The 230,686-nt window shown below is 45.3% G+C and carries 198 protein-coding genes, 2 tRNA genes and 1 pseudogene (1 of these 201 running past the window's edge); 89 read left to right on the forward strand and 112 right to left on the reverse strand.

Annotated elements, in window-relative coordinates:
• The first annotated feature begins 194 nt into the window (after positions 1–194).
• The gene (locus C7475_RS08265; RefSeq protein WP_089834283.1) at positions 195–575 is read left to right on the forward strand and encodes an START-like domain-containing protein; all 381 of its coding nucleotides are present in this window, start codon (positions 195–197) and stop codon (positions 573–575) included.
• A 4-nt stretch (positions 576–579) separates the two neighbouring features.
• On the opposite strand, the gene C7475_RS08270 is transcribed toward C7475_RS08265, so the two are convergent.
• Positions 580–1,191, reverse strand: a complete 612-nt coding sequence (locus C7475_RS08270; protein ID WP_110052904.1) for a hypothetical protein — start codon at positions 1,189–1,191, stop codon at positions 580–582.
• Positions 1,192–1,344: 153 nt separating this feature from the next.
• Here C7475_RS08270 and C7475_RS08275 point away from each other — a divergent pair, with 153 nt between their 5' ends.
• The 3 genes from C7475_RS08275 to C7475_RS08285 all read left to right on the forward strand — a co-directional run bounded on the left by C7475_RS08275 (position 1,345) and on the right by C7475_RS08285 (position 5,262).
• Positions 1,345–2,781 (forward strand): LptF/LptG family permease, encoded by a 1,437-nt coding sequence (locus C7475_RS08275; protein ID WP_110052905.1) that lies wholly within the window; start codon positions 1,345–1,347, stop codon positions 2,779–2,781.
• A gap of 162 nt (positions 2,782–2,943) precedes the next feature.
• On the forward strand, positions 2,944–3,606 hold the full coding sequence (locus C7475_RS08280; RefSeq protein WP_110052906.1) for a phosphatase PAP2 family protein: 663 nt from the start codon (positions 2,944–2,946) through the stop codon (positions 3,604–3,606).
• 30 nt (positions 3,607–3,636) lie between these two features.
• Entirely contained in the window at positions 3,637–5,262 is a 1,626-nt protein-coding gene (locus C7475_RS08285) for a glycosyltransferase family 39 protein (RefSeq protein ID WP_110052907.1), read from the forward strand.
• 68 nt (positions 5,263–5,330) lie between these two features.
• On the opposite strand, the gene C7475_RS08290 is transcribed toward C7475_RS08285, so the two are convergent.
• On the reverse strand, positions 5,331–6,071 hold the full coding sequence (locus C7475_RS08290; protein ID WP_110052908.1) for a superoxide dismutase: 741 nt from the start codon (positions 6,069–6,071) through the stop codon (positions 5,331–5,333).
• A 414-nt stretch (positions 6,072–6,485) separates the two neighbouring features.
• On the opposite strand from C7475_RS08290, the gene C7475_RS08295 reads away from it, so the two are divergent.
• The 5 genes from C7475_RS08295 (at position 6,486) to C7475_RS08315 (ending at position 12,113) form a co-directional block, all read left to right on the forward strand.
• Complete coding sequence (locus C7475_RS08295) at positions 6,486–7,589, forward strand: Rv1355c family protein (protein ID WP_233259794.1); 1,104 nt, start codon at positions 6,486–6,488, stop codon at positions 7,587–7,589.
• Positions 7,590–7,693: 104 nt separating this feature from the next.
• Entirely contained in the window at positions 7,694–8,404 is a 711-nt protein-coding gene (locus C7475_RS08300) for a hypothetical protein (RefSeq protein ID WP_110052910.1), read from the forward strand.
• A gap of 20 nt (positions 8,405–8,424) precedes the next feature.
• Positions 8,425–10,551, forward strand: a complete 2,127-nt coding sequence (locus tag C7475_RS08305; RefSeq protein WP_110052911.1) for a 7TM diverse intracellular signaling domain-containing protein — start codon at positions 8,425–8,427, stop codon at positions 10,549–10,551.
• 64 nt (positions 10,552–10,615) lie between these two features.
• The gene (locus tag C7475_RS08310; RefSeq protein WP_110052912.1) at positions 10,616–11,713 is read left to right on the forward strand and encodes an ATP-binding protein; all 1,098 of its coding nucleotides are present in this window, start codon (positions 10,616–10,618) and stop codon (positions 11,711–11,713) included.
• The gene (locus C7475_RS08315) at positions 11,697–12,113 is read left to right on the forward strand and encodes a two-component system response regulator (protein ID WP_110052913.1); all 417 of its coding nucleotides are present in this window, start codon (positions 11,697–11,699) and stop codon (positions 12,111–12,113) included. Before C7475_RS08310 ends, C7475_RS08315 begins: the two co-directional genes overlap by 17 nt.
• Positions 12,114–12,168: 55 nt before the next feature.
• Here C7475_RS08315 and C7475_RS08320 read toward each other — a convergent pair whose 3' ends face one another.
• Positions 12,169–12,903, reverse strand: a complete 735-nt coding sequence (locus C7475_RS08320) for an SDR family NAD(P)-dependent oxidoreductase (protein WP_110052914.1) — start codon at positions 12,901–12,903, stop codon at positions 12,169–12,171.
• Between the two features lie 176 nt (positions 12,904–13,079).
• On the opposite strand from C7475_RS08320, the gene C7475_RS08325 reads away from it, so the two are divergent.
• On the forward strand, positions 13,080–13,442 hold the full coding sequence (locus C7475_RS08325) for a helix-turn-helix domain-containing protein (RefSeq protein ID WP_110052915.1): 363 nt from the start codon (positions 13,080–13,082) through the stop codon (positions 13,440–13,442).
• Position 13,443: 1 nt separating this feature from the next.
• Here the strand turns inward: C7475_RS08325 and C7475_RS08330 are convergent, their stop codons facing one another.
• On the reverse strand, positions 13,444–14,049 hold the full coding sequence (locus tag C7475_RS08330) for a DUF4136 domain-containing protein (RefSeq protein WP_146217510.1): 606 nt from the start codon (positions 14,047–14,049) through the stop codon (positions 13,444–13,446).
• A gap of 191 nt (positions 14,050–14,240) precedes the next feature.
• A complete protein-coding gene (locus C7475_RS08335; RefSeq protein ID WP_110052917.1) occupies positions 14,241–15,281 on the reverse strand; it encodes a DUF3667 domain-containing protein in 1,041 nt (346 codons plus the stop codon).
• Between the two features lie 205 nt (positions 15,282–15,486).
• Between C7475_RS08335 and C7475_RS08340 the strand changes: the two genes are divergently transcribed.
• From C7475_RS08340 to C7475_RS08355, 4 genes are all read left to right on the forward strand, one after another.
• The gene (locus tag C7475_RS08340) at positions 15,487–15,972 is read left to right on the forward strand and encodes a DUF1097 domain-containing protein (RefSeq protein WP_110052918.1); all 486 of its coding nucleotides are present in this window, start codon (positions 15,487–15,489) and stop codon (positions 15,970–15,972) included.
• A 157-nt stretch (positions 15,973–16,129) separates the two neighbouring features.
• Complete coding sequence (locus tag C7475_RS08345) at positions 16,130–16,990, forward strand: helix-turn-helix domain-containing protein (RefSeq protein WP_110052919.1); 861 nt, start codon at positions 16,130–16,132, stop codon at positions 16,988–16,990.
• Between the two features lie 93 nt (positions 16,991–17,083).
• Entirely contained in the window at positions 17,084–17,377 is a 294-nt protein-coding gene (locus C7475_RS08350; RefSeq protein WP_110052920.1) for a DUF3861 family protein, read from the forward strand.
• A gap of 146 nt (positions 17,378–17,523) precedes the next feature.
• Entirely contained in the window at positions 17,524–18,750 is a 1,227-nt protein-coding gene (locus C7475_RS08355; protein ID WP_110052921.1) for an NAD(P)/FAD-dependent oxidoreductase, read from the forward strand.
• A 79-nt stretch (positions 18,751–18,829) separates the two neighbouring features.
• Here the strand turns inward: C7475_RS08355 and C7475_RS08360 are convergent, their stop codons facing one another.
• The 4 genes from C7475_RS08360 to C7475_RS08375 all read right to left on the reverse strand — a co-directional run bounded on the left by C7475_RS08360 (position 18,830) and on the right by C7475_RS08375 (position 26,677).
• Entirely contained in the window at positions 18,830–21,145 is a 2,316-nt protein-coding gene (locus tag C7475_RS08360; RefSeq protein WP_158286452.1) for a histidine kinase dimerization/phosphoacceptor domain -containing protein, read from the reverse strand.
• A 402-nt stretch (positions 21,146–21,547) separates the two neighbouring features.
• Complete coding sequence (locus C7475_RS08365; protein ID WP_158286453.1) at positions 21,548–23,863, reverse strand: histidine kinase dimerization/phosphoacceptor domain -containing protein; 2,316 nt, start codon at positions 23,861–23,863, stop codon at positions 21,548–21,550.
• Positions 23,864–24,114: 251 nt separating this feature from the next.
• Positions 24,115–24,188: transfer RNA gene (locus C7475_RS08370), tRNA-Ala, on the reverse strand.
• 185 nt (positions 24,189–24,373) lie between these two features.
• Positions 24,374–26,677 carry a TonB-dependent receptor gene (locus tag C7475_RS08375; protein ID WP_233259795.1) on the reverse strand — a complete coding sequence of 768 codons (2,304 nt, stop codon included), beginning with the start codon at positions 26,675–26,677 and terminating at the stop codon, positions 24,374–24,376.
• Between the two features lie 308 nt (positions 26,678–26,985).
• Here C7475_RS08375 and C7475_RS08380 point away from each other — a divergent pair, with 308 nt between their 5' ends.
• Complete coding sequence (locus tag C7475_RS08380) at positions 26,986–27,546, forward strand: GNAT family N-acetyltransferase (RefSeq protein WP_110052925.1); 561 nt, start codon at positions 26,986–26,988, stop codon at positions 27,544–27,546.
• A gap of 44 nt (positions 27,547–27,590) precedes the next feature.
• Positions 27,591–28,925: an amino acid permease gene (locus tag C7475_RS08385; RefSeq protein WP_110052926.1), complete on the forward strand. Its 1,335-nt coding sequence runs from the start codon at positions 27,591–27,593 to the stop codon at positions 28,923–28,925.
• A gap of 364 nt (positions 28,926–29,289) precedes the next feature.
• On the opposite strand, the gene C7475_RS08390 is transcribed toward C7475_RS08385, so the two are convergent.
• Complete coding sequence (locus C7475_RS08390) at positions 29,290–31,221, reverse strand: gamma-glutamyltransferase family protein (RefSeq protein ID WP_110052927.1); 1,932 nt, start codon at positions 31,219–31,221, stop codon at positions 29,290–29,292.
• Positions 31,222–31,404: 183 nt separating this feature from the next.
• Between C7475_RS08390 and C7475_RS08395 the strand changes: the two genes are divergently transcribed.
• Positions 31,405–31,887: a DUF4240 domain-containing protein gene (locus C7475_RS08395; protein ID WP_110052928.1), complete on the forward strand. Its 483-nt coding sequence runs from the start codon at positions 31,405–31,407 to the stop codon at positions 31,885–31,887.
• A gap of 68 nt (positions 31,888–31,955) precedes the next feature.
• On the opposite strand, the gene C7475_RS08400 is transcribed toward C7475_RS08395, so the two are convergent.
• Positions 31,956–32,315: a SnoaL-like domain-containing protein gene (locus C7475_RS08400; RefSeq protein ID WP_110052929.1), complete on the reverse strand. Its 360-nt coding sequence runs from the start codon at positions 32,313–32,315 to the stop codon at positions 31,956–31,958.
• A gap of 133 nt (positions 32,316–32,448) precedes the next feature.
• On the opposite strand from C7475_RS08400, the gene C7475_RS08405 reads away from it, so the two are divergent.
• The 4 genes from C7475_RS08405 to C7475_RS08420 all read left to right on the forward strand — a co-directional run bounded on the left by C7475_RS08405 (position 32,449) and on the right by C7475_RS08420 (position 37,219).
• Complete coding sequence (locus C7475_RS08405) at positions 32,449–33,615, forward strand: DUF1624 domain-containing protein (RefSeq protein WP_110052930.1); 1,167 nt, start codon at positions 32,449–32,451, stop codon at positions 33,613–33,615.
• 173 nt (positions 33,616–33,788) lie between these two features.
• Complete coding sequence (locus tag C7475_RS08410) at positions 33,789–34,793, forward strand: helix-turn-helix domain-containing protein (protein ID WP_110052931.1); 1,005 nt, start codon at positions 33,789–33,791, stop codon at positions 34,791–34,793.
• Between the two features lie 16 nt (positions 34,794–34,809).
• Entirely contained in the window at positions 34,810–35,979 is a 1,170-nt protein-coding gene (locus tag C7475_RS08415) for a M20 family metallopeptidase (RefSeq protein ID WP_110052932.1), read from the forward strand.
• Between the two features lie 40 nt (positions 35,980–36,019).
• A complete protein-coding gene (locus C7475_RS08420) occupies positions 36,020–37,219 on the forward strand; it encodes an MFS transporter (protein ID WP_199236194.1) in 1,200 nt (399 codons plus the stop codon).
• Positions 37,220–37,302: 83 nt separating this feature from the next.
• On the opposite strand, the gene C7475_RS32930 is transcribed toward C7475_RS08420, so the two are convergent.
• Entirely contained in the window at positions 37,303–37,473 is a 171-nt protein-coding gene (locus C7475_RS32930) for a hypothetical protein (RefSeq protein ID WP_158286454.1), read from the reverse strand.
• Positions 37,474–37,766: 293 nt separating this feature from the next.
• On the opposite strand from C7475_RS32930, the gene C7475_RS08425 reads away from it, so the two are divergent.
• The 6 genes from C7475_RS08425 to C7475_RS08450 all read left to right on the forward strand — a co-directional run bounded on the left by C7475_RS08425 (position 37,767) and on the right by C7475_RS08450 (position 42,851).
• Positions 37,767–38,684 (forward strand): arginase family protein, encoded by a 918-nt coding sequence (locus C7475_RS08425; RefSeq protein WP_110052933.1) that lies wholly within the window; start codon positions 37,767–37,769, stop codon positions 38,682–38,684.
• 111 nt (positions 38,685–38,795) lie between these two features.
• Positions 38,796–38,877 (forward strand) — tRNA-Leu (locus tag C7475_RS08430).
• A 234-nt stretch (positions 38,878–39,111) separates the two neighbouring features.
• Complete coding sequence (locus C7475_RS08435) at positions 39,112–40,485, forward strand: trigger factor (protein ID WP_110054010.1); 1,374 nt, start codon at positions 39,112–39,114, stop codon at positions 40,483–40,485.
• Complete coding sequence (gene clpP, locus C7475_RS08440; RefSeq protein ID WP_110052934.1) at positions 40,475–41,176, forward strand: ATP-dependent Clp endopeptidase proteolytic subunit ClpP; 702 nt, start codon at positions 40,475–40,477, stop codon at positions 41,174–41,176. The genes C7475_RS08435 and clpP overlap by 11 nt, the downstream gene beginning before the upstream one ends.
• A 107-nt stretch (positions 41,177–41,283) precedes the next feature.
• Complete coding sequence (gene clpX, locus C7475_RS08445) at positions 41,284–42,519, forward strand: ATP-dependent Clp protease ATP-binding subunit ClpX (RefSeq protein ID WP_110052935.1); 1,236 nt, start codon at positions 41,284–41,286, stop codon at positions 42,517–42,519.
• Positions 42,520–42,641: 122 nt separating this feature from the next.
• A complete protein-coding gene (locus tag C7475_RS08450; RefSeq protein WP_110052936.1) occupies positions 42,642–42,851 on the forward strand; it encodes a hypothetical protein in 210 nt (69 codons plus the stop codon).
• Positions 42,852–43,259: 408 nt separating this feature from the next.
• Here the strand turns inward: C7475_RS08450 and C7475_RS08455 are convergent, their stop codons facing one another.
• The 9 genes from C7475_RS08455 to C7475_RS08495 all read right to left on the reverse strand — a co-directional run bounded on the left by C7475_RS08455 (position 43,260) and on the right by C7475_RS08495 (position 51,107).
• Positions 43,260–44,885, reverse strand: coding sequence for an NADP-dependent glyceraldehyde-3-phosphate dehydrogenase (locus C7475_RS08455; RefSeq protein ID WP_110052937.1), 1,626 nt, complete (start codon positions 44,883–44,885; stop codon positions 43,260–43,262).
• A gap of 221 nt (positions 44,886–45,106) precedes the next feature.
• Positions 45,107–46,246 carry an acyl-CoA dehydrogenase family protein gene (locus tag C7475_RS08460; RefSeq protein ID WP_110052938.1) on the reverse strand — a complete coding sequence of 380 codons (1,140 nt, stop codon included), beginning with the start codon at positions 46,244–46,246 and terminating at the stop codon, positions 45,107–45,109.
• Positions 46,243–47,184, reverse strand: a complete 942-nt coding sequence (locus C7475_RS08465; protein WP_110052939.1) for a helix-hairpin-helix domain-containing protein — start codon at positions 47,182–47,184, stop codon at positions 46,243–46,245. Before C7475_RS08465 ends, C7475_RS08460 begins: the two co-directional genes overlap by 4 nt.
• Before the next feature lie 67 nt (positions 47,185–47,251).
• On the reverse strand, positions 47,252–47,599 hold the full coding sequence (locus C7475_RS08470; RefSeq protein ID WP_110052940.1) for a hypothetical protein: 348 nt from the start codon (positions 47,597–47,599) through the stop codon (positions 47,252–47,254).
• Between the two features lie 21 nt (positions 47,600–47,620).
• Positions 47,621–47,983, reverse strand: coding sequence for a hypothetical protein (locus C7475_RS08475; protein WP_110052941.1), 363 nt, complete (start codon positions 47,981–47,983; stop codon positions 47,621–47,623).
• 22 nt (positions 47,984–48,005) lie between these two features.
• Positions 48,006–48,371, reverse strand: a complete 366-nt coding sequence (locus tag C7475_RS08480) for a hypothetical protein (RefSeq protein WP_146217511.1) — start codon at positions 48,369–48,371, stop codon at positions 48,006–48,008.
• 42 nt (positions 48,372–48,413) lie between these two features.
• Positions 48,414–49,178 (reverse strand): MBL fold metallo-hydrolase, encoded by a 765-nt coding sequence (locus C7475_RS08485; protein ID WP_110052943.1) that lies wholly within the window; start codon positions 49,176–49,178, stop codon positions 48,414–48,416.
• Positions 49,175–49,522: a hypothetical protein gene (locus tag C7475_RS08490; RefSeq protein WP_110052944.1), complete on the reverse strand. Its 348-nt coding sequence runs from the start codon at positions 49,520–49,522 to the stop codon at positions 49,175–49,177. Before C7475_RS08490 ends, C7475_RS08485 begins: the two co-directional genes overlap by 4 nt.
• A 31-nt stretch (positions 49,523–49,553) precedes the next feature.
• Positions 49,554–51,107, reverse strand: coding sequence for a response regulator (locus tag C7475_RS08495; RefSeq protein ID WP_110052945.1), 1,554 nt, complete (start codon positions 51,105–51,107; stop codon positions 49,554–49,556).
• 294 nt (positions 51,108–51,401) lie between these two features.
• Here C7475_RS08495 and C7475_RS08500 point away from each other — a divergent pair, with 294 nt between their 5' ends.
• The 10 genes from C7475_RS08500 (at position 51,402) to C7475_RS08545 (ending at position 62,154) form a co-directional block, all read left to right on the forward strand.
• Positions 51,402–52,628: an HD domain-containing protein gene (locus C7475_RS08500; protein ID WP_110052946.1), complete on the forward strand. Its 1,227-nt coding sequence runs from the start codon at positions 51,402–51,404 to the stop codon at positions 52,626–52,628.
• Between the two features lie 99 nt (positions 52,629–52,727).
• Positions 52,728–53,777 carry a UDP-3-O-(3-hydroxymyristoyl)glucosamine N-acyltransferase gene (lpxD, locus tag C7475_RS08505; RefSeq protein WP_110052947.1) on the forward strand — a complete coding sequence of 350 codons (1,050 nt, stop codon included), beginning with the start codon at positions 52,728–52,730 and terminating at the stop codon, positions 53,775–53,777.
• A gap of 31 nt (positions 53,778–53,808) precedes the next feature.
• Complete coding sequence (locus C7475_RS08510) at positions 53,809–55,224, forward strand: bifunctional UDP-3-O-[3-hydroxymyristoyl] N-acetylglucosamine deacetylase/3-hydroxyacyl-ACP dehydratase (protein WP_110054011.1); 1,416 nt, start codon at positions 53,809–53,811, stop codon at positions 55,222–55,224.
• A 9-nt stretch (positions 55,225–55,233) separates the two neighbouring features.
• The gene (gene lpxA, locus C7475_RS08515) at positions 55,234–56,028 is read left to right on the forward strand and encodes an acyl-ACP--UDP-N-acetylglucosamine O-acyltransferase (protein WP_110052948.1); all 795 of its coding nucleotides are present in this window, start codon (positions 55,234–55,236) and stop codon (positions 56,026–56,028) included.
• Complete coding sequence (locus C7475_RS08520) at positions 56,025–56,642, forward strand: ATP-binding cassette domain-containing protein (protein ID WP_110052949.1); 618 nt, start codon at positions 56,025–56,027, stop codon at positions 56,640–56,642. Before lpxA ends, C7475_RS08520 begins: the two co-directional genes overlap by 4 nt.
• Before the next feature lie 76 nt (positions 56,643–56,718).
• Positions 56,719–58,020 (forward strand): MFS transporter, encoded by a 1,302-nt coding sequence (locus C7475_RS08525; protein ID WP_110052950.1) that lies wholly within the window; start codon positions 56,719–56,721, stop codon positions 58,018–58,020.
• Between the two features lie 35 nt (positions 58,021–58,055).
• Positions 58,056–58,895, forward strand: coding sequence for an MBL fold metallo-hydrolase (locus C7475_RS08530; RefSeq protein WP_110052951.1), 840 nt, complete (start codon positions 58,056–58,058; stop codon positions 58,893–58,895).
• 102 nt (positions 58,896–58,997) lie between these two features.
• Complete coding sequence (locus C7475_RS08535) at positions 58,998–59,348, forward strand: co-chaperone GroES family protein (protein ID WP_233259796.1); 351 nt, start codon at positions 58,998–59,000, stop codon at positions 59,346–59,348.
• Positions 59,349–59,490: 142 nt separating this feature from the next.
• Positions 59,491–61,053, forward strand: coding sequence for a helicase HerA-like domain-containing protein (locus tag C7475_RS08540; protein ID WP_110052952.1), 1,563 nt, complete (start codon positions 59,491–59,493; stop codon positions 61,051–61,053).
• Between the two features lie 54 nt (positions 61,054–61,107).
• Positions 61,108–62,154, forward strand: coding sequence for a Gfo/Idh/MocA family oxidoreductase (locus C7475_RS08545; protein WP_110052953.1), 1,047 nt, complete (start codon positions 61,108–61,110; stop codon positions 62,152–62,154).
• Between the two features lie 66 nt (positions 62,155–62,220).
• Here C7475_RS08545 and C7475_RS08550 read toward each other — a convergent pair whose 3' ends face one another.
• Together C7475_RS08550 and C7475_RS08555 are read right to left on the reverse strand one after the other, a co-directional pair.
• Positions 62,221–64,125 (reverse strand): ATP-dependent DNA helicase RecQ, encoded by a 1,905-nt coding sequence (locus C7475_RS08550; protein WP_110052954.1) that lies wholly within the window; start codon positions 64,123–64,125, stop codon positions 62,221–62,223.
• A gap of 53 nt (positions 64,126–64,178) precedes the next feature.
• The gene (locus tag C7475_RS08555) at positions 64,179–66,254 is read right to left on the reverse strand and encodes a cation-translocating P-type ATPase (protein ID WP_233259797.1); all 2,076 of its coding nucleotides are present in this window, start codon (positions 66,252–66,254) and stop codon (positions 64,179–64,181) included.
• Between the two features lie 224 nt (positions 66,255–66,478).
• On the opposite strand from C7475_RS08555, the gene tsaE reads away from it, so the two are divergent.
• Both tsaE and C7475_RS08565 read left to right on the forward strand, forming a co-directional pair.
• Positions 66,479–66,901, forward strand: a complete 423-nt coding sequence (tsaE, locus tag C7475_RS08560) for a tRNA (adenosine(37)-N6)-threonylcarbamoyltransferase complex ATPase subunit type 1 TsaE (protein ID WP_110052956.1) — start codon at positions 66,479–66,481, stop codon at positions 66,899–66,901.
• A gap of 67 nt (positions 66,902–66,968) precedes the next feature.
• Positions 66,969–68,186, forward strand: a complete 1,218-nt coding sequence (locus C7475_RS08565) for an alanine dehydrogenase (protein WP_110052957.1) — start codon at positions 66,969–66,971, stop codon at positions 68,184–68,186.
• On the opposite strand, the gene C7475_RS08570 is transcribed toward C7475_RS08565, so the two are convergent.
• The 4 genes from C7475_RS08570 to C7475_RS08585 all read right to left on the reverse strand — a co-directional run bounded on the left by C7475_RS08570 (position 68,183) and on the right by C7475_RS08585 (position 71,553).
• Positions 68,183–69,412, reverse strand: a complete 1,230-nt coding sequence (locus tag C7475_RS08570) for an outer membrane beta-barrel protein (RefSeq protein ID WP_110052958.1) — start codon at positions 69,410–69,412, stop codon at positions 68,183–68,185. The genes C7475_RS08565 and C7475_RS08570 overlap by 4 nt on opposite strands.
• Positions 69,413–69,487: 75 nt before the next feature.
• Positions 69,488–70,288 (reverse strand): undecaprenyl-diphosphate phosphatase, encoded by an 801-nt coding sequence (locus C7475_RS08575; protein ID WP_110052959.1) that lies wholly within the window; start codon positions 70,286–70,288, stop codon positions 69,488–69,490.
• A 97-nt stretch (positions 70,289–70,385) separates the two neighbouring features.
• A complete protein-coding gene (locus tag C7475_RS08580; protein ID WP_110052960.1) occupies positions 70,386–70,652 on the reverse strand; it encodes a DUF3098 domain-containing protein in 267 nt (88 codons plus the stop codon).
• 25 nt (positions 70,653–70,677) lie between these two features.
• Positions 70,678–71,553 carry an ABC transporter permease gene (locus C7475_RS08585; RefSeq protein ID WP_110052961.1) on the reverse strand — a complete coding sequence of 292 codons (876 nt, stop codon included), beginning with the start codon at positions 71,551–71,553 and terminating at the stop codon, positions 70,678–70,680.
• Between the two features lie 140 nt (positions 71,554–71,693).
• Here C7475_RS08585 and leuS point away from each other — a divergent pair, with 140 nt between their 5' ends.
• Both leuS and C7475_RS08595 read left to right on the forward strand, forming a co-directional pair.
• Positions 71,694–74,462 (forward strand): leucine--tRNA ligase, encoded by a 2,769-nt coding sequence (leuS, locus tag C7475_RS08590; protein WP_110054013.1) that lies wholly within the window; start codon positions 71,694–71,696, stop codon positions 74,460–74,462.
• A 364-nt stretch (positions 74,463–74,826) separates the two neighbouring features.
• Positions 74,827–75,501 (forward strand): peptidoglycan DD-metalloendopeptidase family protein, encoded by a 675-nt coding sequence (locus tag C7475_RS08595; RefSeq protein WP_110052962.1) that lies wholly within the window; start codon positions 74,827–74,829, stop codon positions 75,499–75,501.
• A 3-nt stretch (positions 75,502–75,504) separates the two neighbouring features.
• Here C7475_RS08595 and C7475_RS08600 read toward each other — a convergent pair whose 3' ends face one another.
• The gene (locus C7475_RS08600; RefSeq protein ID WP_146217512.1) at positions 75,505–76,803 is read right to left on the reverse strand and encodes a M28 family metallopeptidase; all 1,299 of its coding nucleotides are present in this window, start codon (positions 76,801–76,803) and stop codon (positions 75,505–75,507) included.
• Positions 76,804–76,914: 111 nt separating this feature from the next.
• Here C7475_RS08600 and ruvB point away from each other — a divergent pair, with 111 nt between their 5' ends.
• Entirely contained in the window at positions 76,915–77,940 is a 1,026-nt protein-coding gene (gene ruvB, locus C7475_RS08605) for a Holliday junction branch migration DNA helicase RuvB (protein ID WP_110052964.1), read from the forward strand.
• Positions 77,941–78,133: 193 nt separating this feature from the next.
• On the opposite strand, the gene C7475_RS08610 is transcribed toward ruvB, so the two are convergent.
• The 7 genes from C7475_RS08610 to C7475_RS08640 form a co-directional block, all read right to left on the reverse strand.
• On the reverse strand, positions 78,134–79,045 hold the full coding sequence (locus C7475_RS08610; protein WP_110052965.1) for a bestrophin family protein: 912 nt from the start codon (positions 79,043–79,045) through the stop codon (positions 78,134–78,136).
• 21 nt (positions 79,046–79,066) lie between these two features.
• Entirely contained in the window at positions 79,067–79,546 is a 480-nt protein-coding gene (locus C7475_RS08615; RefSeq protein WP_110052966.1) for a hypothetical protein, read from the reverse strand.
• 159 nt (positions 79,547–79,705) lie between these two features.
• The gene (locus tag C7475_RS08620; protein WP_110052967.1) at positions 79,706–81,079 is read right to left on the reverse strand and encodes a HAMP domain-containing sensor histidine kinase; all 1,374 of its coding nucleotides are present in this window, start codon (positions 81,077–81,079) and stop codon (positions 79,706–79,708) included.
• A complete protein-coding gene (locus C7475_RS08625) occupies positions 81,076–81,786 on the reverse strand; it encodes a response regulator transcription factor (protein WP_110052968.1) in 711 nt (236 codons plus the stop codon). Before C7475_RS08625 ends, C7475_RS08620 begins: the two co-directional genes overlap by 4 nt.
• 100 nt (positions 81,787–81,886) lie before the next feature.
• The gene (locus tag C7475_RS08630) at positions 81,887–82,588 is read right to left on the reverse strand and encodes a response regulator transcription factor (RefSeq protein WP_110052969.1); all 702 of its coding nucleotides are present in this window, start codon (positions 82,586–82,588) and stop codon (positions 81,887–81,889) included.
• A 120-nt stretch (positions 82,589–82,708) separates the two neighbouring features.
• On the reverse strand, positions 82,709–83,497 hold the full coding sequence (locus C7475_RS08635; RefSeq protein WP_110052970.1) for a DUF3108 domain-containing protein: 789 nt from the start codon (positions 83,495–83,497) through the stop codon (positions 82,709–82,711).
• Between the two features lie 9 nt (positions 83,498–83,506).
• Positions 83,507–84,499, reverse strand: coding sequence for a lysylphosphatidylglycerol synthase domain-containing protein (locus C7475_RS08640; protein ID WP_110052971.1), 993 nt, complete (start codon positions 84,497–84,499; stop codon positions 83,507–83,509).
• Positions 84,500–84,530: 31 nt separating this feature from the next.
• Here C7475_RS08640 and ruvC point away from each other — a divergent pair, with 31 nt between their 5' ends.
• Both ruvC and C7475_RS08650 read left to right on the forward strand, forming a co-directional pair.
• Entirely contained in the window at positions 84,531–85,091 is a 561-nt protein-coding gene (gene ruvC, locus C7475_RS08645; protein WP_233259798.1) for a crossover junction endodeoxyribonuclease RuvC, read from the forward strand.
• A gap of 160 nt (positions 85,092–85,251) precedes the next feature.
• Entirely contained in the window at positions 85,252–85,959 is a 708-nt protein-coding gene (locus C7475_RS08650) for a response regulator transcription factor (protein ID WP_110052973.1), read from the forward strand.
• On the opposite strand, the gene C7475_RS08655 is transcribed toward C7475_RS08650, so the two are convergent.
• The 4 genes from C7475_RS08655 to rsmA all read right to left on the reverse strand — a co-directional run bounded on the left by C7475_RS08655 (position 85,937) and on the right by rsmA (position 88,746).
• Positions 85,937–86,332 (reverse strand): HIT family protein, encoded by a 396-nt coding sequence (locus tag C7475_RS08655; RefSeq protein WP_110052974.1) that lies wholly within the window; start codon positions 86,330–86,332, stop codon positions 85,937–85,939. The two genes, C7475_RS08650 and C7475_RS08655, sit on opposite strands and share 23 nt — an antisense overlap.
• Positions 86,333–86,420: 88 nt before the next feature.
• On the reverse strand, positions 86,421–86,894 hold the full coding sequence (gene greA / locus C7475_RS08660; RefSeq protein WP_110052975.1) for a transcription elongation factor GreA: 474 nt from the start codon (positions 86,892–86,894) through the stop codon (positions 86,421–86,423).
• 176 nt (positions 86,895–87,070) lie between these two features.
• Positions 87,071–88,000 carry an NAD(P)-dependent oxidoreductase gene (locus C7475_RS08665; protein WP_110052976.1) on the reverse strand — a complete coding sequence of 310 codons (930 nt, stop codon included), beginning with the start codon at positions 87,998–88,000 and terminating at the stop codon, positions 87,071–87,073.
• The gene (gene rsmA, locus C7475_RS08670; RefSeq protein WP_110052977.1) at positions 87,997–88,746 is read right to left on the reverse strand and encodes a 16S rRNA (adenine(1518)-N(6)/adenine(1519)-N(6))-dimethyltransferase RsmA; all 750 of its coding nucleotides are present in this window, start codon (positions 88,744–88,746) and stop codon (positions 87,997–87,999) included. The genes C7475_RS08665 and rsmA overlap by 4 nt, the downstream gene beginning before the upstream one ends.
• Positions 88,747–88,861: 115 nt before the next feature.
• Between rsmA and pdxA the strand changes: the two genes are divergently transcribed.
• On the forward strand, positions 88,862–89,935 hold the full coding sequence (gene pdxA / locus C7475_RS08675) for a 4-hydroxythreonine-4-phosphate dehydrogenase PdxA (protein WP_110054014.1): 1,074 nt from the start codon (positions 88,862–88,864) through the stop codon (positions 89,933–89,935).
• A 59-nt stretch (positions 89,936–89,994) separates the two neighbouring features.
• On the opposite strand, the gene C7475_RS08680 is transcribed toward pdxA, so the two are convergent.
• The 10 genes from C7475_RS08680 to C7475_RS08725 all read right to left on the reverse strand — a co-directional run bounded on the left by C7475_RS08680 (position 89,995) and on the right by C7475_RS08725 (position 102,737).
• Positions 89,995–90,843 (reverse strand): class I SAM-dependent methyltransferase, encoded by an 849-nt coding sequence (locus C7475_RS08680; RefSeq protein ID WP_110052978.1) that lies wholly within the window; start codon positions 90,841–90,843, stop codon positions 89,995–89,997.
• A 194-nt stretch (positions 90,844–91,037) separates the two neighbouring features.
• Complete coding sequence (locus tag C7475_RS08685) at positions 91,038–91,685, reverse strand: hypothetical protein (RefSeq protein WP_110052979.1); 648 nt, start codon at positions 91,683–91,685, stop codon at positions 91,038–91,040.
• Between the two features lie 56 nt (positions 91,686–91,741).
• Entirely contained in the window at positions 91,742–93,892 is a 2,151-nt protein-coding gene (locus C7475_RS08690) for a carboxypeptidase-like regulatory domain-containing protein (protein ID WP_110052980.1), read from the reverse strand.
• A gap of 189 nt (positions 93,893–94,081) precedes the next feature.
• A complete protein-coding gene (atpA, locus tag C7475_RS08695) occupies positions 94,082–95,659 on the reverse strand; it encodes a F0F1 ATP synthase subunit alpha (RefSeq protein ID WP_110052981.1) in 1,578 nt (525 codons plus the stop codon).
• A gap of 86 nt (positions 95,660–95,745) precedes the next feature.
• The gene (gene atpH, locus C7475_RS08700) at positions 95,746–96,306 is read right to left on the reverse strand and encodes an ATP synthase F1 subunit delta (RefSeq protein ID WP_110052982.1); all 561 of its coding nucleotides are present in this window, start codon (positions 96,304–96,306) and stop codon (positions 95,746–95,748) included.
• 95 nt (positions 96,307–96,401) lie between these two features.
• Positions 96,402–96,896, reverse strand: coding sequence for a F0F1 ATP synthase subunit B (gene atpF / locus C7475_RS08705; protein ID WP_110052983.1), 495 nt, complete (start codon positions 96,894–96,896; stop codon positions 96,402–96,404).
• Positions 96,897–97,013: 117 nt separating this feature from the next.
• On the reverse strand, positions 97,014–97,295 hold the full coding sequence (atpE, locus tag C7475_RS08710) for an ATP synthase F0 subunit C (protein WP_012788904.1): 282 nt from the start codon (positions 97,293–97,295) through the stop codon (positions 97,014–97,016).
• 45 nt (positions 97,296–97,340) lie between these two features.
• The gene (gene atpB / locus C7475_RS08715) at positions 97,341–98,480 is read right to left on the reverse strand and encodes a F0F1 ATP synthase subunit A (RefSeq protein ID WP_110052984.1); all 1,140 of its coding nucleotides are present in this window, start codon (positions 98,478–98,480) and stop codon (positions 97,341–97,343) included.
• Between the two features lie 226 nt (positions 98,481–98,706).
• Positions 98,707–100,380, reverse strand: coding sequence for an ABC transporter ATP-binding protein (locus C7475_RS08720; RefSeq protein WP_233259799.1), 1,674 nt, complete (start codon positions 100,378–100,380; stop codon positions 98,707–98,709).
• Between the two features lie 161 nt (positions 100,381–100,541).
• Entirely contained in the window at positions 100,542–102,737 is a 2,196-nt protein-coding gene (locus tag C7475_RS08725; protein ID WP_110052986.1) for a hypothetical protein, read from the reverse strand.
• 124 nt (positions 102,738–102,861) lie between these two features.
• Between C7475_RS08725 and C7475_RS08730 the strand changes: the two genes are divergently transcribed.
• The 3 genes from C7475_RS08730 (at position 102,862) to C7475_RS08740 (ending at position 105,657) form a co-directional block, all read left to right on the forward strand.
• Positions 102,862–103,608 carry a DUF1003 domain-containing protein gene (locus C7475_RS08730; protein WP_110052987.1) on the forward strand — a complete coding sequence of 249 codons (747 nt, stop codon included), beginning with the start codon at positions 102,862–102,864 and terminating at the stop codon, positions 103,606–103,608.
• Between the two features lie 169 nt (positions 103,609–103,777).
• A complete protein-coding gene (locus C7475_RS08735) occupies positions 103,778–104,461 on the forward strand; it encodes a response regulator transcription factor (RefSeq protein WP_106600547.1) in 684 nt (227 codons plus the stop codon).
• A 149-nt stretch (positions 104,462–104,610) separates the two neighbouring features.
• Positions 104,611–105,657 (forward strand): cell wall metabolism sensor histidine kinase WalK, encoded by a 1,047-nt coding sequence (locus C7475_RS08740; protein WP_233259800.1) that lies wholly within the window; start codon positions 104,611–104,613, stop codon positions 105,655–105,657.
• Positions 105,658–105,660: 3 nt separating this feature from the next.
• Here C7475_RS08740 and C7475_RS08745 read toward each other — a convergent pair whose 3' ends face one another.
• The 17 genes and pseudogenes from C7475_RS08745 to C7475_RS33510 form a co-directional block, all read right to left on the reverse strand.
• Positions 105,661–106,968, reverse strand: coding sequence for a porin (locus C7475_RS08745; protein ID WP_199236196.1), 1,308 nt, complete (start codon positions 106,966–106,968; stop codon positions 105,661–105,663).
• Between the two features lie 73 nt (positions 106,969–107,041).
• The gene (locus tag C7475_RS08750; RefSeq protein WP_110052989.1) at positions 107,042–108,526 is read right to left on the reverse strand and encodes an MBOAT family protein; all 1,485 of its coding nucleotides are present in this window, start codon (positions 108,524–108,526) and stop codon (positions 107,042–107,044) included.
• Positions 108,523–109,797, reverse strand: coding sequence for a GDSL-type esterase/lipase family protein (locus C7475_RS08755; protein WP_110052990.1), 1,275 nt, complete (start codon positions 109,795–109,797; stop codon positions 108,523–108,525). The genes C7475_RS08750 and C7475_RS08755 overlap by 4 nt, the downstream gene beginning before the upstream one ends.
• Positions 109,769–111,193 (reverse strand): hypothetical protein, encoded by a 1,425-nt coding sequence (locus C7475_RS08760; protein ID WP_110052991.1) that lies wholly within the window; start codon positions 111,191–111,193, stop codon positions 109,769–109,771. Before C7475_RS08760 ends, C7475_RS08755 begins: the two co-directional genes overlap by 29 nt.
• A gap of 44 nt (positions 111,194–111,237) precedes the next feature.
• Positions 111,238–111,768: a glucosaminidase domain-containing protein gene (locus tag C7475_RS08765; protein ID WP_146217513.1), complete on the reverse strand. Its 531-nt coding sequence runs from the start codon at positions 111,766–111,768 to the stop codon at positions 111,238–111,240.
• 209 nt (positions 111,769–111,977) lie between these two features.
• The gene (gene aspS / locus C7475_RS08770; protein ID WP_110052993.1) at positions 111,978–113,726 is read right to left on the reverse strand and encodes an aspartate--tRNA ligase; all 1,749 of its coding nucleotides are present in this window, start codon (positions 113,724–113,726) and stop codon (positions 111,978–111,980) included.
• 87 nt (positions 113,727–113,813) lie between these two features.
• Entirely contained in the window at positions 113,814–114,869 is a 1,056-nt protein-coding gene (locus tag C7475_RS08775; protein ID WP_110052994.1) for an FAD-binding oxidoreductase, read from the reverse strand.
• A gap of 37 nt (positions 114,870–114,906) precedes the next feature.
• Entirely contained in the window at positions 114,907–117,282 is a 2,376-nt protein-coding gene (locus tag C7475_RS08780; protein ID WP_110052995.1) for an ABC transporter permease, read from the reverse strand.
• A 4-nt stretch (positions 117,283–117,286) separates the two neighbouring features.
• On the reverse strand, positions 117,287–118,681 hold the full coding sequence (locus C7475_RS08785; RefSeq protein WP_158286456.1) for an alpha/beta hydrolase-fold protein: 1,395 nt from the start codon (positions 118,679–118,681) through the stop codon (positions 117,287–117,289).
• Between the two features lie 208 nt (positions 118,682–118,889).
• Positions 118,890–119,213 (reverse strand): DUF2335 domain-containing protein, encoded by a 324-nt coding sequence (locus tag C7475_RS08790; protein WP_158286457.1) that lies wholly within the window; start codon positions 119,211–119,213, stop codon positions 118,890–118,892.
• A gap of 294 nt (positions 119,214–119,507) precedes the next feature.
• Positions 119,508–125,624 (reverse strand): alpha-2-macroglobulin, encoded by a 6,117-nt coding sequence (locus C7475_RS08800; RefSeq protein WP_158286458.1) that lies wholly within the window; start codon positions 125,622–125,624, stop codon positions 119,508–119,510.
• 220 nt (positions 125,625–125,844) lie between these two features.
• A complete protein-coding gene (gene sucD, locus C7475_RS08805) occupies positions 125,845–126,726 on the reverse strand; it encodes a succinate--CoA ligase subunit alpha (RefSeq protein ID WP_110053000.1) in 882 nt (293 codons plus the stop codon).
• A 64-nt stretch (positions 126,727–126,790) separates the two neighbouring features.
• Entirely contained in the window at positions 126,791–127,594 is an 804-nt protein-coding gene (locus C7475_RS08810; RefSeq protein ID WP_110053001.1) for an ABC transporter ATP-binding protein, read from the reverse strand.
• 64 nt (positions 127,595–127,658) lie between these two features.
• On the reverse strand, positions 127,659–128,327 hold the full coding sequence (locus C7475_RS08815) for an ABC transporter permease (protein ID WP_233259801.1): 669 nt from the start codon (positions 128,325–128,327) through the stop codon (positions 127,659–127,661).
• Positions 128,328–128,458: 131 nt separating this feature from the next.
• Entirely contained in the window at positions 128,459–129,490 is a 1,032-nt protein-coding gene (locus tag C7475_RS08820; RefSeq protein WP_110053003.1) for a hypothetical protein, read from the reverse strand.
• A 90-nt stretch (positions 129,491–129,580) separates the two neighbouring features.
• Complete coding sequence (locus tag C7475_RS33505) at positions 129,581–130,657, reverse strand: phosphate acyltransferase (RefSeq protein WP_370445422.1); 1,077 nt, start codon at positions 130,655–130,657, stop codon at positions 129,581–129,583.
• Positions 130,640–131,866: pseudogene (locus C7475_RS33510) on the reverse strand (malic enzyme-like NAD(P)-binding protein); the annotation flags it as partial. The pseudogene C7475_RS33510 and the gene C7475_RS33505, both read right to left, overlap by 18 nt.
• A 121-nt stretch (positions 131,867–131,987) precedes the next feature.
• Here C7475_RS33510 and C7475_RS08830 point away from each other — a divergent pair.
• Positions 131,988–132,428 (forward strand): DUF4293 domain-containing protein, encoded by a 441-nt coding sequence (locus C7475_RS08830; protein ID WP_110053005.1) that lies wholly within the window; start codon positions 131,988–131,990, stop codon positions 132,426–132,428.
• A gap of 62 nt (positions 132,429–132,490) precedes the next feature.
• On the opposite strand, the gene uvrA is transcribed toward C7475_RS08830, so the two are convergent.
• Positions 132,491–135,253 (reverse strand): excinuclease ABC subunit UvrA, encoded by a 2,763-nt coding sequence (gene uvrA, locus C7475_RS08835; RefSeq protein WP_233259802.1) that lies wholly within the window; start codon positions 135,251–135,253, stop codon positions 132,491–132,493.
• A gap of 367 nt (positions 135,254–135,620) precedes the next feature.
• Between uvrA and C7475_RS08840 the strand changes: the two genes are divergently transcribed.
• Complete coding sequence (locus C7475_RS08840; protein WP_170117377.1) at positions 135,621–136,202, forward strand: sigma-70 family RNA polymerase sigma factor; 582 nt, start codon at positions 135,621–135,623, stop codon at positions 136,200–136,202.
• Positions 136,203–136,381: 179 nt separating this feature from the next.
• On the opposite strand, the gene C7475_RS08845 is transcribed toward C7475_RS08840, so the two are convergent.
• A complete protein-coding gene (locus C7475_RS08845) occupies positions 136,382–137,584 on the reverse strand; it encodes an acetyl-CoA C-acyltransferase (RefSeq protein ID WP_110053007.1) in 1,203 nt (400 codons plus the stop codon).
• A gap of 305 nt (positions 137,585–137,889) precedes the next feature.
• On the opposite strand from C7475_RS08845, the gene rlmN reads away from it, so the two are divergent.
• The 3 genes from rlmN to C7475_RS08865 are packed head-to-tail and all read left to right on the forward strand — an operon-like array spanning position 137,890 to position 141,241.
• Positions 137,890–138,933: a 23S rRNA (adenine(2503)-C(2))-methyltransferase RlmN gene (gene rlmN, locus C7475_RS08855; protein ID WP_110053009.1), complete on the forward strand. Its 1,044-nt coding sequence runs from the start codon at positions 137,890–137,892 to the stop codon at positions 138,931–138,933.
• A 34-nt stretch (positions 138,934–138,967) separates the two neighbouring features.
• Positions 138,968–140,494 (forward strand): pseudouridine synthase, encoded by a 1,527-nt coding sequence (locus tag C7475_RS08860; protein WP_110053010.1) that lies wholly within the window; start codon positions 138,968–138,970, stop codon positions 140,492–140,494.
• Positions 140,495–140,497: 3 nt separating this feature from the next.
• Positions 140,498–141,241, forward strand: coding sequence for an RluA family pseudouridine synthase (locus tag C7475_RS08865; protein WP_110053011.1), 744 nt, complete (start codon positions 140,498–140,500; stop codon positions 141,239–141,241).
• Between the two features lie 574 nt (positions 141,242–141,815).
• Here C7475_RS08865 and C7475_RS08870 read toward each other — a convergent pair.
• Together C7475_RS08870 and C7475_RS08875 are read right to left on the reverse strand one after the other, a co-directional pair.
• Positions 141,816–142,451 (reverse strand): peroxiredoxin, encoded by a 636-nt coding sequence (locus C7475_RS08870; RefSeq protein WP_110053012.1) that lies wholly within the window; start codon positions 142,449–142,451, stop codon positions 141,816–141,818.
• A gap of 252 nt (positions 142,452–142,703) precedes the next feature.
• Entirely contained in the window at positions 142,704–143,288 is a 585-nt protein-coding gene (locus C7475_RS08875; RefSeq protein WP_110053013.1) for a hypothetical protein, read from the reverse strand.
• Positions 143,289–143,389: 101 nt separating this feature from the next.
• Between C7475_RS08875 and C7475_RS08880 the strand changes: the two genes are divergently transcribed.
• Positions 143,390–144,397 carry a YafY family protein gene (locus C7475_RS08880; protein ID WP_110053014.1) on the forward strand — a complete coding sequence of 336 codons (1,008 nt, stop codon included), beginning with the start codon at positions 143,390–143,392 and terminating at the stop codon, positions 144,395–144,397.
• Positions 144,398–144,409: 12 nt separating this feature from the next.
• Positions 144,410–146,047 carry an adenine deaminase gene (gene ade / locus C7475_RS08885; protein WP_110053015.1) on the forward strand — a complete coding sequence of 546 codons (1,638 nt, stop codon included), beginning with the start codon at positions 144,410–144,412 and terminating at the stop codon, positions 146,045–146,047.
• Between the two features lie 92 nt (positions 146,048–146,139).
• Here ade and C7475_RS08890 read toward each other — a convergent pair whose 3' ends face one another.
• Positions 146,140–147,228: an anhydro-N-acetylmuramic acid kinase gene (locus C7475_RS08890; protein ID WP_110053016.1), complete on the reverse strand. Its 1,089-nt coding sequence runs from the start codon at positions 147,226–147,228 to the stop codon at positions 146,140–146,142.
• A 112-nt stretch (positions 147,229–147,340) separates the two neighbouring features.
• On the opposite strand from C7475_RS08890, the gene C7475_RS08895 reads away from it, so the two are divergent.
• The 5 genes from C7475_RS08895 to C7475_RS08915 all read left to right on the forward strand — a co-directional run bounded on the left by C7475_RS08895 (position 147,341) and on the right by C7475_RS08915 (position 152,973).
• A complete protein-coding gene (locus C7475_RS08895) occupies positions 147,341–149,338 on the forward strand; it encodes a von Willebrand factor type A domain-containing protein (RefSeq protein ID WP_233259803.1) in 1,998 nt (665 codons plus the stop codon).
• Positions 149,339–149,468: 130 nt separating this feature from the next.
• A complete protein-coding gene (upp, locus tag C7475_RS08900; RefSeq protein ID WP_110053017.1) occupies positions 149,469–150,125 on the forward strand; it encodes a uracil phosphoribosyltransferase in 657 nt (218 codons plus the stop codon).
• 203 nt (positions 150,126–150,328) lie between these two features.
• The gene (locus C7475_RS08905) at positions 150,329–151,348 is read left to right on the forward strand and encodes a PorP/SprF family type IX secretion system membrane protein (RefSeq protein ID WP_110053018.1); all 1,020 of its coding nucleotides are present in this window, start codon (positions 150,329–150,331) and stop codon (positions 151,346–151,348) included.
• Positions 151,349–151,502: 154 nt separating this feature from the next.
• Positions 151,503–152,282: an EI24 domain-containing protein gene (locus C7475_RS08910; protein ID WP_110053019.1), complete on the forward strand. Its 780-nt coding sequence runs from the start codon at positions 151,503–151,505 to the stop codon at positions 152,280–152,282.
• Complete coding sequence (locus C7475_RS08915; RefSeq protein ID WP_110053020.1) at positions 152,266–152,973, forward strand: SAM-dependent methyltransferase; 708 nt, start codon at positions 152,266–152,268, stop codon at positions 152,971–152,973. Before C7475_RS08910 ends, C7475_RS08915 begins: the two co-directional genes overlap by 17 nt.
• A gap of 43 nt (positions 152,974–153,016) precedes the next feature.
• Here C7475_RS08915 and C7475_RS08920 read toward each other — a convergent pair whose 3' ends face one another.
• Positions 153,017–153,394, reverse strand: coding sequence for a hypothetical protein (locus C7475_RS08920; protein WP_110053021.1), 378 nt, complete (start codon positions 153,392–153,394; stop codon positions 153,017–153,019).
• A gap of 20 nt (positions 153,395–153,414) precedes the next feature.
• Entirely contained in the window at positions 153,415–154,791 is a 1,377-nt protein-coding gene (locus C7475_RS08925; protein WP_110053022.1) for a M20/M25/M40 family metallo-hydrolase, read from the reverse strand.
• Between the two features lie 248 nt (positions 154,792–155,039).
• Between C7475_RS08925 and bshA the strand changes: the two genes are divergently transcribed.
• Positions 155,040–156,191: an N-acetyl-alpha-D-glucosaminyl L-malate synthase BshA gene (gene bshA / locus C7475_RS08930; protein WP_110053023.1), complete on the forward strand. Its 1,152-nt coding sequence runs from the start codon at positions 155,040–155,042 to the stop codon at positions 156,189–156,191.
• 136 nt (positions 156,192–156,327) lie between these two features.
• Here the strand turns inward: bshA and C7475_RS08935 are convergent, their stop codons facing one another.
• The 7 genes from C7475_RS08935 to porU form a co-directional block, all read right to left on the reverse strand.
• Positions 156,328–157,782, reverse strand: coding sequence for a murein hydrolase activator EnvC (locus C7475_RS08935; RefSeq protein ID WP_158286459.1), 1,455 nt, complete (start codon positions 157,780–157,782; stop codon positions 156,328–156,330).
• Between the two features lie 63 nt (positions 157,783–157,845).
• A complete protein-coding gene (locus C7475_RS08940) occupies positions 157,846–158,679 on the reverse strand; it encodes a DUF4292 domain-containing protein (RefSeq protein ID WP_158286460.1) in 834 nt (277 codons plus the stop codon).
• 45 nt (positions 158,680–158,724) lie between these two features.
• A complete protein-coding gene (locus C7475_RS08945; RefSeq protein WP_110053026.1) occupies positions 158,725–160,563 on the reverse strand; it encodes a tetratricopeptide repeat protein in 1,839 nt (612 codons plus the stop codon).
• 3 nt (positions 160,564–160,566) lie between these two features.
• A complete protein-coding gene (gene dut / locus C7475_RS08950) occupies positions 160,567–161,010 on the reverse strand; it encodes a dUTP diphosphatase (RefSeq protein WP_110053027.1) in 444 nt (147 codons plus the stop codon).
• A 31-nt stretch (positions 161,011–161,041) separates the two neighbouring features.
• On the reverse strand, positions 161,042–161,524 hold the full coding sequence (gene ispF / locus C7475_RS08955; RefSeq protein ID WP_110053028.1) for a 2-C-methyl-D-erythritol 2,4-cyclodiphosphate synthase: 483 nt from the start codon (positions 161,522–161,524) through the stop codon (positions 161,042–161,044).
• A gap of 127 nt (positions 161,525–161,651) precedes the next feature.
• Complete coding sequence (gene porV / locus C7475_RS08960) at positions 161,652–162,839, reverse strand: type IX secretion system outer membrane channel protein PorV (protein WP_110053029.1); 1,188 nt, start codon at positions 162,837–162,839, stop codon at positions 161,652–161,654.
• Positions 162,840–162,948: 109 nt separating this feature from the next.
• Entirely contained in the window at positions 162,949–166,305 is a 3,357-nt protein-coding gene (gene porU, locus C7475_RS08965) for a type IX secretion system sortase PorU (protein ID WP_158286461.1), read from the reverse strand.
• Between the two features lie 559 nt (positions 166,306–166,864).
• Between porU and C7475_RS08970 the strand changes: the two genes are divergently transcribed.
• Positions 166,865–168,409 carry an SUMF1/EgtB/PvdO family nonheme iron enzyme gene (locus tag C7475_RS08970; RefSeq protein WP_110053031.1) on the forward strand — a complete coding sequence of 515 codons (1,545 nt, stop codon included), beginning with the start codon at positions 166,865–166,867 and terminating at the stop codon, positions 168,407–168,409.
• A 77-nt stretch (positions 168,410–168,486) separates the two neighbouring features.
• Here C7475_RS08970 and bcp read toward each other — a convergent pair whose 3' ends face one another.
• Together bcp and C7475_RS08980 are read right to left on the reverse strand one after the other, a co-directional pair.
• The gene (gene bcp, locus C7475_RS08975) at positions 168,487–168,948 is read right to left on the reverse strand and encodes a thioredoxin-dependent thiol peroxidase (RefSeq protein ID WP_110053032.1); all 462 of its coding nucleotides are present in this window, start codon (positions 168,946–168,948) and stop codon (positions 168,487–168,489) included.
• Between the two features lie 11 nt (positions 168,949–168,959).
• Positions 168,960–170,654 (reverse strand): peptidoglycan DD-metalloendopeptidase family protein, encoded by a 1,695-nt coding sequence (locus C7475_RS08980; protein WP_110053033.1) that lies wholly within the window; start codon positions 170,652–170,654, stop codon positions 168,960–168,962.
• A 64-nt stretch (positions 170,655–170,718) separates the two neighbouring features.
• Here C7475_RS08980 and C7475_RS08985 point away from each other — a divergent pair, with 64 nt between their 5' ends.
• Entirely contained in the window at positions 170,719–171,333 is a 615-nt protein-coding gene (locus C7475_RS08985; RefSeq protein WP_110053034.1) for a hypothetical protein, read from the forward strand.
• A 150-nt stretch (positions 171,334–171,483) separates the two neighbouring features.
• On the opposite strand, the gene C7475_RS08990 is transcribed toward C7475_RS08985, so the two are convergent.
• The 13 genes from C7475_RS08990 to C7475_RS09050 all read right to left on the reverse strand — a co-directional run bounded on the left by C7475_RS08990 (position 171,484) and on the right by C7475_RS09050 (position 182,120).
• The gene (locus C7475_RS08990) at positions 171,484–172,023 is read right to left on the reverse strand and encodes a hypothetical protein (RefSeq protein ID WP_110053035.1); all 540 of its coding nucleotides are present in this window, start codon (positions 172,021–172,023) and stop codon (positions 171,484–171,486) included.
• Positions 172,024–172,314: 291 nt separating this feature from the next.
• A complete protein-coding gene (locus C7475_RS08995) occupies positions 172,315–173,130 on the reverse strand; it encodes a TerC family protein (RefSeq protein ID WP_110053036.1) in 816 nt (271 codons plus the stop codon).
• 33 nt (positions 173,131–173,163) lie between these two features.
• A complete protein-coding gene (locus tag C7475_RS09000) occupies positions 173,164–174,681 on the reverse strand; it encodes a helix-hairpin-helix domain-containing protein (protein WP_110054016.1) in 1,518 nt (505 codons plus the stop codon).
• Positions 174,682–174,691: 10 nt separating this feature from the next.
• Positions 174,692–176,104: a PP2C family serine/threonine-protein phosphatase gene (locus C7475_RS09005; RefSeq protein ID WP_110053037.1), complete on the reverse strand. Its 1,413-nt coding sequence runs from the start codon at positions 176,102–176,104 to the stop codon at positions 174,692–174,694.
• Positions 176,104–177,162 (reverse strand): TerY-C metal binding domain-containing protein, encoded by a 1,059-nt coding sequence (locus C7475_RS09010; protein WP_110053038.1) that lies wholly within the window; start codon positions 177,160–177,162, stop codon positions 176,104–176,106. Before C7475_RS09010 ends, C7475_RS09005 begins: the two co-directional genes overlap by 1 nt.
• On the reverse strand, positions 177,162–177,413 hold the full coding sequence (locus C7475_RS09015) for a hypothetical protein (protein WP_110053039.1): 252 nt from the start codon (positions 177,411–177,413) through the stop codon (positions 177,162–177,164). The genes C7475_RS09010 and C7475_RS09015 overlap by 1 nt, the downstream gene beginning before the upstream one ends.
• 42 nt (positions 177,414–177,455) lie before the next feature.
• A complete protein-coding gene (locus C7475_RS09020) occupies positions 177,456–178,091 on the reverse strand; it encodes a VWA domain-containing protein (RefSeq protein ID WP_110053040.1) in 636 nt (211 codons plus the stop codon).
• A gap of 22 nt (positions 178,092–178,113) precedes the next feature.
• Complete coding sequence (locus C7475_RS09025) at positions 178,114–178,671, reverse strand: TerD family protein (protein ID WP_370445424.1); 558 nt, start codon at positions 178,669–178,671, stop codon at positions 178,114–178,116.
• Positions 178,602–179,492, reverse strand: coding sequence for a phosphoribosyltransferase family protein (locus C7475_RS09030; RefSeq protein ID WP_110053042.1), 891 nt, complete (start codon positions 179,490–179,492; stop codon positions 178,602–178,604). Before C7475_RS09030 ends, C7475_RS09025 begins: the two co-directional genes overlap by 70 nt.
• A complete protein-coding gene (locus C7475_RS09035; RefSeq protein WP_110053043.1) occupies positions 179,467–180,177 on the reverse strand; it encodes an HAD family hydrolase in 711 nt (236 codons plus the stop codon). The genes C7475_RS09030 and C7475_RS09035 overlap by 26 nt, the downstream gene beginning before the upstream one ends.
• 1 nt (position 180,178) lies before the next feature.
• On the reverse strand, positions 180,179–180,817 hold the full coding sequence (locus C7475_RS09040; protein ID WP_110053044.1) for a VWA domain-containing protein: 639 nt from the start codon (positions 180,815–180,817) through the stop codon (positions 180,179–180,181).
• Between the two features lie 25 nt (positions 180,818–180,842).
• Positions 180,843–181,511, reverse strand: a complete 669-nt coding sequence (locus tag C7475_RS09045; RefSeq protein WP_110053045.1) for a TerD family protein — start codon at positions 181,509–181,511, stop codon at positions 180,843–180,845.
• A gap of 33 nt (positions 181,512–181,544) precedes the next feature.
• Positions 181,545–182,120: a TerD family protein gene (locus C7475_RS09050; RefSeq protein ID WP_110053046.1), complete on the reverse strand. Its 576-nt coding sequence runs from the start codon at positions 182,118–182,120 to the stop codon at positions 181,545–181,547.
• A gap of 319 nt (positions 182,121–182,439) precedes the next feature.
• Here C7475_RS09050 and gldA point away from each other — a divergent pair, with 319 nt between their 5' ends.
• The 8 genes from gldA to C7475_RS09090 all read left to right on the forward strand — a co-directional run bounded on the left by gldA (position 182,440) and on the right by C7475_RS09090 (position 189,718).
• The gene (gldA, locus tag C7475_RS09055; protein WP_110053047.1) at positions 182,440–183,351 is read left to right on the forward strand and encodes a gliding motility-associated ABC transporter ATP-binding subunit GldA; all 912 of its coding nucleotides are present in this window, start codon (positions 182,440–182,442) and stop codon (positions 183,349–183,351) included.
• A gap of 75 nt (positions 183,352–183,426) precedes the next feature.
• Positions 183,427–184,719, forward strand: a complete 1,293-nt coding sequence (gene eno, locus C7475_RS09060) for a phosphopyruvate hydratase (protein ID WP_110053048.1) — start codon at positions 183,427–183,429, stop codon at positions 184,717–184,719.
• Between the two features lie 183 nt (positions 184,720–184,902).
• Complete coding sequence (locus C7475_RS09065; protein WP_233259804.1) at positions 184,903–185,172, forward strand: septum formation initiator family protein; 270 nt, start codon at positions 184,903–184,905, stop codon at positions 185,170–185,172.
• Between the two features lie 241 nt (positions 185,173–185,413).
• Positions 185,414–185,563 carry a hypothetical protein gene (locus tag C7475_RS32935; RefSeq protein ID WP_158286462.1) on the forward strand — a complete coding sequence of 50 codons (150 nt, stop codon included), beginning with the start codon at positions 185,414–185,416 and terminating at the stop codon, positions 185,561–185,563.
• A 119-nt stretch (positions 185,564–185,682) separates the two neighbouring features.
• Entirely contained in the window at positions 185,683–186,348 is a 666-nt protein-coding gene (gene nth / locus C7475_RS09075; protein ID WP_110053051.1) for an endonuclease III, read from the forward strand.
• Between the two features lie 21 nt (positions 186,349–186,369).
• Positions 186,370–187,086, forward strand: a complete 717-nt coding sequence (locus tag C7475_RS09080; protein WP_110053052.1) for a YqjF family protein — start codon at positions 186,370–186,372, stop codon at positions 187,084–187,086.
• A gap of 98 nt (positions 187,087–187,184) precedes the next feature.
• Positions 187,185–188,414: a nucleoside permease gene (locus C7475_RS09085; protein ID WP_110053053.1), complete on the forward strand. Its 1,230-nt coding sequence runs from the start codon at positions 187,185–187,187 to the stop codon at positions 188,412–188,414.
• A 113-nt stretch (positions 188,415–188,527) separates the two neighbouring features.
• Complete coding sequence (locus tag C7475_RS09090; RefSeq protein ID WP_110053054.1) at positions 188,528–189,718, forward strand: Gfo/Idh/MocA family protein; 1,191 nt, start codon at positions 188,528–188,530, stop codon at positions 189,716–189,718.
• A gap of 76 nt (positions 189,719–189,794) precedes the next feature.
• Here the strand turns inward: C7475_RS09090 and C7475_RS09095 are convergent, their stop codons facing one another.
• From C7475_RS09095 to C7475_RS09110, 4 genes are all read right to left on the reverse strand, one after another.
• Complete coding sequence (locus C7475_RS09095; RefSeq protein ID WP_110053055.1) at positions 189,795–190,004, reverse strand: hypothetical protein; 210 nt, start codon at positions 190,002–190,004, stop codon at positions 189,795–189,797.
• A 1-nt stretch (position 190,005) separates the two neighbouring features.
• On the reverse strand, positions 190,006–190,878 hold the full coding sequence (locus C7475_RS09100) for a serine dehydrogenasease (protein WP_110053056.1): 873 nt from the start codon (positions 190,876–190,878) through the stop codon (positions 190,006–190,008).
• Positions 190,879–191,063: 185 nt separating this feature from the next.
• The gene (locus C7475_RS09105) at positions 191,064–191,657 is read right to left on the reverse strand and encodes a DUF6134 family protein (protein WP_110053057.1); all 594 of its coding nucleotides are present in this window, start codon (positions 191,655–191,657) and stop codon (positions 191,064–191,066) included.
• Between the two features lie 191 nt (positions 191,658–191,848).
• Positions 191,849–193,705, reverse strand: coding sequence for a 2-oxoacid:acceptor oxidoreductase subunit alpha (locus C7475_RS09110; RefSeq protein ID WP_110053058.1), 1,857 nt, complete (start codon positions 193,703–193,705; stop codon positions 191,849–191,851).
• Between the two features lie 413 nt (positions 193,706–194,118).
• On the opposite strand from C7475_RS09110, the gene C7475_RS09115 reads away from it, so the two are divergent.
• The 5 genes from C7475_RS09115 to C7475_RS09135 all read left to right on the forward strand — a co-directional run bounded on the left by C7475_RS09115 (position 194,119) and on the right by C7475_RS09135 (position 198,081).
• Complete coding sequence (locus C7475_RS09115; protein WP_110053059.1) at positions 194,119–194,859, forward strand: Bax inhibitor-1/YccA family protein; 741 nt, start codon at positions 194,119–194,121, stop codon at positions 194,857–194,859.
• Positions 194,860–195,179: 320 nt separating this feature from the next.
• A complete protein-coding gene (locus tag C7475_RS09120; RefSeq protein WP_110053060.1) occupies positions 195,180–195,497 on the forward strand; it encodes a carboxypeptidase-like regulatory domain-containing protein in 318 nt (105 codons plus the stop codon).
• A gap of 148 nt (positions 195,498–195,645) precedes the next feature.
• Positions 195,646–196,404: a head GIN domain-containing protein gene (locus tag C7475_RS09125; protein WP_110053061.1), complete on the forward strand. Its 759-nt coding sequence runs from the start codon at positions 195,646–195,648 to the stop codon at positions 196,402–196,404.
• Between the two features lie 17 nt (positions 196,405–196,421).
• The gene (locus tag C7475_RS09130) at positions 196,422–197,096 is read left to right on the forward strand and encodes an RNA polymerase sigma factor (protein ID WP_110053062.1); all 675 of its coding nucleotides are present in this window, start codon (positions 196,422–196,424) and stop codon (positions 197,094–197,096) included.
• 4 nt (positions 197,097–197,100) lie between these two features.
• Entirely contained in the window at positions 197,101–198,081 is a 981-nt protein-coding gene (locus C7475_RS09135; protein ID WP_110053063.1) for a FecR family protein, read from the forward strand.
• A gap of 63 nt (positions 198,082–198,144) precedes the next feature.
• Here C7475_RS09135 and C7475_RS33255 read toward each other — a convergent pair whose 3' ends face one another.
• The 7 genes from C7475_RS33255 to C7475_RS09175 form a co-directional block, all read right to left on the reverse strand.
• Positions 198,145–199,437, reverse strand: a complete 1,293-nt coding sequence (locus C7475_RS33255; protein ID WP_233259805.1) for a 2'-5' RNA ligase family protein — start codon at positions 199,435–199,437, stop codon at positions 198,145–198,147.
• Between the two features lie 9 nt (positions 199,438–199,446).
• Complete coding sequence (gene kynU / locus C7475_RS09150) at positions 199,447–200,712, reverse strand: kynureninase (protein ID WP_110053064.1); 1,266 nt, start codon at positions 200,710–200,712, stop codon at positions 199,447–199,449.
• Positions 200,713–200,825: 113 nt separating this feature from the next.
• Positions 200,826–201,611: a TIGR00266 family protein gene (locus C7475_RS09155; RefSeq protein WP_110053065.1), complete on the reverse strand. Its 786-nt coding sequence runs from the start codon at positions 201,609–201,611 to the stop codon at positions 200,826–200,828.
• A gap of 173 nt (positions 201,612–201,784) precedes the next feature.
• Positions 201,785–205,345 carry an efflux RND transporter permease subunit gene (locus C7475_RS09160; protein WP_110053066.1) on the reverse strand — a complete coding sequence of 1,187 codons (3,561 nt, stop codon included), beginning with the start codon at positions 205,343–205,345 and terminating at the stop codon, positions 201,785–201,787.
• A 17-nt stretch (positions 205,346–205,362) separates the two neighbouring features.
• Positions 205,363–206,469 (reverse strand): efflux RND transporter periplasmic adaptor subunit, encoded by a 1,107-nt coding sequence (locus C7475_RS09165; protein WP_110053067.1) that lies wholly within the window; start codon positions 206,467–206,469, stop codon positions 205,363–205,365.
• A gap of 39 nt (positions 206,470–206,508) precedes the next feature.
• The gene (locus C7475_RS09170; RefSeq protein WP_158286463.1) at positions 206,509–207,876 is read right to left on the reverse strand and encodes a TolC family protein; all 1,368 of its coding nucleotides are present in this window, start codon (positions 207,874–207,876) and stop codon (positions 206,509–206,511) included.
• A 13-nt stretch (positions 207,877–207,889) separates the two neighbouring features.
• Positions 207,890–208,501 carry a TetR/AcrR family transcriptional regulator gene (locus C7475_RS09175; RefSeq protein ID WP_110053069.1) on the reverse strand — a complete coding sequence of 204 codons (612 nt, stop codon included), beginning with the start codon at positions 208,499–208,501 and terminating at the stop codon, positions 207,890–207,892.
• Between the two features lie 333 nt (positions 208,502–208,834).
• Between C7475_RS09175 and C7475_RS09180 the strand changes: the two genes are divergently transcribed.
• The 7 genes from C7475_RS09180 (at position 208,835) to C7475_RS09210 (ending at position 216,965) form a co-directional block, all read left to right on the forward strand.
• Positions 208,835–209,473 carry a DUF502 domain-containing protein gene (locus C7475_RS09180; protein WP_110053070.1) on the forward strand — a complete coding sequence of 213 codons (639 nt, stop codon included), beginning with the start codon at positions 208,835–208,837 and terminating at the stop codon, positions 209,471–209,473.
• A 76-nt stretch (positions 209,474–209,549) separates the two neighbouring features.
• A complete protein-coding gene (locus tag C7475_RS09185; protein WP_110053071.1) occupies positions 209,550–210,491 on the forward strand; it encodes a zinc dependent phospholipase C family protein in 942 nt (313 codons plus the stop codon).
• A gap of 183 nt (positions 210,492–210,674) precedes the next feature.
• Positions 210,675–211,745, forward strand: coding sequence for a 3-phosphoserine/phosphohydroxythreonine transaminase (serC, locus tag C7475_RS09190; protein WP_110053072.1), 1,071 nt, complete (start codon positions 210,675–210,677; stop codon positions 211,743–211,745).
• A gap of 141 nt (positions 211,746–211,886) precedes the next feature.
• Positions 211,887–213,128, forward strand: coding sequence for a DUF1015 domain-containing protein (locus C7475_RS09195; protein ID WP_110053073.1), 1,242 nt, complete (start codon positions 211,887–211,889; stop codon positions 213,126–213,128).
• Positions 213,129–213,509: 381 nt separating this feature from the next.
• Positions 213,510–214,589, forward strand: a complete 1,080-nt coding sequence (locus C7475_RS09200; RefSeq protein ID WP_158286464.1) for a lipopolysaccharide assembly protein LapB — start codon at positions 213,510–213,512, stop codon at positions 214,587–214,589.
• 39 nt (positions 214,590–214,628) lie between these two features.
• Positions 214,629–216,287, forward strand: a complete 1,659-nt coding sequence (gene paaN, locus C7475_RS09205; RefSeq protein ID WP_110053075.1) for a phenylacetic acid degradation protein PaaN — start codon at positions 214,629–214,631, stop codon at positions 216,285–216,287.
• Between the two features lie 15 nt (positions 216,288–216,302).
• On the forward strand, positions 216,303–216,965 hold the full coding sequence (locus tag C7475_RS09210) for a YceI family protein (RefSeq protein WP_110053076.1): 663 nt from the start codon (positions 216,303–216,305) through the stop codon (positions 216,963–216,965).
• Positions 216,966–217,041: 76 nt separating this feature from the next.
• On the opposite strand, the gene C7475_RS09215 is transcribed toward C7475_RS09210, so the two are convergent.
• On the reverse strand, positions 217,042–218,865 hold the full coding sequence (locus tag C7475_RS09215; RefSeq protein ID WP_110053077.1) for a serine hydrolase: 1,824 nt from the start codon (positions 218,863–218,865) through the stop codon (positions 217,042–217,044).
• A gap of 78 nt (positions 218,866–218,943) precedes the next feature.
• A complete protein-coding gene (locus C7475_RS09220; RefSeq protein ID WP_110053078.1) occupies positions 218,944–219,312 on the reverse strand; it encodes a helix-turn-helix domain-containing protein in 369 nt (122 codons plus the stop codon).
• Between the two features lie 201 nt (positions 219,313–219,513).
• Here C7475_RS09220 and C7475_RS09225 point away from each other — a divergent pair, with 201 nt between their 5' ends.
• The 3 genes from C7475_RS09225 to C7475_RS09235 all read left to right on the forward strand — a co-directional run bounded on the left by C7475_RS09225 (position 219,514) and on the right by C7475_RS09235 (position 221,915).
• Positions 219,514–220,641 carry an alpha/beta hydrolase gene (locus C7475_RS09225; RefSeq protein WP_110053079.1) on the forward strand — a complete coding sequence of 376 codons (1,128 nt, stop codon included), beginning with the start codon at positions 219,514–219,516 and terminating at the stop codon, positions 220,639–220,641.
• 46 nt (positions 220,642–220,687) lie between these two features.
• Entirely contained in the window at positions 220,688–221,179 is a 492-nt protein-coding gene (locus tag C7475_RS09230) for a carboxypeptidase-like regulatory domain-containing protein (RefSeq protein WP_110053080.1), read from the forward strand.
• Between the two features lie 145 nt (positions 221,180–221,324).
• Positions 221,325–221,915 (forward strand): carboxypeptidase-like regulatory domain-containing protein, encoded by a 591-nt coding sequence (locus C7475_RS09235; RefSeq protein WP_158286465.1) that lies wholly within the window; start codon positions 221,325–221,327, stop codon positions 221,913–221,915.
• A gap of 32 nt (positions 221,916–221,947) precedes the next feature.
• Here C7475_RS09235 and C7475_RS09240 read toward each other — a convergent pair whose 3' ends face one another.
• Entirely contained in the window at positions 221,948–222,310 is a 363-nt protein-coding gene (locus C7475_RS09240) for a hypothetical protein (protein WP_110053082.1), read from the reverse strand.
• A 389-nt stretch (positions 222,311–222,699) separates the two neighbouring features.
• On the opposite strand from C7475_RS09240, the gene C7475_RS09245 reads away from it, so the two are divergent.
• A complete protein-coding gene (locus C7475_RS09245; protein ID WP_110053083.1) occupies positions 222,700–223,860 on the forward strand; it encodes an iron-containing alcohol dehydrogenase in 1,161 nt (386 codons plus the stop codon).
• A 71-nt stretch (positions 223,861–223,931) separates the two neighbouring features.
• Here the strand turns inward: C7475_RS09245 and C7475_RS09250 are convergent, their stop codons facing one another.
• From C7475_RS09250 to C7475_RS09260, 3 genes are read right to left on the reverse strand one after another with little or no spacing between them, the layout of a single operon-like run.
• Positions 223,932–227,333, reverse strand: coding sequence for an ATP-binding protein (locus C7475_RS09250; RefSeq protein ID WP_110053084.1), 3,402 nt, complete (start codon positions 227,331–227,333; stop codon positions 223,932–223,934).
• A gap of 29 nt (positions 227,334–227,362) precedes the next feature.
• A complete protein-coding gene (locus C7475_RS09255; RefSeq protein WP_110053085.1) occupies positions 227,363–227,953 on the reverse strand; it encodes a DUF4194 domain-containing protein in 591 nt (196 codons plus the stop codon).
• Between the two features lie 11 nt (positions 227,954–227,964).
• The gene (locus tag C7475_RS09260) at positions 227,965–229,434 is read right to left on the reverse strand and encodes a DUF3375 domain-containing protein (protein ID WP_110053086.1); all 1,470 of its coding nucleotides are present in this window, start codon (positions 229,432–229,434) and stop codon (positions 227,965–227,967) included.
• 170 nt (positions 229,435–229,604) lie between these two features.
• Between C7475_RS09260 and C7475_RS09265 the strand changes: the two genes are divergently transcribed.
• Both C7475_RS09265 and C7475_RS09270 read left to right on the forward strand, forming a co-directional pair.
• Complete coding sequence (locus C7475_RS09265; protein WP_110053087.1) at positions 229,605–230,144, forward strand: SRPBCC family protein; 540 nt, start codon at positions 229,605–229,607, stop codon at positions 230,142–230,144.
• A 118-nt stretch (positions 230,145–230,262) separates the two neighbouring features.
• Positions 230,263–230,686, forward strand: the 5' portion of a protein-coding gene (locus C7475_RS09270; RefSeq protein WP_110053088.1) for a glycosyltransferase family 2 protein. It continues 491 nt past the right edge of the window; the window shows 424 of its 915 coding nt (coding positions 1–424); its start codon is at positions 230,263–230,265; its stop codon lies beyond the right edge, outside the window.

Here is a 230,686-nt window from a genome sequence, read left to right on the forward strand (position 1 = left end):
TTTTCCAACAAAAAGCCGTGAAAACAATTAGTGCAGATTGCTAATGTATTTATAATTTTTATAATAGAATTGTTATTTATAAAGTGTATAAGATTTTGAGCAATTATTAAAAAAAATTGCAAAATAATTTTGACAGAATAAATAATTTTCTATAATTGCAGCCAGATGCTATTGATTTACTAATTACTTGAGCGATGTCTAAGAAAGTGCAATATGAGTTGGAATATCCGGTACGGTGCTCACCCAGTATCTTATACGAATTCCTTTCCACTCCCGCGGGTCTCCAGGAGTGGTTCGCAGATAAAGTAGATTACAGAGACAGCGTTTTTTCCTTTTCATGGAACGGTTCCACAGAAGAGGCAGAAGTGCTGGAACAGGAAGAAGATGAATTTATCCGTTTACATTGGAAGCATGCTCCCAAAGAAGAATTCTTTGAATTCCGCATACAGATCTCCGAAGTGACTAATGAAACAATCCTGATCGTTAAAGATTTTGCAGAAAAAAAGGAAATAGCCGACCAGAGTCAGCTGTGGGATTACCAGGTGAAAGACCTCTTCCACAGGATAGGTAACTAAACGGTCAGTCTTTATTGATAAGAACCTGTAGCAAAAGAGCATAATCTCTTACTACCTCAGGAACTATCTTTCCCCATTCTTCAAAACTATAAGGTTTAGCAAGTTTAATAAAAGAACGCCGGGCGATCAGTTGCTTGAATTCCTGTACCGGTATGGCTGATATTAATTTGTAATTCCCATTCTCTAAATCGTGCTCCCAGGGATCTTCCTGAAGATAAACCTGGAATTGATGTTCTGCCAGTTGTTGCCAGGCATCAACTATCGCATTACTGTATCTCTCCTTCTCCTCCCCTGCCAGATGCAGGGTGGCAATGAAGTAATGTCCCCACCAGAACATGGTGCGGAACGCGAAAATATTGTCCTTACTGAAAAAACGAGGATAATCCAGTATGACATAAGGCAGTTCCTTATACCGCTCACCACGGGAGATTTTGCCTCCGGCCTGCAATGTTGGCCCGGGAAAAGGAAATTCATTTGTCACCGGGTGTGCCTGTAATTCCAGTTGTAACCGGCCCATCAGCGTCATTATTTTCTGTAACGCACTGTTTTTCAGATACAACCATTCCGCATTAACAACCAGCGCCTGCTCTTCCGCTGTCAGAGAAACTGTTTCCATCCCGTAAATTTACATCCGTGTCTCACATTCCGGGGAAATTTAACGGTAATTTTAACCCATTCTTGTCAGCACTTCCATAAATGATATTAAATTTGTACGCTTCATGTACGAACTAACGTCATTTAAGCATTGAACTAACATTATACGCAGGAAGTGAAAAAACTGGATAAGCTCATCATAAAAACATTCATGGGGCCCTTCGTGGCTACTTTCTTTGTTACACTGTTCGTACTGGTGATGCAATTCCTGTGGAAGTATATTGACGACCTCGTAGGTAAGGGACTCGATACTCCGGTGATCATCGAACTGATCACGTACACCAGCGCCAACCTGGTATCACTGGCCCTTCCGCTGGCAGTGCTGTTATCTTCCATCATGACCTTCGGTAACCTGGGTGAGAGCTTCGAACTCGTTGCATTGAAATCGTCAGGCATTTCCTTGATCCGTTTCATGCGTCCCCTGCTCCTCGTTTGTTCCACTATCGCCGTTCTGGCCTTTCTCTTCAACAACTATGCAATGCCAGTGGCCAACCTCCGGGCTAAGTCACTACTGTACGATATCACCAACTCGAAACCTGCCTTTAACATCAAAGCAGGTGTGTTCTATACAGATATTCCTGATTACACTATCAAAGTAGCACAAAAGGAAAAAGACAATAAGACCATTCACCAGGTAATGATCATCGACCACACTCCCGGGGGTGGCGATAAGGTTATACTGGCCGAAAAAGGTACCATGCTGCTTTCTCCTGACAAGCGTTTCCTCTATTTCGTACTGGAGAAAGGCTGGCGCTATGAAGAACGTAATAATCGTAGTACCAATACGCCCGGAGAATTGATACGCCTGGGTTTCCGTGAATATAAAAAAGCATTTGACCTCAGTTCCTTTGCTTTCAGCAGGCTGGATATGGGCTTGTTCGCCTCTAACCAGCAAATGCTGAATGTGAGACAGCTGGACAAAGCCATAGATTCGCTGTATAAACAGGAAAAGCTGTTTTCACGTACCGTCAACGCCTACGTCACAACCCGTTACCCATTCTATAAATGGGAAGATACTGGTTGGCTGGCCAAAGCGCCTGTTTTAGCCGCCGCATCTTTCAAAGATATTATTCCTGAGAAGTCCCGCCGTTATGTCCTCGAAAGAGTAGAACAAAATATCCGTGAAGGCCAGAACAATCTGGAAGGACCTGCCAGGGAATTTGGCGACAAACACAGTACTCTTCTTTTGCATAAAGTAGAATGGCAACGCAAATTCACACTGGCTTTCTCCTGCATCGTGATGTTCCTTATAGGCGCTCCTTTGGGTTCTATTATCCGTAAAGGCGGTCTGGGCACACCGCTGATATTTGCCGTTGTATTCTTTGTGATCTTTAATATATTTTTCATGGTCGGAGAGAAGATGGCCAGAAAAGATGTGATGGCCACCTGGAGTGGTATGTGGCTCTCCAACATTGTCCTTATGCCTATTGCTATGTTCCTGATATATAAAGCGTTGAACGATTCTCAATTATTCAACAAAGAGTTTTATTACAGGATCTTCAATACTATCAAAAAGCTCTTTAGAAGATTAAACACGAAACCTACAACTTGACAGCCATAAGCAACTAGCTACCAGCTTCAAGACTTTCAACAGCAATTTTTCCGGGCACATCCTTGTGCCTGGCAGGATTAACCTGTGCCTTCACATAACCGTGAAAATGCCTGAAAGCCTTATGTATTGCTTTCCTTATGAGCTTAGTCACAACCTACAACTATGAAAACTCTACTACCACTGTTAGGGAAGAATGCGCCTTTCTTTCTGCCATTCCTTTTATGGATTATTGGAGGCGCTATGTTTCAAACTTATTTTACACATGAAGAGTTGTTCCTGGCCATCAACCATGCACATGCACCATGGGCTGATGTAGCCATGACAGGTGTTACCTACATCGGGGACGGTATCACTTTTGCTGTCATGTTAGCGTTGATGCTGGCTTTCAGAAAATACAAACTTTTCCTGACTGCCGGCACCGTACTACTGCTTATTACTGTCATTGTACAAATTGCAAAACATTACTACAATGAGCCGAGACCATCGCTGTATTTTGCCGACACGCCCGGCCTGGTGCATACAATTGAATGGATACGCGTACACGGTACCTGCAGCTTTCCATCAGGGCATACAACCACTGCTTTTGCAATGTTCACTTTTTTAGCCCTGATATGCAGGAATAAAATAAGCGGATTTGCGTTCTTAACACTGGCATTGTTAGCCGCTTACTCAAGAATTTACCTGGCACAACACTTCTTTGTGGATGTGTACGTAGGAAGCATCATCGGAACCACAGGCAGCCTGGTTGTTTATTCGCTGTTCCATCAGAGCAGGATGAAATCCTCGCCTGAAATTGATCCAGAACCAATAATTGGTCTGACCTGATTTATTTATTTTTGTTGATTTGGAGTCATTATGAAATACCTGTTGATCGCCGTAGCTGCTGCCATACTCTTTATTCCCTTTCTGGGGGCTGTTCACCTGTTTGATTGGGATGAGATTAATTTCGCTGAAGCTGCGAGAGAAATGATTGTAAGCCATAACTATTCGCAGGTACAGATAGATTTCCAGCCTTTCTGGGAAAAACCTCCATTATTTATCTGGCTGCAGGCTATTAGTATGCACCTTTTTGGTGTAAACGAATTTGCAGCCCGTTTCCCTAACGCAGTATTGGGTATCGCCACCCTGGTAACACTGTATGGTATTGGTAAGAAACTGGCTGATGAAAAGCTGGGCTTATGGTGGGCCTTAGCTTATGCTGGTTCCTGGTTGCCTCATTTTTATTTCAAATCAGGCATCATAGATCCTACTTTCAATTTTTTCATATTCCTGGCCATCTATTACGCCTTCCGTATAACCTACGCCTCTAAACCATCCCGGATGGCCATCCTAAGTGGCATTTTTCTAGGTCTCGCAGTACTAACAAAAGGCCCGGTCGCAATACTCGTCAGTATACTGACACTGTTATTCTACTGGCTGTATAAGAAAGGAAAGATCGGCATTGGTCTGGCCAAGTTGGGACTAATTACCCTCTTCGCTTTTATAACTACAGCGTTGTGGTTCGGCTATGAATTGATTGCGCATGGCTGGTGGTTTATCAATGAGTTCGTTACTTACCAGATAAGACTCCTTACTACACCCGACGCAGGCCACGGTCATTCATTCTTCTATCACTGGATAGTACTGCTGATAGGTTGCTTCCCTGCCAGTCTGCTGCTGTTTACATACCTCAGGGGACGCAAAGGCAAATCCATATATTCCGGGTCTGCTTCTGCTGAAATAAAAGACTTCAAGATCTGGATGTGGGTTTTATTCTGGGTAGTATTGATCCTGTTCTCCATTGTAGAGACCAAGATCGTGCATTATTCTTCGCTCTGCTACTTTCCACTTAGCTTCCTGGCAGCCTGGCAGCTATACCGGATCTCCGAAAATAAACTACAGCTGCATGCCTGGAATATAGTCCTCATGCTGCTGATCGGCCTTGTTATCGGCTTTGCAATTACCCTGCTTCCTATCGTAGGTCTTTATAAAGATGTGTTGATCCCCCATATCCATGACAAATTCGCACAGGCGAACCTTCAGGCGCAAGTACCCTGGTCTGCCTGGGAAGCGGCGTATGGAGGCGGGTATATGCTGCTTATCATCGTCAGCTCAATTCTCCTGTTTCAGAAGAAAGTGAGGACAGGCTTGTTATGCATGTTTTTGAGCACAATACTGGCTATACAGATCACTATCGTTCACTTTACGCCTAAGATTGAGCGATACTCTCAGGGTGCAGCCATTGACTTCTTTAAGTCCTTTGTGGGGAAAGATAACTATGTGCAGGTGTTAACTTATCACAGCTATGCCCATTTGTTCTACACGAAGAAACTGCCGCCTGCCAATAAGAATTATTATAATAGCAACTGGCTACTAAGTGGTCCGGTGGATAAGCCGACATTTTTTGTATGCCGCATCACTGACAGTGAACCATGGAAAAAAGATCCCAACCTGGAAGTGATAGGGGAAAAGAACGGCTTCGTATTCTTTAAAAGAAAATAACTAATAGTATAAAAAGAGAAGGCGTTTGCTGTTGCAAACGCCTTCTCTTTTTATACTATTGATACCAACTATTTTATAGCTGCTGCATATAACTTATCTACTTCAGTCCAATTCACAAGATTCCAGAAAGCAGTAACATATTCAGCTCGCACATTGTGATATTTCAGATAATAGGCATGTTCCCATACATCCAGCCCCAGGATCGGCGTTCCACGCTCTTTAACGATGTTTTCCATCAACGGGTTATCCTGGTTAGGTGTGGATATCACAGATAGTTTTTTACCTGGAGTTACGATCAACCATGCCCAGCCCGAACCGAATACGCCTTTGGCAGCTGTATTAAAGATCTCCTGGAACTTCTCATAAGAGGTAAAAGTGCCGTTAATAGCAGTCTTTAACTTATCAGAAGGCGTTGTTTTCTGGGGCGACAACAGTTTCCAGAACAGGGAGTGGTTGAAATGACCGCCCGCATTATTACGTACGGCTTTATCGTCAGCTTTCACTTTCGCGAGGATCTCTTCAAGTGAAAGATTTTCGTAAGGTGATCCTTTCACAGCATCATTCAGGTTCTTAACATAGGCGCCATGGTGTTTATCGTGGTGAATTTCCATTGTTGCCTTGTCAATATGTGGCTCTAAAGCATCAAATCCATACGGTAACGTTGGAAGCTCGAAAGGAGCTTTGGCATTGGCGTCCAAAACAGATATTCCTTTGCGGGATGCAGGAGTAGCTGCTATTATACCTGTGGGATTTCCCAGGGCTGCCACACCAGCCAGACCTGCCAGCTTAATAAATTCTCTCTTATTCATATACTAAGGCATTAAAATTATGATGATAAAGAACTTTAATGGTAACTGCCAAAAGCAGCAAATTTTACACCAATATTATAGAAATTTATTTCATGAGTTGTACCAGTCATCAAACAAATGTCATTAAAACACAGATTCTCACTAAAATAACCGCCCTATTTCGCAATCTTTTGAAATTAATTGTTATTTTACCATACGCTTTCATGTGAAACTTTAACTTTTTCTTTACTTGTATACTTAAAAATGACATTTATCCCGGACTACATAGTGAGTATATAACATATGTAGTGAATTAACGAGCTTGCCTTTGTCATCAGGCCCTTTACCAATGCCATAATACACTTACATACTAATTGACCATACATATACCATTTGAATTGCCATCATTGTTCATAAAATTATATGCCAGGCAAAATGACAGAACTAGAGCATTATATCAATAAGCAACGGACCGAGCCGGATAATTATACACCAGTATTTTATCGATTGCAGCAAGAAGAACAATATGCCGATTTATTGGCTTTATTAGCGGACAATCCTCATATACGCGTTCACGATCAGATTCATTCACAACTCAGAGAACTGATGAAGATCCGCAATCCCACCAGAAGGCTCACGGAAGAAGAATCTGAACAAAAGATCAGCGAATATGTTGGTACTACACCGCTGCACGCTTTTGGCGTATGGGTTTATTACCCCTGGTCACACCGCGTGGTACATATAGTTGATGAAAAAGATTTCATCGAATTACGCACCAGCCGTAATAAACAAAAGATAACCGACGAGGAAATAACCATACTGAGCAACAAAAAAATAGGTATCATCGGGCTTTCTGTTGGCCAATCCATCGCACTTACACTTGCAATGGAAAGGGTATGCGGAGAATTAAGGCTAACGGACTTCGACAAGGTCGAACTGACGAATATGAACAGGATCCGCACCGGTATCCACAGTATACAGGTACATAAGGTGGTGATAGCAGCCCGCGAAATCGCAGAACTGGACCCTTTTATCAAAGTTGTTATCTATAAAGAAGGCGCCACTGAAGAAAACCTTGACGACTTCTTTACTCAAGACGGAAACCTTGATATCCTGGTAGAAGAATGCGACGGTATAGATATAAAAATACTGAGCAGAATGAAAGCTAAAGCCCTCGGCATACCAGTTGTGATGGATACCAACGACAGGGGTATGGTGGATGTAGAACGCTTTGACCTGGAACCCGACAGACCCTTGCTACACGGTTTTATACCCGATATAGACCTTAAAAGCCTACGTGAGCTTACGGATGCAGAGAAAATACCCATATTTCGCCCGATGGTTGCATTGGATGATATGTCCGAAAGAATGAAATACTCTTTAGGTCAGGTAGGGAAAACGATTACGACCTGGCCACAACTGGCATCTTCCGTTGTACTGGGCGGAGCCGTCGTAACAGACACCTGCAGGAGAATACTGCTGGGTCAGTTCAAAAGCTCTGGCAGGTATTATGTAGATTTTGAGCAAATTATTGTTTGATAATCGGGATGAACAGGGGTTACCGCATGCAATCGAAACCGCAGTAGCTGGTTCCGTTCATCTCCCGGCCTGATCTTTATTAAAGAGTACCCAGATGCAATATCATGATTACAGTAAGGGCTTTTAAAGCGCCAGATGATCCGGAGGCCTGTCTTCGTTTTTATAACGGCCATCTCCGGTTATTGGAAATATACTTTGGCATTGCTAAAATCACGTCAGGCAGCGCGGATTGGATGCACCATGAAAATAGCATCGTAATTATTGTAGAGGATGAAACACGTACCAAAACATACGGCGGTGCCCGCGTTCAACTGGCGGATGGCATATTGCCACTGCCGATAGAAACTGCTATCGGGAAATATGATCCTAAAATTTACGACACTATCCAAACCGGTAGCGCAGAGATCTGTGCAATGTGGAATTCAAAAGAAGTAGCCGGTATGGGTATTGGTAGCCAGGTACTCGCCAGGGCCGGGGTAGTGCTGGCTGCTCAGATGCCCATTGATAATTTTCATGTCTTATGCGCACCTATCACTACCCGTATAGGTAAGAGAGTAGGTTTCACCATTGACGAATCTCTGGGCGATAAAGGCACCTTCTTCTATCCCAAAGATGACTTCATCGCCACAGCCATGGTCATTAATGATGTTTACAAGCTGGAACACGCCGATCCCAAAGAACGGGAGCTGATATACGACCTTCGCGAAAATCTGATCCAAACCAAAACAGAGGTAGGGCCAAAAGGGTCTTATGAAGTGAGCTATAACCTTGAAATTGCTAACTTACAGTTTTCTAATGTGAAGAGTGAACGATGAATTTTCTATAAATTTAACGCATGTTCCGATTTATCGCTCTATTGCTCCTTACTATCTTTGGTTTCCAGCAATTGGAGGCAGCCCCTCCTTTCGTTTTCCGAAACAATATGCCCCTAACCCGGATCGGCAAAAATCTTGAGATCTATACTGATAAAACTAACAAGCTGGATATCCATGCTATCGCCAAAGCATCTTTCAGCTCGCCGGATGAAAATGTTCCCAATCTTCAGATCACCCCATATACCCATTGGGTGAGATTTACGATCACCAATGAATCCGATCTGCAAGAACTGCTTCTGGAGGTAGAATATCCCACCATAGATGATATTACGCTGTTTGAAATGCGGCCGGACGGTAGCTATAAAACAACACACCTGGGGGAATTTACCAGTTACGCCAACCGCCCCGTAGATCATCAGAACTATATATTCCCGCTCGATCTCCTACCCCATACCACCCGGCAATACTACCTGCGGGTCGTTGCCGGGGAACAACTACAGCTGCCTATCTTCGTAGGCTCACGGGACCAGGTAATGGAAAAGAACGATTACCGGGAGCTCATATTTGGTTTATACATCGGGGTTATACTGGCCATGTCCTGCTATAATCTTTTCCTGTATATCTCTACGAAAGATATCAGCTATCTGACCTATGTATCCTATAACGTATTTGTAGGTCTTACGCAGGCTACCCTTCAGGGCTATACTTTCCGGTTCATTTACCCTGGCAGTCCCTGGATGGCCCAGCACGCCACCGTACTGGTACCGATATTGAACGGGCTAACTGCCCTCTGGTTCATACAACAATTCCTGCTAACGAAACAATACTTCAAGCCGGGACACAGGCTGATCAACATACTCATATACCTGTATCTCGGCTGTTTCATACCAGCCTTACTGGATATGTATATCGTCGCCCAGATCTGGGTTCAACTGGTAGTAGGCGCCGCAGCCATTAGCGTATTCTATGTTTCATTACGTATGAGCCGCATGGGATACAGCTCTGCTAGGTTCTTCCTCATCGCATGGTCTATATTCCTGCTCAGCGTACTGGTGTTTGTGCTACGTAACATGAACGTGCTCCCATACAATGAATTCACCTACTATGCCCTCCAGATAGGTTCGGCTATGGAAGCACTACTACTGTCATTCGCACTGGCCTACAAGATCAACCTGTTTAAGGCAGAAGCGTTACAGGCTTCACAGGAAAATGAGCGCCTGGTAAGAGAACAGAATATCATCCTGGAAGATAAAGTACATAAACGCACTGAAGAGTTACAAACCAGTAATGAGGAACTAAACGTCGCGCTGAAGAACCTGAAAGATGCACAGACCCAGCTAGTAGAACGGGAAAAGATGGCATCCCTCGGTCAGCTCACGGCCGGTATCGCCCATGAAATAAATAATCCGATCAATTTTGTCACATCTAATATAAAACCACTCAAGCTGGATATCCAGGATATCAAAACGCTATTGGAAAAGTATGACGCTCTGCCACAAGCATCAGATATACATGGCGCCCTTGAGGACATTGCCATCTATAAACAGGAGATAGATATCGATTATATCCACGATGAGATTTCTTCTCTTATCAAAGGAATCGAAGACGGCGCCTCCCGGACGTCGGAAATTGTCCGGGGATTACGTACCTTCAGCAGGCTGGACGAAAGTGATCTTAAATCCGTAGATATGCACGAAGGAATTGACAGTACCCTGGTGTTGCTAAAAAATAGCATCCCACCGAATGTCAAAGTAGTAAGGGACTATGGATCTTTACCCAAAATAGAGTGTTATGCCGGCAAAATGAACCAGGTGTTCATGAACATATTAACCAATGCGTTTAACGCCATAAAAATGAACAATAAAGACCGTGAAGAGCTGGTAACCATTACTACCAGGGAGGAAAACGGTCTTGCTCTCATCAGCATAAAAGACACAGGCCCCGGTATGACAGAAAAGGTGAAGGAGAAAATCTTTGATCCTTTCTTTACTACTAAAGATGTGGGGGAAGGTACCGGCCTCGGTCTGTCAATCGTGTTCAGTATTATAGAAAAGCACAACGGACGTATAGAGGTAATCACCGCGCCTGATAAAGGTGCGGAATTTATTATATATTTACCCATGAGCGTAACCGTTCAGGCGTCTTAGTATACCCACGCAGGATGATCCATAATCAACCCAAAAGTTGAACCTGCGGACAAAACCAAAATGGATGAAAGAGAACCGTATCAGGATTTTGTACATTGACGATGAAATTCATAACCTCAATGCTTTTAAAGCCGGTTTCCGCAGAAGTTATGAAATTTATACCGCCAATTCTGCCCAGGAAGGCAAACAGCTGTTGAAAAGCATTGATGTCCACATCATCATTGCCGACCAAAAAATGCCCGTATCTACCGGGGTTGAATTCTTTAATGAAATAAAGGATACCCTGCCAGACCCCATGCGTATCCTCCTCACAGGTTATACGGATGTAGAAGATATTATCGACGCCATCAATAAGGGACATATCTTCTCTTACATCAAAAAACCCTGGGATGAACACGAGCTACACCGCACTATCAACAATGCATTTGAAATATATTCTACACGCCGGCAGCTGAAAGAAAAGATCCTGGAACTGGAAAAGATCAATGACGAATTGAACCGCTTTATCTATTCCACTTCACATGATCTTCGCTCTCCCCTGATGTCTGTGCTCGGTATCATCAACCTGAGCCGTCTCGACAACTCCGTGACCGATCCGAACGGCTACCTCAATATGATAGAAGTATGTATCCTCAAACTGGACGGGTTCATACAGAAGATCATAGAATACTATCGCAATTCCAGACTGGATGTCGAATATGAAAAGATAAACTTTGAGCACCTCATCCAGGAATGTATCGCATCTTTCCGCCATCAGAACACCGCTATACAGTTCCAGGTGAATGTAGACCAGCCTGTGGATTTTAAAGGAGATACTTTCCGCATCAGCGTTATTCTAAATAACCTGATCTCGAATGCAGTTAAATACCAGAAACCGGACGAAAGTAATCCGAAGGTAAATCTGTCAGTGAAAGTCGAGCCGCATAAAGCAACACTATCGATCGAAGATAATGGAATAGGCATTCTTAGCGAGCATCTCAACAATATCTTCAAAATGTTCTTCCGTTCAAAAAATAATAATAAGCCAGGAAGTGGTATTGGATTGTATATTGTGAAAGAAGCGCTGAACAAAATTGGCGGTACTATCAACGTTGAATCAAAATATGGAGAAGGTACACAATTTGAAATAAGCATTCCCAACAGAAATGATTTCGATTCCTGATTTACGTGTTATACTGATAGATGACAATGAAGTTGATCTGCTGTTACATGAGCGTCTCATCACACTGCAACAGATCAGCAGGACTGTGCTTGCCTTCAACAATGCAAACAAGGCGCTTGAATTCCTGTCGTCCAACATAGCTCTGCCCCGGATCCCCCCAACTGTGCTGCTGCTGGACATACAAATGCCGGAGATGGATGGATTTGAGTTCCTGGAAGCATTTTACGCCTATCCTGCAAAGATCAAATCACAATGTCATGTCATCATGGTATCATCGTCTCTTGACTATGGCGACCTTAGTCGTACCTATGCCAATCCGATGGTGCTGAAACTATTAAAAAAGCCATTGCTGGCATCCGAGCTGAAAAGTGCAATTGCTGAAATATTTAAGGATACCTGATACTTATTGAAATTAAAAAGCCTCTGCAGAGGCTTTTTAATTTCATCTGCATGACCTACCAGGGCAATGCTATCCCATCACGAAAAAAACCTCCCGTAGGCCCGTCTGCGGGCAAAGTCGCCGCCCACACAATACTCTTAGCACCATCTTGTACCGGCCTTGCACCTTGCTCCTTCAATCCGTCGTAAGTGGCAGTAAAACCCGGGCACACTGCATTAACCAATATGCGCTCGTCCTTTAACTCTTTAGCCGCTTTTACGGTAAGCGCATTGAAGGCGAGTTTCGTTAGCGCATAAGTTGATAACACACCAGGAAAATGATTGAATCCAAAAACGGGATCATCATAAGTGCCCATTCCACTTGTAACATTCACTATACGTGGCTGATGGCTCTTTTTCAGTAAGGGCAGGAATGATTGCGTCACACGCCATGGCCCTAACAGATTAGAATCAAAGTTGGACCACACTACATCTAAGTCAGCTGTAACAACCGAAGAAGTTAAATCCGTCATAACGCCTGCATTGTTGATCAGTACATCCAATCTACCAAACCGTCCAGCTACCTCCTGCGCACATTGCGCTACGCTCTCCGCATTGCTGATGTCCAGCCCCATTGATAAAACATCCAGGTTTTCCTGTTGTAAACCTGTTGCAAGAGCTTCCGCCTTTTTATAGTCCCTTGCAGTGATGATCACCTTGTAGCCGTCTCCTGCCAGCTGTCTGGCGGTTTCATAACCTAATCCTTCTTTCCTGCTCACACCTGTAATTAATACGATGTTTCTGCTTTCCATAATTGCTCTGATTGATTTATGTGAGACGCAAACATAGTATGCCAGGACCTGCCGGATAAGTACAAGGGAAATTGTTAATTACTTACTGAACAGTAAGAATTGCATACAGGGTATAGTTTATAATTACCTTTGAACATCAGGTTTAAAATTGTTAATTACTAACAAACAAGTAAGAAATGAGAAAAGAGAATTCGACCAATGCCCTTAATGCACAGGAATTGTATGAAACATGTGGAATGGCTATTGCATTGCGGATATTAGGTGGCCGGTGGAAGCCGGGTATCATCTGGAATCTTGCACAGGGAAGAATACGTTATGGTCAGTTAAAAGCCCTGATACCAAATATTTCTGAGCGCATGCTCATACAGCAATTAAAGGAACTGGAGAAATATGGCTTCGTAGAACGTTTTGTATTTCCGGAAGTTCCCCCACGCGTAGAGTATGCTTTAACAGAAGAAGGGAAAACACTGATACCCATCGTTCAGGCACTGGCAGCGTGGGGTGACAGCCAACGGGACAAAATAAAATTACCTGTATAGATCAAATACCTATGAGAAACCCCTCCCGTTGCATTTCCTTGTAAACGGTCATTGCAACAACATCCATCAGTTTATCAAGATTAGAAGGATCTACTGAAGTAGTAATACCGCTCCATATAAGCTTATTCCTTTTCAGCGAATACACATTTGTCTCGACAGTGTATTTCTTCGTTGTCTTATAATATCCCGGATCATTCCAGGCAGTCCACGCATTCATGTAGTAGCCCCAGAACCGGCCATAGTAAATAGGATAATGACCGGGCACATACTGAACATCTTTATCAACGTCTGCGAGCCGCATGATCACAACACCGTCGAACCCCTCTTCTTTCAATTTTTCTTTCAACCCTTCCTGCTCCTCTTTCGTTGTCTTACGCGTAAAATAATTGTAGGACTGTACTCCTTTCCCCCGCAACAGTTGCGCTAATTTATCCTCTGTGGTTCTGCGGTTAGCCTCGTTATTCAATAACGCCACAACCAGTACCTTATTCAATAGGGATACATCAACTGTTACTTCAGGGTCCCTCCATCTTTTTTCAATGCGGGCGGAAGTCCCACAGCTATACAAGGTCATAAGGATAGCCAATAGACAGATGCTCTTTTTCATAACGTAGGAATTTATATATACTAATCTCGTCAAAAATTGTGCAAGTTCCTGACATTCTGTTGCCCCAGGCATACTCTGGCATTACGTCCAAGCTGTTTCCCCTAATTTAAGGCTTAATTCTCCATAATTCAACGCAGGCCGACCGCTGATATTTTATGGCCTGAACACAAAATGTTCAGGCCGTAGTCCCATTATAGCAAAGCGCTCAAGCTTATGATGATAAACCCTGCCACTATAAAAGTTCCATACAATAGGCTTAATCCAAGCGCCTTACCGACGGAAACAGCTGTTTTTTGCTGGTAAGTGTTCTTTAATGCCACTACCAGGAATATAATGACAAGTACCAGCTCCAATATAGTATTGAATACCTCGAGGGAAGGCAGGACTTTATTTATCAAGTTAAATACAAGGAACAACAGGAACACCGCTGAATGAAAATGTAGGGAAAATATTGCATGATCAGCGTAATAATATTTCTTTCTGTCATAGAATAGCTTCAGAAATAAAGCAAACAATGGTAGCAAAAGGAACATCAGCTTCGGAACCGCGTGCTGTGTTTTCTCAACCAGCAAATTTATTACAGCTTCTCCATGGTGCTCAATAGTAGCGAGCCAGCGGCTGTATAGCCATGGTTTTAAGCCCTTATCCCTTTGGCTTTCCGGCAAAGCATGTTGTGTCGAGTCATAGGCCTTTAACATTTTATAATCGATGTTGCCAATAAGTTGGACGTCAATTTCTGCTGCCCTCAGACTATCAAGTTTCAGGCGACTCATCGCATTCCCAAGTACATCCCTTCTTATACTATCAGCCTTATTGCCACTGGTAGTTTGCGCCAGCATCTGGTTCAGGCTGTCCGCTACTTCTTTTTTTGCCACATATACTATTCTTTCCCTGATCGCTTCTTCGCCTTTTTCGCTATTATGGCTAAAGGCAAATGCCGCCAGGAAATAAAGGAAAGAAGTAAATACATACAAGCGTATGGGATGCAGATAACTGGCCCTCCTGCCTGAAAGGTATTCCTTCGTTAAAAAACCCGGTTTGAATATCAGATCTTTTATAGTGGTAAAGAACTTTGAATCGTAGTGGGTAACGTCCTCAAAAAAGTGCCTTACAAGATGGTTGAACGATTCCTTCACTTCTGTATTCTCCTGTCCACAGTGACTGCAATATCGTTCCTGTACAATAGTTCCGCAGTTTAGACAGTTGTTCTCATGTCTTAGGTGTTGTTTCATAGATGGTTGTAAAATGGCGTTATATATGCTTCAAAATTATACTACTTACAGGAAACTTCTCAGAAACTGGGACGGCACCTTGGATATTTGCATTTAATACTCTGCCCCTTGCAATTTTAAACGTTCCCCAAAATTGAATTTTGTGATGTCACTTAACAGGTAATTGAGCGCCTGTCATTATTATCAACAATAAAAAAATAGAACAATGAAAACATTCCTGATTGGCATCATCCTCGGATTATTCGGAGCATTTGCAGTTGCACTGGCATTCGGTCTACAATGGCCAGCATGGGTCATGTTCATCGCCTGGGTAAGTTATTACATTTTTGGTAAAACATTAAAAACATCTTTACTGGCTTTCGTACAACTCCTGTTGGGGATCATTATGGGTATTCTGATGCAGGCCACGGGTATTTTCCTGACAAGGTACATAGGTGAAGCAGGGCTGCCTGTAGCGGTATTCTTCTTTATTGGCTCCCTGGCCTATATTTCCAGGCTGAAAACATGTAATAATATTCCGGCTTACTTTCTGGGACTGATCATCTTCTTTGGCGTTCACCCACAGATTGCGGTAGCACCGCTGCTGGAATTACTGGTACCGATCCTTGCTGGCTTCGTGCTGGCATGGCTGAACGACTCATCTGTTGTAAGGCTATCCAGGTTATATGATGCAACAAAGCAATCCGCCTGATTTATCTGAACGGATATTTAACACCAGAGGGCGAACATCTGCAAATAAAAAGTCTTTATGAACCAGTCATAAAGGCTTTTGTTTGCTTGCGCCCTGTGTATTAGCAGGCTAATATTTTCCTTTCCAACTATAGCAAGGAAACACGAAATTTGTTCTTATGCCAAAGAAAAGGGGATTTTTGGACAGAATCACGCAGCACGAGAAGCTGGCTATCAGAATCAATACTGATAAAATTCCCGCTTTCCCTGCAGATATTCAGGCCATCCTTAGTGGACCACACAAGGAACCTCATTATTTCATCGAACTGATGGTCGAAGGCGAGGACAATCAAATGATTGACCTACGGAATTACAAGGTCGCCTCCAGTCAGTTACTTTTCGTACTTCCCAACCAGCTCCATTGGTCGGGTAGGCAAAAACAAGGCAGCAAGTTCTTTAACATTGTATTTGACGAAAACTGCCTCTCCCTCCTTCCCCAGACTTATAGATTTCTCCTTAACCCTCTCAATAATTCTCTTATTACGGTTGACCAGCAGCCCCTGAAACGATTATCTTCCCTATTGATCAGCATGTCCTCTCTCCTGGAAGACGAGCATGCGGGCACAGAAATTCTGTTGGCTTACCTGAACGCGTTCTTAACAGAATGTAATACACTTTACTTTTCCGGCCACCGTATTGAAGTTAAGTCAAATAAACTGGAGAAATATTACGAGTTCCAACAATACATTGAAAACAATCTCACCCATCCAGGCGAAATTCATTCAATAGCGGAAAAACTCGCCGTAAGTACCAATTTCCTGTACCAGATCGTTAAACAATACTCCGGGCATTCTCCTAAAGAATTTCTAATTAACCGGATCATGCTCGAAGCACAGCGCAAATTGTACCATGAACACCCTTCTATAAAAACATTGGCCTATGACCTCGGCTTTTCTGATCCGGACTATTTTTCACGGCTTTTCAAAAAGACAGTGGGAAAAAGCATTACCCAATTTATCTCAGAGCTTAAGGATTTGTAAGGGTATAAAGTGAATTTGTCCTGCTCTCTTATTACTATGATCATGACCTTTGCCAAGACAAATTTGTAGTAGTAAGAAAAATGATAGTAAACAATGAACGAATACCATCTCACCTTAACGCGGGTCCGCGAGGCAAATGGACAAGCCGGCGAAAGTGAGTCCATACATCTGGATATTAAACTTCATGACGAAATTTATGAAATCATTGATCGTGTAAATGGAAAAAATATCTTCAGTGAACAAGCTACAGCATCCGAATTCGCCATCGGCTTAAAGCTATTCGGAGAGATAATTATCAAATACCGGCACACACCCCTTTTTAATGATTTCCTGCCCCATTTCAAGTCATTCATGAAAAAGCTAAAACAATATAACGGAGAAAACTGATCTGTGTGATGATAAGATCTGATGTCAGCTGGTCGGCTATTGGCAGATCAATAAGAATGTTTTGCTGTCTTCTGCCGAAAGTACCGGCTAGTCTGACACTTTATTACGAACGGATCTAATGAGAAATAAACTTAAAAACAGAAAGAATGGAAAACAAAACAGAGGGAAGGAAACAACTGCTGATCATTGGAGGTGGATATGCCGGTTTCTGGAGTGCTATAAGTGCGATCCGTCAAAGCCGTGAAATAAAGAAAACAGACGAACTGGAAGTGACGCTGATCAATCCCGACAACTACTTCACAATGCGGCCGAGACTGTATGAAGTATCTCTTGAAGGTCTGCGGATTGAATTGGACAAATATTTGAAACCGCTGGGCATTAATCAGATCCATGGAAAGGCTGACACGATCAATCCTGAAAAAAGCGAGGTGACCGTTTCCACCGCAAAAGGAATAAGACACCTGCATTACGATTATCTTGTACTCGCGACAGGTAGTTCGCTGAGAGCGTTAAATCTGCCAGGCATTGAAAACACATTCAATAATGATACATTTAATAATGCCCTGGACCTGGAAAATCACATCATCAAACTTGCAAAAAACAACTTCGCTAATGAAGGCGACACTACTTTTGTTGTTGCAGGCGGCGGCTTTACGGGACTTGAGTCTGTAACCTCCATAGAGGATAAAGCGAAAGCAATGCAGGCTAAGTATAGTACAAAAGAGTCAAAATTCAGGATAGTACTGGTTGAAAAACATGATGTGGTAGCTTCATTTTATGCTGCTCAAGGCCAGCAATATATCATTGACGCACTAAAGATAAAAAACGTAGAAGTCATAACAGGATCGCAGGTTGCTTATGTGGAACCATCTGAGGTCCTTTTAAGCGATGGTACAAGGATCTCTACAAGTACGGTTATCTGGACTGTGGGACTGGTTGCAAGTCCGCTAACATATTTCTTTAAAGGTGTAAAAGACGCTCTTAACCGGGTATCTGTTGACAGCTATCTGAAATTGCCTGCATACGATAATGTCATTGTAGCAGGAGATGTGGCGAACGTGAAAGTTGGCGATGACCAATCTGCAGTAATGTCCTGCCAGTTCTCTCAGTTTCAGGGTAGATGGGCTGGTCACAACGCAGTTAATGATCTCTTTGGGCTTCCGCTTAAAGAATACAAACAACCCGGATACACTACATGCCTTGATCTGGGAACGAACTATGCCCTTATTACAGAAGGATGGGACAGGAAAACCAGACAAACCGGACAAGCAGCTAAAGCGACTAAGGAATGGATATCTACAGATCTTATCTACCCTTCCATCGATATTGAAGAAGCTGTAGCAGAATCGTTTCCAGCGATACCCAATTTCTGATCCTTGAGACTGATCATGTTTTAATCAGTTTATGGGTTAGGCCGGATGATGCGATCATTGTCCGGTCTTTTCTGCTTTGTCAAACGTAAACTCTGGTCCTCTCCTCACATACCAATGGGTCAGCTCTTCCCTCCTCTTCTTCATACTTAAAGCGAACTGTTATAGTTACACCTCTGTTGCTGCAGATGCTCAATGTTCCATCCAGTTGTTCCGCCAATGTATTCATCAACATCATACCCATTGAGCCCTGTTGCGCTGGCACCTCATCGTCGCGGAAACCATTTCCGTTATCGGCAATAACGAGGGTTAAATAACCCGCATCTGAAGATTGAAGGGAAATGATAATGGTGCCGCTACCTGTAAAGGCATACTTGATAGCATTGGTAATGGCTTCATTCAGTATCAAACCTATGGGTACGGACTGAGATACATCAAGTTTTACAGGCGCTATATCTAGCTCGAACTTTATTTTATTGACGTCCAGGAAACCATCTTTCAGGTATAATACCAGCTCCCGGATATAGGCCCGCATATCTATTAAAGCCATATTCTCTGACTGGTAAAGTTTTTGGTGAATAAGAGATATCGCCTGCATCCTGTAACGGCTTTCTCTGATAACATTCAGAGCATCTTTATCACCAAGAAATGCAGCCTGTGTATTCAGAAGGCTCATCACAATCTGCAAGTTGTTTTTAACACGGTGATGGATCTCTTTTAACAACCATTCCTTTTCATCCAGCAACTTATTCTGTGAAAGGATTAACTCTTCCAGCGATAGATTTTTACGGTTGATCTCATCCTGCTGTTGTTTCAACTGCCTGTTACTACGCAATTTCAATTGATAGCGGTTATACCCTAGCAACAGCAAGGCTACCAACATACAGGCTCCTGCTATGATCACGTTCCTGGTAAAACGGGTGCTTCGCAATTCTGCCTTTTGCAGTTGCGCTTCCCTCGTAAGCAATGCAATATTCTGTTCTTTGAGTTTTAACGCCTGATCTTTTTGTTCGGTTTCATATTGAACCTGTAATCTACTGATCTGTCGCATCTTTGCATCACTAAAAACAGAATCATTCATAACTTTGAACATTCGGAAATGCTCAAGTGCTTCCTGGTATTTCCCCTTGGAAGAATCAGCCTTATAAAGTAAAGCATATGCTGATGCCTGCAGCTGCTGCTGTCCGTTTTTCTTCGCTGCGTTCAATAAAAGTGAGCCAAAATGATGTGCCTCCCGACTCTGATGTATACCTAAATAATACAGGCCCAAAGGCCCGAACAGCTGTTCATCGAACGGATCATGAGGTGGCAACCCAAGCCTTGCTTTTTCCACGCTTTGTGCATAGGGACGAGCAAGATCATACTGCCCTAAAACACAATAGCTTGCTAACATACATTCGGCCATCCAGGCTTTTAGATGAAGCTCTTTAGCCGGATAATTGCGTTCCACCCATTTCATTAATTTCAGCGCCTCTTCTGGTCTCTTTAATTTCAAATAAGCGTGTGCCAGGTTACCTGTAAGAATTTGAATAGAAGAGGTATCCTTCAGCTTAATGGAGACCTTCAGGGCCTTGCTCTGGCATTTTACAGCCTTAGGCTTGTCGTCCAGATTATAATAGATCAATCCCAATCTGTTATAGCTGGTGCTAAGTTGGGCAGTACTATCTTTAAGTTCCTCAGCAGTTTTTACTGACAGTAGCGCATATTTAAGCGCATTGTCCAGATCTCCCAGCTGGTTACAAGCAGCGCCCAGCAGATCATACACACCCTGGAGCTCTTTGTATTTCACTTCCTTGAAGAGTGCTAACGATCGCAATAACATATTCTTTGCTTCGTTGTAATCCGGGAGTACAATGTAGTAGTCTCCCAGCCTCTTAAGCGTTTCGGCTTGCTTGAATTTCAGTTTTTGTGCTTCGTATATTCCCGCTGCGTCCCGGTAATACCTGATCCTGGCCTTAAGCGACGTATCATCCCATTTCGAGTAATATTCCGCAAGTTCTATATATGCGTCTGCCAGATACTCTTTTGCTTTATCTTTCTCAAAGATTGCTTCCGCCTTCAATACATATTCCTTGCCTTTAACACGATCATCCTTTTCACGCCAGAGCTTCGCATAAAGCAGATAGCTTTGTCCTTCCCACACACGCCGGCCTGTCTTTAATGCCGTTTCGAGCACTTTCTCTGCGCATAGTTTGGCACTGTCTATATCACCGTCAATGGTACCCCGCCTCATCACATACGCGTCACCTGCAGCTATGAGTATACGAACATCTGCCGTATCTGAAAACTCCTTATTCAACGCCTGCTGCAAGGCTGTTAGCGAAGGCATTCTCTCCTGTGCCAAACCTGGAACCACACAACTTATTATACAATAGAAAAGCAACAGAAGCCTGTTCATAACCATACTTATTTTTTACCTGCCTTTTCATCTTCAACATTACCTGATAACCTCACATTAGCCGTGCAGATAGATTATTGGCAACGCATTTTCCCGGGCTCCTTTAATTGTCCTCAGAACAGTTAAGACACATGACATCATGACTAACCTACAGCATTTGACCTTGCCGCATTATTATTCCTAAATTACCCAGGCCTGAACAGGCCTGCACGAACTTATAATGATATAAACTGGAATATGTGCACAAGTTAAGCCTAACTGCAATGTTTGGATATCCCCTATAGAACAATAGCTGACAGGCATTGGTCGGGGCAAATTTAACGATCAGGGCTCAACTAATGACCAGCCCACAAGATAAAATATTTATTAATTTACATTTGTTAACTAAACACTTATAACACTTCAGAAACGGTCCTTCCTATTCCCGTCTAATGATATGGCCTCTGTCAACGTATTATCCAGGTGATGCTTAAAGAGGACAGTGATGATTACACCGTTTTGGCTCTGTATATCTACAGTTCCATCCAATTGCTCGGCCAGTGTGTTCATCAGCATCATACCCATCGAACCATGTTGCGTAGGGATCTTACCCGCCGGAAAGCCCTTTCCGTTATCTGCTATGATCAGGCCTAAACGACCGCTCCCCACAGGATGCAGAGATATGGTAATAGTTCCCTTACCGGTAAATGCATATTTGATAGCATTGGTAATTGCTTCATTCAGGATCAATCCTATTGGTACAGACTGAGACACATCGAGCTTTAATGGGGCAATATCCAGATCAAATTTTATCATGTTAGTTGCGGAAACACCATCTTTCAGATATTCAACCAGATCACAGATATATACAGGCATATCGATCAAGGCCGTATTTTCCGACTGGTAGAGCTTCTGATGAATTAATGAGATAGCCTGCATCCGGTACCGGCTTTCCTTAATGGCATTCAGTGCATCTTTGTCGTCAAGGAAAGCTGCCTGCGTGTTAAGTAAGCTCATTACGATCTGAAGATTATTTTTTACCCGGTGATGGATCTCTTTCAACAGCCATTCTTTTTCATCCAGCAACTTATTCTGAGCGTGAAGTAACTGCTCCAGGGAACGGTTCTTATAATTAATAACCTCTTGTTGCTGTTCCAGGCGGCGATTACTTTCCATCTTTAGCTTATAACGGTTAAAGCCTAATAAAAGCAAGGCAACCAGCATACAGGCGCTGGCAATGATAACATTCTTGGTAAAGCGTGCCCTATGTAGATCGGCTTTCTGTAGCTGCGCCTCCCTCGTCAGCAATTGTATATTCTGTTCTTTCAGCTTTAAGGCCTGGTCCTTCTGCTCTGTCTCAAACTGTAACTGTAACCGGCTGATCTTTTGAAATTTGGCGATGTTAAACAGTGAATCATTTACCACCTTAAACAAACGGAAATGCTCAAGCGCCTCCTTGTAATTACCCATAGCTGAGTCAGCCCTATAAAGGAAAGAATATGCTTTACCCTGCATGGCCAACAGATTGGTCTTTTTTGCTGCATCCAACATGTCAGACGCATATTCGTAAACAGTTTTATTTTGATGAACAGCAAGGTAATAGGTGATCAGAGCTGTATTTACATATTCCAGGTACGAATCATCAGGCGCCATCTTACGCCTGTATTCTTCCAGTTGTTGCACATATGGAAGGGCAAGGCCAAACTCTTTCAGCATGCAGTAAGTGATGACTATACTTTCGAGCATCAACACCCGTAGCTCCTGTTTTTGAGGAGGATAGTCACGCTCTTCTTTTTTTATGATCTTCAGCGCTTCTGCAGGCCTGTTCATTTTCTGATATGCCCGGCATATATTACGTGACAGGATCTGCATAGAGGCTGTATCCTTCATCCTTATCGCAAGGCTCAACGCCTTCTGGTAACTATCCATCGCCTTATCTATAACGTCCATTCCGTTATAGATCATGCCCAGCCTGTTGTAAATGGTAATAAGCTGTGTAGTACTATCTTTCACCTCTTCAGCCGTTCTCACTGCCAGCAAGCCATATTTCAATGCATTATCAGTATCGCCCAGCTGATTATAAATAGCGCCCAGCAGGTTATACACACCCTGCAATTCCTTATGTCCCACTTCCTTGAAAAGTACCACCGACTGTAATAACAAATTTACAGCCTCGTTGTAATCAGGAAGGAAGGAATAATAGTCTCCAAGTATATAAAGCGTATTTGCCTGCTTCATCTTAGCGCCAACCTCACCATAAAGCTTTGCAGCATCAGTATAATACTTCAGTTTGATCTTAAGTGTGGGAACGTCAACCGGTGGATAGTAATCGCTCAGTTCCGAATAGGCGTCAGCCAGGTATTCCTTCTGTTTATATTTAGAAAAGATCCCTGCTGCTTTCAATCCATAGCCCTTCCCTTTTTCCAGGATATTCTGCTCTCGGTGAATCTTAGAATATAGTAAATAACTCAACCCTTCCCATAATGGAAGCTTATCCTTAATAGCAGACTTCAATACTTTATCTGCACATAACCCGGCAGTATCCATATCACCGGATTCAATTCCCGGCCGGTTCACATAGTCATTACCTACACCTATCAAGACCCTCATATCGGCAGTATCAAGTGCGTTCTTTTTCAACAGCTGCTGTAAAACTAAAGAAGTTGCCTTTTTATCTTGCGCAAGACAATGCACAACGCAACTGGTCATGCAATAGAAAAGCAACAGTAGCTTATTCATAACTTGAATGTTTAGGTTCGCTCCAATTTTGGTTTCTCTTGGCCTGACTTCGACCATGTTAATCATACAAAATATAGGGAAGACTTATTTACGTCTAATGCTCAGATCATGTTTATTTGTCCCTCGAAAGGCAGAAAAGTACGGTAATTTTCAAGAGTATGCAACTAGCTGGTTACATATATTCAACAAAATAAGGGGCCATCTCAAAAATATAAAAGCCTTGTAAATAAATTACAAGGCTTTCACTTTTGTGGAGAATACCGGAGTCGAACCGGTGACCTCTTGCATGCCATGCAAGCGCTCTAGCCAACTGAGCTAATTCCCCGCATAATGGAGTGCAAATGTATACTTTTTCCTGAAAATCCCAAATTCCAACCTGCAATTCATCCCATTTTTTTCCCAGCCCGCCTGAGACACTGGTTACATCACCCGGGAAAGCCGTCCCTTCCCTAAAACAAAAGGGGCCGACCATTATAGTCAGCCCCTGATATATTATTTATGAATGATCGTCTAGAACTTGAAAGTCAGGCTACCGGTAACACGCGTCGGATTCTGTGCTGCCAGACGGTAAGACCAGTATTTTTCATTTGTGAGGTTATCTACTTTTAACCCTAATCTGAACTTGGATTTATCATAGAAAACAGCCGCATCCAATACAGTATATGAAGGAATACTAAACTTGAAAGAGGTTGTGTTAGTCTGATAATACTCGCTGGCATAAATACCGCCAAAACCAAAACCAAGTCCTTTTGCCGCTCCTGAAGCAACACGGTAGCTGATCCATAGATTTCCTACTTTAGGAGGACCTGCTGTTGTCGGTCTTAATCCTTCAACAGAGGCATTCGCCTTAGTGAACTTGCTATCGTTATAAGTATAACCAGCTACGATATTCAGGCCTTTTATCGGATTGGCAATCACTTCCACTTCATATCCCTTGCTCAATTGTGTTCCATCCTGTATTGAGTAAGTAGCATGTTCCGGATCATCACGGGTTACGTTCGTAACTGAAATGTTGTAGTAGCTCAACGTTGCGCTAACCTTACTCAGGTCAAACTTCACACCACCTTCCCACTGATTAGCCTGTGTAGGCTTAAAGGTATTACCCTCAAAATCAGATCCGGAAACGTTATTGAAACCGTTCATATAGTTACCGAAGATGGAAACCTTGTCTTTAACAACCTGGTATACCGCTCCGAATTTAGGCGACAATGCAGTCTGATTGTAATTACCTGCTGTAGAGTCCTGAGCCGGATAGTAAGTACCCTTGTTCATATACCTGTCTACACGCAGGCTGGCCATTACCAGCAATTTTTCAGTGATGTTCAATACATCCGATACATAGGCGCTATATGTCTCTTCCCTTCCTGCAACAAAATTGCTATAAGTCGCATTATTGAAAAGCGGAGTTATTTTCTCGAGTGTGAAGTTGTTATAACCTGCACCTGGTCTTCTAACGTCGATCGGCGTCAGATTTACAGTAGCGTCGTTACGGGTAGAACGCAGGCTGTAATAATCCAGACCAGCTACCACCCTGTTTCTCAGACTTCCTATCTTAAAGTCGCCTATGAAGTTCTGCTGGATATCTGTTCCATAGTAAGGGAACTCCTGGTTAGTTACTGCCTGACGGAGTGTTGTATCTGACGTCATCGTTAACTGTACAACGTTTCCATCTGAGGAAGAACGTGTACGGGAAACAATTGTCTGCGATGTCCAGCTTTTTGACAGTATGTATTTTGCCTGTGCAAAGATGTTATACTGCTGACTGGTATAATTGATAGTATTGTTAGCGAAAGAAAGTCTGTAAGGGATATTTAACTCCGTGATGCTTTTAGCAGTTCCTTTGGTATAAGGGGCCAGACGTGTAGGGGAAGTCGCCTTATTGATACTGAACTCTACGTCCAGGGAAAGCGTCAGCCTGTCATTCACTGCATAAGAGAAACTAGGCGCTATCAGAAAACTTCTGGTAAAGCCTGCATCCTGAAAACTGTTTTCGCTATGCAATGCTGTATTTACCCTCAGTAAAGCTGTTTTATCAGCATTCAGCGGAGAGTTGATATCCATTGTCAGACGGTTCAGGTTCCAGCTTCCGCCTGAGTAAGAGATCTCACCTGCGAATTGATCAAAAGGTTTCTTGGTAACGCGGTTAAACAAACCGCCGAAAGAAGATACGGTGCTACCAAACAACGTAGCAGATGGTCCCTTAATTACCTCAATACGTTCCAGGTTTACCGGATCGATCGTAGTGTAGGTAAAACTGCTCACCCCATTGCGCACCAGCTGTGGTGTAGGGAATCCTCTTGAGATAAAAGTTGTTCTACCCTGGTTCCTGACCTCTGCAACACCTGCTCCGGGTACGTTCTTAAATGCACTGTTATAGTCTGTTATCAGCTGTTCTTTCATTAACTCCTTGCTGACAACAGTATATACCTGCGGATTCTCCATGTTGTTTAACTGCAATTTGGAAACATCCCCGCTCTCCTTTCTTCCAAAACGGTTACCTCCGCTGGTCACAACCACTTCTTCCAGCTTCTGCGTTGAAGCGCTCAAAGTAATTTTGGTATAGTTTTCCCGGCCTTCTTCTGCTCTAACCTCTACCACAACTGGTTCCAGGCCTATTAAAGATGCTTTCAGGTGATACGTTCCTACCGGAATATTTTTGAAACTGAAAAAACCGCTTTCATTTGTCACTGCCCCTTTAGATAGCTCCTGGATCATAATTGTCACCCCTGGAGCTGGCTCCCCGTTGTTGGTCACAACTATCCCCGAAATACCTGTTGCTTTGTCATCTACGTCCTTTGCATAAATGGCTGGCACACTAAATAAGAAAAATGATAATATTAGCGCTGCTCTCGAAATTAGCCTCCCCAGATGGCAATCCATAAAAAAGTTAAATTAGGCTGCAAAAGTGCACAGGCTGCCGGACATCATTATGTCCGAAACGGAAAATCATTTATCTAATCGGGAATTTTTTCTACACACAAGAAGGTGATTTAACTTTCTGGCTCATAATCAACCACTTGTAATCCCCCTTTTTCGGGGATATGTAATTCCTGCGCCTTTATGTTTCTTTGCAAAAGGAAATCAGCGCTATTTAACCCGCCTGACCAAATTAGAGTAAATCCATGTACACAACTAAATTTATCAGTTCAGAGGATGAACTGAGGCAAGTTGCCGAAATATCCAGACTGAATTCGGAAGACTATGTCACCGACGACATCAAAGCTGCGGAAGGTTATACGTCCTGGAAATATACATTTGAAGATCTCAAAGCCCTTCACGAAATAGCGCCCTCTGTTGTTGTAAAAGACGGAGAAAGGGTAGTTGGCTATCTGCTTGTGCTGGTAAAAGCATCAGCAGCTGTATATGAACCCTTAACAGATGCGCTGAAGATATTTGACGGAAAGCTTTACAATGGGAAGCCCTTCCTAAGCTACAACGTCTATTTCCTCGGACAGACCTGTATTGACATCAACTACCGCGGACAAGGGCTTTTACGGAAACTATACCAGTTCCATAAAGACAACTTTGAGTCGGTGTTCGACTTTGCACTCAGTGCCATTGCAAGGGATAATCCAAAGTCATTGGCAGTACATACAAAACTGGGATTCCGCACACTTTTCCCTTTTACTGAAGGAGACCTGGTCTGGGATGCAGTAATGTGGGATTTTAATATGGGTGAATAGCCGGGTTATGCGATATTTGCACCCAATCCGTCACATCATCCTATATGAAAGAAACGTCTGCAGAAAAGAATAAACTCAGCCTTTGGACAAGCACATCCCTCATTGTCGGCAACATGATCGGAGCCGGGATCTTCCTGGCGCCTGCAGCACTCGCCTCATTTGGTAGTGTCAGCCTGCTGGGTTGGGTAATTTCAGCAGTCGGATGTTTTTTCCTGGTAAAGGTCTTCGGCAATCTCAGCAAACTGGTTCCAAATGTAACAGGCGGCCCGTATGCTTATACCAGGCGTGGCTTCGGTGATTATATGGGCTTTTCTATTGCCTGGGGATATTTCCTGGCAGTGTCCTGCGCTAATGCCGCCATTACCATCGGGTTCGTGAGCGCTTTAAGCACCTTTATTCCCATACTTTCCACCAACACATTAGGTGCAGTAGGTACAGGTCTGGGCACCATCTGGCTGCTAACCTGGGTAAATAACAGGGGTATCAGAACTTCAGGGACAGTGCAGATGACTACGACAATATTAAAGCTGATACCGCTATTACTAGTGGCTTTCGGCGGCTTGTTCTTCATCAGGACCGAAAATTTCCCCGCGTTCAATAACACAGGTACATCCTTGTTTACTGCGCTTTCACATACTGTTACCTTTACGATGTTTGCCTATGTCGGCATCGAATCAGCAACGGTTCCTGCAGAGAAAGTAAAAGACCCGCAGGTAACCATTCCGCGCGCAACGCTCATTGGTCTGCTGATAGTGACAGTAGTTTATATTCTGGGAACAGTCAGTGTTATGGGTATTATTCCCGCAGCGCAACTGCAAAAAACAGTTACTCCTTTTGCAGATGCGGCAGTGATAATGTGGGGCGAAAATGCCCGCTACTGGGTAAGCGCCGGCGTTGCAATATCGGCATTCGGCGCACTAAATGGCTGGATGCTTGTACAGGGACAATTACCTTATGCTATCGCAAAAGACAACCTGTTCCCGAAAATATTCAGCAGGGAAAATAAAAAAGGCGTTCCCTATGTAGGCATGTTCTTCAGCAGTACATTGATTTCTATCCTGATGGCAATGAACTACACAAAAGGATTAGTAGAACAATTCAAGTTCCTCGTTTTGTTATCAACTTTATCTGTCCTGATTCCATACTTATTCTCAACAGCCTCCTATTTTATACTTAAGACTAAAAGTGGTGTGCTAAAAACGGGCGAATGGGCACAATGCATACTGCTCTTCGCCATTTCTTTCAGTTATATACTCTGGGCAATTGCAAGCGCCGGAGAACAAACAATATACTACGGCTTCCTGCTACAGATGATCGGGATACCTTTATACCTGTGGATGGCAGCAAAAAAAGAAAATTCCTTATTCCAGAAAGGATAAACCGCCACTCCTGAAATAAGATAAGTCCTATTATTCTCTTATCCAGCTCCGGGCAACCAGGTGCACTACTCCAACAGCTCTGCAAACAGCACTGCCATCATTTCCCGCGAAAAAAAACAGTCCCGCATAAATGATGCGAGACTTTTGATCTAATTCAGGATTGTTTAATTTGAGGTTGAACATACAATACTCTACAACTTGTTCTTACAATTTTTACCAGTTGATCATACAGTAGAGTTGAACACTGTGTTAATTGCTGATACAAAAATGATAAAAACCAACGCGCGCTCAAATGATCTAAGACAAGAAAGCCACTTGACATTTATCAAGTGGCTTTCTTGTATTTATAAGCATCAATATAAACTTACCATCCGATACCATAATCTTCGCCGTGGTTGCTGCTTCCGCCCCATAACGACCCATGTTTGCTATCCAGAAAAATAGCATTTACGGGACCGCTTGTACGCTCACCGAAACTGGTGATGTATCCCATCTTCTTTAGCGTTGCTCTCACCGGTTCCGGTGTATTGTTGTTCAGTAATATACTGCCGGGATGCGGCATACGCTCTTTGGTGCTCGTACCGCCAAGCGACAGCCATAACTGATTTGTATTGATGTTGGCTGCCTCTGTAGCCTGTTGTACGGTCATACCAAACTCCACTACATTCAGGAAGAACTGCAAAAGGTTCTGGTCTTGTGTATCTCCACCCTGTACAGCAAACGACAGATATGGTTTACCGTCTTTCAATGCCATTGACGGCGTCAGCGTTACCCTCGGACGTTTACCAGGCGCTATTACATTGAAAGGGCACAATGTGCTGTCCAGTACAAAACTCTGCAAACGCTGGCTCATGCCTACTCCTGTATGGCCTGCAATACATGCGGGCGTCCATCCGCCGCTGGGAGTGATAGATACCACCCAACCATCTTTATCAGCTGCTTCTACACTGGTCGTACCTCTCCACAAACGGTCCATGTATACGCTATCTATATCATTGGCAGCATACATTGCATCAGTAGCAGGTACGTTCAGCAAACGGGTAGCATCATGTTTCGGAACAAAACCATCTTTCTTTTTTTCAATGGTCGTATCTGTCAGTGAACTGCGTTGCTTCAATAAGTTCAGGAAAGGATTGCTCTTACTTTCAAAAGGATATGGATCTCCCGGAGCTGGTGCTGGATCATTATGATCAGGATTGATCTGTTTAGCCCTTTCTTTTGCATACGCCTTGCTCAGCAATCCTTCAATAGGTGTTTTAGGCGTGAAGTAAGGATCTCCGTAATAGAAGTCCCTGTCCGCAAAGGTCAGGTTCATCGTCTGGTATAAGGTATGAATATATTTTGCAGAGTTATATCCCATGCCTTTGAGATCAAAATTCTCCAGGATATTCAGGCTCTGGAGCAACATGGGCCCTTGTGTCCAGGATTGCAGTTTATACACTTCAATGCCTTTATAATTTACATGTAGCGGCTCTTCTTCTATCGGCTTCCACTTTGCCAGGTCCTGTTCAGTGATCAGACCTCCCTGTTCCTTGCAACCACGTACAAACTCTTTCGCAATATCTCCTTTGTAGAAGCGATCATAAGCAGCCATAATAGCCTCTTTACGGGACTTTTTATTTTTCAGGGCCTGTTGTTCCGCCTCTACCATTTTAGTAAGGGTAGCCAGCAGATCTTTCTGTACAAAGACCTCCCCTGCTTCCGGTGCTTCCCTTTTCTCGCCGGGGTGGGTCAGGAACACAGCTTTACTATAAGGCCATTGTTTCAACCTGTCTTTACTTCTTTCCATACTGTTGGCGGTCTGCGCTTCTATGGGATAACCTGCGGCCATTTCCATGGCAGGCGCAAGCACCTCTTTCAGGCTCAGAGTGCCGTATTCTGCCAGCATGTAACAGAGCCCGCCTGGCGTTCCCGGTGTTACTGCGGCCAGCGGACCATATTCAGGCGGGAAATTATATCCCTTACTTTTAAAGAATTCAACGGTAGCTCCTGTAGGTGCAACGCCGAGTGCGTTAATGGCGATCACCTTCTTCGTTTTGGGGTTGAAGATCAGCGCCTGTGTTTCCCCTCCCCAGCTCAATACGTCCCACATGGTACAGGTAGCCGCCAGCATAGCGCAGGCAGCATCTACCGCATTGCCACCTTTCTGGAAGGTCATGGCGCCAGCTGTAGCCGCCAGCGGTTTACCAGTCACTGCCATCCAATGTTTCCCATGTAACGGAGGTTTCTGCGTCTGCTGCGCACTCGTTGCCAGTCCCAGGGATAACAGAAAGGCAAGAAAAATAAGATGTTTCATAAAATAATATGCGATTTAGAGAAGTTATTATTTTGGTCGCCGACAAAATAGCAAAATAGCAGGTATCGTAACAAAATATGGGATGAACTTTGCGACCATTAGGTTGTTATAGTAAAAGTGCCCTCGTAAATACATTGATTATGCCTGGGGCACTTATTCCACGACATCATAAATCTGTTTTTTATGAACGCAACAAGATTCTGGGAAATCATTGAAACCGCGTGGACAACAGATAGAGATTTGTTTAATTTAAGAGAAACAGCGCTTACGACCAATGATCCCACACTAATCAGGCATCTTGGAAATGTGGTTTCCAAAGACATTGCCGGCCATATCAGACAACAGCTTCTTTATATGGATGAACGGGAGCTGACCAGGTTCAATCACGTTATGGAAGAAAAGCTCTTCCATATAGACCGTGAGGAAATTCACGAACGTATTAACGGTTCAGACGAAGGGTTCCTCCACCGACGATGCTTTATAGTCGGCATGGGAGAACGCTACTATAATATGATTGACGATAATCCCGCCGTCGCAACCATGAATGTGTCTGCAGGGAATATTGGCTTTATCGGCTACGATATATATGAGGAAAAGTTTGGGGAAGAGTTTGAACGATATTGCCTCCATTGTATTGAATCCGGCTCCAATTCAAGGGGCTGGTAAAATGAGAAGGGCCGCACTGATCTGCGGCCCTTTTTTATAATGCTTTGTCGAAGGATGATCTGGCCGAACTACATAAAGAACTGCTCCAATATAACCTTCCCATCTTTTACTGTGTATACACAAAGCTCCTGCATCTTCATTCTGTCCTGTCCTTTCATCGTAATATCCATCGTCAGAACAAATGCAAAAGAATTGCCTGCAACTATTGGCGTAGAAGTGTCTGCCCCGTGGAACGCTTCAACCATAGACATAAATTTGTCTCCTTTCTCAATGATCTTATCGAGTCCCTTTACTTCCTTTTCAAACTCGGGAGTTTCTTCAGGCTCGATACTGACAACATCCTGCGCATAAAATTCCTTCTGGGCAGTTTCAAATTCTCCGTTTTTGCAAAGCTCCGCAAGGCGGTTAGCGATTTCTTGTGTAGTCATAAATTGGTGGGTTTTGGGAGTTTACTCTAATTTAACTCATATTCGTGAGAGTTATTGCTGCACTGGATAAACATCGTTATATTCACAATACTGGTCATCTGAAAAGATGTAAGCTTTATCAAACTGAATTTATATGAACCCCTCTTTTCCACGTATCTCTTCCGTAGATATTCTACGGGGGCTTGTAATGATCATCATGGCGCTTGACCATACAAGGGACTTCTTTCATATTACAGCTATGACCGCAGATCCGCTGGATGAAGACACCACTACGCTATCGCTCTATTTCACACGATGGATCACCAATTATTGTGCTCCTGTTTTTGTATTCCTCTCAGGGCTATCAGCGTACCTTTCATCCCGTAAGAAAACAACAGAAGAAGCCAGTATATTTTTGTTCAAAAGAGGTTTGTGGCTGATCTTAGCAGAAGTGGTCATTGTTACATTCGGCCTTACATTTAATCCGCTCTATCATGTCATTGTGCTGCAAGTGATCTGGGCTATCGGATGTAGTATGATCATATTGGGCATATTGATCAGGATATCTTTCAAAGCAGTGCTGATAACCGGTCTGATACTTTTGCTCGGGCATAATATTCTTGATTACCTTAACGTGACCAGCAATGTATGGAAAGTATTATTTACCGCGCTTGGTACTATAGTACCTATTACCAATACCCGTTTTTTGCTTGTGCTTTACGCCATACTACCGTGGACCAGTGCAATGTTGCTGGGGTATTGTGTTGGACATTATTTTAAACAGGATATACCGGCTGCAACACGCAAACGCTTCCTCCTCATCGCAGGTAGTACTGCAACAGCTTTATTCATCCTGCTTAGAAGTATCAATAAATATGGCAATCCTGTGCCCTGGGAAATGCAAAAGGATACACAGGCTACAGTGCTTGATTTTCTAGATGTCAGCAAGTATCCGCCATCGCTGGATTATCTCTGTATGACACTTGGTCCCGCATTGCTGTTATTACTGGTATTTGAAAACGCAAAAGGCAAATGGCAGGAGATCGTTAAAGTATATGGAACGGTACCGTTCTTCTATTATGTCGTTCACTTCTACCTGCTCCATTTCCTGATGGTGATCATTTTCTTCGTTAGTGGTTACACAACAAAAGATATTGTTGATCCTGATGTACTCATGTTGTTCAGACCAGCAACGTTCGGTTATTCACTTCCGGTAGTATATCTGATCTGGATATTGGTTGTAGCTTTTCTGTACCGGCCCTGTCAATGGTTTGCACGTTATAAGAAGACGCATACTAACTGGTGGCTGAAATATTTTTAGTACATATTCATCTGAAGAAATAAGAGTTCTCATTGTCGCAACAGACATATGTACGCTTATGTTGTATAAGCGGTATCGATCTGAAGTTTCATCGCAGTACCGGGGCATATATTTGGGTAGTAACCTGAATTTATACAACCAGAATATTACAGTCACCGGTTAAATGCCTGAACATGACCTCCAGCTTATATCCCCCTGCGCTGCACTTCGGGATCCCTGAAAAAATGCAGCCGCATGTCCGCGTCTCTGCAAATCTGCCGGACAGATATCAGCAATACCGGATCGCACAATCAACAGATACCACGTATGTAGAAGCACCATTCGGCAGTTATCTTACCCAGGAGATCAGAGATCCTGACTGGGTTATCAGCTGGCAACAATGCTTTGTAAAGGAAAAGATAAGATTGCGCCCTTCCGTTACACAACCTATGCTGGCGATGTATTGCGTTCTGCAGGGGAATGTTTCCTGCCGGCTACAGGGGAAAGGAAAAATGATGCTGATCGAAAAAGAATTCGGCATCTATTACATCCCATCCCAGTCCCAGAACATCGCTGACCTGCGGGCAGGGTATTATGAAATGATCTGCATTTCCTTTGCTCCGGCCTTCCTCCGCAAATTCATCGCACATCATCCTTCCTTCGAAGAAATTTATCAGCAACAGCAACGGCAGGCGCGCAGGGCTGCCCTCCTGCCCGCAATCAGGATGGATGTGTCTGATCTGAAAGTACTGCATGAAATGCGTCAGTCGCCCGAAGCCAGTCAGGAATTGAAGCCATACCTGGAAGCAAGGCTCAACGAACTGCTCACACTTTATTTCAGCGCGCTCACTCCTAAATATCTCCAGAATGGCGACCAGGCCCAGAAACTGCGTCAGATATGCATATACATCCAGAATCATTATCACCAGCCGCTCAGCATAGCTGAACTAAGTAAGCAGGCTGGTATGCATATCAACACTTTTGAGCGGGCATTCAAGGAATTACTCAGCGTTTCCCCACGTGGTTATATTGAACACCTGCGACTGAAAAAAGCGGCCTCTCTCCTTTCCCAGACCACGCTTAGCATCAAAGAGATCAGCTATAGCACCGGCTACCGGGGAGCTAATTATTTTACGGCTGTTTTCCGTAAGCGTTACCGTTGTTCTCCCAGAGAATATCGGAAAAACCGCTTAACTTGACGGAAATTGAAGATTGATGGATGCACAGTTAAGAGACAGGCTTATAGATATCAGAAGACAAATTCATGCACAACCGGAATTAGGATATCAGGAAGAAAATACTTCTAACCTGGTAAAACAGGAGCTGGACCTGCTTGGAATAGACTATCTTTCTAATATTGCAGGCACTGGCGTAATTGCCTCCCTGACGCGTGGAAATGGTCCTTGTGTGGCTATCCGTGCGGATATGGACGCATTACCTATGCAGGAAGAAACGGGTTTACCCTTTGCATCGAAGGTGAGCGGAAAGATGCACGCCTGCGGCCATGACCTGCATACCACTATGCTGATAGGCGCTGCTGCGTTATTAAAACAAACTGATTTTCACGGAACTATAAAACTGCTCTTCCAACCTTCGGAGGAAGGTCCCAGCACTGACCCGGAAAGAAAAAGCGGCGCACGTCACTTTGTTGAAAAGGGTTATCTGGATGATGTACAAGCCGCTTTAGGGCTGCATGTCGATCCTTTACTACCTGTCGGACAGATCTCTTACGCTATAGGACCGGCCCTGGCTTGTACCGGCTTCTTCACCATCGAGGTGAAAGGTAAGGCAGCACATGCCGGCGCATCTCCGCAGCTGGGCATTGACGCCGTTGTCATTGCTTCCCAACTCATACAATCTGCACAGATCATCGTTTCAAGGCATACTCCGCCTATGGAAACGGCTGTGCTTTCCTTTACAAAGATCAACGGAGGCGTAGCACCTAATGTGATCGCTGACAGGGTCATGCTGGAAGGCACGATCCGGGCGCTGAACCTGGATGTTTATGAAGAGGTGATCGCCCGTCTTCAGAAAATTATAGATGGGCTCATGCTGATCCATGATACGGAGATCATCTTTGATCTGTACTTCACAATTCCCAGTGTACTGAATAACCGGGATGTTCATCAAAAGCTGCAGAGCAGCCTTAACGATGTTTTTGGTCAGCAAAATGCCCAGGAGAAGATCCCCCTGCTGGCAGGTGAGGATTTTTGCTATTATTCCAGGAAAGTTCCATCTATGTTTTACCTGCTGGGCGCCCAGGACCCGGATTCTCCCGGTTACTATCTCCATCATCCGAAAGTGATCTTCAACGAAGGGTGCATCCCCTACGGCTCGTCGTTCCTGGCAAAGGGAGCTGTCGAGCTGCTGGAACGCTTCCGCTAAATATCGTAACTTTGCGGCCTTTACCGAATCAAGGAACAGGATGGAGCAGAAATATTTAGGAAAGGGAGATACGGCGTTTATGGCTGCCTGTACGGGCCTTATTGTTGCCAACATTTACTATTGCCAACCACTTGTCGTTTTAATATCGAAAGAATGGGGATTGCATGAAAGCATGGCCGGCAGGGTGACTTACCTCACCCAGATAGGATATGCACTCGGGTTATTGCTGCTCGTACCTCTGGGAGACATCCTGGAGCGGCGCAAACAGATCCTGGTAAGCACCGGCATCACCGTACTGGCATTATTACTGGCGGCTACTGCACACAGTTTTATCGTCTTACAGATAGCCAGCGTACTAATTGGCGTTTTCAGCATTGTTCCGCAGCTCATTCTGCCACTAGCGGCCACTCTGTGCCACGATAGCAAGCGGGGTAGTACGATCGGCACTATCATGGCCGGGTTGCTGATCGGTATACTTGCCTCCCGCAGTCTCAGTGGAACGATAGGCTCACTTTATGGCTGGCGGGCCATGTACTATATAGCCGCCGGCGTATGTGCCGTATTGCTGGTGCTGATGCGGCTGCGTTTTCCAAGTAGCAAGCCGTCTTTCAACGGTCATTACGGGCACCTCATGAAGTCAGTAGCGCATTACGCGATGACGCAACCTTTATTACGCCAGGCGGCTGTTACCAACGCCCTTTCATTTGCTGTAGTAAGCGCGTTCTGGGTAACAATGGTACTTTTCCTGTCCGCGCCGCCTTTTGGCTTTAAATCGCTCGAAATCGGCATGTTCGGCCTGGCAGGAGCAGCCGGAGCGCTGGCAGCTCCGCTTATCGGAAAGATCAGCGACGGCCGCGACCCACGGAACAACATCATTATCGGCCTGGTATGTGAGCTGCTTAGTTTTATAGGATTCTATTTTACCGGCAGCGGCATATTCCTCCTGCTGGCCGGCATTATCATACTGGACGTGGGGCACCAATCTGTCCAGGTTACTAACCAGACCATCATCTACTCTATTCTTCCTGAAGCCAGGAACCGTTTTAATACGGTCTTTATGACATCCACCTTCATTGGTGGCGCTACTGGCTCCGCCCTGGGCCTGTTCCTCTGGAATGTCGGCCACTGGCCTGCAGTCTGCGCAGGCTGTTGCGGCGTTATCCTGGTAAACATTTTCCTTTTCTTCAGAAACAAGGCAAAAGCTATCCGAAATGTGGAAATAGCGGTCCAAAAGGCCTGAAAACCGTGATCTGATCGTCTTTATATCCTTACGGATAGGGCTTTTTATTTACTCGTCCATATCGCTATACCGGCATTTCCATATCATTTTACCGTCATCTCTATATCGAAGGGATATACAGATGACGGTAAAGTGATGGTGAAATGACGGTATAGCGATATGGAGATATAGAAACCCGAGCAAACCCAGAGAGGGATCGAGTTGTACCAGGGTAGTTTTTTCGGATCGCCGATATTCCCTCGTGTTCTTTTCAAAAAGCCAGCGGTTGACATGCCTTTGACATGCCTTTACTATGCCTTTACTATGCCTTTGCTATGCCTTTGCTATGCCTTTGACATGCCTTTGACATGCCTTTGCTATGCCTTTGACATGCCTTTGACATGCCTTTGCTATGCCTTTGCTATGCCTTTAAGTTAGACCTGTAAAAAATGGCTGGTCGCCCCTCTTTTGAAAAATTCTCAACGCTGCGCCCATCTTTTACCTGAAAGCCCTTATCTTCGGTATACAACCAATTATCTGACGGAAACAGACCCAAAATCGATCCCTGATGCGCCATTTTATGATCATTGAGGCCCCATCCAATCTCGGTTTGAAGGAATTACAGCCAGGTGTGGAACCAGGTGTAAGATTGTTACCGGAAGCCTTCCGCAAAACAGGACTGGCGAGAGATGCCGGCATTTCGCATGTTATTTCGGTACCGGCGCCCGCCTATACGATGGATATAGATCCTGAAAGCGGTGTGCGGAATGCGGACGCAATTGCGGCCTACAGTGAAAAACTGGCAGACAGGGTGCGGGAGGCAGTGGAAAAAGATATTATACCCATTGTAATAGGCGGAGACTGCAGCATATTGGTTGGCAATACTTTGGGATTGCGGAGCACGGGTAAACGTTACGGGCTGTTTGCCATGGACGGGCACCATGATTATATGTGGCCCGAGTATTCAGGTACGGCCGGAGCGGCCGGCATGGCCCTGGCAATAGCGGCAGGAGCCGGACATGAGAAACTGACAGATATCCGGCAGCTACGCCCCTATGTGCAGGAAGAACATATATATGCATATGGCAACCGGGAGCCGGACGACACGTATGAGCAGCTGATCATCAACAGCCGTATTCATTATTTCGGCCTGGCAGCAATCCGGAAACAGGGTATTAAGGCCATCACCTCCCGTTTTCTTACCATGGTTGACCGGGACGGCCTGGATGGGTTCTGGGTCCACCTGGATGTAGATGTACTGGATAATGATATCATGCCTTGTGTGGATAGTCCTGAACCAGGCGGTTTGTCTTACCGGGAATGGCAGGAAACGTTGGAACCCCTGGTAGCGTCCAGGTACTTTAAGGGCATGAACATTACCATTCTTGACCCGACGATGGACCCGGACAACAGGTACACACGTACCTTTTCAGAGCGGCTGGCGGCGCTTTTAAGGCCAGCCGTCAAGGGTTTGAGCAGCACTTAAAAAATCCGGCAAGTCTGATTTTTTTAATAAATAAAAAACAATACCTTTGCAGTCCTTTTCCCAGCATGTGCATGCTGGAGGAAATAAGTTCTTACAAATACGAAACGAATTGCGGGTGTGGTGAAATTGGTAGACACGCCAGACTTAGGATCTGGTGCTTCACGGCATGTAGGTTCGAGTCCTATCACCCGCACTTTTTTTGACGCTTAATGCCCGATGCTGATCGCTTAACGCAGACGATGCCTCAGCATTAAGCGTCTTTTTTTTATCCGGCAGTCCGCTCTCCGGCTTCAAATCTTGCCATTAAGGCGCTAAGTCACCAAGTAACTCCCACATAGCTGCCATTCCTTCGTGCCTTTGTGACTTCATGGCAGAAAATACAAACAAGGAATTATTATTGCTTCATACAAGAACATTAAAAACTATTATGGCAACCGTTACCAGAGAAAACATCGGTTTATTGAATGATAAGATCACTGTGAAAGTGAGCCAGGAAGATTACCTTCCCAATTTCGACAAAGCAGTAAAGCAACTCAGCAAAACCGCCAATATACCCGGATTCCGCAAGGGCATGGTACCTGCAGGCATGGTAAAGAAAATGCACGGTCAGGCCATTTTTGCAGATGAAATACTGAAAACAGTAGAAAAAGAGTTAATGGGATATCTCCAGAACGAAAAAGTGGAAATATTTGCCCAGCCGCTCTCCCTGGATAAAGAAGCTAAGACTTTCGATCACAATACACCATCTGAATACAACTTCGATTTTGAAATCGGTCTGAAACCAGCCTTCGACGTTACTCCGCTGGAAGCAGGTAAGACAACCCTGACCCGTTACAAGATCAAAGCTACTCCTGAAATGCTGAACGAAGAGATCGAGCGTTTGCAGTTAAGGGGTGGAAAATCAACCGAAGTTGACTCCATTACTACAGAAAATAATGTTCTCGGCCTGAATGTTGTTGAATCAGACGCTCAGGGTGCACCGGTAGAAGGCGGTCTTCAGAAAGAGATCTCTTTCCTGGTAAAGAACTTTACCGCTGCTACACAGTCCCAGCTGCAAGGCAAGAAAAAAGACGACAGCATTACCGTTCAGGCGTCTGCTGCTGTTGACGCCGACAAGCTGACCTGGTTCCAGCATGATGTACTGGGCCTGCATGAAGATATTGCAGCTAAGTATTATACACTGACTATTACCAAGGTAGAATTAATAGAAAAAAGAGAACTGAACGAAGAGTTCTTCAAAGAAGTGTTCCCTGCTGAAGAAATCACTACCGAAGCAGCCTTCCGCGAAAAACTGCAATCAGAAATAGAAAAATCCTGGGATGCCGAAAGCCGCAACCGCCTGCACAACGACCTGTTCGAAGTGCTGGTTCACGAAACGCCGATAGAGCTGCCTAAGGATTTTCTGAAACGTTGGCTGCAAACCGGCGGTGAAAAACCAAAAACCGCTGAAGAAGCTGACAAAGAATATCCAGGTTTTGATCATCAGTTACGCTGGACACTGATCAGCGATAAACTGATCCGCGAAAATCAGCTGGATGTTTCTTTCGACGAAGTGAAAGAAGCGGCCAAGCAGAAAGTAATGGGCTATTTCGGTGGCGCTGCTACCGACGGTGCAGACTGGCTGGACAGCTACATGGAGCGCCTGTTGCAGGATGAAAAATTCGTGGATCAGACCTACCGCGAGATGGTAACTCAGAAATTGTTTGATTGGGCAGAACAAAAGGTAAATGTGAAGGAAGAGGAAGTAACAGCCGAAGAATTTGCTAAATTACCTAATAAACATCACCATCATGAACATTAATAACGAATTCAGGAAATATGCCATCCAGCATAGAGGGATCAGCAGCCTGGTAGTAGATAGCTATACCCGTCATCAGATTAATGCCCTGACGCCGAATATCATCGAGGAACGCCCGATGAACATGGCGATAATGGACGTGTTCTCACGTTTGATGATGGACCGTATCATTTTCATGGGAGATCCTGTAAATGACTACGTAGCCAATATTATCACCGCACAGTTGCTGTTCCTGGAATCTACCGACCGCACCCGCGATATACAGATGTATATCAACAGTCCCGGTGGTAGCGTTTATGCAGGTCTTGGTATATATGACACAATGCAGATCATCGCTCCTGATGTAGCTACTATCTGTACTGGTATGGCCGCTTCTTTTGGCGCTGTACTGCTGGTAGCAGGTGCAAAAGGTAAGCGTACTGCTCTGAAACACGCCAGGGTTATGATTCACCAGCCTCATGGTGGTGCAGAAGGACAGACTTCCGATATCGAAATCACTGCACGTGAGTTCGTTAAGCTGAAAAAAGAGCTGAACGAGATCATCGCTACCCATTGTGGTCAGCCAGTGAAGAAAGTTGAAAAAGACTCTGACCGTGACTACTGGATGACTGCTGACGAAGCAAAAGAATACGGCATCATCGATGACGTACTCAGCAAGAATCCAAGAAAACAGCAAGAAAACAATCCGCAATAATAGATTACGGAAAAAGTAAATTGGAAAAGGGTGCGAAATGTCTTTTTTGCACCCTTTTCTATTGGACAAAGTTCCCCTTTCCCCCTTTTAATGTACCTTTGTAAGCTATGAAAGAGTCTAAAATCCGTTGCTCATTTTGCAACCGTTCAAAAGATGAGGTGCAGATACTGATTGCAGGTGCAGAAGGTCATATCTGTGAGAACTGCGTAGCAAACGCGCAGGAGATCATAGAACAGGAACTGTTTCAGCAGCAAGGCAAAAAAGCGCCTTCCCACTTTGTTCCTAAAGTGGCCAAACCGGTTGAGATCAAGAAGTTCCTCGACGAATATGTGATCGGTCAGGATGATGCTAAAAAAATACTGGCAGTAGCCGTTTATAACCATTATAAGCGCCTTAACCAACAAGTTGGGGACGATGATGTGGAGATCGAGAAATCAAACATCATTATGGTGGGAGAAACCGGTACAGGTAAAACCCTGCTGGCCAAATCCATCGCCCGTCTGCTTAATGTGCCTTTCACTATAGTAGATGCTACCGTATTTACAGAAGCCGGTTATGTGGGAGAAGATGTGGAAAGCATCCTTACCCGTCTGCTCCAGGTTTGTAACTATGACGTAGAAGCTGCCGAAAGAGGTATCGTATATATCGATGAAATAGATAAGATCGCCCGTAAGAGCGATAATCCTTCCATCACCCGCGACGTAAGCGGTGAAGGTGTGCAACAGGGTCTCCTGAAACTCCTGGAAGGTACAGAAGCACTGGTACCGCCACAAGGTGGCCGTAAACATCCGGAGCAGAAGCTTATCAAGGTTAATACACAGAATATCCTGTTCATTTGCGGTGGCGCATTTGATGGTGTTGATAAGATCATCAGCCGCAGGGTGCAGACACACTCTATCGGTTTCAACGTAAATACTGACAGGGAAGAAGAAAATAAGAAACACATCCTGCGTTACGTGAATTCACAGGACCTGAAATCCTTCGGATTGATCCCTGAATTACTGGGACGTCTGCCGGTAGTGACTTATCTGAACTCCCTCGACAACGACGCACTGAAAGCGATCCTGACAGAGCCTAAGAACGCACTTGTAAAACAATACAAGAAACTGTTCAAGGTAGAAGGGATCGACCTGATAATAGAAGATCATGCTGTAGACTACATCGTTGAAAAAGCGATGGAATATAAACTTGGCGCCCGTGGCCTCCGCTCCATCTGTGAAGTGGTACTGAGCGACGCTATGTTTAACCTGCCTTCTTCTACAGAAAGCACCTTTGTACTCACAAGGGCCTATGCAGAAGAAAGACTGGATAAATCCACACTGGTGCAGTTGAAAGTTGCCTAGTCAGATTAAGTATCGCACTTCAAAATAACAAAGGCGTCCGCTAAAACGGGCGCCTTTACTTTTACACCTTTTTTCCTGCGGTATAAATCTTTTCTCGTTACCTTTAAATCAAAGCAAATGATATGGACCTCTTAAAAGAACTACAAGAAAAAGCAGGGCTCTCGAATGAGCAGGCGTTAAAGACCTTTGAAATACTCAAAGAATATGTGAGGGGCAAAGTGCCCGGCTTTCTGTCTGGTACAGTTGAAAAATGGTTTGCGGATATTGAAAAAAGAGCAGGCGCTTCAGGCGCTGGTGAAGAAAATAAAGACAATGATTTCTTAGAACACTAGCCGATATTTAAAATTATAAAAGGCCGATCTGTCTAAGACAGGTCGGCCTTTTCCTTTTACGGTGTCCGGTCGTGAATAAACATACCAGGGACAAATTGAACAGTGGAGCTGATCGTTACAGATTCCGCTTCTTCAAAAAAAACATCCGCTTGTTAAGCGGATGCTCCTCTTGGGTTGCGTAAAAATGTTTCGATTGTCTTTCTTTGTTGAAGGTTGATAAATGGTAAAGAGTGATGAATTAACCCAAATTTAACGTTCTTAATCCACAATTCCATCACCCAAACCAACTAATACTCATTTTTCTGTAAAAAAGTATAAATGGCAATCTTACATTAATATTTTATCACATAGCTAAATTGCTCTTACCTAGTCCAGTAAAGCCCTTTTTTACCTGTAATATTTTTTTATCTAAAAGATATATTTTGTTGACAAAAAGTTCGAAGTCTGATCATTCACGATCTTATTCAGCAAATTTTTATTCTGCTCCGTTTGTTTTGTAGCCACCATTGAGCGGATAGAAAACGCACGCAGTGCGTCAGGTACGCTTAATGTCCCTTCAGCAGAATCCTTACGCCCGGTGAATGGATACACATCCGGACCACGCTGACACTGACAGTTGATGTTAACACGGCTTACCTGGTTTACCAGCGGATCTATCAACGACGCCAGTTCGTCCGCGTCATTGGAGAACAGGCTAACCTGCTGGCCATGGTCAGATTCGATCAGGTATTCGATCGGCGTCTCAATGTCATCAAAAGGTAATACCGGGATCAATGGTCCGAATTGTTCTTCCCTATACAATTTCATTTTATTGTTCACAGGGTACAACACGGCAGGATACACGAAAGATTCGAAAGCCTTTCCGCCATTTTCATTGATCACCTTTGCACCGTTAGCAATCGCATCATCAATACACTCTTTCAGATAAGCTGGTTTCTGAGGTTCTGGCAACGGTGTCAGGAATACGCCTTTCTCCCACGGCATACCTATTTTCAGCTGGCTGATAGCCGTACTCAGTTTCTGCAGGAACGCATCTGCTACCTTACTATGAACAAAAACGATCTTTAAGGCCGTACAGCGCTGTCCATTGAAAGATAATGAGCCAAGTACCGTTTCCTGTACTGCAAGGTCAAGATCGGCCTTATCTGTGATAATAGCGGCATTCTTAGCGTCCAGTCCCAGGATAGCTCTCAGGCGGTTCACCTTCGGATGCATTTTCTTCAGCTGATTAGCTACTTTGCTGCTACCTATCAAAGTAAGTACATTGATCTTACCTGATTCCATCAACGGCCCGATGATCACGTTACCACGGCCATAAATAGTATTTACCACTCCTTTGGGGAAACAGCTTGCAAATGCTTCCAGTAGTGGGTAGTGTAATAAAGTGCCATGTTTCGGAGGTTTAAACAATAAGGTATTACCCATGATCAATGCCGGGATCAGGGTGGTAAAGGTTTCATTCAGCGGATAGTTGAATGGCCCCATACACAGTACCACACCTAAAGGAGAACGTCTGATCTGACCTATGATACCCTGTTGGATCTCGAAACGGCTGGAGTTGCGGTCCAGATCCTTCAGTGCGTCGATCGTTGTATTAATGTATTCTACTGTACGGTCAAATTCTTTAACGGAATCTGCATATGACTTACCGATCTCCCACATGATCAGTTTTACGATCTCAGGTTTCTTTTCGATCATCTTGCCGGTAAACTTGTCCATACAGGCAATACGTTCGGACACCGTCATAGTCGGCCATTCACCACGGCCGTCATTGTAAGCCAGGACTGCTGCGTCCAGCGCGGCCATGGCTTCTGCCTGTCCGCATAAAGGGTATGAACCGATCACTTTTCTCTCCAATCCGTTAGGTGTCTGGATGCAGATGGGAGATAATACCGTATGCACGTCGCCATTCCAGGGTTTCATTTCACCACCTGATAAATATTCCCGCTGATGCACTTCTGCCGCCAATTGGTATTCGGCCGGGATAGCATCTGCTGTTGGGAACATCTGGTGTAATTGTTCTTCAAAGCTCATGTCATAGTTATTTAATCCGCTGAAGATAGTAAAAGGAGATCACAGACAATAGCCCCTGATTATCAGTCCGTGAAATTGGTAACAGAATCCTACTTTTTGGCAACGACGAAGATAAGAGAGCCAAATAAAAAACGTCCGCAGGAAATCCATGCGGACGTTAGACAGATACTAAATATAGTAATGACTATACTTCTAATAAATGCTTCTGCTATACAATTGATCTATTTCAAAGCTTCACGTGCTATGACGAGTTTCTGTATTTCTGATGTACCCTCTCCTATTGTACAGAGCTTTGCATCACGATAGAATTTCTCTACAGGGAAATCTTTCGTATATCCATATCCGCCAAAGATCTGGACAGCTTCATTGGCTGTTCTTACAGCAACTTCCGAAGCGTAGTACTTAGCCATTGCTGCCTGTTGTGTTACCTTGGCGCCCCTGGTTTTACCATCGGCAGCCTGCATGGTCAGCAACTCGGCTGCCATGATCTCAGTAGCCATATCGGCCAGTTTAAAAGAGATACCCTGGAAACTGGCTATCGGTTTATCAAACTGGTGACGTTCCTGTGCATATTTTAATGCCGCTTCATAGGCGCCTTTGGCTATGCCCAATGACAAAGCCGCGATTGAGATACGGCCCCCGTCCAATACCTTCATGGACTGAATAAAACCTTCACCTTCATGCCCCAGCATATTTGCAGCTGGTATCCGGCAATTGTCAAAAATCATTTCAGCTGTTTCTGATGCACGCATGCCCAGTTTATTCTCCTTTTTGCCTCCGCTGAAACCGGGTGTTCCCCTTTCCACTACAAAAGCTGTCATACCGTGACTATCGCGAACATTGCCGGTACGTACTATTACCACGGCCACATCGCCGCTTTTACCGTGTGTGATCCAGGATTTGGTACCGTTTATTACCCACTCGTCGCCATCTTTATGGGCTACGCATTTCATATTCATGGCGTCAGAACCGGTATTAGGTTCAGTCAGGCCCCAGGCGCCTATCCATTCTGCATTGGCCAGTTTGGGTAAATAACGTTGTTTCTGTTCTTCTGATCCGAATTGCAAGATATGACCGGTACATAGGGAATTGTGGGCTGCCACGCTCAATCCGATGGCCCCACAGATCTTTGCCACTTCGCTGATAACTGTCACGTATTCCAGGTACCCCAATCCGCTACCACCATACTGTTCAGGAACAAGTACTCCCATTAATCCGAGCTCACCAAGCTGTTTAAACAATTGCACCGGAAAGGTCTGTGTTTCATCCCATTCCAGTACGTGAGGTTGCATGTGTGTTTTTCCAAAGTCGCGTATCACTTGTGTAATCTGCTGCTGCATTTCTGTAGGCTCAAAGTTCATAATGGGGAATTTTCTGTTTTGATGTAATGTTCAATTTTACGATAAATACTATCATCTACCAATGGTATGCCAAGAAGCCCTTCCGGTCGGTCGAAAGGCCCGTGGTTACTGCGATAGAGCACGATTAACCGCGCCAGTTTATATCGTATGTATGGATGTTGTGCCAAAGATTTTTCATCCGTGAGGTTGAGGTCTAGTTTTTTTAGTGAAACCTTACGCAATCGTAGGTAAGGTTGAATTTTATTAAATGTACTGTCTGCTAATCCGTAGGTTTCCCCTATCTGCCTGATAGAGTAAAAGCCTCCGAGCCGCTCCCGGAACTTTACAATGCGGGCTGCCAGCACAGGACCAATTCCCGGAAGAGACTCCCATTGCACTGAATCGGCCGTATTCACTTCAAGTTCCGTTATTTTTCGCTCATACTGAGTTTCTTTACGCAGCCCATATGGCTTATACTGCGCTTTCCGCCAGGATGTATCCCGTACATGCTGCTGCATGCTGATCCGGATAAAAGGCTGTAACTCATTATATAGCTCCGCAGATAATCCATAGATCTTTTGCAGATCCTCCTTTCTGCGGAATCTTCCACCTTTTTCAAGGTACCGTTGAATATTACCGGTCACTCTTTTATCCAATCCCAGCGCAGCCCATTCCGTGGCGCCAATTGTATTTGGATCGAAGGGGAACCGGCGGCTGTGTAAACTGCTATCAGCATCTCCCGGGAAAACTTTCCTACGTGGCACAAGCGAATTACGGAATTCAACTACTTCCGCAAGCAGCAAACTATCAGCTGTATATACTTCAATTGAGGGAGGAAAGCAACGCTCCCATAAGTCTGGCGCAGTCACACAGATACCTGTCAGTAACAACAGTACCAGGATACCTTGTCTTTCTTTTCTTGAAAAGCTGTTGACTGCTTTCCATAACGTTTGCTTCATGGGTTAACATTTAAAGCAGGGCAAGTTATGGCATAAACAATGGAAACAAGTTAATACGAAGTTAATCTTAACGAAGTGTGATACTTACCGACATTGAAGGCACACAGTCCCACACTTTACACCTGGCAACACGTTCATCAGGCACCACATCAAAGTAAATGACGTCGCCTGCTTTCAACACACGGTCAGTACCTACCGGATGTGCATCGAATACATGTTCATAACTTTGTCCACTATGGCAATTTGTCCAGGCCACGCCCAATTGCTCATCGGGCATCCTGATAACCGTTGTTGCACAGGATGTATAAACAACTATCCCTTTCAGACTGCCGGGATACAGATCTTTCTTTTTCCGGCAGCCACAGAGAAAAAGACACAGGCATACAGTAAATAGTAAAACAGACCTTAATTTCATAGCATGGGGTTTTTTAAGGTATTAATCACCGGTAATAACGATCGTGGCTAATGTTGGCGGATTACAATCCACCATATCACATCTGAAGTTCTGCTCATCTTCCACGATATTGAAATTAAATTCTACCTGAGAAGCAATACCATTCCTGTTTACAATAATAGCGTCAATCACATGTTCATACACCTTCCTGTCCTGGCAGCTTGTCCAGTCTGTGCCAATATCTTTGTTAAGGACCTGTACAGCGGTAGTAGCACAGGACGAATAAAGGATCTTTCCTCTTAATCCTTTCTTCAGAATATGTCTTCCGCTTTCTTCATTTTTGCTGCAGCCTGCAAACAGCAGGAACAGACATGTTGCAGATAATAATACAGGGATAGGTTTCATGATGAGAATAACATTTGATTGATCAATCTTGTACAATCGAGATTTGATAAGATTCAGAAGGCGCATCTCCACAATAATCTTTCGCTGCACATTTGAGATACGGCTCACTATTCACGATGTCAAAAGTGAATTCACCTTCTATCGGCCAGTCCGTCAGATTGGTAAAACGAACATCAATTACATGCTTATATATTCGCTTATCACGGCAGTCGGTCCATCGGGAACCAAGATTTGTATTTAAAACTTCCACCGCAGTGGTGACACAGGATGACACAATGACCCTTCCTCTTAAACCTTTTACCAGTCCGGGCTTTTGATCGTCTTTCTTGCAGCCGCAGATGAGCATAAACAGGCTGATTATCGAGAATAGTACAGTTGTAGAACGCATATAGGGGGAGTTTCCAATAAAACGGCTATCTCCCGGAGAAAGTTACAGGATCACTTCCAGGCCATCGTATGCCAGGGCCATGCCGGCAGGTAATTCTGCAGAAACCTCTTCATGCAGCCCTAACTGATGGCTGATGTGGGTAAAATACACCTGTGGGATCTCCAGTTCACGTCCAATAGCAATAGCTTCATCCAGCGTAAAATGGGAGATATGTTTTTCTTTTCTCAGTGTATTGAGTACAAGCACTTTGGAGCCTCTGATCTTTTGTTTTTCCTCTTCGGCAATAAAATTGGCGTCTGTGATGTAGGTAAAATCATTAAAACGGAAACCCAGTACAGGCATCCGGTGATGCATAACATTGATGGGAACAATATCCAAACCATTCACATTAAATGGTGCCGTACCAATGGTACGGAGGTTCAGTTCGGGGATGCCCGGATATTTCTGCTCTGTGAAGGCATATGAAAATTCATTACGGATCACCGTTTGGGTAAATTCCGTAGCGTAGATATCAATCGCTCTTTGCTGGAAATAATTAAAGGCGCGGATATCGTCCATACCTGCGATATGGTCTTTATGCGAATGGGTCACCAATACTGCCTCCAGGTGTTTCAGCCCTACCCGGAGCATCTGGTAACGGAAGTCGGGCGTGGTATCGATCACGATATTCCCGGCAGGCGTATCAGATATCAGGATACTGCTGCGCAGGCGTTTATCTTTTGTATTGGCGGAGGTACATACCGGGCAGCTACAGGCAATAACGGGTACGCCCTGTGAAGTGCCTGTTCCTAAAAAGGTTACTTTCAATTCTCTGAAGGTTGTTCTGGTGAAGGTGGTAATGATGTCTCATCGGCGTTGTCAGCCGCTGCCGCAGCATCTGCCGCGTTCCTGTTTTCCACTATCTGTTTAAATAGTTTCAGCGATTCCGGCGAAAGCAGCGTTTCATCCAGCGCCATTGTGGAAAGTATATCAAGCAGGGTATTGATACGCCCTTCAAGATTCAGGAATTTATTGATAACAACCACCTTCTTGTGTTCAAGTACACAATAGCCGGAGTTGAACGTTCCCTTCTCGAAACGCAACTCGTACTTGGCCTCTGCAAAGATTTTTTCGAGGCGGGTCAGGTTATTGGGTGTGACTTTAAAGTTCATTCAACAAAAATAAGGAAAAAGCCCGGAGTCCCTATTTACTCACCAGCCTCGCCACGGGTACGATCACTTCTTCCAGGGAAATACCGCCATGCTGGAAAGTATTCCGGTAAAAATTAACGAAGTAATTATAATTGTTCGGATAGCAGAGATAGCCATCCTCTTTGGCGAAGATGTAAGAAGAATTCACATTCGGCCTCGGTAGCCCTGCTTCTTTTGGATCGCGGAAAGCCAGCACTTCCTTCGCATCGTAATTCAGGTTACGGCCATGTTTATACCGGAGGTTCGTAGTGGTCTGTTTGTCGCCGATCACCTTTACAGGCGTTTTCACCCTCACGTTACCGTGATCTGTTGCTACGATAAGATTGATCTTTTTATCGGCCAGCCTGCGAAGGGCCTGATGCAGCGGAGAGTGCTCAAACCAGCTGGCGGTGATAGAACGGTAAGACATTTCATCCGCTGCCAGTTCTTTCAGTACTTCCATTTCCGTACGGGCATGGCTGAGCATGTCCACGAAGTTGTATACGATCACATTGATCGGGTAAGACATCAGGTTATGAACATTGTTGACCAGATGCTGTCCGTCATTATGGGTGGTCACCTTAGTATAAGAGAAGCGGCTATCCATTTTCAGGCGGCGGAGCTGATCGGCAAAGAAAGTCTCTTCGTGCAGGTTCTTCCCTCCTTCCTCATCATCATTTTTCCATTCTTCCGGAAAGCGCTGCTCGATATCGATCGGCAGCAGACCTGAAAAGATGGCATTACGGCTGTATTGGGTAGAGGTAGGCAGGATACTGTAAAATGTATCTTCCTGGACCAGGCGAAACGATTCCAGGAAAATAGGCAGTATAGCCTTCCACTGGTCCCAGCGGAGGTTATCTATTATAATGATGAAATTAGGCACTTCACTATCCAGGGCGGGAAGGATCTTGTCCCGGAACAGGGTGTGAGACATGACCGGCGCTTCTTTCGCCTTCGGATTTACCCAGCTGGCATAGTTCCGGCTGATGAATTTGGCGAACTCAGTATTGGCCTCGGCTTTCTGGGAGTTCAGCACTTCCAGCATTTCCGGACTGTTGGTTTTACCCATTTCCATTTCCCAGTACACCAGCTTTTTATAGATATCCATCCACTCGTTATAGTCCGGATTGGAATTCAGGGCCATAAAGAGTGTACGGAACTGTTGCTGATAGGCAATGGTGGTCTTTTCGGCCACCAGGCGTTTATTATCAATGATCTTTTTCAGAGAAAGGAGCACCTGGTTAGGGTTTACCGGCTTAATAAGGTAATCGGTGATCTGGGAACCGATCGCATCGTCCATCACATTTTCCGCTTCATTCTTGGTGATCATGACCACAGGGATCTGCTGATCGATCTCCTTGATCTTTCCCAGGGTTTCCAAACCAGTTATACCCGGCATAGATTCATCCAGCAACACGACATCCACCACCTGGTCACGCAGGAACTCAAGGGCGTCGTACCCATTGGTAAGGGCTGATACTTTATAACCCTTTGTTTCCAGGAACATGATCTGTGATTTCAGCGACTCTATTTCATCATCTACCCAAAGTATATTTATTTGACTCATTCAAGTAAAGTGTTTATGATAAAGTAAATTATAGTTGGCAGTGGCAACTATCGTACTCAAGTTACCATTCTATTTTGTCAAAAACCGTTCCCGGCAGCCGCAGCGGACACAATAAATTGTTAAAAAACAACATGTTCCATTGCCAGTTTCCAGATATTAATAATTTCGATCATAAAAATAGGGAAAATAGCGTGGAACATAGGGGGATTCCTCTCGGTCTGCGTCTATACATTAGAAAAAGTTACAGATAATAATTCCTTAACGTAGCTTTGTCTAGCTAAAGGAGAACGGTAAATGGCAGAACGCAAGCGTAAAATTGTGAACGATCCGGTATATGGTTTTATTACGATTGACCATCCGTTGATCTTTACATTAATTTCCCATCCTTACTATCAGCGCCTGCGCAGGATCCATCAGATGGCGCTGGCGCATCTGGTTTATCCAGGCGCAATGCATACCCGTTTTCATCATAGCATGGGCGCTTATCACCTGATGTGTTTTGCGTTGCTGGAGTTAAAGGCGAAGGGCGTACACATTACGGCAGAGGAAGAGGTTGCTGCAAAGATGGCCATACTTTTGCATGATATAGGGCACGGACCTTATTCCCATGCGCTGGAAAACGGCATTATAGAAGGGGTGTCCCATGAAAAGATCAGCCAGTGGCTGATGGAAGAGCTGAACAGGGAGATGGACGGGGCGCTGACACTGACGATAGAGATCTTTAACGGACGTTATCATAAAACTTTTCTGCACCAACTGGTTTCCAGCCAGTTAGATGTAGACAGGATGGATTACCTGAACAGGGACAGCTTTTATACGGGCGTTTCCGAAGGGGTGATCGGGTACGATAGGATAATTAAGATGCTGACAGTACACCGTGACGAACTCATGGTGGAAGAGAAGGGGATCTATTCGATAGAAAAGTTCATCGTAGCACGCCGCCTGATGTACTGGCAGGTATACCTGCACAAAACAGTGCTGAGTGCTGAGAATATGTTGGTTAAGATACTGTGCAGGGCAAAGGAACTCGCATTACAGGGCGTTTCCCTGTTCGCTTCGCCGGCTTTACAGTACTTCCTCTATCATACTATCACGGCGGCCAACTTTGAACGGGAACCGGAATGCCTGCGGCAGTTCTGTTTGCTGGATGATTATGATATCATGGGCGCCATCAAGGTTTGGTCGCAACATCCTGATAAGATATTATCGCTGCTTTGTAACTGGCTCATTAACAGAAATTTATTTAAATGCATACTGAGTAATGAAGCTTTTGATGCCGATAGTATCCATCTCCTGAAGCAAAAGGTACAACAGGCATACGGCATTAGTGGGAAAGACCTGGACTATTTTGTGTTTACGGGAACGGCTTGTCTCAGTGCATATAATGTGAATAACGAGAAGATCAATATTCTTTTCAAGGATGGAACTGTAAAAGACATTTCCTCCATCGATAATGCACTGGTTAGTCATACGCTGGCTATACCCGTAAAAAAATTCTACATTTGTCATCCAAAAATCTGATGAATGGCTAATTATCAATTACAAATTCCGGAAATGCGAGTTGTGGGATAGGTAAAAATGATAGCTGGTCAGATCGGGTAACATTATTAATTAATAACTATGCAGTTTAGCGCATTACAATTGGCTACCATGCTGGATGGTAAGCTGGAAGGCAACCCGGACGTAAAAGTGAGCAACATCGCCAAGATAGAAGAGGCGGGTGAAGGGATGCTCAGTTTCATTGCCAATCCTAAATACGAAGAGTTCATTTATACTACCAATGCTTCGATACTGATAGTGAATGAGAGCCTTGTAACGGAAAAACCTGTTAAGTCAACACTGATCAGGGTGAAGGACGCTTATAGCAGCTTTGCCCTTCTCCTGGAAAAATATAAACAGATGGTGGGTAATAAGACCGGCATTCAGCAGCCGTCCTTTGTTCCTGCATCTGTAAAAGTTGGTCAGAATGTCTTCATTGGCGCTTTTGCCTACCTGGGAGAGAATGTGGTGCTTGGAAACAATGTGAAGATATACCCTGGCGTATACCTCGGCGATAATGTGACCGTGAAAGATGATACTGTCATCTTCCCTGGCGTGAAAGTATATGACAATTGTATACTGGGTAGCCGTGTTATACTGCATGCCGGTTGTGTGATAGGCGGAGATGGTTTCGGCTTCGCACCGCAACCCGATGGAACATACAAGAAAGTGCCTCAGATCGGTAATGTGATCATTCATGATGATGTGGAAATCGGGGCTAATACTACCATAGACCGTGCTACAATGGGTTCTACCATCATCCGTCAGGGTGTAAAACTGGATAACCTTATCCAGATAGCGCACAACGTGGATGTGGACACCAACAGTGTAATTGCGGCACAGACCGGTATTTCCGGCAGCACTAAGATCGGCAAGAACTGTGTGATAGGCGGACAGGTCGGCCTGGTTGGACATATCCAGCTGGCTGACGGTACCAAGATCAATGCACAGAGCGGCCTGTCAAAATCTATTACGGAACCCAATACAGCCCTGATGGGATCACCGGCTTTTGATTATAAAAGTTCGCTGAAAAGTCAGGCAATTTTTAGAAATTTGCCCGATCTCGAAAAACGTGTGAAGGAATTGGAAGACATGGTAAAACAACTGCTTTCCGTGCGGGAAGGTGTTTGATGAACAAAGGGATAAACAGTTTAAAAAAAATATGGATAATCAACAGTCGTCTAACCAACACACGATAAAAGACCCAGTAACTATATCGGGTGTTGGTTTACACACAGGTGCACATGTAAACATGACCCTGAAGCCGGCTACTCCCGGTTATGGTATTAAATTTCAGCGTGTCGATCTACCTGAACAACCTGTAGTTAAAGCCGATGTCGATTATGTCGTAGATACTGCACGCAGTACTACCCTCGAACACAACGGCGCCCGCGTAAGTACGATCGAACATATTATGGCAGCCCTGGTAGGTACCGGAGTTGATAACGTACACATCGAAATAGACGGTCCTGAGATCCCTATTATGGATGGTAGCTCCTACCCTTTTATCCAGAAAATAGAGGAAGCAGGTATTGCAGAGCAGGACGCCAAGAAGGTATGGTATTCTATCGATACCAACATCACTTACTACGACGACAAAAAGAATGTAGAAATGGTAGCGCTGCCTGCAGTAGACTACCGCATTACCTGTCTGATCGATTTTAATTCTCCCATATTAGGTACACAGCACGCTAACCTTAACAGTCTGCAGGACTTCAAAGAGGAAGTAGCGCCCTGCCGTACGTTCGTGTTCCTGCATGAACTGGAATACCTGATCTCCAACAACCTGATCAAAGGCGGCGATATCAATAACGCTATCGTGATCGTGGATAAAGCGGTAACTGAAGAACAACTGGGGCACCTGGCCAAAGTGTTTAACCGTGAACATATCAGCGTAGCACAGAGAGAAGGTATCCTGAATAATATACAGCTTCACTTCCCGAATGAACCAGCCCGTCATAAGCTGCTGGACATCGTTGGTGACCTGGCGCTGGTAGGCGTTCCGATTAAGGCGCATATCATCGCAAACCGTCCGGGACATGCTTCAAATGTGGAGTTTGCCCGTAAGATCAAGCAATATATCAAAAAGAACAAGCACATTAAAGATGTGCCTGTATATGATCCTAGTAAACCAGCTATCTTTGATCTGCCACGTATTGAAAGAACGCTGCCGCATCGTTATCCGATGCTGCTGGTAGATAAAATCATCGATCTTACCGATTCACAGGTAGTAGGTATCAAAAACGTCACCTTCAACGAGTACTTCTTCCAGGGCCACTTCCCCAGTAATCCGGTTATGCCGGGCGTATTGCAGGTAGAGGCGCTGGCACAATGTGGAGGTATTCTAGCACTCAACACTGTCCCTGATCCTCAGAATTACGATACCTATTTTATCAAAATCGACAACTGTAAGTTCAAGCAGAAAGTATTTCCAGGAGATACAATGATCCTGAAGATGGAATTGCTGAGCCCCATCAGAAGAGGCATAGTAGAAATGAGAGGAACCGTATTTGTAGGTAACAAAGTAGTAACTGAAGGTGACCTGACCGCTCAAATCATTAAAACAAGAGAAAGCTAAAAAATAGCAATGATCCATCCGCTTACTTACATTCACCCGGACGCCAAGGTTGCGCCAAACGTAAAGATCGATCCGTTCACTGTCATTCACAAAAATGTTGAAATTGGAGACGGCACATGGATCGGCTCTAATGTCACCATTATGGAAGGCGCGAGGATCGGTAAGAACTGCCGTATCTTTCCCGGGGCTGTAATTTCCGCCATTCCGCAAGACCTGAAATTTGCAGGCGAAGAAACCACAACTGAAATCGGAGACAACACCACCATCAGAGAGTACGTAACCATAAACAGAGGAACCAAGGACAAATGGAAAACCACGATCGGCAACAACTGTCTGATCATGGCCTACAGCCATATTGCACACGATTGTGAAGTGGGCAATTACTGTGTATTTTCCAACAATACCACCCTGGCAGGTCATATTACCGTGGGCGACCACGTAGTACTGGCGGGTATGGTAGCCGTTCAGCAGTTCTGTAAAATAGGCGCACACGCCTTTGTTACAGGAGGTTCCCTCGTGAGAAAGGATGTACCGCCTTATGTAAAAGCAGCACGCGAACCGCTATCTTACGTAGGTGTGAATTCCATCGGTCTGAAAAGAAGAGGTTTCTCTCTCGAAAAGATCAATCACGTATTGGATATTTACCGCATTATATTCGTGAAAGGATACAAGCTGTCAAAAGCGATCAGTATCATAGAAGCTGAATATCCTGCCACCGATGAAAGGGATGAAATACTCTCCTTCATCCGCGAATCTGGCAGGGGCATTATGAAAGGTTATACGTCACTAGCCGGCGACGAATGAAAATAACACTTCACCAGACAGGCAAACGTTTTAACTACGACTGGATATTCCGTCGTGTATCCGCTACTTTCGAAGCTGGCGGAAGATATGCCATACTGGGTCCCAATGGCTCGGGAAAATCAACTCTATTACAGGTTATCAGCGGCCACCTGCATCACAATGAAGGTACCGTTACTTATAGCACACCGGAAGAACTGCTCAATACTGATCAGTTTTTCCGGCATTGTGCCATTGCTGCTCCCTATCTCGAACTGATAGAAGAATTTACGCTTGCAGAAAGCCTGCAATTCCATCTTCAGTTCAAACAATTCATTCCTTCCATCACTCCCGCAGATGCTGTTGCCCTGGTGGGCCTGGAGAAATCCATGAACAAACAGATCCGCTATTTCTCATCCGGCATGAAACAGAGACTGAAACTGGCCCTGACCATTTTCTCTGATGTACCCGTGCTGTTGCTGGATGAGCCTTGCACCAACCTGGATGCAGCAGGTATTCAACTCTATCAGCAACTTATTACAGATTATAGCGGGGACCGCCTTATTATTGTCAGTTCCAATGATGAACAGGAATATTTCATGTGTCCCAATCACATCAGGATACAGGATTATAAATAGCGCCCGCTTAACGTGGTTGCAACAACCTGTCGTAGATCTTGTTTCTTATTTTTGATCATCAACTTATTTACTATATATGCAAACTGCCAGTAAAAAAGTAATCAATGGCTGGGCAATGTATGACTGGGCTAACTCAGTGTACAACCTGGTAATTACCACCACTTTTTTTCCTATTTATTTTACTACCATTACGAGATCTGATGCGAATGGCGACAATGTAACCTTCTTCGGAAAATCTTTCGTAAACTCTGCCCTGTATGACTACTCTATGGCCGCCGCCTTTATACTGGCAGCTTTATTGTCTCCCATACTTTCCTCCATAGCAGATACAAGAGGCAATAAGAAAAGGTATCTCATGCTTTTCACCTGGCTCGGCGGATTAAGCTGCTGCGCTTTGTTTAATTTCAAAGGACCTGATCCCAATGTTGAATATGGAGCGATCTTCTTCATACTTGCCACACTGGGATATTGCGGCGGACTGGTTTTCTATAATTCTTATCTGCCCGAAATAGCTGTTGTCGAAGACCGTGACCGTATCAGTGCCAAAGGCTTTGCAATGGGCTATATAGGCAGCGTGATACTCCAGCTGATCGGCTTTGCATTAGTTGTAGTAAAACCATTCGGTATGGCGGACGATATGCCTGTTCGCCTCACCTTCCTGCTGGTGGGACTCTGGTGGATCGGTTTTGCACAGATCACCTTTTTACGTCTGCCTAAATCCAGGGCTACCATTCAGGAACATAGCTCAAGTGTATTAACTGAAGGCTTCAGAGAGATCAGGAAAGTTTATGCGCAGGTGAAGAATATGCCGGTATTAAAAAGATTCCTGCGTGGCTTCTTCTTTTACAGTATGGGTGTTCAGACTGTAATGATGGCTGCTACCATCTTCGGTAGCCAGGAACTCGGATTACCTTCCGATAAGCTGATCATATCCGTAGTAGCTATCCAGATCGTCGCTGTACTGGGAGCCTGGGGAATGGCCAGATTGTCCGGCAAGTTTGGTAACCTTCCGGTGTTAATGATCGTAATTATTCTGTGGATCGCCATTTGCCTGGCGGGATACCGTATGCAGACTGCGACAGACTTTTATATGCTGGCAGTGGCAGTAGGACTGGTAATGGGTGGCGTACAGTCTCTCAGTCGTTCTACCTACGCCAAACTGATGCCCGAAACAGAAGATACTGCGTCTTTCTTCAGCTACTATGATGTAGTGGAGAAATTATCCATTGCTATCGGATTGATCACTTTCGGTTATATCCATGAAATGACAGGCAGCATGCGTAATTCTGTGCTGGCGCTGATAGTGTTCTTCCTTATAGGCTTGCTCTGGCTGTATGCCGCATTGCAAAAACAAAAAAGACTGGCAGCAGGAAACTGAAATTCCCGAACTTCAGTAAGCAAAATGATCCGATCATGAAGTTATACAGTATAGATACAGGCTACTTTAAACTGGACGGCGGTGCTATGTTTGGCGTAGTGCCCAAAAGCATCTGGAATAAACTGAATCCGGCAGACGCGAACAATATGTGCTCCTGGGCCATGCGCAGCCTGCTCATAGAAGACGGCGACCGCCTGATCCTGGTTGATACAGGCATCGGTAATAAACAGGATGAAAAATTCTTCAGCCACTATTACCTGCATGGCGACGCCAGTACTGACACTTCCCTTGCCAAATATGGGTTTCACCGCGACGACATCACCGATGTATTCCTGACCCATCTTCACTTCGACCATTGCGGCGGCGCTATAGAAAGGCAAGGGGATAAACTGCTTCCTGCCTTCAAAAACGCCAGTTACTGGAGCAACCAGGAACACTGGGATACAGCTACCAAACCCAATGACCGCGAGAAGGCGTCTTTTTTAAAGGAAAATATCCTGCCCATACAGGAAAGCGGACAACTGAAGTTCATTCCCCGGGAAGAAGGTATTCCTTTCAGCAATGACTTCAACATCCGCTTCGTATTCGGGCATACGGATTCCATGATGCTGCCGCAGATCCAGTATAAGGATAAAACGATCCTCTACATGGCTGACCTCTTGCCCAGCATCGGACATATCCCTATCCCATACGTCATGGCATACGATATGTTCCCGCTGACAACCCTGCAGGAGAAAAAGAGCTTTTTGCAGGAGGCCGTTGAGAATAATTATGTCCTGTTCCTGGAGCATGATCCTGTCAATGAATGCTGCACGGTACAGTTGACAGAAAAAGGCATCCGGGTAGCTGATACTTTCCTGCTTTCTGATATATAAACTGTGCCATATTGGCATCGTATACTGCTGCTGCACGTATTTTGTAATACCTTTCGAGGAGGTATATTTACCATGGCTATACATTTGACTCAAGACAATAAATTGAAGAAGCTAATAGTTGTAGGAGACAGGGTGCTCATTAAACTAACCACCCCCAACGAGCGCACAGACAGCGGCTTATATCTTCCTCCCGGCATGCAGGAAAAGGAGAAGGTACAACAGGGTTATGTGATCAAAACTGGTCCTGGCTACGCCCTGCCTTTGCCAAGCGAAGATGATGAGGCATGGAAACCGGAAGAAGAAAAAGTAAAATATATTCCGCTACAGGCGAAAGAGGGCGACCTTGCTATCTTCCTGGTAAGTGGCTCTACAGAAGTAGTTTATCAGGGTGAGAAATATTTCATCGTTCCCCAGGGAGCAATACTGATGCTCGAGAGAGAAGAAGAGCTATAATATAAGTTTCAGTTAGGATACAGGAATTAAGGACCGAAAATAACATGCAGATGCACCTGTTACCGGTCTTTAATTCCTGTTTTTTTATCCCCCCTTTTGTCCGAAACCGCTTTTCCATATCTTCAACAAAAATTTCTGCACCATGGCAACGAAAGAAGCATTTCTGGAGTACGTTCAAAACGGTTATTCCTTTAAAGGTGAACATATCAAACTAGGATGTGCCATGCTGGATGGCGAAGTCATAACTGGCGCCGATGTATCCCTTCCTTTGAAAACCTTAAACAGGCATGGCCTGATAGCCGGAGCAACCGGTACAGGTAAAACCAAAACATTGCAGGTCATAGCTGAAGCATTAAGTGATGCCAGCGTACCTGTCCTGCTGATGGACATTAAAGGCGACCTGAGTGGTATTGCCGCATCCGGAACAGGCAACGCCAAGATCGAAGAGCGCTACCAGAAAATAGGCGGCAGCTGGTCCCCATCTGCATATCCAACGGAACTGCTGTCCCTCAGTAAAGAGAAAGGCGCCCGTCTTCGTGCTACCGTAAGCGAATTCGGCCCCGTGCTGTTATCAAAAATACTGGAGCTGAACGATACCCAGGAAGGCCTGGTATCCATGATATTTAAATATTGCGATGATAATAAACTGCCACTGCTGGACCTGAAAGATTTCAAGAAAGTGTTGCAGTATGTAAGCGATGAAGGGAAAGCAGAGATGGAGAAAGACTATGGAAAGATCTCTACCACTTCAGCCGGTACCGTTCTCCGCAAAGTGATCGGTCTTGAGCAACAGGGCGCAGATATCTTTTTCGGAGAAGCGTCTTTCGAAGTGGATGACCTGATGCGGATCAGTGATGATGGCAGGGGTATTATCTCCATAGTGAGGGTAGCTGACATACAGAACCGTCCGAAGTTATTTTCCACTTTCATGTTAAGCCTGCTGGCAGAATTGTATGCCACGCTGCCGGAAGAAGGCGATCTCGAAAAGCCCAAACTGGTGATGTTCATAGATGAAGCACACCTCATCTTCCAGGAAGCCAGTACCGCACTGCTGCAACAGATCGAGACGATCATTAAACTGATCCGCTCCAAAGGTGTCGGCATTTTCTTCTGTACACAGAACCCTATGGATGTTCCGCCATCTGTACTGGGACAACTCGGTATGAAGGTGCAGCATGCATTACGTGCGTTCACAGCCAATGACAGGAAAGCCATCAAACAGACGGCTGAGAACTATCCCCTGTCAGAGTTCTACAAGACAGATGAGTTACTGACTCAGATCGGTATAGGTGAAGCGCTGATCACCTGTCTGAATGAGAAAGGGCAACCAACACCGCTGGCTGCAACAATGCTGGTATCTCCACGCTCCCGTATGGATATCCTGTCGGATGCAGAAGCAGACGCTATCGTAAACGCCTCTAAGCTTGTAAAGAAATATAACCGCGAAATAGACAGCGAAAGTGCTTATGAGATACTAAATGCCAAACTGGAGGAAGCAGCCGAAAAAACGGCCCAGGAGAAGGAAGAAAAGGCATCCTCCAAAGGTGGTGGCAGGCAGAAAGAAGAAAAAGGTATTCTGGAAACCGTGCTGACCAGTTCTGCTGCACGCCAGGCCGGCCGTACTGCTGCCAATATCATTACACGCAGCCTGCTCGGTGCGCTGGGACTGGGTGGTAAAAGCAGTAAGAAAAGCAGCTGGTTCTGAGAAATTCTGAATATTCACTATCTTATTGCCCTTAACAGACCAAACTAAGATTACATGGAAAAAATCATTAAGACCGGCATATGTGCGTATGGCATGTCAGGCCACATTTTTCACGCACCTTTTATTCATGTACATCCCGGGTTTGAACTAACGGCTGTAGTGGAGAGAAGTAAACACATGGCCCAGGAAAGGTATCCGGATGTGAAAATTTATAAGAGTGTTGAAGAGATGATCGAGGATAGTTCCCTGGAACTGATCGTTGTCAATACACCTAACTATACACACTACGAATATGCCAAAGCTGCATTGAAAGCCGGTAAACATGTGATCGTGGAAAAACCTTTCACCGTTGCATCTGCAGAAGGACAGGAACTGATCGAACTGGCTAAAAGCAAGGGACTGTTATTAAGCGTATACCATAACCGCCGTTATGATGGCGATTTCAAGATCGTCCGGCAGGTAATAGCCAGTGGCGACCTGGGAGATATCCTGGAAGCGGAGATCCATTACGACCGTTACAGGGAGGAATTAAGTTATAAGAAACACAAGGAAGCAGCTTTACCCGGTACCGGCGGCCTGTATGACCTCGGCTCTCACCTGGTTGACCAGGCGCTCCTGTTGTTCGGTATGCCTGATGCTATCTGGGCGGATATCCGTATTATCCGTAAAGAATCGCTCGTAGATGATTACTTTGAGTTAGTATTCTTCTACGATAAATTACGCGTTCGTCTGAAGTGCAGTTATATCACCAGGGAACCTATTCCTTCTTACCAGTTCCATGGACGTAAAGGCTCTTTCATCAAGACAAAGGCCGATACGCAGGAAACGATGCTGCAACAGGGCCTTATGCCGGGTGCTCCGGGTTGGGGCGTGGAAGGCATCCATGAGTGGGGCCTGCTGCACACCGAAAAAGAGGGCGAGGTGATCAGGCAATACCTGCCTTCTCCTAAAGGCAACTACCTTGATTACTTCGATGGTATGTATAATGCGATCGCTAAAGGCGCTCCCGTACCGGTAGAACCTACTGATGCTGTCAATGTGATCCGTGTCATTGAAACCGCATTTCAAAGCAGTAAAGAAGGCAAGATCATCAAGCTGTGATCAGCTGAAGAACTATAAGAGAAAGGGCGGTATCATTGATGCCGCCCTTTCTCTTTTATAGTTCTTTTATACCAGATGCACTCTTCCTAACGCATCCCTGCCCGCTCTTCCTTCTGCTATCAGGAATTGCATGACCTCAAGCAAAACTTCTTCTTTTACAGATGATAATCTGCCACGTACGTCTTCCCATTCCATCGGTTCTGACCGTAGTTGAGCAATCAGCTGTGTTGCTACGTCTTCCGCCTCCTTCCCTCCCAGCGGCTTTTTCTTTTTCTCTATACATATATCGCAAACGCCGCAGGCAGGTGTGTTCTTCTCTCCGAAGTATTGCACCAGCATTTGTGTCCGGCAGGTTTCTTTATTCCTCACATAATCCATCATGGCATCCAGCCGGTCTTTATACACCTGCATCCGCTCTTTTATCCTGATAGCGTCAACACGCAGGTGTTGCGCAGAAACACGTTCCTGTGTGAAGCATAATTGTGGCTCTTCTTTCCGTTGGCTGTATTTCAGGATCCCCCGCTGATGCAGTTGCTGCAACCATTCTATGATCTGCGCCTCAGGTTTGCGCATGATACGCGCCAACTGCCTTTCGTATACGGGCACCGGCGTATCAAAGATGCCTTCATATGTTCGCAGAAGTGTCTGCAATAAAACATCGTAGTTAGGTTGCCTGTCGGTAAAATCGTACAGCGTTTGTTTGCTGATAATAAACTCAACCCGGGAAGGCATAAATACGCTTTCACTCAATTGCAGAATATCTTCCTGTTCCAGGATCCTTAATGCGCTGTATGCGATGGTAACATTCAGTTCAAACTTTCGAACGAAGTCATTGATGTCAAAATTATAATAAACGCCCTCGGGGCTACCTACCGGTACCTGCAGATAGTTCACGAGACACTGGTACACTTCACGGATCTCCGATACTTCCGGGAACTGCAAGGCTATCATTTTCACCATCTCATTCAGTTCCTGCTGCTGGAATAACAATACGGCGTATGCCTTCTTCTCATCCCTCCCGGCGCGGCCAGCCTCCTGGTAATAAGCTTCCAGTCCATCGGTAGCGTCATAATGTATTACTACTCTCACATCGGGCTTGTCTATACCCATACCGAAAGCGTTTGTACATGCCATTACCCTGATCCTGCTATTCAGCCATAACTCCTGGCGGGCTGCCCGTTCTTCTCCGGTCAGTCCCGCATGATAATAAGTAGCTGCGATACCATCTTTTTCCAGCATCTCGGCCACTTCGCGGGTACGCTTACGGTTACGGCAGTATACAATGGCACTGCCCTGCACACGTTGCAGGATATGTTTTAGCTTCTCAGGTTTGTTATCTTCTTCAATGACACTATAGGAAAGATTATGACGGGCAAAACTTTTGGTAAATACAGCCGCCTTTTTCATCAGCAGCTTATCGCAGATATCCTCTTGCACTTTGGGAGTAGCTGATGCTGTGAGCGCCAGTATAGGCACACCGGGAAAATACGCTCTGATGGCAGCAATTTTCAGATATGCAGGCCTGAAATCATATCCCCATTGGGAAATACAGTGCGCTTCATCAATAGCCAGCAGATTCACAGGCATACCGTCACAATACTCCAGGAAGCGCTTACTCTCCAGCCGTTCAGGTGAGAGATAGAGGAACTTGTATTTCCCCCGGCGTACTTCCTCCAGCAACCGTTCCACATCCTGATAATACATCCCGGCATAGATAGCCACTGCAGGTATATTCCGCTTTTGCAGATTAGCCACCTGGTCTTTCATCAGGGCGATGAGCGGTGTTACTACCACACATACACCTTCTTTTAACAAAGCCGGTACCTGGAAGCAAATGGATTTCCCTCCGCCTGTAGGCAGGAGCGCAAGCGTATCTTTACCGCTGCAGACAGATTGAATAATGTCTTCCTGTAAAGGACGGAATTGTTCGTATCCCCAGTATTTTTTGAGTATGTCGGACGGATTAGCCATATCGGTGCAGCTGTAAAAATAAAGAATTGCTCACATCTGCACATGCAAGGTTATCAGATCACCTTCTTATAGCGTAACCTAACGGAGTTCACAGCCAGTACAATGTCAGACAGCGCCATGACGCCCGCCCCGGATATAGGGCTTAATACCCCGAATGCTGCAAAAGGAATTGCGATGATGTTATAGATGAAGGCCCAGAAGAGGTTCTGTTTGATAGTGAGATAAGTATGCCGTCCCAGTCCTAATGCCAGTGGCAGGGAAGACAGGCGGTTATTCAACAATATGACGTTCGCGCTTTGCATAGCTACGTGGGTGGCATCGCTCAGTGAAATACCGATGCTTGCCCTGGCCAATGCGGGAGCATCGTTGATACCATCTCCCACCATAGCTACTGCCGCATCTTTCATGAGGGCATCTATTTTTTGCAGTTTCTGTTCAGGTGTCTGCCCCGCAAATACTTCGGTAATACCTGTCTGCGCTGCCAGTTCCCGGCACTTACGTTCAGTATCTCCGCTCAATAATACGGTCCTGATCCCCCTCTGTTGCAGCTGTTTCACCATAAGGGCCGCGTCTGGCCTGATCTCATCGATAAAATCGATCCAGCCTACCAGCTGGCCATTCTTTAGCAAATAGATGTTATGACTGTCATCTGTAGTAACATTTTCGGCCATTACAAAAGAGCCGAGTTGCCACTCATTACCGGCAGCGTCCCTGGCCTGCATGCCCCTGCCTTTTATTTCCCGGACCTGCTGTAAAGGTGTTTCCCCCTCTCCTTTCCACAAGCCGGAAAGCGAGCGGGCAATGGGGTGAGAAGAATATTTCTCCAGGCTGTAAACTGTCTTCTTGAATTCCTGTTCAGTCATTCCTTCAAAATGATAATTCCCTACCTGTAGTTTGCCGGTTGTGAGCGTACCGGTTTTATCCAGCACGACATATTTGATGTCTTTAAATGCTTCCAGTGTATTGGCGCCTTTGATGAGGATCCCATTGTTTGCAGCACGTCCCAGTCCTACCATTACGGCCGCAGGCGTAGCCAGCCCCATAGCACATGGGCAGGCAATAACAAGTACTGCAATACTTTTCATAATGGCTTCGCCGGTAGTGACATGGCCGAAAATGGCCCATCCCAGGAAGGTAGCGATCGCAATGCCCAATACCAGTGGTACGAAGATGCCGCTGATCCTGTCGGCCAGCTTTTGCATGTTAGGTTTGCTGCTCTGTGCCTGTTTCACCAGTTCGATGATATAGGATAACACCGTGTCTTTACCAGTGGCAGTGATGAACATCTTGATACTGCCGTCTTCCATGATAGTACCACCGATAGCCTTATGCTTTTCGCTTTTAGCAACAGGCTCACTTTCACCGGTGATCATGGATTCGTTGATATGACCGCTGCCCCAATAAATAGTACCATCCATAGGGACCTTATCGCCTGTATTGACTAATACTCTGTCACCCGGCTTCAGGGTTTGGTTATCGACGATGTTAATATGCTCATGGTCATTGTGCTCTGTTATCAGTCTTGCGGTGGTCACCTGCATTCTTGCCAGATCGGCAATGGCGGTAGTAGTTTGTTTAACAGAACGCTCTTCCAGCAGGTTACCCAGGAAAACCAGCGTAATAATAGCTGCAGCTGTTTCGTAGAACATGTATTCGCTGCCCATATTTCCCAGCGTACCGGTAAGACTATAGCCGTAAGCGGCGGTAGCGCCAAGTGTGATCAATACGTCCATATTGGCCAGCTTGTTCACGAGCGATCTCCAGGCGCTGCGCCCGAAGTGCCATAAGCCCATAAGATATACGGGCGTAGACAGTACCAGCTGTACATATGGGTTATGCAGCCATGCCCAGTTCACCCACATATGCAGGAGCAATGGAGCGGTAAAGATGGCGCAGAAAATGAATTTAAACGTCAGTGTATTGAGGAAAGCTGTTTTAGGTTGAGGCTGGTCCGGTAATACGATCTGATATCCCATCTGGTTAATACCGTTCAGCACATCATTGGCGGAAGAGATCCCTTCCGGTAAGGTAAAGCTCAACTCTTCCGTAGCGAAGCTTACGTTCACATCCTGCATCCCTTTATTTTCCAGGTATCGTGACACCGATTGCGCGCAATTGGTGCAATGCATACCCCTAACTTTACAACTGATCGTTTCCATGATTCACCTAAAATTATTAATATCATAATACCTTAACAAAGGTACCAAGCACCGTTTTACGTGAATAAAATATTAATGCAACCGGGTATCGACACAACCACTTATTGTACAGATTATCAAGCCGTTCAGTGTAGCCTGACTTTTAATGCAACTCAGTAGCAACCAATGACATAGTAATTAGCTAAATTTACTGCATGGAATGGACATTTTCTCAGGAAGAACTGTCTGCAACGGCAGAAAGCTTCTGGCAACATTACAAGGGGCAACATATATTTACCCTGGAAGGGCCGATGGGAGCAGGTAAAACCACATTTGTAAAAGCGCTGTGTGCAGCCAGAGGAGTGGAAGATGCTACCGCCAGTCCTACTTTCTCCATCATTAACGAGTATGCTTTCAGGGAAAACGGTGAGGTCTATAGCATTTATCACCTGGACCTTTACAGGCTGAAAGACGAAGAAGAAGCCATAGCGGCGGGAGTCGAAGATACCATATACCGTGATCATGCGATCAGTTTCGTAGAATGGCCAGACATCATCAATGACCTATTGCCACCGGATACTATCCGGTTGCAACTATCAGTATTACCCGATAAAAAAAGGCTATTACGCGCCGGATAATGCTTTGAACAAATGACGTATCTTTGGATACGCGGAAAAAATCACCCGGACCAATCTTGATAATCATATGGAGCAAAGGCAAAAACCTGTTGTGAGTGCTGGCTTTACGTACTCACCGCTGGAGGAGACGTTAGATATTCCACAAAAGAACTCCCGTTTATTTATTGGCATACCTAAAGAGAATTCCTTCCAGGAGAACCGGATTGCATTGACGCCGGATGCGGTCAGTATATTAGCCAGCAATGGTCATCATATTGTGGTAGAACACAAAGCTGGCGACGGCTCACATTTTTATGACACCGATTTCTCTGAGGCAGGCGCCGAGATCCTCTATGACAAGAAGGAAGTATTTAAAGCGGAGATCATTGTAAAATCAGCCCCGCTGAACGATGAAGAAATTGAGCTGCTGCACCCGCATCAGATCGTTATCTCTCCTATCCATCTGGCTGCATTGAAAATAGAACAGGTGCAGAAAATGATGGAGAAAAGGATCACCCTTCTATCTTTCGAGAACCTCAAAGATGATGCTGGCACATATCCGATTGTAAGAGCTATGAGTGAAATAGCCGGTGGCGCCGTGATGCTGCTTGCAGGCCAGTACCTCAGTAACGGCAACAAAGGGAAAGGTATTCTCTTAGGTGGAGTGACCGGCATTCCTCCTACGAAAGTAGTGATCATCGGAGCAGGCATTGTAGGGGAATTTGCTGCCAGAACAGCTATGGCCCTGGGTGCATCCGTAAAAGTATTCGATAACAATATTTATAAGCTGAAACGCCTTCAGAACAATATTGGAGTGCGTATATTCACTTCTGTTATGCAGCCTAAAGTGCTGGCGGAACAGCTCCGCAATGCAGATGTAGCTGTAGGCGCATTGTCTTCTCAAAGCGGCCGTACGCCCATTGTGGTGACCGAAGCGATGGTCAGCAATATGAAAGCGGGATCAGTGATCGTTGACGTTAGTATTGACAGGGGAGGGTGTTTCGAAACATCAGAGATCACCAGCCATGAAAACCCTGTCTTCAAGAAATATGATGTCGTACACTATTGCGTGCCTAACATACCCTCCGGGTTTGCCCGCACCGCATCAGAAGCCATCAGTAATGTACTGATGCCACTGTTGCTGGAAGCCGCCGATGATGGCGGTTTTGAAAATCTTGTGTGGATCAAACGGGGTGTACGTAATGGTATCTATCTCTACAAAGGAGCACTGACCAATTACCATCTCAGTGAAAAGTTCAAACTGAAATATACAGATCTGGAATTGCTGCTTGCAGTGAAAGGTTAGAAGCTGTAACCGGCAAGGACCTGAAGGCTACGAACAGGGGTTTTGCTACCTGAATAAGGAGAAAATCCGTTACCCGTTGTGTACCGTGTCTCTACGTTTATCTTACGGACCTTTACGCCTATCCCGGCCATTGCTGTCTGCTCGTATTTTCGGGGGCCGTCAACAAGCTCCCGGGGATTGGTTTCGCTGCCCATTGAGTTCGCAATTGTCTTTATCAGAAGCCCATTTCCCATCCCCGCATTTATATAAGGTTTTACAAGACCTTTAGTTGGATAAGTGTATCGGACCATCATATTTAGCTGCAGGTAACCAAATGCCAGATGATACTTACTAGCCGGGGATGCGATCCCTTTTCCCTTCGCATCCACCTTTTTATATAGCAACTCTGCCACGAATGAAAAGTTACGGCCACTACGTCCTATAGGTATGTCTACCCATATACCGCCTATTGGCTCTTTAGAATTTTCATAATCTGCCTGTCCTAAAAAAGCAGGCCCACTGAAAGGATAGCTGTTAAATGCAAGTCCACCCATAATACCATATGCCACCGGCTGGCGGTTTTTCTTTTGTACCGTTACGGTATTCTGTGCTCCCTGTCCTTTGTAGTTGTTATAGTCCAGAAAAAGCTTCGTAAGGTTAGCTTCACGGTACGCCACTTTTGCGGCTTTTGCAGCCAGCGCTTTATTATCCGCAAACAGATCCGCTAACTGGTATTTGTACTTTTCATCCTTAAAAATACCTCCGCCGGAAGGGCGATCTATGTAACGCTCTGTGTATACCAGTTCAGTTGCAGGAACATCCTGGGCATCATATATGTAATGCTCTCTTGAATGTACATCTATGTATTCATACAGATTATAGCGCCCTGTTACCATTCTCATTAGAAATACCGGCGTGTCCTGCACGATAGTTGGGAATACCTCCGTCAACTTAGTAAGGCTCTGTTTGGTAATATCTATACTAACCTTCCGGCTCACATATTCTACTTCCGGCTCGGCCACTTTAAATCCTTTGATATCGGCGGGCTTAAAGTGTTGTTCTGTCTTATCCGACAGGCTCTCCTTAAAAACGATCTCCGTCGGCGCCTGATACCAGTTACGGAAATCTATAAACCCTTTCAGCGAATCATTCTGCAAAGTAATGATCACACCAGGTACATAATTACGTTGTGCTATGACCGTACAGGCCATCAGCATACAGCAGAGAAAAAGGGGAACAACTCTCATAAATAATATTGGGATTAATATAAAAAACCCAGGCAGATGACTGCCTGGGCCTTTTCCTTTATTTAAAGAACTAGCTTACACAGATAATTTGTAACCCATGCCTATGGCTACCAGGATGGCTATACCTACCACTATACGATAGTATCCCCATACCCTGAAACCATACTTTTTCAAGGCATTAATAAAGAACTTAATGGCGATCATAGCCACGATAAAAGCAACGATATTTCCGATCAGTAAGAGCTTCAGATTCTCAGTATTTGACATCAGCAGTTCACGGCCTTTCAGCAATTTGTAGCCCGTAGCAGCGGCCATTGTAGGCACTGCCAGGAAGAAGGAAAATTCCGCAGCTACATTGCGGGTCAGCTTTTGTTGCATACCACCGATAATGGTCGCGGCACTCCGGCTCACGCCAGGTATCATTGCCACACACTGCCAGAAACCAACACGCAGCGCCCTGAAAATGTTCATTTCTTCATCTTTTTCTATTGTCGGCTGTTTAAACCAGTTATCCACAAATAACAGCACAATACCACCCAATAGTAAGCTGATACCTACTACCAACGGGCTTTCCAGTAGCGCGTCAATTTTATCTGCGAATAAATATCCGACTATCAACGCAGGTAAAACTGCAACAATCAGTTTTTTGTAAAAATCGACCCTGTTCTTATCGAATACCAGGAACTTTTTCCAGTATAAAACAACAACTGCGAGGATCGCGCCCAACTGTATACAAACTTCGAACAGCTTCGTAAACTCGTCTTTATTGAGATTTAACAATGCACTGGTGATGACCATATGTCCTGTAGATGATACAGGTAAAAATTCGGTCAATCCTTCTACAATCGCAATAATAATCGCCTGCCAGATATCCATGACAATTAAAAGAATTTAAGTATTCAGGTACTGTTTATCAAAAAAAAGGCGATGAGCATTTCATCGCCGTGAACAATTCAATATTTTATATCCGCTCTTATTTAGGCCTGCGCATAATGGCGTAGATCTCTACGATCAGTCCCAATACAATAACGATTGGCGCAAGGGTAATACGACGGAAGCTATATACTTCTGAAGGCTTGAATGAATTGGGATCATCGCTGTTGCCTCCCATCATTAACAGGAAACCCACTACAACGATAGCCAGTCCGGCGATCATGAACTTGTAATTTTCCTTTGCAAAAACAGGGCGTGCGTCTATGCCCTCTTTTTCAGCGCTGATATGCTTGGATGTTTTACTCATATTATCGTATGGTGTAATTATCAGATTAATATAGATCGTCCAGTTTTAAACGTAGGTATTTCATTACTGAACGGTGCGTACTTACCAGTGAAATACAGATACCGATGATGATCATTCCTATGAACAGCACTGCCATCATAAAATAATCCCTCATACCGGCCAGTTCCGGCAGTAGCTGATCAGCGCCATAAACAATACCCATTACCCCGGCAATAGCCAGTATCGCACTCAATGCCCCGTTAATGATACTGCGCAGATCAAACGGTTTGGCAATGAACCAGCGGGTAGCTCCCACCATCTGCATGGTCTTGATCAGGAAACGGTTACTGAACATCGCCAGTCGGATCGTGTTGTCGATCAGTACGATCACTACCAGGCAAAGTAATATACAGATACCTAATATCACCAGTCCTATCTTCCGCACATTTTCATTCAGTTTGCTTACCAGCCCTCTCTGATAGGAGATCTCTCTTACAATGCTCTGTTGTGACAGATTAGCTTCTATCACTCTCAGGCTGTCCGGATTTACATAGCGGGCGTTACCTTTGATGTTGATACTGGCATATAAAGGATTATATTGCAGGAGGGTAATGAAATCCTCTCCAAATTCCTTTTTGAAGCGCTCTGCGGCCATATCTTTGGATACGTACTCAATGGACTTCACATAGGGCCGGGAAGCGATGGAATCGCGCAGGGCAATTGCCTGTTCTTCCTTCACGTTATCCCGAAGAATCACCTGTATTTCAATACTTTCCTTAAAGAATTCGCTCAGTTTATTGGCATGTATAACGATCAGGCCGAGAGTACCCAGTAGAAACAGGACCAGAGCCACCCCAATAATAGAGTAGAGATAGGAAGGTTTGGATTTCTTAGAAGATGATTTGCCGGGTTGCTGCGCCATTAATCTAACCGTTTAATGGCGAAAATAATAAAAATTAGCAGTTATGTTTACTTTTGTCATCCTTTAACGTTATTTTAAGCTCAATGCATGGGCATTCAACAGAAGTCCATGCTCAGATCAGACAGATTATTAATTATTATATGGAATACAATTTCAGGGCGATTGAGAAAAAGTGGCAGGCACGCTGGGTAGACACAAAGGCTTACCAGGTCAGCAACGATAGCCCCAAGCCCAAATGTTATGTACTGGATATGTTTCCCTACCCATCAGGGGCAGGGCTCCATGTGGGTCACCCACTGGGGTATATTTCATCTGATATATATGCCCGTTATAAAAGACTAAAGGGATTTAACGTACTCCACCCTATGGGTTGGGACGCCTTTGGTTTGCCGGCAGAACAATATGCACTGGAAACAGGTCAGCATCCCGCAGTTACTACCGCTAACAACCTGGCAGCCTTCCGCAGGCAGCTGGACAATATAGGCTTCAGTTTTGACTGGGAACGCGAGGTAAAAACCAGCGATCCTGGTTACTACAAATGGACACAATGGATCTTCCTGCAGCTGTTCAACAGCTGGTTCAACCGCTCCCTGCAAAAGGCTGAACGTATTGAAACACTGATCGCCGCTTTTGAAAAGTCAGGCAATAAGGAGTATGAATGCCCGGGCGACCGTAGCATTAGCTTTACTGCTGAAGAATGGAAGCAATTCAGCGAAGCACGTCAGCGTGAGATCCTCATGCACTACCGCCTGGCCTTCCTGGCATTTGCGGAAGTGAACTGGTGTGCTGCCCTGGGTACCGTACTGGCTAACGATGAAGTAGTGAACGGTGTGAGTGAACGTGGCGGTTTCCCTGTTGTCAAAAAGAAAATGAGACAGTGGTTCCTGCGTATCACTGAATATGCCAACCGACTGCTGGAAGGCCTGGATACAGTCGCCTACAGCGATGCCATGAAAGAAATGCAGCGTAACTGGATCGGTAAGAGCCAGGGTGCTGAAGTTACTTTTGCGGTAGACGGCGTAGCCGGCAGTGCAGTGACTGTATATACCACCCGTCCTGATACCATTTTCGGTGTGGACTTCATGGTACTGGCGCCTGAACATGACCTTGTAAGTCAGATCACAACTGAAGCCCAGAAAGCGGAAGTAGAAAAATACCTGGACTATGTACAGAGCCGTTCTGAACGTGAGCGTATGGCAGAGGTGAAACAGATCACCGGTTGCTTTACAGGCGCTTATGTGCTCAATCCGTTCAACGGTCGCCGCATCCCGGTATGGATCTCTGAATATGTACTGGCAGGATATGGTACCGGTGCTATCATGGCTGTGCCTTGTGGCGATCAGCGTGACTTCTCTTTTGCCAAACACTTCAACATTCCGATCACCAACATTATCGGAGAGGCATTCAACGGAGAAGAAGCTAATCCTACCAAAGATGCTACCCTGCAGCACAGCGATTTCCTGGACGGCATGACCATGCGCGCCGCAATGGACGTTGTAGCCGACAAGATAGAGGAAATGGGCATCGGCAAACGCCAGATCAATTATAAGATGAGGGACTCAGGCTTCAGCCGTCAGCGCTACTGGGGTGAGCCATTCCCGATCGTATATAAAAACGGTATCCCTTACGCACTGGACGAAAAAGAACTCCCGGTTACTTTACCGCATGTGGAGAACTATAAACCAGGTGAAGAAGGAGAAGGTCCGCTGGCCAATATTACCGACTGGGTGAATATTGATACGGATACCAAGCGTGAAACCAATACTATGCCTGGTTATGCAGGTAGCAGCTGGTATTTCCTGCGTTATGCCGATCCTAAGAACACTGAGGAGTTTGCCGGCCGTGCAGCGACTGACTACTGGAACCAGGTAGATGTATATGTAGGTGGTACAGAACATGCCGTAGGGCACCTGCTGTATTCCCGTATGTGGACGAAAGCATTGTACGACCTGGGATATATCGGTTTCCAGGAGCCTTATAAGAAACTGATCAACCAGGGTATGATCGGTGGAAACACCCGCCTTGTATACCGCATACGCGGAACAAATACATTTGTTTCCCATGGCCTGAAAGACCAGTATGAAACAGATGAACTGCGCACGGATGTGAACATTGTAGATGGTGTTGAACTGGATATTGCTGCTTTCAAAAAATGGAAGCCAGACTTCAATGATGCTGAATTCGTACTCGAAAATGGCAAGTACATCTGTGGCGTAGTGCTCGAAAAAATGAGTAAGAGTAAATTCAACACTGTCAACCCGGATGACGTTGTAGAAAAGTTCGGTGCTGATACTTTCCGTATGTATGAAATGTTCCTCGGACCAGTTGAACAATCAAAACCCTGGGATACCAAAGGTATTGAAGGGGTACACCGCTTCCTGAAAAAGCTGTGGCGCCTGTTTGCCGACGAGCAAAAAGGTATCATCGTGAAAGATGCTCCTGCTACACCTGAAGAACTGAAAATACTTCACAAGACTATCCAGAAGATAGACGCTGATACCGAGAATTTCTCTTACAATACGGCAGTAAGCCAGTTCATGATCTGCGTGAATGAACTGAGCAGCCTGAAGTGCAATAAGCGCAGCGTACTGGAACCTGTACTGATCCTGCTCGCGCCTTATGCGCCTCATATCGCAGAGGAACTGTGGCACCAGCTGGGTAATACTACCAGTATCCTGGACGCTCCTTATCCTGTATTTGAAGAAAAATATACCAAAGAGAGCGCCTTCAATTACCCGATCGCCGTTAATGGTAAAACACGTACAGAGTTAAGTTTCGCACTCGATGCCGACAATGAGTCCATCGAAAAAGAAGTACTGACCAACGATGCCATTCAGCGTTGGATGGAAGGAAAACCGGTTAAGAAAGTAGTGATCGTAAAAGGCAGGATGATCAACGTAGTTGTCTGATCCTGAATAAGATAAAATAAAAAAAGGCGTCTCATGGCTAATGAGGCGCCTTTTTTCATTTATCTTATTCAGGAGATAGTGTTACGTACCTGCATGATATAATGCGGGTACCTATTTGATCTGTATCAAAACAGGACTCTACAAGCTTTATACAAGCTTTATCTTACGTTCATCTTACGTTCAAAGACGTAAGATGAACGTAAGATAAAGCTTGTATAAAGCTTGTAGAGTCCTTGTTTAATCCTGAAATGGTATACATCTCAAAGATATTGTAACCTTTTTTAAGGAATTAGCTACACCGGTCCCAGGCTGAGTTCTCACATAAAGCGCACTTTTTGTATTTTGCCGCCCTCAACCCATCAGCATGTTAGAAAAGATCCTGGCGCGTTATCAGCCCTTTCAGCCTGTAGTATTATTTGATCCTGAAAATGACAGGCTATTGCCTATGGACTTCACTGACAGGAATACGACCCTTACAGCAGAAATCCTCGATGATACCCAGAAATTCACAGATTATGTAAACCAGCAACTGGCGCAGCATGAATGCATCTTCGGAATAGGAGGTTATGCAGAACACCGCACTATCTATTCCCGTAGCAATCACTTTTCTACAGCTGATGAACCTCGCCGTCTGCACCTGGGGATTGACATCTGGGGAGCACCCGGTACACCGGTATTTGCCCCGATGGACGGCACCGTACATAGTTTCCGGTTCAATGATATCCACGGCGACTATGGCGCGACTATCATCCTTCGGCACCAGCTGGAGGGACATGTTTTCCATACCCTCTATGGCCATCTTTCCCTGCGCGACCTGGAAGGCCTGCATGAAAATATGCGGATAGCAGCCGGTCAGATCATCGCACATTTCGGAGATATCCCGGAGAACGGCCACTGGCCTCCTCACCTGCATTTCCAGATCATTACTGATATGGAAGGCAATCATGGCGATTACCCCGGGGTATGCCGCTATAGCGAAAGAGAAAAATACCTGGCCAACTGCCCTGATCCGGACATCATCCTCCAGATGGTGCCTTAAAAACTACCTGCGGCTGCTAACGGCTGTTTTGTCTATCCGGGAAGGAGTATCCTTGCCATCTACAATAGAGGTAGCACTTGTCGCGATCGCCTGTATAATACTGGTGATATTATCCAGGTCCATGCTTTCCATTTCATCGTTCACGCTGTGATACAGGGTATCTTTATCGATCTGTGTTGTGGAGATGGTATGTGCGGGTACGCCCAATCTTGCCAGTGTCGCATTGTCGGAACGGTAAAAGAGTTGTTGTTCCGGATAAGGATCGGGATGGAAACGGAATTTGGAAGAGGCCAGATTACGGCCTAATATCTGCCCGAAATCAGAGCGTTCGTAACCGGTGATAAAAGCGCTGTTTTTGCCGAATTTAGACTCTTTACCGATCATTTCTATGTTGAACATCGCTACGATCTTTTCAGGGTCTAATTGGCGGGAAAAATAGCGGGAACCATAACCGCCTATCTCCTCCCCTGTGAAAGCAACAAAAAGAATGCTGCGTACCGGCGGATGTTCTTTGAAGTATTTAGCCAGCATTAATACAGCGGTCACACCACTGGCGTCGTCATCAGCGCCGTTCGCGATGCTGTCCTGCTCTACAGGCGCCAGTATACCAATGTGGTCATAGTGACCGGAGAAAATTACATATTCGTCCGGTTTTTCGCTACCGGTGATCATCCCCGCTATATTACAAAGCGGCAGGCGGGTAACCTCCTGGCCGGCCCGGACAGACCAGTTGTTAACGGCTTCTGCCCCCTGTTTTAAGATAAATACTACGGTAGATGTGCTATCCTGTTTCTCGCTGCCTCGTTGCAGTAATCCTTTGGCGTACTGTGTAAATTTTTCGCTCTGTTCACTGTCCACCCATACGAGTGTATTATGTGCGGCACGTTTCAATTCCCTTACCTTATTGTCAAAGTTGTCGGCGGCACTGATCTGTGCTACTTCCACTTTTGTGTCCTGTGTCCAGCTGATATTACTTTCAACGCCGGAAACAAACAACCTGTCTCCCGAAGCCGGCTGTCCATTCAGGACCAGGTCCAGGCGCAGAGGTTTGGTATCGTATTGAAAAAAGGATTGTCTGAAATCATGGTCCCCCGCCAATGGCTGCAAGCCAGCTGCTGCAAATTCCTTTTCCAGGAATACGGCGGCCTTTTCAGCACCTGGTTTAAAGGTGGCGCGGCCCTCCATATCATCGGCGGCCAGGGTGGATAAGATGCGCTTAACTTCTGATTTTTTGATCTTTTGTCCCTGGGCCATGAGGGAGACGAGGCATAGGGCAGGTAGCAATGTATAGTACTTTCTCATATTGGTATAACCTTTCAGGTTGTTGTTGTTTATTGGCAATGTATAAATATACCACACAATGTATTACCGGCACATTGGAACAGCCATATTTTTGGTAACTTTCACCCCGATATGTCTAATCCGCTAAGACCAGAAGAAAACCGCCAGAGCGCGGCAGAAAAGGAGTTTGAGAATAGCATCCGGCCCCGGGAGATCGTAGATTTCTCCGGGCAGGACCAGATCATTGAGAACCTGAAGATATTTATCAAGGCAGCCAAATTAAGAGGTGAAGCATTGGACCACATCCTGTTTCATGGTCCTCCGGGATTAGGAAAGACAACCCTTTCCCGTATCGTGGCAAATGAAATGGGCGTAAATATCAGGGAAACTTCAGGGCCGGTTATAGAAAAGCCGGGCGATCTCGCAGGCCTGCTTACTAACCTGGAAGACAAGGATGTACTCTTCATCGACGAGATCCACCGGCTTAGTACGGTGGTGGAAGAATACCTGTATTCAGCCATGGAGGATTACCGTATTGATATCATGATAGATACCGGTCCCAGTGCACGCTCCATACAGATCACACTGCATCCGTTTACACTGATAGGCGCAACCACCCGTTCAGGTTTACTGACGGCGCCATTGCTATCCCGCTTCGGTATTAAATCCAGGCTGGAATATTATAGTGCCGCTACCCTGCAGAAGATCATCTGGCGTGCATCGGGATTATTGCAAACAAAGATCACTTCAGATGCTGCTATGGAAATAGCCCGCCGCTCCAGAGGTACTCCTCGTATTGCCAATGGATTGCTGAGACGTGTGCGCGATTTTGCACAAGTGGTAGGTAATGGTACCATCGACCTGGAAATAGCTCAATTCAGCCTGAAAGCACTGAATGTGGATGAATACGGACTGGATGAGATGGACAACCGCATTCTGCAGGTGATCATTGAGAACTTTAAAGGCGGGCCGGTAGGTATCACCACCATTGCAACAGCTGTAGGAGAAGAAGCAGGGACCCTGGAAGAAGTGTATGAGCCGTTCCTGATACAGGAAGGATTTATAAAACGTACGCCACGAGGAAGAGAAGTTACAGAGAAGGCGTATATGCATCTGGGCAAAGCCCCGAGAGGAGGCGCTCCAGGCATGTTATTCTAATCTAACTAAAAAATAAAAGGGAGCGAAAGCTCCCTTACTTGTTTCCTCCATATAACACTCTATATCCATGTCGGAATGACGTCCGGCGCAATAGTATTCCTCCTGAATCCTTGATTGAGCTTTTAATTCGTGTGCACCGGTACGTTATCCCTCCTCCAACAGAGTAAAGTAAGTGTAGGCTTTAAACAGTTTATTACATTACAAAGAAAGAATGTTCAGCACTGATTGTTTCAGGTACCTGGTGATCGTTCAGCATCTGTTTCAGATCTCGTTCAATATTCCTGGATATCGTTGTCATTGGCGTATCCGTAGGTTTATTATCAAACGGGTCCTGCAGATGTATCGCCATCTTTTCTATCAGTAAAAAAGAAGCAGCAATAGCCACTACCATTGGAACTTCTATCAGGCCGAAATACTCTATCAGTGCAAACGGCAACAGCAGTATGAAGAAGTTCATGGCAAAATGGATGTAAAGACTATAAGTAGCCGGGAAGACCGTATTCTTGATACGCTCACATTTACCCATCGCGTCACACAAACGGCTTAAGGTCTGGTCCAGCTGTACCTGTTGGTATTCATTGATCCAGCCCTGCTTCAGTGCATAGTTTAAGTCGCGTGCATGCAATTCAAGCAATCCCATAGGGATGTTGTTATACCTGCATACGTGAGATACTTCTCTTTTCGGGATATGCCTGTCAAGACCATCCCTGCCATCCAGTCCACGAAGGGACTGACTCAGCGCATAACACCAGGCTATCTGCCTGCGTACCATACGTTCTCTGAAATGGCTGATATCTTCTGCATTGTAAGAGTTGTCTATGAATGAGAGCACCTGCCTTGAAAACGTACGGGAATCATTTACGATAGCGCCCCATATTGTTCTTGCCTCCCACCAACGGTCGTACGCCTGGTTAGAACGAAAGGCCAGCAGCAGTGATATGACGGTCCCCATGATCATTGGTACGGACAGGGGAATAGACATATCTTTCAGATTGAACTTGTCGTGCAGTAAAACTATCACCAGAGTATATACCGCTACTAACAGGATCTCGTATTTTATTTTCCCGAAAACATACTTTAACGGGATGTTTTTCTTCAGTAACATCTTGTAACGGTTTTATGATTTTTACACTTCAAATAACTCAGACATCGCAGATACCAGGTATTTCTCTTTTCTTGGCGCCAATGGTATCTGATGTACAGGGTACTTGCTTTTTCTTATCAGCTCTGCAGGATTATAACTGTTTGCTCCTGCTTTGCGGAATTCTTCTTTCGCTGCACATGCTATTATATCGATGTTATGATATAACAGGAAGTTGCGGAACAAGCCTTTACCATTACCTATCAGAAATTCGGTTTTCAATGAATGAATGACAGATGCATATTTATTTTTGATGATCTCGCAGGCATCTTTATAATCTTCTGTGATGAGATCATAGTGAGATGATCGCCTGGATAACATCATGAGGTCCATTATAGAACCAGGCATATCTATAGCGTGCATCAGGACAATATTAAGTGGTTCACCACCAAAGCGCTCAACCACACCGTGCACTACACGAAGAGACCGGATAGAAAAATCTGTAGGAATCAATACATGCTTCATGGGTAATTATTTTGACACAAAACTACCAGCATGAGATTAGCAACAGGTAAGCTTAAGATAAAAGCAACTTAAAAAAAGGGTAAAAATGCAGTAAGAAAACACTGTTAAGGTAAGAGAGGGGTCAAAAAGTGGTAAGAAAGCGGTAAGAAGTTAATATTATCATGAACGCGAATATGTAGGCAGGGTGATCCTTATTTCAGTGCCCTGGTTCTCCCGGCTATTCACGATGATATTGCCACCATGTAAGCGGATGATATTACGGGCAAGTGGCAGGCCGATACCATATCCTTTATATCCGCCTGTATTGGAAGCACGGTAAAAAGGGTCATAAATAAAAGGCATATCCTGGGCAGGGATACCAATACCATTATCTTTAATGATGATGAGATTGTTTTTGTCTGTAGCTGCCAGTGCGATAGACGCAGGACGGTTATCAGAATATTTACAGGCATTCTGTACAATATTGCTCAATGCCAGTTGTAATAGTTGTGCATTCCCCAATATGACCAACTTATCTTCTTCTTCCGGCAGCATAGTATAGTCAATCGCTACCTTGTTCTCCGGGTTGATGCGGTCTATGGTTTCTTTTACGGTGAAGATCAGTTCATCCGTACGTATTCTGTCAAGATGTTGTTTTTTACCATCAAAACCGGTCTGGGCGAGGCTCAGCAGGCTTTTCGTAATATGCTCCAGTCTTTCTGCCTCTTTTAATATTACAGACAGCGACTGCCGGTATTGTTCTTCGGGGCGTTGCTTATTCAGCGCCAGCTCAGCTTCTCCGATGATGGCTGTTAGCGGTGTACCCAATTCATGGGAGGCATTACTTACGAAGTTATTTTGTGTTTCAAAAGCTGTTTCAAGGCGGTCCAGCATGTTATTGAAGGTAAGGGCCAGCTCACTCATTTCATCTGTACTGTCGGCCGTATCGAGGCGCAGATGGAGGTTGTGCGCCCTGATATCCTTAACGCGGGAAGTGATCTTTCGAACCGGCCGCAGAATGTAACGGGAGAAGAAAAGCCCGGCTGTTACCACTACTACGGCAGCAATGGCCATACATATCATCAGCGTTCTTCTCAGCTCTGTCATAAACTGCTGACCATATACGTTACTTGCAGAGACGATCACGATGTATCTCCCTGCTTCATTTTCAAATAAGACGCCTTCGTAGAAGATGTCCCTATAGCGGTAAGTAGCCTTCCCTTCCGTCTTTACTCTGTTATAGAAATTCTTTTGTAATGGTTTAAGTCCGGGATCAAGGGGTGCAACGCCGGTGGTATCCAGTCGTATAAAATATTCTCTCTCGTGTGGTAAACGTTCCAGGTGCTCATTACGGATCTCAGCATATGCGGCGCTGTTATCCTTATCTGTTGTAAATCTGGCCCTGGCGGCTATATATGCCCTGATCTCAAGGCGTTTGTAGAAGTCATCGAAAGACTGACGGTTGATAAGAAAATAGGCAAAAGCCGCCATCATCAGGATGATGGAGACTGTGAGCGCAATAAATAAACCTAATATCTTATTACGTATGGTCATTCTTCTTCTTTAAGCATATATCCCATTCCTACGACCGTCTGGATCAGCGCCGGCTGTTCCTTACGGTTCACTTTCTTACGGAGGTAATTGACATACACGTCCACTACTTTAGTGTTCATATTAAAGTCGATGCCCCAAACATTTTCCAGGATCTCCATTCTGGACAGCACGCGGCGCGGGTTTCTCATCATGTATTCGAGTAGCCGGTATTCAGTGGCTGTCAGCACGATGTTTTCGCCGTAACGGCTGGCACTTTTAGTATTGAGGTTCAGCTCAAGATCGGCTACTTTCAGCACGTTGCCGGGAGTACTATTACCGTTGCCGGGGGGCGTATTGGCGGTAGTATCAGGAGTGCGGCGTAAGAGCGAGCGTATGCGCGCCAGTAGTTCGGCCTGTTTGAAGGGCTTAACGAGATAATCGTCAGCACCACTGTCCAATCCCGCCACCACGTTCTCTGTAGAACCAAGCGCGGTGAGCATCAGTATAGGCGTAGCGTCCTGTTGTTTGCGCAATTCCTTACAAACAGCTATACCGTTCATACCTGGCAACATTACATCCAGGATGATCAGCTGAAAATTGTTTTCCATTGCCATCTGCAAACCGGACTGCCCGTCCAGCGCCACGCTCACGTCATACCCCGCTTCCGTCAGGTAGCGGCGTATGAATGAGACTACTGAGGGTTCATCTTCTATGAGTAAAAGTTTCATCACATCTCTGAAATGGTTTGCAGAAACAGAAAGCTCCGGGCGGAGACTGAATGGTCAGACCTCTTCGCCGGGAGCTTCCCGATATATTGTCTTAATAAGATCAATCTTTAACTACCAGGCGGAATCCGTTACCATGTATATTGACGATCTCGATATCCGGATCTTCCTTTAGGTATTTGCGGAGTTTGGCGATATAAACGTCCATGCTACGTCCGTTGAAATAGGTATCACTACCCCATATTTTCTTCAGTGCAAGCTCTCTTGGCAGCAGGTCGTTCTTATGCTCGCAGAGCATGCGTAACAGTTCATTTTCTTTTGGAGACAGCGTGTGGGAATCACCATCCCTTGTAAGTGTACGCAGGCGGGCGTTAAATGCATAACGTCCGATCTTGAATTCATGCTGTTCTTCCTCTTTGCTGTTCAACTCCTGGTTACGTTTCAGGATAGCCTTTATTTTCAGCAGCAGCAATTCGCTGTCGAACGGCTTGGCGATGTAGTCGTCTGCGCCCAGTTTATAGCCATGGATCACATCTTCCTTCATTGTTTTAGCCGACAGGAAGAACAGGGGAATATCCGGATCTACGTCACGGATCTCTTCTGCCAGCTTAAACCCGTCCATATTGGGCATCATGATGTCCAGCAGGCAGATATCAAATTTTTCACGTCTGAACGCGGCCAGTGCGAGTATACCATCACGGCATAATTCAACATCATAGTCATTCAGTTCCAGATAATTCTTCAGTACCATTCCGAGATTGGTATCATCTTCCGCCAGCAATATTTTGGGTTTACGCTCTTCCATATTCAATAAAGTATTAATGTGCAAACAAATATAGGTATTATTATAGTCAGCAACAGCCAGGCCCTTGCATACAGAACGTTAAAATTAGGTAAAAAAGAGGCGAATACGCCGGTTTGAGGATTATTTACTGATGAGGGATGTGAAGTTATAACGCAGGTTCTTATAAGCCACCATATCCACTTTAATACTGCCTACAGAGATGGGGCTATCAACACGCAAGGGCACTTTGTTAGCATCATCGCTTACCCATACGGTCATTTTTTCCCCTCCTTCAAACATGGTCCCCTTGATCAGTAAGGGGGCGAACTTGATAGAGCGGAACTTTCCGAACTTGGTTTCTACTGTCTCCTTACCGATATAACGGATATAGATATTGTAGATCTTATCATCGAGGAACATGTCAAACGGTATCTTATCGCCTGGCTTATACTTATCGAAATTGATATTCCTGGCGTAATAGATGGCGCTGATCACATCCTGGATACAGGGCGGGGTCTTGGTGGTAGCCTTGTTACTGACAGCGGTATTGCCGATATGATCGAAGGTAACGTTCTGATTTATCTTGTAGCCGCCCTCATCGACGTTCCTGATAAAGCGTTGAGGTAACAGTGTAGCGGTATCGATGTAGCTTTCGTATCTGTCTCTTACTTTGAAGAACCAGTCATAGGTACGGAATGTTTTACCATCGCCGGTTACATGATAGACATCTTTTCCGTTCAGTTTCTCGAGCTGGCAGTTAAACACGGCTTCACCGGCGCCGACAAAGAGTTTACCGAGGTTATAATAAACTTTGAATGTGATACTTTCACCAGCCCTGAAGCTGGTATTGGTAATTCCGCAGAATTCGTTCTGTGCAATTGCGGGGCGGATAGCGGCCAGACTAATGATGATTAGTAGAAGACACCTCATTGATGAAAGCTATTTTTCCTTAAAAATCTTTATTCCCAGCAACAACACACTTCCCAGGATGGCTGGCAGAACCAGGTTAATAAACCAGATACATACAGTGGCAGCGATAATTCCCGGACTATTGGTGCTTAGTAATCCCATAAAGTACAGGCTGACCTTTCCCCGGAGTCCAAGTTCCGCAATAGCGATAGTAGGTACAAGGGCCATTACAAGATAAACAACAGCATTCATCAAAAAACCTTGCCACCAGAGCATCTCCACGCCTAATGTGTCTAGCAAAATCAAATACTGTGCCGAGAAGACGACGTATCTGATGGCGGAAAGCAGTAGCAAATGCTCGAGGTCACCGGCTGAGTAACGAACAATGATCTGCACAAAGATCCGGGCTTTTCTCAACAATGGGATCTTTTCAAATATCGCCAGGATGATCTGCAACCGAAAATATAACAATATGACCAAGGCGCAAATAACTATTAGCAATCCCAGGAGGATTTTCTCCCAGAAATGGGGGGCGAAATAGCCGTTTCCCTTCACCAGCGGGAATTTGTTGATGTAGTAACATAAACCAATTAACCCAAATATAATAGTGACGATAAGCTGGCTGAAGCTACCTACCATAGTAGCGGCAATGGCTTTCAGCTTACTTCTGTTATTCCTTAGGTATAATACCCGCCCTCCATACTCACCTATACGGTTAGGGGTATTGATGGAGAAAGATACTCCTGACAGTACGGCGCTGTATGCCCGGAGGAAAGATATATGTTGTAACGGTTTGACCAGCAGCTGCCATTTGCGGGCCTCAAGCCCCCAGTTGAGGAACATACCTATCATCACAAGCAGCATGGCTATTCCACCCTTGTTCTTCAGGGTTTGGGCCATTTGCCACAAAGATGCCTTCAGATTGGGCTGGTGCAGCAATTGTGTATAGATGGAATAGGCTAACCAGGTAAAAAGCACTGCTCCCAGCAGGTAATTGAGAATTATTTTGGTATTTTTGTTCAGACATCAAGATTTTGGCAAAAATAAACTGTGGTTGGCAAACAAGTCAAAAATAATTCTGGGCATTGACCCCGGTACACTTGTGATGGGTTATGGACTGATATTAGTGGAAGGCACTAAAGCCAGCCTGCTGGAAATGGATGTGCTGAAGCTATCCCGTCATAAAGACCACTACGAAAGGCTACAACTGATACACGCCCGTGTAAATGAACTGATACGTGTGCACAAACCGGTTTCCTGCGCTATTGAAGCTCCTTTCTTTGGTAAGAATGTGCAAAGTATGTTAAAGCTGGGCCGTGCTCAAGGCGTTGCTATAGCCACGGCAATGCAGGCAGGAGTGCCTGTTACAGAATATTCTCCCAAAAAAGTAAAGCAGTCTGTTACTGGCAATGGTAACGCAGATAAGGAACAGATTTGGCAGATGTTACAAAGAATATTACATTTCAAAGAGCGACCTGAATTTCTGGATGCTACCGATGCTCTCGCAGTTGCGGTATGCCATTTCTTCCAGGAGTCCAGCGTCTTACCGGATACACGCAAAGCCAAAGGATGGGAACAGTTCCTTCAACAGAACCCCGAAAGAATTGCAGAATAATCATTAGTATGACAGATAATTCCAGGTTTAAGGCTGACGTTTTTCCAGAAGTTGATAAATTGTATTTACTTTGGATTAAAATCCTCATAAACGCTCCCAGACGGTAATTGGGGCTTTACACCATGGAAGTATGGTATTTATATAATCAGCATCACAAGCTATGAAAGCAAGAATCCTATTGGTGGAAGATGATCAAAATGTTGGTGCGGTAACAAAGAAACGATTAGAAGAAGCGGGCTACGATGTGGTACATAGCACAGACGGACAAATGGCCTGGGAGCAGTTCCAGTCGCGGACCTTTGACATATGTTTACTGGATGTTGTTATGCCGAAAAAAGATGGCTTTACACTGGCAGAACAGATCCGTAGAAAAAACGACTTCATTCCCATACTCTTTCTAACCTCGAAAGCACTGGATGAGGATAAGATCAAAGGCTTCAAAACCGGCGCAGACGACTATATTACCAAACCTTTCAGTATGCAGGAACTCCTGCTGCGCATTGAAGTATTCCTGAAAAGGAGTAAAACTGCCAATAGCGTTGCGGCGGAAAAGCGTACCCAATACAATATAGGCAAACTGACATTTGACTATAATGACCTCATACTCCGTGAAAAGAACGGAGAAGTTTCCAGCACTCTTACCCAAAAAGAAGCCGACCTGCTGAAGTACCTCTGTGATAATGCCAATAAAACCCTTAAGAGGGAAGAAATATTATTTCATGTATGGGGTAAAGATGATTACTTCCTGGGCCGCAGCATGGACGTATTCATCACTAAACTCAGGAAACACTTCCGGTCAGACCCCTCTATCAAACTAGAAACCCTTCATGGCGTAGGGTTCCGGTTCAACGTTCCAGGTCAGCTGTGATCAGCTGCTGTATTGCCCTGAATTCTTCTTCTGATAACTTCAGCTTGGGCCGTGAAAAGTTCATATCATCTGCCGTATTGATAGGTATCAAATGCATATGTGCATGTGGTACCTCTAAGCCGACCACGCTTATACCTACACGATTGCAGGGAAAATGGCGCTCTAATGATTCCGCTATAGGCTTTGCAAACAATAACAACTCTCCTAACAGATCATCCCTCAGATCAAAAAATTTATCAATCTCTATTTTAGGTACTACGAGCGTATGACCTTTTACCAGTGGAAAGATATCCAGGAAGGCATAGAAACTATCATTCTCGGCTATTTTATAACTCGGGATCTCACCTTTGATGATCTTTGTAAAAACAGTCATGGGTCCTCTTTTTAATGGACATAAAGGTATAAAAAAAAGGCCGTCCTTGTCCAACAAGGGCGGCCTTTTCATTTAATGATATTATACCTTATATCGTAATATTATCGATCTTAAACTTCATGCTGCCATTCGGAGCCTGTACATCAGCAATCTCACCTACGGTCTTACCCAGCAAGCCTTTTCCGATAGGAGAAGTAACAGAGATCTTGTTCTGTTTCAGATCTGCTTCCTTTTCAGAAACCAGCTGATATGTAAATGTCTTCTTATTAGCCATATTTGTAATAGTTACCTTACACAATATGGATACTTTGGAGGTATCAATGGAATCTGCTTCCACCACTCTAGCCGTTGCTATAGCACTTTCCAGAGAGGCAAGTTTTGCTTCATGCATTCCTTGCGCTTCCTTGGCAGCATCATATTCAGCATTTTCTTTGAGGTCACCTTTTTCCCGCGCTTCTGCAATAGCTCTAGCAATCTCCGCACGACCCTTGGTCTTGAGATAGTTAAGCTCCTCCCGCATCTGGTCCAGGGTCTCTTTGGTAACGTAGTTTATACCAGACATAACGTTATGTTTTAGAAATAAGAAAAAAAATCAACGCCCCCGTTTGCACAGAAGCGTTGTAAAATTGGTATACAGCAAATATAATATTTTTTACATCACCTTATCGAAATACCCCAATAAATATTGTCATATTTACAGTATTTATAATAGAAGAGGCCGAATAGTAAAACTATGTGTTAAATCACATGCAACTTCTCCAGTACGATCCTTGCCATTTTTACACTGGCTTCATGTGAATAACCTGCTATATGTGGGGTAATGATCACATTAGGCATATGTAACAGCTTCTCGAACCGTTCTCTTTCAGCAGCGCTGTAAGTGGACAGTTTTTCATTTTCAAGTACATCCAGGCAGGCCCCTCTTATTGTTCCTGCGTCCAGCGCACTGACCATGTCATCTGTATTTACAAGCTTTCCTCTCGCCGCATTGATAAACCATACCGGTTTTTTGAAAGACTGGAAGAAAGCAGCGTTGGCCAGATGATGCGTCTCTGCAGTGAGCGGCAAATGTACGCTTACTACATCCGCCTTTTCAAAAAGCTGGTCCATAGTAGCCTCTTGCACATATTTGTCACTGAAACCGGTCTTGTATTTATCATACGCCAGGATTTCCACATCGAAGCCCCGTAATTTACGTGCGAAGGCGCCTCCGGTATTACCATATCCAATGATGCCCACCGTTCTGCCATTCAGCTCAAAACCACGATTGCCGTCCCTTTCCCAGATACCCTGGCGAAGCTCCAGGTTACTTTTTTGTATATTATTCACCAGGCTTAATAACATACCCAGCGCCTGCTCTCCTACTGCGTCACAGTTCCCTTCAGGGCTGCTGGCACAATGAATGCCTTTACTTTCTGCATAAGGCACATCTATCAGTTCCATACCACTTCCCAATCGGCCTATCCATTGCAACCTGCCAGCCCGGTCTATCAAAGCTTTGTCTACCTTGATCCTCGTCGTTACGATCATTCCGATAAATTCGGAGATCCCGGCTGCTACCTCGTCATATGTAATGGAAGGCTGGTAACTTACCTCATATCCTTTCTCTTCCAGTTTATCGATCAGATAACTGTGCACCTTTGCGGTGATCAATACTTTCCTGCTCATATCATCTTGTGGGTTAAAGCTGCGAAATCGGCGATGCTCAGCTCTTCTGCCCTTTTATTAAAAATGCTGTCCTGAAGAAATTCCTTATCAAATAACGGCTTTAACGGATTTCGCAACTGCTTGCGCCGCTGGCCAAAAGCCGTTTTTACAAGTACAAAGAACTTGCGCTCGCTCGCTATATCATATGACTGCTCCAGCCGGTGGAGCCTGATCACAGCAGATTTCACCTTCGGTGGAGGATTAAAGCAGTTTTCATGTACCTCAAACAGGTATTCCACTTTATAGTAAGCCTGGATCAACACACTCAGTATACCGTATTCCTTCCCTTTAGTGGCAGCAATACGTAGTGCCACTTCCTTCTGGAACATGCCCACGACCAATGGGACCTGCTGCTTCCATTCGAGGATGCGGAACATGATCTGGGAGGAAATATTGTAAGGGAAGTTACCGATCACCAGGAACTGGCCCTCGTAAGGAGGCGGTGTATCCAGGATGCTCTCATGTATGATCTTGCCCTGTATGGCAGGATATGTCTTTTCCAGGTACTGAACTTTTTCGGCGTCCAGCTCCACGGCTTTAAACTGTACATCTGGTATTTCCAGCAGGTATTTGGTAATGGCGCCGGCTCCAGGGCCTACTTCCACTATCTGTTGACCGGGTATTACAGGTAATGATTCCACGATCTTCCTGCAGATATTCTCATCTTTCAGGAAATGCTGTCCCAGCGATTTTTTGAGTGTATACATGATTAGCCTGCAAAATTAAGGAAAACTTAGCGCAATGCTGCAAGATAGAGGTGATCAGCCTGTACAGCTTCCCGGCTATTATTCTTATATTTGCCTTATTATTTCTCAAATACGCATGAGTAGCAACACCCACACAAATAAACCGGTAATCGGCATAACTGTCGGCGATATCAACAGCATCGGCGCAGAGATCATCATCAGAACCTTTGCAGACAACAGGATGCTGGAGTTTTGCACCCCGGTGATATTTGCTTCCAATAAAACCATCAACTTCTACCGGAAGCTGATGAATGAGAACAACTTCAATTACCAGAGCCTGAAAGACTTCACCCGCCTGAACCATAAGCAGGTGAACGTTTTCAACTGCTGGGAGGAAGAAGTACAGATCACCCCGGGCGTTCTCAATGAAGTGGGAGGCAAATATGCCGCCCGCTCACTGGCAGTAGCCATCGAGTGCCTGAAAGAAGGCACGATAGAGGGACTGATCACCGCTCCTATTCACAAGAAGAACATCCAGAGCGAACAATTCAATTACACCGGTCATACGCCTTATCTCCGGGACGCTTTTGATGCGAAAGACGTGCTCATGTTCATGACGGCCGACAATATGCGTGTAGGGCTGCTGACCGAGCATGTACCCGTATCAGAGATCTCCAAATATGTCACCAAAGAAAACATCCTGGCCAAACTTCAGATGATGAAGGACAGCCTGGTGAAAGATTTCGGCATTGACAAGCCACGCATCGCCGTGCTGGGACTGAACCCTCATGCCGGAGACGACGGACTGATAGGAGAAGAAGAGATCAAAGAGATCATTCCTGCGATTCAGCAGGCTAAGAATAATGGCCTTCTCTGCTTCGGACCATACAGCGCCGATGCTTTCTTCGCCCGTGAAATGCACAGCCAGTTCGATGGTGTTCTGGCCATGTATCACGACCAAGGCCTGATCCCGTTCAAATCACTGGCTACCGGCAGCGGCATTAACTATACAGCCGGATTGCCGATTGTACGGACCTCTCCTGACCACGGCACCGCATTTGACATTGCCGGTAAGAACCTGGCAGATGCCGATTCCTTCCGTCAGGCCATTTTTACCTGCCTTGATATCCTGGAGAAGAGGGAAACATATGCGGAGAATACCGCCAATCCGCTCAAGAAAATAGAGCTGGTTTCAGAGAAACTGGCTTAAACCATAAAGAAGAAGGGAGCGCTATTAAAACAGCGCTCCCTTCTTCTTTATGATCCGATTTAGATATGAAAGGAAATAATCTCCAGTAAGCCTTTCCGCTCTCCACGATAGATATTATTCTGTCCGCTAAGAACAAATTCCGCTGCCTGCATATCATATACCTCCTGCCGATCAGCGTCCAGCAGTGATAACAGGTTCTGTATCTTTTTACGGCTGAATTGCTGCAGGCGGCTGCCAATATAACTTTCCATCGTATCCAGCATTTCTTCCGCCTTTGTCGATGAGCTGACCGACATCCCTTCCGCATGAACCATATAATCCATGAGCACTGCATTATTCTTCGTTCTCGAACAGAAGTTCCTCATGATACTCAGGAACTGTTCTTCAGAGATATAGTGCATGATACCCTCAAATACGATCAGAGCCGGCTGTTGCGGGTCATATCCCGCTTCGATCAATGTTCCCATCAGCTGACTGGTATTATTGATATCAGCCTGTAATGTATGTAGTCTGTCGTCATGGAAAGAAATAGCGGCATATATCTCCTGCTTCTCCCGCATATTGGCACTGTCCACCTCATAAATATTAGCAAGTTGCTGCTCCGGAAAATATTCTGTCAGCTGCAGGGCAAGCGGGTCCAATCCGGCGGCCAGTATACAGACCTGTTGCCGGGGATGTTGTCTCATCAACTGCCTGATCAGATACCTGATCATTTTCTTTCGCAGTAATAATGCTTCGCGGAATAAAGGGGTAATGCGGCTTAATTCATCGGCCAGATTCTTTACCTGGCTGAAATCGATATGGGCAAGATATTTTTTTCCTAACCCTTCTTCATAAAGGCTTTTGACATAGGTCAGCACAAGTGCGGAAGTAGATGCCACGCTTAGCTTGTTCACACCAGTTTTCATGGAATTTACTTTTCAAGGTTAACAGATGGCAGGGTTAATTGTTAACGCGCTAATTAAAGGTAATCCGAACAACTGATACCGTATTGCAGGATAGGAGGAATTAACATTAACATTCAGGGACAAGAAATTAACGCAATGAACGCTGCATTAATTCCTGGTCCCTGATCAATGGTCCTTATAACTTATCTTTTATTTTATTTTATCTGTGCCATCAATCCTTTTGCATATGCTTCACCCCAATGAGGGGCAATGCTGCTTGCCGGTTTAAAAGTGCTGAACTTCTGCAGAGCTACTTCGAATTTTTTCTTTGCTTCAGTTTTACTTCCGCCAAATTGTTCAGGTGTGTAGAACAACGCCTGTCCCTGCAGGAGATAAACCCTCGGATTCTCCTGGTTCGTCTGATTAGCCTTCACTAATAATTCGGCAGACTCCATACCATATTTCATACCTCTTGAAGGCGGGTCTACACGAATACGGGAAGTAGCTACCAGAGATTTGATACAATCTATCTCATCATTCTTCGGGCTGATCGCTTCCGCCTGTTCGATATTTACAGCTGCTTTATCTGCAAGATCATCTACTTTGTCATTGTCCCTCTGCATGAGCGCACTCATAACATAGCAATAGCTTGCGTAATAAAAAGGCAGCCACTGTGTTTTTTCTGCCGCGGCAATACGTTCAAAGGTGTTGCCGATCTCCAGTAATTTGTCAGGGTTAAAACTGGTGGAGTCATCCAGCATGGCTACATTCCTGCCCATGACAGCTTCATACTGTGCACTCTGCGCCATAGACGCCGATGCAAGACCTACCAACAGACAAATGGAAAACAAGATACGCTTCATTGTAAAAGTGTTTTTAAAAGTGTTAACGTGATTTATAATAGTGGTTCTAGAATGGGCTATAGATTGTTAATAACATCCTGTCTTCTGTCTATTCCAAAGTTCATGAACATACCGAGGTAAATGAACCGGGGAATGTTAGGCACGATCTCCTCCCTACGCAGCTTGTCAGAAGAATAACGGTAGCCATATACCTGTCTGAAGTTCGGTGCATTGGACACTGACAATATGAATATGGTGAACGCTTTACGGATAGAAGTCAGATAGCTGGCGCTTAATCCGATTGAATTATATGTCATTGTTTTTTCAGACATAAACTTGCTTTCCGGTAAAGTAGGATTGTAATATGGCCTTCCGGTTGAAAAGCTATACGTCACTCCTAAATTGGTAGAAATAGCAGGTATGTTATATTTATACACCAGGCTGAAAGTGTGTTTCGCAGCGAAATCCGGCTGTACTTCGAATGGATAGTTCAGGTAATTACGCTTTGTATCCAGGTATGAATAAGAGATCCAGTAATCAGTATTTTTAATTGTTTTACGGTCGCGCCAGAATAGCTCAATACCTTTTGCATAGCCGGTTCCGGAGGTTGTTGTATCCGGACTGGTCTTAACCAGGTCGTGATATTTTTTGTAAAAGGCTTCCACTCTTAGTGTATAGTTTTTAGCTACCCACTGGTATGTACCGATGTAATGTGTGGCCTTCATATATCCGAGATCGGGTTTGAAACGGAGGTATTGTTGTTCAGGCTTCTGATAGAAGTCACCGTATGCAAAAGATACCTGACTTAAACCTGTGAGTTTATAAGCGAGTGATACACGAGGCGCCACATTAGCTTTAGCAATCCTGGAAGTGTATTCTACCCTTCCCCCAAAACGTCCCACCAATCTCGGTGTAAAATAGATATCGCTTTCAACAAAGCCGGAAGTGTAGTTGTCTACATAGTTTGCCGGCCAGTTATTAAAGGCTGCCTTCTCTACACCATATTGATATTCCCCTCCAAAACGCAACAGGGAATATTGCCCCAAACCTTTTGTCAGCATTGCTTTAACCTGTGCCAGTTCTGACTGGTTCTTCACTTTGGCCGACGCACTTTTATTCAATGTGTCCAGGTCTATCTTATCGACATTTACGCTATAAGATACTCCAGCATTGAATTTCCAGTCATTACCCAGGCTCTCTTTGTATGTCAGGTTAGTATAGACATTATGATTTCTCAGCTCAAACTGCTCCTCATAACCAGGATGTTCCAGGCTTGGACGGATAGTACCCATATGGGTCTTGTTCGCGTATCCGTAAAATTTCAGCATACCGGTGTTCGAAGTCTTCCTCCTGAAATTGGCAGAACCGCCCATTATTACCGGCTTTGCGCTGAACCTGAACTTAGGTTTCAGGACGTCCAGGTAAGGCCCCAGATTTGTGTAATCAGCTTCAATACCATAGGAACCTTTTTTGTCTTTCATCAGTTCTTCTAATCCGCCGCTTATGCCGATCACTGAAGCGCCGAGTGTATAAGATGAACGCTGTGGCAAGTCTGTTGACTCAAGGATCAGAGCGGAGGACAAGCCCTGGCCGTATTGGGCAGAATAGCCGCCGCTGCTGAAGGTAGTTCCCTTGAACAGGAAAGGAGAGAAACGGCCACGGCCGGGTTGATCAGGTAAGCCGGAAAAGAATGGGTTACGCACCAGCATTCCATCAATATAGGTCTGCGTTTCATAACCTGTACCACCTCGTACGAACAGGCCCTCCCTGTCATTCGTTTGTTGCGTACCTGGTAATGTTTTCAGTGCATTAACGATATCCGCGCCCGCACCTGCAGTAGTAACAATATCGAGTGGTTTCAGCACGGTGGTCTTACCCTCATCGCTGGCTTCAAAACTACCGGCAGTGATGGTCACCACTTTCAGGTCATTGATGTTATTACGCATGATAATATTCACTTCCAGCGTTCCACTGATAAATACTTTTTGTTCCTGGTTGGCATATCCCAGCAATGTAGCTGTAACATACTGAACGCCTTTAGCATCGGTAGTAAATGAGAAACTACCATCTTTTCCACTGGTAGCGCCATCATAAGAATCCTTTATTGCAACATTCACCCCTTGTAAAGGGCGCTTTTTGCTATCGGTGATCTTGCCGGTAATGCGCTGTTGAGCCATTATGCAAACCGGTAAGAAGAGTGTAAACAGAATCAGGTTAAGTTGTTTCATGGGGGATGTTGAAATTTTAACAAAACAAAACTACTCTCATAACGGTCCCTATTCAATCCATAAAAGGCAAAAACAGGGAAGAATCTCGGTAAAAACAGGGGATTTGTCGGTAGGAATTGTGCGTAAAGATAGGGAATAAAAAAGCCCGCCGGTAAAACCGGCAGGCTAGATAAAAAAGATGTATGCTGATTAAGCGAATCTTGGTTTCAGTTCGTTTACCAGAGTTACCATACGTTTGATACCGTCTTCAGGCAGGTTACCCTTCTTGAATTCGGTCAGTACTTCCGGCAGACGCACTTCCATTTCGTTCAGGAAAGCTTCCTCGAATGCTTTTACATTCTTCACAGGAACTTCACGCAGCAAACCGTTTGTACCCAGGTAGATCATAGCTACCTGTTTTTCTACGGCGTATGGTGCGAACTGAGCCTGCTTCAGGATTTCCACGTTACGGGCACCTTTATCCAGTACTACTTTGGTAGCAGCATCCAGGTCACCACCGAATTTAGAGAAGGCCTCCATTTCGCGGTATTGAGCCTGGTCCAGTTTCAGGGTACCAGATACTTTCTTCATGGATTTGATCTGAGCGTTACCACCTACGCGGCTTACAGAGATACCCACGTTGATCGCAGGACGGATACCGGCGTTGAACAGGTTGGATTCCAGGAAGATCTGACCATCGGTGATGGAGATCACGTTAGTTGGGATGTATGCAGATACGTCACCAGCCTGTGTTTCGATGATAGGCAATGCTGTCAGGGAACCACCACCTTTTACCAGGTGTTTGATTGATTCTGGCAGATCGTTCATCTGTTTAGCGATTTCGTCTTTGCTGATCACTTTCGCAGCACGTTCCAGCAAACGGGAGTGCAGGTAGAATACGTCACCTGGATAAGCCTCACGGCCTGGAGGACGACGCAGCAGCAGGGATACTTCACGGTAAGCAACGGCCTGTTTAGACAGATCATCATAAATGATCAGGGCAGGACGACCGGTATCACGGAAGAATTCACCGATTGCGGCACCAGCGAATGGAGCGTAGAACTGCAGCGGTGCAGGATCAGCTGCAGCAGCTGCAACGATAGTAGTGTAAGCCATAGCGCCAGCTTCCTGCAGGGTTTTCATTACACCTGCAATGGTAGATGCTTTCTGACCTACTGCTACGTAGATACAATAAACTGGTTTACCAGCGTCGAAGAATTCCTTCTGGTTGATGATAGTGTCGATACAGATCGCGGTCTTACCGGTCTGACGGTCACCGATCACCAGCTCACGCTGTCCACGGCCGATAGGGATCATAGCATCGATCGCCTTGATACCGGTCTGCAGTGGTTCTTTTACTGGTTCACGGAACAGAACGCCCGGAGCTTTACGTTCCAGTGGCATTTCATACAGTTCGCCAGTGATTGGGCCTTTACCATCTATGGCGTTACCCAAAGTATTTACAACACGTCCAACCATGCCTTCGCCCACTTTAATGGAAGCGATCTGGCCGGTACGGCGTACTTTAAAACCTTCTTTGATCTCTCCGGATTCACCCATCAATACCACACCCACGTTGTCTTCTTCCAGGTTCAATGCGATGGCCTTTACACCGTTTTCAAACTCCACCAGTTCTCCATAACCAACGTTGTTCAATCCATATATACGAGCGATACCGTCTCCCACCTGCAATACAGTACCTACCTCTTCCAGGTCGGCAGCAGCATTGAAGTTGCTTAGTTGCTGGCGTAATATCGCCGAAATTTCATCAGGTTTTATCTCCACCATAATGTATGCTTTTTATAAAAGGTCGTTAAAATGAATAAATATAACGACAACAGCTTTGCGTGTACGCAGCGGCTGCTGTTAATTGTTTACTTGATTGCAGGGACGTAGATGTTCTCAGCGAACTGTTTTTTGATATCGGCCAGATCGCGCTGTACGGAAGCATCAAACAGTTTGTTATTGGATTCCAGTACAAAACCACCGATCAGATCAGCATTTACAGCTGCTTCCAGTTTTACCTGTTTGTCGGTTCCTGCCTGTACTTTGGATTTGATCAGATCCAGCACAGCTGCGTCCAATGGAACTGCGGTGGTGATCTTCACTTTGCTGATGTTTTTCAGCACATCATACTGTTTGCTGAATTCCTGCGCAATTTCCGGCAGGTTGCTTTCCCTTCCTTTTACTACCAGCAGCTTCACGAAAGCGGCAGTGATAGTATTGATGCGTCCTTCAAAGATGGCAGCAAGGATCTGCTGCTTCTTGTCAGGCTTAACAATAGGGCTTTTCAGCAGTGCTACCACGTCTGGATTGCTCTTAGACAGCTGCTGCATAAACAGCATATCTGCATGTACAGCTTCCAGCTGTCCTTTTTCGGAGGCCAGATCTACCAGAGATTTTGCATACCGGGATGCTAAACGGGGATTCTGCATATTATATTATATCTTTTAGCTTTCAAGGGAAAGCTACAGGGAAAGATAATCGTATCATCTAACTCCTGTAGCTTCCGGCTTGCCAGCCTATCGCTTTAGTTTAATTTGATTTCTCCAGCCAGTTCTTTGATGTAACCTTCCTGAGCTGCCTTGTCGGACAGTTCTTTACGTAACACCTTTTCCGCTACTTCTATCACCAGTTTACCAACCTGATTTTTAACGTCTGTCAGAGCAGCCATTTTTTGGTTGTCGATAGCAGTGTAAGCTTCGCTGATGATCTTTTTAGCTTCCAGCTGAGCTTGCGCTTTAGCTTCACTGAGGATCTGATCTTTAGCATCTTTTGCTTCCTTCAGAATCTTACTTCTCTCAGCTTTTGCTTCCTGCAGTACGTGCTCATGTTCAGCTTTCATCTGCGCCATTTCTTCCTTCACTCTTTCTGCAGATGCAATAGCGTCAGAAATTGAGGTTTCTCTTTCTTTCAGCGTAGAGAGGATTGGTTTCCACGCGAATTTCTTGAGGATGAGGAATACAATAACGAATATGAGTAACGAAATGAAAAACAAGCCTAACGCGGGCTGTAACAGATCCATGATTATGAATATTTATTTGGTTCGCAAGTTGATTGATAAGCAATCCGGATACACATCCTTTGTAAAACATTACTGCATCCATTGCCCTGTGCGCCGGATGCAGTAAAAAGTTTAGCCTTACAGCACTACTGCCAACAGACCAGCGATAACGCCGAACAGGGCAACACCCTCTACCAGCGCCGCAGCCAGGATCATGTTTGCACGGATGTCGTTTGCAGCTTCTGGCTGACGAGCGATGGATTCCAGCGCGCTTTTACCGATGTTACCTACACCGATACCAGCTGCTATCGCAGCGATACCAGCACCAATAGCACCACCAGCCTTAGCCAGACCTGCTGAAGCAGCAGCAGCTGCAGCAGCTTCAGGAGCAGCCTGCAATAAAACAGTTAAAATTGCCATAATGAATGTGTATTTATATTTGATTACTAATTTGTCCTATAATAATTAATGGGCCTTGTGACCGTCGTCATGGTGATCATGATGAGGCATTTCCATACCCTGTCCGATGAACACTGCTGTCAGGTTAGCAAAGATGAACGCCTGGATAAAGGCCACCAGCAGTTCCAGCATCATCATTACGATGTTGAACAGTACAGTGATCGGTAAGAAACCGTATCCAGCACCTTTGTTCAGGGAACCGAAGATAAATACCAGGGAGATAATACTCAGGATAATGATGTGACCAGCCAGGATGTTGGCGAACAGTCGTATCATCAGGGAAACCGGTTTGGTGAAGATACCAATGATCTCAACCGGTACCAGTATCGGTTTTACCCATCCTGGTACAGGAGGGTTAAAGATATGGCTCCAGAAATGCCTGTTTGCGCTGATCATAGTAGCAATAAAGCTGATCAGGGCCAGGGCGAAAGTAACTGCGATATTACCGGTGACGTTAGCTGAACCCGGCAACAAACCTAACAGGTTGTTTATCAATATAAAGAAGAAGATAGTCAGAATGAATGGTGTGTAACGCTCAGCGCTCAAACCAGGGATGTTTGGTTTTACCACCTCGTCGCGAATAAAGATGATCACCGGCTCCATCAGGCTCTGCAGACCTTTAGGGGCTTTCTTGGAACCTCTGGTAGTGTAAGCTTTTGCTACACTCATCATCATCCAGATCAGCAGGATAGCTGCGATGATCATAGAAGTGATGTTCTTGGTAATGGAAAAATCGTAGATCTCCTCACCGGTAGGATTATTATTTGCATCTACCGCAATGATCTTCTCGTCAGGATATTTAGCCTCTTCCAGACCTTTTTCCTCGCGGTAATGCTTGTTTACCAGGCGATAACCCTCATGGGACTCATGCCCATGGTGGAAAGCAGAAGAAGAAAAGGAGGAAATTCCTTTATCCTTGTTGTAGATGATAACCGGCAAAGGAAGCGTAACATGTGTTTCTCCCAGACTGAACAGATGCCAGTCATGTGCGTCTTTCACGTGGCCAAGAAGCACTTCCTTGGCATCAAAACCCTTCTTCTCCTCTTCATGAGATTCGGAAGTATTCGCAAACGTACTAAAACCACTTATGCTAAGTGCAACAATAAGGGCTACCAGTCTATATTTGGACAGAGTGTAGGAAATCACCGTTTTCTGAAATTTTGCGCAAAGATAGCAGTTTTATTATCAAAAAGGTACGCGACTACGAAAAATATGTACAACTAAAGAGGGACCGCAAAATACGGTCCCTCTCGTTCATAACATATTGAATTATTTACTTAAATGAAAGATATTTCTGCTCAACTGCCACACCTCAGATTAAAGAAATCCCCATTCTGACAAGGACACCTAAATACATGTTACCACATTTAACTTATGCCACTCCCGCCTGCTTGAACTGCATGCTGTGTAACTTATAGTAAAATCCTCCCATTTTAAGGAGTTCCTCATGAGTCCCCATTTCCCTGACCTCGCCTTTATCCAGCACGATGATCTTACTGGCCTTGCTGATGGTAGAAAGTCTGTGAGCGATGACGATAGAGGTCCGGTCGGATATCAGCTTATCGATAGCCTGCTGGATCAGCATTTCTGATTCTGTATCGACAGAAGATGTCGCCTCATCCAGGATGAGGATTGACGGGTTGTACAGTAGCGCGCGGACAAACGAGATCAGCTGACGCTGTCCCAGGGACAAAGTGCTCCCCCTCTCCATCACCTGGTAGTCATAACCGCCCGGCAGCTGCATAATGAAGTCGTGCAGGCCTATCATCCGGGATGCTGACTCTACCTCCTCTTTCGTAACAGCGGGATTACGAAGCGTTATATTCTCATATACAGAGCCCGCAAACAGGAACACATCCTGCAATACCACCCCTATCTTACTGCGCAGCGCAGACAATGTATAGTCCTTAATATCAGTGCCATCTATCAGGATACGGCCTTTTTGTATGTCATACAGCCGGTTCAGGATACTGATGATCGTTGTTTTGCCGGAACCTGTATGTCCTACAATAGCGATCGTTTCGCCAGGACGGGCAGCGAAGTCAATGTCTTTCAACACATATTCCGCATCTTTATAGGCAAAGTAAACATGATCGAAAGTAATAGCGCCTTTCATATCCACGGCATCTTTTGATCCTGTATCGGCGATCTGGTCGTCGCTGTCCATGATCCGGAATACCCGCTCACTGGCTACCATTCCCATTTGCAGTGTATTGAACTTGTCGGCCAGCATACGCAGCGGACGGAATAACATGTTCAGGTACATGATGAAAGCGATCATCACACCCTGTGACACTTCGTAATTCAGTACTTTATTGGAGCCCCACCATACCATCAGGCCAAGAGAAATAGCCAGGATGATTTCCACTACAGGGAAGAATACAGAATAAGCAAAAATTGCATCTATGTTGGCGGTCCGGTGTTCTTTATTGATCTGTCGGAACCGTGCGTATTCACGCTTTTCACCAGTAAAGGCCTGCACGATCGCCACACCTGTCAGATGTTCCTGTACAAACGCATTCAGGGCTGATACCGCATTCCTTACGCGATAGAAAGACTTGTTCACACTTTCCTTAAAAATATAAGTCGCAATGATCAATACCGGGAAGGGGGAAAGACTGACAAGCGTAAGACGCCAGTCTTCCACAAACATTACGACCAGGATCGCTATGATCATCAGCATGTCGGCTATGATGGAGATCAGGCCTTCAGAGAAGACATCGTTAATGGCCTCAATATCATTGATAGTACGTGTAGTAAGCGTACCTATCGGGGTCTTGTCAAAGAAACCAAGATTAAGATGTACGATCTTCTTGTATACCGTTACCCGGAGATCCTTTATCACAGACTGTCCCAGCCAGTTGGTGAGATAAGAGAAATAAAAGCGCATCACCGTTTCCAGCAGCAATAGCAATACCTGGATAATAGTAATGGTGATCAGCATCTGCATAAGCTGACCGGATATGTATTTATCTACTGTTAGCTGTATCAGGTAAGGCCTCATAGGTGAGATGACGGCGAGTAATACCGTCAGGAACATCGACATATAGAACGAGCGCCTGTATGGAACTGCAAAAGTGAATATCCTCCTTAATAAGCTAATATCAAAAACCTTCTTGACCGCTGTATTTTCCACCGTACAAAAGTATAAAGAAAAAGCCCTCCGGCAATATTGCCGGAGGGCTTTTTCTTTATTTCACAATTCGTTTACTTATCCTCTTTCATGATCTGTTTATAGGCCTTGATAAAGATCGCTCCCAGGTTTTTGTGTGGCGGTACATAGTCGCTGAACAGCTCTTTATTGCGGGCGTCTCCTGCAAACCGTTTGCCGAGGCTAGCCCACATCTGTACCCAGTCTACATTCTTACCACTGCGAATGGTTTCGTCCAGCGTGCGGATGATCGGTTCATTCACGAATCGGGTACCTACCTGTTTAGAAGAGATAATATGTGCTTCCGGCGATTTCTGCAATACAATGGCCAGATTGTGATAGCCACCACAGGAACCCAGTACTACAATCTTGGCAGAACTTTGCAGATTGTCGAGGGTCGTATTCACATGATAACTATGACCACGATGGATGAACACTGTCGGATGAATATCGTTCTCATCGAGATATTCACTCAGCTTTTGAATCGCAGTTTTATCTTCCGGCTCCTCCAATGGAAGATTGGCAAAAATAGTGATCGGCTTACCCTTGATAGACTGAATGGTAGTCCAGAATTTATTCCTGCTTATTTTCCATTCACTTGCCGGGAAGTTACCCATAAAGCTTACATAAGAATCATGGCCATCTTTATCTCCGTAGAAGAACACCTGCTGATAAACCATACCGCTGTCGCTCAACAATGCATTATATGTCACGAAGTTGATAGGCGGTAACTGTAATTTTGCGGCCATCTGGCTCGCTTTAGTAGAATCACTGCCTTTATCTGTTTCCGTATCGAACAGGCTACCTAACAGTTCATAGATCACCGTACCTCTTCTTTCTTTCTTACGGGACACGAATATGTAATTCTTCTGCACTTCTTCACGCAGGAAAGCCAGCAGTTTAGGATCGCGGATACTACCGAAAGAGTTGGCTACGTCAACCGCATCTTCCAGGTCTTCCGTCTTTTCCAGGCTGCTTACATATTTCTTCATGAGGTAGTTCGCATTTTCAGGAGCCATGGATTTCAGGAAGTTGTCCAGCGTATTAAAGCCGGCAGCCATAGCGATGAACTTCTTGAACCTGTCAAATTCCACCAGCATCAGCAAACTATCTCCACGTGCCGGTTTCATACGTGCCATCATCTGGTCATAAAGACCGGCGTTGCTGTGATTGGTATAACTGGATGTGTATAACTCTTCCTGACCATTTACGATCAGGTAATAAAGCTCTTCAGGCGTAAAATCTTTCACTATACGGAAACGCACATTCGCCGGCTCTTCATGCAGGTCATTCATTTCGCGGATGTAGTGCAGAGAACGGGCCTGCAGGTTTTCCAGCATTGCCTTCAGACCGATGATGTTTTCACCGTTGTTCTTACGGCTTTGCAACGCGATGGCGCTCTTTACCAACTGTTTGAAGTACTGGTCTTCATTATCGACAATAGCAGACAGCTTTTCTACAGTAGTAGTACCAGCCATCAGTTCATCGATGAACGGCAGTATCAGGGTGGATTGCCCGGAGTTACCTATCTGAACGATCAATTGTACGATCGGGTCCTGGTTCTTTTTGATAGCAGTAGCTACGGGCGTATATGAAGTAGCATAGGTCAGTACCTGATTCGGATATTTCCGTGCAACCGCTGCTATCACGGAATCTGTAGCCGGATATTCCAGGTAGTTGCCTATTACCGACATTACGGTGGCCAGGTTATTAAATGCAAATTTTGCAAACAAAACGCCACGGGCGTCCTTGTATCCCGGATTGTCGCGGAAAGGTTCGATCATCTTCTCACCGGCATCATAAGACAGGTTCTGCACGTAAGGCAGAATGCTGCCCCCCTTAATATCGGCCTTCATCATATCACGATAAGCCTGCACCATGGAAGGCGCTTCTTCAGGCGCTATTTTGCGATAAGTACGCTTGTTGTTATAGTCATGGATCATTACATACAGACCCGAAAGATATTTTATCTTTAGACGATGGTCCAGCGTAGAATCCAACTCAATCTGGGTCTGCATATCGTCGATCTGTTTGATCAACGCATTTGTAACCTGCAAATTCAAGGTCTGATCGTCTGATATGCGTACCAAATCATCTGCCTTACCGTCAAATTTCAAGGCAGCAGCCTGTTCTTTATCAATGTTATCGTGGAAACCGATTCTTCCGATAGGTATTTCAACTTTTTGCGTTTGTGCATGCAGCAGGTTATGGAAACCGGCTAGCAATAAGATAACAGTTATAATTCTTTTCATTAATATAAATATGCTTTACTCTTACTTATAAAGCTAGTATAGCAAATTTACTACCAAAATACCACAGCACCGCATTTCCGGCCTTATTAGCGTACTTTTAGGCCTCCAAAACAGTGAGTGTCATATGCAAACGTTTATTAGCGATATGTCAGGGAAATCATTCCCTACATCAGAGAAAGTACATTGCCGCAGCGTCAGCAAAAACATATTGGAAATGGTCAGGAAAGACCATCCGCATATTTCACCCAAATCCCATCTGGCCATCTCCGAACTGAACGAATACCGGCAAAAGTACCTGGAGCACCTGTTTGCCAAAGAGATAGGCGAATTAACCGAAATGGAAAAGATGGTCCTTCAAAAGCTAAAAGAACATGAAACCCTCACTGATAAACTGGATGACGGGGATAACTCCACTAATTTCACATTCGGACAGCGGGTGGCCGACAAAATAGCCAGCTTTGGTGGCAGCTGGACCTTCATCATCATGTTCCTCACGTTTATCCTGATCTGGATGGCTCTCAACATCTACTGGCTGGCCAATAAAGGATTTGACCCCTACCCCTTTATTCTGTTGAACCTTATTTTATCCTGTCTGGCTGCATTACAAGCGCCGGTCATCATGATGAGCCAGAACAGGCAGGAAGAGAAAGACAGGCAAAGGGCTAAAAATGACTATATGATCAACCTGAAATCGGAGCTGGAAGTGAGGATATTGCACGAGAAAATAGACCACCTCATTCTTCATCAGCAGCAGGATATGATGGAAATACAGCAAACCCAGCTGGAAATGCTTAATGAAGTTAATCAGGCATTAAAAAAGATTGCTGGAAACGATAATAATCAGAAACATACAAATAGCGGACAGGCTTAATAATACTATTTTCGCCTTGCTGCTTCCATAAAAAATAGCGTACTTTTGTATAGCTGGTATCCCTCTGCTGTTGTACTTTACGATCGAATTAACAATTAGATAATGTTAACTTTTCATTAATAGCGGAGGCGGCGTTATAATTTTGTGCCGTCTTTAAAAGTCAATTTATATGATAGACCAAGCGGTTGCAGGTAAAATTTTGGTGGTGGACGATGAGATTGATATTCTGGAAATAATCAGCTACAATCTGAAATCAGCCGGATACGATACAATCACGGCGAAAGATGGCAGTGAGGCTGTTCAGAAAGCAAAAGTGTTCCGCCCCGACCTTATCATGCTGGATATCATGATGCCGAATAAAAACGGTATTGATACCTGTCGCGAGATCAGAAAGATCCCTGAATTTAAAGATACCATGGTGCTGTTCCTCACTGCACTGAACGATGAAAAATCAGAAATAGATGGTTTGAACATGGGTGCCGATGACTATATCGCTAAACCTATCAAACCAAAATTGCTGGTAAGCCGTATCAACGCCCTTTTCCGCCGTTTGCACAAACCTGAAGATATGCAGGTGCAACTGGGAGATCTGATCATCGACCGCGAAAAATTCACAGTGACATACAAAGGTCAGGAAATCATCCTGGCAAAGAAAGAATTTGAACTGCTGCAGTTACTGGCGTCAAAACCCGGCCGTGTGTTCCTCCGTAACGAGATACTGAACCAGGTATGGGGTACAGAAGTAATAGTAGGCGACCGTACCATCGACGTGCATATCCGTAAGATACGGCAGAAGATCGGTATTGACCTCATTACAACCGTTAAGGGCGTGGGCTATAAGTTCGAAATGTAACAGGCGCCCGCTCAGATACTTACAATTTAACCGTTATTCTTCTACTCAGAGATGCGCAACAGGGCATTGCGTGTCCAGCCTCGTGTGTTATGTCAAGTGAAAAAATTGGTTTAATTTCCCGCTATTATAAAGATTACTCATTATGGAGTATGTTTAAAGCCAAGAATCTTTCTCCACAAAAACTGGCAGGATTTACTGCCCTTATACTTTCGGTTATTATTACAATGGGCACCCTATTAATAAATGCTCACTGGAAAATAGTACTGATCGCGTTTATACTCACCTTCCTGGTGTCTTACTACTTGTACCTGTACACGTTGCAGAACTTCATCTACAGGAAAATAAAACTCATTTACAAATTCATTTATCAGACCAAAGCTTCCAAAAGGGAAGAGTTCTTCAACAAGAACATCCTGCCCCTGAAAACGATCGAAGAAGTAAGTGAAGATGTTGAAAAATGGGCCAGCCAGAAGAAGGAAGAGCTGGATATGCTGCGCCGAAATGAAGAATTCCGTAAAGAGTTCCTGCTGAACCTCAGTCACGAACTGAAAACGCCCATATTCGCCGTACAGGGTTATATCCATACGCTCCTTGACGGGGCATTGGAAGACCCGAACGTTAACAAACTTTTCCTGAAAAATGCTACCAAGAACATTGACAGACTTTGCCGCCTGATTGATGACCTGGATGAGATCTCCAAGCTGGAAAGTGGGGAAATGACCATCAACGGTGAGAATTTTGTGATCCAGGAGCTTATCAAGGATGTTTTTGACACACTGTCCCTTAAAGCTAACACTAAGGGTATAAAGTTCAATGTGAAGAAGGGTTGTGAGGCGCCTATCCATGTACTGGCAGACAAAGAGAAGGTAAGGCAGGTACTGATCAATCTGGTGGATAATTCCATCAAATACGGCCGTACCGACGGTCATACTGTAGCCAGCATCTATGTAATGGACGATAAACGTGTGTTGATCGAAATATCAGACGATGGTATCGGGATAGCGGAGGAACACCTCCCCCGCGTATTTGAACGTTTCTATCGGACAGATAGGGCTCGCAGCCGTGATATAGGTGGTACCGGCCTGGGGCTGGCTATCGTAAAACATATTATTGAAGCCCATGGTCAGACTATTAACATCCGGAGTAAACCTGAAATAGGCTCCACCTTCGGCTTCACCCTGGAATCGGGCGAATAAATATCAGAAACGATATTGCAACCTGCAGGTAAACACATTGTCAGGTACGTCGTCAGTATATCCCTCCAGGGAGGTTGACTCATTCTTCACGTAATCGTAGTACAGCATAACCTTCATATTGGCATTGAAATAATGCACAAAGCCGAGTCCCAGTGTATTATAACGAATATCTGCCGGGGTCATTCCACTATTTGCAGCGCCGACTTCCATCCCTTTTACTTTTTTGTTGGGATCGTACCAGTCGTACTTCATTACTATCAGGTTCATCGGACTACCCAGGTTCTGTAACAGGTAGAGGTAAGCTCCATCAAAATTCCGGATATAGAGAGGCGCATTCACACCTCCGCTAACAGGTATCGTACCAGGTGTTTCTGTGGTACTGGCCGTTGCTGTTTGGGAACCACGCATGTATTCTAACCTGATCTCCGTAGCACCCTTATTTTTCCCGTTAGGCACCTTGAATTGGACATCTGTGCCGTAATAATGCCGGGGAGCGATCCTTCCTTTATTTGTAACTGAGGAGTCAACATAAAAAGCCGGTTTATCAGCGTCATGCCCCATTTTATAAATATATTGGGTAAACTGTTCCATTCCCCCGTACAGCATGGAAACTGCTCCCGACAATCGCCAGTTCCTGCTGTTGAGTTTAATCGGTTTTACCGCCACACGGGTAATAAAGTCTTTATGGCTGTCGAAATCGCTGGTTGCAGTCAGTCCCTGCCCATTGAATAAGCCGGCGTCTATCTTCAGAAATTTTAAAGGGTGGTTGGGACGGCGGGGCTCAAAAGTAACCATAGCGCCGATATCGCGTTCAGTTCTCATCAGGATCTGCGACATACGTCCACGTTCCGGCGTTTCACGGTCACCGGAAGACAGATTCACTTCATAGCTGAACGGACGGGCAAACATACCTGCTGTCAGGGAAAAGACGTCCCACTTGTTTTCGAAAATGCGTCCAAAGAAATCACGGATAAACACGCCCCTTTCCGTACCATCAAACTGAAAAGCAAACTGTACTACGGGCATACGCGCCTCATCATACCGTGTGTAATCCAGGCGGAAACGGCCACGGCGCAGCGAGAACCTGTTATCTACTTCATTAGGAAAATTACCGGCGGCATAGCTATTTATACCCTTTGAGGAGGCATACTGGAATTGGGGTTGAATATACCCGCTAAAACGCACGGCGTCATACTTCTGATATAATGAGAACATACCTTTTCCTACGCTGGTAGTGGTATCTATCATATCCATCAGAAACTGTGCTTTGGCAATACCGGAAAAGAACAAAGGCAAGCAAATGATTGCCATATGTTTTAGTCGCATTCAGGAAAATTTGCGCAAAACAACGGAAAAAGAAATTGATAACAAAAAGATAACGACTCTAAAACTGGAGATAGATCGGCATCATAGGTTCAGAAGACTTCACCTGTACCAGTAACCAGATGAAAACTACCATGATCACCACGCTTCCCACCACCGGAACACGTGACAGGGCCTGTTCCGTGAACAGCTCTGTGCGTTTCGGCAGGAAATGCAATATAAAACCCAGCAGCATAACCCAGAATACAGCCGTATAGCCATTGTACAGTTCCAACCATACTTCAGGCTGGAAATCGTATACTACCTGGTGCAATAAGGCCCAGGCGTCCTGGAAAGTAGCTGCCTTAAAGAATACCCAGCAGAAGCAAACAAAGTGGAATGTGAGCAGGATACCGCCTATTTTCAGCAGTGTGCCCGGCCACCCGGTAACACCTCCCCCACGCTTTTTCAGCCAGTCCAGTCTCACTTTATCTACCGCCAGTGCACTGCCGTGCATTGCACCCCAGAAGATGAAGTTCCAGCTGGCCCCATGCCAGAAACCGCCGATCAGCATAGTCAGGCCCAGGTTAATATACTGGCGGACCTTCCCTTTACGGTTCCCCCCCAGCGGGATGTACAGGTAATCCCTTAACCAGGATGAAAGCGAAATGTGCCAGCGGCGCCAGAATTCAGTGATACTGGAACTCTGGTAAGGAGAATCGAAGTTTGGCGGGATCTTAAAACCAGTCCATCTGGCTATACCCAGTGCCATATCAGAATAACCGGAGAAATCGCAATAAATGATCATGGCATACCCATATACACCTAACAGGCACTCCAGTCCAGTATGTTTGGAAGGATCGTCAAAAATATACTGAACGAAATTCTGATTAATGAAGTCGGAGATCACTACCTTTTTGAATAACCCTCCTAAGATCAGGTACATCCCTTTCCCTATATCCTCTGAATCAAGTACATAAGGCTTTGAGATCTGTGGAATAAAATCTGCCGCCCTTACAATAGGTCCCATCATCAGTTTAGGGAAGAATGACAGAAAGAAGAGGTAGTCCATGAAATTGTCTACCGGCTTTATTTCACGCCTGTACACATCAATGGTATAACTGAGGTTCTCGAAAGTATAAAAAGAAATACCGATAGGCAACAGCAACTTCAGTGGCTCTATCTTACCCAGGTGCAGATCATTGGTGATACCGATAAAGAAATCGGTGTATTTGAAAAAGAACAATAGCCCGAGGTTAAGAAAGATACTCAGGATCAGTAATGCTTTCTGTTCCCGCTTGCTCTCCGAATCATATATGTATCTGGACAGGTTAAAATCAACAATGGCAGAGAGAACCACCAATCCGACATACATGCCGCAGGCTTTATAGAAAAAGTAAAGGGAAAAGATAGTAAACACCCATACCCGTCCTTCCTTACTACGGCCTACCGCCAGGTAGCAAAGCAGGAAGAAGGCAAAGAAATAAAAGAAAAAAGCGCTGTTGAACAGTATAGGATCGTCTTTCTGGTATTGTAGAATCTCCAGCAGCTTATTCAAATCAATCATTCAGCTAAAATTTTATGGGTCTTTTCTACTTTTAAAAATTTATCATAGCTATTACGTAATGCCTCATATAAGAGTTTGCCCTGCAACTGGTAACCTCTTGCATTGAAATGGATATGATCGCCAGACCATCCACCTGCAAAGCTTTTCATCATCGCCTTGTTCACACTATTGAAATTCCAGCAAGCCAGCCCATTCTCCCGGCAGTAACTCATGATCTGTTGAGTTACTATTGCTATATAAGGATTAGGATAATATGCCACGCGGTAATACGTCTTATATTTCTTCCCCACTTTTCTCCTGTACGCCTTTTTGCTCACCCGTTTACACTCCGGTGGCGTTGTCAACACGATACATGCATTCGGCTGATATCTTTTTACCATCTTCACAGCATCATCTATCTGTGCACGGAATGCCGCAGCATTCAGGCTGCCATAAGCCTCATTAGTTCCCAGGGAAATGATCACCAGCTGTGGCTGCATCACTTCCATTTCCGCTATCAGCGTATTATTGTTTTCATTGTAATGCTGGAACATGGCACCATTGATCCCTACCGCGCTATATAACACTCCATTGTGACCATTTTGCAGCAGTGCTCCGTAGAACCTGAAAGGCTGTGCATTCTGCCTGTCCCACCTTACCTGAAAGGACTGAACGGGCGCAGGGAATGTCAATGACGCCTTTCTTAATGTAGGCCGTCCTCCTTCGAATGGAGCAGGGGAAATATCCACACCGGCTCCTGGTACACTGATGGTAGAATCGTCTGTGCCCGGATCAAAGAATAACTCAGCCTGACGAATATTATTGTCCATCCTGTCGTCATCCTGCCTGCCATTGAATGCCAGCGTAGGCGCATCATTTCTGGACGTAAGGACTATTGCACCCGGTCCCAGTATATCAGTGGATTTATTCCTGTCAATGATCTTATCCGCTTCCCACCTGCCTGTACTATTCCAACGATAGTCGGAGGGCCCGTTAGTGTTAGCCAGATTATATGGGAAAACCCATCCTCTGCCTGCGCTCCCAAAATCCTGTTGCAGGAAGAAGGCTGTAGTGAACGGAAAAAAGCCCGCCTGTATATGAGAGTCCCCTAAGTGTAAAACAGATATAACGTTGCTATCAGCGTTACGTAAGGCACCAAAGAAACGGTACAGGGCTGTATCCTGTGATATGCCATTGCTTTGGCCTACAGCAATACTGCTGATGCCAGTTAATACTCCCGTTAATAAACAAATGATCCATTTTTTACTCGTGTTCCAACTGCTTATATTCATCCATCATCGCTTTATACAGCAGCGCCCCTATTCTGGCCGCTCCCTGTCTGTTAAAATGAGTGTAGTCCTTATTTGCCAGCACCGGATCGCCCTCCACCCAGCGTGTCATAGAGTTCTCTCCACCCATGGCTGCATAGAGGTTCCAGTAAGCTGCACCATGCGTTTTAGCCAGTTCATGCTGTACCTTCACCAAAGCAGTCACACCTGGTGCCGTTATATAAGTTCCACTTTTCTTGTATGATTTATCAGCCGTAGTTATTACGAGGAAAGATGTATTTGGCAGGTCGTTACGTAAGGAATCCATGACCTTTTTCATGGGACTTCCGTACCATTTATAGTCAGTCAGTTCCGGCTTCCACAACACATTTGCCCCGTAATGCAATACGATCAGATCATAGGGATGTTCAGATTGCATTTGCTGTAATAGCTGCCCGGATAATTTACCGAGTTCTATACCGCTGATACCACGGAAAGAGTAATTATCAACATATACACCGGTATCGCCTTCAAAGCAAACACCATACAATGGCGCAACACTACCACCTGCCCACTTAATCGTTACCTGTTTTGCAGAATCCAGCTGCAGTGACAGTTTATTAACCGCGCGTTGTCCGGAAAGTGCATATGCTTTATTGTTCACAGAAATGTTGCCAGAAGAAACGGGACCATACAACACACTAACCTGATCAAACTTATTCAGACCACGTTTTTTAACCGGCTGGTACCTGATCCAGCTGTCTTCACCGGGAACAAATGTATGTCCCGATATACCCAGATAAAGATTGGACGGTGGTAACTGCTTATAACTGTAGTCCTTCCAATCTTTAGAGAATGTATGTGTGATGGTGGTCCTGAATCCTGCTACTACAGAAGTAACCGGCACAAAACCAACGCCTTCCCCTCCAAACAGATGTTGCAAGCTATCCCGCAGATCTTCTGTGATCAGGTCACCTTCTATCATGGAGTCGCCAAAGTAGGCAATCCGTACTTTCTTTCTCTTTTTTGCTTTTAACTCATCCAGCGCCATGAGGAAATGCTGCATTCCTGCTTTTGCATTGCTGTCGGCTCCTGTGGGAGGCAGATAGTTGATGATGCCAGTATAAGTAGTGAAATTGTGTAAGTGATCAGGATCTGGAATTGCAGGTGTTGCAATGGAATCTGTACCTGTCGTTGCAGAATCAGCCGGCACGTCAGTAGCGGCTAAAGCGTTGTCTGTATCAATATCTTCTGTGGGAGAAACCAATGTATCTTTACGTACATCAGCCAGCAAGTCCAGGGGACGGGTTACAAAATTCCGAAAGGAGAAACTGTTATTGATGAGTGACAGCGCCACTAAACATAATAAAGTCCCCAAGATGATATAGAGTGGATAGGCAGCTTTGTTTTTGCCGGACATAATTGCTGAATCTGATTTGTTCGTATAAAACTACAGACTATAAATTAACTTCCGGTATATGCCATTTGCTCATCCAGTTTGTATAATTTATAGCGACTGATCATGCTTGTTACTCTCTTTACCCATTCATGCCCTGCGGAAGAATAACCTCCGTGATTCATGTGTTTGAGCCAAAGTTTGTATTCAACGTTTCCCTTCATTGAAGGGAACCATTTTTTGCGGGTTACCATGTTGGCAAAGTAGTCGAATGAGGCCTCTGCGTTGGCAAACTCTTTATATCGTGATCTATAGACCACACCTTTCTTCTTATGAAGACTATTACGTCCTACGATCCCAAAATGATTAGATAATAATCTGGCATTCTTACTTGTCCCCATCCCCGATTCCAGCATCGCAATGCCTAATATTACACTTGCAGGGATACCTGTCTCATTCATGATATGAATAGCAACAGGCTTATATTTATTCACATAGTTCGTAGCGTAACGCTGTGAAAAAGCCGTATTACTTATAAACAAAAGTATACCTAGCAATGCACAAAACCATCCCCTGCAAAACATTTTCTTAGATGTCATGGCAGAATTGTTTTTTGTACCGGCAATATAGTTGAAATATTTGTACAATATGACTATAACTTATTAAAATTCGATAATCTATTCTTAGTTAAAATCCTGTTAATTAGATACGTTCTATAGTTTGCACCAATCCCCCTTGACACTCTTTAAACAGCATCAAGGGGGATTCAGTTTAATTTTCCACCCACTTAGACAAATTCCGTGCCACTCTACTTCACCAGGCTGATCTTCAACTCCTTTAACTGAGCCTGATCGATGGCGCTAGGCGCATCCAGCATCACATCACGGCCGGAATTATTCTTAGGGAAGGCTATAAAGTCACGGATTGTTTCACTACCACCCAGCAGCGAGCAGAGGCGGTCGAAGCCGAAGGCGATGCCTCCGTGTGGCGGAGCACCATACTCAAATGCACCCAACAGGAAGCCGAATTTATGATTGGCTTCTTCAGGGCTCATACCCAGCGCAGCAAACATTTTCTCCTGCAGGTCACGCTGGAATATACGGATGGATCCACCACCTACTTCAGTACCATTCAGCACGATATCGTATGCATTTGCCTTGATGTCTGCGTATTTGGACAGATCAGCCATCCAGCTGATGTGCTCCGGTTTTGGCGATGTAAACGGATGGTGACGGGCAACCCAGCGATTTTCCTCTTCTGCATACTCAAACAGCGGGAAGTCGATCACCCACAGCGGTTTGAAGACATTTTTATCTCTCAGTCCCATACGCTCCCCCATTTCCAGGCGCAATTCACTCATCGCCTTACGGGTACGTTCTTCTTTACCAGCCAATAATAAGATCAGATCACCCGGTTGTGCCTGACATTTTTCAGCCCAACCTTTCAGTTTCTCTTCATCAAAGAACTTATCGACGGAGCTTTTTATTGTTCCATCTGCGTTGTAACGTGCATAAATCAGACCACTCATACCGATCTGCGGACGTTTTACCCAATCGGTCAACTCATCCAACTGTTTACGGGTGTATTCTGCACAGCCTTTTGCGCAGATAGCTACAACCAGTTCCGCCTCGTCAAATACTTTAAAGTTATTTCCCTTAACAGTGTCTGACATATTTACCAGCTTCATTTCAAAGCGGATATCGGGCTTGTCGTTACCGTAGAACTCCATTGCGTCATCCCAGGTCATACGAGGGAATTTGCCGTCGAAAGTGATGCCTTTGATCTCCTGGAAGATGTGCTTCAGCATGTCTTCGAAGTTGCTGAGAATATCTTCCTGGTCAACAAAGCTCATTTCACAGTCTATCTGGGTAAATTCCGGCTGACGGTCAGCACGGAGGTCCTCGTCACGGAAACATTTTACGATCTGATAATACCTGTCGTAACCGCTTACCATGAGCAATTGCTTGAAAGTTTGCGGAGACTGTGGCAATGCGTAGAACTCATTGTCGTTCATACGACTTGGTACCACAAAGTCGCGGGCGCCTTCCGGAGTGGATTTAATGAGGAATGGCGTTTCAATATCCATAAAACCTCTGCTATCCAGGTAGTTACGGGCAGCCCTGTTTACGCGATAGCGTAATTCCAGGTTCTGCTTAACGATGTTACGGCGCAGGTCAAGATAACGGTATTTCATACGCAGCTCATCCCCACCATCAGTATCATCCTGGATGGTAAACGGAGGTGTCTTAGCGCTGTTTAATATGCTGAACTCACTGATAGTGATCTCGATATCGCCTGTAGGGATATTCGGATTCTTGTTAGAACGCTCGGTTACAGTACCGGATGCCTGAATAACGAACTCGCGGCCCAGCGGCTGTGCATCCAGCTGCTCATTCCAGGACTCTCCAAACAACAGCTGCGTAATACCATAACGGTCACGCAGATCCACGAAAGTGATGCTTCCGAATTTCCTGATGGTCTGGACCCAGCCAGACAATGATACCTGTGTGCCCTTGTGCTCCAGTCGTAGTTCGCCGCAAGTGTGCGTTCTGTACATATACTTATATTATAAAGTTCAACTTTTTATTTTTCCGGGGGTCGAGGCCCAAACGGTCGGCAAAGATACATTTTGCGGGCTGCATTTCTATCCCTTGTACCTGTTAAAAAAGCGATTAATATCTGTATCTGCCTGTAGTGGCACATTTTGAAGGATATGCGCCGCAAATTGAGCCGCCATAGCCGGGGCCAGGGAAGTTCCCTTTGTTCCCAGGCCATTAAATATACCCAGAACAGGATATTCGGGGTGTAAGCCCATAATGGGCCTTCGATCCGTGCCTGACGGCCGCACAGCCGCCAGCTGGTCCAGCACTTTATAGGGAACCTTCAGCAATTGCTCCAGCCCTTTTTCCAGGATTTCCCTCTTCTCCGTTGTAGGCTGCTCATCCGGGTAATCCCAGGCAAATGTAGCCCCGACCCAATAGGTATCATCCCCCTGTGGTACCAGAGACACGCTTCTTTTGACAATATCGGGAGTAGAAAAACCGGGGATCTGCACCCGTAGTACCTCTCCCTTATTTAACAGGAACGGGATGTAATTAAACCAGGGGTTGTTAACCGTGGCAGCTCCCTCGCAGAAGACCAGGTAACGGGCTGTGATATCGGCGTATTTAACGCCTTTTGGGGTTATTTCCAGCCGGGACAATTCCAGCCGCTCTTCCCGTAAGCTATTATGCTTTTTCAGATAGTCCCGCCAGCCGGGCAAAAGATTCTGTAATAACACGGTAGCTCCTTTTACAATAGCAGCTCCGTGGGGCTGGTCCAGCCATTGTTGATAATGTGCCAGTTTGTCTGCAGACGGGCCTTCCATATAAGACAATCCACTCGTACGCTCCATAAAAGCGGCTTTCAACTGCTCAGAAGGCAACACGTTATAGATGTCCCGGGGCTTGAACACAGGCACACCCAATAGCTGTTCCATTGCTTTATACACTTGTACAGCTATTGGATAGATCTCGTCGTATTGCCAGGCGACTGTAAATCGCCGGCCGGAAACAGGGTTAATTACCCCTGCCGCTATACGCGAGGCGCTATTAGGCTTGTATTCATCCATTACCAGCACGGACTGCCCCGCCTGCATTAAGGTATAACTCAGCACTGTACCTGCAATACCCTGCCCTATGATCAGAAAATCTACTTTCATCAGGGCTGCAAAATACAATAAAGCATGCTGGTGTTACTTATTCCGCTTTCAGACTTTTTACAGGGTTCATTAATGCAGCCCTTACAGACTGGAAGCTGATCGTGATCAGCGATATGATCATGGCTGTGATACCTGCCAACAGGAACACCCACCAATGAATGGTTACACGATACGCATACTGCTGTAGCCATGAAGACATTGCCCACCATGCCAGAGGGAAAGCCACGATACAAGACACTATTACAAGCTGGAGAAAATCCTTAGACAGTAAACCTGTTATGCTTGTTACACTGGCACCCAACACCTTCCTGATACCGATTTCTTTGGTTCTGCGTTCGGCAGTATAAGCAGCCAGGCCAAACAACCCGAGGCAGGAGATAATGATCGCCAGTACGGCAAACACGCGGGATAACCGATTCACCAGCATTTCCGACTGGAACATTCCGTTAAACTGATCATCTACAAAAATGTAATCAAACGGATAGCCGGGATTAGCTTTTGTAATTACTTTTTCAATAGCCCCTATTGCCTTTACAGGATCGGCAGTTCCCTTTAAGCGCAGGTACATAACATTGCCAAACTGTGTCAGATTATAGAACATAACAGGGTCGGGTGAGCGATACATATCACCATATACGTAGTCTTTCACTACGCCTGTAACTGTGAGGAACATTGTTTCACCATTGCTTCTCGGCGCCTCGATCTTTTTACCCAGGGCACTTCCGCTTCCCATCATTTTAGCAAAAGACGAAGTGATAATAACATTCAACGTATCTGTATTCGTTACCTTAAAGTCACGACCTTCCAGCAGTTGCATCCCCATTGTGGATATAAACCCTGACCCCGCCAATCTTGTGGAAATCAGGATATCACTATTTTCAGGCTTTCCCGGCCATTTCAAAGCACCTGTATTGTTTCCTCCGTAGATAGTTGGATGATCAGATAAAGCAACGTTTTCCACCATACCTGTATTCAGCAGGTCCTGTCTGATAGCACTAAAGTTGTTCAGCATATTTGCCTTCAGATCTATGCTAAGCAGATGCTCCTTCTTGAACCCAAGATCCCTGCTCTTTACATGTTGTATTTGTTGATAGATGATCGCAGTACTGATGATCAGCATGATCGATATGGAAAACTGCAATACCACCAAGCCTTTTCTAACAAATGTGGCGCCTCCGGCTGTTGTGTTCAGCCCCTTCAATACAGCTATAGGATTAAACGAGGAAAGATACAGAGAAGGATAACTACCAGCTACCAATCCGCACACAAGTGTGATCACTATCAAGGCGATTATATGTATTGGCTCCTGTAAGCCAAGTGTGAGGTTTTTATCCATCAGCGTATTCGCCAATGGTAATAGCAACCATATGATCAACACCGCCAACACACATGCAAACGTTGCCATCAGCAATGCTTCGCCTATGAACTGAACAATCAGTCCCCGCTTACCGGCTCCCATTACTTTACGCACACCAACTTCGCGTGCACGCTTTTCGCTGCGGGCGGTCGCCAGGTTCATAAAGTTGATGCATGCAATGAAGAGAATGATCCATGCTATGAGAGAAAACATACGTACATAGGTAATACGTCCACCGGTTTGTTTGCCATTCTCGAAATTATCACGGAGTCGCCAGTCGTTCATACTAAATAGGAACAAGTGATTTATAGCATCCGCATTTTTCTGTTGAATGAAATTATGCAGCTTTTTATCAACCGTTGCCGGATCGGCATTTGGTGCTAGTTCAACATAAGTATAAGGTGAATTACTTAACCAGTCATCCGATGATTCCTTTCTCTGCTGATAGTAGATTTCGAAAGGTGATACCCAATCAAATTGCAAGGTTGAATTTTCAGGCAGGTCTTTCAATACACCAGTTACTACATACTCCTGTTGATTATCCACTTTCACGCTTCTCCCTACTATATTTCTGTCCTCTCCAAAAAACCGTTTTGCCGTTTTCTGTGTAATTACGATTGCATGCAGATCCTTAAAGGCAGTCGCCGGATTCCCCTCTAAGAAAGGGAGCGTAAACATCTCAAACAATGAAGCATCTACATACCTGCCACTGGCATAAACAGTTTTCTCCCCTATGCTAAATAACAACGAAGGCGCAAAATCTGTCATGCGACAGGTATTGGCAATACCCGGGATCTCTTCTCTTATGGCGGGACCTGTTAGTCCTGGGGTAGAGGCAAATGTGCGGATATTTCCTTCATAGTCCCAATTAGCCCGTAACGAGTATAACCTGTTCCTCTTTACATGTGTGCTGTCAAAATTAACCTCATCTTCCACCCATAGAAAGATCACGCCTGCACAGACAATCCCAATAGCTAGTCCAAATATGTTCAGGAAGCTGTAGGTCTTGTTCTTCCAGAGATTACGCAGTGTTGCTTTCAGATAACTCTTGAACATCTTTTTACTTTTTGACGTTATTTTTTTGCATATGATATTGTATATCGGCTGGAAGAGGCACTGCATCTTCTTTTCCAGGCGCAACATACCGAAGCTTCGGCATGCTCGCAGCAGCGCTGTACGTCACATCCAACTCATAAAAGCCTTTATCCAATGGAACGATATAAGACTGCGCATCATCACCCGTGTTCCCTTTACAGTCTATCAGCACCTGTTTATTCAATGATAATTTTGTGCCTGCAACAGCATTCTCCAAACCAAATATATAGTAACCTGGTTCCTTCAACTCAATGAAACCAGCAACACGACCATTCAGTGTATCCAAACCTCCCGGCAATGCCTTTTTGGGCTTATCACCACTGTGCCACATCTCACCTATAGTAAAAGTCCCCTTCTTCATTTTCGAATATTCATTTCGTGCAGCCAACACTTTAACTGTCAGTTGCACCGGAACAGTAATTTGCGATACACCGGCAGTAAGTTTAGGCGACGCCGCTGTAGGTTCAGTTCCATCTGTCGTATAATGTACTTCCAGATGTTCTTCAGGGAAACAATACAGGCTAAAAGGCTTGTCTTTCAGAATAATCCCCGACATCGGATGATAATTGATGTCGGCTGTCATGTATCCGTTGTAAGTATACTTTAAGCCGTCGTACACAGTTTTAAAGATCATAGAATTATGTGTCTCTCCACTATAGACCAACGTTTTCCAATGCAAGGCAGCAGGCGCTTTTGCGCGGAAAATAGAATCCATATCTTTTATACCCATATACTGGAACGCCTTCCCCTCTCTTCCTGTAAACAACAATGTTCTTTCCGGATTAGGCAGGGATGTCAAACTATCCGCTGCCATTTTCATCAGGTACCCATCGCCCCACCAGAAAGCGGGATCAGCGAGTAAGTATGACTGGAACAACTGAGGTTCCCTGAAAAAACTATAGAGTCCAAACACACCTCCCAGCGAGCCTCCGTAATATGTCCTATATCCTTTAGTCGGATATTTCTTCTCTATATAAGGGATCACTTCTGTTTTTAGAAATGCCAGGAAATTGTCAGCTCCTCCGGTTAACTTGTTATCCGGGATCTTGTAAGGCGTAAAATCCCTTACACGATAATTATCGTTGTTCGCATAAGTATTTGGCAGGCTTACAATAATATTCGGCGGCATGAACTGAATCTCCACGAAGCGTTGTAATTGGGCTACTATTCTCGTGTTCCACTCTCCATCTGTTACATAGGTTACCTCATATTTTTCCGCCGGATTATATTTATCCGGAAGGACTATTTCTATCTTCCTTTGTTCTTTCAGCACATTGGAATAAATGGAATCCCTGATGATCTCCTGTGCGGAGACGGTGACAAAAGAAAAGACCAGGAATACTGTAATAATTGCCTTCATGTGGATTAAATTGGGAGTTACAAATTGCAGATTAAAAATAGTGAATACAGCCTGTAATTTGTAATTCATATCCCTATGATCCTAAAAGGATGCCATGTCAAACAAGCACTGTCTATCAATCACTTAAAGAAGGGACTGATAAAGCAAGTGTCCGGTTTTGATACAGGAATGTCCGGTTTTAATGGAGGGCGGATCATACCGGATCAGATCATTCTTCATCCTTTTCTCTCCTCTTCCTTCCTATCACAAAGATCGAAACGAGTCCGGTAACTCCTAACCCGCTCATTGCAGTTCCTGATAAATCATGTCCGATCATAATGCATATGGAGCCCAGTGTGATCACAGTCAATCCTATAACCAATCCAAATATCTGCCCCAATCTCGTTGTCCAGATTGTAGCATTAAGCATTTTAGCCTCCGTTGTATTACTGTGTTGCTGTTCGTTTTCAGCAATACGCATTATCCGTTCAGCACCGTTGGGAATAATTTCATTATACTTGGCAAGTTGCTCTGGTGGCGGAAGAGGTCCCACATGCAGGCTTTTTCTAACAGTCCGGGTAATTCAGTATATATTTCTCTTTTCTTATCCTCAGGGATTTGATAGCAGTTGCATTATTATTATGGAATGTCATTGAGTTTGGGAATGGATTTCTCAGGACGCCCCCAATATCAAATACAGCCGCCATTCCTCCCAGAAAAAGTGCTGAATAACGTGAGTATTTGCTGTAATTATTTAAATAAGTTTTACGCCCCTTTTTAAAAAACGCCGACCAGAAAGGCAAAACCCTCTCCAGATCGGCGTTTTTACATACTGACCTTATAGTGATCACTCCACAACTTTCACCCTTATGCCTTCACTATGCGCACTAAACTCCGGTGCATACATACACTGTGCAGTGCTGATACCATTACTGAAATTACCCTGATGCGTTACGAACAAAGTATATTCAAACACATACGTTCCTTTCACCAATCGGCTAAAGAAGAAATTAGTGCTCGCATCTTTAGTGCTTTCATAATAATTTACTCCGTTCTGCCATTTGTTTTCACTGATCACATTCTGAGGCTCAAAACATGCAGCACGCATATCTTTCAGATGCACATATTCCATATCACGATCTGATCGCATCACAATACGCACCTTCACTTTATCGCCTACTTTCAGACTGTTACCATCTTCAATAGCAGTTAATACCGGGCCGCTGCTGGTATTCCTTTCGATGAATAATTGTTTCTCCAGTTTCAGCGGAGTGGCTGCCGGTGTGATCTTGTCCAGCTGTTCGAAATACTGCCAGTAAGCAGCACCCCAGGATGGCTGGCCTTTACTACCCTTTACTGTTACCGCGATGTTACCCATATCAGGTTTTACCTCGCTGGTATTGAAACGCTTTTTAAAGTAACCGGTACCAGCCTCAGTCTTCTCTGTCTGACTGCTGACTGTTACGTTACCGGCTTTGATATCTACAACAGGTGTTGCATCCAACCAGTTGCTGCCACCTAACAACATTGCATAACATGCATCTGATGTTGCTTTTGTTGTATTCCAGCTGTTAGTCTGTTTATTCTTCAACAACCATGTTTTCATATCGGCTACTGCTACAGAATCATTCGTCACTTCCTTAAAGGCCGCGATCAGCATTGCCTGTGATTCTACGGGAGCCTCATACCACCAGTAACCACCACGTAGTTCTTTCCAGGTCATTCCTGTTTCTTCGTTGTTAATAGCACGCTCTTTTAAAGACCTGATGATCTCAGTGGCAGTTTTAACATCTCCACTCCTGTTAAATACAATAGCCAGCATTGCCTGTGGATATATATCCATCTTTAACCAGTACTTCTTAGCTTGTGAGATATAATACAGATAAGCTTCGCGATATTCAGCCGGCAACTCTTTTCCTTTCAGCAGGCTACGTGTATAGAGATAATGCGTTTCAATATACCCGATCTGCTGAGCGTTCATATCAGCTTTATGTTGCTTCAGATTGTGATAAGAGACGTCGATCGCTTTATCAAGATAACCCAATCCTTTAACGATCGTATTTTCAAGATCGCCCATAGTCTCGTTTTTCAGTGCACCTACTTCATGCAAGCGACCGAAGCCGGCGAGTATGTACTGCGTGATGTAACGGTCTTCCCACATACCGTTGAACCATGGGAAAGCACCATTTCCTAACTGACGCTCCTGCAATTGATTTATCGCTCTTTGCTGCTCGCTGCTCATGCGTTGCAGATCGAACAATAAGGCAATACGTTTCTTTTGCTCTGATTCACTCTTCGCTTCCAGCACCCACGGCGTTTCCTGCAACAGTACACTTTTCAGTTCTTCATTTTTCTGAAGATTGCTTTGTAAAGCTGATGTATCCGTAGTACGCCATTTTTCAAAGATGGCTTTTACTCCCGGTAGTGAGTTCGTGATATGAGCTGCCAGTGTATTTGCATAGTATCTGTTAAAGATCTGTTCAGAGCATTCATACGGATACTCCATCAGGTAAGGCAATGCCTGCACCGCATACCAGGCTGGATTGCTTGTAAATTCAAGTGTAAATGAATGCTGTTGCAGTGTTTCTGATTCACCGCTTTTCTGCAGTTTAGACATATTGAATGTGCGTGTACCATCGCCACGCATAGACAACGGTAATGTTTCTGTTACCAGCATGCTGTTAGTCAATACAGGCAGTGCATTCTCTTCTCCATCGCTATAGATACCAGATTTTGCTACTACACGATACACCAATGAACTGTTGAAGTTAAAAGGAATTTGTACCGGGAAACTCACCGCTGTGCTTTGCCCCTTCTCCACTGTGAAATGTTGGACAGGGAACAGGTTCTGGAACCAGCCATCTACCGGCTGCATAGTTGTTGCATCCAGCAGTTCCAGTCTCGCCTCTCCTTTTAATGTACTATCCGCCAGGTTACTGATCTTTGCAGAGAATTCGATCTTATCACCTTCCCGCATAAATCGTGGAGCATTAGGCTGTACCATCAGTGGTTTCTGTGTTACAATACTTGTCTCTGCAGCTCCGAACGATGCATCTTTTGTATGTGTTAATGAAAGGAAGCGCCAGCGGGTCAATGCTTCAGGCACGGTGAAGTCAAAGCTGATGTTGCCATCTTTATCTGTGCGCAGTTCAGGTAAGAAGAACGCCGTTTCGTTAAAGTTCTTGCGTGGTTGAATATCGGAAGGCTTGGTAGCATCACCTCCATCCTGAGCTATATTTCCAGCCTCGCCTACTATTACTCCTGCCGCTTTACCCATTAATCCTGCAGCAAGTGGCATATCCTTCGCCATAGAAGCCTCATCCGCCATTGCAGCTACTGGTGCTGCAGGTGCAGGCATAGCTTCCGCCATTACAACGCCTTTCCTCTTCATCGCATACATTCTTCTTCTGTCGGAATACCCAACAATGCTTACTTCCTCGTTCTTACCCTTATCGTCTAGTAGCATGTAAGCTCCTCCAGGATACCAACCAAACCAACTCAGGTCATCATAGCTGAAAGGCGGAACCTCTGGCCTTCTCTGACGCGAAATATCGTCTCGAACAATAGACATAGTCCGCTTGAAATTGTCTTCCGCTACCCAGAAACGGAAAGCACCTAATTCCGGCAATATTGAAGGAGCGGACCAATCGTGCTTACGGAATTCATCCAGCGATGCGTCATACATGGAAGCTACCATTTCAGCAGCCAGCTGTTCACCTTTATCCCCCTTAATCTTAACCTGCCACTTCTCTTTTTCACCAGGCAACAATTTATCACGATGTGATGCGATGGTTACATCCAGTTGTTTATTCGACCAGGGTACATTAACTGTTTCTGTCAATGTATATACCCTGTTATCTTTTACAAATGCATATTGGAATATGGCATTTCCCCTGTCACTTTCCAACGCTGTGTAATCCCTGTTTTCAATTGATCCGTTGATCTTAAAGCTGCTGAATGTTTCCTTCTTTTCAGCTTGTGTTAACAGTTGCAGTACATGTACATCTGCAGCAGAAGAACCGATGCGGATCTGTTTCTTCTCTCCCGGCTCTATACTTTTTGTATCAGCGTATTTCCATACATATACAGGATAAGACGGTTTTTTCGCTGATGGATCTACTACTTCGAATATCTGTTTCTGTACTGCTTCCTCTCCATATTTATCTTTCGTAGTTGCTTTCAGCTCATACCACCCGGCAGACAGCTTTTCTTTATCCAGCTTGACATTACCTTTCTCTCCGGTAGTAACAGATTGTGTCAGTACTGCTTTTTCTCTTGTCCAGCTTTCCTGATTATCTTCATCGTTATAGATATCATGCGGGAATGTTTTTTCGTATTCCGCCTGTGGTATCATGAACTGATCCGGTTTAGCCCAATACCTGCTACGTAACAAGCGGGCCGGTGGTTTCACCGGACTTACGGTAACTGCAACGTTTGCAGGTTCGAAAGAGCCATTGAGGTTCTGTGTAATGATCTTAACGGAATCCAGGTCTTTATGCAATACTGTAGCTGGCAAATTCACTTTAATTTCCAGTGCCTGATAACCGGCGCTAACCATCTGGTCGCCACTGTGTGTTTCTCCATTGATGTCAGTAACAGTAGCAGAAACAGCATATGTAAATATAGGTTTCAATGCCGCCGGCACTTTCAGATCAGGCAAAGCCGGGAAGGCGATGCTGAAAGTACCATCTGCTGCGGTCTTTACATCTCCATGAACGATCTCGCGCGACTCACTCCGGTACATGCTCTTCCACATCAGCCATGGATAAGGGAAGCGTGCTTTCCTTGTAACACGGTATTGTACCTGTGCACCATCTATATTGTTACCTGCATATGCCAATGCTTTGCCCGTCACTCTCACAGAATCATTCACACGATAGGTGCCTTTTACCGGTTCAAACTCAACATAGAATTTCGGGCGTTTATATTCTTCTATCAAAAAGGAAGTATACCCTTCACCGGTTGATTCTTTCAGGTGAAAATCACCATTCAGACGTCCTGTCGGCAATGTGAACTTGCCTGAGTATGCGCCATACTCACTTGTTGTTACTTTCACGGTATCTACCAATTCTCCATTCACATCGTGCAACTCAATCGTTACAGGCAATCCCGGCACAACTTTACTTTTTGCACCACCAGGATTAGCCGTCAGTACAATACCCTTAAAATAAAGTGTCTGCCCTGGACGATAAATAGCCCTGTCTGTGAAAATAAAGCTGTTATGCCGCTCTTTTAACTCGTCCGACTGCTGTTGATACTTATAACTGTAGACGTACTTAAAATCGTCTATAAACAACTGATCCTCGCCATTCTTCCATTCCAGTCTTACATTCTGACGTTTGTTGTCCCATTGTACATCAAATTCACCATCCTTGCCGGCAGTATAAGTTTGTACCTGTATCAGTTTACTTCTTTGCCTGTTTTCATTCGGTGCCCATATCGTCAGCTTGGCACCTGGCAGCGGCTGACCTGTCTGCCTGTGCAAAGCATAATACCTGTTGGTTACATCATCTTCTTTATACTCACGAAGGATGTAACTGATATTAGACACATGAATGAACTGTACAGCAAGCAGATTCTCTTTCAGGCTGAAATCCTTGTTCACACTTGCCAGTACCATGTAAGTACCCAATGGCAAAGCATCCACTTTTATCTCTGCAGCATGCTCCCTGAAATCTGCCGATCCTGTCAGCGCCTGTTCCCATGTCTTCAAAGGTTGCTTACCCAGCATTAAGCGCCAGTATTTATTAGTAGTATCTCTGTAGTCCTCTTGTGCCTCACGTAAAGAACTACGGAAAGTTTCATCTATACGAACAACCCTTAAATAGATCTTATCTGTATTCCGGTAAGTGACCAGTGAACGGAAAGGCATACCAGGTATATTGACCAGTTCTGTTTCCAGGCGAAGTTCTTTATCCTTTATCCTCACCAGCAGATCAAAACAGTTTGCTCCTCCCACAGAACGGGGAGCCAGCTCTATCGCCTTCTCACAAAGTGTTTTAGCCAGCTGCATAGCCGCCGCCGGTGTTATTCCTTCTGCGACTGTTGCGTCCTTTTTATTACCCTCAGTCAGATAATACTGGGCCAGCTGAAAGATGAACTGTGTCACCTCTTTCTCTCCTGCATAAGCTTTCTCCTGGGTCTTCAGCAACTGTACATACAGCGCTTCTTTGTCGTGCATAACTGCCACCTGGTTTACATAGGCTGTTCTTTCCAGATCGAGGTCCAGCAACGCCGCCTTATCTTTTGCATGGAAACGCATCAGATCCTGGAGCAGCAATAAAGCCTTGTATTGAAGAGAAGCAGAATCAGCGGCGGCAAACTTGTGTTGCATGAAAACATCCGCAGGGGCAAAAGCCACGGGATCGGTCAGCTCAAACTGGTTTTCAGCCTGGGAGATCATACTTTCCCCGGATTTATAATAATCCAGGGCACGGTGGGCGATCATGTCAAATAAAGTAGGACGTAACTTCCTGCCATTCCCTTTTCCCGCTACCAGGATGTCTTCATACTTGCTGATGTCCACCTTCTTCAGAGATGGAATGTCCTGCAGGGATGCTTCATAAGCGGCAGTTATTTCCCGGTGGAGACGTGAGGCACTCCAGGTAGAGACATCTGTAGAGGTGTCGCCCTGGATATCTGTGCGGTCATATATCTGGAACCTGTTGTCCTCCAGATACCGCTGCAGGGTTTCTCCCTGCAGACTTTTCATCACAGCGCGGGCTGTCGGCGAAAAGGTCTGTGTTTTCCAGGCCACATTTTTGTCCTTTTCATTCTTTTCATCTTCCAGGTAAGCCACATATTTGATCCTGTAGATGTATGTTTTCAGCAACTGAACCTCGTTCTGTTGCTTTGCAGCATTCTCAGAGATCACATCCAGTTCCAGCAAAGCTGATCTGAACAGGCCCTTTCCATCTAATTCCTGTACTTTTTTCCAATGGGTGTCATAGTTAAACTGGGCCATAACAGTTTTACAGCTTAAGATTAAAAAAATAAAAACGGCTACGATAAGACGCATATGGGATAGCATTTAAAATTCATTTATCTCCGGAACAGGATGCCAAAAGATCTCCTATTCCACAGGGTTCCGGTATAAAAGTCAACAAAATATCCTTCGGGGTAAAAAAAATCCTCCCACCGGATTAACCCGTGGGAGGATAATATATTACATAATCTATTGATTATTATGCTTTCACAGCTTTCAGCACCTCTGCCATTGTCTTACCAATATTTGCAGGGCTTTCAACTACGTGTACACCACACTCAGCCATGATCTTCATCTTCGCCGCTGCAGTATCGTCAGCACCACCGATGATAGCACCTGCGTGACCCATACGACGGCCCGGAGGAGCTGTCTGGCCAGCGATGAAACCAACTACTGGTTTAGTACCGTGCGCTTTGATCCATTTTGCAGCATCAGCTTCCATGCTACCGCCGATCTCACCGATCATGATGATACCTACAGTTTCAGGGTCGTTCATCAGCAGCTCAACCGCATCTTTGGTAGGGGTACCAATGATAGGGTCGCCACCGATACCGATAGCTGTAGAAACACCCAGACCAGCTTTAACTACCTGATCTGCAGCCTCATATGTTAAAGTACCGGATTTGGATACGATACCGATATTACCTTTCTTGAAAATGAAACCCGGCATGATGCCTACTTTAGCTTCTTCAGCAGTGATTACACCAGGGCAGTTTGGTCCGATCAGACGGCTCTTGCGGCCAACCAGGAAGTTCTTAGCTCTGATCATATCCTGAACAGGGATACCCTCAGTGATACATACGATCAGCTCTATACCAGCTTCAGCAGCTTCCATGATAGCGTCTGCAGCGAATCCTGGTGGAACGAAAATGATAGAAACGTTTGCGCCTGTTGCCTTTACAGCATCATCTACTGTATTAAAAACCGGACGCTCCAGGTGCTTGGTGCCGCCTTTTCCCGGCGTAACGCCGCCTACTACCTGCGTGCCATATTCTATCATCTGTGTGGCATGGAATGTGCCTTCTGTACCGGTAAAGCCCTGTACAATCACTTTGCTATGCTTATTAACTAAAACACTCATCGCGCTTGGTTTATTGTTTTATAATGATATCGGCAAAATTAAAGTCCTAATCCCAATTTCCAAATCAATCTTTTTTAATCTGGTTACGCCAGTTCTGGTCCTGGAACATTTCCATCTGTCTCATTTCCTTGGCATCACGGAGGAATTCGGACGCGAAGATAAAGTCATTCAGCTTCTCATCTTTACTGAAAATGATGTCTTTATTACTTCCTTCCCACTGTTTACGCCCCTGGTACATATACACGATATGGTCCCCGCTTTCCATTACGGTGTTCATATCATGGGTATTGATCACCGTGGTAATATTGTACTCCAGTGTTAATTCTTTGATAAGTTTGTCTATGAGCAGGGAAGTTTGCGGGTCCAGACCGGAATTGGGCTCATCACAGAACAGGTATTTAGGATTTAATACGATAGCACGGGCTATCCCTACCCTCTTTTTCATCCCCCCGCTGATCTCAGCCGGGTATTTTTTTGCCGCTTCCTTTAAGTTTACCCTTTCCAGGCACTCCATCACACGGGTCTTCTTTTCTCTGAGGGTGCCTTTTCCGAACATATCCAGCGGGAACATTACATTCTGTTCCACCGTCATACTGTCAAACAGGGCCGATCCCTGGAAAAGCATCCCTATCTGCTGACGGATCTCCTTTTTTTCATGATCGTTCATTCCTGTAAAGTCCTTTCCGTCGTACAGCACTTTACCGGCATCGATCGGCATCAATCCTACCATACACTTCATCATCACGGTCTTTCCGCTACCACTGGTACCAATGATCAGGTTCACTTTCCCGGTCTCCATGACAGCAGATACATCCGGCAGAATGATCTTATCTCCAAAGCCCTTCTTAATATTAACCAACTCAATCATAAACAATTACGAATTATGCATCCGGGCTACAACCTACAGTATACTCCTGTAGCCGCAGGATCGCTTATAACAATAGTGCTGCCAGCAGATAATCCATGAACAATATCAGCACACAGGTTACCACTACGGCACTAGTGCTGGCTTTACCGATCTCTAACGCGCCACCCTGCACATTATATCCATAATAAGACGGTACGCTGGCAATAATGAAAGCAAATACGAACGACTTAAATAAGGCAAAGAAGATGTTGTATGCTCTAAAGTCCTGTCTGAGCCCTTGCCAATACTGATCTGCAGATAAAATACCTCCCAGTTCACCTGCCTTCTGCCCTCCCCAGATACCCAGGAAGCCCGAAATACAGATCAGGCAAGGTATCATGATGATCGCCGCCAGTATCTTTGGCCTGATCAGGTACCCTTTTGTATTGATACCCATGATCTCCTGCGCGTCAATCTGCTCAGATACGCGCATATTACCTAACTCTGATGCTATCTTGGACCCTACCACACCTGCCAGTACAATACAGGTCAGCGTAGGCGCAAATTCGAGAATGATAGTATCCCTTACCACCTGTGCGATAGTGGCTTTGGGAATGAGAGGACTTACCAGCTGGTAAGCGATCTGCAGGGTGGTTACCCCTCCCATGAACAGCGAAATAATAAATACAATACCTAATGATCCGATGCCTATATCCACACACTGCCGCATAAACTCCCGCCAAAACATTTTCATGTTTTCCGGGCGGGAAAACATGCCCTTAAGCATAAGCAGGTAGTTTCCGAAATGATGAAAGAATCTAAATTCCATAGCTGGTCAAAGATAGGGAAAAATAGTTGGGAGTACATAGTCGGTGCGCTATCCACTCATTTAAGACTTTTGACCAGCAACCGCTTCAGACTGCGTTCAATGATCTCACCCATTGTTTTACAACGGGAAAAGACCGGATCCTCATAATACTGCGCCAGTTCATGCCCCAGCTGGGTTATTTTCTCCGGGAATGAGACCCTGTCGGTCATGATCACGTCCCTGAGATCTTTTATGCGATGTCGTTGTGTTTTGATCCTTCTGGCTATTACAGAACGCTCCTCCTGCTGATATTGCTTCACAACTTCCGCGTTCAGATGTTTCATCGCCAGTTCCACAAAGACCCTGTTCTCTTTAAAGAACTGTGGCATATAAAGTGTCCGTTTCCCTTCATAGAACTGCTGATCAAAATCAATGGCCCGTATACGAAACTGTACATCGTCAAAGTCCTGGGTAATGTCAAAGACGAAGTTATAGGAACGCATATCGCCCAGCAAACGCACAAAACAACGCTCATTGAACTTGACAAACTCTTTGGCTATACGTTTAGGATTGAATTCAGGCCTGTTCAGATAATGAAGGATAAACTGATCGCCCGGTACGCCAGCGATATGTTCTTCTACCAGGGTATTGCCGTCCACCACAAAGTTGATCACGTACGGCGATAGTATATGCTCCAGTTCTAACCCGTAAATACGGGAAGCATCTGCGATCTTGATATAGAAATAATCATACACGTCGTTGTACGTGTTCCTGATCCTGATACGGAAAGGGTGAGAATTACCAAATGTACAGTAATCGATACGCTCCACTTCCAGATGCTCTTCCGCTGTCTGATCGCCACCCGCCTTCATAATGGAATAGATCCTTTTCAATCCGGCCTGCAACTGGTTATACATACTCTGTGGATAGAACACTGACTCCCATAATGTATCCTTACCGTCTTTATCATACACAGGAATGCTGTTATCGTAATAACGCAACTCCTCATACGAGACAGGTAGTTTAATCTCCCTCTCATATAGCTTGAGATACCCCCTGAATGCAGGGTTTAACGGGAAAAAAGCCTTTTTACGGGATATGTGCTGCATACCCAAATATCAAAAAAAAATCAGGAACCAGGAATTGAAATGCTTTAAACGACATATCAATTCCGATTCCTGATGATTAATTTGTTCCCTTTATTTCTTTCCGTCGCAGCATTTATGCTGTGCATCCACTACGGCAATGTTCACCATGTTCACAATAGAACGTACGGTACTGCCCAACTGTAGGATGTGTACAGGCTTCTTCATACCCAGCAGTACCGGCCCGATCGCATCGAAGCCCGCTACTTCCTGGAGAAGGTTATATGCGATGTTTCCTGCCGCAAGATTAGGGAAGATCAGTGTGTTCACTTCCTGTCCCAGCAGTTCACTGAAAGGATAACTATCTTTCAGGATCTCCTGGTTAAAGGCCATAGCTGCCTGGATCTCACCGTCTACGATCAGCGTTGGATCTTTCTGTTTTACAATGTCGCGCGCCCTGCTTACCAGCTGTGCTTCAGGGGTCGGACTGGAACCGAAGTTAGAGTAAGACACCATTGCAATACGTGGCGTGATGTTAAACTGTCTTACTTCGTTGGCCACCAGCATCGTGATCTCCGCCAGTTCTTCCGCTGTGGGATTAAAGTTTACAGTTGTATCTCCCAGGAACAGCGGTCCACGTTTCGTATTGATGATATACATACCGGCCACACGTTTGCAATTGTTCTCAGTACCGATCACCTGTAACGCGGGGCGGATAGTATCCGGATAGTTACGTGTCAGACCGGAGATCAGTGCATCTGCTTCTCCTGTCTCCACCATCATACAACCGAAGTAGTTACGTTCACGCATTACCTTCTTCGCTTCATACTGGTTGAAACCTTTACGCTGACGCTTTTTGAAGAACAGTTCTCCGAAGTGATGACGTTTATCGTGCATCTCATCACTCTTAGGATCGATGATCACGGTGTCATCCAGCTCGATACCGTTTTCTGCCGCCAGGTTACGGATACGCAGTTCGTTACCTAACAGTATCGGAAAGGCGATTCCTTCTTCTCTTACTACCTGTGATGCTTTCAGCACTTTCAGGTTATCTGCTTCTGCAAATACAACCTTACGCGGGTCCTGACGGGCTTTGGTACCGATGACGCGGAACAACTGATTGTCCAGTCCCAGACGTTTGTTCAGCACTTCCACATATGCATCCCAATCAGTAATTGGTTGTTGAGCCACTCCACTCTCCATCGCTGCACGCGCTACTGCAGGTGCTACATGACTGAGCAAACGTGGGTCCAGTGGTTTCGGAATGATATATTTTGGACCGAAAAAGAGGTTCCTTTCATTGTAAGCCAGGTTAACGATATCTGGCACGGATTCTTTCGCCAGTTCTGCCAGGGCATGTACTGCCGCCAGCTTCATTTCTTCGTTGATCTGAGTAGCACGTACATCAAGTGCGCCACGGAAAATGTATGGGAAACCCAATACATTGTTCACCTGGTTAGGATGATCTGAACGGCCGGTAGCCATGATCACATCCGGACGGGAACCTATCGCAACGTCATAAGCTATCTCCGGGTCCGGGTTTGCCATTGCAAATACGATCGGGTTCTTGGCCATGCTCTTGATCATCGTAGGCGTCACCACATTTCCTACAGACAGTCCAACGAATACATCTGCACCTTTCAGTGCTTCAGCCAGCTCCGTCACTTTGGAAGTGGTTGCAAACTGTTTGTGCATCTCTGACAGGTTCGGGCGGGAAACATTGATCACACCGTCCTTGTCAAACATGATGATATTTTCCCGTTTAGCACCCAGGGCCACATACAGCTTCACGCAGGCCATAGCGGCTGCCCCTGCTCCATTTACAACGATCTTAACTTTCTCAATTTTCTTTTTGACCAGCTCTGTAGCATTCAGCAATGCTGCACTGGATATAATAGCCGTACCATGCTGGTCATCGTGCATGATAGGGATCTTCAGTTCTTTTTTCAGGCGATCTTCGATCTCAAAACACTCCGGGCTTTTGATATCTTCCAGGTTGATACCTCCGAATGTTGGTTCCATTGCTTTCACAACCTGCACAAACTCGTCTACATTCTTCGTATTTAGCTCAATATCAAACACATCGATATCTGCAAAGATCTTGAACAATACCGCTTTACCCTCCATTACAGGTTTACCGGCTTCGGGACCAATATCTCCCAGGCCGAGAACTGCTGTACCGTTACTGATCACCGCTACCAAGTTACCTTTGGCGGTATATTTGTACACATTCTCTACATCTTTGTGAATTTCTTTACAAGGTTCTGCTACTCCGGGAGAGTAGGCCAGTGAAAGGTCCCATTGTGTTTTGGTGTTCTTCGTAGGTATCACTTCGATTTTTCCAGGCCGCCCCAATGCATGATAATCCAATGCATCCTGCTTGTTCTGTTTTCTTGCCATTTCAATAAAAGATTGTTCTTGGGCGTGCAATATACGAAGTATTAAAAGAACGGGAGCCAGCACAAAAGAGTTGGTTCACAATATTTACTTATTTTTACGACGATTAATCTCCCTGACAAACATGATACAACGCATTCAAAGTCTTTACCTTCTATTAGCGGCAGCGGCCGGTATAGGAACCTGGTTCCTGAATATCTGGAAAGCTACATTAAGCGATGGAACGGTGAGTTATTTCAAAGCCCAGTCCAGCTTTGTGGTATTTGTGGTTTATATGCTGATCGTAGCGCTGGCGCTGTTTTGCATTTTCCTGTTTAAGAATCGTAAACTGCAATTCAGATTAACCGTTTTAAATATTTTCCTGGCCATAGCATCCATTGCTCTTCAGTATTTTGAGGTGCTGAATACAGCCAACAAACTACAGGAAGGTGGCAGACATATCTCTGATGCTTCTTACTTACCCGGCGCTTTTCTGCCTATCCTGATACTGATCTTCTTATTTATGGCTGCCAGAGGCATCTATAAAGATGAGAAACTGATCAAATCACTGGACAGGCTCAGATAATAAACTGACTAAATAAAAAAGCTGCGGAGACGTCTCCGCAGCTTTTTTATTTAGTCAGTTTATTAAAGGTATTTACCCGTATAGCTTTCCTTTACTTTCTTCAGTCCTTCCGGCAGTCCTGTGTACAGTAACTGTCCGCCTCCGGCGCCCCCTTCAGGTCCCAGATCTATCACCCAGTCAGCACTACGGATCACGTCAATATTGTGCTCAATGACCAACACGGTATGTCCCTGATCTATCAGTGCATTGAAAGACGCCAGCAATTTTTTGATATCATGGAAATGCAAGCCTGTGGTCGGTTCGTCAAAGATGAACAGGATATGTCCCTGCGCCTTTCCTTTACCCAGGAATGACGCTAGTTTCACACGTTGTGCTTCACCACCGCTCAAGGTATCACTACTCTGTCCCAGCTTCACATAACCCAGTCCCACATCGCTCAGCGGACGGATCTTATTACACACATCCTTTTCATCCTTGAAGAAATCCAGGGATTCTTCCACACTCATTTCGAGTATATCGTAAATGTTCTTGTTCTTGTAAGTAACTTCCAGCACCTCGTCCTTAAAGCGTTTGCCACCACAGCTTTCACACAATAGGTGTACGTCTGCAAGGAACTGCATTTCTACGATCACTTCTCCTTCTCCTTTACAAGCGTCGCAACGGCCGCCGTCTACGTTGAAAGAGAAATGTTTGGGCTGGAAACCGCGCATCTTGCTCAACGGCTGTTTTGCAAACAGGTCTCGGATCTCGTCGTACGCTTTGATGTAAGTAACCGGATTGGAACGGGATGATTTACCAATTGGGTTCTGATCTACCATTTCGATCTGAGTGATATCGTCCACGGCCCCTTTCAATGCGCGGTGTTGGCCTACACGTTCTGCAAATTCTCCCTTCAGTTTCATGAGGGCAGGATACAGTATCTGTTTAACCAGTGTCGTCTTTCCTGATCCGCTCACCCCGCTTACTACTGTTAGTACCTGTAAAGGGAAGTCTACGTCTATGTTCTTCAGATTATGTTGGCGGCAACCTTCAAGGGTAATTGCCTTCTTCCATTTACGGGTCTGGGCAGGCGGCTCAATACGGTATTGTCCGCTAAGATATTTCCCCGTCAGGCTTTTAGGGTCTTTTAGTATCTGCTGATAGTTTCCTGCAAAAATCACCTCTCCCCCCAGATGACTGGCCAGCGGCCCCATATCGATGATATAGTCTGCTTCCTCCATCATCATTTCATCGTGTTCCACTACCACTACTGTGTTACCAAGATCGCGTAATTCTTTCAGAACGCCGATCAAGCGATGGGTATCACGAGCATGCAAACCGATACTCGGTTCATCGAGGATATACAACGAGTTGGTCAGATTGCTGCCCAGCGAGCGGGTCAGCTGTATACGCTGGCTTTCACCGCCACTCAGCGTGTTGGCTACACGATTGAGGGTAAGATATCCCAGCCCCACGTCCAGCAATGTTTTCAGGCGGTGATCGATCTCTATCAGTATCCTCTTCGCTACCTGCTGATCGTATTCGCTAAGCTCAAGACCTTTGAACCATTCATAAAGATTGCTTACCGGCATATCCACCAGGTCGGCAATGTTAGCACCGTTTATTCTTATGTACAGTGCTTCTTTACGAAGGCGGCCTCCGCCGCATTCAGGACATATAGTACGGCCACGGTAGCGGGATTGCAGCACACGGTATTGCACCTTATACAGGTTTTGCTCTACCATCTTGAAAAACTCATTCAGCCCGTAGAAATGCTCGTTCCCTGTCCACAGCAACTGGTATTGCTCTTCTGTGAGATCAGTTACCGGCTTATGGATCGGGAAGTTGAACTTCCTGGCGGCTTTGATCAGTGCTTCCTTGTATTCGCCCATCTTCTCTCCTCTCCACGGTGCGATGGCGTTTTCATATACGCTCAGGCGTTTATCGGGGATCACCAGATCGGCATCGATACCCAGTGTTTGTCCGAAACCCTCGCAAACAGGACAAGCGCCATAAGGGTTATTGAACGAGAACAGGTTTGGCACCGGTTCTTCGAATTGCAGACCATCCAGCTCAAACCTGTTGGAGAAGTGTTTCATTTCTCCGCCATCCACTTCTACCAGGCAATCTCCCTCACTCTCGTAGAAGGCCGTCTGCACACTGTCTGCAATACGATGCAGATCATCTTCTTCAAACGCTTTCGCTACCAGACGGTCTACCAACAGGTATACATCTTTAGGTAAAGCTGGTTTCTTTTCCTCCAGCAGTTCTTCAATACGTAACAGTGTACCTGCCCCTTTTTCCTTGCTATACAGGCGGGAAAACCCTTTCTGCATCAGGATCTGGAGCTCTTCCTTCGCGTCGCGTTTTGCATGGCGGCGAAAGGTGACCAGCAGTTGTATCTTAGAACCGGAGGGTAAGTTTTTGATGAAGTCCACCACATCACTGACCTCGTGTTTTTTTACCAGCTGGCCGGAGATGGGAGAATATGTTTTGCCGATACGGGCAAACAGTAGGCGCAGATAATCGTATACTTCCGTCATGGAGCCCACGGTAGAACGGGGCGTACGGGTGATCACCTTCTGTTCGATAGCAATCGCAGGGCAGATGCCTTTGATATAGTCAACATCAGGTTTGTTCATTCTCATGAGGAACTGGCGGGCGTAGGAACTGAGACTTTCCGCATAACGGCGCTGACCCTCAGCATACAATGTGTCCATGGTCAATGAAGACTTACCGGAACCGGATACTCCTGTCACTACTACCAGCTTGCTCCGAGGGATGCCAACGCTCACATTTTTGAGGTTATGAACGCGAGCGCCTTTAATGAAAATCTGATCTTGCATACTAACTGACTGATCGTCAATTATTGTTTCCGTTTTCTTCACTTTAGTAGCCATAATGGATGCAAAAATACCGAAAGTAAACCATTCCGGGGTATTTCCGTTCTACCTGAACGTGTTATGCGGCAAACCTGCAACCACGCATCACTTCAGGGGGTTCCCCAGGGAAATAAATCCTCCGAAAATTGCACGAATGAGGGATTGTTTTATTGAACTATTACTTTATATTTGCATTAGATGAGAATTGGAGGCCACTCTGATTTCTATTTTATCAAACTAAAAACTACCTATTATAGCATAAACTCTACACATTTTTCCTACGACTGTCACAAGTCCTATTTTTATTTTAAACCCGCTATTGTAGAAGTTTATGCAAATAATGTACAAACTAAGTGATGAGCAGCTGATTACTCTTTTCAAAAAGGGTCATGCTTCCGCATTGGAAGAATTAGTGCACAGGCACAAAGATAAGCTCTATACCTCTATCGTATTACTTGTGAAAGACGCATTCCTGGCTGAAGATATATTCCAGGATACCTTTATTAAGATCATCGATACCATTAGAGCTGAACGCTATACTGAGAAAGGAAAGTTCCTCCCCTGGGCCATGCGTATTGCGCATAACCTCTGTGTGGACCACTTCCGTAAGATCAAGCGTACGCCTATCATCAAGACCAGTGACGATAAAGATATTTTCAACGTACTGAATTTCAGTGAAAGCAGTGCCGAAGACAAAATGATCACAGCACAAAGCCACGACCGCGTAAGAAGGATGCTGGATATGCTGCCGGAAGAACAAAGGGAAGTGATCATTCTCCGCCACTATGCAGATCTGAGCTTTAAAGAGATAGCAGACCTCACGCAAGTGAGTATCAATACCGCATTAGGCCGTATGAGATATGGTCTAATAAATCTCCGGAAGATGATGACGGAGAAACAGATTTGTTTGTAATCCTTTTTTTGCTTGCCATCAACGGGCGGCCGGGAGACTCCGACCGCCCGTTCTTATTTTCTGTACATCCTCCAGAAATAACTTGGATGATAAACAACTGGTTGCTTTAAATAGCAGCCCTGTAGATATTTGCACCAGGTGCAGTCAGCAAAAAGCCTGGCAGTAGCCAGGCTTTTGATTTATATCAGATTCTCATAGATCATCGCAGATCCCTGCCCTACTCCCACACACATAGTGGTCAGGCCATACTTCGCTCCCGGCCTGCGTTGCAGCTCATGCATCATAGTAGCCGTGATCCTCGCCCCAGTACAACCAAGCGGATGTCCGATAGCAATAGAACCACCGTTTACATTGACTTTCTCCAGGTCCAGCCCCAGGTCACGAATGCAGGCTAGTGACTGTACAGCGAACGCTTCATTCAGTTCCACCAGGTCCAGCTGATTAACTGTCAACCCTGCACGGCGAAGCGCCTTCTGTGTTGCCGGTACCGGGCCAATACCCATGATGGATGGATCAACTCCGGCAACAGCCATGGACTTGATCTGCATCAGGGGTTTAAGGTTGTATTGTTTCAGAGCCTGCTCAGACACCACCAGTACAACAGATGCACCGTCGTTGATACCGGCAGAGTTACCTGCGGTTACACTGCCATCCTTTGCGAATGCGGGTCTAAGACCCGCCAGTTTCTCAAGTGAGGTTTCACGCGGCGGCTCATCATCAGTGATGATCACCTGCCCCTGTTTGTTGGGGGTGACAGGCACCGGAATGATCTCCGCAGACCACTTACCTGCAGCATATGCCTGCTTGTATTTTAACTGGCTCTGATAAGCGAACAGGTCCTGTTCCTCCCGGCTGATATTCCACTGACGGGCTACATTCTCTGCTGTTTCGCCCATAGAGTAAGGATGATACATTTCTGCCAGCTTGCTGTTGGTAAAACGCCAGCCTATAGTAGAATCGTAAATCTCTGTTTTCCGGCTAAAAGCACCGTCAGCCTTCGGCATTACCAATGGCGCACGTGTCATGCTCTCCACTCCTCCTGCCAGGAATACGTCCCCGTCACCACACATAACGGCGCGGGCTGCATCCATGATTGCCTGCATACCTGAAGCACAAAGACGGTTGACAGTATTTCCAGGTACCGTTACCGGTAAACCGGCCAGCAATGCCGCCATCCTGGCCACATCACGGTTATCTTCTCCCGCCTGGTTAGTGGCGCCCGCTATAACATCCTCAATACCAGCCGGATCGAGGCTTGGATTACGTTCAAGAATTGATTTTATAAGATGAGCCAGCATATCGTCAGGCCTTACGGAACTGAGCACCCCGCCATAACGGCCGATAGGGGTACGCACAGCGTCTACTATATAAGCAGCTTGCATTGCTTTGTGGATTGCTTTGGTTAATAAAGGGTGTAAATGTAGGGGAAAGCGGGATAATACCAATGCAGGAGCATCTGCCTCCAGTAAAAGCCTCCGTAGACTGCCTGTATATCGACGGGATCAATGCCAGGGATGTGGGAATTAGAACTATTTCCTCTCATAGGACAGACAGTGAAGAAGCAGAGAAAATAAGCCGGAAAATGTGTCCGCAGTACCATATTATGGTCAATGCGCTAAAATACCATACCTTTGCAGCTTACTACCGACTGCCGTAAGGCAGACATTATCTCATTTAAAGGTCAGGAATGAAATCGGGCAAAACAAATATCCGGCACTTAAGTTTACCGGAATTACAGGAATATTTTGGGTCAATAGAGGAAAAACCCTTCCGCGCCAAACAGGTGTATGAATGGTTGTGGCTGAAACACGCCGGCAGCTTTGATGCTATGACCAACATTTCCAAAGACTTACGCAACAAATTAGAACAGCACTTCACACTTCCGGCACTTACAGTAGATACTACCCAGCACAGCAATGACGGCACCATTAAGAGCCGATTCCGCCTGCATGACGGCCATCTTGTGGAAGGCGTACTGATACCTACGGATACCCGGCAAACCGCCTGCGTTTCCTCCCAGGTAGGTTGCAGCCTGAGCTGCAAATTCTGTGCTACCGGCTATATGGACCGCAAGCGTAACCTGGATTATGACGAAATTTACGATGAAGTGGCCCTCCTGAACCAGCAGGCGATGGACGCATATGGCAAGAAACTCAGCAATATTGTATACATGGGCATGGGTGAGCCCCTCCTGAACTACAAGAATGTACTGCAATCTATCGAGCGCATCACCTCTCCTGACGGACTAGGCATGTCTCCAAGACGTATCACTGTATCTACCGCAGGAGTAGCCAAAATGATCCGCCAATTGGGGGATGATAAGGTGAAATTCAACCTGGCGCTTTCCCTACATGCTGCAAATGATGAGAAACGCAGCCAGATCATGCCGATCAACGATACCAATAACCTGAAGGTATTGATCGAAGCCCTGAACTACTTCTATAAAGCTACACAGAACCAGATCTCATTCGAATATATCCTCTTTAAAGACTTTAACGACTCTTTCAAGGATGCCGATGAACTGATCCGTATATACCGCCAGGTACCTGCAGATCTGGTCAACATTATTGAATACAATCCAATCTCCAACGCCCGCTTCATGAAGCCGGACGAGGACGTTGCCGAAGCATTCATGGAATACCTGTCTAAGCACAGAGTAAATGCACGCTTACGGCGCAGCCGCGGTAAAGACATTGATGCCGCCTGCGGACAATTGGCTAATAAAGGTTGATCAGCCTCCTGCAAACAATTTCAAAATTTAACAGATGAGAAAAAATACACCTGCTAAGAAAGGATTTTCCCCTTTCAAGGAAAATAAGAACAGCAGCTCCAATAAATCTACGCCGCGTTTTAACGCTTCAGACCGTAAGCGTGGTGATGACGATAATGCACGCCCGGGCCGTGGCGATGCTAAAAGAACTGAACGTCCTTTCCAGAGCGACCGCAAACGTGGCGACGATACTAATGATCGTCCGGCAAAGAGGACTGAACGTCCCTTCCAGAGCGATCGCAAGCGTGGTGACGACGATAATGGCCGTCCGGCAAAAAGGACTGAAGGCAGGCCTGAACGCTCTTTCTCTTCAGACCGCAAGCCAAAAGACGGCGATACTTTCCGGAGCAAAACCGGCGGCAAGCCGGAACGCTCTTTCCCGGATAGCCGCAAGGGTAAAGAAGAAGATGCTCCACGCACTCGCCCGGTACGTAATACAGACGAATCATCAGAGATACCAGGTACCAAACGTCCTGAAAGAGATAAAACAGCCCGGAGAGCGCGTATCGAGCCTGTTCGCAAGACGGCCAATGGCAGAACGCCTTTCAAACGTCCTCAGGGCGGTGACGACAGCGCCTTCCACGGTGCTTCCGATCGTAAAACAGGAGCAGGCAAACGTGGCAGCCGTGATGAACGCTCTACTCCAAGCGGATTTAACCGCAAGAAATATTTTGATTCTGCAAATGAGCGGTTCGCCGATAAACAGGATAGAAAATCAGCAGTAAGGAAAGCACGTCATAGCGACGATAGCGTTCCATTCAATAAAAAGCAATCCAGGAAAGAAGAAAGCAGCAACGCTCCGGGTGAAATGCCCCTGAACAAATACATCGCCCATTCCGGACTCTGCTCCCGCAGAAAGGCAGTTGATTTTGTGAAGGAAGGCAAGGTGACTGTTAATGGTCAACTGGTAACAGAACCAGCCTTTAAAGTGACTGCAAAAGATGATGTTGCTATCAATAGCAAACGTATCACCATTCAGAAAAACCTGGTATATATTCTGCTGAACAAACCAAAAGGATATATCACAACTACTGACGATCCTGAAGGCCGTAAGACTGTAATGGAACTGATAGAAGACGCTGTAACAGAAGACCAGCGTGTATATCCGGTAGGACGCCTTGACCGCAATACTTCAGGTTTGCTGCTGCTGACCAACGATGGCGAACTGGCACAGAAACTGGCGCATCCGAAGCATAATATCAAGAAAATATACCACGTAGGTCTGAACAAACCATTGACCAAAGCGGACTTCGAAAAGATCCTGTTTGGTGTGGAACTGGAAGATGGTGTAGCCAAAGTGGATGCCCTGGGTTGGGTGGAAGCTGGCGACAAAACACAAGTGGGTATTGAGATCCATAGTGGTAAGAACCGTATCGTTCGCCGCATTTTCGAACATCTTGAGTATGATGTGGAAAAGCTGGACCGCGTTACCTACGCCGGCCTTACCAAGAAGAACATCAATCGTGGTAAATGGCGTTTCCTGAGTGAAAAAGAAATCATTTTGCTGAAGCACTTTAAGTAATCTATGCGTATTAACGAGATCATCATAAAAGAGACACCGGATTTTGTTATTCTGAACAAACCGGCGGGTATGCTAACCATTCCTGACAGGCATGATAACCAGCTGCAATCCCTCCAGGGACTGCTGAAGAAGCAATACGGCGAGATATTTACCGTACATCGCCTGGATAAGGATACCAGTGGTATTATCCTGTTTGCCAAGAACGAGGCAGCCCATAAGTATTATTCCCAGCTGTTCGAGACCCGTAATGTGAAGAAATTCTATAAGGGACTGGTAAACGGTCAGCTGATCCCTCCTACCGGCAGTGTGGATGAGGCTATTATGGAGCATCCGGTTATCAAGGGGAAAATGGTAACGAACAAAAAGGGGAAAAGCGCCCTGACGGACTATGAGGTATTGGAAAGCTTCGGACTGTACAGTCTTGTGAAAATGCAGATCCATACGGGCCGTACTCACCAGATCCGCGTGCATATGAAGCATCTGGGTCACCCTATTGCCGTGGATGAGCTATATGGAACAGATAGCCCTGTATTCCTGTCTGCAATTAAGAAGAATTATAAACTGGGTAAAAGGACGGAAGAAGAACGTCCGTTACTGAGCAGGCTGGCATTACACGCCTGGCAGCTCCAGTTTAAGGACCAGCAGGGAGAAGAGCATATCATCGAGGCGCCTTTGCCCAAGGATATTCAGGCTGTGGTAACGCAGCTGCGTAAGAATAGCGGTCAGAGCTCTGAGCTTGTATTATAAAATATTATAGATCAATATATTGAGAAGCGATTTCCGGAAGGGGATCGCTTTTTCTTTTGTATCAGGTATGGATAATGACGTGATATCCATTGGGGTCTCCACCAGAATCGCCTGTCCCTGGATTGTCACCCTAATGGGAGCCGGTGGTAGCGCAGTGATGCTTTATACATGCCTTATACACGACGCATACATGCCTTATACGTGGACTTAAAGAGAAACGAGTACGCTTTATACATGCCTTATACATGACGAATACATGCCTTATACGTGGACTTAAAGAGAAGCGAGTACGCTTTATACATGCCTTATACATGACGCATACATGCCTTATACGTGGACTTAAAGAGAAGCGAGTACGCTTTATACATGCCTTATACACGACGCATATATGCCACATGGCTGGACTTAAACAGACGGCTAACAGTGTTAAAAAAGAAAAACGGGGAGAAATCCCCGTTTCGTAAAAATCAAAAACCAACCATTAAAAACTCTTATGAATAAAAACCTGACACACAGACGGTGCAGGTTTTGATCGAATATCTTGTTACTGACTCACTTATAACAGCGCCTCTGCCTATTTGTTCGGCTGAGGTGTTGTTCTTAAGTAAGGCTTGATGACTTTGTGGCCTTTCGGGAAACGTCCGGGAATATCCTCGGTTTTTACCGCCATTGTCACGATTACATCTTCTCCATCTTTCCAGTCAGCCGGTGTAGCAACACTATAGTTGGCTGTCAGCTGCAAAGAATCGATAACACGCAGGATCTCAACGAAGTTCCTACCTGTAGAAGCCGGGTAAGTGATCATCAGTTTCACCTTCTTATCTGGTCCGATGATGAACAGGGACCTTACAGTACCTGTTTCTGACTGGCCCGGGTGAATCATGTCGTAAAGATCGGAAACTTTCCTATCCTCGTCAGCAATGATCGGAAAATTTACGTCGGTATTCTGTGTTTCGTTAATATCGCCGATCCAGCCCAGGTGTTTATCCAATGGATCTACACTCAGTGCCAGTACTTTTACATTACGTTTTGCAAACTCCTCCTTTAACTGTGCTGTTCTGCCTAATTCTGTAGTACATACCGGAGTATAATCTGCCGGATGTGAAAAAAGAACTCCCCAGCTATCTCCCAGGTACTCATAAAAATCAATATCTCCCTGAGACGTCTTTGCCTGAAAGTTTGGTGCTATATCTCCTAATCTTAAGCTCATACGGTAGTTTTTAGAGTATTCAAAAATAGGATTTTCCTACAAATATTATAGACTTTGCAACTATTTTTTGGAAAAAATTAATTCCCCGCCTGTAAATCAGGCGGGGCGGAGCTAAAACAAACAACCGGATGTAAAAGGTATAAGGGATAACGCTTACATGAAGCGCAACACAACACCGTAGGGGTTACCGGGGTCGCTTTCGGGGTTACCAGGGGTCTTTCAAGGGTTCATGAGGATAGTAGAGGGTATAACTTACAATGTGCGTTCTTTCCACGCATAATATGCCAGGGTATACTTAAGGTCGTCGGCCAGATCAGCTTTTTTACGTGCCGCATCTTCCTCAAAATCCAGTTCCATGTAACCCAGGTACAGTTCATAGCTTTTATGAAGCATGTCCATACAGTGGTCAATTTTCCTGACATAATGCGGCACTTTTGCTGATGGTAATGGGGTTACCTGTTCTATATAGTAACATTCTCCATCTGTATATTCTACCCAGTGACCATCTTCGCGATGGCCAGGGCGGGTTAACCTGAAATTCATGTTATCAAATACGATCGCTTTGCCCAGTTCCAGCTCCAGATCTATCATATCCGGGATCTGTTCCATGTTTTCCAGCTTCTGCACGATGGTCATCTGCACGGCATCACTCCTGTCCTGTACATAGCGCAACATAGTGTTCAGCACTTCGTAGGTAGTGATAAAGTCACAACGTTGCCAGGTATCTTCCTTCTGAATGTGCCCCCAGAAGGTTAAATAATTGGTATCATCCAGGATGATCTGGCCAACTGAGATGGCCTGCGAGGTGGTTACTGTAGCGGTATTTGTCTGTTTCATAACCGATTCGTTGTTGATAACGATACAAAGATATCGGCGCAAAACGCAGAGAATTTGCGTAGCGAATTTTAACTACTTTTATCCTCTAAATATTTCTATGCATGCCTAAAAATAAGGATGCTGTTTCGCGTTATCGCTGGATAGATGAGCGTTTACGCAACAAGCGTTTGAGAAAACCCTCCCTGGAAGATCTTATCGAATTTGTATCCGCGAAAATGGATGCCACCATTTCCGTACGTACTATTCAGAAAGATATCCAGGATATGCGTCATGACCCCGAACTGAATTATCATGCCCCCATCCTGTACGATCGTAGTACAGGCACCTACCGTTATGAAGATGATACATATTCCATCAATAGCCTGCCGATAGATGAAGCAGACCTGCAGGGACTTGAAATAGCTATCGGCATACTGGAACAATTCCGCAGTTTACCCGTTATTGTACAGTTTGAGGACGCCATTCTGAAAATAGCCACCAGCCTGAAAAAGAACAGGGAAGTATTGGAACACAAAGGGTTGATCAAATTCGCCCGTGCCACACAATATAAGGGCGCCGCTCACATTCCGTTTATCGTAGATGCGATCAAGGGAAGAGAAGTAATACGTATTGCGTATCAGAGCTTTGACAGGAACGAACCAAAGGAACATTGGGTAGAACCTTATCACTTGCGTGAATATCAGTACCGCTTCTATCTGATCGGCAAAAGCCAGAAGGCAAAAGGTGGCACTTTACTTACGTTCGCACTTGACAGGATAGTGGATATCTGGCCTACCAGCAAGACATTCGATGAAAAGAACTTTGATGATGCCAGTTATTATCAGCATGCCATTGGTGTTACAGTGCCACAGGGAGCGCCCGAAAAAGTAGTACTTGCGTTTACGCCGTTACAGGGTAAATACATCAAGTCACAACCTATCCATCCTTCACAGCAGGTTGAAAAGGACAACGACAAAGAATGCCGTATCTCCCTCAATGTGGTGATCAATCATGAATTACAGATGTTACTGCTTAGCTATGGGGCCAATGTGAAAATTTTACAGCCTGCGCACCTGGCGGAAAAAATGGCAGCAGAAGCGAAAGCAATGCTGCAGAATTATTCATCCTAAATTCTTCCTTACATGACAAAGTCATTCCGCATCTCGGGGAATCTGATAGATATCTTACAGCAGAAAATATATCCTGCTACTATCGCTGTTGATAACGGTGTTATAAGCAGCATTACAGAGGATGCGACTACTTATGAACAGTACCTGCTGCCAGGCTTTATAGATGCACATGTGCATGTGGAAAGTTCTATGCTGACACCTTCACAATTCGCCAGGCTGGCAGTGGTACATGGCACCGTTGCTACTGTTTCTGATCCGCATGAAATTGCGAACGTCCTGGGCGTAAAGGGTGTGGAATATATGCTGGAAAATGGCAGGACCGTTCCTTTCAAATTCTGTTTCGGTGCTCCCTCCTGCGTTCCTGCTACCATCTTCGAAACTGCTGGTGCAGAAGTGACTGTCGCCGATGTGGAAGCCCTGTTACAAAAGCCTGAAGTGTTATACCTCACTGAGATGATGAACTTCCCTGGCGTATTGCACGAGCAGCCGGATGTAATGGCGAAGATCGCCGCCGCAAAACGTATCGGAAAGCCTGTGGATGGCCATGCTCCGGGCCTTCGTGGCGAGGATGCAAAGAAATATATTGCTGCCGGTATCAGCACCGACCATGAATGTTTTACTGCTGAAGAAGCGTTGGATAAATTAGGTTACGGCATGCATATCCTCATACGTGAAGGTAGTGCTGCACGTAACTTCAATGCACTGATCCACCTGCTGAATGATTATCCGGAAAAGATCATGTTCTGCAGTGATGATAAACATCCTGATAATCTTGTGGAGGGACATATCAATGTGCTGGTTAAAAGAGCGCTTGCATTGAAGATCGATCTGTTCAAAGTGTTACGTGCTGCATGTGTGAATCCTGTCCTTCATTATAAAATTCCTGCCGGATTATTACGCGTAGGCGATCCTGCGGATTTCATTATTGCAGACAACCTGGACAACTTCAACATTGTTGCTACTTACATTGATGGCGCTGCTGTGGCACAACATGGCGAAACACGGATCCCTTCTATTATTGCGCCGGTCATCAACAATTTTGATTGTGCACTAAAATCGGGCAGTGATTTTCGTATAACCGCCAGTGGTGTTACTGCAAACGTAAAAGTCATTGAAGCGCTGGACGGCCAGCTGATAACGAATAGCATTACAGAGATCCTGCCTGTTGTTGATGAGCAGTTATTTTCTTCTACCGAGAAAGACATTCTGAAACTCGCTGTGGTGAACCGGTACAGCCCTGCACCCGTTGCACTTGGATTCATCAGGAACTTTGGTTTTAAACAAGGTGCAATTGCTTCTTCCGTAGCGCATGATAGTCACAACATCATTGTTGTCGGTGTAGATGACGAAAGTATTGCACAAGCGGTGAATGCTGTCATTGCACATCAGGGTGGCGTGAGTGTTGTTGATAACGGAAATGTAGCTGTATTGCCGCTACCTGTTGCAGGGTTAATGAGTAATCTTGATGGTTATGAAGTAGCTGCACGTTACAGTGAACTGGATAAAGCGGCGAAGGCGCTGGGAAGTAAATTAAACGCCCCTTTTATGACTTTGTCGTTCATGGCGTTATTAGTGATACCACATCTGAAGCTCAGCGATAAAGGGCTGTTTGATGGAGATACATTCAGTTTTACTGCAGCTGTAATTTAGTTGGCAGCTTTGATTGCAGGAGTACAACATGCGTTCGCGCATTTTTATACTCCTGCAATTCCGCTACTATATCGTTGTAAAATTCAGTCTGCTTACACCGCCCATAGCGCACCACCTACACTATCTTTTTCAGCGCCTGTTACTGACGCGAAAGCATTTGATTCCTGCCTCCAGCGCAAAGTACCAAGCAACGCGATCAATAATGCGTTACGGAATGCGTCCTGTTGTACCGTCACTGTAATGTTCAATGGTTGCAGCGTTTCTTCTATCACCTTTATCAGATATGTATTTGCTGTGCTTCCGCCAGTGAGTAGTAAATTGTTTGTTGTTCCTTCTTCACCTTCTTTCTGTGACGGAAACACTTTTACTGCTTTTTCAATCTGTGCTGCTATATGATGCGTGTATGTATTCAGTTTTCCCTGTGTTGACAACTGCTGCTGCTGGATCAATGGCATTACAGTACCGGTACCAAATTTTGATGCAAGCGTTCTTGGATAGCTCTCATTGTAGAATGCCAGTCCGTTCAGTGCGTTCAGCAATGGCTGATCTGTTATACCACCTGCTGCCAGTTTTCCTTCATCGTCATAAGCTCTTCCCAGCGTTTCGGCCAGTGCATCAAGCACATAATTGCAGGGACAGATATCAGCAGCTATTAATTGGCCTTCTTTCTCTGCTGCTATTGTTGCATTCTCTCCCAGGTTGATCCTGTATTTGTAATCAGGGAATAACAACTGTTCTGCTATCGGCAGGATAGGCGCTCCTTTCCCTCCAAGTGCTATATCCATAGCACGCAGCTCATTAATAACAGGCAAACCGGTTACGGCCACGATGGCTGCCCCATCTCCTAACTGAGCGGTCATTTTCTGTGCCGGTACATGGAAAACGGTGTGCCCATGAGATGTAATAAAGTGCACCTGATGGTCAAGCTGATGCTGTGATATGAATTGATTTATTGCGTGTCCTATGTAATGTCCGTATTCGCTGTTCAGCAACAGATAATCCCGGGCCGGAAGGTTAGCTGCTCCTCCCAGTTTTTCTTCCCATTCCGGGGTATATGCCAGGCGTTCCGCCGCCTTTATTTCATAGCTCCACTTACCCCTTACTTCCGTCAGCGCTACAAAAACAACGTCCAATCCAGCCAGCGAAGTGCCTGACGTTACGCCTATTACATTATAAACCATGCACTAAAATTTGTGCAAAAGTAAATAATGTGGGGCTTCAATGCTTTTTTTTCGGGTTTTATGGAATCTGGTGGACGGACTGCATCATGTGGACAGACTAAAAACTTGTGCTATGCGAAAACACATTCTCTCCCTGTTATATGTACTCAATATCATCATTATATCAGTCATGTCCATTCCGGGGCATGCGCAATCTACCCGTGTAGTGCACCCCAAAAACGACATTATAGGGACTGTTGTTGACGATAAAACCGGCGCCCTGTTGAAGGGAGCGACTGTTGTAGTGGTCAATAAAACATCAACCGGTAAAGGATTAAAGCTTTCTACAGATAAAAAGGGCCGGTTTAATATTTCCAGTAACGCAATAAATTCGGGGCAGACCCTTTATACCATATTGGCCGGTTATAAAACTGATACCCTTGCAATTCAGTCAGGTACGATGTCTTACTGGAATCGCAACGCAAAAAATGAGATTACCATCCGGTTAAAACCATTGTCCGCAGTTGCAGCCGATAAGGGTATCAAAGACATCAAACAGCAACCGGCTCTGGAACATAGAGCTCCCGCAATGGTTATGGTTCAAAATGAGGTAGCGACTAAATCATCAGGCAATATAAGGCTTCGCGGCGTCAGCACTCTTAATGGATCAATGGCAAACGGATATTACCATGCGCAGGACCATCAAACCGAAGATTACAGCCCTATCAATGAGAATATTTTTCACAATGTAACAGCTCAGCCGCTGAGCACTTTTTCAATTGATGTGGACCGTGCCTCCTATTCTAATATCAGACGCTTCCTGAACAATGGCGATATGCCACCTGCCGACGCAGTAAGGGTAGAAGAAATGATCAACTACTTCGATTACAAATACGGTAATCCTTCAGGCGATGCTCCTGTAGCGATACATACCGATATGGCTGTTTGCCCGTGGAATACCAGCCGTCAGCTTGTGCGTATTGCGTTGAAAGGTAAAGACATTGCAAAAGGGGAACTCCCTCCCTCCAATTTGGTGTTCCTGATAGATGTGTCCGGGTCTATGGCAGGCGAAGGCCGGTTGCCGCTGGTAAAACAGGCGTTCCGAACACTGGTTGGTCAGTTAAGGTCTGTCGATAAAGTAGCGATTGTGGTATATGCGGGCGCAGCCGGACTGGTGTTACCATCTACATCCGGAGAAAATAAAACCGCTATTCTTGATGCGCTGGATAAACTGGAAGCAGGCGGTTCTACTGCCGGTGGTCAGGGTATACTCCTCGCATACAAGACAGCTACAGAGAACCTGTTGAGAAATGGGAATAATCGTGTGATCATCGCTACTGATGGTGATTTCAATGTAGGTCCATCCAGCGATGGTGAATTACAACGTATTATCGAAAGGGAACGCGAAAAGGGTATCTTCCTCTCTGTGCTTGGTTTTGGAATGGGTAATTACAAAGACAATAAACTGGAGATACTGGCAGATAAAGGTAATGGCAACTATGCTTATATCGACAATTTCGAAGAAGCCCGCCGTACATTCGTGACCGAGTTTGGCGGTACACTTTTCACTATTGCGAAAGATGTAAAATTGCAGATCGAGTTCAATCCAAAATATGTGCAATCGTACAGGCTGGTAGGTTATGAAAACAGGCTGTTGCAGAATGAAGATTTCAACAACGATAAGAAAGATGCCGGGGACATGGGCGCAGGTCATACTGTAACGGCTTTGTATGAAATTGTTCCGACAGGTAAAGAGGTTGATCAGCCACTGGCTGTTGACCCGCTGAAGTACCAGCTACCCAAAGTAGCTACGGGAAATACTTCAGAAGTACTCACTGTCAAACTGCGTTATAAAGAGCCCTCTTCCAGTACCAGTCAGCTCATAACAAAAGTGTTACATTGGAAACAGCAGGATATTACACACGCGCCGGAAGATTTCCGTATGGCCACTGCGGTTGCTGATTTTGGATTGCTGCTGCGGAACTCTGAACACAAGGGGAACGCATCCTGGGACCAGGTACTCAAACTGGCTGGAAACGCCCGTGGGACGGATGATGAAGGATACAGGGCCGAATTCATCCAATTAGTTAAAAAAGCGCAGCTAATCAGTAACAATCATGGCACAAAATAGTTCTGTTTAACCGGTCTTAAATTCATTGTTTGTGAAAGACCAGTCAGGGATTCAGTCCTTCGACTGGTCTTTTCGTTACATTATTGTTATTAACATTTCCAGGGTCTGAAAATTTTGGTATTTTGCATACATGATAGTGAATCTAAGTAGCACCAATTCGTTAGTAGGAGACTGGCTAAGTGAGATCAGAAGTGTAGAAGTACAGACAGACCGTATGCGTTTCAGGCGTAATATGGAAAGGCTGGGGGAAATAGCCGCCTACGAAATCAGTAAGACATTGGAATACGAGGAAAAGGAGATCCAGACACCATTGGGTATCGCTAACTGCCGGGTGTTGAAACAACAGCCCGTTCTGGCTACTATTCTCAGAGCTGGCCTGGCTCTTCATCAGGGATTGCTCCACTACTTTGATAAAGCTGATCATGCCTTTATTTCTGCTTACCGTAAGCATAAACACGACGGCAGCTTCGATATAAACCTGGAATATGTGTCCAGTCCTTCTATTGATGGCCAGGTAGTCATACTATCTGACCCCATGCTGGCAACCGGCGCTTCACTGGTAAAAACCATCGAACACCTGCAAAGCCTGGGTAAACCCAAACATATTCACCTCGTTGTAGCCATCGCCTGTACCGTTGGAATTGAATATGTTCAGAGACATGTAGACAATAGTAACCTGAGCATCTGGGCAGGTGATATTGATGACGAACTCACAGCCAAAGGATACATTGTACCTGGGCTTGGAGATGCCGGCGACCTGGCATTTGGAAACAAATTACAACAGTAAAAAACCGATATCAACAGACAGGATCTTCTTTAGAGAATATTGAGTAATCAACCAAAGAAAATGTATTTCGTTTAGTCATTCATTCATAACACTTTAGGGAGTTCTCATAATCAATGTTATATATTTTTAATTTGAAATATGAGTAGCATTGTGTACCTTCACGTGGAACCATGAGAAAACCCTATACTTATAAGTATTGTTTTATGAAAAAAGTGTTGCTGTTTTTCACGATTGCCCTTTATCTGATGAACCCGGCCAGGGCGCAAGACCCGCATTTTTCGCAGTTCTTCGCCTCCCCTCTCACTCTTAATCCGGCATTTACCGGCCTGTTTTCAGGCGATTTTCGTGTTTCCGGGAACTATCGTTCACAGTGGAGAAGTATCTCAACGCCTTTTACCACCGGTACTGCAGCAGTAGACTTCGGCATTCTAAAGAATGTGCTGTCCTATACTGACATCTGGGGCGTGGGTGTAATGGCCATGTACGACAGGACCGGCGGCGGTGCACTGACGTCTACTTATCTGAGCTTTAGCACAGCTTACCATAAAGGCCTTGACCCGGAGGGAAACCATACTCTCGCTGTAGGTTTACAGGCTACTTATGTACAGAAACGGCTTGATCAGACCAAATTGGTATTTGAGAATCAGATAGATAATAACGGTTACAATCCTGCCATTCCAAGTGGTGAGACCTTTGTAAACCCTACTATCTCCTATATCGATCCTAATATCGGTATCCTCTATAACGGTCTGGTTGGCGAATCATCGAACATTTACCTGGGTGCTTCCTACTATCACATTACCCAGCCTACAGAAACGTTCATGGCGCAGAACAACAACCGTCTGACTTCCCGCTGGACAGCCCACGGTGGTGGTTCCGTACCGGCAGGTGGTGGTGGTAACCGTATCCACTTCAGCGCCCTCTATATGAAACAAAGCACTGCTTCTGAATTTGCTTTCGGCGGCGCTTACGGTTTCAACCTGAATGGTGATGATGAAAACCCAACTACCTTTTACCTGGGTAGCTGGTACCGTCTGAAAGATGCGATCAACCCATATGTAGGTCTGGATCTTAACGGCTTTACCTTTGGCTTATCTTATGATATGAACGTATCTACGCTGAAACCGGCGTCTAACTATCGCGGTGGTGTAGAGTTGTCTCTCATCTACGTGCACAGACGCAATGAAGGTAGCAAGTACAGAACCTTGTGTCCAAGATTCTGATCTGATAAATTATTTCAAAAAAACCTGCCAGTTGCATAAGCTGGCAGGTTTTTTATTGTATCCCGACATTTTTTACCATTGTTCCACTGATTTTTAGTTACTTACAACCGGATCAATGCTTATAGCGAATAACTAACACTAAAATTCCAGCATTTTGTTTTCATTCAGAGAAGTACTGGCGGCCATTCAGGCCTACGGGAAAGCACATCAGTTTATTATGCAGCACAAGTTATGGAAATGGATACTCGTGCCCGGTATCCTGTACTGCATACTGTTCATGACAGGAAGTTATTTCGTTTGGGGATATTCAGGAGAGGTTGTTGAATACCTCTTTAACCTTCTACCAATAAAGATCTGGATCACAGATCTTGAAAGCAGCTGGGTCAGCTTTTTCTTTATCTTACTGGCGTTCTCCATCAGGATCATGATCCTGCTACTCTATTTTGCTTACTACAAATATCTTTTCCTGATTCTGGGCTCTCCTTTGTTTGCCTACCTTTCAGAGAAAACAGAGGCCATCCTGGAAAACAGGGAATTCCCATTCAGCATGCAGCAGTTCCTGAAAGACATGGCCAGAGGCGTGTCCATATCACTGCGTAATATGCTGTATCAGACAATCGCTGTCGTATTGCTGATCATATTGTCATTCATACCAATAGTAGGCTGGATCACGCCGCTCTTTGCGTTCTTTATTGAATGTTATTTCTATGGTTTTTCTATGGTCGATTATAGCTGCGAACGGCACCAGATGAGCACCCGGCAGAGTATCCGGTTCATTAAAGATCATCGTGGTATTGCATTGGGCAATGGCATAGTATTCTATCTTCTGATGTTCATTCCTGTACTGGGATGGGTACTGGCGCCTTCCTACGCCGTGATAGCGGCTACTATTCACTTATCAGACAAAAAATTACTTAATGGCGCAACCTGGTAAGGTTTACCTGATCCCCACGGTATTAAGCCCGGATACATTACATACTATTCCGGCTTATGTTACACCTGTGGTGTTACAGATCAGCGTATTCTTTGTGGAGAACGAACGTACCGCAAGACGGTATCTGAAAGCGCTTGACAGAAGCATTAACATAGACGCTCTTCAGCTGCTGCTGATGCACGAAAATCATCCACCTGATACGGCATTGGCTAAACAAATATTATTGTCGGGGAAGGACATTGGTGTGATCAGCGAAGCTGGTTGTCCCGCTATTGCCGATCCCGGACATCTTGTAGTACAGGTAGCGCATTCCATCGATGCGCAGGTCATTCCAATGGTAGGGCCGAACTCTATGCTGCTGGCCTTAATGGCTTCAGGCATGAACGGACAGAATTTCCAGTTTGTAGGTTACCTGCCGGTTAAACCGCCTGAAAGAATAAAGGCAATACGCGATCTGGAAATGCAATCGCAGAAGAAACAACAGACGCAGCTTTTCATAGAAACGCCTTACCGGAATAATCAGTTATTAAAAGATATACTGGATAACTGTAAAGACACTACGCAAATATGTATTGCGGCAGATATAACCGGACCTGAAGAATTTATCCGTACAAGATCTGTGAAGGCATGGAAACAACAGTTGCCGGAATTACATAAGAAACCGGCTATATTTTTACTGCTTGCTCAGTAAACGAACAGGGACCAGGAATGATCATTCCTGGTCCCTGATTTTTTTAATATACTACATCTTTTACCGTAATCACACTATCTACAATAAAGTTGCTGAAACCTCTCCAGGGAATGGCGCCCAGGTATTCTTTATAGTGCACCTCCACAAACTTTCCACTGCTGGACATCAACCGTTGCGCTATCCGTTCATCTACCACCGAGAACTGGAATTCATTTGATTGCAATGCTCCCGGTTGTTTAGAACGGTAACCACTCTGAATAAGACGTCCTTCGTATGTCTTGAAAACATATCCTTTCTCTACGAAGTAATTCAGTTCTCCGGCTTTTACGCCGCGACCGAATACGAAGTAATATCTATACATGAAGAAAAGGGCCAACACCACCAATACACCACCCACTACCATAAAAAGAAATCTGCGCATATTGTTTATTTGAAACAGGATTAAAGTCCGTATTTATCGATCAGGTAGATCAACCCTGCCATACTGAAGGCGCCCAGCTCCAGCTCTCTCTTGTTCACTGCTTCAAAGGTATCATTGGCAGCATGATGCAGATCAAAATAACGCTGGGAGTCAGGCATTAGTTCACCCATTGGCGTACCTATTGCTTCGTACAGTTCTCCTACGTCCACACCTCCACCGGTAGCTGCGAAATCATATACATCATATGGGCGGAATAAAGGCGCCCAGGAGATGATCTTAGCCTGTTTTTCCGCCGGCATCATGAATGCAAAGCCCCTTGGTGTAAAACCGCCCGCATCACTTTCCAACGCGAATATATGATGCTCTCCTTTGGCTTTTGCTTCTTCAGCATATTTTTTACCTCCTCGGGTGCCATTCTCTTCGTTGGCGAACAGAACGATCCGGATGGTGCGTTTAGGTTTAATTCCTGATGCTTTGAAGGCACGCAATAGTTCAACTGACTGTACACAGCCGGTTCCATCATCATGCGCACCCTGGTTTACGTCCCAGGAGTCCAGGTGGCCGCCTACGGTGATGATCTGATCAGGGAATTCAGTTCCACGAATCTCTCCTATTACGTTGTGGCCCGTTGTATCGGGCAGCATTTTACAGTTGGTTTTCAGGTATAACTTCAGGTCCTTCTCCCCTTTCAGACGGTTGCTCAACAGATCGGCGTCTTCCAGTCCAACAGCTACCGCCGGTATTTTAGGGAAGGAGTCATTATAGTGCATTGCACCTGTATGGGGATGGTTGTTGGCGCCATGGCTCATAGACCTTACCACCACCGCAAGAGCGCCATATTTGGCAGCCCGGCTCGCCCCTTGTCCGCGATATTTTACAGCATCGCCATAAGATTCAAAAGTGCGGATCAGTTCAGGCCTGAAATGATAGTTGTAAAACACGATCTTCCCCTTCACCTGGTCTTTTTTTGCTTCCAGATCGTCAAAAGAGGACACTTCCAGCACTTGCGCAGTGATGCCGGCAGGGTTGCTGCCTACAGAATTTCCTAATGCGAGTACATTCAGCGGTGGAATATAATCGCGGCGGCGGGAAATGATACGCACTTCTTCTTTCGCGCCCCTTACCCAATGGGGCACCTGGCAGGCCTGCATATAGACAGTGTCCGCACCGGCCTCTTTCAGCACTTTTTCACCCCATTTTTCAGCCTTCACCATTTGCGGGGAACCAGCAAGACGGCCTCCTACCTGCTGGGTAAGATCTCTCAAATTAGAATATGCCTTACTATGTGTCAGGACTTCAGTAGCCAGTTGTCGTAATACCAGGGAATCATTCTCCTGCTGTTGAGCACACACCGGAACGGTGAAAGCCAACAGCGCCGGCAGCAGGTAATTTCTCATAAACACGTTGATTTAGGGACTAAAACTAATTAAATAACATTGTTATTCAAATGGGGCGATCATACAGAAATATTACATGGTAAGCTTAACATGCCGCTAATCCCATTTAAAAGTGATGGCAATTTAAAATGTTATAATTTTGTACTCTGCATTAACGTAAAAAACTGTGTTCTGCGTGAGGCGTATTGCATTCTGTGCTAAACGTCCGGCACTAAGCGTATGCCGTATTAAGACTTAAACAACAACACATGCGAATTGGAATAGTATGTTATCCTACTTATGGTGGAAGTGGCGTACTGGCGACAGAACTGGGCAAGGCGCTGGCAGATAAAGGCCACATGGTACACTTTATCACCTATCAGCAACCTGTAAGACTGAATGCCTTTCATGCCAACATATATTATCACGAGGTGCAGGTCCCTACTTACCCTCTTTTTGATTTTCCGCCCTACGAATCTGCACTGAGCAGTACTATGGTGGATGTTATTTTAAATCAGCAGCTGGATCTGCTGCATGTGCACTATGCTATTCCGCACGCATCTACTGCCTACCTGGCAAAACAGATCGTTAGCAAACAAGGCCGTATAGTGCCATTTATCACTACGCTGCACGGAACAGATATCACCCTGGTGGGTAAAGACAAGACCTATGCGCCGGTGGTGACCTTCTCAATCAATGAGTCTGATGCTATCACAGCAGTATCTAACAACCTGCGCGAAGAAACATACAAATCCTTCCAGATCGAAAAAGAGATAGAAGTTATCTACAACTTTGTTGATATAGAGCGCTTTAAACGCCGGGAAAAGGAACTGCTGCACTTCAGGAACGCTATTGCTCCTAATGGAGAAAAGATCCTGCTGCACGTGTCTAACTTCCGGAAGGTGAAACGTGTTCCGGATGTGGTGAAGATCTTTCAGAAGGTGAGAGAAAAAGTGCCTGCCAAACTACTGCTCGTAGGTGACGGTCCGGACAGACCTGCTATTGAGTCTATGTGCCGGGACTTGCATCTGTGTGGCGATATCCGTTTTGTAGGTAAACAGGAACAACTGGAAGACGTCATGTCTATCGCCGACCTTTTTGTACTGCCTTCTGAATATGAAAGTTTCGGTCTGGCGGCCCTGGAAGCTATGGCAGCTGAAGTACCAGTGATCTCTTCTAATGCAGGCGGCTTACCTGAAGTGAATATTCACGGAAAAACAGGTTACCTGAGTCCTGTAGGAGATGTAGACAGCATGGCTGAATACGCGGCCAAACTGTTACTGGATGATAATCTGCTGGCTGCTATGCGTAAAGGCGCGCTCGAACAGGCACAACGTTTTCATATTGACAATATTATACCGCAGTATGAGGCCTTGTATGAAGAAGTGATGAACAGAGCGCTGGAGTCTGTAGATAAATGATTTTCAAATTATTATGATAAACGAGAACCCGCTGGCTTTTTGTCGGCGGGTTTTCTGTTTTGAAGCTCCTTGCGGCCAAATAAAAAAGGTTGTATGCCTGTGACATACAACCTTTTTTGTTTTATGATTCAATGAGTTATTTCTTTCTGATCCAGAACTCAGGGTTCTGTTTCTGTACCCCTCTGTAGATCTGCAACTCTACTTCTCCCAGGTTTTCCAGTTCATTTGTACCTGCTGTACCAATTAACTGACCGGTGCTTACCCTATCGCCGGTTCTTACACTTACTGATTGCAGACGGGCATAGTTTGTAAAATACTGACCATGCCTGATGATCACCAGGGAACCACCTCCCGGAATAACTGCAACGGTCCTTACTTCTCCCTGGAAGATGGCCCTTACAGCTGCCCCGCGGCTTGTGCCAATGATCACACCATCATTTTCAACTGTGATACGTTCTATCACCGCATGTTGCTGACGGCCAAAGTGCCCGATGATATGACCTGAGGTTACCGGCCATGGCAGCTTACCACGGTTGCTTTCAAAGCTTTCCGACAATGCCAGGGCTTCAGGTGTTGCTTCCAGGACGTTCTCTGTACGTACTGGTTTTTCAGGTTCCGGAGCCGGTGGTTTGGGAGCAGGAGGAGGATCAACCGGTTTAGGTTCCGGTTTGTCCGGCTTATTGTCAGCGACTGTGTTGTTAGTGTTGTTCTTAGCAGCGTTTGCGGCAGCAGCGGCGTTAGCAGCAGCAAGTGCAGCGGCCTTCCTTGCAGCTTCGTCACGTTTCCGTTTCTCTTCTGCAGCAGCCTTACGTTTGGCAGCAGCTTCTTCCTCTGCCTGCCGGCGGGCTATCTCTATCTCACGGCGGATTACTGCCTGAATAGCTGACTGTACTTTCTGTGCGTCTTTTTTATTCTTATTGATGTCTGCCAACAACTCTTTTTCGCGTCCTTTCAGGTTTGTCAGCACCTTATCTTTCTCTTTCTTATCTACCTCAAGTATGCTGCGTTGTTCCTGTTCCACCTTCAATGTACCTGAACGCTTTTCTTTCTGTTCCTGCAAACTTTCTATTTTCTTACTCAGCAGTACCCGTGTTTCAAGGATGTTATCAGCCTGCCTGCGACGGTAATCTCTATACTGCTTGAGGTACTGATATCTTTTGATCGCATCATTGAAAGTTTCTGCAGAGAAGATGAAGTTCAACATGTCGTAAGTGCTGCGGTTTTTATACGCATACACGACCAGCTGTGCATATTGTGACTTCAGGGTATCGAGATCTTTCTCCAGGGTTTTGATATCCCTGTAGGCAGAATTGATGTCTCCGTTAATGAAGTTGATCTCTTCGTTGATATTGTTGATAAGACGGGTACGTAACGTGATCTTTTCCCGTAGCGCCCGTAGTTGGCTCAAACTCTCCTTTGTGGATTTCTTGGTAGTTTTAAGGGCCTCATTGGCTTCGTCGATCTCACGCTGCAGCTCCTTTTTTCTATGCTCTAATTCCTCCCGCGACAATTGGGGAGCCTGTGCTTTCAGCAAGGCCGGTAGTAAACCTAAGATCAATACAAACGGGAAAAACTTCTTCAGATTCAGCATGATGGTTTTAAAGATAGCTGCAAAATAGCAATTTACAAATTTCAGATACATTCAGGAGCCTGCCTACTCCCTTGAATAACCCGAAGGAATAGTGAAGGGAAAGCTCACCGGCTGATCAAAATCTATTTTGTTAAAATCCATGTTGATCTTCGTGTAGCTTTTTTCTTCCACAAAAACCCTGCGGCGGGTAGCAAATTTAATCTTATCCAGCGATTTGTATTCACCATATGTGAGTTCGACCGAGCGTTTGCGTGTACTGTCTTTATCCATCACCTTGCTTTGCTGGAGAATGTAGTCATCTGCAAAAACGTTGAACAGGCTAGTGAATATTGTGCTGTCGCATGTAAAAGAAATAACTGCCGGCGTCTTAACCACCTGATATACAGAATCTGTCAGATAAATGGGGTTGCCAATGATCAGGTCCTGCAGGGTCCTGAAATCGAACGGGATATTCAGAATATCTTTTGCATTCTTCATATCCCGGAGGTATGCTATTTTATGAAACTTGTCGATTGCTTTCAGGCTATCGGGTGTGATGATGGCCCTGGCTACTTCCCCGATAATAGGCGCCGATACAGATATCCAGATGAAACTGTCTTTCTGCATACGCATGTTTGCGTTGATGCCTGACATTTGTTTGGACTCCGATTCAAAGTCGATCTTTAATTTAGCGGAGAAAGTATTGAAGGAAATATAGTTGCCGCGCAGTTTTGAGAGCAGTTCTTTGTTATAAGCGTTGGTAGCTGCTGTTGAAGCGCTGTCTGTTTTTGAGATAATGTTATGTTGAGTAGTATCTGTCACAGGAAAAGAAGTACCTGCTATCTGTCGGCTATGCCTGCATGAAAAGAGTCCCGTGCTTACAATACCTAATACTATCAGTGCTAATATTTGCTTCATCATGATCTTTAATTCAATACATTCCCGTTTCCCAGGGGAAGTTCGCTATTCCCTTTCGGTTGCAAGTATATACCGTTTTTCTGCAATTTTACGGGCTAATCCTACTGAATTAGCTCCTTTTTGTTTGGCCAATTGCCAATATTCCAGGGCTTTGTCCACTTCATGGAGGTTAAACAGTATATCTCCGTAGTGCTCCAGCATATTAGGGTTCTGACGTGCTTCTTCTGACTGCAGGGCTTTTTCCATCCATTGTCTGGCCTGTTCATAACGGGCCATGCGGAACAGGATCCAGGCGTATGTGTCCATAAAATTGGTGCTTTCCGGCTCCAGTTCCAGTGAACGTTTAGACATGCTCTCCGCCTTTGTCAGCTGCTCTCCGCGCAGGGAAAGATAATAGCTGAAGTTATTCAGTACCAGTGCATCATCCGGCTTCAGCGTCAGCGCGCGGTCATAACTACTGTCTGACTGCTGATGCTGACCGGTTGCGTGATACGCATCTCCCAGCAGCGAGTAAACATCCGCTCTCGTGTTCTTGTCTCCGTTACCGCCGGGAGTCTGTAATGCGACATTTAACGCATCGATGGATGCAGGATAATTCTGTAGCAAAAAGTTCGCCACCCCTTTGAAATAATGCCCCATAAACTCTTTCGGGAAGCGTTCTGATACAACCGTGCTCACTTTCAGCAGGTTGTTCGAATCGTCTTTCCTGGAGTAGATCCACATCAGCTGGTACCATACTGTAAATCGTGTAGAATCAAGGTTAACAGCTTTATTGTAATCCACCAGTGCGCTGTCAAGCATACCTGCCTGCGAGAACATGTCTGCCTGCAGGGCATACGCTTTAGCCTCTTCGGGGTGCGCTTCAATGACCAGTTGTGCCAACTGCAATCCTTCTCTCAATTTGCTGCTGTCTACTCCCTGCATTTGGAGGTATGGATAGACATAAGCTACTTTTTCATCAATGTTATAATCAGGATTGGCAAAAGCGCGTGTCAGATAGGCCCAGTACTGTGTATAGTTCCCCTCCTTTTTAGCATAACCCGACAATGCGATCAGTGCTCTGGGATTCGCGGAGTCCCGCTCCAGCACCTCATTATAGATGGCTGCAGCTTCTTCCACACGGTCATTTGAGTTATAGATATCTCCCAGAATGAGATAGTAACGAACATCGTCCGGATTCTGATTGATCAGCTTATGTACCTCCGCTGCCGCATCCTCCATCCTGTTCAGCTTCAGATAAAGCCGTTGTTTCTGAAAGGCCAGTTCTTCTACCAGTCCCACTTTTCTTTCAAGTGAGTCAAATACTTCCAGCGCCTCTGCAGATTTATCGGCTTTAGCCAGGAACATTCCCTTGTTATAGAGATATTCGTCGTTCTCAGGATACCTGGTGGCCAGGCGGTTGTACACCGCGGCGGCACTGTCAAACTGGGCATTCACGCCGAAAGCGTCTGCCAGTGTGATCTGAAACCACTTATTGGAGCTGTCCAGGCTCACTGCCTTGCGGGCAAAACCCAATGCGTAACCAGGGTTGCGCACCTCGATAAATAACCGGGACAATTCGTAATAAGCTGTCGGGTTGTTCCTTTTCAGCCGGAGATAGTCAGAGAACTGTGTTATAGCTGTGCGGTAATCGCCCAGCATTTTGGACCTTTCGGCAGAATAAAAAAGGCTGTCAGCCCGCTGTTCCAGCAAGGTGGAATCCTTCATGGAATATACCTGGCGGGAAGAAGTACGGGAGGCGGCCGGTTTAGACGAATTACAGGCCGTTACTACCACACAACAAAAACCCGCCACAAAAAGGGATAACCGGCTCACCAACCGATTTAAAGCTGGCAGGCCATTCCTTCCGGGCAAGGTCCTGTTATTATTGTGGGTTTTGAACATTTATTAAGATTTACCGGTGTGGCCAAAACCGCCGGCACCACGTTCTGTTTCTGTCAGCAGTTCAACCGCTTCGAGGCGGGCCTGAACAAATGGTGCGATCACCATCTGGGCGATCCTTTCACCGGGGGCAATTGCCTGCGGTTCGTTTGACAGGTTGATCATAATGATCTTGATCTCTCCCCTGTAATCAGCATCAATTGTGCCGGGTGTATTTAACAAGGTCAGGCCCTGTTTGATAGCGAGACCACTGCGTGGCCTGATCTGGGCTTCATACCCGGTAGGCAGCTCTATGAACAGCCCGGTGGGTATCAGCATCCTTTCGAGGGGCTGCAGGGTAATAGCTGTTTCCAGGCTGGCCCTGAGGTCCATCCCGGCCGCTTCTGCTGTGGCATAAGCCGGTAGCGGATTAGCGGATTTATTGATGATCTTAACTGTTATAGATGCCATTATTACAAAGGTATTTTAAATAGTCGATAGTCTAATTTTTCTCCAGCAGGACGGTCGCATAAGCCACCACGCCCTCTTCACGGCCTACAAAGCCAAGTTTCTCTGTAGTTGTGGCTTTTATCGATACTTCCTCTGTGGAGATATTGAGTATACCGGCAATTGTTTCCTGCATCTGTCCCACGTATGGTTTGATCTTAGGCGCCTGCAGGCAAAGCGTGCTGTCTATGTTCACAACCTGGTAGCCTTTCTGGCCGATCAGCTCCAGTGTACGTTTCAGCAATATCTTGCTGTCAATGTTCTTATAAGTATTATCAGTATCAGGGAAATGAACCCCGATATCTCCCAGGCTGGCAGCACCCAGCATAGCGTCACAAATGGCGTGCAACAGCACGTCGGCATCGCTATGCCCGATGGCTCCCTTATGGTGAGGTACCAAAACTCCCCCTAACCAGAAATCCCTTCCTTCTGTTAACTGATGAAAATCTACTCCCAGCCCAATGCGCAATTTAGTCATGACAGATGTATAAACTTTGAAATATAAGCTTTTAACCGCTTAAAATTATCGCAAATTAAAAATCCTCCGGGGATTTCCGGAGGATTCTTATATTTTAAAAAAACATTAACTATTTCAATACCAGTTATTACCAGGTGGTACCACCATCATCATCATTCTTATGTGCAAGATCGAAGATCAGGGAGAAACGCAGGGTATTTGACAGCGGGTTACGCTGGATACCGTTGCCTGAAGGCACCAGGTAAGAGAAGTTCAGGCCGAACATATTATATTTAACACCCAGACCGGCAGTTACGAACTTACGGTTACCCTTGTTCTTATTTTCATAGAAATAACCGGCACGTACAAAGAACTGATCATTGTAGCTATACTCACCACCCAATGACACTGTCACTTCCTGCAGCTCTTCACTAAAACCACCGGGAGCATCTCCGAAAGACGAAAACATACCGGAGATAGTAGATTTCTCACGGTAAGCGCCTAAACTATCCGGAGTAGGGACCATCAGTTTATTCAGGTCGAGTGTGAACATTAATTTGTTGGTCTCGTCCATTCCTATGGTGTAGGCTGTACCCAGGGCGAAGTTGGTAGGCAGGAAGTCTTTATTGGTAGCCGACTCTGTGTAAGAGATCTTTGTACCAATGTTAGTCAGGGCCAAACCTACGTTCCAGGTATTTACCGCATTGTTTGATTTTTCGTAGTCTTTCGTGTAGAACAGTGACAGGTCGGTAGCAAATGCTTTACCAGGTCTGATCACACGACCATTGATATCACCGCTGGCCAGGTTAGAGTAAATAAAGCGGCCTGCCAGGGCTACTGAGAAGTTATCTGACAATTTACGGGCGTAACCTGCGTCAAATGCAAATTCACGCGGACGGTAGTCATAAGTTGGCATACCGGTAACATCCGTAAAGTTGATGGTACCTAAAGAGAAGTAACGCAATGAAGCGGAAACTGTCTGGAACTCATCCCACCTGTAGTAGCCGGAAAGGTTAGCCAGAAACACATCGTTCACCAGTTCTTTCAACCAGGGGGTATAAGTAACCGATACTGCGGATGGGGAGGGTGCAAACGCTACCTTCGAGAGGTTCCAGTACATGGAATTCGCATCAGGCGAGGTGGCTACGCCGGCATCTCCCATGGCTCCCGCCCTTGCATCAGGAGAAATACGAAGAAAGGGTACCGCTGTGTTAATGGTGTTCGTACGTCCGTCCAGATTATCAGTTGGTATCTGAGCGCTGACAGACAGAGGGAATAGGATGCAACAAATGAAGACAAGGTTTACAGTTGCCTTTTTGATCATGCAATTATACATGCAATAGTTGTTTAGAACGAGGTGTAAAAATAGTTCGAAAATCTGTATAATCAATAACAGGGGTCTGGTAAGGGACACGCGAGTTTAGTATGTGCTTTTGATGCATAGGTTATAATACAGTTACTTTTCCGCCTAAAATCGTCGTTTTACCATTCGCTGTTACCAAGACATTATATATATAAATTCCAGGCGACACCCGGGCGCCGGAGTCGGTCGTTCCGTTCCAGGATGCCCCTACATAACGGCTGCCACCATCATTTATTGCATGATGTATAGTTTTTATTTGTTGGCCCGTTACCGTAAATATTCTGACAGTTACTTCCAGTGCCTGTTCCTGCTGGTTATGCTCGAAAGTGAACTGTGTCTGGTCGTGGAAAGGATTCGGAAAGCAGCTGGCTTTCCCTACAGTCAGTTCCGATGCCCTGACCACACGGAACTGCAATTTAGCTGTTCCTGAATTGTTATGCGTATCCCAGGCTTTTATTGCTATTGTATGCATGCCCTCAGACAAGCCGAATAAGGGGAAACGCACAGATCCTTCCTGGTAGCTGTCCGTCGTCGCCTCAAAAAAGTTATTCAGTATATAGTATTGACCTTCGTCGTTATCCAGCGTAGCTATCAGGTCATGCCCTATACCGTAACCGGATGTATTGATCCCCTGATCGTCTTTCAGCTGCAACAGTAAAACCGGATCTTCTCCTGTCACGCCCCCGCTACGGAAGTACTCATTGTTCAGATATGCTTTTATAACAGGTCCCAGCTCATCTTGTTCAATGCTATCAGCGGTTCCTCCCACCTGTATGCCTGAAAAAACACCACCTGCCGCGGTCACGCCATTTGCTGCATAATAACTGAGTGCTCCCGCCCCGGCCTGATAGTCAATATCCGCGGGCACCACAAATGAACAGGAGAACCGGCCGTTCTCAACGGTCTGCTGACCACGGTAAAGGACGTTCTGTTGCTGGTAGAAGCCTGCTTTTGTGCTGCCTGCATCATTTCCACGGGTATATTGCAAAGCAGGTTTATCATATACCGTTGTATACAATGTACCCTTATAAGTATCCTGCCTGACGCCCTGCTCATCTTCCAGGTGGCCCTTTACTGTATATTTTCCCATTGCTTTTAATGTGTCAGGTATGTCATTTACCGCGTTTCCGTTGATAGAGTCCGTCACGACATGATACCGTGGAAAGGCCAGTGTCAGCGCCGGATCGCCCAATAACTGGAACTTACGGTTATTGGGAATATCGACGTAGGTAGCGTAAGTCAGATTCTTGGCCTCCATTGCCGCCTGTCCCAGGGTAGGCATACGCCCATCTGCCGCCGGTGTCAATAGTTTCTGCAGATAATTGGCGTTCATCACCTTGTTAGACGCTGAGAAAACGGTCCTGGTAGTGGTCATCAGCGCAATCCCTCCTCCTTTTTCCTGCAACAAAAGCCGTTCTCCCAGGGAAACGTAGCCAGGATTATCGAAAGGCGCAAAATCGCAGGTGGCCGTGATGAAAAGCGGCAGCTTACCTGCGTTCTTCCAGTCGGACAGGGAACTTTCTTCCATGATCACCTCTTCTGCGAGCCGCGAGTAACTTCCGTGGCCAGTATAATTCCAGATCAGCGTACCATCAAAGATATCTTCCGCTATCGCGGTGTTTACTGCCGGATAGCGGCTACCGCCGGCGTCTGAAATCTTCGGATAGGCATCCAGGTATATTTTGTCAATGCGTCCCGCCGGCCAATGTGCAGCGACGATCTCACTCATACTTTCAGCGTCTTCGAGGTGCAGGTTGTCATCACCATCATCGGCCACGATGGTAATATGTTGCTGCCAGCGGCCCAGGTTGGCGGGAACATTATATCCCAGGATCTTATCCACTACTGCCTCTGCCTGGTCCGGCCGTTGTACGGGCAAACGGCCTATTGCTACATCCAGCAAATTCTGCCGGCCATTGTCATTGATATCATCAGCATCGTCCAGGAAACCGAAAAAGTCGTCGGACGGATAGGCATATACCGGATCGGTGGAGACTGCACTTTGCCAGGTAGGCACCATATTGGTATTCCCCTTCAGCCGGTTTTTGTAGTCGTAAGATGCATCTCCGAACAACAACAGGTATTGCAGCCCGCCTTTGTCATGGCACATCTTCACAAAATCCCTGATGGCTGTAGGGTCTGAAGAACCGGCGCCAAACTCGTTATAGATCTGATCCACCGTCACTACCTTCACTGCCAGTCCATCGTGCGTGCCATGCCAGGAAGCAAGCCTGGTGGCTGCCGTCTGTAAGGCCGGTGTAGTCACGATCAACATATCCACCGTTCCAATGCCGTGCAGGTCCTGATTAGCTACCGCTCCTGCCGGTACCGGTTGCAAATAACCTTTTCCGGAGAAGGCGGCGTATTCATGCAGCGTACTGCAATCCCTCGTAAAAGAGAGGCTGGCACCCGCCAGTTGGGTCTTAACCTTTATAGGTTGCAGCGGATCTGTAACATCCAGAACGATCGTCTGGCCAGCTGCCTGTTCCAGTCTGAATTGTGCGGTCTGGCCAGTATTCACTGAAGCCATATCCCTGAAAAACAACGGTTCCTGGGCAGGGAGCTGCAATGGGCATCTGGCCTGTAAGGTCAGATAGTCAAGCCATCCCTGAGCGCCACTACCACCGGGTGTGAAACTAAGCGTGACAGGTACCGTGGTCCCGGCAGGAGAGGCGGAATAATAACTGGTCGCTACGGAAGCGAAGGCTTCAAATGCATTTCCACTTACGGGCGACAGGGACATGGAGCCCAGCATGTCATTGCCGGTTTGCACTGAAAAGCGGCTGGTGCCGGTACTCCTGGCGGCTGTTCTCGCTCCTATCTTGAGAGAGAAAGGAGTAAGCGGCAAGGAAAAATCAATATTACGTAATGGCTGTACACTGCTAAACACAGCACCCCACCATTGTTTACCGCTACTCAGGAAATTGATGCTATCATTCTCGTAAAAAGCGTGATAGTCAAAACTATTGACAATGATGCCTGCTGCCGGAGCAGCGGCATCCTGGACGATCCTTTTTCCCGGCGTAGTACCGGCGGTCAGGAAATACCAGGCTGAATCCGAGTACAGATTAGCGGTGTGGGTATAATTACCACCCTGGTATTGCCAGCTGTGCGGGCCTGGTGCGTAGAACAGGAGATAATCCCCTTCTTCCATCATCGCTACTTCCGGCAGATCGTCATGCCTGGGCACGGCGTTGCTCTCAGGCAGCATCCGGCCTCCCGTACCATATAACCTGACGTTTTTCAGGTCAGCGCTTATTCCCATGCCTGTCAGCAGGGATTTATCTATTTTGTAGATCCCTTCCCGGAGTACCGCCAGTTTATACCAGCTACCCGAAGAGAGAACGGAATGTGCGGCGTAAGGACCTCCTCTCCCGCTACTACCTGTAGCCCACTGGCTGCAGAGGAGTAGTAAAAAAGAGAAGGTTATCAATTTCATAGTGGGTATTTGCGCAAACATAGCAATTATAAAGTATATTTATAGGGCGAAATCGACCATTAGGGCAGTTGTCACGAAATGTCTGCACCGGCCCCTCAGATTGTATTTCAGGTTTTTATAGCGTGTGAATATACGGCGGCGGGACATTTTATGACATACTATTTCAAACACTATAATAAGTAGCTATTGTCAGGCGTTTTATTAAACGGGAGGAAGTATTTTTGTCTCCTGTTGTCAGTAAAGCGTGCTTTAGTATGAATAAGGGAGGAACAAGCAGGGAAAGTAATAGTATATTTACACTGAACCATACCATGTATCTATGAGTCGTCAACCAGAAGCCAGCTAACTGCCAATGGGCCACCAGAAAGCCCTTCCGGCTCTTACAGTTAAGAATAACTTAATACGTAGTCCGGGTAGCCTTCAGAATCATAATACATTGATTTTAAATAAGATAAACTCTATTAACAGGTGAATGCTTACAGATTAATTATTTTTACTATAAAATAAATTATACTACATTTGCGTTTACCATAAACATCAAATAAAAAAGCTGAATCGCATGCATAGATTAACCTCTGTCTCAATGCTCTTAGGCGCCAGTATAATTATGTCGATGTCGGCCTGTAAAAACGGCGGGCCTTTCGGCAAAAAGAAGGAGAAATCCACTGCTACTGGCTGGAATTACAACGATCCTAAGATGGGTGGTTTCAGTGTGGCCAAAAGTAAAGACCAGCAGACTGGTCCGGGTCTTGTTTTCGTGCAGGGCGGTACCTTCGCCATGGGAGCGACAGAACAGGACGTTATGGCCGACTGGAATAACATTCCAAGACGTATCACTGTTTCTTCATTCTACATCGATGAAACAGAAGTTGCCAACGTACACTATCGTGAATACCTGTACTGGCTGCGTCGGATGTACGACGAGTCCTTCCCGGACGTATACCGCAAAGCTTTACCTGATACCCTGGTATGGCGTAGCGAACTGGCTTATAACGAGCCGCTTGTAGAATACTACTTCCGTCACCCTGCCTATAACGATTATCCGGTAGTAGGTGTGAACTGGAAACAAGCTGTTGACTATTGTAAATGGCGCTCCAACCGTGTGAATGAAAAGATGCTGATCGATAAAGGGTTGCTGTCCAAAAACGATATGAAGAACCAGGCTGATGACAATACCTTCGATACCAAATCATATACTGCGGGCCTTTATGAAGGTATTCCGGGTAATATGTCCAAGAGTACCAAGGCTCAGTTCAGAAACGCTGACGGTTCTCCACGTACTGCTCAATTCGAAGATGGTGTAATGTTACCTAACTACCGCCTCCCGACAGAAGCTGAATGGGAATATGCGGCACTGGGTTACATCGGTCAGAACCCTGGCCCTTCCAAGAAAGAAGGTAAACGTGGTGAGGAGTTGATCATGAACAAACAGGTTTATTCCTGGGGTACCAACAACAGCGGTCTGAGAGATATCCGCCGTGGTGCATGGCAAGGTCAGTTCCTGGCGAACTTCAAACGTGGTTCCGGTGACAACATGGGTATGGCTGGTGGTCTGAACGACCGTGCGTCTATCCCTGGTCCTGTAGTAGCTTTCTTCCCGAACACTTTCGGTGTATATAACATGTCAGGTAACGTGAGCGAGTGGGTACTGGACGTTTATCGTCCTCTGAACCCGATCGACGGTGATGACTTCAACTACTTCCGTGGTAACAAATTCCAGACTACTTATATGAACGGCGAAGGCGAACCTGAAAAGGACAGCCTGGGTCACCTGAAAATGCGTGACGTAACCGACGAAGAAAGTGCTAACCGCCTGAACTACCAGAAAGGTGATGTTATCAACTACCTCGATGGTGACTCCCTCTCTATGGTAGAATATGGTTACGGTATCACTTCCCTGATCAACGACAAATCTCACGTTGTAAAAGGTGGTAGCTGGAACGACCGCGCTTACTGGCTCTCTCCAGGTGCACGCCGTTACATGCAGGAAGATATGGCCACTAACACTGTAGGTTTCCGTTGTGCAATGGACCGCGTGGGTAGCCCGGAAGGTAACAAATTCAAAACTGGTCAGCTGTTCAAGAAACAACGCCAAAAGAGATAATGCCAATTTATAGAGCATAAATAAAAAGCCCTCCTGTCAACCAGGAGGGCTTTTTATTTATGCTTTGCTCTTTGCTATTACTTCCAGATCTCCAGGATCTCTTCTGTATGATTTTTAGTATCAGGCTTCACAATGATCTTATCTATCACACCCGTTTCATTGATCAGGAACGTGGTACGGTGAGTACCATCATAGATACGGCCCATAAACTTCTTTTCGCCCCATACGCCATACAAAGTATGGATCGTACGGTCTTCATCAGCCAGCAAAGGGAAAGGCAGGTCATACTTTTCAGTGAACTTCTTATGACGCTTTTCACTGTCTGTACTCACTCCCACTACCACATATCCTTTGTTCAGCAGAATATGGTAATTATCCCGCAGGTTACATGCCTGGTTCGTACAGCCAGGCGTCATATCCTTTGGATAGAAATACAGTATTACTTTTTTGCCCTTAAAATCTGCCAGTGAGATCTGTTTACCTTCCTGATCTGTTCCGTTAAATACGGGGGCCTTATCCCCCTCCTTCAAATGTGTCATTCCTGTTCCGTCTATCGTGTAAATGTAATCGTCTGTTCTTTTGTATTACCGGCTATATCTGTTACTAATAATCGCAGACTGTGTTTTCCGGGCTTACAATGTTCATCAAAAGTATAAGAGATCACATTTCCCCTACGGGCAAACATCAGCCATTTGCCATCCAGTTCCGCCCGATATGCCTTTATGCCACTGTTATCGCTGATCGCGAAGGATAATTTTGCTGCTTTTGAAAGGTTAGCCCCACTCTTCACTCCAAGCAGTGCAACCTTCGGCTGGATAGTATCTACCTCAAGGTGAAAGTTGCCGAACTCTCTGAACTGCCCTACATACCAACCCTTCTCCATTGTAGCGCCTACGATCGTCTCTCCGAGCCCTTCACGCACCATTACGACCTTGTGTTGCTGCGCTGCCGGTATTGGCCTGTCCGGCTTAATATGCAGCGTAAAATTGCTGTGTAAGGGTACTAATGCGGTATGGAGACGGAATATGGAGGAATATGCCTTAGACTTCTCTCCAGCCGGGATCTCTCCGTAGTTAAAGCAGATCCTGTCATACAGGGAGTTTTCCTCCAGGAAGAATTCCACCTGGTTATTTTCAAAGATGTTACGGGATTCCGCATACATCGTGTTAGCACATTTGGTAGGCTCCGTCGCCTCTCCGCTTTGCTGCAGAGAGAATTTTACGGTAGAAGAATTGCCATAGGCATCCTTCACCAGCAACTTCACAGGATGCGGCGTACCGTCTGACAGATCAATGGTGCCATCACCCTGAACGTCCTTGTAGATCTCCAGCTTGTTGCCAGGTATGGAGAACAGCAGCTGTAACCAGGGGCCACCGCCCTTTCTCACTTTATAGTCCGTATGTGCATTAATATAACGGGATTCATCAAAGCCGATATTATCTATCTGGAAACCACTGTTAGGTACATCCCGGTCAAACATCACCACTTCATAGATACCGTAACTGTTGGGCACATTGCTCATACGGTCCACTGCATTCAGCCCTATTCCCGCCAGTGCGGTCTTCACCTTAACCAGTGGTGTGGCGGGTACATATTCCCCGTTCACCTTCTTTACCGGCAGAATAGTTGGCGTCTGATCATATATACTCCTGTCCATATCGTAGATAGCGATCCTGAACACTTCAGGCGCTTTGGTATCGGGTATATCAAAACCGAACAATAATGGGTTCAGTGGCTTTTCGCTATGTGTATCCCTGATCTCAAAGTGCACATGCGGCCCACCGGAAGCACCCGTATTACCGCTCCATGCTACAAAATCCCCTTTCTTTACAGGAAACTTGTCTGCCGGGATCTTTATATCTGTCGCCCAGCTTTCTGCTGCATATTGCTGTTGCTTTATATATTGCTCCAGGGCAGGGAAAAAGCGGTTCAGGTGCCCATAGGTGGTAGTATACCCATTAGGGTGGGTTATGTGCAGCACATTTCCGTAACCGGTATGGGATACGCCGATCCTGCTTACATATCCATCTGCCGCTGCATATACCGGCAAATTCTCCTTCTGTTGGGTCTTAATGTCTATACCCGCGTGAAAATGGTTGGGACGAAGCTCTCCGTAATTACCCGCCAGTTGGATAGGTACGGCCAGCGGATTGCGGAAATATCCCTGCGGATAGTTCTTTTCCGGCAACTGGGCGTGTAACAGCTGAGGTAATAAGATGCATAACCCGAATATCCTTTTTATCATGACGCAAAAATAAGGGGAAATCAATATCCTCTAAATCCTAATTTTGTAACCTAACAGCCCCATTATGAAAGGAAGACTTGGTCAGGTGCTCATACATATTGCCGGTTGCGTTACTTTTCTGGCGTTGCCGATCGTATTCTCTCCGGATGCCGGTAACCTGTCTGACCTGTGGAAATATCCACCCGCTCTAAAGGATTTCCTGGTCTATCTCGCCTTGCTGCTGTTCTTCTACTTTAATTATTTCTGGCTCATCCCCAATTATTATTTTAAGCGCAGATATACCGGCTTCTTCCTGATTATACTTCTGTGCTTCGCTGTAATAGTGGTGGTTCCAAATATGCTGATTGAGGGACATCCTCCGCGTGAAGGATATGAATTTCCGGCCAATAATCCGCTGTTGCTGCCATCAGATCGTCCACCACGGGATTTACAACATCCACCGCCGTTACAACACCCGGCTGACACTGATACCCTGTCTTCTTACGGACGGGGATCTTCACCCGCTGCAGGGCATCCGCTTCCACCACCCGACGGCAATCATGGTCAGGGGCATCAACAGCCCAGCCCCCGTTCGCTCTTGCCGGATGTAAGCCATCAGGTATTCCTCTTCCTGGCAGTGTTCTTCCTCTCCTTCATCCTGAAAATGATCCCCCGATGGCGGCAAACGGGAAAGGAATAGTTACATGCAAAAGGAAAAGCCACGGAAATGCCTACCCACTTTTAACGCAGGAACAACACATGTCAAAATAATCCGTCCTAGCTGGCAAATTGAAGACTTTTCAAAGCCGCCCAATCAGAAGGAAGTCATTCGTAAACAGTGAGAACGTCTTTATGTAAGCAGCAATTCTTTTACCGTTTGAATGCCTGGTAAACTTTTCGCCACCACAATGACTTTACCACCTGCAGGCAATGCAGCGGCTTTATAAGTCCAATCTACTCCGTTGCGGCCCAAAAATGCACGCCCGCTCTCGGTAATAACCCCGTCGGCGTCTATTAACTTTACCTCCACTTCCGCTACACGGAACTCGTTCCGGGCAGTTACTACCACCTCTTCCTTTTCTAACCTGATATTCTGGACCTCCGGACTGCGGTAGGCATCCTTCACCGCTATATTATAGGCGTTTTGTCCCGGTCCTGCCAGCGACTGATAATAAGCCTTTATCTGCGGATCTTCCATCATCAGCTGCGCGCGTGCCGAAGCGATAGTCATCTTAAGCCTGGCTTCCAACTGCTTTTGTGTAGGCTTCTTCCTTGAAGGGCCGCGTTTTTTCGCCATAATGATCTGCCCATTTCTTTCGTAGATCGTGATTTGCTTGCCGAGAGAGCCCCGGACAAGTTGCATGAGGATATTGTCTTTAACAATGGCCATAAAAAGGTCGTTTTGAGGTTAGTAATACAAGTTTCCTGTATCGTTTCTCTAAGGTACGTATAAGTACATCAAATTATCACTAAAAGATCATTTAAAGGGCACTTCAATATCGATTTGATATATAGATGACCTCTTAATACCCTTTTGGCTACCTTTTAGTAGCCTGATATAGACCCGATAGCCCGGTAGTTCAGATATCTCTGCGTGGGTAACAGTGGGCACTTGTTATTAATGCAAAAGGACCAGCGTATTGCCGGTCCTTTCTGGTAAGTTGATATTATGGTGATGCTACTAGTCTGCTTTAGCCTCCACTTTATGCTTCTTAGGGAAGTTGAACAGTAAGCTGGTTATGATAGGCACTACGAAAATAGCTACTGTAATAAGAGAAGTAGCCCAGTCCGCCTGATGGCTTTCCAGGAATTTGGTAGCTGCGGTTTCCGGGTAGAAATGTTCATAGACAGCCAGCATTAATTTGATACCCAGTACACCAATTACCAGGAAGGCTGCAATTTCGAGGAAAGGATATCTCTCCATCAGTCTCACGAAGCCTTGCGCCACGAAACGCATAGCCAGGATACCGATGAATACCCCGGTCCAGATCAATACGATATTATCACTGAATGCAACAGCCGCAAATACGTTATCGATAGAGAATGCAAGGTCCATCAGTTCAACCAATGCTACAGTAGCCCAGAATTGGCCCATCCAGCCGATAGTTGCTTTATATAACCAATTTTTACTCTTATCGATCTCCTCTGTTTCATGTTCAAGAATACCTTCTTTCTCCCCTTTTGCTTTTGCAGCTCGTTTTCTAAAATAGTCAAAGGTCAGGTACAGCAGATAAAGTCCGCCGACAGGTTTCAGCCACCACACTTTAATAAGAAGGGACGCGAACAGTAAACAGATACCACGGAAAACGTATGCACCGATGATACCGTATTTCAGTGCTCTGTTACGTTGTTCCTTTGGCAGGTCCATTACCATTGTAGCCAGTACAGCCGCATTATCCACCGACAAGAGGCTTTCAATAATAATCAGGTTTCCGACGATCAGCAACGCGGGTATCGGGTTGTCCATGATCTGCTGGAACATTTCAGCGATTTGCATAATTGTTTGTTATTTTCTTGTTTTTCTAAGACGTTAATTGTTTACCAACTGCACGACGATAAGCCGGCCTCCTTCTTCCGATGACAACAGTAATTGCTTATTGTCAGTCAGTTCAACCATGGAGTTCACCGGAATATCTTTCCCCTCCGTAACGTCTTTTAAGGACGTAAGCGTTTGATTGACAAGTTGCCACTTATTATTATGAAATACAAAATATCCTACCGGTTTTTTCTGCTGATCTGTTAGTCTTTCGTTCGGATAAATGTTTCTATTCACATGCCAGGGATACAAATATTGGTTGTGATAAACCATTAACCGGTGATTCTCGGGCGTAAAGCTACCGGCTTTTCTCGACCAATACAAGTTGAGTACCGGCAATTGCCCACGGTAAGGCGTATCACAGAAAGGACAGCAGGGATTGGTAGTGTTGTCGAACACAAACCATTTCTGATCACAGCTTTTATTCTGACAGGGCTGCAGCAGATCGACTGTCTTAATCAGTGCCTGCTCCCATTCATCTGCCGTAGGACGTAGTGACGGATTGTGCAGTCCGTCAATAAACGCTTTATCAAACAGTTCCTTCAGGTAAGGACCACAAACTGTATATGGTATCTTATTCACATCGGCCCAGGGCAGGTGAGTAGGTTTTACCTGGTCCAGCCGGGGCCTGTTGGAAGTATCTGTTGGATGTTCTATGAATAATGCTTTAGCTCCCATGGACAGTTCCTCATCTTTCTGAGCGTCCGTATCATGGATCTTGCCTCCTCTTAATGGATGGCGATAGAGCAGGTACATGTAGATCATAACTGCCAGGGCATGCCTGTCTGTAGCAATACTGGGCAGTTTACGCGCGGGATCTTCTTTCGACAGATGTTTTGTCGCCATTACTTCCGGCGCGATGAAATCGGGCGTCCCGATCACATCAGGCGGGAACTTACCTGGCACTACCAATCCATCAATATCAATGATCGTAGCACTCCCGGTACGTGGATCAATAAGTACGTTCTTATAGGAAAGGTCTGAGTGAGCCAGCCCGGCGGCATGCATACGTCTTACAGCGCGTGCTATCTTGATACAGATGAGACAGAATTTGAACCAGTCGCCCAGCTCACTTTCATCCAGGTGCAGCTTAAACTGGCGGCTCCTGAATTGCGGTGAGGCAAACCACCTGCCTTCTTTTTCTTTTCCTGCTATGGATACGATCTGTGCTGCGCCAGGATTATATCCTTTGGTAAAGAAAAATTTCTGCTGATATACCGGCACAATAATCCCTGTCTTCCCATCACGTTCTACGATATTGCTGGGCCAGCAGAAGAGATCTTTCCAATATTCTCCTCCGGGCTGATTGAAGATCCTTTCCCGGAAAGTATTCACGATGTTGTTGAGCCGCTCTTTGGAGTTGTAGTCTTGTTTATCCCTGTAGAAAGCCACCACATATGACTTATCAGGAGCAAAATAAACGTCCTTCATACCTCCCTGCATCGGGTCGCCATTATCAACATATTGATAAGATTTCCCATCCTGCGCTGTAACTGTAATAATGTTGCTCATGTATTCCTTATCAGTATAAAATTGCAATGGTACGATCGTCATGATTGCCCGGCGACCAGAAGTCCAGCCAGTTCAGCAGACCATCCTTCGCTTCTCCGGGCGTCCCGCTGAAGTTTACCTTTATGCCGTCTTCGTTAGCACCACCGAGGTCCTGCCAAAGCTGACGCCAGTATTCGTTCTTCTGAAGATTGCCATCTGTCTGGAACTTAGGATCAGTAAGGCCGTCAGTCATTAGTAGCAACGCTGTGAAATCGGGTACCACTTTAAAGCGGATACGGTTCACATAAGCACCGTTCGCAAAGGTGTCAGACATTGTCAGGAAACGTGTTTGCCCAGCAAACTCACCACTATCAGGTGTGCCCATGACAAAAGCTTCACCCGAATTATCCTGGTAGATACCAATGCCTCCGTCACCGATCCAGAAAGAACTGATCACGTAACCGGCAGTATATTTTTTTACCAACGCAAAAATGAGCGTGGTAGAATAATCTTTGATGTCCGCCCCATTCTCCTGCGCCTCCTGTTTGATCTTGTTCTGTGCAGTGAATGCCAGTTTACCAAGTTGTTCAATGAACTGAACACTGACCTTTTTCTGGCTCTCCTCACTGGAGTCATTCAGATAGGCTGTGATCGCTTCTTCAAGCGCGGCCATCTTATCTCCTGCCATCATCTCCCGGAAGCTGCTTACAGTTGCCTTACAGGCAATATCAGCTCCTTTACGGCTATATTTTGCAGACCCGGCACCATCAGCTACAGCGATGACACCCCAGCCTTTTGCAGCGTTAAAATCACAACCGAAACTATCATCCCTGAACTTACCTTCATGCGCGTGGCTACGGCCTCTTTTGGAAGCGATCACCAGCTTTCGGTCGCCGAAAGGCAAAGCTACTGCTGCCTGGTCCGGCTGCCAGTACTTATCCGTTTCATCGGATGGCAGATGCTGCCACAAAGATTTCGGATCAGGGTTGATAACGAGATGTATTTTCTTTTCAGTAAATGGCTTATCCGCCGGATGATTTTTCAACCGGAACTTCAGGGTAAGTATGTACTCACCCTGCTGCAACGGTATGCCGGAAATAGTATTTGCTGTTTCATCAAATGAAATGCCTAACCCCTCCGGAATACTCCATTCAAAATCTCCCATCTCCTGCAATCCTGTGCCTTCAGGATCAAAGGCAAAATTATATGCCTTATTCACCTTTGCATTGGGCAGGACAATGTGTTTCTGCAAAATATCGTCAATCAGTGATCTTTCTTTCCAGGATTCCACTATATCTTTTTGAGTGTTTATAATCATTTGCACTGCCTGCTCAATACGCTCTTCCAATACAAATTTTTCAAACAGTGCCTGCTGATTTTCAGATATCGGCATACCCTTATGCCGCAATAGCGCTTCTACAAAAGCCTGGTCGTGCTTCGTCATTATCCCTGCGTTCTGTTTATATCCATATTGCCGCTACCGAAGCCATATTTGCCTTGCTGGCCGCACCAGGAACATGTGCTCACTTCCTCCTGTCCAACACAATGCACTTTACCGCAGGTACATACGCTGAACCCATACTGATTACCGCAGCACGGACAAGTAGGAAAGCCTTCCAGCTCTTCTGTATTCACCTTGCTGTTAATAATGCCGCCATCGGCAGACAATTCAAAATAAGCATTATCCACCGGAAAAGCACCGTTGAGCTTATATCCCATCGACTGCATATTCATGCCGCTGATATTCACAGGACGTAAACCTTTTTTATACTTGATGAGGTAAGGTTTCTTTGTATTCTGACATTTGGCGGCAAAGATGGCGTAGTTGGTATCTACGAAATTTGGTTTTGCAGGAGGCAGTTTATCGAGATCGACCTTCTCTATCACGCCATCATTGAGCTTTGCCAGCTCTATACCTGATCCGTTATTGCTTACACTTACACTACTTGATTTGATAGATGCAGTGATCCATCTGAAGAACTCTTTGTACGATTGTGGTGTTGTGTTTTTAAACATCAATACCGTCTCTGTCAGTTCCTTCAGCACACTCAGGTTATTTTCATCTCCGAATGATACAGCGACCAGATTGGTTTTGCTCTGCCAGTTCTGTTTCCATTCACGGATAGCAGCACTGGTATCATCAGTTGGTGAACCGTCTGTGAAGAGGAACACAATAGGCTTCCAGTCACCTTTCTGTGTGGTAGTGGTCTGCACAATGCTCTTGCGCATCTCATGCATCAGATGGCCCAGTCCATTGCTTAGCGAAGTACCTGCACCTATCGGAAACTTCGGAGGATAGAAACTGATCACCTCCTGCAATGGCACTATTGTTTTTGCCTGACCGGCAAATACGATAATAGACACCCATGCCGTTTCCAGCGCATAGGGGTCGGATTTCAGCTCTTTAATGATCGTCGCCAATCCTTCCTCTACAAACTGGATCTGTTCTCCCACCATAGACTCTGATACATCTATGAGGAAATAAATAGGTAATCTTCTCATCAGTAGAAATAATTAAGTACCAGCAAAATGATCAGTAACAGGATCTGTGTCATATCAACAGAAAGACCGGTTCCGACCTGGAATGGTTTAATACCGCTGAATATGCCCAGCACGGGTTTGAAAATACTTTTAAAGAAGCCGAACGTCTGCTTATACTGACCGGTTAAACGGTCTTCATAAGGCAGCAGTTTCGAATATAAAAAGAGTCCTACGATGAGGATATTTATAATAAGATGAATAATAAAAAACATGGGTATAGTTTCTTTTGTATGGATATCAGCAGCTGCTTTTATTTAAATAATTACATGTACTTCTGCCGGTGGTGGCGGCAGTTGTATCTCTTCTGTAGTACCTACACTCTTGTTGCCGGTACCGATGGAAGCAGACACCCATTTAAAGAAAGACATCAGTGTAGAGCTATCGGCTGTATCCAGGTGCACTACCGTATCTGTCAGTTCTTTCAGGAAGCTGTCCTGTGCTTCTGCGCCAGCGGCGCAAGCTACCAGCGCGGCGAGGTTTTTACTTTTGATCTTTGGCACCACCTCACGGAAAGCCGCCAGATCAGAAGGTTTACCGTCTGTCATCAGGAACAGTAGCGGGCGCCAGTCACCTTTCTGTGTATCATTCCCCTTTACTACTTCATTATCCAGTTTGGAACACAGCAGTTCCAATGCCGCGCCCATATTGGTCGGACCGGATTCCGGCGTAGTGATCTCAGGTAGCTGCAATGATTCCAGCGCTGTTAATGGCAGGACCTGTTTCACTTCCCTATCGAAAGTGATAATACTTATCCATACTGATTCCAGGGCAAAAGGGTCCTGTCTTAATTTCGATACCAATACCTGCAGCCCGTTCTTTACTGCCTCGATACGTTCGCCCCTCATGGAGCCGGAGGTGTCGAGCAGCAGGTATACCGGAAGTCGTCTCATGATCGTGTTGTGTTAAATTCAATTACGCATATTTGGCCAGGTAGTCTTCCAGGCCTCCTTTCTGACCAATACCAACTGCTTCAAAACGCCATTGGTTCTCACGTTTGTAGATACGGCCAAATTCAACAGCTGTTTCTATAGAGAAATCTTCTCCGAGTTCATATTTCACCAACTCAACATTGTTGGTTTCATCATAAATACGGATAAATGAATTGCGGACCTGCCCGAAGTTCTGCTTACGCTGCGCTGCTTCGTGGATGGTTACCACTACACAGATCTCTTTTACGGCGGCATTGATCTTAGACAGATCTACATGGATCGTTTCATCATCTCCATCACCTGCGCCAGTACGGTTATCACCAGAATGTTTTACAGCACCATCAGGAGATTCAAGGTTATTATAAAACACGAAATACGGATCCGACAGGATCTTTCTGTTTTCACCCAGGAGGAACACTGAAGCATCCAGGTCACATTCTCCGCCTGTATGTGATTCATTGATATCCCAGCCTAAGCCAATAGTGAATTTTGGTAGTTCGATATTTGCTCTTTCTCCTTTTTGCAGATTGATTGCCATGATGGTATGTTTTTTTGAAGATGATCAAATAAAAATGTTGCGTTCTTTCTGTACTCTTCCATCTGATAGTAATTGTTGCCAATGCAGCAGTCAGCCAGTTCCTCCAGGAATGCCGGCGTTTGCTTCATTAACAGCTTTTCATATTCATCAGCAGGAGCATGTAGTAAGTACTTCACTACTCTTGTATTAAACATGAATGAAGGTGAACTGATCACAGCTTCAAGACTATGCAGGGAATGTACACTATAATAATTTAACTTATTTTCTATGTTGGGATGAATACTGTTATTCTGCAATTGTGCGTAATAGAGGAAGTAAGCATCGTTGCTAAGTTCATATCGTTGCAGCAGATTGCGGATGATCAGTTCATGACTTCCTGTGATACGGATATCATCTGTAAAGATCAATATCTTGCCCGACAGGAAATCCTTATCCAGATGATACTTATCGTTAATGATAAGTGCTTTTCTGCTTTCCATGTCCAGCGCTCCGTAATCAATGCTGTATGTTTTAAAGCGATGGATCTTGCTACTTTCCGCAGGGTTAAATCCATTCATGCAGAGGTACCTGTTCAGCACTTTTGTAAAAGCCACGGTCATATGATAGGAGGCTGTAGGAATGCTTGTGTAAGGGCTTGGTAACACGACCAGCTGGTCATTCTCCGTAAACCTGTTCCCGTAAGTTGCAATGAAACCTGCAGCAAGTGCAGCACCGAATGCCTCTGCAGCAGCTCCGTCGCCGAATTTGAAACGGCTGTAGGCAGCAGGGTCAAACGGGAAGTGAGCATCATCTACAATCTTATGTAAGGCATAAACATCTTTCATTTAACAACTTATTTAAGGGGTTATTAACAATGTCTGTCAGCGTTGCGTGTATCCCCATACGTTTGGCCCCTTCAACATCGGCCACCTGGTTATCGCCCAGGTGCCAGATCTGTGCGGGAAGGAGATCTGTATGTAGCGAAGCGGCATTTTCCAACAACCGGCTGAACATCTGTGCATCCGGCTTTGAATATCCGGTTTCATCTGAATACAACTGAAATGCAAAGAGGGCGTCCCATCCCCATCCTGCCATTAGTTTACGTAAAGTACGGCCCTGAATAAATCCTGTATTGCTCAGCAGATTTGTGGTAATACCCTGTGCCTGCAAAGCGGCTAACAACTGTGTTGTATCCTCGTACAAGCGCAGGGGCGGATATTGAAAAAAGAGCGCCTCGGACAAACTGTAAAATTCCTCCAGTTTGTCCGGGTGCACACTTTTAATATCGATACCCAGCAGGTGCAGGCATAAGAGATACATTTCAAATGTATGCACGTTACGTCCTGTTATTTCGTTCATGTTATTGATGAGTACATCCGTTTCCCTGAACACTGCTTCTACTTTTTCCGGAGCAAAGGAGTCCAGTGAAAAGAAGGAGCGGAACAAGGCAGCACGCTTCGTTTTAAAGGAAGGATGGGAACGGATCAATGTCATCCACAGGTCGAAAGATACATGCCTGGTCTTTTCCATGTTACACAACGATATTCACTTCCGGAGGAGGTGGTGGCAGTTCGTTCAGTCCGGCCACTTCTTTATCACCGCTTTCAACTTTCTGGCTGCCGGTGCTTACGGAAGCGGACACCCATTTGAAAAAGGCTTTGATAGTGGCGGCATCTGCCGTATCGAGCGATACAACGGTATTGGTGATCTGTTTCAGGAGGTTCACATCGGCGCCGTTACCTGCGGCACAGGCCACTGTGATACCTATTTTACTATTCTGAAAAGCATTCAATCCACTCTGCCACTGATCGGTTGGGATACCATCTGTCATCAGGAATACCAGCGGTTTCCAGTCTCCTTTCACATCGATGGTAGATTTAGCAACTTCCCTGTTGATGCTGTCTGCAACTGTCTGCAAAGCAGCTCCCAGAGATGTACCACCTGCTGCTTTCAATTCAGGCATCTGGAAAGATGACAGATCTGTCAGCGGCACCAGCTGGCGCGCGTCTGTATCAAAAGTGATCAGGCTAAGGTATGCTGTTTCCAATGCATATGGGTCCTGTCTCAAAGTTGATATCAGCACCTGCACGCCGTTCTTTACTGCTTCTATGGGCTCACCGCTCATAGAGCCTGAGGTATCCAACACTAAGTAAACCGGTAATCTTCTCATGAATGACTCTTATAGAAAAGGTTAATTAATAAACATAGTTCCTGAGGATCTCAACAAAGCTGTCTGCCGGTTGAGGATCTCCCAGTGCTCTGAATTTCCAGGTACCGTTATTACGGTATACTTCTGCAAATACGAGCGAGCACATATTAGTGTATGATGCGTCTCCGGAGAGGTTGAATTTAGCGATCTCTTTTCCTTTGTTATCTACTGCGCGGATGAATGCGTTCTCGATACCACCGAAGTGCTGATTGCGCTGACGGCCCTGATAGATAGACACTATGAAAAGGATCTTTTCATATTTTGCATCGAGGCTATCCAGTTTCACGATGATCTGCTCATCATCGCCATCACCTGCACCGGTGCGGTTATCGCCTGTCAGCCAGATATTACCTGACGGGTGGCGCTGGCTGTTAAAGAAGATCACATCTCCCTGGTAGAGGCTCAAATTGCGGCCATCGTTGGTTTGAACTGTCTTACCCAGGTCGGCTACCTTACCGTTTTTATCCAGCAGGAAAGCAATTGCATCAAGGTCAAATTCTTCTTCCTTGCCGCCCAGCAGCTTACCAAAAAAGCCACCGCTTTTCTTACGGACATCCCAGCCCAGACCGATTGTTACAGTTGACAGATCGAAGCTTTCTCCTTTATCATTTTTGCGGAGGTCAATGGTTTGTCCCTTTACTAAATTGATTGCCATAAAATGTATTTCAATAGTGTGTGATAGAATAGACTATTTAATGATTTGTCCTTTGTAGTATTTACCCAGGAAGTAGGCCAGGTCTTCTTTATAACCGATACCGGAAGCTTCGAAACGCCACTTGCCATCTTTCAGGTACAAGCGTCCGAACTCTACACCAGTTTCCACTGAAAAGTCTTCTCCCAGTTCATATTTGGCAATCTCCTCACCGTTGGCATCATCAACGATACGGATATATGAATTTCTTACCTGTCCGAAATTCTGTTTGCGTCCTGTTGCATCGTGGATGGTTACAACAAACAATATTTCCTTAATGTCGGGTTGTACTTTAGACAGATCTACCTTAATGGTTTCATCATCTCCATCTGCACTGTTGCCACCGGTAGGATCATCACCGGTATGATGTAAAGCTTCGTCAGGAGAAGTTGTATTGCCATAGAAAACGAAATATCCTTCAGTTGGTATTAATCTGTTGCCGTCAATCATGAATGCAGATGCGTCCAGATCAAAATCATTTCCTGTCCCTTCGTTTGGATTCCAGCCCAGACCTACGCTGATCCTGGAAAGCCCGATGTCTATTTTTTGTCCCTTCTGTAAATTAATTGCCATGAAATCTAAAGTGTTTGCAGGGTTTAAAATGTATTGTGATTATTGATTAACAACTGTTGCGACCATGCATCCAAAACAATGTAGGCTTATAAATATAACCAGATTATCCGGAACCGGCTGCCCCACATCAGGTTATAATTTGTGAATATATTTAAAATTATATATTCCCAGGTACTTTTCACTATAAAAGTTTAGTTAAATCATAGTGGCTCAACATCTGAGTGTCATGGAACCCAGCTATTTATATGGTAGACGATTATAAGCGATTTTTATTCTAACCCGATTTTCATACATTAGCCGCGCCAAAGTGGAAAACCTAATGTCAATCACAGTAACACAGTTAAGCAAGGTATACGGGGAACAACGGGCGGTCAACGATATTTCCTTTTCGCTCAGCAAAGGAGAAGTGGTGGGTTTCCTGGGGCCGAACGGCGCAGGGAAAAGCACTACCATGAAGATGATCACCGGTTACCTGCCACCTACCGGCGGCAACGCCAGTGTATGCGGCTATGACGTGGCTACCCAGCCCATGGAAGTGAGGCAGCGCGTAGGCTACCTGCCTGAAGCCAATCCCCTGTATTTCGATATGTACATCCGGGAATTCCTGGGATTTGTGGCACAGGTGCATAAACTGGGCAAAAACACAGACAAGCGTATTTCAGAAATAATTGCCATGACCGGTTTACAGCCGGAAAGCAAGAAAAAGATCGGCGCTCTTTCCAAAGGCTACAAACAACGTGTGGGACTGGCCCAGGCATTGATCCATGACCCTGAAGTACTGATCCTGGATGAACCGACCTCCGGCCTGGACCCTAACCAGCTGGCCGATATCCGTCAGCTCATCACTGAACTGGGAAAGAACAAAACAGTTGTACTGAGCACCCATATCATGCAGGAGGTGGAAGCGATGTGCAGCCGGGTCATCATTATCAATAAAGGGAATATCATTGCGGACGATTCCCTGCAAAATCTGCAACAAGGGGGTAAGGAAGATGGTTATATCCAGGTATCTTTTGGAGAACCCGTTCCATCGGAAAATGACCTTCAGCAGATAGCGGGCGTGACGAGGATCAAACAGCAGGATGCCAATACGTGGCAATTATTTGCAGGTAATCTGGAAGATGTACGCAAAAACCTCCTACAATTTGCTTTGATAAATAACAGGAACATCCTTTCTTTGCAAAGCAATTCGCAAAGCCTGGAATCTATCTTCAGGGAATTGACAAGGTAGGGGATGTTCCGGTGGCTATAATAAGCCGGTAACCAATTAACTTACAAATTATTATATTAAAACAATTAAACAACAATGAGTACCATTTCAGCAATCCATGCAAGGCAGATTCTTGACAGCCGCGGAAATCCTACTGTAGAGGTAGATGTAACCACAGAAGACGGTCATTTCGGCCGTGCAGCCGTTCCATCCGGTGCTTCTACTGGTAAGCATGAGGCAGTTGAGCTGCGTGATAACGACAAAGCCGTGTACATGGGTAAAGGTGTTATCCAGGCTGTAAACAACGTGAATGACATTATCGCTGAAGAACTGATAGGCTGGGATGTGAAAGACCAGGCCGGTATCGATAAATTCCTGATTGAACTGGATGGTACTGAAAACAAAGGTAAACTGGGTGCTAACGCGACCCTGGCTGTGAGCATGGCTGTTGCAAAAGCTGCTGCTGATGAAGCTAACCTGCCACTGTACCGTTACCTGGGTGGCGTAAATGCTACTACCCTGCCAATTCCGCTGATGAACATCATCAATGGTGGTGTACACGCTGATAACAAAATTGACTTCCAGGAATTCATGATCGTTCCTGTAGGCGCATCTTCCTTCTCTGAAGGTCTGCGCTGGGGTGTTGAGGTGTTCCATCACCTGAAATCCGTTCTGAAAAAGAAAGGTTACAGCACTAACGTAGGTGATGAAGGTGGTTTCGCTCCTGAAATCCAGAGCAACGAAGAAGCTATCGAAACTGTAATTGCGGCTATCGAAGCAGCAGGTTACAAACCAGGTGAGCAGATCGGTATCGCACTGGATGCTGCAAGCAGCGAAATGTTCAACGACGCTGACAAGACTTACAAATTCTACAAAAGCTCCGGTAAAGTGATCAGCAGCACAGAAATGGTAGCTTACTGGGCTGAATGGTGTAAAAAATATCCAATCGTTTCTATCGAAGACGGTATGGCAGAAGACGACTGGGATGGCTGGAAGAAACTGACTGAAGCTGTTGGTTCTACCGTACAGCTGGTAGGTGATGACCTGTTCGTTACCAACGTTAAACGTCTGAAAACCGGTATCGACCAGAGCATTGCTAACAGCATCCTGATCAAGGTAAACCAGATCGGTACTGTTTCCGAAACTATCGATGCAGTGAACATGGCACATAAAGCAGGTTATACCTCTATCATGAGCCACCGTTCCGGCGAAACTGAAGATACTACCATCGCTGACCTGGCAGTTGCACTGAACTGCGGCCAGATCAAAACCGGTTCCGCTTCCCGTACTGACCGTATGGCCAAATACAACCAATTGCTCCGTATCGAGGAAGAATTGGATAACGTGGCTTTTTATCCGGGAAAATCCGTTAAATTTGGTAAGAAGTAAATAACACTGGATTGAATCTCGTACGTCGAATTTCGGGATCTGATCTTTGATGACGATAATTTAATTAGTGGTCCATATTGCCGGGTTTTGAGTTACTTCAAAACCCGGCCTTTTAAAAAGCCGTTCCCAGTCATACATTCATCTTATATGCAAGGTTTAAAATCCATTACAGTGCCAGCTTACATGCGAAACAAATATTTCGTATCAGCCGCTGCATTCCTGGTATGGCTGGCCTTCATCGATAGCAAGAATTTTATTTCCCAGTACGAATTACAATCAGAGGTCAACAAACTGGAAGGACAAAAAGCCTTCTTCCAGGATGAGATCAGTAAAACCAGGAAAGAACAACAGGAACTGTTGTCTAGTCCGGAAAAGCTGGAAAAGTTCGCCCGTGAAAAATACCTGATGAAAAAAGATGATGAAGATCTGTTCATTATCACTGAGAAAGAATAAAAAGTGCGCTTTTTCGCCTCTCCACGTTGTTAAGTATTCCCTTTCCTGGCCGGATTTCCACGTACACCGGTTATCTTTACTTTCGAAATATTTCAACTACGGCTGACAATACATTTTGCATAATCTCCGTTATATAGTTAGGAACTAATCATTTGTATTAAATAAATATTGCATGGGGAATTCTACACACTCATTTTTTGCCTTAAATTCTGTAACCAGTAGCGCTAATAAACCTAATAAGATGACAAACCAGGACCCGGAATTATCTCGTGAAGAAGAAATTTGTCTGAATCAAGCAAGGAAAGCACTGGATACTATCCGTTTCTCTCCAAGACCAGAAACCCTGCAGGCTATTGCTGATTATGCCCGGAAGGTAACACCTTCAAAATAGCATATCAGCCTGAAGGCTATAGCTGTCACGCCCGCACCATCCCTGCGCGACGAAGTAATAGCTATCGATAGTACATCCGGCATATTTGAAGCATATTATCTTTGCCTATCTTTACAGGTATGACAAAGAAAGAACGCTTTGCCTTTGTTCTCAGCTATTTCGAAGAACATGCTCCCAATGCAGAGACTGAACTGATTTACGACAATCCTTATCAATTACTGGTAGCGGTCATCCTGTCTGCCCAATGTACGGACAAACGCGTCAATATGACCACGCCTGCTATCTTCCGGCAATACCCGGATGTGGAAGCTTTGAGCCACGCCACATTCGACGACTTATTCCCCCTGATACGCAGCATCAGCTATCCGAACAATAAGACCAAACATCTCATCGGCATGGCGCAGATGGTGATTGAAGACTTCAATGGTGAGATCCCTTCCACTGTAGAAGAGCTGGTCAAACTGCCCGGGGTGGGACGTAAAACCGCCAATGTCATTACATCTGTAGTTCATCAGCAGCCTAATATGGCGGTAGACACGCATGTTTTCCGTGTCTCTGCCCGTATCGGACTTACCACCAATGCCACTACTCCCCTTCAGACCGAAAAACAGTTATTAAAATATATTCCGACTGAAAAAGTGCACATTGCCCACCACTGGCTGATATTGCATGGCCGCTACATCTGTGTGGCCCGCACACCTAAATGTGAGCAATGTGGATTAAGGCCTGTTTGTAAGTATTATCAGAGCCTGATCCGTGGTACTGCCATTAATTTCCTGTCGTAAATTGATAAGCTGCCGATTTCTATGGGTAAACCTTTTTTAACTGCTGCCTGGCGTAATCTCCTCATGATCAATTTTGAGGCTGATCCAACCGTACTGCAACCACTCGTACCTCACAATACAGAACTGGATCTCTGGAACAATACCCTCTATGTCAGCCTGGTAGGTTTTATGTTTGAAAATACCCGTGTAAGAGGTATTTCCCTGCCCTTTCATCGTCACTTCGAAGAAGTGAACCTCCGTTTCTATGTACGCTATAAAGAGGCTGGCATATGGAAAAGAGGTGTTGTATTTGTGAAAGAGATCGTACCTAAAAGGATGATCACTTTTGTGGCCAATACCGTCTACAAAGAGAAATACGCTACACATCCAATGCGGCATCAATGGCTGCATACGCCGGACAATATGCTGGAAGTCAGTTATGAATGGAAGGTTGGTCAGCACTGGAACATGTTGAAAGCTACCGCCGAAAAAGAAGCATTGCCTATTGCTCCCGGCAGCGAAGCTGAATTCATCACTGATCACTATTGGGGCTATACCCAAATGGCGGCTACACGTACGGGTGAATACCAGGTAAGTCATCCGCAATGGAGAACACATCGCGTTGTTGAATACAGTTACCGTTGTGATACAGCCGTGCTTTACGGCGATGCTTTTGTGCCTATGTTACAGCAAAATCCTGTCTCTGCTTTACTCGCAGAAGGCTCTGATATCAGTGTTATGCCAAAAAAATTGCTGTAAATCATTGCCATCCGTACTACTAATTTGGAATTTCGCTTATATTTTACTTATCTTTTGCCGCTAAAGTTTTTTACAGAGTCTAAAGTCTAAAATTCGTTATGAAATCAGGTACTCGCTTACAGTTGTCTATTATGATGTTCCTTGAGTTCTTTATATGGGGATCATGGTTCGTTACATTGGGTACATTCCTTGCCAAAAACCTTCAGGCATCCGGTCTGGAGACCGCCAGTGTATTCTCCACTCAGTCATACGGCGCTATCATCGCCCCTTTTATTATAGGGATGATAGCTGACAAATTCTTCAATGCTGAAAAGATCCTGGGTATTCTGCACCTCGTAGGCGCAGCGCTCATGTTCCAGATGTACCGTGCCGAAAGTGTGAGCGTGTTCTATCCGTATGTATTTGCTTACATGGTGCTTTACATGCCTACGCTTGCCCTTGTGAACTCTGTATCTTTCCGTCAGATGAACAATCCTGAAAAGGAATTTTCTACCATCCGCGTATGGGGTACTGTGGGTTGGATCGTTGCGGGACTTACTATCAGCTATGCTTTCCATTGGGATTCTCCTGCAGGTACCGAAGCTGGCCAGTTAAAAAATACCTTTGCAATGGGTGCAGCAGCGTCCCTGTTACTGGGCCTGTTCAGTTTTACACTTCCTAAAACACCTCCAATTAAAGATAAAAGCCAGAAGAACAGCATTGCAGAAATTTTGGGCCTTGACGCCATTAAACTGCTTAGCAATAAAAACTTCCTGATATTCTTTATATCATCCATCCTGATCTGTATACCACTGGCATTCTACTATCAGAATGCACACCACTTCCTGGAGCAGACAGGCCTGGAAAATCCTACAGGTAAAATGGCCATTGGTCAGATCTCTGAAGCACTGTTCATTTTGCTGATCCCTGTGTTCTTTAGCCGCTTTGGTTTCAAAAAGACAATCATGGTCGGTATGATCGCCTGGGCGGTACGTTACCTGCTTTTCGCTTATGGCAATGCGGGTCCGCTGGCATTCATGCTCATTACAGGTATCGCACTGCATGGTATATGTTATGATTTCTTCTTCGTATCCGGACAGATATATACTGACCAACAGGCAGGTGAGAAATACAAAAGTGCTGCTCAAGGTCTGGTAACACTGGCTACCTATGGTATCGGAATGCTGATAGGTTTCTGGGTTGCAGGTATCATCTCCGACTATTACACCACACATGCTACCGATAACTTCTGGCAGAAAGTATGGATGATCCCATCCATTATCGCCGCCGTAGTTTGGGTGTTGTTCATGCTAACATTCCGTGACAGCAAAAAAGCAGTAGTGGCATAATCCCTATTGCGTTATATACACACTCCGCAGTGAACTACCTATATCAACCTGGTGTTTTACTGCGGAGTTTTCATTTAACCCAAATCCTTATCACTCATTCAATCAGATAATTTATGCAACGTATTTCCATGTTAGGCTCAGGCTTCATTGGCCGTTTCTATGCAGATTCCCTACAGGGTCAGAGAAGCCGGGACAAGATTGTCAGCATTTATTCCCGCAGGGAAGAAAGTGCAAAGAAATTTGCCGCAGACTACAACGTGGACCACTGGACCACAGATATGGAAGCCTCTATCGCACATCCCGATGTGAACGTAGTTTGTATCTCCCTACCCAACAACCTGCACGAAGCGGCGGTAGCGCTCTGTTGTAAACACAAGAAAGGCGTGATCTGTACCAAGCCGCTGGGCCGCAATGCAGAAGAGGCGAAACGCATGCTGGAAATGGTGGAAGCCGCAGGCATCTTTAACGGTTATCTGGAAGACCTTGTATACACGCCTAAATTCCTGAAGGCCCTCGAAAGTGTAAAAAGTGGTGCTCTTGGCCGTATACTGTGGGCCAAATCAAGGGAAACACACCCTGGCCCGCATAGTGAATGGTTCTGGGATAAAGAACAGGCAGGAGGCGGTTGCATTCTTGACCTGGGCTGTCATTGCGTGGAAATAGCACGCAGCTTTATTGGCAAAGACATCAAACCTGTTGAGGTAATGTGCTGGGCTGATACACAGGTTAAACCTATTGACGCAGAAGATCATGCCATTGGCCTTGTTAAATATGAGAATGGCGCTATCGGACAGTTTGAAGTAAGCTGGACCTTCCGTGGTGGCCTGGACCTGAGAGATGAAGTGATGGGCACAGAAGGTACGATCTGGTTGAATAGCTTCCTCCGTACCGGTTTCGATATGTTCACCACCGGCAAGGGCGCAGACTATGTTGCAGAAAAAGCTGAAAGCAATAGTGGATGGTTATTCCCTGTAGGTGATGAACTGAATGAACTGGGATACAATCATATGTTTGCTGATATGTTCAATGCTATTGAAAATAATCAGCCGGCAAGGGAAACTTTCTATGACGGTTACGTGGTAAATGCCGTACTCGATGCTGCCTATCGCAGTGCTGCCAGTAAACAGTGGGAACCCGTAAAACTCGACATCTGGCGTGGTCAGACGGGGTTAACCAAACCTCAGACCCTGGTAGAATATGATGCGGAACATTATCTTGTAAAAGAAGAAATGACCCATTTCGGGGCGAAGAAACTGATCCTGAAAGAAAAGAAGAGCGGTCAGATCATTGAACGCGTGATATAAACTAAATGGTGTAGATCAACATAACAGTAAAAGGGTCTTCAATTCATTCATTGAAGACCCTTTTTATTTAAAGGTGTTATTGGCGACTCAATCTTACATTGAACAAATGTGCGTCTTCAATTCCTCTCAAGGTAAACCCTCTTCTTTTTATCACGCCATTTTTGATCAATTTATTGTAGTAATTATTAGCCTTGGAAAGGTCAACATTCTCTCCCTTTTGAAATTTGCCTTCTTGTTGACTAATAACCTTTTGGAACTCCTTTATCAATTTTGATTCCTCTCCCATTTCAAATAAATTTTCTTGTATGAACAAAGATAGGTTGCTTATTTGCACTTACATAATCGGATAATAGATCATAGTATTCCCTGACTAAGCCACTTAACGTCTCATTTATAGAATAATCATCAATTTTCAGTCCTAATTCCTTTAATCGCTCTACATTAATGGGTCTGCCATGAGAATTCCACTCAGCGTTCTTGTTTAACATATTAGCTATTTCCTCGGCTCTGGCAGTTTTCTGCTCGACCGTTACTTCTTGTCCTTTCAGCTCTGGCGTTGTTTGATGCGTTAGCCAATTCTTAAACTTATATTTTACAAGCCACTTTTTAAGTAGTTGGATAGTCAAATCCTTTGCCTGCTCGTAACTTCGCAATTCAGCCAGATCCAGGTCTTTGACCATAAAAAATTCTACCTGAGAAAGCTCGTCTGTTTTAGATTTTTCAATTGCCTCATTAATCTTATCCAAATATCCTAAAGCCCCAACCCACTTTCCATCTTTATTTTGAACCTGCGGATCAATTGGCCCAAGAACAGAAAAATAATCCATATAAATGTTATCTCCACTCATGCAAAAAATAGTACCTGAACTGTAGGCGTAGTCAGGAACTACAAAGTCTACAGTGCTGTAATGATGTCGGATAATATTTACATACCTTTCAACTGCAATTGCACTTCCTCCCATAGTTGTCAATATCACTACGAGCTTGTCCTTCTTACCAGGATCTTGAGCCAATTCTTCAATGATGTTCCTAATATCATTTTCTAGTCCATCAATTATGTTTCCATAATAACAAAATACATCTGCCTTAAAATATTGTTCAATTTTAAGCAGCTTTTCTTCAAGCAATCCTCTGATTGTCGAGTTAACATTTGTCTTCATCGTAAATAGTTAGGTTTCTGATTCAATAAAACTTTTATATACAACAATTGTTGCAGTTAAATGGAAAACGTAATCTAACTATTTTGATTTTTTGGGATCATCGGTATGAAATGCATTCACCAGGCAAATTGCCTGTATAAATTGTAGATTATATGAAATCTTTTGGAGGTGGTTTATGGTGTAACTTAACTCACTTTGATAATGTAAGCTTTCCCTAAGGTCTGAGATACCTCTACCTGCACCAATGTCCCTTTTTCATATTTATAGACGTTCTTTTTCCCCTCAGGCAGTACCAGTTCATAAAGTCCGTTTCCCAGTGGATTAAGCGTCAGAAAGATGCCTAAAGTCTCAGAAAATATCTTTGTGATCTGCCTTGGTTCTGTAAAGTACATTTCTCCGACGGAGTGAATGATCTCTGTTGTATTCAGTACTGACTTCTCACCATTTTGTACAATGGAATAGTGCTTTGCTTCCCGTTGTGTGACAATCGTTTTATTATCGGCATCTTTACCTGAACTCTTTATCACCTTAGACCTGACCAGAATGTTGTTATCAAAATCGCAGGAGATGTCGAGATTGAATTTCGCCAGCAGTTTCATGTCCACTTTACTTTGGATAGAGATATTGCGGCTGGCCCCATTTACTTTACAATGGGCGGTAACGTTGCCGATAACGTGGTTACTGAAACGTATTTCGTAGTTGTGCGTTTGGGCATATAACAATGCACTGTTCAATGTAAACAGGCAGATAAACAGTGTAGACCAGATGGCGCCTTTCATGATAAAGCTTTTGGCTATGTTGTAGTAATCCGTTCTTATATAGCAAACGTGCGATGGCCTCTTTTGTTATATAGTATTAAATATAATAAAAATCCTGCCCCGAAAGGCAGGATCCTATATAAAATTATCATGAATCGTTAGATGGATAAGCACATCAGTCTGATCTCACAGGAGTTACCTGATCATAGTGCTTACAGCTCATGCAGTATTTCTTTTATCTTGATCACCAGCTCTCCTTTAGTGATAGGTACACCCATAATCTTGTGATAACCTATTGCATCTATCAGGAACTGTTCACGGATGATCTTGATCAGCTGACCGTTGTTGATCTCAGGGATCAATACTTTATCATAACTGTGCAGGATCTCCGCAAGGTTCTTAGGGAACGGACGCAGGTATCTGATGTGTGCATGTGCTACCTGGTGACCTTCCGCCAGCAATTCCAGTACGGCGCTCTTGATAGCTCCGTAAGTAGAGCCCCAGCCTAATACCAGCACCTTTCCTTTTTCAGGTCCCAGCTCAATTTCCTGTGGTGGAATATGATCTGCGATCTTATCTACTTTTTCCTGACGGATGCGCACCATTAACTGGTGGTTTTCCGGATCATAGCTCACATTACCGGTGATGTTCTGTTTTTCCAGACCGCCGATACGGTGTTCCAGACCAGGTGTACCAGGTACGGCCCACGGACGTACAAGGTTCTCGTCGCGGTGATAAGGCAGGAACTGCTCCTCTCCTTCTTCCAGTCCTTTCTTGAACTTAACAGGAATAGCAGGCAGATCTTTGCTCTGTGGGAAACGCCATGGTTCTGCTCCATTCGCGATGTAACCATCACTCAGGAAGATCACCGGCGTCATATGTGCTACGGAAATGCGGAAAGCTTCAAATACTGCATTGAAACAATCTGATGGTGTTGATGCAGATACGATCGGCATCGGACATTCCCCGTTACGGCCATAATAAGCCTGCAACAGGTCGGATTGCTCAGTTTTGGTAGGTAGACCTGTAGACGGACCTCCGCGTTGAATATTAATGATCAATAGAGGAATTTCCAGCATTACTGCCAGGCCCATTGCTTCACCTTTCAATGCCATACCCGGACCGGAAGTGGTTGTAATCCCCATATGTCCGCCGTAGGAAGCACCAATAGCAGAAGTAATGCCTGCTATCTCATCTTCCGCCTGGAAGGTGCGGATACCAAAATTTTTATACCGGCTCAGTTCATGCAGGATGTCGGAAGCTGGAGTGATAGGATAAGTACCCAGGAAGATAGGCAATTCCGCTTTCTGGCTGGCTGCTATCAGCCCATAGGACAGCGCAGTGTTACCGGTAATGCTACGGTAGGTACCTGGCTCCATACGGGCCTTTTCCACGTGGAAACGGGTGCTGAAAGCCTCAACAGTATCTGCGAAATTATATCCGGCTTGCAGGGCCTTCAGGTTGCTGGCCAGGATATCAGGTTTTTTACCAAATTTCTCATTCAGGAAGTTCGTTGTACTTTCCAGGTCACGGTCGTACAACCAGTACAGGAAGCCCAGTACGAACATGTTTTTTGCACGGTCTTTCTCCTTCATACCCAGGTTGATGTCCTTCAGCGCTTCACGCGTCATCTTGGTCACATCCATAGTATGCAACTGGTAAGGTTGCAGTGAACCATCTTCTAATGGGTTCACGCCATCCGGGTAGTTGGCCAGACGAAGGTTCTTGGCATCGAAGCCATCGGTATTAGCGATGATGATACCGCCTTTTTTCAGACCTTTCAGGTTTGCCTTTAACGCAGCAGCATTCATAGCCACCAATACATCACAGGCATCGCCGGGAGTAAATATGCGGTTAGAGGAAAAATGCAGCTGGAAGCCGCTCACGCCTGGCAGGGTTCCCTGTGGGGCGCGTATTTCTGCCGGGAAGTCCGGGAAGGTGCTTAAATCATTGCCAACCAACGCAGTGTTATTGGAAAACTGGGTACCGGTAAGCTGCATCCCGTCTCCACTGTCGCCGGCAAATTTTATCACTACATCTTCTATCTGTTGAACCGAAATATTTGACATTGAATATCTTATTTAACTGTCCTTTGTTTTCAGGCTGTAAATTTAATAATTCGCTAGGTAGTAACCATTGATATATTAAATGTATCATACTAAGGCCAGTAATGACAAAAGTACACAAAGTTGATAGACTTTTAAGGAGTGATAGGTATAGCTATATGTTATGCCTCATAACTTTAAGTAATTGCCTGAGATCTCCCGCCGGGTCCAGCTTACACACGCGAATATATCATTGACAGTCTGCCTTGCTTGATACAAAGCTATTTCACTTTCTTCGTCTTCTGTTTATGTATTTGGGAATTTTGAGCAAATGAGATCATTATCAGCAGCTTGCCCTTATATTACGGGTGATGCTAATAAATAGCGATTTATTATGACTGAAGTTGTAATTTAGTGTACTAAAATTTTTTTATACCATGGCATTATTTCAATCCAATAACCCTGTATTCAATGAAAAAGTACTTCAGAAAGTGGGTTCCACTCATGCTGAAGGTGCTATGACAATCAAAGGGACAATTTACAAAATGACCTTCCTGCTGGCGCTGGTGATGATGGCGGCCATATATGCATGGGGCGCTCCGGCAAGGGAACAAAATGTTATGCCACTCCTTTGGGGAGGTGCGATCGGTGGTTTCGTACTGGCTATCATTATTACATTTAAGAAAGAATGGGCACAATACCTGGCGCCGGCTTATGCCTTGGCAGAGGGCTTGTTCCTGGGTGTAATATCGGTATACTACAGCAGCCTGTATGAGGGTATCGTATTGCAGGCAGTAGGTATCACATTTGCCACATTCCTGGCAATGCTGATCCTGTATGGCACCCGTATCATTCGTGCTACTGAAAAGTTTAAGGCGATCGTTTTCACTGCTACAGCGGGTATCGCACTGTTCTATATGCTGGCGCTGGTACTTAGCTTCTTCAATATCAATATTCCTTTCCTGCATGAAGGCAGTACTATAGGTATTATTTTCTCGCTGGTAGTAGTTGTTGTTGCAGCACTGAACCTCATCATCAATTTCGATCTGATCGAAACCGGTGCTGCCCAAGGCGCTCCTAAGTACTTCGAATGGTATGCATCTTTTGGCATGCTGGTAACACTTGTTTGGTTATATCTGGAGATACTGCGCCTCCTGTCCAAACTCAACAGAAGATAGAATCTAGTTAAATTATAGATAGTATAAAAAGCCCGTACAAATGTGCGGGCTTTTTGTTGGCAGTATGCGCCATTTTGTTGCCCTGTTTCTCCATTCTGACATGACCATTTTGCACGTCTTGTCAGTCAACTGTTAAGGCTAAGCCCTTTACTGTTAAAGCCTTCGTAAAGGAATGTTAAAAACTGTCACATAGATTTATTATACCTCCGGTGGCATGGTAATTGATTTTCTTTACTCAGTTCTTTAGATCTCAGATCATAAGCAATATGCTTACACCACAAGGCCATACTTAATTGTATTAAACCTTTAAAATCTGAAAAATGAAATCAGTCAAGGTAAGCATATTCGCCCTGGTAGCTGCCGCTATATCAGTGCTCGCCTTCCGGAATATGGAAGGAGGAAGTATTTCCGGCAAGGTAGCTCCATTGGATGGCGCCGATCAGGTTTGGGCCATCCAGGGTGCAGATTCAATGAAAACGGACATAGCGGACGGAACATTCAATCTGCAGGGCGCGAAGGCAGGCACTTATACAGTGATCATTAATGCGAAACAGCCTTTTAAGGATGTGACCATTTCTGATGTGAAAGTGGATGAAGGAAAAGTGACCGACCTGGGCGAGATCAGACTAGAACAATAAATATGTAAGCAATAGTTGGTTTTCATAGGGGTTAATCAAAAAGCCGGTTAGATACGTCCGTATCACCGGCTCTTTTTTTTGTGTCATGTCCCCCCCTTCTAGGGGTAATTGTTCCCACCTCCGTTATAGTGTAAAGCCCCTTTGACATATGAAAAAGACTAATAATAGCACAAGTGTTCCCTATAACAAATGGAATACAATCGGATGGGAGTTGCTCTTACTGGCCGTTTTTAACCTGGTATTGGCATCATGCGCGAAAGAACGTATATCAGGCTCCGGCCATGTCATTACCGAAACGCGGGAGACCGAAGTGTTTACCGATGTAGAGGTTGACGGCCCTATACATGTACACCTCGAACAGGGACCAAACGCTCCGGTAAAGATCACCGCCGAAGATAACATCATGCGTGTTATCGATACCTATGTGAGCGGCAGTACACTGCATGTACGCATAAAAAGCGGGGTCAGGTTACATGATGTCAGGGATATTGATGTTTATCTGACATCTGCCACCTATAATGCTGTGCTCTTTTCGGGTTCAGGTAGCGTTGAAAGCCTGGACACCATCAGGACTGACAGGTTTGAATACAGGATGGATGGCAGTGGCAATGCCCGGTTCGAAATTATTGCCGACAGACTGGAAACGGAGATCAATGGAAGTGGAAGTATCAGGTTATATGGTACAGCCAGCGATTTCCACAGTAGAATAAACGGAAGCGGAGACATAGGTGGCATGGACCTCTACGTTGAGGATGCCGATATATCAGTAAAAGGTTCCGGAGGACATTCTCTGAATGTATCCCATTCATTGGACGTCAGCATACGTGGAAGTGGAGACGTGAGATATAAGGGAGCAGCAAGCGTAACTTCAGATATACAGGGATCAGGAAAAGTTATTAAATTATAATTTCGAAAGCGTCACACATGCAGGCTAGCTACATAGCAGCATTTTCAGGTACTGCCAGCAGTTTTGTGAGCAGGAATAAGGACAAAACCTATTTTTGCACTATGCCGGAAAATGCACAACTACAAAAACTATTACAGGAGAATGAGGAAGCCTTCATGGAAACGCTCTTCAGGACCTACTTTTCTTTTGTTTGTAAGACGATTTACCGCATTGTTCAGGATAATGCGACCGCTGAAGACCTTGCACAGGATGTCTTTGTCAGGATCTGGAACCGCCGCTCGGAGCTTCAGCAGGTATATTTTAAGGCTTATTTGCATAGAGCAGGTATTAACATGGCACTCGATTATATTGATAAGAACAAACGCAGAGGCGTCCATATGCCCATTGAGGATTATATGGAGCCTGTTCAGGCAGCCCCTGTCGGTCATAATAATCTGCGGCAGACTACGCAGCACATACAGCAGGCAATTGATAAATTGCCTCAGAAATGCCGGGAAATATTCATCTTAAGCCGTTATGAAGAGCTTACTTATAAAGAAATTGCGAGCACACTCAATATATCAGTTAAAACAGTCGAAAATCAAATGATCACAGCCTTAAAAAAACTCAGGGTTTCGTTGCAGGATTACCTGCAGGTGATCATATTATTCCTGGCTGGCGCCGCTATTTACCCTTTACTATTACAATTTTAACAGCATGTCATACACCTTTGACCATATAGAAACATTAATTGCCCGCTCGCTGGAGGGTCACCTTGATCCGGCTGAGCAGGAAGAGCTGAAAAGCTGGCTGGAGGAGAATGACGCAAACCGCCGGTATTACCAGGAACTGCTTAAAACGTGGGAATTGACCGGAAGTGCAGATGCGGATATACAACCGGATATCGAAGCCAACTGGGCAAGCTTTAGCAAGAAGATACAAACCAATACCCAACCCGTCGGCATTGTTCGTAACTACCGTTATATTGTACGTGCCGCAGCCGCTGTACTATTGCTGGGAGGAGCTGCTACCACCTGGTTTATGTTGAAAGGGCCAAACGAGATCACTGTGCAGACAGCTGCCAATGAGACCAATATCATTGTGCTGCCCGATGGAACCAAAGCGTTCATCAATAAAAACAGCAGCCTTCGTTATGCCGGCAACTTCGGAAAGGAAGATAGAACGATCCATCTGGAAGGAGAAGCATTTTTTGATGTAGTGAAAGATGAGGCCCATCCTTTTGTAGTGTATACCTCCCGGACAAAAACACAGGTACTGGGTACTACTTTCGATGTAAGGGCTTATGCTGTTCAACCTGTTGAAGTCTTTGTGCTTAGCGGAAAAGTGGCTGTATCTGACCAGGAAAAACAATCAAAAGAGGTCGTGCTGACAGAAGGCAGGAAAGTAACTTTAGGAAAGGACGAGAAGCTTGCTGAAGATGCCATTTCCAATCATGATTTCATTGCGTGGAAGGACAACATCATGGTCTTTAACGACGAGCCTATTGGTGATGTGATCAGGAAAGTGGAGGCGTTATATGGTGTAAAGATCGTTGCTGAAGAAAGCGTGGCAGATTATACCATCAAGACGAGGGTAACGCCGGATCAGCCATTGGAGCAGGTATTGGATGTTATTGCAGCAAGTGCTACAGCCAGCTGGGAGAAGGAAGGGAATGTGTATAAACTGAGCAGGAAATAAGAGGGAATGATAATCTACAACATAAAAAAAGGTGGTCTGTTTGACAGACCACCTTTTTTATTGTCAGGCTCCTCCCAGTTTGCATTTCTGCAAAACTTCCCAGGATTTGCCATTATGACGGAGGAAGTACAGGTTATTCACCTTGAATGTTGCTTTATATTCCTGATTTTCATATTCAGGCCATGCTTTTTCAAACTGCGCATCTTCCAGGTCTTTGAAAGCCACTGTTACGTGCGGAGTGAAGCCGGTACGGGCCAGCATAGTACTGAAACCAAATTCCTTACGCAGGAAGTTGATCAGCTGTCTGTGCAGGGCACTCATTGTTTCGCTCTTCTCTACGTTAATGAACAGAACGCGGTTCTGTTTATTCGGGAAGGTACCGAAACCATTGAGGGAAACCTCGAATGGAGCCTGTGTTTTGGCGAATTCCGCCAGTTCATCACAGAAAGCTTTTTCCAGTGCCGGATCTGCTGTGAAAGGCACCTGTAATGTAATGTGCGGAAGTACTTTCAGCGCATACATCGGTCCGAATTTCTCAGCAAAGTCCTGCTTTATTTTAATGATCTCCTTACCTACTTCAGCAGTAGGAAGTAAGGCGATAAAGTAGATTTTGTTATCAGGTTTTGGTGTAAACGGTTTCCTGTTACCACCAAAGCTTGGGCGACCTCCGCCACGGTTGTAGCCACCGCCACCACCGCCGCCGCGATTGTAGCCACCGCCACCACCGCCACCGCGATTGTAGCCGCCACCACCGCCACCGCGATCGTAACCACCACCACCGCCGCCACGATTGTAGCCGCCACCACCGCCACCGCGATCGTAACCACCACCGCCGCCGCCACGATTGTAGCCGCCACCACCGCCACCGCGGTCGTAACCACCACCACCGCCGCCACGATTGTAGCCGCCACCACCGCCACCGCGGTCGTAACCACCACCACCGCCGCGATCGTAACCGCCGCCGCCACCACGATTGTAGCCACCGCCACCGCCATCACGGTCTCCGTAACCACCACCACGATTGTAGCCGCCGCCACCGCCTTCGCGATTGAAGCCGCCATCATTATCACCACGATTGTAGCCACCGCCACCACCGTAGCCTCCATTGTCGCGCGGGCGATATCCACCGCCACCGCCGCCATCACGATCCCCACGATTGTAACCGCCGCCGCCTTCACGGTCAGAATTAAAAGGTCGGTCATTATCCCGGTTGTAACCGCCGGGTCTACCCTCTCTTTCACTATTAAAATCGGGTTTGAAGTAACCGCTTGGTCTCTCCTTATTGGGATCTTGGTCTTTGTCTGTACCAGGAGGAGAGTAGGGCCTGCGGGGGCGTTCGTTTCTCTCAAAAGTCATCTTACTTAATTAAGCGTTTGAATCAATATTAGCTATGATTTCATAAAAATGAAATACGTCTCCATAAGAGTTATATAAGGGCGCCGGTGAAATGCGAATTACTCCGGGTTCCCGCCAGTCGACGATTATACCGGCGTCAGTCATCTTTTGTTGGATTTCTCTCCCTTTGTCATGGAAAAGCAAAGATAATTGAGCACCGCGTTCCTTACAATTTTTTGGCGTAATTATTTCAAATTTTATGTTTTCTATATGTTTTAACAGGAATTCAAGATAATTGGTGAGTTTTATGCTCTTATCTCTTAAAGCTGCCATCCCAGCGGACTCAAAAAGTTCCAGTGAGGCTTTTAATGCTACCATGTTAAATACCTGTGCCGTGCTAATTTGCCAGCCTTCTGCACGGCTTTTGGGTTTAAAACCCTTTTCCATTTTAAAACGGGTACTTTCTTCATTGCCCCACCAGCCACCTAGTCGTTGCCGGTCTATATCTCGGGCATGTCTTTCATGTATAAATGCTCCACCTACAGCGCCGGGGCCTCCATTTAAATACTTATATGAGCACCAAACGGCAAAATCTACTTCCCAGTCATGTAACTTCAAAGGTACGTTTCCTACTACGTGCGCCAGGTCGAACCCGGCTACAGCCCCAACTCTATGGGCCGCTTCCGTAATGGACTGCATATTAAACAATTGGCCGGTATAATAGTTTATTCCCCCCAATAATATTATTGCTAAGCTACTACTTTCCTGGTCAATAATATCAAAAATATCTTCCTCCCTGATCAAATACTCACCGGGCCGGGGAGCCACTTCTATTATCGCAGTTTCCGGATCAAAACCATGCAGCCGTACCTGTGTTTCCACCGCATATTGATCACTCGGAAAGGCGCCCGCCTCCATCAATATCTTAAAACGCTGCTTTGTCGGACGGTAAAAGCTCATCAATAACAGATGTAAATTGACAGTAAGCGTATTCATTACTGTTAACTCGTCCTGGCTGGCTCCTACTATATTCGTCAACGGCTTGCTGCAATATTGCTGATAATAAAGCCATGGATTTTCCGCATTCCAATACCCTTCTACCGCATGATGATGCCAGTCGTTCAGTTCCTGTTCTATAGCAGGTCTTACTTTTTTGGGCTGTAATCCTAAAGAGTTTCCGCAAAAATAAATAGCATCCTTTCCATTTCTCTGAGGAAAATAAAATTGCTCCCTGTGCGTCTTTAATGGGTCCGATTGGTCCTGCTCTTCAGCAAACTGCCTTGATAGTTCAAACATAAGTCAAAATTCCAGGTTTCTCTTACCCGATCCCGTTTAATCCGGTACTCTACTTAAAAAAATGAGTACTTTTCCCTCCTGGGGCAAACGGGACCGCTATAACGTGTCTCCAATCAGTCTCCGTCCAGTAAATTCCCTATTCCTCCCAGTATACTACCCTCTTCCTTACGCTTTCCTGTACCATAAGAAACAATTCTCGCGGCCATTCTGCTGATAGGTAAGGATTGTATCCAGACTTTACCCGGACCTCTTAACGTGGCAAAGAACAAACCTTCGCCACCGAAAACCATATTCTTGATACCTTTTACAAATTCAACGTCAAAATGCACTCCCGCAGTATACGCCACCACACATCCCGTATCAATTTTTAATACCTGACCAGGCTGTAACTGCTTCTCTATCACCATACCTCCTGCATGCACAAATGCCATACCATCTCCTTCCAGCTTCTCCATTATAAAGCCTTCCCCGCCAAAGATGCCAGTCCCCAGCCTTCTCTGCCACTCAATGCCAATACTAACACCTTTCGCTGCACATAAGAACGCATCCTTCTGGCAGATCACCTTTCCACCCATCTGCTGCAAGTCCATCGGAATGATCTTACCCGGGTACGGCGCAGCAAAACTTACTTTCTGCTTGCCATGTCCCGCATTCGTAAATGCAGTCATAAACAGGCTCTCACCTGTCAGTATCCTTTTACCGGCTGACATCAATTTTCCCAGAAGTCCCTGATTAGGTTGTGAACCATCCCCGAACATTGTTTGCATCTGAATCTCCTGGTCCATCATCATGAAACTGCCGCTTTCAGCTATTGCAGTCTCCTGGGGATCCAGTTCTATCTCGACAATCTGTATTTCTTCGCCATAGATACGGTAATCTATTTCATGGTTGCGTCGCATAGCGTATGATATATTAACCAGGTTAACAAGAATGGTTCTTGCAGATCAAAAATAAGTAATTGAACCCGCAGTCAATTGTTAAAGTTTGTTAAGGTGTAAAAAAAAGAAACCGTCTCGTGGACACGAGACGGTACCTGTTAAACCTACAACTGTTACACTGTATATAGTGTGAACTAAACTCTTTCGGCTACCTTCTTATCATGATGATGCTTCTGCGCAGGCGCCTCATGCTCCTCCTCCCCGGTCGGGAAGAAGTTATAAGGCTTAGATGATACGTACTTAGGATCATGCAATTTGCGCACTTCCCCTTTTGGCATCAGCACCTTCAGTATCAGCACCATGAAAGGCATGTATTTAAAGGCCCGTGGTATTTTATAGTAGTCGAGTACATCAATTGAACGCTTGTTCATGGCGTACATCACCGGTACCAGGATCAGGGTCAGAAAGGTGGCAAACACCAGACCGTACACCATTGTCCAGGCCAGCGGGCCCCAGAACGCAACGTTATCACCTCCGAAGAAGATATGCGGCTCAAATGATGAGAATAACTCCGCAAAATCAATATTAAATCCAACCGCTAACGGTATCAGACCCAGAATAGCCGCAATAGCTGTCAGCAATACCGGCGTCATACGCGTTCTGCCCGCTTCGATCACAGCCTCATATACCGGCATCTTCTGTTGTACCAGGAGGTCAGTGAACTCTACCAGTACTATACCGTTACGTACCACGATACCTGCCAGCGCCATGATACCTACTCCCGTCATTACAATCGAAATATCCATTCCGAAGATGGCAAAGCCCAGGAACACACCGATGATCGAGAACAATATCTCCATGAAAATAACAAGCGGCCGCCCTATAGAGTTGAACTGCGTTACCATGATCATCAGGATCAGACCGAACGCACCCAGCATTGCAAAACCCAGGAAGTTAGAAGTTTCCTGCTGGTCTTCCTGCTCACCCGTCATCTTTACAGTAATACCCTGCGATTTCGGGAAATCCTGCAGCGCCGTCTGGATCTGCTGTACCACCTCGTTGGTATTAAAGCCTGTCAGTACATTCGAATATAATGTTACCACACGCTTCTGATCAATACGTTTAATACTTGCGTACGTGTTGGAATATTTAATGTCGGCTACCGCTGATAACGGCACCTGACGGATCGCTCCCGCCATATTCATATCACGGTATACGATGTTCAGGTTCATCAGGGTATTGATATTATTACGCTGATCTTCCTTGAATCGTACCATGATCTTATAGTCGTCTTCCGGATCACGGAACTTCGATACTTCCTGTCCGTATAACGCTGTACGCAACGCCATACCAATAGTAGTAGTTGAAATACCTTCCCTGTTCGCGCGCTCACGATCAATGTTTACCAGTATCTCAGGTTTGTTACTCTGAAAATCTGACTTCAACTCTTCCACACCACCTATCTGCAGAGAATCCAGGTAGCGTTTTAATTTTGCTGCGCCTGCGGTGAGCTCTTCAAACTCATCACCGGAGATCTCAATATTGATCGGCTTACCTGTTGGAGGACCACCTTGCTCCTGCTCAACTGTAATGTCTACACCAGGAATACCTCTTACTGCTTTACGGATCTTGTCCAGGTACTGTACAGTAGAATTTCCGTTACGTTGGCCAAACTCCACAAACGCTACTGTTACCTTACCCTTATGCGGCTGCACACTCATGTCCATCTGTGATGGATCACCCGCGCCTACTGCTACGTTGGAGATGATAGATTCTACGATCGGATTCTTTTGTCCTACTGCTGCAGTGATCTTCTGTTCAATGATATGAGTGATCGAGTCTGTATACTTCTGATCAGTACCCATTGGCAGTTCTATATAAGTATAGATGAAGTTCGGGTCTGCCTGTGGGAAGAACACCACCTTCGGGCTACGGATCACAGTCAGCATAATACTGAACACCAGTAATCCGAATGTTGCCAGTACGATCCAGATAGGACGCCATCCAACAAGACACCACTTAAGGATACGTTTGTAACGCTCCTGCACACGTGGCCATATATTGCTCTGGAAACGGCGGGCTACGCCGCCAAGCCAGAAACGCTCCAATACAACCAGCAGGTACATGAATACAGTGAAGTTACCAACACCTGTACTACCGGCCGCATATCCTATAAGCGCGATGAAAGCAAATACGCCTGTAACTATCGCAAACTTCCTGTTGAACGTTGGCTTAGGATGATGTTCTCCTTCATGACGGTCCATGAAGTCTACTGCAAACACCGGATTGATAATATAGGCTACGATCAATGATGCTCCCAGTGTAGTGATCAACGTTACCGGCAGGAAGAACATGAAACTACCGATAATGCCTGGCCAGAAAAGTAAAGGGAAGAACGGCGCCAATACTGTCAGCGTTCCGGAGAACACTGGCAGGAACACCTCTCCCGCCGCCATCTTCGCAGCCTTTACAATACCCAGGTCTTTTCTTGTATAGAAAATGCGATGCACGTTCTCTATCACCACGATCGCATCGTCCACCACAATACCCAATGCGAGCAGGAAGGAGAACAACACCATCATGTTCAGCGTAAAGTCAAATGCCGGCATCAGCAGGAATGCAATGAACATGGAGATCGGTACGGACAACGCCACGAAGATCGCGTTCACGGCGCCCATGAAGAACATCAGGATCACTGTTACCAGGATGAAACCGATGATGATCGTATTGATCAGATCATGCAGGGTCACACGTGTTTTTGTAGACTGATCCGCAGTGATCGTTACATCAAGTCCTTTAGGCAGATAATCCTTACGCATTTCCTCAATGATCACATGGATCTTATCAGACGCGTCGATCAGGTTCTTACCACTCTGTTTAATAACGTTCAGCGTAATTACATTCTTACCGTCGAGGCGTGCATAACTTTCCTGTTCTTCAAAACCATCTACTACTTCTGCTACGTCTTTCAGATATACTACAGCACCAGACATACCGCGTATAACGATGTTGCGGATCTTCGATGCGTCTTTATATTCACCTTTCACACTCAATGTACGCTTCTGTCCATCCATAGATACCAGACCTCCGGAGATAGTGCGGTTTTCCATGGCAATAGCATTAGCCACATCATCAAAGCTGATCCTGGACGCATCCATTTTATATTTGTCTACGTTGATCTGGATCTCTCTTTCCAATGCGCCAACGATGTCAACACGCGTGATCTCATTCAATGCTTCGATACGGTCCTGCATTTCGTCTGCATACTTCTTGAGTGACTGCAGGTCGAAATCGCCCGACAGGTTAACGTTCATAATAGGTATCTGTGATACGTCTATCTTGATGATCTGTGGTTCCTGTGTAAGGTCATTCGGCAGGTCTTTCTTTGCATCATCTACTTTCTCACGTACTTCCTGCCGCGCAGTTTCCATATTTTCACTGGCGTCAAATTCGATGGTGATGGCGGAATAATCCTGCATGGAAGTACTCTTGATAGCCTTCACGCCGGAGATACCTCCCAGTTGTTTTTCGATGGGTTTTGTTACCAGTGTCTCCATATCTTCAGGAGCAGTACCACTATAAATAGTACTGATGTAGAACTGGGGGAACACTACCTCCGGAAACTGTTCCTTCGGCAGGCTCTGATATGACATGATACCTGCAAAGGCCAGGATAATGGTGGCTACATAAATGCTCACCTTATTATCTATCGACCAGCTGGTAGGTTTAAATTCTTTATTCAGATTGTCTTGCATAAACCAGTTTTAGAGTATTAAAGCTGGATAAGGTCATTATCGTTCAATCCCTGGTAACCGATAGTCACTATCTGTTCGCCAGCTTGCAGTCCGGTTTTGATTTCCGCCTTATCATTGTAGGTGCGTCCCATTTCGATCTCTCTTCTCTTTGCGACCATTTTGCCACCTTCTTTATCGGCCAGGATAACATAAGGTTTACCCAGGGAATATTGAATGATGTTCACAGGTATTACTACTGCCTTTGGTGCTACATAATCAACTATCTTCAAACGGGTGATCATGTTCGGACGCAGTGACGGATCATTCTGCAAAGGTATTTCCACTCTGATAGTACGGCTAACCGGATCGATCACTTTTGAAGCGAAACCTATTTTGGTACGTACCTGTTTGTCAATGTCCGGAAATTCCAGTACTACCGGATCACCTGTTTTTACTTTGCTGGCGTAACCTTCAGCAACGTTTGCGATAACACGCAGGTTGCTGCCATTCACTACACGGAAAGCAGGACTGCCTGGCGCTGCATTATCTCCCAGTTTAATGATCACCGCATCTACGGTACCATTGATCGGAGATATGATCCTCGCCTGTCCCATCTGGTCCTGCAGGGTAGCCATCTTCCTTTCGAGAGATTCCTTCTGAGTTTTTGCGTTCAGGTACTGTACTTCTGAACCTATCTTCTGATTCCAGAGGTTCTGTTGTTTCTGGAACATGGTATTAGCCAGGTCCAGCTGAGTACGCAGTTCCGCCATATTGGCCCTCAGTATCTGATCATCCACCTGAGCCAGCGCCTGTCCTTTGGATACAGACTGACCTTCTTTTACATGAATAGCAGTGATGATACCAGGCACTTTGGAAGACACGTTCACATTTTCTCTTGCATCAACACTTCCCTGTACATCTATGTAGTGTTCAAATACAGTATCTTCTACGGCAGCCACTACCACCGATTTCTTTTTACGTTCGGTAGTGTCTGTTTTCTTCATACCTTTTTCCAGTGTAGCGATCTGTTGTTTCAGATCAGCTTCCTGTTTCTTCAGTTCCGCCAGTTTGGCCTCAGGCGAAGGTGAGCCACAAGCGGCCATGAGAACGGTAATTAACAGAGCGGGACGATATATCTTAGACATATAATTAAGAGTTAATAGTTAAGTTGTTGTGTGCGTAGCTTACAGTTTGCCGTACGCTTTCAGGTAATCCACTTTTGAGATCGCCGCATTGTACAGTGCGTTGAAGTAATTGTTCTGCGCCTTGAGTAACTCATTTTCAGCAGTGCTCATTTCCAGACTGGAGCCTACACCTTCACGGTACTTAACCTGTGTTGTATTGTACACTTCCTGTGCCAGCGCCATGTTACTTTCCTGTGCTTCCAGTGTCAGGATGTTATTCCGGAGATTGGAACTGGATTGCGCCTGTTCCATATCAATACCCAGTTTTGTATTTTCCAGACTGATCTCTGTTTTCTTTACCTGCAGGAACGCCTGATCTTCTTTACGTCTGCGCTGTAACCCGCTGAAAATAGTAAATGAGAGGTTCACTCCGTATCCCACATATCCGTACCAGGTTTGACGGTCGAAGTAGTTGAACACATCACTCGCGCGGCTGATACCGGCAGTACTAAAGAGCGACAGTGTAGGTAATACGCCCAGTTTATAACGTTTCAGATCATACTCATACGCTCTTCGCTGTTCCTGCAGCAACTGGTATTCTATGCGCTGTGAATAATCAAAACGTTCAGCGGTAGCGGCAGATTTGATCTCTGCTGTTGTCAGCGTATCTGTGAGTGTGATAGTCTGCTGAATAGGCATACCCATCTGATACTTCAACGCAGCAATACCTACTTCTGTTACATTACGGAGCTTTGTTTCTTCTGTTTTCAGATTGGTCAGCTGTACTACGAGCCTGTCTACATCTAGCTTTTCAACAAGGCCATTTTTGTAGGTCTCCTGCGTTTCGCCCAGTAGTTTTTCCAGGTTGGTGATGTTGTTGGTCAGGATCTCAAGTGCGCGGCGTGCAGAGAGTACATTATAATATGCTTTGTACACATTCGCCTTTACATCGATCTCAGATTTCTGAACACCTTTGGCTGCCAGCTGTTCCAGGGTTTGGCGGGCCTGCAGGGCTACCAGTACGCTCGGATCGAATAGCACCTGTTTCAGCGTCACTTCACCGATCACATTGAACTTCAGTCCGAATGAAAAAGGCACCAGGGTACCTTTAGGCACTGTATCGCTGAAGTTAGAAGCATCGATCAATTGTTTCTGTACGATTGGGTTATGCTGAAAGGTTCCTGAACCAGCCAGGTTTGGAAGGGCCAGGCCACTTACTTCTTTATTTTTAGCCAGCTGAATGAGCTCATCCAGTTTGGCTGTACGCACGGTAGCCTGATTGGCCAGTGCGTAATCAACTGCCTGCTTTACAGACAGCGGAACATTCTCCTGCAGCGGTGGTTTTGGTTGCTGCTGGGCTATCCCATGGTGAAAGATCATCAGCAGCAGGAATCCTGTTAAACCTGCGTGCTTTTTGTCAAGTTGCATAAAGGTCATTGGTTTATTTCTGTAGTTGTAGTTTGTTCTCTTCTACTCGTTTATATCCTTCGGCTGATACCAGGCCATACAGAAAATGTTCCAGCACGATACACTGCACTTTACTCATATCGTATTTCCCATATGGAAATACATCTGGCTGGAAACACAGCATGGAGGTGGCCAGGCGGTACTGTGTCATAATTCCTATGTCAAAATCCGTTCTGTACAACCCTTCACGTACACCTCTTTCAAGGTTCTGTCTTACTGTCTTCTGCAGGTTGTTGTTCATATAATTCTGGAATACCTGGTAAGCCCTGGCATGAAACTTCTGAAGATCGAACAGGATAATAGGGTTCATGTTACGGAAACTCTGATCCATCATTTTCATGACCAGGAACAGCTCGTCAATTGCGTTTGAGGCCTTGTCCTGATTTTCGATGCACTCCTTGTCCATGTTGTCGAGATAACGGCTTATGGCGTGCATCACCAGTTCATCCTTATCAGCAAAATGTGCATACAGCGTCTTTTTTGACACTCCCATACGTTGGGCGATATCATCCATGGTGATTGAGCGTGTTCCGAATTGACAGAACAGACTGAATGCAGTATCCAGAATACGTTCCTGTATTTCCATTTTGTGATTTGTGTGTTCGTTCTTGGTTTTTTCTGTAAATCCTTATAATGGCGGCTGTTTATTCCATTCCCGGCTTCATAGTTTTCTTAGTGGTCTCCAACTTGATTTGCGATGCTGGGACAAAACTATGGAAACTTTTTAAACGATAATAGTTTCCAACGTAATTATTTTTAATATAGTTATCCAGTACTGCTTAATTGTTTAGATAACCATCTGTTTTACAGACTTATACATATCAACCGTCCCGGATAAAATAAACGATGTAACTTTGACGCCGTCAGATATTCATTTTCCTGGGTTCCCGGATCATACACGTATCTGCATTTAAATTATATGTCTCCTAAAACACGTCTTAAGCTTCTGGCGGCCCGCGTATTACGGTATTTTTTCCAGGGCTTACTGATACTGGCACCCATTGGCGTTACGGCGCTGACACTGTACTGGGTTTTTGTCACTATTGACAATATCATTCCTAAAGAGATCCTTCCTCTTGAAACTCCGCTGAAATACCTCCGTTACAAAGGGGTCGGATTTGTATTGGTACTGGCACTGGTGATCGTAGTCGGCTACTTGAGTTCTTCTTTTATTGTCGGCCGCATTTTCGCGTTGTTCGATCATTTGATGGAAAGAACACCTTTTATTAAATATATATACACCTCCGTCAAAGACGTCTTTGATGCTTTCGTCGGTGAGAAAAAGAAATTTGATCATCCTGTACTGGTACAGGTCTATGGTGTAGATGTATGGGAAATGGGTTTCATTACTCAGGCAGATGTTTCCAGTCTTGGTCTGGAGGGATATACAGCCGTGTATGTCCCGCATGCCTACGCCATTACCGGGAAGGTATTTATGGTGCCTGTCAGCAAGGTAAAACCGCTAACCAATATCTCTGCCGGAGAAGCTATGAAGTTTGCCGTGAGCGGTGGCGTCACAAACATCGAAGTGCATGAGAAGAAAGAAGCCCACGCTTAATATCAGCATTTTTATTTAATATTATAACGGAGTCCGATGGGCTCCGTTTTTTGTTAACCGCTTATTCCAAACAATCATGCACCACATTTTCCGGACCATCAGTCTGCTCATCTTTTCCCAGTCTGTATATGGTTGGGGATTCTTCGCCCATCAACGTATTAACCGGCTTGCGGTATTTACATTACCTCCGGATATGCTGGTACTGTACAAACCCAATCTTGAATATCTCACGACCCACGCTACTGATGCAGATAAAAGAAGATATATCATTGCTGAAGAAGGGCCGCGTCATTATATAGATATTGATCATTATGGACGGCCACCCTTTCCGGAGCTGCCACGTTCCTGGCAGGAAGCCGTGATACGGTATACCGCCGACACGTTGAACAGGTATGGTATCCTGCCCTGGTATATCGGGCAGATGGTATTGCGGCTAACAAAGGCCTTCCGCGATGGCGATGCCGACAAGATCATGAAGCTCAGCGCAGATATCGGCCACTATGTAGGAGACGCCCATGTACCGTTGCACGCCTGTTCCAATCATAACGGACAGCTTACAGGGCAGGAGGGCATCCACGGATTATGGGAATCCAGGATCCCCGAACTGATGGCTGATAAGTCATTCCGATATTGGGCAGGCAAGGCACATTATATAAAGGATATCAGTACAAGTACCTGGCAGATCGTGCTGGAAAGCGCAATGGCAGCCGACACTGTACTGCGGCAGGAAAAAATACTAAGTGACGCTTATCCCTCCGGCAGGAAATTTGCGCACGAAAGGCGCAATGGAAAACTTGTGAGAAATTACGCAACAACTTATGTAGAGAACTATCATTCGGTGTTGGGAGGAATGGTGGAACGCCGTATGCGGGCTGCTATCAGCGCCACGGCCAGCTATTGGTACACCGCATGGGTGAATGCCGGCATGCCGGTTTTAAACAGGCTGAAAGCAGGCAGGATAACAGACCCGCCGGTTCAGCCAGCCACAGCACCTATGATAGGCAGGCAGGAAGAATAAAAGAGCGACCCAATTAATTTCGATTTTAAAAAAATATAAATTATCTTTGTTAGTACTATCTTTTTAGCCTTATCCTACACGCGTTCAGCATCATAAGTGAAATGCCATACTTTTTTTTCCATTCCTCTGACAAAACCAAGCAAAGTGGAACAAGCAAACAATTTATTTAACTTAGAACGACCTATGAAGGTGCACAATTTTAACGCAGGGCCTTCCATATTGCCAAACGAAGTGCTGTACAAGGCCAGTAAAGCTTTGATTGACTTTGAGGGTTCAGGAATGTCAATTTTAGAAATAGGGCATAGAACACCGCTGTTTCAGGCTGTACTGGATGAGGCAAGGGATCTTGTAAGAGAGCTGATGCAACTCGAGGATGACTTCGAGGTGCTTTACCTTCACGGAGGTGCTACTACGCAGTTCATGCAGATACCCATGAACCTCCTTGAAAATGATGGTACAGCTTCTTATATCGATACCGGTGTATGGAGTAATAAGGCAATTAAGGAAGCCAAACAATACGGCTTCGTGGATGTAGCTGGCAGCTCTAAAGAGAGCAACTATAACCACATCCCCAAACAGTTTAACATTTCCCCGAAATCTACGTATCTGCACATTACGACCAATAATACCATCTATGGTACGCAATGGCAGAAGATACCGGAAACGAATGTTCCACTGGTTGCCGATATGAGCTCAGATATCTTGAGCCGCCCCATGGACTTTAATAAGTTCTCTCTCATCTATGCAGGCGCACAGAAAAACATGGGCGCTGCAGGTACTACGCTCGTTGCAGTTCGTAAAAGCATTTTGGGTAAGGTAACCCGTAAGATTCCTACCATTCTAGACTATCGCAATCACATTGAGAATGGTTCAATGTTAAATACCCCTCCCGTATTTGCGATCTACATCTCCATGCTCACGCTCCGCTGGCTGAAAGAACAAGGTGGCGCAGCTGCTATGGAAATACAGAACGAAAAGAAAGCAGCGCTGTTGTACAGCGAGATCGATCAGAACCCGCTGTTCCGTGGTACCGTGCAGAAAGAAGACAGGAGCCGTATGAACGTATCGTTCATCATGGATAAACCTGAACTGGAAGAAGAATTCCTGAAGTTCTGCAAGAAAGAAGATATCGTAGGCATCAAAGGACATCGCCTGGTAGGTGGTTTCCGCGCCTCTCTCTATAATGCACTGCCTTTCGAAAGTGTAGAAGTACTGGTGGAAGCCATGAAGTACTTCAGCCTGAAGAAAGCATAGTAATTTAGAATATAGTAATATCATATAAACAAAGGGTCCTGCGCTGCAGGGCCCTTTGCTATTTTCGACAATTCAAACACATACAAGTACTTAGACGGGAAAAATTAATTAGTTACTTTTGCGGCCTAACAATCTAATATCATGGCAATCATCAGACCGTTCAGAGGATTAAGACCTACTCAGGAACTCGCAGAAAAAGTAGCTGCCCGCCCTTACGATGTGCTCAGCGCAGCAGAGGCCAAAGCAGAAGCTGCTGGTAACCAGTACTCGTTTTACCATGTTTCCAAATCGGAAATTGACCTTCCTGAAGGTACCGATGCGCATAGTCAGGCCGTATACGATAAAGCGGCAGAGAACCTGCAGAAATTTATCAAAGAGGGTACCCTCTTCCAGGATGATGCGCCTTGCTATTACATCTACCGCCTCATTATGAACGGCCGTACGCAGACAGGGCTTGTATGTGCATCTTCCGTATCGGACTACAATATGGGGATCATCAAAAAACATGAATTTACCCGTCCCGACAAAGAACTGGACCGTATCAACAATATCAAGACCACCCGTGCACAGACCGGAAACGTATTCCTGGCCTATAACGATGTTCCTGAAGTAAACTCACTCATAGAGCATTGGGTACATGCCCACAAACCGGCTTATGATTTTACCGCTGCCGATGGCATCCAGCATACAGTTTGGGTAGTGAACGAGCCGGCCGCTGTAAATGAGATCACTTCCCTCTTCGCTTCCAAAGTACCGCATACATATATTGCTGACGGGCATCACCGTGCTGCATCTGCATCTCTGGTACAGAAGGAATTTGAAGAAAAACAGATGATCTCTACAGACGATCCGGCCAATTTCTTCCTGACCACGATCTTCCCGGCCAGCCAGCTGGTGATCCTGGATTATAACAGACTGGTAAAAGACCTCAACGGACTGACCAAAGAAGCGCTGATCTCCCGCCTGGAATATGACTTTACCGTAGAAGCTATCGGTCACCTGCCACAGCAACCGACCATGCTACACGAATTCAGCATGTATATTGACGGCAAGTGGTACCGCCTGGTGGCTAAAGAAGGTACGTATACCACAGATCCTATTGGCATCCTGGACGTGACCATCCTTTCCAACAATGTGCTGGACAAGATCCTGGGTATCAAAGACCAGCGTACCGACAAACGCATCGACTTCGTTGGTGGCATCCGCGGCTTGCAGGAACTGGTGAAGAGAGTGGACAGCGGTGAAATGAAGGTGGCCTTTGCACTGTATCCTGTTACCATCCAGCAACTGTTCGACATTGCCGATAGCGGTAATGTAATGCCGCCAAAAAGCACCTGGTTCGAGCCGAAACTGCGTGATGGCCTTATTTCACAGACGATTTAAGTATTCTGATCATATAATTATGGCGCCTGCCGGGGAGTATATCACTTCCTGGCAGGCGTTCCTGTTTAACGTATGTTTTACTCTCAAACGGCACAAAATCCTCTAATAGAAACAGCTTCATACAGCAACAAAATTTGATTCATCCTATATCCTATAGGCCCTCTACGCCGTTGTTAGCCCGTACTTTCTATATCGATCGATATAGAAAGTACGGCTAACAACGGCGTAGAGGGCCTTTGGATATAGAGATCGATCCTGATCAGGCCAAAGACGTATCGTTACAAAGACAATAATGCCCTGTTGCCTAAACTTGCTTTCTCCACCCCCTTCTGAATGTTTGGCACATTTTTTCTTTATTTTTACAGCAAACGTCTGACAGGCATGAATATGAGGGCATCTTTATTGAAAATGGGCTTATTTACAGCCATATTAATTTCATCTGTAATAAGTGTATCCGCTCAGGATGCAAGGGAATTGTACAACACAGCCACAGGATTTATACGCGACGGCGATTATTCCAATGCTATCCTGGTACTGAACCAGGCATTGCAACAGGAGCCGGACAACATAGAATACAAAAAACAACTCGGCTTTGCCTATTATCTCCAGGGAGATATGAATAAGGCTAAAAATGTAATAGAGCCCATACTGAATAAGAAAGAAGCCGATGAGCAGACATTCCAGATAGCGGGGAATATTTATCAATCCAGGCAGGAATGGAAAACAGCCCAGAAGCTGTATGAAAAGGCATTACGTAAATTCCCGGAAAGCGGGGAGCTATACAATGACAACGGACAGTTGCTCATGTTCCTGAAAGTATTCGAGGGTGGTATGGGCAGCTACCTGAAAGGCATTGAAAAGGCCCCGAACTTCCCCGGTAACTACTACAATGCTATCAAAGCATATGTGTACATGAACAACCCAATATGGGTGATCATTTACGGTGAGGTCTTTGTGAACCTGGAAAGTTACACAGCCCGTACGGCTGAAGTAAGGAATCTGCTGCTGGACGCTTATAAATCTTTATATAATGATCCGTCCCTGCTCACTAAAGCCATAGAAGACGAGAACGATATGAAGAACAGGAAAAAGCCTACGGCTGATTTTCTGTCTTCCTACAAAGCCTCTATGGGCAAACAGGCCAGTGTAGTGATGTCAGGTATCGATCCGGAAACGCTGGTCATGTTACGTACCCGCTTCCTGCTGGACTGGTACAACTTTGCCGGAGTGAAGTTCCCGTATGCGCTGTTCGATTTTCAACGCAGCCTGCTGAAACAGGGTATGTTCGAAGCTTACAATCAGTGGATGTTCGGCCCGGTGGCAAACCAGCCAGCTTACAGGGCCTGGACTACCATGCACAAGAAAGAATATGACACCTTTTTGCAATACCAACGTAATCATCCTTTGAAACTAAGACCGGATGAATATTACAATGATAATAAGTTTTCATTGGTGAGGTGATTGGACCATTAGCAGTTAATCAATCCACAAATTCCACATATGTTTAACATCAAACACCAAAACACAATTGAAAGCGCCGTTAAGGCGAATCATGAACGCGCTTTCTATTCACAGTATCCGGAACACCCTAAAGCCTATGGCGAAAATGCAGCAGAGCAGGGCGAAGCCCGTTATAAAGATCTGCTGCAGAAGCCTTACAAACAATTGCTGCAACCGGGGGAAACCAGCTGGGCGGGAGAAGAAGTATCTCCCTTCACCCAGGAAGCCCTGGGCATCACCTACCCGCTGTTCACTGCCGACGAGCTGGTGAACAGGGCAATGGCCGCCGCCCCGCAATGGCGTAACACCCAGGTAGACGTGCGCGCCGACATACTGGTAGAGACCCTCGAAAGCGTAAAGGAACGCTTCTTTGATATTGCCTATGCCACTATGCACACCACCGGCCAGAGTTTCATGATGAGTTTCCAGGCATCGGGCCCACATGCCAATGACAGGGCGTTGGAAGCGATCGCAATGGGATATCATGAGGGTAACCGGTATCCGTCGTCCCTGGTGTGGGAAAAGCCGATGGGCAAGACCTCACTGCAACTGAAAAAACATTTCCGGGCTATTCCAAAAGGCGTCGGCCTGGTGATCGGATGTTCCACCTTCCCGGTATGGAACTCACTTCCTGGTATATATGCTGACCTGGTAACCGGCAATCCCGTGATCGTGAAACCACATCCCAAAGCTATCCTGCCGATAGCCATTGTGGTTAGCGCCATTCAGCAGGTATTGCAGGAAAAAGGCTTCAGCCCAAGTCTCTGCCAGCTGGCAACAGATACCTCCGCAGCGCCGATCACGAAAACGCTGTGTGAACACCCAGGTATCCAGCTGATAGACTATACCGGTGGCAGCCAGTTCGGAAATTATGTAGAATCCCTCCCGAACAAGACCGTTTTCACCGAGAAAGCAGGTGTGAACTCTGTTATACTGGACAGTGTAGCCGATATTGACGCCGTGATGCAGAACCTGGCATTCTCCGTGTCCCTTTATTCCGGACAAATGTGTACCGCTCCGCAGAACTTTTTCATCCCCGGACAGGGTATTAATACGGCGAATGGAAAATTATCCTTTGAAGAAGTAGTACAGAAATTCAGAGATGCAGTTGTAAGCCTCGTTAACAACCCTAAAATGGGAGCTGGTACACTTGGTGCATTACAGAACGAAAACACGCTGCAAAGGGCGCATAATGCCGGTAAACTAGGAGCTAAAGTAATCCTCGAAGGACAACCATTGGTAAATGAAGAGTTTACCCGTGCCCGTGGTTGTACGCCTGCCATCCTGGAAGTGAGTAGCGCGGATAAACACATCTTCGAACAGGAATTATTTGGCCCGGTTTTGTTACTGATAAAAACGAAGGATACCAATGAATCGATCCAGCTGGCCCGGCAGATGGCACAGCAACATGGCGCTATTACCTGTGCTGCCTATACGACCAGCCCGGAAGTAAAGGAAAAGATAACCGAGGAAATGAATAACGTTTTTACGCCTGTATCATTTAACTTTACCGGGTTCATCTGGGTAAACCAACACGCGGCCTTTTCTGATTTTCATGTGACAGGAGGTAATCCTGCAGGAAATGCGAGCTTCACCAATCCGGAATTCATACTGAGGAGATTCGTATGGGTTGGGAACCGCGAAGTGGCCGGTAGCTGACCGAATAATTTGTTTATGAAATATATACTTTCCATCATGCTGATCATTTTTGCGGTAGCCTGCGAACAGGCACCCAAAGCTGATAAAGCAACCATTACAGAAGCTCATCCGGTAAAAGAGAGTGAAGGGAACTCGTACCAGGTAGATACCACTAACAGTACGATACAGTGGATCGGCACCAAGCCGACCGGGAAACACATTGGCTACTTTAAAGTACAGGAAGGAAAACTGTTTGTGAAAGATACAATGATCACCGGCGGGAACATCGTTATCAAAATGAGTTCCCTCGGAAATGTTGATCTCTCTAAAACAGACACCGTACTGCAACGCAAACTTGAAAACGAGTTGAAGGGTCCTTTGTTCTTTGACGTGGCTAATTTTCCGGTCGCTACTTTTGAGATCACCAGCATCTCCGATTTTACTCCTTCTGTAGGGAATGAAGTATTAATGAAGAACGCAAATTATACCGTACAGGGTAATCTGACAATTAAGGACATTACTAAAAATATCTCCTTCCCTGCTATCATCAAATTTGAGAAAGGTGAGATCACTGCACTGGCAAACTTCAATATTGACAGAACACTGTGGGGAATGACATACAGGGCTGATAAATCCATGCAGGATAAACTGATCAATTCAGCGGTGAACATCGAGTTCCGGCTGAAAGCCTCAAGATGATCCAGGTAAACTATAAATGAGAATGCCGCGAAGTACTTCGCGGCATTCTCATTTATAGTAATAAACTTCCATTATTTTATTTCTTCTTATTAGCCTTATATCTTCCATTAGGTTGAACAGATGTCATTCCGGTTACTTCTCCCTTCTCATTTACACTGAATTCTACAGCAAACCCTCTGAATTCTTTCAAAGCAAATTTATCTTTTTCAACAGGCACCAACGTAAAGTCCATTTGCCCTGGTACATTAAACATCAATTGATCTTCTCCTTTCAAATGGATGGTGCCTTCCATACCACCGAAGTCATAGACGCCGATGTATTTCTGTAAAGTTTCTTTGTTAAGCGGAATGGGCTTTGCTGTTCTGGCAAATATCACAGGATCTTTTATCCCAAGTTCTATTTCAGCATTCGTAATATCGCCGTTGAGATCTGTATTAAATTTCACCTTTGTTCCTCCTCCGTCAACGGTATCAATCTGCGCTGTTTCTTTATCGACAGTGAAGGTCTGGAAGATATCGAAGCGTTCATGTTTGAGATATTCTTTTTCATCCTCTATCAGGGCGAAGAGCGAATCATTATTTATAACTACTTCAAATTTACCGAAGGCGCTGCTGGCATAAGTGCCGGCATAGTCCTTCAGATCTTTACGGATCACTTCTGCTCCTTTTACCGTCACTTTCGCAGTATCTTTTTTAACGTCTTTCTGCATTGCTCTCATGTCATTTCTTTTCTTCATAGCAGTATCACTCCAGGCATAGTATTTTGTGCCCAGTAGTCTGTCAGAAAATATATTTCTGATAAGCCCCGGAACAGGAGATCCATCCTGGTTTGTGAGGACAATAATGCCGATACTATCTGATGGGAAAAAACAGGTATTGGCAGAAAATCCATCGATATTTCCACCATGCTCTACCTGGTAGTGGCCACGATAGGAAGATAACATCCATCCCAGGCCGTAGGCATCTCCAAAGATGTCATTGGGCAAACCTTTTACCGGGAGACTGGCTGGCATTGGCATCTGTGAGCTGATGGCCTCCGACACGTAACTGGCAGGTAGTACCTGCTTTCCATTGTATTTACCACCATTGATCCAGGCTATGACCCATTTCGACATATCATTGACATTACTGTTGATACTACCTGCGGGACCTATAGCCGTGATATCTTTATAGGGCCGTTTTTTGATCACACTGTCTTTTACAACACTGTATCCGAAAGCAGCGTCCTGCGATTTGAAACCCGCCAGAGAGGTAGTACTGCTTGACATTCCCAGGCTATCGAAAATGCGTGTTTTAATATTTTCTTCCCAGCTTTTACCGGTCAGCTTTTCTGCAACAACACCTTGTGCCATGAACATAAAATTGTTGTATTGCCATTTATACCGAAGCGGTTCATTTGGTACCATGTAACGGATACGGTATAAAAGAGAATCCCGACTGTTGGCCCCAAACAGGTACCATGACAGGTCGTATCGCGACAGGCCAGTACGGTGACTCATCATATCACGTAAAGTAACATGGGCGTTCAGATCATCGTTATTGAACACTAATTCAGGGAGGTATTGACGTACGGGTGTTTCGAAATCCAATTTACCTTCCTGTCTTAATATTCCCAGCAGACCGGAGGTAAAAGCCTTGCTACAGGAACCGATAGCGAATATAGTATTAGGTGTAACAGGAAGCTTTTTTTCATAGTCCCTGTAACCGAATCCTTTGGCATAGATGACTTTATTTCTTTCCACGACAGCAATGGCCACACCGGCAGTATGCCAGTCGGACAATACTTTTTCCACCATCTTGTCGATGCCGGCAAAACGTTGTTGTTGCTGTTTATCGTTAGTTTGGGCACTGGCGTACAGGGTAGCCAGCAAGAGGCTTAGATACAGGCTAACTTTCTTCATAGCGGGTGTTTAGTTAGCCTAAAGTAACAAAAAAAGATTACTTAAATCCGTAGTTCTTCATAACGTGGAAGCCGCTGCTCAGGCAGTGATGGCCTTGTCTTCATATATCAGACTTGAAAAATCGCACAGTTTGCTCAATAGATTGCACAACTCTACGCCGTGTTCAGTCAGTGAATAAGTCACTTTCGGTGGCATGCCCGGAAACTGATGACGTGTGATCAATCCGCTTTTTTCCAGCGTTTTTAACCTGTCAGATAATATATGATCGGTAATATAGGCCAGCTCTTCACGGATACCGGAAAAACGGTTATTACCTTCCTCTATACAAAAGAGGACATCTGTGGTCCAGCGCCTGCTCATTGTAAACAGCAGCTCATTTAGCGGACATTTACTTTCCAGGTAGGACTGATTCTGGAAGTTTGACGAATTCGTTTTTCTTTCAGCCATATACACACTTTTTTAGTACTATTCCCTCAATTTACTGTTATTGTCCAAGACGTCAAAGCGGTTTTGGATGGATGGCTGAACACCTGGAAAGCACATCATTCGTATCTTTACGGGATAGCGTATGCCTGACAATAAACCGCCCGTTATACCGTATTCCGGATGATGGAAACTCAGGCGTTACCTATTCCGTAAATATTAAATATGATTCGTCTTACTTTAATGAGTATCGCTTTCCTGGTATCTCTTTTAGCCATCTTCAGAGCGCCGACCTATCACCTGTGGTTACTGGCGATCGGTGTGGCGGAATTTGCCTGGATATTTATCACTATCACCTTCGTACTACTGGTAGCAGGGTTCATTCCTGGAAAATATCAGCTGGCAGGTACCCTTATCGGGATTGCTACCCTCATCATATTGATCACTCCTATTTTCAGAGCCTATTCCATTGCCAAAGAACTTCCGGCGGCAATGAATACTGCCCTTGACGAGCAGGATAGTGATACCGGTACAACACCTTTCAGCTTCCTCACTATGTTAACGGACTATCCGCAGCAACCGGTGCCTTCAAAGACATTCTCCTATCGCCCGGACGATCTGCCCTCCTCTACCCTGGATTTCTATCCCGCACAACAAACAGGCCTGCGCCCTTGTGTGATCGTAATACATGGAGGTTCATGGAGCAGTGGCGATAGCAAACAGTTGCCTGAACTCAATAACTATCTCGCACACGCAGGCTATCATGTCGCCTCTGTCAATTACAGACTGGCCCCGGCCTATCTTTGCCCCTCCCCCATTGAAGACGTATATGCCGCTATGGACTATCTCCGGGAGCATTCCGCGGCCTTACAGATAGATACGAACAACCTGGTACTGTTAGGCCGCTCTGCCGGCGCACAGATAGCGTTGCTGGCAGCATATCGCCAAAAGGTACCGGGCCTGAAAGGCGTAGTAGACTTCTATGGTCCGGCAGATATGGTGTGGGGATATTCACTTCCCGCTAATCCCCTGGTGATGGATTCCCGTAAAGTACTGGAGAACTACCTGGGAGGAACTTATAGCGCTGTTCCAGGCAATTATGCCGCCAGTTCACCTATAGAATTTGCAGATAAGCATGCAGTGCCAACGCTTATTATACATGGGGAGAATGATCCGCTGGTGGCCTATGAACACAGCATCAGGCTTAATAAAAAACTAAATGCCAACGGCATCAAACATTATTTCCTTTCCCTGCCCTGGGGCACACATGGATTTGACTATAACCTGAAAGGACCCGGCGGACAGCTATCCACTTACGCGGTTGAGCGGTTCCTAAGGAATGTAACTCAGTGATATTGAAGGTCCGGAAATTTGTTCCGGCCTTTTTTATAGTTGTGTTATGCAATTTGATAAATTAGTACATCCTATAACTATGAAACAACGACGATCCTTTACCCTTATTTTTCCGGAGTTCGGTTACAAATCTTTGCTTGTAACCGCATTTGTTTCCATATACTTTTTCTTTCTGCCGCGCGCCAGCGCACAACATGCCAATTTGGATATACCGCTGTCAATGGGCGAAAAAGAGACAAGCCATCCTCCCACCCATCCACGATCAGCTACAGTCCGGAGATCTATAAAAGGAATCGTGACAGATAACAAAGGAGATAGTCTCGTGGGCGTCTCGGTCAGGGTGCAGTTAGATAACGAAAAGACCGCCACTGTATCAGATGAAAATGGGGAATTTTATTTTGAGATACCATCCTCATGGCAGGAAAATTCAGACCCTAATATCATGGGCAAGTGGGGCATTCTATATGACAACAATAGAGAAAAGAGACTTTCGTTATGGCAAAAATTTAGTGGTGCTATAAACAGTATTTTGAGTTAATACTAATAACAAACATATGAAAAAACAATCGTCCTATATTTTATCTATCCCCGCACCATGCCATGAATCATCGGACAAAATGATTCTTGCAGAACAAGGATTGTTCTGTAAAAGTTGCCAGAAAACTGTTACTGATTTCTCAGATATGAGTGACAAAGAAATCATATCATTCCTCAACACCAACCGTGGAAACATCTGCGGGAGCTTCCGTAAGGGGCAGCTCAACAGGGAGATCAGTATATCTGCAGGCAGACGTCCGCGGCCTTTAATATCTATTGCTGGAATAGTAGCATCACTTACTATTGCTATTCCTGCCGTACAGGCCCAAAGTAATGCGCAGGAAATACAAGCTATACCAGAGATATCTGACTCAGTTCCTGTGCTACAATTACCAGTTACTATCACACGCATAACCGGTATCGTAAATGATATAGATGGTTATCCCTTGGTTGGTGCGTCCATAAGATTGGATACGCTAAGAACAGGCGCCGCTACAGATACTTCTGGAAGATTTGAATTAGAGATCCCGGCTGTCTACACGGAAGCTACTATCAGACTGGTCATATCTTATGTTGGCTTTTATACGCAGGAAGTTTTTCTTTCACGCACAGATACCAGGCATTTGACTGACGAGCCAACGCTATGTATCACCATGGAACCGACGGTAATGGGAGGAATAGAAAGAGCTCCGCTATGGTACCGTATCAGATATAAAATAAAACGTCTCTTTATTTGACGCTATCCCATAAAACAGATCACTACTTACCGTTAGTTCTCATCAGGCACAAAATTGATATCTACCACATCTTTAAAAGTCACATATACCCTTCTCCAGGGATCATCACCCAGCATCTCCCATTTATGCCCGGTGCCATGTGTATCCATTGCGATAAGAATTTCTCCCGGTCTCAGGGTAAACTGTTCTCCCAGATGAGTCTCAAACAACAACGTGCCGGATAGGGTAATAACGTACTGGGTAGTCGGCGCTGGATGCCAGTCATAGGTGGAACGTGGGGCAGTTTCGTTGAACATGATAGAATCTGCTTCATTGACATCCCGGTTTGTTACTGTACCTACCGTAAAATGAGAATGTCCGTCTTCGGCTGTGTATAGCTTATATGCTCTTATCATAGTCTGTTGTTTCCTGTTTCATGCACAAGATAGAACTGTTAAATCTAAAGTTTTGCTAAAAAACATGAAGTATCTGTTATGTGTTAACTGCCAAAACCGCCAGGCTATCCTAAATTGCTCCGAAAGACACATAATTGATTAAGTCAATATTTTATCTAATTAATAATCAATAAACAGCAAAATTTAATTTAAGGACGCCATACGCATTATTGACCTCGTCAAATATCAATTTCGGGTCATTCTGACATGCTTTTACACTAGTTTTGCTTTCTATTTTTCCATTCCCTTCAACTATTTATTGTAGCAGCATGTTAATCATATTACACACGGTTTTACATTTACGGTGTGTTGAACCGAGCTACACAGATATATTAACAAACAGAGCCCACATGCTAAATTTTGAATTCAGGAATCCAACAAAGATCCTCTTTGGCAAAGGACAAATTGCCAATCTCGCAAAGGAAATTCCTGCCGGTGCAAAACTATTGATGCTTTACGGAGGTGGCAGCATTAAACAAAACGGCATTTACGATCAGGTAAAAGATGCCTTAAAGGGATTTACAGTACTGGAGTTTAGTGGCATTCCCGCTAACCCGGAATATGAAATACTACTCAAAGCCTTAAAAGTCATCAAAGATGAAAAGATTGACTTTATGCTTGCAGTTGGCGGGGGTTCCGTTATTGACGGGGTAAAATTCCTGTCATCTGCAGCACTTTATGAGGGCGATGAACCATGGGATATACTGTCCAAAAAGATCGTCACCAAACAGGGATTGCCTTTCGGAACCGTTTTAACATTACCGGCTACCGCTTCGGAAATGAATTCCGGAGCCGTGATCAGCAGAAAAGAAACACAGGAGAAATTCTCTATGGGCGGCCCGGGACTCTTTCCACAGTTTTCCGTTCTCGACCCGCAGGTGGTGGCATCCATCCCGAAACGTCAGCTAGCCAATGGTATTACCGATGCGTTCACGCATGTGCTGGAACAATATATGACCTATCCGGCAGGTGCGTTATTGCAGGACAGGTTCGCGGAAAGTATTATGCAAACGCTTATTGAAGTGGCTTCCCGGGTAATAAAGAACCCGTCCGACTATGAGGCTGCCGCTAATTTTATGTGGAGCTGCACCATGGCGCTCAACGGACTGATACAGAAGGGAGTGCCTACCGACTGGGCGGTACATGCTATGGGGCATGAACTAACTGCCATGTTTGGAATAGACCACGCCCGAACACTGGCTATTATCGCCCCCTCCCATTATCGCTATAACTTCAACAGTAAAAAGGAGAAACTGGCGCAATATGCCGAACGTGTCTGGAATGTAACTGCGATGAGCCTGGAAGAGCAGGCTACTGCCGGTATCAGGATGACAGAAGAGTTCTTTCACTCCCTGGACATTAGCACTAAGCTGTCTGAATACACAGAATCGTATGAAGGAACGGCCCAAACCATCTCCCGGAAATTTACAGAAAGAGGCTGGAACGGTTTAGGTGAGAGAAAGGCATTGACACCTGGCGATGTTGAGAGAATAGTAGAAATGAGTTATTAATGAAAATAAAAAACTCCGTCAGTGACCTTCTTAGGTTTACCGGCGGAGTTTAATAATAATATCCTGATAGATCAGACAGCTACTTCTTTTTCCTCTATTTTATCCTGCAACTCTTTCACGGTCATATTATACAACACGCTATGACGCCCGTTCACACGCTGTACCAGGTGTACATGTGCAATGAAATTCTGCACGATCGAAATCTTATCACTCGGCGTCACCACCAATAATTGCAGATGCAGCTGTTTACAAAGCTCCATCAGGTAAGTTGCTTTTTCCTCGTCCTGGTTACTGAAGCTTTCATCTACTGCAATGAAGCGCAAACTCCGCGCATTCTTGCCTTCCCGGGTAATACCAAACTGGTAAGCGATAGCACTACACAGGATGGTATACGTCAGCTGTGCCTTCTCACCTCCGGACAGCTGTCCCATCTGCCGGTAGATCTTCTTGGACTCATTCGTTTCCCTGAAACGTTCATCGGCCCAAAACTCGAACCAGTTACGGGCATCCAGTACGCGGGCACGGTAAGCTTCGCTTTCGTCCAATGCGGAAATAAGCGGCTGTACCTTTTCCCGGAAATGCTGCGCCTTTTCTTCAAAGCTGCTCTGTTGCCAGTTAGCTGCCTGTGGTAATGCATCCAGCAAACGTCCCTTAAACTCCCGTACTTCAGAACCGGAAGCTACCGGGCGTTTAACCAACTGAATATAAGTATCCGGTAAGCGGTTAAAGTTGATACCGCTCAGTGAGTGATTCAGCTTCTGGATAGTATTGGTAATATCCCGCTCCCACTTCTCCATTTCTTCATTCAGTCCGCCGATCTTGTAAGTGATCGTAACGTTGATATAACTTTCGAAGTCTTTCTTGAACCTCGGCAGGTTATCGGTTGTCAGCTTATTCAGCCACTCGATGTATTCAGTAGCATGTACGGCATCGTCAGAAAGCGCCTGTACATCGGCTATCCAGTCAGGGAACTTCTGTAATACTTCCGCAGAAGGGCTCTTCAAGCGGTTGATACTTCTGTTCAACATCACCTCTTCCTTATGACGGGCATCTTCTGCCAGTTTAAGGTCCTGCTCTTTATTTTCACGCAACGACTTATAAATGCCTGCGATATTCTCCAGCGTGACGTTACCTAACAGGTGACTATGTTGCTGCTGAAAATTCAGCAGTTCATCCTTATCGGTTTCAGTGATATGCTGCAACAAGTGCTGCATTGCCTGCTGCTCTTCTTCCATATCAGTAATGTTACGCTGTTCCAGCGCTTCATTCCTGATCAGCATGGCCTGTACTTCCTGGTTGTCTTCCTTCTGTCGTTCAATATCCAGCAATTGTTGCTTCAGCGCATCCAGTTCCTGGTTCTCATCTGTGAGTGAACCTATCTGCTCCTGTGCTTTACGGATACTCTTCTGGATCTTACCGACATTGATCTCGTCAAACCCTTTATGTTCTTTCAGACGTCCTACAGCATAGAACTGTTTTTGTAAACGGGCGGATCTTGACTTACAGGTTTGCAGGATCTCATTAGAGGCTATGATCGCTTCGTTGAGCTTATTTCTCTTAGAGATCAGGGCATCCTTTTTACGTTCATTATTCCAGCCCATTACATAACGGGAAGCATCATTGCTACCGCCTCTGTCATCCTTTTCATGCCTGTCACGATTCTTGATCAGGCCTTCGACAGTGATGGCCATGTCGTTTCGCTGTAATCCCTTTTCACTATCTACACATACATAGCTGAAGTGTTGGATGATCTGTTGTTGGACCCAGGGACTTAACTTATGATCAGGATGGAAATCGAGTTTATGATATACAGTGTCATCTTCAGGGTACAGCGTCAGTGCAGATTCCTTGATCTGATAATACACCAGGCGTGTGCGCAGGTTGTTACTATTCACGTAAGAAGTTACCTTCTTGTAATGTTTCTCGGGCACTAGCAGGCGCAAAGAGAAAGAATGCAGTAATTTCTCCAGGGCAGGCTGCCATTCAATTTCTTCTGCCTTTACCTGGATCAGCTCTCCTGCAAACAGGATCTCACCTACATCGATCTTCAGGTTGTTGCAGATCTCCTTACGTAATGCTACAAGATGGGAAGGAATATTATTGCGCGATTGGTGCAGCATTTCTATCTCCTTCTCCAGCGTTTCCTTTTCACTATCTGCACGTTCCTTTACTCTCTTGGCGCTGTATTCATCTTCTTCGTTCAGTCGTTGTTCGGTTTCCAGTTTCAGGGAAGAACGATGTACCTCTTTCAATATCCGCTGATAGGTAGCTTCATCGTTCATATCATTTTCCTTCAGGTGCAGCGTTTCGCACCAGGCGGAAAACTCTTTCAGATTTTCTTCCGTTTCTACACGTTTCTTTTCGAAATCCTGGATCTCTTTTTCCAGTTGCTGCAAACGTTGTCCGGCTTTATTCTGCTCTAAAAGGTTCAGTGTAGTACGTTCCTGCTCCAGCAGATCGGCCATATTGATCTTGGCTTCTTCAATTTTCTTCAGCAGCGCCTGCACTTCCTGCCTGCGCTCAAACAAGGCCTGTGTAAGCAGCTGGTTACGCGTAAAGCTATTCCAGATAGTTGCGGTATTCAACTCCTGTTTTAACTGCGTAATACTCGTCTGATAAGAAGAGAAATTCTCATGATGATCTCTGACAGGTTCCAGTAAGCGGATCTGTTCTTCTGCCTTTTCGATATTACGCTGGGCATCCAGTAAGGTAGTAAGGTGTTTCTTTAGCTCCTGGAACTGTTCTTCCATATTACGCGGCTCCAGCATATTGGTACGGATGAAATCATCCAGGTTACCCAATACCTTGATACCCACGGTCTGGTTGAACAGCTGTAACGCCTGAATACTTTGCATACCCAGAGCGTCTACCATACGCTGTGCGTATTTACTTGCGGCATCGAACCATTCCACTTGTCTGCGGCCGCCTTTATTGTACAACTGGTCGATACGGCGTTTCCATACGCCTCCCAGGTCAAAGGGACTAAAATCGTCAGCGATATGCATGGCACGATGGGCAACGCCAAAGATCTTACGCATATCCCCGTTCACGAAATATCTTACCTGGAAGAGCGTCACTGCCTGATCGGCTTCATTGGCGAAGCTGGCCAGCAGAATGCTGTAGGCGTCTTCTTTATTTTCTCTGAGATAAAGGGTTTTGGTTACACCGGTCGCCTCGTTGTTGACCATACCATATCCACCCATTACATAGGAGTCTTCCGTTCTATCGCCTTTCTTTTCACTGCCACTACTCTGGTTGTAGAAACGGTATTTCTTTTCCGGTACCATCAGCGTTAGCAGGGCATCAATGAAAGTGGTCTTACCACTACCATTGGCGCCCGTCAGCAGGCTGGTTTCACCGTTCGGTTTGATACTATGAATATGTTCGTCGAATGTACCCCAGTTGAATACCTCAAGGTATTGCAGGCGGAATCCACTCTTCTGATTGTCAGTACTAAAAACGTTTAACTGCATTGTGCTAATAAAAGGTTTTTACAGGTATATTATTCAGCTGCTACAACACCGGCATGCGCCATTAGCTGCTGCTGAAAACTTTCCAGTGCCTCACTGTCCACTTTTGACTTGATGATCTTTCTTATCCTGAACTTCTGTTCGTCTATTACTTCATGGTTTTCTATTCTGTGCAGGAAACCGCTTTCTTCTACTTTATCTATTAACCTGTCTATTTCTTTGAGGAACTTGATACGGCTGGCGCCTTCTTTAAAGAACAGCTCTGCGTATTCTTTAATTTCCCGCCGTTTTTTGATAAGCTCACGTGAAGCTGATTCACTGATCTCAAATTCGGCCATCATTTCCCGGAGCAGTACCAGCATGATGCTTTCTTCGTAACTGAAAGAACGTCTTTGTGTCCAGCTTACGTATGCTTCATCATCTTCAGTCAGTGCATGTTTTACGAAAGCGTAGCCATCCTGTTCGTCCAGTACCAGGAGCAGTCCCAGTTGTTGCAGAAAACCGGTCAGTTCGACCTTGTATTGCAGCAACTTTTCCCAGGCGCCTTTTTCCACGTACTCAACAGGCCCTTTCAGCAGTTTCACCACTACCGACGCATAAGGTAATATTTTAGGTGTGCTCATAATCCGCTCTGTTATTTACCAAATAATAAATAGGGAACTTCTACAAATTTTGTCTGTTCAGCATTCAACGGAATCAGCTCTGTCGTGTTTTTCACGATGTAAGCGCGGCTCGCTTTCTCACGCAGGAAATCATAATAACTGATGATCTCCGCCAATCCATTCTCCAGTGGAGAATGTTCCAGTACTTCTTTTAATGTAGCCGTCTGCTTGTCTTTCAACGCATGTTCCACTTTCTCCCATAGCTGTTTCCGGCTGATAAAGGAAGTATTCAATAACCTGCTGAACCTTGTAATGTCTTCTATCTGTTCTGTCGCGTTGGCCGGTTGTTTTACCTCTACTGTACCTTTCTTTTGTTCCAGCGCCAGTTTCTTATCCATCACCATCCTGATACCAACGCTATCATCCAACGTAATGCCACAGTCAATGTTATCCTCCTCTTCGATAAGGTCGAAGACAAATTCCTTAATGTTAAGGATCTGCTTACGGAGGCGTCTATGCCGGGCTATTTCCTTCTCAGAGATAATACGGCTGAGCTTTTCAGCCATTTTATCGTTGGCATCATATACAGTTTTACCCTGTTGAAGCAACAGGGATTTGATATTTTGCAGGAACTGCTCATCACCACTGATCTTTCTTTCGTTCATGGTATGCAGCAACTGGTCTGTTAGTTCCCGCCATTCCTCCTGCCCTGCGCGGGAGATGAGGAAGTCCCAGAAAGCATAGAAGCTCTTACCCTGATTGCTGTTACGCAGAGAGTCATACGCTTCGAAGGCAAAGCCGATAATGGCACCCTTATTTTGTTCAGCTTTGGTGTGTTGCTCTACGATAGTACGGTGGATAGCTTTAAAGTTATCTTCTACCTCCCGAAAATCGCTGATCAGCTCATAACACAGGCGGGTGAATAGCTCCAGACGCTCTTCCACCTGCGCGTTGTTATACCTGTCGGGTACAATACCCAGTTCCAGGGCTTTGATCTCTTTATCGATGTCAGCCCGTTTATTCTTAAGTATTTCGAGTTTTTTAGCCCTGTCGTCTTCTGTATTTTCTACTATATCCCGTAAGGAGTTGAACAACAGTTTGAAACGGCTTTCTGTACCTACGTGCTGGCGCAGCTGCAAGGTCTGCATCCACTGGAACACCTTTTCCGTGTAGGCGCTGAGCTGGTACTGGGTATTTCCCTCGGCATCCGGAAGGTCCTGCAGGAGCCTTTTCTGTACCCAGTTCAGGATATATTTGCGGGCACGTGTTTCCTCATCCTCTCCAAAGTTGATCTTAGCTTCTTCCAGATCTTCTGTTCCATCGTCCTGTTGGCCCAGGGTTTCGGCCAGCAGGCGTACCAGCTGGACCTCTGAAATGGAAAACCTGTTCTCCTCCTTAAAAACACCATATAAAAAGGGTAAGATCCAGTGCGTATTACGCAACCGCAACATCTGTATAGCTGGCGAGGTGGATATTAACCAATATAGATCGTCTTTATTCATAAAAATTCCCCAAAGGCCTGTAAGTTGGTTAAAAAAAATGGATTTGAGAACGGATGTGGATAATGGGGAAGTCATAAGTTGACTAACTTCATCAAAAACAATTCCTACCTTGCATTGTTGATACAAATCAAAAGCCTGTAAACTATTTCACGTAACCAAAACCTACACACATGAAAGTATTAAAGAAGATCCTACTCGTCATTGTCGTTCTTGTTGTTATTCTGCTTATTGTAGCCGCTTTTACGAAAAAACGCTATGCAGTTGAACGCGAAATCGTGATCAACAAACCTAAACAGGAAGTTTTCGACTACGTTAAACTCCTGAAAAACCAGGACAACTATAGTAAATGGGCAATGATGGACCCTGCTATGAAAAAGACCTATACGGGTACTGATGGCACTGTTGGTTTTATTTCCGCATGGGAAAGCGATAAGAAAGATGTGGGTAAAGGCGAACAGGAGATCAAAAAGATCACTGAAGGTGAAAGGCTGGATTTTGAATTACGGTTCATTAAACCTTTTGAAGCTACAGAGCACGCTTATATGCTGACAGAAGCTGCTTCTCCGGCATCAACCAAAGTAAAATGGGGGTTTGATGGGCATATGAATTACCCTATGAACCTAATGCTCTTATGCATGGACTTTGAGAAAATGATCGGAGATGACCTGCAGACAGGGCTTAACAACCTGAAAACAAACTTAGAGAAATAATTAACTGAATGTATATAGGGCGCTGCAGATCATATGATCTTCAGCGCTTTTTTTATGTACTTTTACGTCGTCTGAAACCGGGTAACACGGGCTTTTTTAACAGTACTTTTCTTTTTCTATGTCTGGCGAAACTAAAACGCTTCCTCTTGTATCGATAGTCGTGGCCACCTATAATGGGGCAAGGTTCCTGGAAGCACAAATGGATTCGCTGCTCGCGCAAACCTATCCCAATATCGAGATCGTTGCAGTAGATGATTGCAGTAAGGACAATACATTTGAGATCCTCGAAAGATATGCCAGAGAGCATGCCCATATCCGTATATTCCGGAATGCCTCCAATCTTGGCTATACCAAAAACTTCGAAAAAGCGGTTAGCCTGGCCACAGGAGAATATATCTCCTTCTCTGACCAGGACGATATATGGGCGCCTGAAAAGACAACGCTGTTAATGGATGCCATAGGCGATCATCCTATGATCTATAGCGATTCCCAGCTGGTAACGGAAGAGCTGCAACCACTACGGAAACATTCTGATCTTAAGA

The organism is Chitinophaga sp. S165, assembly GCF_003182155.1.
In the GTDB taxonomy this organism is placed as follows: domain Bacteria; phylum Bacteroidota; class Bacteroidia; order Chitinophagales; family Chitinophagaceae; genus Chitinophaga.

Bases quoted from the DNA above. Each gene is read 5' to 3' on its own strand.
- C7475_RS32935 (WP_158286462.1), top strand. From the start codon at position 185,414: ATGACAAACCAGGACCCGGAATTATCTCGTGAAGAAGAAATTTGTCTG.
- C7475_RS08285 (WP_110052907.1), top strand. From the start codon at position 3,637: ATGAAATACCTGTTGATCGCCGTAGCTGCTGCCATACTCTTTATTCCC.
- rlmN (WP_110053009.1), top strand. From the start codon at position 137,890: ATGAAATCGGGCAAAACAAATATCCGGCACTTAAGTTTACCGGAATTA.
- nth (WP_110053051.1), top strand. From the start codon at position 185,683: ATGACAAAGAAAGAACGCTTTGCCTTTGTTCTCAGCTATTTCGAAGAA.
- C7475_RS09040 (WP_110053044.1), bottom strand. From the start codon at position 180,817: ATGAGAAGATTACCGGTTTACTTAGTGTTGGATACCTCAGGCTCTATG.
- C7475_RS08750 (WP_110052989.1), bottom strand. From the start codon at position 108,526: ATGATTGATTTGAATAAGCTGCTGGAGATTCTACAATACCAGAAAGAC.
- C7475_RS08740 (WP_233259800.1), top strand. From the start codon at position 104,611: ATGTTTAAAGCCAAGAATCTTTCTCCACAAAAACTGGCAGGATTTACT.
- C7475_RS08970 (WP_110053031.1), top strand. From the start codon at position 166,865: ATGCATAGATTAACCTCTGTCTCAATGCTCTTAGGCGCCAGTATAATT.
- C7475_RS09200 (WP_158286464.1), top strand. From the start codon at position 213,510: ATGAATATGAGGGCATCTTTATTGAAAATGGGCTTATTTACAGCCATA.
- C7475_RS09160 (WP_110053066.1), bottom strand. From the start codon at position 205,345: ATGCAAGACAATCTGAATAAAGAATTTAAACCTACCAGCTGGTCGATA.
- lpxA (WP_110052948.1), top strand. From the start codon at position 55,234: ATGATCCATCCGCTTACTTACATTCACCCGGACGCCAAGGTTGCGCCA.
- C7475_RS09260 (WP_110053086.1), bottom strand. From the start codon at position 229,434: ATGAATAAAGACGATCTATATTGGTTAATATCCACCTCGCCAGCTATA.
- C7475_RS08895 (WP_233259803.1), top strand. From the start codon at position 147,341: ATGCGAAAACACATTCTCTCCCTGTTATATGTACTCAATATCATCATT.
- C7475_RS09155 (WP_110053065.1), bottom strand. From the start codon at position 201,611: ATGCGACGCAACCATGAAATAGATTACCGTATCTATGGCGAAGAAATA.
- atpA (WP_110052981.1), bottom strand. From the start codon at position 95,659: ATGGTGGAGATAAAACCTGATGAAATTTCGGCGATATTACGCCAGCAA.
- C7475_RS08685 (WP_110052979.1), bottom strand. From the start codon at position 91,685: ATGAAGCGTATCTTGTTTTCCATTTGTCTGTTGGTAGGTCTTGCATCG.
- C7475_RS09165 (WP_110053067.1), bottom strand. From the start codon at position 206,469: ATGTCTAAGATATATCGTCCCGCTCTGTTAATTACCGTTCTCATGGCC.
- C7475_RS09195 (WP_110053073.1), top strand. From the start codon at position 211,887: ATGGCAATCATCAGACCGTTCAGAGGATTAAGACCTACTCAGGAACTC.
- C7475_RS09045 (WP_110053045.1), bottom strand. From the start codon at position 181,511: ATGGCAATCAATTTAGTAAAGGGACAAACCATTGACCTCCGCAAAAAT.
- C7475_RS08510 (WP_110054011.1), top strand. From the start codon at position 53,809: ATGGATAATCAACAGTCGTCTAACCAACACACGATAAAAGACCCAGTA.
- C7475_RS08435 (WP_110054010.1), top strand. From the start codon at position 39,112: ATGGCAACCGTTACCAGAGAAAACATCGGTTTATTGAATGATAAGATC.
- C7475_RS08665 (WP_110052976.1), bottom strand. From the start codon at position 88,000: ATGAGCAGGAAAGTATTGATCACCGCAAAGGTGCACAGTTATCTGATC.
- C7475_RS08585 (WP_110052961.1), bottom strand. From the start codon at position 71,553: ATGGCGCAGCAACCCGGCAAATCATCTTCTAAGAAATCCAAACCTTCC.
- C7475_RS09030 (WP_110053042.1), bottom strand. From the start codon at position 179,492: ATGAAAGATGTTTATGCCTTACATAAGATTGTAGATGATGCTCACTTC.
- gldA (WP_110053047.1), top strand. From the start codon at position 182,440: ATGTCAATCACAGTAACACAGTTAAGCAAGGTATACGGGGAACAACGG.
- C7475_RS08915 (WP_110053020.1), top strand. From the start codon at position 152,266: ATGGCGCAACCTGGTAAGGTTTACCTGATCCCCACGGTATTAAGCCCG.
- C7475_RS08760 (WP_110052991.1), bottom strand. From the start codon at position 111,193: ATGTCCGGCAAAAACAAAGCTGCCTATCCACTCTATATCATCTTGGGG.
- C7475_RS08455 (WP_110052937.1), bottom strand. From the start codon at position 44,885: ATGAGCTTTGAAGAACAATTACACCAGATGTTCCCAACAGCAGATGCT.
- tsaE (WP_110052956.1), top strand. From the start codon at position 66,479: ATGGAATGGACATTTTCTCAGGAAGAACTGTCTGCAACGGCAGAAAGC.
- C7475_RS09175 (WP_110053069.1), bottom strand. From the start codon at position 208,501: ATGGAAATACAGGAACGTATTCTGGATACTGCATTCAGTCTGTTCTGT.
- C7475_RS08860 (WP_110053010.1), top strand. From the start codon at position 138,968: ATGAGAAAAAATACACCTGCTAAGAAAGGATTTTCCCCTTTCAAGGAA.
- C7475_RS08420 (WP_199236194.1), top strand. From the start codon at position 36,020: ATGGAGCAGAAATATTTAGGAAAGGGAGATACGGCGTTTATGGCTGCC.
- C7475_RS08490 (WP_110052944.1), bottom strand. From the start codon at position 49,522: ATGAACTTTAAAGTCACACCCAATAACCTGACCCGCCTCGAAAAAATC.
- C7475_RS09125 (WP_110053061.1), top strand. From the start codon at position 195,646: ATGAAAAAGACTAATAATAGCACAAGTGTTCCCTATAACAAATGGAAT.
- C7475_RS08520 (WP_110052949.1), top strand. From the start codon at position 56,025: ATGAAAATAACACTTCACCAGACAGGCAAACGTTTTAACTACGACTGG.
- C7475_RS09115 (WP_110053059.1), top strand. From the start codon at position 194,119: ATGGCATTATTTCAATCCAATAACCCTGTATTCAATGAAAAAGTACTT.
- C7475_RS08620 (WP_110052967.1), bottom strand. From the start codon at position 81,079: ATGACCATACGTAATAAGATATTAGGTTTATTTATTGCGCTCACAGTC.
- C7475_RS09185 (WP_110053071.1), top strand. From the start codon at position 209,550: ATGCACCACATTTTCCGGACCATCAGTCTGCTCATCTTTTCCCAGTCT.
- atpF (WP_110052983.1), bottom strand. From the start codon at position 96,896: ATGGATCTGTTACAGCCCGCGTTAGGCTTGTTTTTCATTTCGTTACTC.
- C7475_RS08680 (WP_110052978.1), bottom strand. From the start codon at position 90,843: ATGAAAACTGGTGTGAACAAGCTAAGCGTGGCATCTACTTCCGCACTT.
- clpX (WP_110052935.1), top strand. From the start codon at position 41,284: ATGAAAGAGTCTAAAATCCGTTGCTCATTTTGCAACCGTTCAAAAGAT.
- C7475_RS08840 (WP_170117377.1), top strand. From the start codon at position 135,621: ATGCAAATAATGTACAAACTAAGTGATGAGCAGCTGATTACTCTTTTC.
- bcp (WP_110053032.1), bottom strand. From the start codon at position 168,948: ATGACACATTTGAAGGAGGGGGATAAGGCCCCCGTATTTAACGGAACA.
- lpxD (WP_110052947.1), top strand. From the start codon at position 52,728: ATGCAGTTTAGCGCATTACAATTGGCTACCATGCTGGATGGTAAGCTG.
- C7475_RS08400 (WP_110052929.1), bottom strand. From the start codon at position 32,315: ATGACTACACAAGAAATCGCTAACCGCCTTGCGGAGCTTTGCAAAAAC.
- C7475_RS08450 (WP_110052936.1), top strand. From the start codon at position 42,642: ATGGACCTCTTAAAAGAACTACAAGAAAAAGCAGGGCTCTCGAATGAG.
- C7475_RS08980 (WP_110053033.1), bottom strand. From the start codon at position 170,654: ATGATAAAAAGGATATTCGGGTTATGCATCTTATTACCTCAGCTGTTA.
- C7475_RS08870 (WP_110053012.1), bottom strand. From the start codon at position 142,451: ATGAGCTTAAGATTAGGAGATATAGCACCAAACTTTCAGGCAAAGACG.
- C7475_RS08495 (WP_110052945.1), bottom strand. From the start codon at position 51,107: ATGAGTCAAATAAATATACTTTGGGTAGATGATGAAATAGAGTCGCTG.
- aspS (WP_110052993.1), bottom strand. From the start codon at position 113,726: ATGTACAGAACGCACACTTGCGGCGAACTACGACTGGAGCACAAGGGC.
- C7475_RS09085 (WP_110053053.1), top strand. From the start codon at position 187,185: ATGAAATCAGGTACTCGCTTACAGTTGTCTATTATGATGTTCCTTGAG.
- C7475_RS08565 (WP_110052957.1), top strand. From the start codon at position 66,969: ATGGAGCAAAGGCAAAAACCTGTTGTGAGTGCTGGCTTTACGTACTCA.
- C7475_RS08530 (WP_110052951.1), top strand. From the start codon at position 58,056: ATGAAGTTATACAGTATAGATACAGGCTACTTTAAACTGGACGGCGGT.
- C7475_RS08320 (WP_110052914.1), bottom strand. From the start codon at position 12,903: ATGGAAAGCAGAAACATCGTATTAATTACAGGTGTGAGCAGGAAAGAA.
- greA (WP_110052975.1), bottom strand. From the start codon at position 86,894: ATGTCTGGTATAAACTACGTTACCAAAGAGACCCTGGACCAGATGCGG.
- C7475_RS09105 (WP_110053057.1), bottom strand. From the start codon at position 191,657: ATGAAAGGCGCCATCTGGTCTACACTGTTTATCTGCCTGTTTACATTG.
- C7475_RS08845 (WP_110053007.1), bottom strand. From the start codon at position 137,584: ATGCAAGCTGCTTATATAGTAGACGCTGTGCGTACCCCTATCGGCCGT.
- C7475_RS33255 (WP_233259805.1), bottom strand. From the start codon at position 199,437: ATGACTTTTGAGAGAAACGAACGCCCCCGCAGGCCCTACTCTCCTCCT.
- C7475_RS08265 (WP_089834283.1), top strand. From the start codon at position 195: ATGTCTAAGAAAGTGCAATATGAGTTGGAATATCCGGTACGGTGCTCA.
- C7475_RS08470 (WP_110052940.1), bottom strand. From the start codon at position 47,599: ATGAAATTAAGGTCTGTTTTACTATTTACTGTATGCCTGTGTCTTTTT.
- C7475_RS08735 (WP_106600547.1), top strand. From the start codon at position 103,778: ATGATAGACCAAGCGGTTGCAGGTAAAATTTTGGTGGTGGACGATGAG.
- C7475_RS08935 (WP_158286459.1), bottom strand. From the start codon at position 157,782: ATGCTGAATCTGAAGAAGTTTTTCCCGTTTGTATTGATCTTAGGTTTA.
- dut (WP_110053027.1), bottom strand. From the start codon at position 161,010: ATGGCATCTATAACAGTTAAGATCATCAATAAATCCGCTAATCCGCTA.
- C7475_RS08310 (WP_110052912.1), top strand. From the start codon at position 10,616: ATGAAAGAGAACCGTATCAGGATTTTGTACATTGACGATGAAATTCAT.
- C7475_RS08360 (WP_158286452.1), bottom strand. From the start codon at position 21,145: ATGAACAGGCTTCTGTTGCTTTTCTATTGTATAATAAGTTGTGTGGTT.
- C7475_RS08460 (WP_110052938.1), bottom strand. From the start codon at position 46,246: ATGAACTTTGAGCCTACAGAAATGCAGCAGCAGATTACACAAGTGATA.
- C7475_RS09080 (WP_110053052.1), top strand. From the start codon at position 186,370: ATGGGTAAACCTTTTTTAACTGCTGCCTGGCGTAATCTCCTCATGATC.
- pdxA (WP_110054014.1), top strand. From the start codon at position 88,862: ATGAGTAGCAACACCCACACAAATAAACCGGTAATCGGCATAACTGTC.
- C7475_RS09020 (WP_110053040.1), bottom strand. From the start codon at position 178,091: ATGAGACGACTTCCGGTATACCTGCTGCTCGACACCTCCGGCTCCATG.
- C7475_RS08655 (WP_110052974.1), bottom strand. From the start codon at position 86,332: ATGACTGTTTTTACAAAGATCATCAAAGGTGAGATCCCGAGTTATAAA.
- C7475_RS08775 (WP_110052994.1), bottom strand. From the start codon at position 114,869: ATGAAAGTAGATTTTCTGATCATAGGGCAGGGTATTGCAGGTACAGTG.
- C7475_RS08610 (WP_110052965.1), bottom strand. From the start codon at position 79,045: ATGTTACTGAAGAAAAACATCCCGTTAAAGTATGTTTTCGGGAAAATA.
- C7475_RS08925 (WP_110053022.1), bottom strand. From the start codon at position 154,791: ATGAGAAATTACCTGCTGCCGGCGCTGTTGGCTTTCACCGTTCCGGTG.
- C7475_RS08630 (WP_110052969.1), bottom strand. From the start codon at position 82,588: ATGGAAGAGCGTAAACCCAAAATATTGCTGGCGGAAGATGATACCAAT.
- C7475_RS08415 (WP_110052932.1), top strand. From the start codon at position 34,810: ATGGATGCACAGTTAAGAGACAGGCTTATAGATATCAGAAGACAAATT.
- C7475_RS09010 (WP_110053038.1), bottom strand. From the start codon at position 177,162: ATGAGAAGATTACCTATTTATTTCCTCATAGATGTATCAGAGTCTATG.
- C7475_RS08540 (WP_110052952.1), top strand. From the start codon at position 59,491: ATGGCAACGAAAGAAGCATTTCTGGAGTACGTTCAAAACGGTTATTCC.
- C7475_RS08335 (WP_110052917.1), bottom strand. From the start codon at position 15,281: ATGAAACAACACCTAAGACATGAGAACAACTGTCTAAACTGCGGAACT.
- porU (WP_158286461.1), bottom strand. From the start codon at position 166,305: ATGAAATTGATAACCTTCTCTTTTTTACTACTCCTCTGCAGCCAGTGG.
- C7475_RS09220 (WP_110053078.1), bottom strand. From the start codon at position 219,312: ATGGCTGAAAGAAAAACGAATTCGTCAAACTTCCAGAATCAGTCCTAC.
- C7475_RS08945 (WP_110053026.1), bottom strand. From the start codon at position 160,563: ATGTTCAAAACCCACAATAATAACAGGACCTTGCCCGGAAGGAATGGC.
- C7475_RS09035 (WP_110053043.1), bottom strand. From the start codon at position 180,177: ATGGAAAAGACCAGGCATGTATCTTTCGACCTGTGGATGACATTGATC.
- C7475_RS09210 (WP_110053076.1), top strand. From the start codon at position 216,303: ATGAAATATATACTTTCCATCATGCTGATCATTTTTGCGGTAGCCTGC.
- C7475_RS08990 (WP_110053035.1), bottom strand. From the start codon at position 172,023: ATGGCCATTGTTAAAGACAATATCCTCATGCAACTTGTCCGGGGCTCT.
- C7475_RS08890 (WP_110053016.1), bottom strand. From the start codon at position 147,228: ATGGTTTATAATGTAATAGGCGTAACGTCAGGCACTTCGCTGGCTGGA.
- C7475_RS08800 (WP_158286458.1), bottom strand. From the start codon at position 125,624: ATGGCCCAGTTTAACTATGACACCCATTGGAAAAAAGTACAGGAATTA.
- C7475_RS09135 (WP_110053063.1), top strand. From the start codon at position 197,101: ATGTCATACACCTTTGACCATATAGAAACATTAATTGCCCGCTCGCTG.
- C7475_RS09050 (WP_110053046.1), bottom strand. From the start codon at position 182,120: ATGGCAATTAATTTACAGAAGGGACAAAAAATAGACATCGGGCTTTCC.
- C7475_RS09095 (WP_110053055.1), bottom strand. From the start codon at position 190,004: ATGGGAGAGGAATCAAAATTGATAAAGGAGTTCCAAAAGGTTATTAGT.
- atpH (WP_110052982.1), bottom strand. From the start codon at position 96,306: ATGCAGAATCCCCGTTTAGCATCCCGGTATGCAAAATCTCTGGTAGAT.
- C7475_RS08635 (WP_110052970.1), bottom strand. From the start codon at position 83,497: ATGAGGTGTCTTCTACTAATCATCATTAGTCTGGCCGCTATCCGCCCC.
- C7475_RS09235 (WP_158286465.1), top strand. From the start codon at position 221,325: ATGAGTGACAAAGAAATCATATCATTCCTCAACACCAACCGTGGAAAC.
- C7475_RS09065 (WP_233259804.1), top strand. From the start codon at position 184,903: ATGCGAAACAAATATTTCGTATCAGCCGCTGCATTCCTGGTATGGCTG.
- C7475_RS09100 (WP_110053056.1), bottom strand. From the start codon at position 190,878: ATGAAGACAAATGTTAACTCGACAATCAGAGGATTGCTTGAAGAAAAG.
- clpP (WP_110052934.1), top strand. From the start codon at position 40,475: ATGAACATTAATAACGAATTCAGGAAATATGCCATCCAGCATAGAGGG.
- C7475_RS08410 (WP_110052931.1), top strand. From the start codon at position 33,789: ATGACCTCCAGCTTATATCCCCCTGCGCTGCACTTCGGGATCCCTGAA.
- C7475_RS08500 (WP_110052946.1), top strand. From the start codon at position 51,402: ATGGCAGAACGCAAGCGTAAAATTGTGAACGATCCGGTATATGGTTTT.
- C7475_RS09005 (WP_110053037.1), bottom strand. From the start codon at position 176,104: ATGACGAAGCACGACCAGGCTTTTGTAGAAGCGCTATTGCGGCATAAG.
- C7475_RS08880 (WP_110053014.1), top strand. From the start codon at position 143,390: ATGCCTAAAAATAAGGATGCTGTTTCGCGTTATCGCTGGATAGATGAG.
- C7475_RS08570 (WP_110052958.1), bottom strand. From the start codon at position 69,412: ATGAGAGTTGTTCCCCTTTTTCTCTGCTGTATGCTGATGGCCTGTACG.
- C7475_RS08920 (WP_110053021.1), bottom strand. From the start codon at position 153,394: ATGCGCAGATTTCTTTTTATGGTAGTGGGTGGTGTATTGGTGGTGTTG.
- C7475_RS08305 (WP_110052911.1), top strand. From the start codon at position 8,425: ATGTTCCGATTTATCGCTCTATTGCTCCTTACTATCTTTGGTTTCCAG.
- ispF (WP_110053028.1), bottom strand. From the start codon at position 161,524: ATGACTAAATTGCGCATTGGGCTGGGAGTAGATTTTCATCAGTTAACA.
- C7475_RS08525 (WP_110052950.1), top strand. From the start codon at position 56,719: ATGCAAACTGCCAGTAAAAAAGTAATCAATGGCTGGGCAATGTATGAC.
- C7475_RS08345 (WP_110052919.1), top strand. From the start codon at position 16,130: ATGCCAAAGAAAAGGGGATTTTTGGACAGAATCACGCAGCACGAGAAG.
- C7475_RS08940 (WP_158286460.1), bottom strand. From the start codon at position 158,679: ATGAAGCAAATATTAGCACTGATAGTATTAGGTATTGTAAGCACGGGA.
- C7475_RS08395 (WP_110052928.1), top strand. From the start codon at position 31,405: ATGAACGCAACAAGATTCTGGGAAATCATTGAAACCGCGTGGACAACA.
- serC (WP_110053072.1), top strand. From the start codon at position 210,675: ATGAAGGTGCACAATTTTAACGCAGGGCCTTCCATATTGCCAAACGAA.
- C7475_RS08340 (WP_110052918.1), top strand. From the start codon at position 15,487: ATGAAAACATTCCTGATTGGCATCATCCTCGGATTATTCGGAGCATTT.
- C7475_RS08580 (WP_110052960.1), bottom strand. From the start codon at position 70,652: ATGAGTAAAACATCCAAGCATATCAGCGCTGAAAAAGAGGGCATAGAC.
- C7475_RS08390 (WP_110052927.1), bottom strand. From the start codon at position 31,221: ATGAAACATCTTATTTTTCTTGCCTTTCTGTTATCCCTGGGACTGGCA.
- C7475_RS08405 (WP_110052930.1), top strand. From the start codon at position 32,449: ATGAACCCCTCTTTTCCACGTATCTCTTCCGTAGATATTCTACGGGGG.
- C7475_RS08765 (WP_146217513.1), bottom strand. From the start codon at position 111,768: ATGACATCTAAGAAAATGTTTTGCAGGGGATGGTTTTGTGCATTGCTA.
- C7475_RS09000 (WP_110054016.1), bottom strand. From the start codon at position 174,681: ATGAGCAACATTATTACAGTTACAGCGCAGGATGGGAAATCTTATCAA.
- C7475_RS08355 (WP_110052921.1), top strand. From the start codon at position 17,524: ATGGAAAACAAAACAGAGGGAAGGAAACAACTGCTGATCATTGGAGGT.
- C7475_RS08350 (WP_110052920.1), top strand. From the start codon at position 17,084: ATGAACGAATACCATCTCACCTTAACGCGGGTCCGCGAGGCAAATGGA.
- C7475_RS08380 (WP_110052925.1), top strand. From the start codon at position 26,986: ATGTACACAACTAAATTTATCAGTTCAGAGGATGAACTGAGGCAAGTT.
- C7475_RS08785 (WP_158286456.1), bottom strand. From the start codon at position 118,681: ATGAAGGCAATTATTACAGTATTCCTGGTCTTTTCTTTTGTCACCGTC.
- C7475_RS08295 (WP_233259794.1), top strand. From the start codon at position 6,486: ATGACAGAACTAGAGCATTATATCAATAAGCAACGGACCGAGCCGGAT.
- C7475_RS08615 (WP_110052966.1), bottom strand. From the start codon at position 79,546: ATGAAGCATGTATTGATTCCTACAGATTTTTCTATCCGGTCTCTTCGT.
- leuS (WP_110054013.1), top strand. From the start codon at position 71,694: ATGGAATACAATTTCAGGGCGATTGAGAAAAAGTGGCAGGCACGCTGG.
- C7475_RS08650 (WP_110052973.1), top strand. From the start codon at position 85,252: ATGAAAGCAAGAATCCTATTGGTGGAAGATGATCAAAATGTTGGTGCG.
- ade (WP_110053015.1), top strand. From the start codon at position 144,410: ATGACAAAGTCATTCCGCATCTCGGGGAATCTGATAGATATCTTACAG.
- C7475_RS08725 (WP_110052986.1), bottom strand. From the start codon at position 102,737: ATGAAAAGAATTATAACTGTTATCTTATTGCTAGCCGGTTTCCATAAC.
- C7475_RS08480 (WP_146217511.1), bottom strand. From the start codon at position 48,371: ATGCGTTCTACAACTGTACTATTCTCGATAATCAGCCTGTTTATGCTC.
- C7475_RS09170 (WP_158286463.1), bottom strand. From the start codon at position 207,876: ATGCAACTTGACAAAAAGCACGCAGGTTTAACAGGATTCCTGCTGCTG.
- paaN (WP_110053075.1), top strand. From the start codon at position 214,629: ATGTTTAACATCAAACACCAAAACACAATTGAAAGCGCCGTTAAGGCG.
- porV (WP_110053029.1), bottom strand. From the start codon at position 162,839: ATGTATAATTGCATGATCAAAAAGGCAACTGTAAACCTTGTCTTCATT.
- C7475_RS08575 (WP_110052959.1), bottom strand. From the start codon at position 70,288: ATGGATATCTGGCAGGCGATTATTATTGCGATTGTAGAAGGATTGACC.
- C7475_RS08550 (WP_110052954.1), bottom strand. From the start codon at position 64,125: ATGGCTAATCCGTCCGACATACTCAAAAAATACTGGGGATACGAACAA.
- C7475_RS09230 (WP_110053080.1), top strand. From the start codon at position 220,688: ATGCAATTTGATAAATTAGTACATCCTATAACTATGAAACAACGACGA.
- C7475_RS08300 (WP_110052910.1), top strand. From the start codon at position 7,694: ATGATTACAGTAAGGGCTTTTAAAGCGCCAGATGATCCGGAGGCCTGT.
- kynU (WP_110053064.1), bottom strand. From the start codon at position 200,712: ATGTTTGAACTATCAAGGCAGTTTGCTGAAGAGCAGGACCAATCGGAC.
- C7475_RS09240 (WP_110053082.1), bottom strand. From the start codon at position 222,310: ATGATAAGAGCATATAAGCTATACACAGCCGAAGACGGACATTCTCAT.
- C7475_RS08475 (WP_110052941.1), bottom strand. From the start codon at position 47,983: ATGAAACCTATCCCTGTATTATTATCTGCAACATGTCTGTTCCTGCTG.
- C7475_RS09265 (WP_110053087.1), top strand. From the start codon at position 229,605: ATGAAAGTATTAAAGAAGATCCTACTCGTCATTGTCGTTCTTGTTGTT.
- C7475_RS09110 (WP_110053058.1), bottom strand. From the start codon at position 193,705: ATGTCAAATATTTCGGTTCAACAGATAGAAGATGTAGTGATAAAATTT.
- C7475_RS09215 (WP_110053077.1), bottom strand. From the start codon at position 218,865: ATGAAGAAAGTTAGCCTGTATCTAAGCCTCTTGCTGGCTACCCTGTAC.
- C7475_RS08385 (WP_110052926.1), top strand. From the start codon at position 27,591: ATGAAAGAAACGTCTGCAGAAAAGAATAAACTCAGCCTTTGGACAAGC.
- sucD (WP_110053000.1), bottom strand. From the start codon at position 126,726: ATGAGTGTTTTAGTTAATAAGCATAGCAAAGTGATTGTACAGGGCTTT.
- uvrA (WP_233259802.1), bottom strand. From the start codon at position 135,253: ATGCAAGATCAGATTTTCATTAAAGGCGCTCGCGTTCATAACCTCAAA.
- C7475_RS09245 (WP_110053083.1), top strand. From the start codon at position 222,700: ATGCTAAATTTTGAATTCAGGAATCCAACAAAGATCCTCTTTGGCAAA.
- C7475_RS08325 (WP_110052915.1), top strand. From the start codon at position 13,080: ATGAGAAAAGAGAATTCGACCAATGCCCTTAATGCACAGGAATTGTAT.
- C7475_RS08780 (WP_110052995.1), bottom strand. From the start codon at position 117,282: ATGTTCAAGAGTTATCTGAAAGCAACACTGCGTAATCTCTGGAAGAAC.
- C7475_RS08625 (WP_110052968.1), bottom strand. From the start codon at position 81,786: ATGAAACTTTTACTCATAGAAGATGAACCCTCAGTAGTCTCATTCATA.
- C7475_RS09090 (WP_110053054.1), top strand. From the start codon at position 188,528: ATGCAACGTATTTCCATGTTAGGCTCAGGCTTCATTGGCCGTTTCTAT.
- C7475_RS09250 (WP_110053084.1), bottom strand. From the start codon at position 227,333: ATGCAGTTAAACGTTTTTAGTACTGACAATCAGAAGAGTGGATTCCGC.
- C7475_RS08875 (WP_110053013.1), bottom strand. From the start codon at position 143,288: ATGAAACAGACAAATACCGCTACAGTAACCACCTCGCAGGCCATCTCA.
- C7475_RS08595 (WP_110052962.1), top strand. From the start codon at position 74,827: ATGTTAGAAAAGATCCTGGCGCGTTATCAGCCCTTTCAGCCTGTAGTA.
- bshA (WP_110053023.1), top strand. From the start codon at position 155,040: ATGCGAATTGGAATAGTATGTTATCCTACTTATGGTGGAAGTGGCGTA.
- C7475_RS08315 (WP_110052913.1), top strand. From the start codon at position 11,697: ATGATTTCGATTCCTGATTTACGTGTTATACTGATAGATGACAATGAA.
- eno (WP_110053048.1), top strand. From the start codon at position 183,427: ATGAGTACCATTTCAGCAATCCATGCAAGGCAGATTCTTGACAGCCGC.
- C7475_RS09225 (WP_110053079.1), top strand. From the start codon at position 219,514: ATGATTCGTCTTACTTTAATGAGTATCGCTTTCCTGGTATCTCTTTTA.
- C7475_RS08995 (WP_110053036.1), bottom strand. From the start codon at position 173,130: ATGCAAATCGCTGAAATGTTCCAGCAGATCATGGACAACCCGATACCC.
- rsmA (WP_110052977.1), bottom strand. From the start codon at position 88,746: ATGTATACACTCAAAAAATCGCTGGGACAGCATTTCCTGAAAGATGAG.
- C7475_RS09130 (WP_110053062.1), top strand. From the start codon at position 196,422: ATGCAGGCTAGCTACATAGCAGCATTTTCAGGTACTGCCAGCAGTTTT.
- C7475_RS09015 (WP_110053039.1), bottom strand. From the start codon at position 177,413: ATGTTTTTTATTATTCATCTTATTATAAATATCCTCATCGTAGGACTC.
- C7475_RS08690 (WP_110052980.1), bottom strand. From the start codon at position 93,892: ATGAAACAACTTAACCTGATTCTGTTTACACTCTTCTTACCGGTTTGC.
- C7475_RS08465 (WP_110052939.1), bottom strand. From the start codon at position 47,184: ATGAAGCAAACGTTATGGAAAGCAGTCAACAGCTTTTCAAGAAAAGAA.
- C7475_RS08905 (WP_110053018.1), top strand. From the start codon at position 150,329: ATGAAAAAAGTGTTGCTGTTTTTCACGATTGCCCTTTATCTGATGAAC.
- C7475_RS08720 (WP_233259799.1), bottom strand. From the start codon at position 100,380: ATGTCGATGTTCCTGACGGTATTACTCGCCGTCATCTCACCTATGAGG.
- C7475_RS08600 (WP_146217512.1), bottom strand. From the start codon at position 76,803: ATGAGAAAGTACTATACATTGCTACCTGCCCTATGCCTCGTCTCCCTC.
- C7475_RS08815 (WP_233259801.1), bottom strand. From the start codon at position 128,327: ATGAAAATGTTTTGGCGGGAGTTTATGCGGCAGTGTGTGGATATAGGC.
- C7475_RS09180 (WP_110053070.1), top strand. From the start codon at position 208,835: ATGTCTCCTAAAACACGTCTTAAGCTTCTGGCGGCCCGCGTATTACGG.
- C7475_RS08810 (WP_110053001.1), bottom strand. From the start codon at position 127,594: ATGATTGAGTTGGTTAATATTAAGAAGGGCTTTGGAGATAAGATCATT.
- upp (WP_110053017.1), top strand. From the start codon at position 149,469: ATGATAGTGAATCTAAGTAGCACCAATTCGTTAGTAGGAGACTGGCTA.
- C7475_RS08865 (WP_110053011.1), top strand. From the start codon at position 140,498: ATGCGTATTAACGAGATCATCATAAAAGAGACACCGGATTTTGTTATT.
- C7475_RS08280 (WP_110052906.1), top strand. From the start codon at position 2,944: ATGAAAACTCTACTACCACTGTTAGGGAAGAATGCGCCTTTCTTTCTG.
- C7475_RS08425 (WP_110052933.1), top strand. From the start codon at position 37,767: ATGCGCCATTTTATGATCATTGAGGCCCCATCCAATCTCGGTTTGAAG.
- C7475_RS09255 (WP_110053085.1), bottom strand. From the start codon at position 227,953: ATGAGCACACCTAAAATATTACCTTATGCGTCGGTAGTGGTGAAACTG.
- C7475_RS08290 (WP_110052908.1), bottom strand. From the start codon at position 6,071: ATGAATAAGAGAGAATTTATTAAGCTGGCAGGTCTGGCTGGTGTGGCA.
- C7475_RS08830 (WP_110053005.1), top strand. From the start codon at position 131,988: ATGATACAACGCATTCAAAGTCTTTACCTTCTATTAGCGGCAGCGGCC.
- C7475_RS08555 (WP_233259797.1), bottom strand. From the start codon at position 66,254: ATGCATTGCACCAATTGCGCGCAATCGGTGTCACGATACCTGGAAAAT.
- C7475_RS08545 (WP_110052953.1), top strand. From the start codon at position 61,108: ATGGAAAAAATCATTAAGACCGGCATATGTGCGTATGGCATGTCAGGC.
- C7475_RS08365 (WP_158286453.1), bottom strand. From the start codon at position 23,863: ATGAATAAGCTACTGTTGCTTTTCTATTGCATGACCAGTTGCGTTGTG.
- C7475_RS08755 (WP_110052990.1), bottom strand. From the start codon at position 109,797: ATGAATATAAGCAGTTGGAACACGAGTAAAAAATGGATCATTTGTTTA.
- C7475_RS08820 (WP_110053003.1), bottom strand. From the start codon at position 129,490: ATGCAGCACATATCCCGTAAAAAGGCTTTTTTCCCGTTAAACCCTGCA.
- C7475_RS09120 (WP_110053060.1), top strand. From the start codon at position 195,180: ATGAAATCAGTCAAGGTAAGCATATTCGCCCTGGTAGCTGCCGCTATA.
- ruvB (WP_110052964.1), top strand. From the start codon at position 76,915: ATGTCTAATCCGCTAAGACCAGAAGAAAACCGCCAGAGCGCGGCAGAA.
- C7475_RS08730 (WP_110052987.1), top strand. From the start codon at position 102,862: ATGCAAACGTTTATTAGCGATATGTCAGGGAAATCATTCCCTACATCA.
- C7475_RS08270 (WP_110052904.1), bottom strand. From the start codon at position 1,191: ATGGAAACAGTTTCTCTGACAGCGGAAGAGCAGGCGCTGGTTGTTAAT.
- C7475_RS08745 (WP_199236196.1), bottom strand. From the start codon at position 106,968: ATGGCAATCATTTGCTTGCCTTTGTTCTTTTCCGGTATTGCCAAAGCA.
- atpE (WP_012788904.1), bottom strand. From the start codon at position 97,295: ATGGCAATTTTAACTGTTTTATTGCAGGCTGCTCCTGAAGCTGCTGCA.
- C7475_RS08330 (WP_146217510.1), bottom strand. From the start codon at position 14,049: ATGAAAAAGAGCATCTGTCTATTGGCTATCCTTATGACCTTGTATAGC.
- C7475_RS08985 (WP_110053034.1), top strand. From the start codon at position 170,719: ATGAAAGGAAGACTTGGTCAGGTGCTCATACATATTGCCGGTTGCGTT.